Here is a 173858-nt window from a genome sequence, read left to right as displayed (position 1 = left end):
CACGATGCCGGTACGACGAAAGAACCGCCGTTCGTCGACCTGTCCCCGAGGTACCGGTCGAGGGACGTCGGTGACCGTCACGAGCACGCGTGAACGGCCCCGCCCGTGGCCCTGCGCCCAGCCCGGCGATGAGCCGCACGCCCTGGCGGGGCCAGGTGCATGCGGCGGAAGGCCCAGGGCCTATCCCGCGGCTACTCCGCCTCCACCAGGCCGAGGTGGACCTGGCCGGTGTCGCCGAGCCGCCAGCCGGGATTGTGGCAGATCTCCCAGACCACCCCGTTGGGGTCGGCGACATGGCCGTGGTAGCCGCCGAAGTTCGCGGTCTGGGGAGGCTTCACGAGCGTGCCGCCCGCTTCGACGGCTCGCCGTACGGCGGCGTCGACGTCGGCGGGCGTCGGCACGTTGGTCGACAGGGTGAGACCGCCCAGCTTGCCGTCGGCCGCCGTGCCCCGCGTGTCCTCGACGAACTTTCCCGTGTCGAACAGCCCCAGGACCATCCCGGGGGCCACCTGAAAGAAGATGATCTCCCCTGGCACGTCCAGAAGCGGCGTCCAGCCCAGACCCTCGCGGTAGAACGCGCGGGCGGCGTCGAGATCAGGCGTCGACAAGGTTATGAAATGCACTTTCTGTTCCATACCACCAGCATGCCCGGACGGCGGGAGTGCCGTCTTGAACGAATCGGACACCGCGTCGTTTCACGGCACCACCACCGGCAAACCCCACCTCGTCGGCCGCGTCGCCCCAGGCATGGCCCCCCTCAGCCCCCGGTGGAACCGTCACCACCGGCCCGAGACCACCGGCCTCTTCGACCACGGTCGACGAGGTGATGGCAATCGTTGCCGGTGCCTTCGCCGCGATCCGCCACGCCGGCGCGGACACCGGCCGCGAACGCTCCGCGCACATCGCCCGGATCATCCTTGACGGGCTACGGCCCCGGCCCCCATAGCGAGGACCCGACTCGTGGAGTGGACTGCCGGACCGTGATCCGCCGATTCGGGCGCGCGGCGCGGTCGGTCATGGGTCCAGCGGGGTGAAAGTCCTGTGAGACAAGCGCGGCCCGCGCTGAGGACGTCAGTCCAGCGCGGCCGCCTTGCGCAGCAGCACCGAGCGTTCGCGCCGGTTGGCGCACAGCCGGGCGGCCAGCTCCAGCTCGGCGCGCGCCTCCGGTCGCCGGCCGAGGCGGGCCAGCAACTCCCCGCGTACGGTCGGAACCAGATGCGAGCCGGGGAGCCGGTCCGAGGCGATCAGCCCGTCCACGATGGCCAGGGCCCGCGCCGGACCCGAGGCCATGGCCACGGCGACGGCCCGGTTGAGTTCGACCACCGGCGAGGGCGCGGCCCGGCCGAGCGCCTCGTAGAGCAGCACGATCCGGTCCCAGTCGGTCGCCTCGACCGAGGGCGCCGACGCGTGGACGGCGGCGATCGCGGCCTGCAGGCCGTAGGGACCGAGGCCCCGGGCCGACGCCCTGGCCAGCGCGGCCAGTCCCCGGCGGATCGCCGGGAGGTCCCACAGCCGCCGGTCCTGGTCCTCAAGCAGGATCGGCGTGCCGTCCGGGCCGGTCCTGGCCGGGAAGCGCGCGGCCGTCAGCTCGCACAACGCGAGCAGGCCGTGCGCCTCCGGCTCGTCGGGCTGCAGCGCGGCCAGCGTGCGGGCCAGCCGGATCGCCTCGTACGCGACGTCGGGGCGCAGCAGCCGGTCGCCCGACGTGGCCGTCGACCCCTCGGTGAAGATCACGTAGAGGACGCCGAGCACACCGCCCAGCCGTTCCCGGCGCTCGCCGGCCGGCGGCAGCTCGAACGGCACCCCGGCCGCCGCGATCGCCTTCTTGCCCCGGGTGATGCGGGCCCGCACGGTCGGCACGGGTACCAGGAACGCGCGGGCGATCTCCTCGCTGGACAGGCCGCCGACCACGCGCAGGGTCAGCGCCACCCGGGACTCGCGGGAGAGCACCGGGTGGCAGCTGACGAACATCAGCGCCAGGACGTCGTCGTCGATCCGGTCGGGGTCGATCTCCTGATCGACCGCGAAGTCGGCCACGGAGTCGGCCACGGAGTCGGCCGCCAGCAGGGCGTATCGGTCCTGGAGGGCGGTCCGGCGGCGGATCGCGTCGATCGCCCGCCGCCGGGCCGTGGCCATCAGCCAGCCGGCCGGATTGGCCGGAGAGGCACGCGGCCACGACACCAGCGCCTCGGCCACCGCCTCCTGGGCCGCGTCCTCGGCCAGCCAGAAATCACCGGTGAACCGGGTCAGCGCGGCGACGATCCGGGCCGACTCGATCCGCCAGACGGCCTCGACGTCGGCCGTACCCATCAGACCCGGCCGTCGCTCTCGGCGGCCTGCGGGACCTCGTCGGCCTCGGCCACCCGCCGGACCTCGATCTTGGACCCGCGGACCGCCGGGAACCGCCTGGCCCACTCGACCGCCTCCTGCTTCGTGGCGACGTCGAGCAGGAAGTAGCCGCCGAACAGCTCCCTGGTCTCGCCGTACGGCCCGTCCGTGACCACCGGCGCCTCGCCGCCGAAGTCGACCACGACGCCCCGGCCCGGATCGTCCAGCCCCTCGGCCGCGAGGAGGACGTCGGCCTTGATCATCTCCTCGATGAACCGGCCGGTCGCGGCCATCGCCTCGTCGATCGAGGCCATCATGGCCGCGTTCGTCTCATCGGTGCCCCGCATGATCAGCATGTACTTCGGCATCGCGCTCTCCTCGTCCGGCGGGGCCGCCTGCCGGCCCTCGCACCCACACGTCGAACGAGCGGCCCGCGGATCGACACGGTCCCGGAGAAATCTCTCGCCGCGACGCGGCCGATCCTGTCATACCGGCCCCCGAACGACGGCTGACGTGGACGGGCCACGTCCGGCAGCGGAGGACGACCGACTACGCCGACAAGCCGGCCGAGACCGAGACCGACCGGTCTCCGGCCTCCCGAGGTTCCCGGCCCAGCCGTCTGACCGGTTCGATCGACAGCAGCGCCGCCACCACGCCGACCGTCACCAGGGCCGACCCCAGCATGAAGGTGCGCGGTTCGACCAGCGCGGTGACCGGACCGGCCAGCGCCTGCCCGACCGCCATGCCCGCGACCGACCCGGCCACCTGGTAGGCGTTCACCCGGTTCACCACGTCCGGCGCGACCTGCGTCTGCACGCTGGTCGACCACATCACCGACCAGAACGCCAACGCGCACCCCCCGAGCAGGTGCCCGGCCATCAGCAGCGGCAGCGGCGGCCCGAGCGCGACCGTCAGCGGCACCGCCACGTACCCGCTCAGCGCCACCGCCCCGGCCACCAGCGGCCTGCGCGGCCTGAGCCTGATCGCCACCAGCCCGCCCAGCACGGTGCCGAGGCCGAGCGCCGCCATCACCCAGCCGTAGTCGGCCCCGATGACCTGCGACGACAGCGGCACGTACGGCCCGACCACCAGGACGCCCCAGAACACCCAGACCAGGATGACCGACCACATCCAGGTCCTGGCCCTGAACTCCTCCCAGCCCCTGCGCAGGTCGCTCAGCACGTCGGAGGGCTCCGGCCTGGGTACGGCGACCCGGACCAGCAGCAGGCACACCCCGCTGACCAGGAACGTCGCGGCGTCCACCGTGTAGACGACGACCGGCCCGGCGGCGACGACGAGGACTCCGGCCAGTGCGGGACCCGTCAGGTGGGTGACCGCCTCGGCGATCTTCAGCGTCGCGTTGGCCCGCTGCGGATCTCCGGCGACCAGGAAGACCATGCCGTTGACGCCCGGTTCGAACACCCCGGCGGCCATGCCCGACAAGGACGCCGTCACCAGCAACAGGGCGTACGGCGGAGCGCCGTCCAGGAAGGCGACGGCCACGACCCCCTGGGTGGCGACCCTGACCACGTCCGCGCCGATCATCAGGCGCCTGGCGCCGATCCGGTCGGCGACGACCCCGCCGAACAACATGACCAGCACGGCCGACGCGGTCCAGAGCGCGAGCACGTAGCCGACGCCCGCGATCCCGTAGATTTTCCCGATCGCGAGCGCCGAGGCGACGGGCATCATCGCGTCACCGAGCAGCGAGATCGTGCGGGCCCCGAAGTAGAGGGTGAAGTTCCTCGTCCACATGAGCCCCAATTCTTGATTTTTCGAGATCAAGGCGCCGGTGTCCCAAATGACATCATTGGATACATTTACGCCATGTCCTTGGATTGCCGGGAAACGCTCCCGGCGCCCCCCAGCCCGCATCGCGTGGTCGCCCTGGTCGCCCCGAACCAGGAGCTCTACCCGGTCACCTCCGCCTCGGCCGTCTTCGGCTACCACGGCCCCGACATCCCCCGGCACTACAGCTTCAGCCAGTGCGCCGAACATCCCGGCTCCCTCCCCACCACCCTCGGCGTACCCATCCAGGTGGACAGCGGTCTCGAAGCCCTCGACGACGCCGACACCGTGCTCATCGCGAGCTGGACCCTCACCCCCTCGCCCGCCGTACTCCACGCGGTGTCCCGAGCCCATGCCCGAGGCGCCCGCATCGTCGCCGTCTGCGCCGGAATCTTCATCCCCGCCGCCCTGGGCCTCCTGGACGGCCGCCGCGCCTCCGTCCACTGGGAACTCTCCGGCGAACTCGCCGCCCGCCACCCCCGCGTCATCCTCGACGACACCGTCATCTACGTCGACCACGGCGACGTCGCCACCGCCGGAGCCTCGGCCGCCACCCTCGACCTCTGCCTTCACCAGGTCCTCCAGGAGCACGGCGCGGCCCACGCCATGCGCATCGGCCGCCAGCTCGCCGCCGGTCCGCACCGCGAGGGCTGCCAGCGCCAGTACCCTCCCCTCCCCACCACCGGCCCCATGCCGGACTCCCTGGCCCCCCTGCTCGAATGGCTCCTCTCGCGTCTGCCCGACCAGATCACCGTCGAGGACATGGCCGCCTACTCGGGCGTCTCCCCCCGCACCCTCACCCGTCAGTTCGCCGGCCGGCTCGGCGTCCCGCCCGCCCGCTGGCTGCTGGAACGCCGCCTGGCCGCCACCCGCGCCCTGCTGGAGGAGACCGACCTGCCCGTCGAGACCATCGCCACCCGCGTCGGCCTCTCCTCTGCGGTCAACCTCCGCCGCCGCTTCCACACCGCGCTGCGCACCACCCCGGCCGCCTACCGCCGCTCCTTCCGCTGAAAGTCCCGGGCGGTTCCGCCGCGATCCCGGCCGCGGACGACGTAGCGGACGACATCACGGAGGACACCGCGGCCGGTTCGGCCCGCACCACCGGCGGGTACTCTCCGCGTCGCCGCCCGCCCGCCCCGAAACGGCGTCGCCTACCTTTCCCGAAACAGCGTCGCCACCCGCCCACCCAGAAACGGCCCGGCTCGCCGCCCGGCCATCCGGCAGGCCGTCGGCACCGCCTCCCCCTACCCGACAAGGAATCACGCCATGACCGCCCCGCACGCCTTCCCCCTGGAGCCCACCTCGATCCACGTGTCCGACGAGGTCCTCGACGACCTGCGGGCCCGTCTCGCGTCGACCCGTCCGCCGCTGGACGAGGGGAACGAGGACTGGTCCTACGGCGTCCCGGACGGTTATCTGCGTGAGCTGGTCGCCTACTGGCGGGACGGCTACGACTGGCGCGAGGCCGAGGCCGCCATCAACACCTACGAGCACTATCAGGTGAGCGTCTCCGGTGTCCCGGTGCACTTCATGCGCAAGCCCGGACGCGGCCCCCGCCCGATCCCGCTGATCCTCACCCACGGCTGGCCGTGGACGTTCTGGCACTGGTCGAAGGTGATCGACCCGCTCGCCGACCCGGCCGCGTCCGGCGGTGACCCCGCCGACGCGTTCGACGTCATCGTGCCGTCCCTGCCCGGCTTCGGTTTCCCCGGCCCGCTCACCGGCTTTCCCGACGTCAACTTCTGGAAGGTCTCCGACCTCTGGCACACCCTGATGACCGAGACCCTGGGATACCGGAAATACGCCGCCGGGGGCTGCGACATCGGCGGGATCGTCTCCAGCCAGCTCGGCCACAAGTACGCCGACGAGCTGTACGGCATCCACATCGGCTCCGGGCTGCCGCTCGACTTCTTCACCGGCCCCCGCGCCTGGGACCTCGCCCGGAACCGGCCCCTCACCGACGACCAGCCCGCCGACGTCCGCGCCCGCGTCATCGAGCTGGACCACCGCTCGGCGTCCCACCTCGCCGTGCACACGCTCGACGGCGCCACCCTGGCCCACGGGCTGAGCGACTCGCCCGCCGGGCTGCTCGCCTGGCTGCTGGAGCGCTGGAACGCCTGGAGCGACAACGGCGGCGACGTGGAGTCCGTCTTCACCAAGGACGACCTGCTCACCCACGCCACGATCTACTGGGCGAACAACTCCATCGCCACGTCGATGCGTTACTACGCCAACGCCAACCGCTACCCCTGGGCCCCCGCCCACGACCGCACCCCGGTCGTGGAGGCCCCGGTCGGCCTCACCTTCGTCACGTACGAGAACCCGCCCGGCATCCACAGCGCCGACGAGCGCGTCCGGGCGTTCAGGACCGGCCCGCAGGGCGACTGGTTCAACCACGTCAACGTCAACGCCCACGACCACGGCGGCCACTTCATCCCCTGGGAGAACCCCGACGCCTGGGTGAGCGACCTGCGCCGCACCTTCCGCGGCCGCAGGCCCTGAACGACCCCGCGGGCTCGCCCGGTGACGGGCCGGGCGAACCTCACCCGGCGGGCACCGGACCGGTGCTCAGCGGACCAGGCGGAAGAAGGTCCGCACCTCGTCCACGAACGTCTCGGGCTGCTCGAAGGCGGCGAAGTGGCCGCCCCGGTCCAGCTCGTTCCAGTGCCGGATGTCGGTGAAGCGTTTGGAAACCCACCGGCGGGAGGGGCGCGGGTTCTCCTTGGGGAAGATCGAGCATCCCGTCGGCACCGTCACCACGTCGGTCGTCGCACCCGCGAAGCGCCGCTGGACCTGCTTGAAGCTCTCCCAGTACAGCCGGGCGGCCGACGCGCCGGTGCCCGGCAGCCAGTAGAACATGAGGTTGTCCAGCAGTTCGTCGCGGCTGAGGGCGTTCTCCGGGTGCCCGTCGCAGTCCGTCCAGGAGCGGAACTTCTCCACGATCCACGCGCACAGCAGCGCCGGGGAGTCCACGAGGCCGTAGCCGACGGTCTGCGGCCGGGTGGACTGCTCCAGTGAGTAACCGTCCTCCCACTCCCGCGCCCGTTCCAGCGCGGCCAGCGCGGCCCGTTCGGCGTCGGTGAGGTCGTCCATCGTGGCCGGGTCGGGGGCGGCGAGGGGCGGCATGAGGTGGATGCCCGCCACGTGCCCGGAGTCCTGCTGGCCGATGCTCGTCGCGATGCTGGTGCCCCAGTCGCCGCCCTGGGCGCCGTACCGGTCGTAGCCCAGCCGGGCCATGAGCCGGGCCCACGCGGCGGCGATCCGCTCGACGCCCCAGCCGGTGCCGGCCGGCTTGTCGCTGAACCCGTAGCCGGGCAGCGACGGGCACACGACGTGGAACGCGTCGGCCGCGTCGCCGCCGTGGGCCGGCGGGTCGGTCAGCGGGCCGATCACCTTCAGGAACTCCACCACCGAGCCCGGCCAGCCGTGCGTGAGAACGAGCGGCAGCGCGCCCTCGTGCGGGGAGCGCACGTGCGCGAAGTGGATGCCGAGCCCGTCGACGTCGGTACGGAACTGCGGCAGCGCGTTCAGCCGCCGCTCCGTGGCCCGCCAGTCGTACTCCTCGGCCCAGTAGCGGCACAGCTCCCGCACGTAGGCCAGCGGGACGCCCTGGGACCAGTCGTCCACGGTCTCCTTCTCCGGCCACCTGGTACGGGCCAGGCGGTCGCGCAGATCGCGCAGATCGGCCTCGGGGACTCGCAGTCGGAACGGGGTCACCGGCTGGGACATCAGTGCCCTCCTTCTCGATCGGTCGGCCTTTCCGGCGCCGGGTGCGCCGTCGCCGGTCATCGAGCCGCCAGCAGGAGCGCCTGCTGCGGCGCGAGGCGGATCCGGCCGGACCCGGGACGGTCGGGGGTGACCGCCGGGTCGTCGCTGTCGAACACCGCGGGCGCCGGCAGTTCCACCTCGGCCGACGGCGTGTCGCGCAGGTTCGCCACCACCCACAGGTCGCCCCGGCGGTAGGCGGTCACCGCCGCGCCGATCTCCGCGCCGATCTCCTGCCTGGTCACCTCGTCGGTCACGGCGAGGTGACCGGCCAGCCGGCGCCGGACCGTCAGGAGGCGGCGCAGGGCGTTCAGGTGCGAGGCCGGGTCGTCCGTCTGGCCCGCCACGGTGTCGGAGCGGGTCCGGCCGCCGCCGGGCAGCCACGGGCGGCCGGTCGTGAACCCCAGCCCGGCGCCCGGACGCCACGGCATCGGCGTGCGGACGACGTCGCGGCTCTGGTCGGGCTGCGCCGCGCCCAGCGGGTCGGCGCCCTCCCCCGGCGGCACCCGCCCGTCGCCCAGGCCGAGCTCCTCGCCCTGGTAGAGCCAGACCGTGCCGGGCAGCAGCGCCATCAGCACGTGCAGCGCCAGCGACCTGCGCCGCCCCGGCGTTCCGCCCCCGTACCGCGTGGCGGCCCTGGAGCGGTCGTGGTTGCCCTGCACCCAGGACAGGCGCGGCGACGCCGCCACCGCGGCCGTGATCATCGCGTCGATGCGGTCGGGGTCCCAGCCGGTCTCCACCAGCCCGAACCAGAACGACGAGTGCAGCCGCTCGCCCGCCACGAAGCGGGCGAGCGCGACGGGGTCCAGCTCGTACACCTCGCCGACGAGGAACGCGCCGTGGCGGTCGGCGACCTCGCGCCACTGCTCGTGCACGGCGTGCACGTCAGGCTGGTGGATGTCGTGGCGGTGATCCTGGCGGCGCCAGTCCAGGGTCGTCCCGAGCGTCGGCGCGAGCCGGTCGGGCGGCAGCGGCGGGTTGTCGCGCAGGCCCGCGTCCTTGACCAGGTAGGCGGCGGTGTCGACGCGGAAGCCGTCGAGCCCGCGCGCGAGCCAGTACTCGATGACCGCGTCGATCTCGGCGGCGAGCGCGGGGTTGCGCCAGTTGAGGTCGGGCTGCTCGGGCCGGAACAGGTGCAGGTAGTACTGGCCGGTGGCCGGGCTGAACGTCCAGGCCGGGCCGCCGAAGTGGGACAGCCAGTTGTTCGGGGGGCCGCCGCCGGGAGCCGGGTCGCGCCAGACGTAGTAGTCGCGACGCGGCTCCGACCGCGAGGAGGACGCGGCGGCGAACCACGGATGGGCGTCGCTGGTGTGGTTCACGACCAGGTCGCCGATCACCCGCATGCCCCGGCGACGCGCCTGGTCGAGCAGCTCGTCCAGGGCGGCCTCGCCGCCGAAGGACGGGTCCACCGCGCGGTAGTCGGCGATGTCGTAGCCGTGGTCGCGCATGGGGGACCGGAAGAACGGCGTCAGCCACACCACGTCGACGGCCAGCCGGGCCAGGTGGTCCAGGTGCGCGCTCACCCCGGCCAGGTCACCCCACCCGTCACCGGTGCTGTCGCGAAACGACGGCAGGTACACCTGGTAGCCGACCGCGTCGCGCCACCACGGCCGGACCCGGGAGCGCCGCAGCAGGTGGGCGAGCTGCCCGAGGTCGAGCAGGCGGAGGTCGCCGTCGAGGCCGCGCAGTGCCGCGCAGCGCATGCCGGCGGCCCGCCCGGCGGCGAGCCCGGGCTCGGAGTCCTCGACGACGAGGCAGGCGGCCGGGTCGGCTCCCAGCCGGGCCGCCGCCCGCAGGTAGCCCTCGGGGTCGGGCTTACCCGCCCGCACGTCGTCGACGGTGAGCAGCAGCGGCGGGTCGATGCCGGCCGCGTGCAACCGTTCCTCTGCCAGCCGCCGGTCGGCGCTGGTGACCACCGCCCACGGCAGCCCGAGCCGGTCCATCTCGGCGAGCAGGTCGTGCGCGCCGGGCGCGGCGGCGACGTCCGCCAGGTCGTCGTACTGCAGGGCGTGCTGACGCCGCGCGGCCTCCGCGACCTCGTGCGCGTCGAGCGCGGGCAGCAGCCGCCGTACGGTGTGCGCCGCGGGGTTGCCGTGTGCCACGGCCAGCACCGCCGCCACATCCGCGCCGTACTCGCCCGCCCAGGTCGTCCAGGCCCGCTCGACCGACGCGTCGGAGTCGACGAGGGTGCCGTCCATGTCCAGGAGCACCGCTTCGAGCGCTTCGAGATCCAGCCGTTGTCGCCGCACAGGGGCCTCCTCCGATAAACTCGTAGCACGAGGATATAGGAGGTGACGGTGCCCATGACAAGCTCCGCAGGCCGGGCGCGGTCCGTCCGCGCGCGGGACGCCCGCTGGCGCGGCGCGCTGGCCGTGCTGGAGGAGATGCGCCGCGAGCCTGGCGCGACCCGGGCGGGCGTGGCGCGCCGGCTCGGCCTCACCACGGGGTCGGCCACCGAGATCACCGCGCGGCTGCGCGAGCTGGCGCTGCTCGTCGAGAGTCCGGCCGCCGTCTCCGGCCGGGGCCGCCCGACGACCGTCCTGCGCCCGCATCCGGACGGCCCGGTCGTCATCGCCGTCGACGTCCGGCAGGAGGACTGGCGGGTCGCGGTCGCGGAGCTCGACGGCAGGCCGCGCCTCGCCGAGGCGGCCGCGCACGCCGGCCGCGACCCCGATCAGGTGGTCGGCACGGTCGCGGAGGCGGTACGGCGGGTGCGCGAGCGTCACGGGCGGCGCGTCCGGGCCGTGTCGGTGGCGGTCGCCGCGACCGTGCGGCACGGCCGGGTCGTGCAGTCCGCGGCGCTGGGCTGGGACGCGGTGGACCTCGCCGCGCTGGCGCCCGAGCCGCGCCTGCCGCTGCTCGTCGGGAACGACGCGACGCTGGCCGGCGCCGCCGAGGCCCGCTACGGCGGCGGCGCCGGGGTCGGCACGGCGTTGCACGTCACGATCGAGGTGGGCGTGGGCGGCACCCTGGTCGCGGACGGCCGCCCCGTCGCGGGCGCGACCGGCACCGGCGGCGAGTTCGGCCATCTCCCGCTCGGCGATCCCGCGCTGCGCTGCCCGTGCGGCGCGCTGGGCTGCTGGGACCTCGCGGTCGACGGCCGGGCCATCGCCCGTCATCTCGGGGAGCCTCCGCCCCGCGACCCGCGCAGCTACGCGCGGACGGCCCTGGCCAGGGCGGAGGGGGACGCGGCGGTCCGGGCCGCGGTGGGACGGGCCGCGAGCGGGTTCGGCCGCGGCCTCGCCGGACTGATCAACGCCCTGGATCCCGGCATCGTCACATTGGGCGGCCTCGCCGAACCGCTGCGCTCCGCGGCCACCACGGAGTTCGGCGCGGCCCTGGCCGACGGGCTGATGAGCTTCCGCCGCCTGGACCCGCCGCCGGTGGTGGCCGCCGTACTGGGCGAGGACGGAGCGCTGCACGGGGCGGCGGCCACCGCGCTGGACCAGGTCCTCACCGAGGAGAGCCTCGGCGCGTGGGCGGCCGAGCGCTCCGGACGATGACCACCGGCCTGTCCGCGCGGTCCTCGCCCGGCGATCGGCTCCGGCGAGGGCTGGTGCCGCGGGACGTCACGCCGTGCGCTACGGAGCGCATTTGATAATCTACAAAGAGTCGCTTTCATCGTATTTGGCATGCTTTGACATCGCCATCTCCCTGGGCCGTCCCGCCTCCTTCACCATCGTGGAGGGCCGGGCCACCGGCCGGCCGCCGCCCGCGCCTCCTGACACGCGAACAGCCGCCCCCGACCGTCGCCGGCCACGAGGAACCCGTGGCCACCTGTCATCGCGTCGCGCCCCGCAGGCCCGCCCGGGGCGTGAGCAGCGCCTGCAGCGCGGTGGCCGCGGTGGCCGCGATCGAGTCCTGGCTCTCGTCCGCGATGGTCGGTACGCGAACGATGTGCCGTGCGACGATGATCCCCATCAGCATGGCCGAGGCGAGGCCCACGCGCAGGCGTGTGTCGTCGTCGTCCCGCAGGTGCGCGGGGGCGCCCTTCATCAGCCGGGCCTCGATGAAGTCGCGGAGCTGCTCGGCCGCGCGTTCCCGGGCGATCGCACCGCGGAGCATCGCCAGCAGTGGCCTGGACGCCTGCGGATCGTCCTCCCAGACACCGAGGAAGGCGCGCGTGACGCGCTCCCCGATGCCGTCCTCGGGCCCTTGCCACGCGTCGGTCATGCGCGCGAGCGCGGCCGGCGGCACGGACATGACGGCGCCGAAGAGCTCGTCCTTCGACGTGAAGAACTGCATGACCAGGGCGGCGTCGACCCCCGCGTCCGCCGCGATCCCGCGGATCGTCGTGGCCGTGAAACCGTCGGCGGCGAAGCGAGCCCGCGCCGCGTCGAGGACGGCCTGCCGGGTTTCGCTCCGACCCGGCCTGCGACCGCGCCGCCGGCGCGAGGGGGCGCCGTCCCGGCCCGACGACGTGCCCCCGGACGCATCGTTCTCCACCATGGCGCCAACTTCCGGTGATGTCGGGCCGACTGTGCCCGTGACGCACTCCCGCCGGGTCCACAGCCGCGTGGGCGACTCTCGCGCGAAGCATATCAACGTCCGTTGACTTCACCTGCCCATCAGGGTGCGCACCCGTCCCCGTTGGGCGGGGCGCCAGGCCGTCGGGCCGGGGGCCGGTCCGGCGCGGCCGTACGGGGCTGTGACCCATCACACTCTCCTTCATATCAACGTGTGTTGATATAAATTCCCGGCGGACGTACGCTGTGGACGCCGACGACGCCTTGACCTGCCCGAACGTCCCGGAAGCGTGCGCGCCCCCCGATGACGGCCGCATGTGCGCACCGGGCACCGGAACGCGGACGTCCCGGCCTCCGGAGGAAACGGCCCGATACGGAGCCGGTTCCGGGAAGAAAGACGAAGGAGTCCCTCATGAGCGAGGACCAGAAGGTGTACATGCCGTCCCACCCGCTGGAGCCGGGTGACAGGTACGGCGTTCTGAGCGGGTTCGATCCGGGCACGCGAACCCTGCCGGCGGGTTTCCGGATCGCGCCCGCGTTCCGCCCCATCCCGGTCGACATCGTGCTGGAGAAGGACGTGGCGGTCACCCTGCGCGACGGCGTGACCATCCATGTCGACGTGCTTCGTCCCGCCGGAGCGGACAAGGTGCCCGTCATCGTGGCGTGGAGCCCGTACGGCAAGGGCCAGGGGACCTCCGCCAGTGTGATGGGCGTGTTCGGGCTGGTCGGGCTGGACAACGCGATCGTCTCGGGTCTGGAGAAGTTCGAGGGTCCCGACCCGGCCTACTGGTGCGCGCGGGGCTACGCGGTCTGCAACCCGGACGTCCGGGGTGTGGCCGACTCCGAGGGCGACAGCGTCCTGTGGGATCGCCAGGAGGGCCGCGACTGCCACGACCTGATCGAGTGGCTGGCCGTCCAGGAGTGGTGCACCGGCAAGGTCGCGATGAGCGGGACCTCCTACCTCGCGGTCTCGCAGTGGTTCACCGCGGCCGAACAACCTCCGCACCTGGCGGCGATCAATCCGTGGGAGGGCGTGAGCGACGTCTACCGCGACCTGGTGATGCGGGGCGGCATGCCCGACCACGGGTTCGCCAGGCAACTGCGGGACCACAGCTTCTGGGGCAAGAACAACAAAGAGGACATCATCGCGGAGGCCGAGCGCTATCCGCTCATGAACGACCTGTGGGAGGACAAGATCCCGCGCTTCGACCGGATCACGGTGCCGGCGTACGTCGTGGCCAGCTACTCCAACACCCTGCACACCGCGGGAACGTTCCGCGCCTGGCGGCGGATGGCCTCGCGGGACAAGTGGCTCCGCGTCCACAACAGCCAGGAGTGGCCCGACTACTACGACGAGGCGAACAGGGAGGACCTGCGCCGGTTCTTCGACCACTACCTCAAGGGCGAGGACAACGGGTGGGAGCGGACGCCGCGCGTCCGCTACTCCGTCCTCGACCTCCAGGGCGGCGACCGGGTCGGCGTCGCCGCGGAGGAGTTCCCTCCCCCGGACGTCGTCCCGACGAGGTACTACCTCGACGGCCGCTCGCGCGCCCTGGTCACGGCCGCACCGGCGGAGGAGGCGAGCGCGCTCTACGAGGTCGGATCGAACCCGGACGCGGTGTCGTTCGTCACCCGCTTCGACCGGGAGACCGTGCTGGTCGGCTACCCGAAGGCGCACCTGTACGTCGAGGCACGAGGCGCCGACGACATGGACCTGTTCGTCCTCGTCCAGAAGCTCGACGCGTACGGCACCCCGTTGCAGCAGTTCACCGTGCCCAACCAGGGCGCGCTCGCGCAGGACCTCACCGAACGCGGCGCCTCGATCCTGCGGTACAAGGGATCCGACGGACGCCTGCGTGTCTCCATGCGCCACCTGGACGAGACGCTGTCGACCGACGCCGTACCCGCTCACGGCTTCGACCGGATCGAGAGGCTCTCCCCCGGCCAGATCGTCGGCGTCGACATCGACCTGCTCCCGATCGGCCTCGCCTTCCACCCCGGCGAACAGCTCCGCCTCGTCATCAGCGGCCGGCACCTCCTCGGGCCGATGATGCCCGGCCTGGTCGAGTACACCCCGGCCAACGGCGGGAGGCACGTCATCCACACCGGCGGCGAACACGCCTCCTACCTGCAACTTCCCGTCCAGCCACACCACGCGCGGTCCGACCGGCGAGGCGCGGGGGAAGCGGTGCGCTGAGCGGCCAGGATGGCGGCATGGGGGAACACGACAGGCGATGGCTCTTCGCCGATCAGCTCGGGGACCACTTCCTCGACTCCGACGACCAGCCGGTGCTGCTGGTCGAGGCCAGGTCGGTGCTGCGGCGGCGGCGCTACCACCGGCAGAAGGCGCACCTGACGCTCTCGGCGCTGCGGCACCGGGCGGCCGAGCTGGGCGACCGCGCGCTGTTCCTGCGGACCGGCACCTTCGCCGAGGCGCTCGGCCGCGCCGGCTGCCGGGTCACCGTCTGCGGGCCCACCAGCCACGCGGCCGACGCGTTCGTCCGGGGCCGCGCCGAGGTGACCGTCCTGCCCTCGCGCGGGTTCACCAGCACCGCGGAGGAGTTCAGCGCCTGGGCCAGGAGCAGGGAGGGCCACCGGCTGCTCATGGAGGACTTCTACCGCGACGCCCGGCGCCGCCTGGACGTGCTCATGGACGGCGACGAGCCCGCCGGCGGCCGGTGGAACCTCGACGCCGAGAACCGCGAGCCGCCGCCCGCCGGGGGGCTGGACGTGCCCGGCCCGTGGACGGCCGAGGAGGACGAGATCGACGAGCGGGTGCGCCACGACCTCGACCGGTGGGAGAGCGACGGCGAGATGTCCTTCGTCGGGCGCGACGGCCCGCGCGTGTTCCCCGTCACCGTCGCGGAGGCCCACGGCGCGCTGCGGCACTTCATCCGCCACCGGCTGCCCGCCTTCGGCCCGTACCAGGACGCGATGCTCACCGGCGACCCGTTCATGGCGCACAGCATGCTCTCGCCCGCCATCAACCTCGGGCTGCTCGACCCCATGACGTGCGTGCGGGCCGCCGAGGCCGCCTACCGGGCGGGGCACGCCCCGCTCACGAGCGTCGAGGGGTACGTGCGGCAGCTCATCGGCTGGCGCGACTACATCTGGCACCTGTACTGGTACTTCGGCGAGGACTACCGCGACCTCAACCGGCTGTCGGCCCGCACCGCGCTGCCCGCCTGGTTCGAGGAGCTGGACGCGGACGCCGTCGAGGCGCGCTGCCTGTCGTGGGCGCTCGCCCAGGTGCGCGACACCGGGTTCGCCCACCACATCGTCCGGCTGATGGTGCTCGGGAACTTCGCGCTCCAGCGGGGGTACGACCCCGCGCGGCTGACCGACTGGTTCCACCGTTGCTTCGTCGACGGGTACGACTGGGTGATGGTGCCCAACGTGATCGGCATGTCGCAGCACGCCGACGGCGGCATGCTGGCGACCAAGCCGTACGCGGCCGGGGGCGCGTACATCAACCGCATGAGCGACTTCTGCGCGCCCTGCCGCTACCGGCCCTCCCGGCGGACCGGCGAGGACGCCTGCCCGTTCACCGCGGGCTACTGGTGGTTCTTCGCCCGCAACCAGGAGTGGCTGGCCGCCAACCCGCGCACGGCCCGCGGCGTGCACGGCATGCGGCGGCTCGACGACCTGGACGAGGTGTGCGCCCAGGAGGCCGCGCGCGGCGACGCGCCCCCCTGACCGATTTCGGCACGCCCGCCCGCCGGTCCGGGGAAGGCCGCGGCGGTCACGGCCCGGGTGCGTGAGGCTCGGCCGGTTCCTCGTCCGTCCGGGCACCCGATCGGATCGGATCGCGGCGATCGGGTACGGCCGGGGTTCCTCCGGCAGGGTTGACATCGAAAGGGGGCCCCGTGATCTCGGCGCTCAACCGGCTTGTCGGCCTCGTCGAGGAGCATCTCGCCGAGGAGTTCGACGTCCACGGGCTGGCCAGGGAACTCGGCACGACCGAGTACCACCTGCGCCGGATGTTCTCGTCGCTGGCCGGCATGCCGCTGTCGGAATACGTGCGCCGCCGCCGCATGACCGTCGCCGCCGCCGACGTCGTCCGGCGCGAGGACGACCTGCTGAGCATCGCCGTCCGGCACGGGTACGGCTCGACCGAGGCGTTCGGGCGCGCGTTCCGCGCGGTCCACGGCTCAGGTCCCGGTGACGTGCGCCGCGACGGAGGCCCCCTGCGCACACAACCACGGCTCAGGTTCCGCCTGACCGTCGAAGGGAGCATCCCCATGGACACCCGCCTCGTCGACCGCCCCGCGTTCCGGCTGGCCGGACACGCGGCCCGGGTCCCGCTCATCCACCAGGGCGTCAACCCGCACATCCAGCGGCACATCGCCGCGCTGCCGCAGGAGGAGCATCTCCGGCTGAAGGCCCTCGGCGACCTCGAACCGGAGGGCCTGCTGCAGGTCAGCGACGATCTCGACCCCGACGGCGCGGAGGGCGGCGAACTGACCTACCTGCACGGCGTCGCCGTCTCCCGGGACACGCCGGTCCCCGACGACCTCGACGCCATCGAGGTACCGGCCGGCAGGTGGGCGGTCTTCCGCACCGCGGGACCGCATCCGCAGGCGCTGCAGGACACCTGGGCCGCGACCGCGACCGAGTGGTTCCCCTCCAACCCGTGGCGGCTGCGGCCGGGCCCCTCGATCGTCGCGTTCCTCGAACGCGCGGACGACTTCAGCTCCGCGACCTGCGAGCTGTGGCTACCCGTCGAACCGGCGTGACGGAAGGCGGGCACGGGATCACCCCGGGCCGCCGGACGCCTCCGCCCGGCCGACGCCCTTCGGAGGCGGCGGCACGGCGGGCAGGCCCACGGGCGTGTACGGCCGCCGGCGGCGGCCGGGTCACCGCCGCCCCCGGCCGGAGCGGCTAACCGCCCAGCCGGATGATGCCCCGGGAGGCGGCGACCGTCACCGCGGCGGTGCGGTCGTCCACGCCGAGCTTGGTGAAGACGTGCAGCAGGTGGGTCTTGACCGTGGCCTCGCTGATGCACAGGTGGGCGGCGATGGCCTTGTTGCTCATCCCCCGGGCGACCGCGCCGAGGACCTCGATCTCCCGGCCGCTGAGGGCGTCGGGGGCGTCGGACCGCGCCCACGACAGCACCCGGGTCGCGATCGCCGGCGACAGGGCGCTCTCCCCCCGCGCCGCCGCCCGGATCGCGTCGAACAGCCGCTCACGGCCGGTGTCCTTGAGCAGGTAGCCGATGGCTCCCGCGTCGATGGCGCGTGAGATGTCGCCGTCGGTGTCGTAGGTGGTCAGGACGATCACCCTGGCGTCCGGGTCGTGGTCGCGGATCCGGCCGATCGCCGTCGCGCCGTCGATCTCGGGCAGCTGCAGGTCCATCAGGGTGACGTCGGGCCGCAGGTCGCGCGCCAGCCGTACCGCGTCCGTGCCGGAGACCGCCTCGCCGACCACCTCCAGGTCGTCCTGGGTGCCCAGCATCGCCCGGATGCCGTCGCGGACCACCGGGTGGTCGTCGGCGATCAGGACCCGGACGGTCATCGCGCCCCGCTCAGCGCCGCCACCGGGAGGCTCGCCACCACCGTGGCGCCCGCGCCAGGGGCGCTCTCCACGAGCAGCGTGCCGCCGAGCTGCTCCATCCTCTCCCGCATGATCGAGAGGCCGTGCCCGGAGGCGGCCCGCCCGGGGTCGAAACCGCCGCCGTCGTCGTGGACGTCGAGCACGACCAGGTCCTCCATGTACGACAGGGTCAGCGTGACCTGCTCGGCGCGGGCATGGCGGCGGACGTTGGCGACCGCCTCCTGCGCCACGCGCAGCAGCTCCGCCTGGACCTCGGCCTCAAGCGGCCGGAGCTTGCCGGTGATCACGGTGTGCGCGCGGACGCCGGTCTCGTCCGACAGCCGGCCGGACAGCCACCGCAGGGCCTCCGGCAGGCCGCACTCGTCGAGCCGGCCGGGGCGCAGCGCCGTCACCACCCGGCGGCTCTCGGCCAGGTTCTCCCGTGCCGCCCGCAGCGCCTGGGTCAGGTGCTTGTTGTCCGGCAGGGTCGCCTGGGCCGCCTCCAGCAACATCGCCACGCTGGCGAACCCCTGGGTCAGGCTGTCGTGGATGTCGCGGGCCAGCCGCTGCCGCTCGGCCGCCACGCCCGCCTGCCGTTCGGCCGCCGCCCGCGCCTCCTGCGCGATCTGCAGCCGGTCGAGGAGCCGCTTGCGTTCGGCGCTCTGCCGCGACACCGAGCCGAAGTACCCGACCGCGGTGGCCGCGCTGATCGCGATCAACGCGGCGACGACGACCTCGGCCCAGGTGATCGACCCGGTCGCGTGGAAGCGATGCCACAGCCAGCCCCCGGCACACGACACCACCGCGACCAGCCCGACCCGCACGGCGTCCATGCAGTACGGCACGAGCACGCTCAGCACGACCACCAGGAAGGAGGAGTCGACGGCGAACAGCCCCAGCCAGAGCACCCCGCCGCCGAGCGTGTACGGCACGGGCACACCGTCCGGGGGCGGCGTGCGCAGCACGAACCACACCGCGTACCAGGCGGCCAGCCCGGCCACCAGCACGACCGGGAGCACCTGGCCCGTCTCCCTCAGGGGACCGGCCGAGGTCAGCACCAGCCACGAGGCGAAGAAGGCGTGCTGCCACCGGCGCTGCGACCGCTCCCAGGACTCCACACCGCCGACGATAATCAACCACCCGCCCGTTCGGCATCAACCGGTCGACTGATCACGCGATCGGTATTCCGCTCGATGCGGGCGCCGCCGTATCGGAACCAGACTCGACGGCGTGACCGCCATCCCCAGCCCGACCCAAGCCGTCTGGCATCTCGGCCCGCTCCCGATCCGCGCCTACTCCCTGCTGATGCTGCTCGCCGTCGTCGTCGGCATCTGGGTGACCCGGCGCCGGTGGGTCGCCCGCGGCGGCGATCCCGGCGTGATCGGGGACATCGCCACCTGGGCCGTGCCGTCCGGCATCGTCGGTGCCCGGCTCTACCACGTGGCCACCGACTGGCAGCGGTACCTCGGCCCCGGCGACGACCCGCTGCGCGTGTTCGCGATCTGGGAGGGCGGGATCAGCATCTGGGGCGCCGTCGCGGGCGGCGCGGTGGGCGCGTGGCCGGCCTGCCGCCGGAGCGGCGTCGCGCTGCGCGACTTCGCCGACGCCGTCGCGCCCGGGATCGCGCTCGGGCAGGCGATCGCCCGCTGGGGCAACTGGTTCAACCAGGAGCTGTACGGCAGGCCGACGACCCTGCCCTGGGCGCTGGAGATCGACCCCGCCCATCGGCCACCCGGCCTGGAGTCCACCGCCACCTACCACCCGACCTTCCTCTACGAGTCGCTGTGGAATCTGGGTGTGGCCGGGTTCGTCCTCTGGGCCGGACGGCGGTTCCGGCTCGACCGCGGCCGGACGTTCGCGCTCTACGCCGCCGCCTACGCCGCTGGTCGCGCCTGGATCGAGTGGCTCCGCATCGACTCCACCCACCACGTCCTCGGCCTGCGCCTCAACAACTGGACCGCCCTGCTCGCCTTCACGGCCGCGGTCGCGTACCTCGCCGCCACGCGAAGGGCCGCTCCGGCGGACCGGCCGGGCGGCGGGGCCGGGAACTGAGGACCATCGGACCGCAAACGGCCGGCGCGGCCGGCGCACACGTCAGAAGTTGGCGGCCGACCACCTGGAACGGGGAGCCTAGAGATCCACGGACGCGCCCGCCGGGATCCGGGCGTAGTCGGTCTCCTCTTCGAGCCACGCGTCGAAGTACTCCAGGCCGATCTCGCTGAGGTGGACGTCGTGGATCGGGAACGCCCGGGCGGGCCGGACGCCCCGGACGAAGGTGATGGCCTCGCCGATCTTCACCCAGGGCCCGGACGCCGGAACCAGCAGGGTGTCGACCTCCTCGGAGGGCACGAAGAAGGAGTCCCCCGGGTGGTAGAGGCCGTCCACGAGGAAGCCGAGGTTCGGGCAGCCGGGCAGGCCGTCGACGATCTCGGCGTGTTCGCCGCCGACGGCCTTCACGGTGAAGCCGGCGGCGGTGAAGGTCTCGCCCGCGGCGACCGCGACCGCCCCCTCGCCGAGCTCCGCGGCCAGCGCCGCGTGGGTGTGGACGGTCAGCGCGGGGTTGCTCGCCCGGGCCGCCTTGAGCGCCTTGACGTCGATGTGGTCGCCGTGCTCGTGCGAGACGAGCACGGCCGTGGCGCCGGACAGCGCGATCTCCGCCTCGGAGAAGGTGCCCGGATCGATCACCAGCCCTCGGTCGCCGTCCTGCACGCGCACACAGGCGTGCCCGAATTTAGTTAATATCACCCGATCACCCTATCGATCACCCTCGAAAGTCCGCTTTCCTGGGGAAATCCGGGGCCAGGGCGACCGGCCTCATCGTGGAGGACGCGAAACGAGCCGGGGCCCGCACCTCAGAGAGATGCGGGCCCCGGCCCGTGATGCGCCTGCTACTAGGCGGGAACGATGTTCTCCGCCTGCGGGCCCTTCTGGCCCTGCGTGACGTCGAAGGAGACCTTCTGGCCCTCCTGCAGCTCACGGTAGCCCTGGGCGGCGATGTTGGAGTAGTGGGCGAAGACGTCGGCGCCGCCGCCGTCCTGCTCGATGAAGCCGAAGCCCTTTTCAGCGTTGAACCACTTAACGGTGCCAGTCGCCATGATCATTCTCCTTCGATAGGGGGCAGAGCCGGGATCCACACCGCGTGGATCCCGCGTCGCCGCGATGAGCCCATCCGGAGATGACCGGGAAAACAAAATGCACCTGAAGGGTTATCCGTCAGGTGCACACAAAGTTTCATGGGTACCACAACCGCAACTACGTTCAGGCTAGCACCTGTCCGGACCAACACACGAGCCCACCCCGGCCCGGGCACAGAAAGCCTGTGACGATCACCCGTCCGACCGCCCCTCGCGCGCCAGTGCCCGCCTGTGCGCGGCGTCCAGGAGCGCGATCACGGCGAGTGCCGCGATCGTCGCGCCCGCCGCCGCGAGATGGCACCACGGGGCGGGCAGGTAGTTGGCCGCGGTCAGGGCGTTGGGGGCCTTGCCGGTGAACACCCGGAAGACGATCGCCAGCGGCCCCTCCCAGACACCCGCGGCGAGCACCAGAAGCATTCCGAGCCGGTACCAGGCCTCGTTCATCACGAACCTCCTCACCCGCGATCCGATGAGGCGCTCTGGCGTGTCGCCGCCGGGCGCGGGCTGGACGCGGCGAGCATCCGGGAGGTCGCCGCCGAGGCCGGGGTGTCGCCGCGCGTGGTCCAATACCACTTCGACGGCAAGCACCGGCTCCTCGTCTCCGCGCTCCAGCTGCTGTACGAGGACAACGAGCGGCACTCCCGGGCGCGGATGGCCTCGGTCGACCCCGCGGACTCCCGGGCCCTGCTGCGGGCGATCCTGGGCGAGTTCCTGCCCCTGGACGACCAGCGCCGGGCGGCCCTCCGGGTGCTCGCCGCCTACTACGCCCGCAGCCTCACCGATCCCGCGCTGGCCTCGTTCTTCCCGCACGACGCCCAGCCTCTCGAACAGCTGGTCGCCGGTGTCATCGGGCGGGCACAGCGCGAAGGGAAGGCCGCGCCGGGGCTCGACCCGCGCCACGAGGCAGACCTCCTGGTGGCCGGGATCACCGGGCTGGGCATGGACGTCCTCCACGGACGGCGCACGATGGCCGAGGTCCGGCGTGCCGTCGACTACCACCTCGACCGCGTCTTCCCCACCGGCCCGGAGGACGACCCGCACGCGGCCGCGCCATCCTGATCCGGCGATTCGCGTACGCGGGGCCACGGCGATCCGGCGATGGGTGCCGGGGGAGCGCCGACGAGCCGGGCCCCACCCGCCGGCAGGCCCTGCCGAAGACACCGGCACGCTCGCTGGTCGACGGGCCCTGCGGCCTCTTTCACGCGTAAATTGCGCGTCGTGTAGACGAAACCGCCGGTGGCCAGCAGCCCGGCGATGACCTGGACGATCCGTCCGCGCGCCGCGTCGCGCGCCACCCTCAGTTTCTCCCCCCACTGAGCCTTCGGCACGTCTCGTACGTCGTGTGCGGCGATCGCGCCGGCGAGTGGCCAGAACAGCGCTGTCAGCAGCGCCGCGACCACAATGCAGATCCCGATGGTCCCGATTACGCGCCACACGCGTTTCCTGCCCCTGCGAGAGCCAATAATTTCCCCGGCGACAGGTTCGCTCATACCCGATATGGTACGGGCCGGCTATTCGGCGCGAGAGGTCTTTCTTCTTCGTCAATCAATTCACCGCTTCAGTGAATGATCTTAATCTTCCGGCGCGCGAGCCGCGCTTTCCCCATCGCCGGGACCCGTCAATGAAGGAGCCGGGCACACGATCGGGTTCGAGCGCGGCACCGGCACGTCAGCCCGTGCCTGGCCGCTCTCCCCGGAAAACGGCTCGTGACCAGGTTCTGCTCACTCGGCAGCGTAATATCGGCCGCCCCGCACGGTGATCAGCGCGCGGCGGCCGATATTCCACGGCATGGTCGACCGCACATCACCGGGGCCGGAATGTTCATTGTCACCGGTGTCGCTCATACCGCGCAGTGGCGAATCGCGTTCGTTCCGGGCGCCATCCCCGCGACGTTCCCTCGCGCATTCCAGCCGCGCCGGCGGCGACCGCGGCACGGTCCCCTGCCCTCGCGTCCGTACCCGAAGGCGAGGGCAGGGGACGAGTGTCAGATGAGGTCCACCTCCGCGTACGGCAGGCCCCCCGACAGGGTGGGGAAGCCCGGGCCCCGGTCGAAGAAGGGGCTTGCGGCCGGATCCGCCGGGAGGAGGGCGCGGAGGTCCGCCCGGCGGGTCGCGGTGGCCTCGGCGTCCACCTGGAGATCGCCGGGGTCGCCGCGCAGGACGACCCCGTAGTCGTCGCGGGCGCCGTCGGCGGAGACCTTGCCGTCACGGACGTCGGCGGCCACCAGGGCGGGATCGCGGTCCAGCGGGGAGCCCCAGCCGCCTCCGCCCGTGGTGCGCACCCGGATGATCTCACCGGCCAGGACCGGCGAGTCGTCCACCAGGCCCTCCATCTCCCTGCCCTCGATCTCCACGACGAACGGCCGTCCGGCCCGGCCGCCGTTCACGCCCCAGCACGACAGGATCGAGCGGTCGGCGATGGACATGAACGAGGCGTCGCGGAGCATCCGCAGGTGCTTGTCGTAGCCGAGGCCGCCCCGGTAGAGACCGGGCCCGCCGGAGTCGCGGGCCAGGCCGAGCCGCTCGACCCGGAACGGCCAGCGGGACTCGGCGAACTCGACCGGGATGTTGCGCGAGTCGGGCACCACGTGGATGGTGTCCTCGCCGTCGGCGTACCACCGGCCGCCGGAGCCGCCGCCGAGGACCTCCCTCATCAGGTACGGGGTGCCGTCGAGGCCGTCGCCGTAGACGCCGGTGTAGCGGATGGTCTCCTGGTCGGCGGGCATCCGGCCGCCGGTCGCCTTCGCCAGTACCCCGGCCAGCACGCCCAGCAGGCGCAGGATCACGAACGTGCGGGCGTTGGTGGGGGCGGGGAAGATCGGGGTGAGCAGGGTGCCCTTCCCAGGGAACCGCATCTCGACGAGGGGGACGACCCCCTCGTTGACGTCGAGCTCGGCCATCCGCTCGGGGGTGTCGGCCAGGTTGCGCAGGATCGGCGCCAGCCACTTCTTCAGGAACACCCCGTCGGCGTAGTCGCCCGCGTGGTTGATCGGCCCCTTCGCCTGCGGGGAGGTGCCGGTGAAGTCGATGACCAGGGGAGCGGCGGCGGAGTGGTCGACGGTGAGGGTCATCCGCTGGGTGTGCAGGCGGGGCTCGTCGACGCCGTCGTGCTCGGCGTAGTCCTCCCACACGTGCGTGCCCTCGGGGATCTTGGCCAGCAGTTCCCTGCGGAACGTCTCGGTGGTGCTGGAGATGATCGCGTCGAAGCACGCCTCGACCGCCTCGCGCCCGTACCGGTCGAACAGCTCGCCCAGCCGCCGCGCGCCCATCAGGCAGGCCGAGCACTCGGCGTCCAGGTCCCCGGCGAGGGAGTCGGGCATCCGGGAGTTGCGCGTCATGATCGTGAGTGCCGCCCGGTTGGGCACGCCCTCGTCCCACAGCTTGATCGGCGGGACCATCAGCCCCTCCTCGAACACGCTGCGCGCGTTGCTCGGCATGGAGCCCGGCACGGCCCCGCCGATGTCGTCGTGGTGCCCGAACGCCTGCACGAAGGCGACGACCTGCCCGTCGTGGAAGACCGGGACCGTCACGCACAGGTCGGGCAGGTGCCCGATGCCGCCCTCGGACAGGTAGACGTCGTTGTGGAAGAACACGTCACCCGGCCTCATCTCGCCGACCGGGAAGTCCCTCACGATCGGCTGGACCAGCGCGGAGTAGGACCTGCCGGTCAGTTTGCGCAGCCGTACGTCGTGGATGCCCGCGCGGAAGTCGTGCGCGTCGCGGATCATGGGTGAGCGGGCGGTACGGGCGATGGCCGTCTCCACCTCCATCTCCACCGACGCGAGCGTCCCCTCGACGATCTCCACCAGCACCGGGTCGGCCCCGTGCACCGGTCGCCGCGCGTCACCCACGTCGTACCTCCAGGTTTCCGAACTCGTCCACGGTCGCGGTGAAGCCGGGGTGGAGCGGCAGCGTGGAGCCGTACTCCTCGATGACCGCCGGGCCGGTGATCGTCGCCCCTGCGGTCAGGTCGGGGCGGCGGTGGACGGGGGCGGCGCCCCACTCGTCGTAGAAGACCTCACGGGAGGCGACCGGCTCGGGGCGCGGGTCGCCGTGGGGCCTGCGGCCGATGACGGGCCGGGTGATCGGGCCGATGCCGGAGACGCGGAGGTTGACCCACTCGACGCCGTGCCGGGGGTCGTCGCGGTAGCCGTACCCGTAGAGCCTGTGGTGCTCGGTGTGGAAGCGGTGCAGCACCTCGGCCCGCCAGTCCTCGTCCAGCGGGCCGGACGGCGCGGGCACCCTGACCTCGTAGGCCTGGCCGTAGTAGCGCAGGTCGGCGCTGCGCGCGTAGACGTGCGCGCCGGTGGCGAAGCCCTCGCGGTCCAGGGCCTCGGCTGCCTGTCCCTCCAGGTCGCCGAGGATCTCCCCGGCGGTCTCCAGGGAGAGGTCACGGGTGACGAAGGTGCGGACGTAGTCGTTCTTGACGTCCACGGTGAGCAGCCCGAAGGCCGAGACGTTGCCCGGGTCGGGCGGGACGATCACCGACGGCAGGCCGAGGATGTCGATCAACCGGCAGACCAGCAGCGGTCCCGAGCCGCCGAAGGCGACCATGGGGAAGTCGCGCACGTCCAGGCCGCGTTTGACGGTGATCTGGCGGATGGCGTTCGACTGGTTGAACGCGCTGATCTCCAGGATGCCCGCGGCGGTCCGTTCGGGGGACAGCCCGATCTTGCCCGCGAGCGCCTCGATCCCCTCCCGGGCGGCGTCCGCGTCGAGCGGGATCTCCCCGCCGAGCAGGTGCGGGGGGACCCGACCGAGGAAGACGTGCGCGTCGGTGACGGTGACCTCGGTGCCGCCCCGGCCGTAGCAGAGCGGGCCGGGGTCGGCCCCCGCCGATCTGGGCCCGACCTTCGGCGTGCCCTCGGGGGAGATCCACGCGACGGAGCCGCCGCCCGCGCCGACGGTCACGATGTCGATCATCGGGATCTTGCAGGGGTAGCGGCCGATGCTGCCCTCGGTGGTCAGGGACGGCTCCCCGTCGACGACCACCGCGACGTCGGTCGAGGTGCCGCCGCCGTCCAGGGTGATCACCGAGGGGTGCCCGGCGGTGGCGGCGATCAGCGCGGCGCCGAGCGCGCCCGCGGCCGGTCCCGAGAGCACGGTGGTGATCGGCTGGTGCACGACCTCGGCCGCTGACAGCACGCCGCCGTTGCTCTTCATCACGGAGAACGGCAGGCCGCTCCCCCGCGCCGCCCGCGCGACATCCGGTGTGCCGTCCAGCGCACCGTCCGGTGTGTTTTCCAGCGCGGACGGCTCCGCACCCGTGACGTCCTTCCAGTACGCCCGTCCGGCCGCGTCCCCCTCGTGCGCCTGTCCGGCGTCCTGGGCGCGGCTCGCCGCCTCCAGGCGTTCGGCCAGGTTGGCGATGTAGCGGCGCATGGTCGGTTTGACCGCGGCGTCGACCAGGGTGGTGACCGACCGCTCGTACTCCCGGTACTCGCGCAGCACGTCGCACGAGATCGAGACGACGGCGTCCGGGTGCTCCCGTTCGAGGACCTCCCGCATGCGCAGTTCGTGGGCGGGGTTGGCGTACGAGTGCAGGAAGCACACGCCGATCGAGGTGACACCGCGGTCGCGGAACCACCGGGCGGCCGCGACGGCCTGCTCCTCGTCGAACGGCCGCACCTCGGCCCCGGTGTGGTCCAGGCGCCCGCCGACGGTCCTGACCCGGTGCACCGGGACGATGCGGGGCGGTTTCACCCAGAAGTAGGAGTTGCCGTAGCCGTCCGGCACGCTCTGCCGGGCGATCTCCAGGATGAACTCGAAGCCCTCGGTGGTGACGAAGCCCAGGTCGGCGATGCGGTCTTCGAGGAGCTGGTTCGTGGCGACCGTGGTGCCGTGCACGACGGCCGACACGGCCTCCATGCCCACGTCGGCCGTGTCGGCCGTGTCGCCCGTGTCCTTCGCTCCGGCCACCTTGCGCAGGACTTTCCGCACCCCCTCCATGAACCCGTCGGCCGGGTTGGCGGGGGTGGAGGGAGTCTTGGTCGTGGTGATCTCACCGGTCTGCTCGTCCACCGCGACCACGTCGGTGAACGTGCCTCCGGTGTCGACCCCGATACGGACGCTGCGCATGCCCCCGTGTCTACCCAGTTCCGGCGAGTCCGCAAATCGGCGGACCCTGCCGAAGCTGTGCCCGGTCCTTGGGCAGTGTTGGCGGGAAACGGCCGGGAAACGACTGGGAAACGACCTCGCCGGAAACGATCCCGCCGCCGCCACGGTCACCGGCCGGGAGACGGGGGAAGCGGTGGCGGGAGCGACGAGGGGCCGGCGGGGGCGGACCCTAGCGGCGGCGGGGGCCCATGGTGGTGTTGATCACCGCGTCGGCGTCGTGCGCGTGGATCTTGGCGGCGAGGCGGATGGCCATCTCGTTCGTACGGCGCAGTTCGGCCTCGACCCGGTCCTTGCCGGACTGGCCGACCTGCACGCCGAAGTAGGCGCCGATGACCGCGCCCGAGACGCCGACGAGCCCGGCGAACGGCGCGGCCGTGTCGCCCTCGCGCAGCGCGATCACCACGAAGCCGATCAGGATGACCACGAGCCCCATGACGACGACGTAGAACCCGTACCGCCAGCGAGCCGCCTCGGCCTGGGCGGCGACGGCCTCGTCCTCGGTCATCATCGCCGCGAGCGCCGCGGGCATCTCCGTGGCCTCCGCGCCGGAGGGGCCGGAGGCACCGGGGGTCACGATGGCCGGGGTCTTACCGAGGGGTGGTGCTGAGTTGTTGGTGGTCGTCACAGGTTCTCCCACTTTTCGATGTACCAAAAGGAATCTCCCACGGTTCTCGCCACCAAGCCAAGTCAGGCCATGTCATGGCTCGTCATGGCTTGTCAACCGGAGACCACCCCCTTCTACCAGGGCATCTCACGCCCAGACGCCCTCATCCACCCCACGGCTCACTACCAGTTGTAGATCGTTATCTTTCGGGCGGACGTACGAGGGCGGGCCGTCCACGAAACGTGAAGATCACGATCCATGCTTGGCTCGGTAAAACAGGACTCAGATGAGATAGAAGAACATTCACTACTCTCATCCGGTTTCCAGAGGTATCTGTGACAAAACTCCTCCGGCTCCTCGTGGCGCCACTGTCCGCCGCCGCTCTCCTCCTCACCGTGTTCTCGGCCCCCGCCCGCGCCGACAGCGACCCCGTGCTCGCCGCCCGGTGGCAGGTCGCGTGGGACACCTACCGGTTCTACGAGTTCCTGACCGCTCCCCTCCCGATAACGGGACGGAGCCAGGCCAAGCGCGACATCTCCATCGAGATCAACGCACCGGTGGAGCACGTGTTCGACGCCTACTCGAACATCAACAACCACATCGGCATGCACTCGTTCCTGAAGCGGGTCGTCACCCACGCGGACTGGACCGACGCCGGGACGCGCTACGTCAACCTCACGGCCGTGGAGGACATCCCGGTCGCCGGAGTGCCCGTCACCTCCAACACGCACGCGCAGCAGCGCATCCACCGCGACGAGCTCTACTACGAGACCGACTCCTGGACGCTGCCGAACGTCGTCACGCACCAGAAGATCGTCTTCGAGGACCTGGGCGACGGGCGGACGCGCGTCACCGAGCATCTCACCTTCGAGGCGAGCGTCCTGCTCATCGACTTCACCGTGACGAACGGCGTCTCCTCCCACCAGGCGACGCAGGCGGGTCTCAAGGCGGCGATCGAGAGCGGCGCGCTCTGAGCCGACCCATCGGCCGGGGCCGCGCCCGCCGTTCATCGGGCGCGGCCCCCTCTTCCCGGTTCGCGTGGCTTGCTCCTGGTTCGCACCGCTTATCTAAGAGGTACGCATAGCTTCTTTGTGGTTCGTGTAGCTTCTCGCTGGTTCGCACCGATTCCCAACGGTTCTCGCCGGTTCTTGCCGGTTCCCATCGGCGGACCCGAGAGCGACCCCGCCGGGTGCGAGGGGCGATCCCGTACGCCCCGACGGCAGGTGAACGCGACGGGTCGATCACCAGGGGTGGAGATCGCGGAACGCGGCCGGAGTACTAGGCTGGCGCCCCGTGACCGAATTGTCTGCCCTCTCCGCCGTTCCCGCCGGTTCCCGGGACGGAGTGCTGCGCTTCTACTTCGGCCCGATGGACTGTGGCAAGTCCACCCTGGCCCTGCAGATGAACTACAACCACGGCCGCCAGGGCAGGCGCGGCCTGGTGCTCACCAAGCACGACCGCTCGGGCACCCCGCAGGTCACCAGCCGGATCGGCCTGGGCAGTGAGGCCGTCGAGGTCGTCGACGACCTCGACCTGGTGGCCCTGGTCCGCGCGCACGAGCCCATCGACTACGTCATCTGCGACGAGGCGTGCTTCTACACGGTCGCCCAGATCGAGCAGCTCGCCGATCTCACCGACGATTTCGGCGTCGACGTCTACGCCTTCGGCCTGGCCTCGGACTTCCGCTCGCAGATGTTCCCCGCCGCCCAGCGGCTGTTCGAGCTGGCCGACGAGATCAGCCGCCTGCAGGTCGAGGTCCTGTGCTGGTGCGGCCGCCCCGGGCGCCTGAACGCCCGGGTGGTCGGCGGCAGGATGGTCCGTACCGGCGAGCAGGTCGTCATCGGCGACACGGGCGCCGACCCGATCCGCTACCAGGTGCTGTGCCGCCGCCACTACCGCTCCGGCGAGCTCGGCCTGCCCGGCTGACCTCCCCCGCCGAGCGGGAAAACGATCGGACGGAGAAACCGACCGCTCGGAGAGACAGCCGGTTGAGGGAACGGCCGGGCGGGGGCGCCCCCGCCCGGGTGATGTTCAGACCGCGCAGTGGCCCTCGTCGTCGCAGGCGTCGCCGCCGTTCGTGGCGGCCTTGACGGCCCTCGCCGCGGGCGACTGGCCGGTGCGCTCGGCGACCTCTTCGAGGGCGGCGAGCAGGGTGTCCTCGGGCTGGGCGCCGGACACGGCGAACCGGCCCTCGAAGAGGAAGAGCGGCACCGAGCTGACACCGATGGCGCGGGCCTGGGCCAGCTCCTCCTTCACCGCCGCCACGCCGTCCTCCCCGTCCAGGTCGGCCCGCACGCCCAGCTCGCGGGCCAGTCCGGCGAGAACCTCGCGGGAGCCGACGTCGAGACCGTCGGTGAAGTGCGCGCGGAAGAGGGCGTAGAGCGCCTCCTCACCCTTGCCCTGCTCTCCGGCGAGCCGGATGAGGCGGTGCGCGTCGAAGGTGTTGGCCTGGATCGAGTGATCGAAGTCCAGCACCAGCCCGTCCTCGGCGGCGACCCCGGTCACCCTCCCGAACATCTGGGCGGCCTGCTCGGCCCCGCCGAACTTCGCCGCGGCCCACGTGAGCGTGAGCTCGCCGTTGGACTTCGCGTCCGGCGCTAGCTGGAACGGCCTGAACTCGACCTCCACCTCGCCGCCCTTGGCCCGGTAGCGTTCCACGGCGCGGGCGAAGCGGGTGTGACCGATGTAGCACCACGGACAGACGACGTCTGAGTAGATTTCAACCTTCACACCACGCTGCAACCGTCACGGCGACCCGCTGATTCCGGCGTCCGTCCCATCGTTCGCGGACATCGCGCCGACGGTGACCGGCGGGGTGTCCGAGGTCAGTACGGCAGTAGCCTCCCGGACGGGCTCCGCAGGTCCGGCGTGTCCCGGGCGGGACGTCGCGCGCGCTTGCGGATTCGTATCCGACGCGCTCTCCGGAACTCCTGTCGTGTGCGCGTACGGGCCTGACCTGCCGATTCCTGTGGTGTGCCGCCGTCCGGGCGGCGCGGATGGTCCATGTCGCCTACGTCCCCCGTATCCTCTCTGTTCTCCCCGCCCTCCGTGAGGAGAGGCTTTCCTGTCCTGGCCGGTGGGCCGGGTCGCGGGGAGGTCGGCCCTCTCAGGCCTCTCAGGCCGCGGTGCCGTCGAGACGCGCCTGGACGGACAGCTCGAACCAGCTGACCTTCCCCAGGAGCGTGCGTTCGCTGCCCCAGCGGTCGGAAAGCACGTCGAGCAGATACATGCCGCGCCCTCCCTCGTCGTCATCGTGAATGTCGCGCACGCGGGGCAGGACGGGATTGGCGTCGTTCACCTCGCAACGCAGCGTTCCCCGCTCGCAGGAGACGGCGAGCCCGATCGGTCCCCAGGCGTGGCGCAGCGCGTTGGTGACGAGCTCACTGACGAGCAGCCGGGCGATCTCGCCCTCCTCGTCGATCCCCCACTCGGCCAGCCGCCCGCAGACCAGCCGCCGGGCTCTGGGCACCGAGGCCGCGCTGGGCACGAGCCGCCAGGACGCCTTCCCGACACGGGAGCGAGGGAGCGAAACGGTGACCGCGCAGAGGGCGAAGGCGGCGAACGACCTCATGCCGCCCTCCCGCGGGGAGCGCGATGGGCGGAAACGCAACGCCCGTCGGGCAGGAGTTCCCCGGTGTCCTCGAAGACCACCACACCGTTGCAGAGCAGCCCCCATCCCTGCTCGGGATGAGAGACCACGAGACGAGCCGCCTCGTGATCGAAGGCGTTCGCGGACGGACAGGTGGGCAGGTGCTGACACACGGTCCTACTCCGATCTTGATTGGCTACGGAGGGAAACCTCGCGGAACCCCCGAGCGGGCGATCGTCCTCACCGGTTCGCCTCCGGCCCGTCGACGGAACCGGCTCCCCTTCCGGACGTTGGGGACCCGTTCCGCTATCGGTCCTTCGCGCGCGCGTAAGGCTCGGTGCGGCCCGCTCACGACGGCCGGTTCACGGCGAACGTTTCCGGTGGTGACCGGAAACCCGCCGTCGGCGCGCACATCCACCCGTTCGATGACCCGCACGTGACGCAGAATCTTCTGCTACGTCCCCCAAAACGAACACGGTGTTGATTTATCGCCATATATGTGTGGATTCATCTGTGTTTACACCCGTGTGTGTTGAACGTCGATAGAGAAATAGTCTTGTCCTGGTAGAGCATTCTTTGCGGTGTGGATTCTTTATCCGCCAGGTAAAACCGCCGGGATCGCCCGCCACGACAGCGGCCTCGCGACGGCGCTCCTCGCCGCCGGGCCGGCCGGCCCCTGCCCGCCCAGAGGAAAGATCGAGCGTGACCGGCGGGGGCTGCGGAAGACGGACGACTACGGGGTGTAGACGACGGACCAGGGACGGGGCGCGGGCGGCGGGGACGCCCCGGGTGCCGCCCGTGGCGTCCCGGCGGGGACGTCCTGGGCGTCCTGAACGTCCTGGGCGAGGATCCCGGCCGCCAGGGCGGCGAATCCGGCGGCCGCCGGATGGGCCGGACGCTCCGGCCAGGCGACGCAGATCCCCCGCCGGAGAGGCGCTCCGGCCAGAGGGCGCCAGACCAGCCGAGGCTCCCTGCGGGCCACCGCCTCCTGTTCGAACGCCACCCCGTGCCCCGCCAGCACGAGTCCGAGCAAGAACTCCGGGTTGCGGGCGTGCTGAAGGCGTACGGGCGAGAAACCCCCCGCGCGGCAGACATCGAGCACGCGGTCGTACCACGCGGGGGAGGTCTCGCGCGGGAAGACGACGAGGTCGTGCCCGGCGAGGTCGGCCAGCGCGATCTCCCACGGCCGTGACTCCGGCCTGGGCAGCACCAGGGGGGAGGCGCGTGGCAGCACCACGCCCAGCGGGACCTCCACGACGGGCCCGGACCGCAGGCCGGGAACGTCGACGGGGTGGTGCACGAGGCCCGCGTCGAGCTGGGCCGAGGTCAGGCGGCGCAGCTGTTCCGGAGTGGTCAGTTCGTGAAGCTCCAGCCGCAGCCCCGGAGTCTCCGCGTTGACGTGCCGCAGCAGGGCGTGCAGCGTCACGGCCGGGATCTCCGGGGGTACCCCGACCCGGAGGGTTCCCAGCTCACCGTCGCCGGCCCGGCGCATCGTCGCCCGCAGGCGCTCCTCACCGGCGAGGAACCGCCTCGCCTCCCCGACGAGGAGCCTGCCCGCCATGGTGAGCTCGATCTGCCGGCGCGAGCGGTCGAACAGCTCGGCACCGAGCTCGCGCTCCAGCCGCTGGATCGACTGGCTGAGCGGCGGCTGCGCGATGCCCAGCACCTCGGCGGCGCGGCCGAAGTGCAGTTCTTCGGCGACGACGATGAACTGCCGCAGATGCCGGGAAAGGTCCACGGCGTCACGATAGGCGATCGCCCACGGACCCGCGCCGCGTCACGGACCTGCGGCACGGCAGGGACCCACTGACCAGCACCGCGTACAGACCCATGGGCTCACGGACCCGCGGACCCGCGCCGCGTCACGATCGGGTGGCGGGCCTGGATAGCGTTGCGGGCATGTCGGCAGAGGAACGGATAGCGGGAATCTTCACGGCCGCCGGGGTGGAGGGGAACCTGCACGCGCTGGACGTCACCGGGGGCCGCGAGATCTCCGTGCGCGCCGACGAGCAGGTCGTGATCGCCTCGATCCTCAAGGTGCTCCTGGTCCTGGAGTTCGCCCGCCAGGCGGCGGCCGGTCAGCTCGACCCGGCCGAACGCGTTCTCGTGACGGCACGGGACAGGCTCGGCGGATGGGGGACCGCCGGATGCGCGGACGACCTGGAGATGTCGCTGCGCGACCTCGCCCACTTCGCCATGCAGGTCAGCGACAACACCGCCGCCGACCTGCTGATGCGGAGGGTCGGCCTGGACACCGTACGGATGCTGGCGGCGGAGCTGGGACTGACCCGCACGCGCGTGATCGGCGGACCGAGGCAGGTGCTGGAGTCGATGCTCGCGGACGTGGGGGCGCGGGACGACGCCGAGTTCGCGCGGATCTTCCCGACGCTGCCCCCTGAGCGGGTACGGGCACTGCGGGTCCTCGACCCCGATCACACGACCTCCGGCACGGCACGTGACATGACCCGGATGCTCGGGCTGATCTGGCGGGACGAGGCCGGGCCGCCGGAGGCGTGCGCGGCCGTCCGCGACTACATGACACGGCAGATCTTCTGGACGCGGATCGCCTCGGGCTTCCCTCCGGGGACGCGGGTGGCCGCCAAGACGGGGACGCTGCCCGGCCTGCACATGGAGGCCGGGGTCGTCGAGTATCCCTCCGGCGAGAGCTACGCGGTGGCGGTCTTCGCCCGGACCAGGCAGCTGCCCACCCGGCGCGTCGACGTCGACCTGGCGATCGGCCAGGCCGCGCGGACCGCCGTCGACGCACTGCGCGCCGGGTGAGTCCCCCTCCCCCGCGCACCAGGTGAGACCCCGTCTCACCTGGTCTGATACGCGTTCGCCTATGAGAGACGACGGTCACGGATCTTGGACGTGGACGGGCCGGTGGTGGTTGGGTCCTCAGCGGGCCGTACGCGGCCGGTGGTCGTCACCCGGACGACCGGTGACGGCCGCGCGTTCATCCGTACCACCAAGGGGGAGACATGTCCCGATTCGATCGAAGAGGTTTCCTGCGCACCGCGACGGCGGGGGCGGCGCTGGCGGGGGCCGCGCTGGCACCGGCGGCCGGAGACCTCCTGTCCCCGTCCCCCACCGGGGCCGCGACGGCGCGGCCGGGCGGGAAGAAGGCCGCCGCGACGTTCCGCTGGCTCGGTACGTCGGGCTGGCGCGTGGACGTGGGGGCGTCGACGTTCCTCGTCGACCCGTACGTGACGCGGTTCGACACCGGCCTGGCGGCGGGCGCGTTCAGGCCCGCGACCCCGCTCACGGTCGACACCGACGCGGTCGGCGAGCACACGGGCACGCCGAAGGTGGTGCTGGTGACGCACGCGCACTGGGACCACTTCAGCGACGTCCCGCACATCGCGACGTCGACCGGGGCACGGGTGGTCGGCACCGCCACCGCGTGCAACCTGGCGCTGGCGTTCGACGTGAGGAGCAACCTGCTCAGCCCGGTGAAGGGCGGGGAGGTCCTGGACTTCGGTGACTACGTCGTCGAGGTGGTGGCGTCGCTGCACAGCCGCAACGCCGACTACTCCATGGTCTTCCCCGGCGTCCGGACGGCCAGGCCGGAGCGCAGACCGGAGACCATCTCCGAGCTGCCCGAGGGCGACACCCTGGCGTTCCAGGTGACGGTCAAGGGCGGCCCGTCGGTCTTCTTCATGGGCGGCAGCGACTTCGTCGAGCGCAACCTCACCGGGCTCGCCCCGGACGTCGCGATGATCCCCACCACCTCCTCGTCGTCCACGTACGACTACGTGCCGCGCCTCCTGAGGGCCCTGGACATGCCCCGCGTGGTCGTACCGGTGCACTGGGACAACTTCGAGGTGGCGCTGCGGAACCCGCCGCAGGCCGACGAGAAGTCGCGGAGGAGCCTCACCGAGTTCGTCGCGGCGGTGCGCAGGGTCAGCCCCGGGACGAAGGTCGTGATCCCGGATTATCTGACACCGCACACCTTCGGCTGACACCCGTGCTCACGGCCCTTCGCCGGGTCCGTGCGCAAAAGTCCGTGTGCACAGGTCCGTGCTCGCGAGTCCGTGCCGGCGGTCCGCCTAAGGAGCGGAGGCGATCTCCTCAAGGCGGGCGGCCAGCTGCTCGGGCTCGCCGTCGATCAGGGCGGACACCCCGCGCCACCAGGCGAACCACTCGCCGCTGCGCCACATCCAGTCGATCCGTTCGATGGAGGCGACGACGTCGCCCTTGACGCGCCACACCTCACCGGCCTGCTCGGCGGAGGCGCCGTGGCGCAACGCCCAGGCGTGCAGGGTCGCGGCGGCCTTGGCGTCGACCGGTTGCTCGTACGGGTCGGGGTGCTCGTCCAGCCGGTGGGGGCCGAGCCCGGCGGCGACGCCCCAGCTCCACTGGGCCTCGGCGGGGCGGGAGTAACGAAGGGAGTCGAAGTCGAGATTGGAGCCGAGCCCGTCGGCCCCGTCGTCGGCGCGGCGCAGGACCACCGCGTCGAGACGGCCGCCCGCGTCGAAGGAGACCACGATCCGCTGGCCGGGGTGCGCGTCCTTGGGCAGCTCGACGCGGTCCTCGGCCTGCCAGGAGTTGAGGTCGGTGACCGCGGCCGGACGGCCCCAGGTCTCGTCTGCCGCGTCGTCGGCGATCCAGGCGGCGAGCATCTCCAGGACGGTCAGGTCGGTCCACGGTTCGATGGCCGTGGCGGTCTGGAGCACCTCCTCGGGCGCGGGCAGCTTGCCGCCGCGCTCCTGGCGCCACCACTCCCCTCCGAGCTCGCGGGTGCCGACCAGCAGACCGGCCAGCGCGGCGAGCTCGGTGGATCTGCGGGTGAGGGGGGCTCCGCGCACGAGCTCGACGGAACGCGCGACGCGGTCGGCGCCCAGGGCGGCCTCCGCCTCGCCCAGCAGCAGGGCGGCGTCCGGCCGCTCCTCGCCCAGCAGATCGCGGATCAGTCGTCTGGCCTCGGTCCTCGCGTCCTCCGCACGTGCATCACGCATACCGACACGTTACGCCGGGAGATCCTTAGGCGCGAGCGTCACCGGGCGGTACGGCCGTGCCGTCGTCCCGTGGCGACTCGGCGAGATGCGCCGCCCTTCCCACCATGTAGGCGGCCACCGCCGCCGTCACCACCTGGTAGACGGCGATGAGCAGCAGGGGCCCGGCGACCGCCCAGCGGGGGTGGCGCAGCCACATGGCGAGCAGGACGAGATGGAGGCCGAGCACCTGGGGTTTGGTCGCCGCGTGCATGCGGGACAGGGTGTCGGGAAACCGGACCAGCCCCACCCCCGCCGCGAACGCCAGCCCCGCCCCCAGCAGCAGGCACGCGCCGGCGGCCACGTCCGGCGCGGTCACCGGGCACGTCCCGCGAAGAACCTCACCAGCGAGACCGAGCCGACGAACCCCAGCAGGGACAGCACCAGCAGCACGGGCAGCGCCGAGTACTCCCGGTACGTCGCCGCCTCCGCCCCGACCGCGCACATGACGACGGCGGTGAGCACGTCCAGCGCGACGGCCCGGTCCAGCATCGTGGGGCCGCGCACCAGGCGGTAGAGCGTCATCACGGCGGCGGCGGCGAGCAGCACCAGAACGACCAGATACGTCACCGTCACCGCGACTCCCCCTCCCACATCCCCGTCCTCCCCAGGTACGTCATGACCTCGTACGTCACCGTCATCGCAGTTCCTCCCGGTCGGCGCGGGTGCCGAAGGCGGCCACGACGCGGCTCTCAAGCCGGGTGACGTCCTCGCGGGTGACCCGGGTGACGGTCGGCGCGTCACCCGGGATGCCGAGCACGTGGAGCACCAGCAGTCTCCGCCGGACGTTCGCCTCCAGCACCAGGCTGCCCGGCAGCGCCGACAACGCCACCGTCATCAGCACGGCCACCGTCTCCGACGAGGAGCCCAGCCTGACCTCGACGATCTGGACCGGGGGCGGCGCCCCCGGGCGCAGCGCCCAGAAGGCGACCCGCAGGCTGGAGACCACCAGGTCCCCCGCGAAGCGGACGACGAACAGCAGGATCCCGACGGGATGGAGCCGGATACCGGAATCCTGGACAGGCAGCGGCAGCAGCCACACGACGACCAGCCCGGTCAGCAGGCCGCCGAGCACGTTGCCCACGCCGAGGTCCCCCCAGAGCAGCAGCCAGACCACCGTCAGCCAGGCCACCAGCGGCAGGGGTACGGGCCTGCCCAGCACCCGGGGCACCGGGATCACCGGACCCGGCCCCCTCACCGCCCACCGCCGAGCACCGCGGAGACGTAGGGCTCGCGGGCCAGTAGTTCGTCCGCGGCCCGCTCGGCCAGGGCGGACAGCGGCCCGGCCAGCACGGTGTACGACAGGGCCAGCACCACCAGCGCCGCCGTGGCGGCGAGCATCGGCGCCGGCATGGCGACGGCGGTGACGACGGCCTTGCCGGTGATCCCCCCGGTGCCCCTCGCCCCTCTCGTACCCGTCCCGCTCCCCCGGTCTCCCGCTCCGGCCGCCCTTCCCGTATCGGCCGCGCCTTCGCCGTCCCCGCTCTCCCGCACGGCTCGTCCCTCCGCGGTCGTTTCCTGGAGAGGTGAGGCCGGCGCCCCCCAGAAGGCCCTGCTCCAGGTCGTGGCCACCGCGTACAGGGTGAGCAGGCTGGTCAGCAGCCCGCCCGCGACCAGGGTGAGGGCCATCGGGCGGCCGTCCGCGACACCCGCCTGGATCAGACCGAGCTTGCCCAGGAAGCCGGACATCGGCGGTATCCCGGCCAGGTTCGTCGCGGGTACGAAGAAGAGCACCGCGATCGCGGGGGCCGCCCTCGCGAGGCCGCCGAGCCGGTTCAGGGAGGTGGTGCCGGTACGGCGCTCGATCATGCCGGTCACCAGGAACAGGCTCGTCTGCACGGTGATGTGGTGGGCGACGTAGAAGATGGCGCCCGCCATGCCCGCGACGGTGAACAGCGCGACCCCGAACACCATGTAGCCGATGTGGCTGACCAGGGTGAAGGAGAGCATGCGCTTGATGTCGGTCTGCGCCACCGCCCCGAACACCCCGATCAGCATGGTCAGCAGCGCCGCCCACATCAGCAGTCCGCTCACCGGTCCGCCGGGGAACAGCAGCGCCTCCAGCCGGATGATCGAGTAGATGCCGACCTTGGTGAGCAGCCCCGCGAAGAGCGCCGTCGCGGGGGCGGGCGCGGTCGGGTACGAGTCGGGCAGCCACGCCGACATCGGGAAGATCGCGGCCTTGACCACGAAGACCAGCAGCAGTGTCAGCTCGACCAGCAGCCTGATGTGCTGGGGCAGCACCGAGAACCGCTCGGCCAGCTGTGCCATCGAGACGGTGCCGGTCGCGGCGTAGGCGACCGCGATCGCGACGAGGAACAGCAGCGACGACGCCAGCCCCACCACCGTGTAGGTGGCTCCCGCCCGGATGCGGGCCTCGGTCCCGCCGAAGGTCAGCAGCACGTACGAGCCGCCGAGCAGCATCTCGAACCCGACGAAGAGGTTGAACAGGTCACCGGAGAGGAAGGCGTCCGACACCCCGGCGACCATGATCAGATAAGCCGGGTGGAAGATCGACAGCGGTGCCCTGTGCTCCTGGTCGGCACGGGACTGGGCCAGCGAGTAGACCATCACGCAGAGCGTCACCGCGGAGGAGACCGCCAGCATCAGCGTGGAGAGCCGGTCGGCGACGAGCGCGATGCCGATCGGCGCGCCCCAGCCTCCGGCGTGGGCCACCAGCGGCCCCTCCCGGTCGGCGGCCGGCAGCAGGAGCAGCGACACGAGCAGTACCACCGCGAGCGTGCCCACGCTGATGAGCGCCTGGAGCCGCACCAGCCTGCGGCCGATGGCCAGCTTGAGCCCGGCGGCCAGCAACGGCAGCACCACGGGCACCGGAATCAGCGCCTCCACCGGCACCCCCTCCCCCGGTCCCTCACGAACTGCCCGCCCCCCGGAACCTCGCCCCTCACGACCTGCCCGCCCCGCACGGGCTTCCCTCCCGCACCGCGCGGGACGCGTTCCCGCATCAGTCCTCCCCCTCCAGGTCGGTGTCGTCCTGCGCCCTGGCCTGCCGGGCCCGGTCGGCGCGGATCGCGGCGCGCATCTTCCTGAGGGCGTCGCGGCGGCGGGCGTGCAGCCGCCCGCGGATCTCGCGCTCCCGCGCGACCTGCTCCAGCTCCCTGCGGGCGAACTCGGCGCGCATCTCCCGTACGCGTTCCCGCCGCTCCTCCTTGGAGGCCTCCTCCTCGCGCCGCGCCTCGGCGAACCGCTCGGCGAGCTGTTCGGCGGACAGTCCCTCGTCCTTGTGCTCCTGCAGCCAGCGGCCCAGGTCGACGTTGACGTCGAGGATCCGCCGCTCCAGCTCCGCGGCCTCCCCGCGCTCCCGCTCGTGGCGGGCCTCCCGCAGGCGGGCGAGCTCGGCGCGCTGCTCCCTGACCAGCCGCCGGTACGCCTCCCTGCGTTCGAGCACGTCCTGGCCGAGCTCGCCGCGCCTGGCCCGCAGCCGCACCCGGCGGTCCTCGGTGTCGTCCTGCACCTCGTCGGCCCCGGTGAGCTGCCAGGAACGGTGGACCATGGCGAGCAGGAAGGCGGTGACGCCCAGCGTGATGACGATGGCGGTGAGCACCATGGCCTGCGGCAGCGGGTCGGCCATCCGCCCGGGGGCGGCCGTGCCCAGGATCGGCGGCCTTCCCGGCGGCCCGCCCGCGGTGAGGATGAGCAGGTTCACCCCGTTGCCGAGCAGGATGACCCCGGCCAGCAGCCGGACCAGGCTCCTCTCCAGCAGCAGCGTGACCCCGGTGGCCACGAGCGTGCCGGCCACCAGGAGGGGCAGCAGCGGGGCGGTCACCGGTCCTCCCCCTCGTCGATCCTCCGGTCCAGCTCGGCGCCCAGGCCGCGCAGGACGTCCTGCACCATGCCGATCACCGTGACGTAGACCCCGACGTCGAACAGCAGCACGGTCGACAGGTGGAGGTCTCCGACGAGCGGGACATGCGGGTCGGCGGCGAGCATGTCCAGCGGCCCCGAACCGGCCAGCAGCCCCCAGAACGCGGTGACCGCGCACAGCAGCAGTCCCAGGCCGACCAGCACCCCGGCGGTGACCGGCGCGGCGGCGGCCAGCTCGTACCGGCCTCCGGCGAGATAGCGCACGACCAGCGCGAGACCGGCGACCATGCCCCCGGCGAACCCCCCGCCCACCGCGCCGTGCCCGGTGAACAGCAGGAAGACCGAGACCACCATCACCGTGTGGAAGGTCAGCCGGGCCACCAGCTCGAAGATGACCGCCCGCTGCCCGGGGGGCAGGGTGGCCGCGAGCCAGTACGTCCGGGAGTCGTCGCGGGTCCTGCCCCGGGGGGTCCTCAGCGCGTACGACCGGCTGCGCAGGAAGACCAGGCCGGTCATGCCGAGGGTGAGGACGACGAGCACGGAGGTCTCCCCCATGGTGTCCCAGGCCCTGATGTCGACCAGGATCGCGCTGACGACGTTGGCGGCCCCGGCCTCCCTCGCGGCCGGGACCATCATCGTGCCGACCGGCGTCGCCTGCCGCGCGTTCATCGCGAGCACCCCCGCTCCGGCCACCACCGCGCCGCTCACGACGCCGAGGACGAGGCGCGCGCCGAACGGCACCCGGGGCCGGTCCTCCCGGGGGCCGAGGGGGAGCCTGCGCAGCACCAGCACGAACACGACCAGGCTCAGCGTCTCGACGAGGAACTGGGTCAGGGCCAGGTCGGGGGAGCCGTGCACGAGGAACAGCAGCGCCGTGCCGTACCCGGTCAGGCCCGCGACCAGCACCAGCACGACGTGCGAGCGCACCCTGAGCGCGACGGCGGCCGTGGCCATCAGGAGCACGCCGATGACGGGCTGCTCGACGCGCTCCCAGAGCACCACGTCCGGGCGGAGGCCGGGCGAGGGCCCGTACAGCAGCGAGAAGGCCGCGACCCCCGCCAGGGACACGAACGCGATCATGAGGTAGTCGGGCAGCGAGCCGCGCTGGACGACGCCGGTGAGCTGCAGGGAGAAGCGGACCAGCCCGCGGACCAGCGCCCAGTAGACCCGGCCGGAGTCCGTCACGTGCAGCGCCGTCGCCACCCGTACCAGCGGTTCCCTGACCAGGAAGAGGAGCGCGCCCCCCGCCAGCGCGGCGGCCGACAGCAGCAGCGGCACCGGCGCGCCGCTCCACAGCGCGAGGTGGGTGCCGTGGCCGGGGCCGGGGAAGGTGGCGGTGTAGCCCTCCATCGCCGCGCCGTACCGCCCGGCGAGCGGGGCGGCGGCGAGCCCGAGCGCCGACAGCAGCGCGGGCGGCAGGAACGTCGCGGCGCCGGTACGGCGCACCGGCACCGGCTCCCGGCCCGGCCTGTCGCCGAAGGCGCCCCACAGGAAACGCGCGCTGTACCCGGCGGTGAGGGCGGAGCCGAGGACGACTCCCGCGAGGACCACCGTGTCGGCGGGCCGCCCGGTCAGCAGCGACTCGAAGGCGGCCTCCTTTCCGGCGAACCCCAGGAACGGCGGGACGCCCGCCATCGAGGCGGTCGCCCCCGCGGCGGTCGCGAACAGCCACGGCGCCGAGCGCCGCAGGCCGCTCAGCTCGCGCAGGTCGCGGGTCCCGGTGGAGCGGTCGACGACGCCGACAACCAGGAAGAGCGACGCCTTGAACAACGCGTGCGCGAGCAGCATCCCGGCCCCGGCGAGCGCGGTGTCGCGGGTGGCCGCGCCGAACAGCACGGTCAGGAACCCCAGCTGGCTCACCGTGCCGTAGGCGAGCAGCTTCTTGAGGTCGTACTCGCGCAGTGCCCGCCAGGCGCCGAGCAGCATGGTGAGCAGGCCCAGGGGTACGGCCGTCCAGCGCCACACGGCGAGGTCCCCGAGGGCCGGGCCCAGGCGGGCGAGCAGGTAGACGCCCGCCTTCACCATCGCCGCGGCGTGCAGGTAGGCCGAGACCGGCGTCGGCGCGGCCATCGCGGCGGGCAGCCACATGCTGAACGGGAAGATCGCCGACTTCGACAGCGCCCCGGCCAGGATCAGCACCGCCGCCACCGGGACCAGGCCGCCGGACGGCGGGTCGGCGACGATCCGCGAGACACGGTACGTCCCGGCGGCCTCGCCGAGCACGACCATGCCGCCCAGCATCGCCAGCCCGCCGGACGTGGTGACGGTCAGCGCCTGCGTCGCGGCCCTGCGGCCGGTCCTGCTCGCGGGGTCGTGGCCGATCAGCAGGTAGGAGAAGACCGTGGTCAGCTCCCAGAACACGTACAGCAGCAGGAGGTCGTCGGCGACCACCAGGCCGAGCATCGCCCCGGCGAAGGCCACCAGCACCCCGGCGAACCGGCCGAGCCCCTCGGCGGTGGCGGCGAAGTAGCGCGAGCAGTACAGCACGACCAGCGCGCCCACCCCGGTTACCAGCGCCATCATGAGCACGGCCGGCGCGTCGGCGCGGAAGGACAGCCCCAGGCCGAGGGCCGGGGCCCAGTCGTGGTGCGACTCGACCGGGACGCCGGCCAGGGCGATCCTGGCCGTGTAGGCGAACCCGCAGGCGGGCGGTACGGCGAGCGCGAGGAACGCGTCCCGGCCGAAGCGGCGCACCAGGGCCGGGGCGAGTACCGCCGCCACGGCGTGCAGGATCAGCAGCGGCTCCATGTCCCCCCGGGCACCCGTCGTGGCCGACGTATCCCAAAATGCCGGGAGGCACACGTTTCACCGGTCAAGCACGCGGGCCGCTTGACCCGAACACCGCCGGTTCTTCACCGGGCCGTGATCGGCTCCCCGTCGGTTCCCCGCCGACTCCCCGCCGGCTCCTCGAACCGGAGAGCGCCGTCCCGCCGAGGAACGCCGCCGGAGAACGCTGCCCCGGGGAACGCAGCCCACGGGGCACTCCGCCCTGCCACGAAACTGCCACGAGCCTGCCACGGACCTGACACGGAGCGCTGTCAGCGCCTCCCGCGCCCGCCGGTACGGCCGAGCAGCCAGCCGATCACCGCGCTGCCGAGCGCGACGCCCGCGCCCATCCCGAACGCGGCGAGCAGTGACCAGGCGGGGACCCCCTGCCTGGGCCGCCCGGCCGGGGCCGGGCGCTCGAAGACGTGCGCGGATCCGGCCTGACCGGCCGCGACCGGAGCTCCCGGCGCGGCGGCCGCGGCGGGCCCGGTGAGCGACGGGTCGCCCCCCGGCGTGACCCGGGTGAGCACGCCGTCGGCGGGGGCGGAAGCGGAAGCGGGCGCGGAGAGCGGAACCGGGGCGGGAACGGGAGTCTCCCCGGAGACGAGGTGGCTCTCCACGGCGGAGAAGAACTCCCCCGCGGTCTTCCTCGCGACCGAGCCCAGCATGCGCTGGCCGACCCCGCCGATCATGCCGCCGATCACGGCCTCGGCGTCGTAGTCGATCCGGGTGCCGCCCTCGACCTCGCTGAGGCGGATCTCCACGGTGGCGTCCACGGTGCCGGGGGCGCCCTGGCCTCGCGCCCTGAGCACGAACCGTTCCGGCGCCTCGGGCTCCGACAGGGCGACCTCGCCCTGGTAGACGCCCTTGATGGAGGCCACCCCGGCGGTGACGGTCATCCGGTAGGTGTCCGGCCCCGTCTCCTCCAGGCGCTCGCACCCGGGGATCGTGCGTACGAGCACGGCCGGGTTCTGGAGCGCTGACCACACACGATCTCTGTCGATGCCGAGCACGGCACTGCCTGCGAGCTTCACACCAAGCACCCTAGGCAATCGCCGGGCGGACGGATAACAGCAACATCTGCCCGCCGCCCGGACCCGCCCTTGTCAGTGCTGCCCCAGCGCCTCGAACCGGACCCCGGCCCGGCGGGGGGCTGATACGGATCAGCCGGCCACGGGACTCCCGGCCCGCAGCGGCGCGCCCACGTCGTGCAGGTGACGCAGCGCCTGCGCGTACGAGCTGACGATCCCGGACTCCAGGTAGTCGACCCCCAGCTCCTCGCAGTACGCCCGGACGATCGGCTGGGCGCGGCGCAGGTTGGGCATCGGCATGCTCGGGAAGAGGTGGTGCTCGATCTGGTAGTTGAGCCCGCCGAGCACGACGTCCAGGACCACTCCGCCGCGCACGTTGCGCGAGGTCAGCACCTGGCGCCGGAGGAAGTCGAGCTTGTCCTCGCCCCTGAGCATCGGCATGCCCTTGTGGTTGGGGGCGAAGGTGCAGCCCAGGTAGACGCCGAAGATCGCCTGGTGCACGAGGAGGAAGACCACGGCCTTGCCGGGCGAGAGCACCGCGAACAGCGCGCCCACGTACAGGACGGCGTGCACGACCAGCAGCGACGACTCCACGGCCCGGTGCTTCATCGTCGGGCGCATCAGCGCCCGGACGCTGGACACGTGGAGGTTGAACCCCTCGAACGTGAGCAGCGGGAAGAACAGGAACGCCTGCCAGCGGCCCACGAACCTGGGCAGCCCCCTGCTCTCGGCGGCCTGCTCGCGCGACCAGAGCAGGAAGTCGGGGTTGACGTCGGGGTCGTGGTCCTCGTGGTTGGGATTGGCGTGGTGGCGGGTGTGCTTGTCCATCCACCAGCCGTAGCTCATGCCGATGGCGAGGTTCCCGGCCACCAGCCCGGCGATCTCGCTGGAGCGGCGGGAGCGGAAGACCTGGCGATGGGCCAGGTCGTGGGCGACCAGCCCGATCTGGGCGAACACCACAGCGAGGAAGACCGCCACGAGCAGCTGGTACCACGAGTCGCCGAGGGCGAAGAAGGCGGCCCAGCCACCGACGAAGGACGCCGCGACCAGGACGAGCCGCGCGGCGTAGTAACCGGGGCGCCGGTCGAGCAGTCCCGCCTGGGCGATCCGGCGCGACAGGCGGGCGAAGTCACTGCCCCGCTCCCCGTCCCCTTGGACGGTGTTCCCCGGAACGGCGGGGGGATCCGCGTCATCGATCGCGGTGGAGTTGGTCACGGTTCTCCTCAGATGGGTCGGATCACTCGACATGATCTTGTCAGCCGGTAGCGCCACAGATCGACGTCAACCAAGCAAGCCGACCATCCCAGGATTCCGTGACCGCCGTAATCCCAAACCCCCGCTCACACCCCAGCTTGTAGTAGTGCTGGCCCTACCCCTGCGGACACCACGATTTCCGGACAATTGTGAGATAGTCACCGGTGTCAACCCCTCCGGCACCCTTGCTGGACCGCTACGTCGGGCTCCCGGCTGCTGGCAGGATGGTCGCCCATGGCATCGGGGACATATTGGACGATCAGCACGGCGGCGGCGACGGCTCTGGTGGTGAGCGCCGGGTGCGCCACGGACCTCGACGGCGGGAGCGGCGGGGCCGGTGACGGCGCCGCCCCCGCGCCGGGCGCCTCCAGCGCGTCGAAGGCCCCCTCCGGCGCGGGCGACCGGGCGGCGAGGCCGTCCGGCCCTCCCGGGGTGACGCCCAGGCCGGGCGAGGTGGGCAGGTTCCCCCGTCCCGGCGACGGCCTGCCTCCGGTGATCAGCTCCATCCCCACGAAGCGGAAGGTCGTCTTCCTCACCATCGACGACGGCTGGGAGCAGGATCCCGGCTTCGTGGCGCAGGTCCGCGACCGGCGGATCCCGGTGGCGGCCTTCGTCACCCGCGACGCCGTGGAGGCCAGGGGCACCGCCGACCCGACCGCCCAGGGCGGCAGGTACCTCGGCGCGGGCAAGTGGCGGTACGTGCGCGACCTGCGCGACGCGGGGGCGACGATCGAGAACCACACGCTGACCCACCCCAACCTGCCGATGCTCGGCTACGAGGGACAGAAGACCGAGATCTGCGGCACCTCCAAGCTGATCCGCAGGCACACCGGCACCGCGCCCACCCTGTTCCGCCCGCCGTTCGGCAACCACAACACCCTGACCCGCAGGGCGGCCAAGGCCTGCGGCATCGACGCGCTCCTGCTCTGGACCGCGACCGTGCAGCCGGGCGGGAAGATCGCCTACCAGGTGCCCGACAAGAAGCTCCGCCCCGGCGACATCCTGCTGCTGCACTTCCGCCCGAACCTCGCACGCGACTTCGGGATCCTCGTCGCGAAGATCAAGCGCCGGGGGTTCCAGATCGGCAACCTCGACGCGTACCTGAGGGCGGCGAACCGTTGACGCGACGCGTACCTGAGGGCGGCGGCCCGCTGACGCGATGACCGGCCCGTCCGGTTCTCGCGCGTTTTCGTGGATCTCCCTGACGACCGGCGCGATATCGGGCCATTCTGGGGCGAAGCCCCGGCACGGAAGGCGCTGGAGATTGACGGACAACGAGCGGGAAAAGGTCTTCACGGAGGTTCTGGCCGACGTTCTGGACGAGCCGGAGCTGACCGCGAGCACGAACGACGCCGACGTGCCGTCGGCCGGCGAACTGCGTGAGGCCGCGATGGACGAGCGAGCGTCCATCCTGGGGCAGGTCAGGAGCGCGGAGGAGGAGTACCGCCGGGCCGCCGCCGCGGAGGAGGATCACCGCCGGGCCACCACCCGGGAGCGGGCCGGGCGGGGCGCCCGGCGCCTGACCTGGATCCTGCACCGCGTCGCGTGGGGGGCGGCCCTGCTCGTCACACTGGCGATGTGCGTTCTGAGCGGCTGGAGCGCCGAGCTCACGGCGGCCATCACCGACCGCCGCCCCCTCTCCCTGGGCTCCGTCGTGGGCACCGGGTTCGTCTTCGCCCTGGGACTCGTCGTTCTCGGCGCGTTCGTGGCCTTCGCCACCCGGTGGCTTTTCTGGCTCCTGTCACCCGCCGTACGCGCGGAGGCCCCCTCGGCCGAGGAGCGGCGCACGGCGGTGACGGTGACGGTGACGACCTGGGTCGTGGCACTGTTGGCGGCCTCGAATCTCGCCTACTCCGCCCAGGCGCTCACCTGGCAGCTCACCTACCGGCGCCTGCAGGGGCCGGGCGAGTCCTACGGCTGGTGGTGGTGGGTGTTCCTCGGCGCCCTGGCCGTCTACGCCGCGGCGCTCCTGTCGTTGAGGAGGGAGCGGCTCCCCGCGTTCGTGGAGCTCATGCCCGAGTACATCGACTCCGGCGGGGGCAGGGACCAGGCCGCCCGGCTGGAGAGCGCGTGGCGGGAGGCGCTCCACGAGAGCCTGCTGGGCTTCATGCGCGCGCAGATCAGCACCCGGATCAGCACGCGGGTCGCGCGCCGGTACGCCACGACGCTCGACATCGGAACCGCTCCGGGCCTGCGCCGGATACGGGCGCTCGACTACCACGTGCCGACCTCCGCGGAGACCAGGCTGATCATGATCAGCGACGGGATGGACGGCGGGAGCATCGCGCTGTCCGGACCACGCGGGGTGGGCAAGACCGAGCTGCTGAGGACGTTCTGCGCGGAGGGCGACGGGGCCGCCCGGGGCGCGGCGACCAAGCTGAGTGTCGAGGTGACGGCGCCGGTCGTCTACGACCGGCGCGAGTTCATGCTGCACCTGTTTGCCAAACTCTGCGCGCGCGTGACGGACGCCGGTCTCAAGGCGTCGAACGAGGCCGCGAGGAACCTGCGGCAGATCCGCTACCTGCAGACGCGGTCGGCCGAGACGAGCGCGAACGCGGGCTGGGGTGGCTGGGGGCTGTCGGTCAAGCGCGGGACGGGTCACTCGCGCCAGCCGCTCACCTACCCGGAGATCGTCCAGGCGCTGACGGACTTCCTTGAGCTGGTGGCGAAGGAGCTCGACGGCGCCAGGCCCGGACGCCGCCTGGTGATCGGCATCGACGAGCTCGACCGGATCGTGCCCGCGACCGGCGCGCGCGACTTCCTCAACGAGCTCAAGGCCGTCTTCGACGTCCCGCACTGCCTGTTCGTGCTGTCGGTCTCCGACGAGGCGCTCAGGGAGGCGGATCTCGCGCCGGCGGGCCGGCGCGACGCCTTCGACAGCGCCATCGACGAGGTCGTCCGGGTCGAGCCGCTGGACCACCCCACCGCCGTGAAACTGCTCGACACCAGGGTCATCGGCCTGCCCGCGCCGTTCTCTGCACTGTTCTACTGCCTGTCCGGCGGCATCCCGCGCGATCTGCTCCGTACGGCGCGGGCGGCGGTCGCGCTCGTCACGCCGGACCGGCCTCGTCCGCTGGCCGAGGTCACCGCGGCCCTGATCGACCGCGAACTGGCCCGGATCGCCGGCAGCGCCGGTACCGGCGCGGAGGCGCCGGAAGAGCTCCTCCGGCTGTTCCAGGCGGAGCTGGTCCACGCGCACGGCGGGCTGGGCGAGCTCGGCGACCGCGTCACCCGGCACGCCGCCGTGACCGCGGACGACGCGAGGCTGGGGACGACACTCGCCAACCGCGCGTACCACCTGGACACCCTGTCGAGGATCTTCTCGGCGGACCTGTCCAGGGAACTGGTCGTCAAGGCGTCCGATCCCCGGTTCCCCGGCTCCTTCCCGGCCCTGGCCCGGGCACAGCGCGAGATCGGCACGACCGGCACGCTGACCAGGTCGACCCTGCAGCAGATCAGGCAGGCATGGGCTCTACCGCCCCTCCCGCCGCTCCCGCCCGCCGTACCGGCGCGGTGAACCGCGCGCCCGGCCGCCGCCGTGGAGGCCCGGGGCCGGACGGCGGGCGGCCCGCCCCCCGCGCGGGGGGCGGGCCGCCCGTGGATATATGTGATCACTCACTCTCGGCGGTGTAGAGGTACTCCCAGTCGCCGCACCGGGTGGGGTAGGAGCTGTGCTGGCCGATCTGGCAGACCTTGACGCGGACGCTGTCGACCTTGTGCTTGCCGAAGGCGAAGGTCTTGGCACCCCCGGCGCCGCAGTATGTGTAGGACTTGCCGTCGTACCACTGGTCGCCGTCGTCGCCGAAGTGGTGGACCTCGAACTTCACGTAGGCGCACTTGCCGCCCTGCTTGTACGTGCGGTGGTCGAGGTCGTACAGCTTGCCCTTGACGTCGACCCGGTTCCACTTCCGCTGGTGGTCCCACTCGACACCGATCCAGCCGCGGCTCTTGGCCCGGTGGTTGGCGGAGAAGTAGGGGCCCCAGTTCTCGCTGTAGTCGTAGTCGTAGCCGGTCGCGGTGGTGGCCGCCGCCGGGGCAGCCGTGGTCGCCGTGGTCGCGGCGAGCGCGGTGGCGGGCGCGGCGAGCGTGATCGCGCCGAGGGCGGCCGTGGCCAGCAGACCGGCGGGGATTCGCTTGATCATGATTTCTCCCCTTGTCTCCCCGAACCGGCCTTTGCCGATTTCCCCCTGGAGTGACTCATTTGTATGGGGAGGGGCTTGCAGGTCCCCGTACCGCTCCTTACCGAGCGCTTGCGAGCCGTTTGCAATGGCTTGACCCGGTCGATCGCGGCCGGGAGGCGGGTCCGCCGCCCGGCGTACCCGGAAATCACCCCGGAGGCGGACGCCGCGCGGGGGGTGCCCGGCCCACCATGGAGTCACGCCTCGGGGGAGGCGGGCACGGGGGTCGTCCCGCACGACGGGACGGACGTCCCCTCCCCCGGACGCCCCTTCCCGGACATCCCTCCGGAGGCCGGAGAGGGGCGTCCGGGGAGGGATCCCCGGTGGCGCACGGGAGAGCCGGCGCCGCGTGCCAGCGAAGACGATCTCGGTCCGGCGGAGAAGTGCGGTCTCCCACCGGACCATGTGACGAAGATCGCAGTGGCTCGCGGCGCCCCTCCCGCCCATTGCTCTACAAGTCGTAGTACTACTAGAAGTAGAACTACAAGCCGTAGAGCTCAAGGCTCGCGAGCCCCAGGCTCGCGGGCTCGAAGCCCGCCGGCCCAAGGCCCGCGAAGGGAACGCGAGGGGACGATGGACGCGCTAGACCTGGCCCGGTGGCAGTTCGGGGTGACCACCGTGTACCACTTCCTGTTCGTACCCCTGACGATCGGGCTCGGCGTCTTCGTGGCCGGGCTGCAGACCGCGTGGCACCGCACGGGAAAGGAGCACTACCTGCGGCTCACGAAGTTCTTCGGGAAGCTCTTCCTGATCAACTTCGCGATGGGCGTGGTGACCGGCATCGTGCAGGAGTTCCAGTTCGGCATGAACTGGAGCGAATACTCGATCTTCGTGGGTGACGTCTTCGGCGCCCCGCTGGCGCTGGAGGCACTGCTCGCGTTCTTCCTGGAGTCGACCTTCATCGGCCTGTGGATCTTCGGCTGGGACCGGCTTCCCAAGCGCGTCCACCTCGCCACCATCTGGGCCGCGGTCATCGGGTCCAACCTGTCGGCGTACTTCATCCTCGCCGCCAACGCCTGGATGAAGCACCCGGTCGGGTACGAGGTGGTCGACGGCAAGGCCAGGATGACGGACCTGTGGGCGGTGCTCACCAACTCCACCGCGCTCGCCCAGGTGCCCCACGTGATCGCGGGAGCCTTCGTCGTGGCGGGCGGCTTCGTGCTGGCGGTCTGCGGCTACCACCTCCTGCGCGAACGCCGTGCCGGGACCGGCGGGACCGGCGGCGCGAGCATCTGGCGGACACCAATGCGGGCCGCGCTGCTGATGACGGCGCTCGCCGGTGCCCTGGTCGCGGGCAGCGGCGACACGTCGGCCAGGCTGCTGTACGAGCAGCAGCCCATGAAGCTCGCCGCCGCCGAGGGACTCCGGCACGACACCGCCGGAGCGCCGTTCTCCCCCGTCCCCGGGCTGGAGGTGCCCCAGCTGCTCAGCCTCCTGTCCACCCACGACCCGAACTCCGTGGTCCAGGGCACCGAGGACCTGCAGGCGCGCTACGAGGAGCGGTTCGGCCCCGGCGACTACCGGCCCAACCTCCCGGTGGTCTTCTGGTCCTTCCGCGTGATGATCGTCTTCGGCCTGTCCACGGTGGGCCTGTCGGTGCTCGGCCTCTGGCTGACCCGGCGGCGGCGCGGCGCCCCCCGTACCCCGCGTGAGGTCCCCGCCTGGTTCGCCAGGGCCTGCGTGCTCGCGCTGCCGCTGCCGACCATCGCGATCATCTCCGGCTGGCTGCTCAGCGAGATCGGCCGCCAGCCGTGGACCGTACAGGGCGAGCTGCTCACGGCCGCGAGCGTCTCGCCGGGCGTCAGCCTGGCCGAGGTGGCCGTCTCGCTCGCGGTCTTCACGGCGCTGTACGGCGCGCTCGCGCTGGCCGAGGCGGTCCTGCTCGTACGCCACGTCAAGGCGGGCCCCGAGCCCGTCGCCCCCGTCGCTCCCCGCACGCCGCCCTCCCGCGACGACGAGAGCGCGGACGCCCGTCTCCAGCCGACCCTCATGTACTGAAGGCGACGACGATGGAACTCACCACCTTCTGGTTCGCGGTCATCGCGTTCCTGTGGACCGGCTACTTCGTACTGGAGGGCTTCGACTTCGGCGTGGGCATGCTGGCACCGGCACTGGCCAGGAACGAGGCCGAACGCAAGCAGGTCCTGGGCACGATCGGCCCGGTCTGGGACGGCAACGAGGTCTGGCTGATCACCGCGGTCGGCGCCATGTTCGCCGCCTTCCCCGCCTGGTACGCCGGGCTGCTCAGCGAGTTCTACCTGCCGATCGTGCTGGTCCTCGTCGGGCTGATCGTGCGCGGCGTCGGCCTGGAGTGGCGCGGCAAGGTCCGGCACGCCGCCGACCGCGTCTGGTGCGACCTGGGCGTGCTGGTCGGCAGCGCCCTGCCCGCGTTCCTGTGGGGCGCCGTCTTCGCCGACCTGCTGCGGAACAGCGCGACGGCCGCCCTGGCCGGCGGGGTGTTCTCGCTCTCGGTGTGCGTGCTGCACGGGGCGGTGTTCGTCGCGCTCAAGACCACCGGGCCGGTGCGCTCCCGCGCCCGGCGCGCCGCGATGATCGCCTCCGCGGTGGCGCTGCCCGCCGCGGCGGCGGCCCTGTCGCACATCCCCACCGCGGGTACGGTGGCCGGCGCCTGGTCGGCGACCCCGTGGCTGTGGGCGGGCGCGCTCGCCTCGATGGCCGCCCTGGCCGCCGGGGTCGCGCTGACCTGGCGCGGCCGGGACGGCTGGGCGTTCGCCGCCACGGCCTCGTCCATCGCGCTGGGCGGCGCCGCCCTGTTCGGCGCCCTGTGGCCCGCCCCGTTCCCCGGCCTCACCGTCGCCGAGGCCGCCTCCGGCCCGTACACGCTGGGGGTGCTGACCTGGATCGGCCTGATCGCGCTGCCGTTCGTGCTCGGCTACCAGGCCTGGTCGTACTGGGTCTTCCGCAGGCGCCTGGTCGCCGAGGTCTCCTGAGGACACCGGACGCCTCGGCCGGACGCCTCAGTGGAGGCCGAGCCGGGCGAGGGGCTCGACGAGCTCCCTCTCCTCGTAGGACAGGTGCGACAGGAGCGTGTCGGTGAGCAGGTCCATCGCGGCCCGCAGAGCCTTGTGACCGTCGGGTTCCGCGACGAAGGCGACCAGCGCCCGGTCGACGCCTTCGAGGACCTCGTGGATGGCGTGGTGCTCCTGCTCCAGGCGGTCGACGACGGGCGTCAGCCTGGGGTCCGCGCGGCGCAGACGCGGGAAGAGGGTCTGGTCCTCGATGGTGTGGTGGGTCGTGACGACCCGGCAGTAGGACTCGCAGTACACGCCGACCGTCCAGTTGTTCTGGCGCATCGTCATCGTGTTGATGTGCGAGCGCGCGAGGCCGGGGTCCATGGCTCCGGAGGTGACCTCCTCGACGAGCCGCCGGACCTCGGCCAGCTCCTGGCGGAGGTGGTCGTGGACGTCGACGAGATGGCGTCCGGCCGCCCGCTCCCCGGCGGTGTAGGTGCGGGCCGGGTCGGGGGCCGGACCGGTGGGACGGGTGCTCTCGTCCCAAACCTGGACGTCGGCGAGCCGGGTGCCGTCGTCCGGGGTCGGCAGGAACCCCAGCGCGGGGGCCCCGCCCCCGGTACGGCCGGGCGCGACGGTGACCGGCGAGCCGGCCGATGACGCGCTTCGCTCCTCCGTATCCGTCTCCGTCTCTGTCTCCGCGTCCGCCTCGGCCACCCGGGGCCGGTCCTCGGTGGCGGACGCGCCCGAACCGGCGCGCTCGGCGTCCACGAGCTCGCGTACGCCGGGAACGACCTCGGCGGCGAAACGCCGGATGTCGTCGGGGTCGTCGCTCGCGAGGATGTAGGCGCTCATCCCCTGCTCCAGGGAGAGCTCGGCGAGCTGCTCGGCCCAGACGCCCGCCGGCCCCTGGAGGAAGCCTCGGCCGGAACCGGTGAAGGTGCCGCCGATGTTGTACAGGCGCCGGACGTCGGCGGGTGAGCGTCCCGCGCCGAGGGCGGCCTCGTCGATGATCGCGTTCATCCTCGGGAGGGCGTCCAGGGCGGCGTAGGCGTGGCTGGGCAGCCAGCCGTCCGCGAGCCTGCCGGTCATGTCGAGCATGCGCCTCTTGTAGGCGCCCAGCCAGATGCCGACATCGTGAACGGGCGCCGGACCGGGGTGCGCCCCCCAGACGCGGTGGTGACGGCCGTCCACCCGTACGGCCCCGCCCCCCTCGGCCCACATGGCCCGGATGACCTGGATGCCCTCCTCCAGCGCGTCGACCCCCTCGGCGGCGGTCAGCCGGGGGCCGCCGACGGCGGCGATGCCGTCCCGGAAGGCACCCGCGCCGAGCCCGAGCTCGACGCGGCCCCCGCTGAGGATGTCCAGGGTCGCGACGCTGCGCGCGAGCACCGCGGGCGGGCGCAGGGGCAGGTTCGCCACGTTCGGCGACACCCGCACCGTCGAGGTGACGCCCGCGATGACCGACAGCAGCGTCCACGTGTCCAGGAACCGCGCCTGGTACGGATGGTCCTGCACGGTCACCAGGTCCAGACCGGCCTGGTCGGTGAGCCGGGCGAGCGCGACGACCCTCTCGGCCTGGTCGGCCCTCGGGGTCAGGAAGGTCCCAAACAGCAGCTCGTGCCCGTAGTCGGCCATGTCTCTCCTCGGTGCGTCATCTCGGCCTCGCGGCACGCGTCCTCCCGGACCCGGGATCCGGGATCCGGGACCCCGGGTGCCCGGAGACGCCCGGACGCCCCGGACGCCTGGACGCGCGGCACCGCGATGGTGCGGCACGACAGATCGTATGCAAAGCAGATGAATTGTCAAACAGAAGGTCGTATTGACCGTTGATCCTGGTAATCTCGTGACATGCCCGCAACCCCACGTTCCGGCGCCGAGACCCAGGACGCCCTGGACACCGACCTGGGCTGGACGCTCGGAGTGGTCTTCCGCTCCTACGTCAGGACCGCGAACACGCTGGTCAGCCACCTTCCCGGCGGCCCGCGCGGCTATCAGGTGCTCGTCGCCGCGGTCGAGGGGCTGCCGGGCGGCCAGGGCGCGCTGGCCCAGCGTCTCGGCGTCGACAAGACGGTGATGACCTATCTGCTCGACGACCTGGAGAAGGCCGGCCTGGTCGAGCGCCGCCCCGACCCCGCCGACCGGCGCAACAAGCGCGTCGTCGCCACCGAGCGGGGCAGGGCGACCTGGACCGACACGCGGGCCCGGCTGGAGCACGCCGAGGACCACGTGCTGGCACCGCTGGACCCGGCCGACCGCGCGGTGTTCCGGGAGCTGCTGCGGAGGCTGGCCGTCCGGGCCAACAGCCTGGACCCGGAGCACGACACCTGCCGGCTCGTCGAGGAGCTCGACCCCGACGGCGCTCCTCCCAAGCCCCGGCGCTCGGCGCGCGGCTGACCACCGGCCGCCCCGAGCCCTCTCGCCCGTCGATCTCCCGCCCCCCACCCCGAAAAGGCCGGGAGGGGACTGAAAGACCCGGGAGGTTCGAGAGGCCGACGGCCGGCCTCGCCCCCGCGGTCGGCCCTGTTTTCCGTAATCGACCGGTCTCCGGTGCCGAACCGGTCTAGCCGGCGCGCAGCCCCCCGGCGTCCAGCAGCACCGACGCGGTGGTGACGGCCAGTTTCCCCACCCCGGTCCCGCGCACCACCGCGCGGGCGGTCAGCCCGTCGAACACGACCGTCAGCTGGTCCGCCAGCGTCTCCGGGTCGTCCGCGCCGCCGAGCGCGGCCTGCCGCGCGAAGAAGTCGGTCAGCTCCCGCTTGTGCGCGCGGGCCACCAGGGCCGCCGGGTGGGCCGGATCCTTGAGCTCGGTGGCGGTGCCGACGAACGGGCAGCCGTGGAAGGCCGGGTCTCCGGCCTGCTCCTCCAGCCGCTCGAAGACGTGCACGATCCGCTCGCGCGGGGTCAGCGCGGCCGCCTCGCCCGGGAAGTAGTCCGCGAGGACGTCCGCCCCGGCCAGTGCCAGGCTCTCCGCGACCAGCTCGTCCTTGGTCTCGAAGAGCTGGTACATCGACCGCTTCGAGACCCCGGCCGCCCGGCAGAGCCGTTCGACACCGGTCGCGGTGATGCCCTCCCGGTAGAAGAGGTCCGCCGCGGCGCGCAGCAGCCGCTCGCGGGGGGTGGCCTTCAGGCTCGTGCTCACCCCTGAAGGGTACCTCCCGATTTGGCGCTGGAAACCGATCGGTTTACCATGACGGAAACCGATCGGTTTCCAACTGCTGGAGGCTCACATGAAGATCCAAGACGCCGTGGTGCTCGTCACCGGCGGCAACCGAGGAATCGGCAGGGCCCTGGTCGAGGAGGCTCTGGCCCGCGGCGCGCGCAAGGTGTACGCCGCCGCCCGGGACCCGAGGACCGTCTCCACCCCGGACGCCGTACCCCTGGCACTGGACGTCACCGACCCCGAGACGGTCGCCGCGGCCGCCGAGCCGGCCTCCGACGTGACCATCCTGATCAACAACGCCGGCGTGGACCTCGGCGTCGACGACATCCTGACTCACGAGCTCGACGACGTCCGCCGCGAGTTCGAGGTGAACTTCTTCGGCCCGCTGCGGCTCATGCGCGCCTTCGTCCCGGTCATCATCGGCAACGGCGGCGGCCACATCCAGAACGTCAACTCGGTCCTGGGCCTCCTCGTCGCACCCGGCTACGGGCCGTACACCTCGTACGCGTCGACCAAGGCCGCGCTGCTGATGGCGACGAACGGCCTGCGCGACACGCTCCCCGCGCGGGGAGTGGAGCTGTCCAGCCTCCACATGGGCTTCACCGACACCGACATCCTGCGGGACCCGACCGTGCGGAAGAGCCCGGCCTCCGAGATCGCGCGGAAGGCGCTCGACGGCATCGAGGCCGGAGCGGCGGAGATCCTCGCGGACGAGGTCAGCACGCAGGTCAAGGCGGCGGTCGCCCTGGACCCCGCCCAGCTCTTCCCCCAGACCGCCGCCTGAGGCGTTCCTCCCGCGCCCGGCCGCCCGTCGCGGATTGACCTCAAGAAGGCTTGAGGTTGAAGGATGGCCTCCATGGACATCGGAGTGATCCTGCCTTCCGTCGCCGTACAGCGGGAGCAGCGGCTCGACCTGGGCACCGCCGCCCGGCACGCGGAGGAGGCCGGGCTGGGCGGCGTCTGGCACGGCGACCACCTGGCCACCGGGGCGGCCTCGCTGGACTGCGCCGTGGCACTGGCCGTCGCGGCGGGGGCGACGACGCGGATCCGGATCGGGGCGAGCGTGTTCGTCCCGGCGATCCGCGCCCTGGCGTGGTCGGCCAAGCAGATCGCGAGCCTCCAGCACGTCTCGGGCGGGCGGCTGGTGCTGGGTGTCGGCTCCGGCGGCGGCGCCGGGCAGTGGGCGGCGGCCGGGGTGCCGTACGGCGAGCGCGGCAGACGCACCGACACCGCGCTGGAACTGCTCCCGCGCCTGCTGGCCGGGGAGACCGTCACGCTGGTGGACGAGCCCGGGGAGGTACGGCTCGAACCGGCCGTGACGCCCCCGCCGATCTGGGTCGGCAACGCGTCGGCGGTGGCCGTACGGCGGGCGGCCCGCCACGGCGACGGCTGGTTCCCCTCGATGGTCCCCCCGGCGGCGGTGGCCTCGGGGAGGACCGAACTCGCCGAGCTCGCCACCGCCCACGGCCGCCCGGAGCCGGTCGTCGCCGTCGGCGCCACCGGCGTTTTCGGCTCGGCACCCGGCCTGCCCACCCGCGCCTCCATCGCCTCGGGCATCACCGGGTACGGGATCCCGCTGGAGGAGGCGACGAAACTTCCCATCACCGGGAAGCCCGCGCAGGCGGCCGAACAGCTGGCCGCCTACCGCGACGCCGGGGCGCGCCACGTGGTCCTGGGGTTCGCCGGAGGCGACTGGCGCGAGCAGTGCGACCTGCTCGCCGAGACCCGCGCGCTCCTGGCCTGACCACCGGAGCGCCTCCGCCAGGATAGATTCAGGCCCGGTACCACCGGGGCCGACCCGGGCATCGGCCCGGCCGCCTCCCTCGCCATGGACGGACGGCCGCGATGAGCGCGCGTTTCGAGGAGATCGACTGGCGCCCGACGCCGATCGGCGCCATCAGCCTGCGGCGCCGGCGGGAGCCCTCGCTCGGCGTCGACGTCTACGAGATCAAACTCGACGATGACTTCCTCATGTCGAGCCTGTTCACGGTGGCCGAGATCGAGCTCGCCCGGCTCGGGCTGGCGGCGCTGCCGGGCACGGACCTCGACGTCGCCGTGGGCGGGCTCGGGCTCGGATACACCGCCCAGGCCGTGCTCGAAGACTCCCGCGTACGCTCGCTCGTCGTGATCGACGCGCTCGGCGAGGTGATCGAGTGGCACGAGCGGGAGCTGCTGCCGGTCGGCGCCCGGCTGATGTCGGATTCCCGCTGCCGGCTGGTCCACGGCGACTTCTTCGCGATGGTCGCCTCCGGAGCCGGCCTCGACCCCGAGACCCCTGACCGGCGCTTCCACGCCGTCCTGGTGGACATCGACCACACGCCGCGCCACGTGCTGCACCCCAGCCACGCCGCCCTCTACACCCCCGAGGGCCTGCGCCGGCTCGCCGGGCACCTCCGTCCGGGCGGCGTCTTCGCGCTGTGGTCGGACGACCCGCCGGACCCGGACTTCACCGCCGTGCTCGCGGAGGCCTTCGCGAGTACGCGGGCACACGTCGTCACCTTTCCCAACCCGTTGCGGGGCGGGGAGTCGGCCAACACCGTCTACGTCGCGACGAACGCCACCTGACACCCCGGCACCGCCGCCTCCCCGGCAACCCCGGCACCGCCCGGCCCTCTGGCACCGCCCGTCTCCCCGGTGTCCGGTCACGTCCGGTTCGGGAACGGCCCGCCCGGCCGGTCAAAACCTGGTCTCGACCGGCGGACCGGCGGCGGCCGGGTGGGGAAACGGGCGTAGGCCAAGACTGGGCAAAGAGCGAGCATGAGCAACGGCAGAGCGGGATGACGGGCGCGGGCGAAGGGCGGGCGTGCGCGTTCAGCCGGGCTGGCTGTTGTCCTTGTGCGCGCCCCAGCCGTGCCAGCACTCGACCTCGATCCAGGCGCTGACCCGGGCGCGGTTCCGATCCGGGTACTCCTTGCCGAGGTACTGGCGGGCCAGCCGGTCGATGTCGGTCAGGTCCTTGTCCTCGCGCATCTCGACGACGCGCCCGACGATGCTGACGTGGGTGTACCAGTCCTTCTCGTCGAGCATGGTGATGGAGACCCTGGGATCGTCGCGCAGGTGCTCCAGCCGCTTGCGGCCCTCGTCCATGTTGACCAGGATCCGGCCGTCGTCCCAGAGATACCAGGTGGCCGTGGACACGGGCTGGCCGTCGGGCCGGAGCGTGGTGATGACGGCGTGGTTGGGCTTCTTCAGCATGGCGATCGCTTCCTCGGGAAGCGGTGGCTTTGACATGATCGCTCCTCTTCGCCCCGGCGTCCCCTGCGGTGAAGGTGGCGCGTGCGGTTCGCGGGATATACATCCACGGTGCCACATCCCGGATGGTGACGGTTCGGCGACCCTCCGTAAGCGCTCGCGGAGGAGCCCCGCCATGCCTTTCGCGTCCACCCGGATCGACCCGGCAGCGGAGACCGGAGGCGAGGGCCCCGGCACCCTCTACGGCGCCGTACGGCGGCTGGAGGAGCTCGGGCTGATCACGCCTCACGAAACCGACGACGCCCGCCGCCGGCCCTACGAGCTCACCGCCCGGGGACGCCGGCAACTGCGGGCGGAGCTGGAACGCCCGCGGACCGTGGCCCACACCGGCCTGCGCCGCCTGGCCACGGCATGACCGCCCGGGAGCGCCGGACCGGCCGGCTGCACGCCCTCGTCCTCCGGCTGTACCCGCACGACCTCCGGCACCGCTAAGGGCCCGAGATCCTCGAACTCCTGGAGACCTCGTCCATCACGATCCGCGATCTGGCCGACGTGGCCCGCTCCGCCGTGCGGGAGCGGGCCACGTCTGCGCTGGCGCGGCACTCGTCCAGGCATTCGTCGCGGCAGACCCTGCGGTGGATGACGACCTTGGCGGCCGTGTTCGCGGCGGAGGGGGCGCCCCTGGCCCTGTCCGGCACGGTGCCGTGGGCCGTTCCGGTGGTCGGGGCGGCCGTCGCCGGCGACCACACTGCTCGCCTTCCCGGGACACCTCGCCCACCCCTGGCAGTCGTACTGGCTGGCGATGTCCTCGCACGCCCCGCCCGGCGTCGACGGCGCGCTCGCCTACTACCCGGTGCTCTACACCTGCTGCGCCTTCATGCTCCTCGCCGGCGCGGCGACCCGGAACCGCCCCGTCCCCGCCGAGGGGGAACGCCGGGCGGCACCCTGCTGACGAAGGACGAGAGGCCCGCGAACCGGGGGCCCTGGCCACCTGCTCGTCGAAGGCGTATCGAAGCCTTCCGCGAGCGGGCGGCGGTGACAACCCCTACCGCCCCGGCGGCCCAGGATGCCGCCGATTTCGCCGACCACGTCGACAGTTACGATCTCTCCGAGGAGCTGTGCGAGGGCTGGGGGCTCTCATTGAGGCGGAATCAACGCTCGGAGTGGATCCGGGCGGGACTGTGCGGCGGCATCGCGCTGATAGCCCTGCTGGGCATCGGGTTCCTCTACGCGGTGCCCGGCCCGCCCGGTGGGTCCGGCACGCCGGTTCACCGGCGGGTCACCACGGTCGCGGCAGCGATGGAAAGGGCACCGAGCCAGGTCGGCGGCGCGCCGCTGAGCGCGCCTGGCGTGTCGCGGGCCCGATACCGGTCCTGCAAGGCGTCCGGTTTCAAGGGAAAAGCCTGCGAAAGCGCTGCCGCCATCAACCGCGGCTTGAAGGCGTTCCTCGCCGACTGCCGCAAGGCCGACGTGGTCGGAAGGGGCAGAAAGCCGTGTGTCACGGGCGCCGAAGCCGTCGCCAAGACATATCTGAACTGCCGGTTCACCGGAAAGACCGACCGGCGGTGTGAGTCGCCCGCGGTGCGCGAAGCGTGTGTCCATCGAGGGGCCGGACTTATCTGCACCCGCGCCGTTCCCGTCTATGCCGACTGCCGGAGCCCCGACGCGAACGGTGTGGTGACCAAGCGGAGCATCTGCGTCGAGGGAAACATCGAATACGAATATTGCAGGCATGCCTGGGGGATCACCGTCAACGGTGACGTCTGCGTGCCCGCGACGGCGGTTTACCAGACCTGCCGACGCGGATCGCCGATCCCCGAATGCGAGGCCAGGAGAGACGAGTACGCGAAAACCCACCATCAGTAGCGTTCTCACCGCATGGGTGGGATGGACGCCACGGCCGCGACATGGTCGGCATGCTGAAGATGTGCTCGCCCGTGAGTGATCTGCGTTCATAGCCGGAACAGGGTGAGCGGGCGGCGGACGTCGTCGCGGTGACACCGCCGGGCGCGGGCCAGGTCGGCGTGCCCTTTCCTGCGGAACGCGCCGGTAGCGAGATTCCCGCGGGTCGCCGCCGGGCCGGGCCGAGAAGACCCGGCCCTTGGGAGCCATGACGACGCCGAAGGTCAGCCCGTGGCCGCGCGGCGCAGGTCGAACAAATCCGACGGGGAGATCGGCATCCTGTCGATCCGGATCCCCTCCGCGTCCTCGATCGCCGAGGCGAGCACCGCCGAGCCCGGGATGACCCCCGCCTCTCCCGCGCCCTTGATGCCCAAGGGATTCAGCGGGGACGGGGTCTCCAAGTGGGCGGTCTCGATAAAAGGAACCTCGGTGGCGTACGGCATCAGGAAGTCCATGAAGGAGGCGTTCAGCAGCTGGCCGTGGCCGTCGTAGACCATCTTCTCGTAGAGGGCCCCGCCCACCCCCTGGGCGACCCCGCCGTGGATCTGGCCCTCGACGATCATCGGGTTGATCAGCTTGCCGCAGTCGTGGACGACGGCGTAGCGCAGGATGCGGATCTCGGCGGTGAGCGGGTCGGTCTCGACGATGGCCGCGTGCATGCCGGAGGCGAAGGTCGAGCGGATCGGCGAGTAGTAGTCGCGGCCCTCCAGCCCCGGCTCCTCCCCCTCCTCCACCGGCGGCCGGTCGTAGGACGCGACGCCCGCGAACTGGGTGGCCCTGGCCGCCTCCTCGTCGAAGGCGTAGCGCAGCGGGTTGGACAGCACCGCCACGGTCGCCAGCGGGATCGAGGCGCCGGGGGTGCCCGCCACCCGTACCTCCCCGTCGACGATCTCCAGGTCGCGGGGGTCGGCCTCCAGCGCGTCGGCGGCGATCCGCAGGGCCTTCTCCTTCACCTTCTTGCAGGCGAGCGCGATCGCGTTGCCGCTCATCACCGCGGCCCGCGAGGCGAACGTGCCGACCGCGTAGCCGAACCTGCGGGTGTCGCCGGTGACGACCGAGACCCGTTCCATCGGCACGCCCAGCTCGGACGCGGCGATCTGCGCGAACACCGTCTCGTGGCCCTGGCCCTGCGAGGTGAGGCCGGTGGAGACGTGCACCCGGCCGTCGGAGGTGATCTGGACGTGCCCGCCCTCGTACGGGCCGACGCCGGTGCCCTCGACGTAGCAGCCGACGCCGATCCCGATCGTGCGGCCCTCCTCGGCGGCGCGGGCCTTCAGCGCGGGGAAGTCGTCCCAGCCGATCATCTCCTTGAGCATCCGCAGCGACTCGGGGTAGTCGCCGCTGTCGTAGATCAGCGGGCGGCCGTCCTGGAAGACCAGGCCCTGGTCGTAGGGGAACTCGTCGGGCTGGATGAAGTTGATCGCGCGCACCGCCGTGCGGTCTGCCCCGAGGTACTCGGCGATGTGGTCCATGGTCCGCTCCATGCAGAACACCCCCTGGGGGCGGCCCGCGCCCCGGTACGGGGTGACCTGCACGGTGTTGGTGTAGATCGAGGAGAACTCGACCCGGTAGGCGCCGATCCGGTACGGGCCGAGCAGCTGGGTGGAGGTGATGATCGGCACGATGATCCCGTACGGCGTGTAGGCGCCGTGGTCGTGCAGGATCTCGACGTCCAGGCCGAGCACCCGGCCCTCGTCGTCGAAGCCGACCCGGACCGCCTGCACCTGGGCCCGCTCGTGCGCGGAGGAGATGAAGTGCTCGCGCCGGTCCTCGGTCCACTTGACCTCGTGGCCGAGCGTGATCGCCGCCCACGGGACGAGGATCTCCTCCGGCCACGGGTGGACGATCTTCACGCCGAAGCCGCCGCCCACGTCGGGGGCGATCACCTCGACCTTCGGCAGCGGCAGGCCGAGCTTGGCCGCGATCGCCATGCGGACGCTGGTGGAGGTCTGGGTGCTGGAGTGGACGCGCAGGGACTGATCGTCGGCGTCCCAGCGGGCGTGCACGCCGCGTCCCTCCAGCGGCATGGACGCGCTGCGCTCGATGTCGAGCCGGAAGGACAGGGTGTGCGGCGCGGCGTCGATCGCCTCGCGCGCGCCGAGCCCGGCGGCCGAGGGCACCTCCTGGACGAGGTGCGCGCCGACGTTGCCGGGCACGCCCTCGTGGACGAGCTGGGCCGACTGCGCGGCCTCCTCCACGCCGACCACCGGCTTGAGGATCTCGTAGTCGACCTGGATGAGCGCGCAGGCGTCCTCGGCGAGGTAGCGGTCGCGGGCGACGACCATCACGACGGGCTCGCCGACGTGCCTGACGATCTCGCGGGCCAGCGGGTACGCGGTGCGGCCGTGGGTGAGCGCCGGGTGCGGGATGAGCAGCGGCAACGGCTGGGCGAGCGCGCCGGGCAGGTCCTCCCAGGTGTAGATCGCCACCAGCCCGTCGACCTCGATGGCGGCCGAGACGTCGATGTCGCGGATCCTGGCGTGGGCGTGCGGGGACCTGACGAACGCCGCCTCCAGCGCCCCGGCCCCCAGGTCGTCGACGTAGCGGCCCTGGCCGGTCAGCAGCCGGGGGTCCTCGCGCCGGACGACCGGCTCGCCGAACAGTTTCGTGGTCATGATCGCCTCACCTGACGGCCAGCCGGGACGTGCCTTCCGCCCAGCCCGGCCGGGCGCCCGCTCACGGCTCCTCCGCCATGATCTCGGCCGCGCGGTGGACGGACTTCACGATGTTCTGGTAGCCCGTGCACCGGCACAGGTTGCCGGAGACGCCCTCCAGCACCTCCTCGTCGGTCGGCGCCGGGTTGTCGCGCAGCAGCGCGGTCACCGTGCACAGGAAACCCGGGGTGCAGAAGCCGCACTGCAGGCCGTGGCACTCGGCGAAGGCCCGCTGCACCGGCGACAGCGTGCCGTCCCCGTCGGCGAGTCCCTCGACGGTGGTGATGTCGCGCCCGTCCACGGTGACCGCGAACGTCAGGCAGGAGCGGACGGGCTCGCCGTCCAGCAGCACCGTGCAGCAACCGCAGACCCCGTGCTCGCACCCGACGTGCGTGCCGGTCAGCCCGAGGTCGTGCCGCAGGCAGTCGGACAGCAGCCGCCGCGCCGGGACCTCGGCCTGCCGGAGCACCCCGTTGACGGTCAGCGTGATCTCATGCATCCGCGGCCTCCCTGGCGGCGTCACGGAGTGCCTGCTCGGTGAGGACTCCGGCGAGGTGCCGCCGGTAGGCGGCGGTCGCGTGGATGTCGGTCTCGGGATCGACCCGTTCCCTTACGGCCTGGGCCGCCGAGACCCAGTCGGCGGAGGCGGCCGGGCGGTGGCCGACGGCCTCGGTGACGTCGACGAGCAGCGGGACGAGGGCGAGGCTCACGCACGCCACCGTGGCCGAGGTGATCCGCAGGTCGTCGTCCAGGACGACCAGCGCCGCGATCCCGGCGAGGGCGTAGTCGCCGTGCCGCCGGGCGACCTCGCGGAACGCGGTGCCCGAACGCCGGGGAGGCGCGGGGAAGAACGCGGAGACGGCCAGCTCGCCCGGGGCGACCGCCGACTCCAGCGGGCCGGTGAAGAACTCCCCGGCCGGGACGTCCCTGGCCGCGCCGGACCGCTCCAGCCGTACCGAACCCCTCAGCAGGGTGAGGACGGCGGGCAGCTCGGCGGCGGGGTCGGCGTGGGCCAGGCTGCCGACGACGGTTCCGCGGTTGCGGATCACCGGGTGGGCCACCAGCCGGAGCGCCTGGCGCAGCAGCGGCTGGGCGGCGGCGGCCGGTTCGTGTCGTTCCACCTGGGCGTGCCTGGCCAGGGCGCCGACCCGGACGCCCTCCGGCGCGACGTCGACGAACGCCAGCTCCGGCAGCCGGTTGATGTCGACCAGGTGGGCGGGGGCGGCCAGCCGCATGTTCAGCAGCGGGATGAGGCTCTGCCCCCCGGCGAGCACCTTGCCGTGCTCCCCGGCCCCGGCGAGGGCGTCGAGCGCCTCGCCGAGGGAGCGGGGGGCGTGGTATTCGAACGGGGGTGGTTTCACCCGGTGGCCTCTCGTTGTGACTGGGGCACCTTCGGATTGGGAGCGACTGGATCCGGACCGGCGCCACCCCCGCGGCCCCGGCCCGCGATGACCCGGAGCAGGTGGTAACCGGCCACCACCACGATGGTGCCGAGGGCGATGCCCTCCAGCGTGAAGTCCGAACCGATCATATGCTTGACCGGGCCGATGGCGAGGATGATCCCGGCCCCGATCGGGACGAGGTTGACGGGGTCGGAGAAGTCGACCCGGTTCTCGATCCAGATCTTCGCGCCGAGCAGGCCGATCATGCCGTACAGGATGACGGTGATGCCGCCGAGCACGCCGCCCGGTGTGGCCGCGACCAGCGCCCCGAACTTGGGGCAGAGGCCGAACAGGATCGCTATGACGGCGGCGATGTAGTAGGCGGCCGTCGAGTAGACGCGGGTGGCGGCCATCACGCCGATGTTCTCGGCGTAGGTGGTGGTCGGGGAGCCGCCGAAGGCGCTGGCGACGACGGTGGCGGCGCCGTCGGCGGCGACCGCCCGGCCCATGTACGGGTCGACGTCGGTCCTGGTCATCTCGCCGACGGCCTTGACGTGGCCGACGTTCTCGGCGACCAGCGCGATCACGGCCGGGAGGACCAGCAGCACGGCGGAGAACTTGAAGTCGGGCAGGTGCATGCTCGGCAGGCCGATCCAGTCGGCCGACGCCACCGCGTCGAAGTTCACCCTGGGGTGCGTGTCGACCGCGCCGGTGCCCGCGTTGAAGGCGGTGATGTTCCCGAAGACCTTGTCGGCCCCCCAGGAGAGCGCGAAGCCGATGATCAGGCCGAGCAGGATGCCGATCCTGCCGATGAAGCCCTTGAAGAGCACGATGATGACGAAGGTGACGGTCATCGTGATCAGCGCGATCCACTGGTCCTGCGGCCAGTAGATGTCGGCGACGACGTACGCGAGGCCGAAGCCGATCAGCATCACGACGGCACCGGTGACGACCGGCGGGAAGACGCGGTTGATGATCTGCACGCCGAGGAAGTGGATGGCCAGGCCCACGAGCGCGAGGACGAGTCCGGCGACGAGGATGGCGCCGGTGACGATCGCGTCGGTGGCGGGCGTGTCACCGCCCATGAGCGCCCGGATCGCGAGCACGCCGCCCACGAACGAGGCGCTGGTCCCGAGGTAGCTGGGGATCCTGCCCTTCACGATGAGCAGGAACATGATCGTTCCGACGCCCGAGAACATGATGGCGACGTTGGGGTCGAGCCCCATCACCAGGGGGAAGACGAAGGTCGCGCCGAACATCGCGACGACGTGCTGCGCCCCGAACCCGACCATCCGCGGCCACGACAGCCGTTCGCCGGGGCTGACCACCTCTCCCGGAGCGAGCGTCCTGCCGTCGCCGTGTTTCGTCCAACCTGCAACCATCGAGCCCCACCTTTCACCGGGCCGTCGGTCGGTGAACCACCCCGCGGGCTTCCCTCCGGCGAATCCCCTTACAGCTGTTGCGGGCACGTTAGGACTGAAAGCATGCCCTTACACCGTCATGATCTGCCAAATCTGAGCGTCCGACCAGTGGACACCTCGCGCACGGCCTGCCTACCCGCCCGGTGAGAATCGCGTACGTCGCACCCACGGGTCCGGCGAGGATCACGCACAGCGCACCCGCCGACCTGGCGAAGATCACGCACGGTGCGTCCGCCGACCTGGCGAAGATCACACAGTGCGCCTACCGGCCCGGCGAGGATCACGCATGACGCGCGCTACCTCACTTCGCGACCACGTGGATCTCGAAGCCGTCGCCGGTCACCACCTGACCGTTACGGATCTTGCAGGTCTTGCGGAGCTCGACCTCGCCGTCCACCAGCACGTTGCCGTCGGCGATGAAGTGCTTGGCCTGGCCGCCCGTGTCGGCGACGCCGCAGTACTTCAGCAGGTCGCACAGCGGGATGTATTCGGTTTCCAGCTCGAAGGTCTCGTTCACGCCGAACAGCTTAGATCCCGCGCATCCGCAGGACGTGCAGGGCGAGGGTGAGGTTCAGGCGCAGGTGGGCGTCCTCGGTGAAGCCGCCGAGCATGCGTTCCAGCTTGCCGATCCGGTAGCGCAGCGTGTTGTAGTGGAAGTGCAGCCTGCGCGCCGTCTCTGCCACGTTGAGGTTGGTCTCCAGCAGCACCTGCAGCGTACGGCGCAGGTCGGCGTTCTCCACGTCGTCGTCGGAGGCGAGCGGCCCGAGGGTCTCGCGGACGAAGGCGTGCAGCTCGGCGGTGTCGTTGACCAGGGAGAGCAGCCGGTAGACGCCGAGCTGGTCGAAGTGCGCGACCGCGCCGTTGCCGTGGAGCTGGCGGCCCACCCGCGCGGCCTTCAGCGCCTGGCCGTACGCCTCGGGCAGCGCCTCGGCCCCGATGGCGACGCGGCTGGCGCCGGTGGAGAAGGTGGCGGGCAGGGATTCGGCGAAGGCCGCGGCGGCGTCCTTGGCGAGGCGGCCCGCGTCGACGGACGCGTCCACGACGGTGACGACCTCGTGGGAGAACCCCGCCACCGCGCCGCGTGCGTCGTGGCGGCGCATCGCCCCGGTCCAGCAGGTGACCAGGCGGTCCTGGGCGGCGCGCTCGTCGCCCTCGGGGTCGAGCTCGGCCACCAGGACGGTGACCGGGCGCTGCAGGTCCCAGCCGAAGGCCCTGGCCCGGGAGGCGACCCGCTCGGAGGACCCGGCCCTGCCGGTGAGCACGTCGCGCAGGAAGTCGGCCCGGTACTTGCTCTCGACGGCGTTGACCGCCTCCTGCCTGGTCACCACCAGCGCGGCGACCGTGGCGGCACGTTCCAGGATGCCGACGTCGCCGTCACCGACGGACCCGACAGGGCCGCAGGCGACGATCCTGCCGTGGTGGTGGCCGCCCGCCACGACCGGCACCGAGGTGTGATGTCCCTCCGGGGCGTCACGCAGCGTGGCCACGTGCTCGACGGGCCCGGCCGCGGCGAGCACGTGGCCCGTACCGTCCAGCACGGCCACCCCCACGCCCAGCAGCCCGGCGACCTCGGCCGTCACCTCGCGCAGCCCGCCCCCGGCGAGCACGACCTGGACCAGCGCCCGGTGCGCCTCCTCGGCCCTGGCCAGCACGGCGGCCTGGCGGTTGAGGATGTCGGTCAGGACCTGGTTGAGGATGTCGTCGAAGCCGACGTTGTCGGGGAGCTGGATCAGCGGGAAGCCCAGCCGGTCGGCCTGCTCCACCATCTCCTCGGGCAGCTCGTCGAGATAGCGGCCGAGCTTGATGGCGAGGGCTGCCAGGCCGCGCTCGTCGAGGTCGGCCACCAGCCTGCCGAGCGACTGGGGGGTGTTGCGCAGCGGGTAGCCGGTGGTGAGCAGCAGCTCGTGCGGCTTGACCCATGCCAGGACGTCGGGCACCTCCATCACGTTGAGGCGCTGCACGACGCGGTCCAGGCCCCGCTCCCCCGCGATCAGACGGGCCCCCGCGAGTGTCGAGACGCCGAGGACCTCGCCGACGGCGACGCCATGGATGATCGTTCCGGTGCTCGCCGGGCGCACGGGGGGTTCCATGAGGTGATTGTGACTGATGGACCCGTCTGTCAGGAAGAGCCAACCTTTGGGCAGACTGTTGGCAGCTTTCTCCGTACGGCCTGTGTCCACGCCCGTTCTACCGTCGGCTCAATGGATGGGGGAGTCCGTGAGCGAGCGAACCGCTCAAAAGAGCACCTTCACCCCCGCGGGGCCGGCCGAGGAGCGCTCATGAGCATCAAGACGCGCCCGAGGGCGCAGCGCGTGCACGTACGGACGCACCGGACCGGCGCGGCCAGCACGGCCCTGCGCCAGATGCTGGAGGCGCCCCGCCGCCCGGCGCGGGTGCTGGCGGCCTTCCCCGCCGGCGTCTACCTTGAAGTACGCACCGAGCTGGAACCGCAGGTCATCGCGGTGGTGACCGGCGAGGCCACCCGCCTGCCCAACGCCATGGTGGTCACCGGCCCGATGCCCCGGGTCGCGGTGGGCGACGAGGCGTCCGTCGGCGACGGCTCGATCGACATCGGGCGGCTCAGCCTGCGGGCCCACCGCTGGTGGAACCCGGCCCCGCCGCTCGGCGCCGTAGACGCGGCGCGGCTGGCCCGCTCGCTGCCCGTGATGGCGGAGCTGTGCGAGCGGTCGCCGAGGCGTCCCGGGCTGGAGGGCAACGGCGCGGCCGGCCTGCTGGCCCAGGGCTGCGCCGAGGGCTCGCTGCTGAAGAGCGTGATGGCCGCCGAGCAGCTGGTCGGTCTGGGCCCCGGGCTCACGCCGAGCGGTGACGACGTGCTCGCGGGGCTGCTGGTCGCGCTGCGCCACCTGGGCGGGGCGACGGGCGCGGGCCGGGCCGTCTGGCTGGCCGACTGGCTGGCCGCGGCGGTCACCTTCGACGTACGCGGCAGGACCACCCCCATCTCGGCGGCGCTGCTGCACTGCGCCGCCAGGGGCGAGGCGAGCGGCGAGGTACTGGCCGTGCTGCGGGGCGTCGCGGGACGGCAGTCCCTGGAGCCGGCGCTGCACCGCCTCCTGCAACTGGGCCACACCTCCGGGGCGGACCTGGCGTGGGGGCTGCGGATCGGGCTCGCGGCGGTGATCGATCTGGAAGGCGGGGGCAATGGCGAGTACTGATGTGGTCCGGACGCGTACGGGGGTCTACCACGACTCCGTGAGCCTGATGCGGGTCAGCCGCACGGCGGCCGCGCTGCCCGGCGTGGAGGTCGCGGTGGTGGCGATGGCCACCGAGCTCAACCTCGGGATCGCCGCCGAGCTGGGGTTCGGCCTTCCCCAGGCGGGTCCCGCCGACCTGCTGATCGCGCTGCGCGGCGAGGCGGACGCCCTGGACGCCGCGTCCACGGAACTCGACGGGCTGCTCGCCGCGCTGTCGGCCCCGTCCGCGAGCGGTGGCGGCGGCAATGCCGAGCGCCCTCCGCGCACCGTCCGCGCCGCGGCCCGCGAGCGCGCCGCCTCCCTGGCCCTGGTCTCGGTGCCGGGCCCGCACGCGTTCGCCGAGGCGCTGGACGCGGTCGAGGCGGGCCTGTCCGTGATGATCTTCAGTGACAACGTGCCGGTCGAGCAGGAGGTGCTGCTCAAGAGGCGCGCGGCCGAGCGCGGCGTGCTGGTCATGGGTCCCGACTGCGGCACCGCGGTGGTCGGCGGGGCGGGTCTCGGCTTCGCGAACGTCCTGCGGCCGGGCCCGGTCGGGCTGGTGGCCGCCTCGGGGACCGGCGCTCAGCAGGTGACCTGCCTGCTCGACCTGGCGGGGGTGGGGGTGTCCCACGTGCTGGGCGTGGGCGGCCGCGACCTGTCCGCGGACGTGGGCGGGCTGTCCACCCTGCGCGCCCTGGAGGCCCTCGACGCCGACCCGGCCACCGAGCTGATCGTGCTGATCTCCAAGCCTCCGGCCCCCGAGGTCGCCCGGGTCGTCGAGGAGGCCGTCGCGAAACTCCGCACGCCGGTCGTGACCGCGCTGCTCGGTTCCGGCCAGGCCGACCTGACCTCGGTGACCGAGGCCGCCCTGCGCGCCCTCGGCGTCCCGGTCCCCGCCTGGCCCTCCTGGCCCGCCCCCGGAACGTCCGGCGCGCCTCCGGGAGGGAACGTGCGGGGGATCTACTCGGGCGGGACGCTGTGCGTGGAGGCGCGGCTCATCGCCGGGACCGGCGAGTTCACCGACTTCGGCGACGACGCCTACACGGTCGGCAGGGCCCACCCGATGATCGACCCCACGCTGCGCCTGGAGGCCCTGGCCGAGGTGCCGCCCGGCGACGTCGTCCTGCTCGACGTGGTGCTCGGCCACGGCGCCGACCCCGACCCCGCCGCCAGGCTCGCGCCCGCGATCGCCGAGGCGGTCGCGAGGGGCGTCACGGCGGTGGTCGCGCTGGTCGGCTCCGAGGGCGACCCGCAGGGGCTGGCCGCGCAGGCCGGAGCCCTGAACGCGGCGGGGGCCGCGGTGTTCACGTCCAACGCCGGTGCCGCCGGGTACGCCGCGCGAGCGGCCGCCGGGACCGCCGCGAACGCTCGCTGACCGCTCGCCGGAAGGCGGAGGTCTCCAGGCTCGGGTCCCGGGCCCGGGTTTCAGGTTCAGGAGAACTGATGACGCTGTCCATGCTTTCCGGCGAGCCGGAAGTGATCACGGTGGGGGCCGACGTGCTCGGCGAGGCGCTGGACGCGCAGGCCGTCCCGCGGGTCCGGGTGGACTGGCGCCCGCCGATGTCCGGCACCGAGGCGGACCTGGCCAGGGTGCTGGCCGACCCGCGCAGAGTTCGCGCCAACGAGACGGCCGTGGGCCGCCTGGTCTCGGCGCGGCCGCAGCTCGTCGGGGTACGGCCCGCGCACGAGGTGCTCGACCTGCCGAGGGGGACGTTCCTGCACGCGGGACCGCCGATCGAGTGGGAACGGGCGTCGGGCCCGATGCGGGGCGCGCTCATCGGGGCGATGCTGCTGGAGGGGCTCGCCGCCGACGCCGGGGAGGCCGAGGAGCTGCTGGCCGCCGGGCGGGCCCGGCTGGACTCCTGCCACCACCACCGGACCGTCGGGCCGATGGCGGGCGTGGTCACCCCGTCGATGTGGATGTTCGAGGTCCGCGACGCCGAGCACGGCGGCACCGCCTACTGCTCGCTCAACGAGGGCCTGGGCAAGGTGCTGCGGTACGGCGCGTACGGGCCCGAGGTGCTGGAGCGGCTGCGCTGGATGGGCGAGGTGCTCGGCCCGGTGCTCCAGGCCACCCTGGAGCGGAGCGGGCCGCTCGACCTCAGGTCGCTGGCCGCGCAGGCCCTGCAGATGGGCGACGAGCTGCACAACCGCAACCGCGCCGCCACCTCGCTGCTGGTGCGCGAGCTCGCCCCCGACGTGGTGGAGGCCGCCCCCGGCCACGCCGCCGAGGTCCTGCGCTTCGTCAACGGCAACGACCACTTCTTCCTCAACGCGGGCATGGCCGCGTGCAAGGTCAGCACGGACGCCGCGCGGGACGTCCCCGGCTCCACGATGGTCGTCGCGATGGCCCGCAACGGCACCGACTTCGGGGTCCAGGTCTCCGGGCTGGGCGACCGGTGGTTCACCGGCCCCGCGGGCGTGCCGGACGGCCTCTACCTGGGCGCGTACGGCCCGGACGACGCCAACCCCGACATCGGCGACTCGACGATCACCGAGACGGCGGGGCTGGGCGGCTTCGCGATGGCCGCGGCCCCGGCGATCGTGCGGTTCGTCGGCGGCGACGTGTCGGACGCGATGGCGGCCACCCGGTCCATGTACGAGATCACCCTGGCCGAGCACCCGGCGTACCAGATCCCGGGGCTGGACTTCCGGGGCACGCCGGTCGGCGTCGACGTCACGCTGGTCGCCAGGACGGGCCTGCTGCCCACCGTGAACACCGGTATCGCCGGACGGGTCGCGGGGACCGGGCAGGTCGGCGCGGGCCTGGTCAGCCCGCCCGCCTCGGCCTTCACCTCGGCGCTGGCCGCGCTGGCCGAGGCGGCCGATCGTGAACATCGGACGACTGAGTGATCATTCATCTATTAAGATTGGGTAAAGCTGACAATTTGTCCATCCGCCGGTAGCATTCGGCGACGTCAGAGCGCGGACGCAGGCTCAGTGATCTGAAGAACACCGATCCTGACAAATACCGTCACGTGCTTTCTCAGCATGCAAACTTCCATAACCAAATGCCATCTCGCTATCGTGTCCACCTCACGAAAGCGCTGGTTATGGGGAACGGGGAACGATGACCGATCGCTTGCTCGGGAGAAACCCCCAGGGGCCTGAGGGCGGCGATTCCGCGGGCGGAACACCGGAGGGCCAGGGCAGGCTGGTGGGCAGGCGCTACCGCCTGGTGTCACCGGTGGGCCGTGGCGGGATGGGCATGGTGTGGCACGCGCACGACGTCCTGCTCGACCGGGACGTCGCGGTCAAGGAGCTGATCCTCCCCTACGGGCTCGACCACGCGGGCACCCAGGGAGCCCACCGGCGGATGCTGCGCGAGGCCCGCTCGGCGGCCCGGCTCAGCCATCCCGGCATCGTCACCGTTCACGACGTCGTCGAGGAGGACGGCCGCCCCTGGATCGTGATGGAGCTGGTCCGCGCCTGGTCGCTGGAGCAGGCCGTGCGGCAGAGCGGGCCGCTGCCGGTGGTCCAGGCCGCCGAGATCGGCGTACGGGTGCTCGACGCGCTCCGCCACGCCCACGCCGCCGGGATCATGCACCGCGACGTCAAGCCGGGCAACGTGCTGCTCACCTCCGACCGGGTGGTCCTCACCGACTTCGGCATCGCCGCCATAGAGGGCGACGTCGCGATCACCCAGACCGGCCTGCTGATGGGCTCGCCCGCCTACATCCCGCCGGAGCGGCTTTCCGGCCAGCCGGTCACGCAGTCCTCCGACCTGTGGTCCTTCGGCGCCACCCTGTACGCGGCGGTCGAGGGACGGCCCCCCTACGAGGGGCCGGACGCGGTGGCCGTGCTCGGCGCGATCCTCACCCAGGAGCCCAGCCGCCCCCAGCGGGCCGGCGCCCTGATCACCGTCATCGAGGGCCTGCTCCGCAAGAACCCCGCCGACCGGATGAGCGCCTCGCAGGTGTCCGACCTGCTCGACAGGGTGCTGCGCAGCCACGGCTCCAGCACCCCGAACCGCGCGCCCAGCCCGGCGCCCTCGTCGATGCCGGTCCCCGGCGACTCCATGCCGATCCACCTGATGCCCCCGCTGGACATCCCGTCTGGGCCGATGCCCTCCCGGATCATCGAGACGCCCTCCGGCCCGATCCGGGTGCCGTACGGCTCGGCGAACGACTCCTCGGGCGGCCACCCGCTCCCCTACGACGCGCTCGCCGGACCTTCGGGGTCCCACCGCGCGGACCTGCTGTCCTTCCCCGGCCCCGCCTCCGGCGGGTTCTCCCGTGCGGGCGGGCCGCAGGCCGACGCGGCCACCGGCCTGGCCGGCGGGCACCAGCGCGGCTACGACGCGCTGCGCATCCCCGCGACCGGGCCCGACGGCAACCCGTTCGACCCGCTCACCAGCTTCTCGGGCGACCTGCCCGCCCCCGCGCCGTCCGCGCCGCCGTCCGCGCCACCCGCCGCACCCCGGCGCGGCGGGCAGAGCGAGGCGTCCCGGGCCCGCGAGGCGGCGCTCTGGCCCACGCCCTCCTCGAAGGAGACGCCCTCCCGCGCCGCCGTACGGGACTCGCAGCTCACCTCCCCCAGCCGGACCGGATCACGTGGGGCCGCGCGCCGCGCGCCGGTGAACGACGGCGGCGGCCCCGACCTCCGCCTGCTGATGCTCGGCGGGGGCGGTGTGCTGGCCATCGTGGTCGCCGGGCTGCTCGTCTTCCTGCCCGGCGGGAACTCCGATCCCGCGGCCCCCGCGGCCCCGTCCAGCGCGATCTCCACGGCGGCCGAGCCGCTGACGCCCGCCGGGCCGAGCGAGGTCCCCGAGGGCTTCACGCTGCTGGACGCCGCCGGTGTCTCCGGCGCGGTGCCCGACGGCTGGACGGTGAAGGAGGGCTCCGGCGGGGTGGCCACCTTCTCCGGGCCGAAGGGCGGTGGGCAGAACATCGTCGTCGCCAAGGTGGCGGTCGCGGAGCCGGTGCTGGCGCTGAGCAGGGCGAGCAAGAAGGGCCTGGACGAGTACACCGAGGTCGGCGTGACGACGGTGAGCTACCGCGCGTGGAAGGCCGCGGACTGGGAGTACACCTACGTCCAGCCCAACGGCGTCCCGATGCACGGGCTGACGCGCTACGTCGCCGTCAACGGCCTGACCGCCTACCAGATCACGTTCAGGGTCCAGGACCTGGACTGGGAGAGGAACGCGGAGATCCTCCAGACGTTCTTCGCCACCTTCGTACCGGTCGACTGATCCCGCCGGTCGTCCCCGCACCCCGCCGGTGGGACGACCGGGTGGCGTTCGGTCACCGAGTGACGACCTCGTGGCGCGATCACGAGTGACGACCCCGGGGTGTGCGGTCACGGGCGATGACCTCGTGATGCGTCATGGGTAATGATCCCGTGGCGCGGTCATGAGTGATGGCAGACTTCGCTCGTGACCGCGAACCCCACGAACACCGCGAACCCCGGCGGCTCCCCTGACGACTCCCCCGGCGCCCCTTCCGGCGGTTCTCCCGGCAGTCCTCCCGGCGAGGAGAGGATCGCCGCCGTGCGGCGGCGGACACTCACCGTCCTGTCCACGGCCCAGATCAGCGGCGGGATCGGGGTCGCCGTGGGGCTCACCTTCAGCTCGGTGACCATGGAGGAACTCTCCGGCTCCACCGCGCTCAGCGGGCTGGCCGGGACCGCGGTCGTGCTGGGCGCCGCGCTGCTGGCGCTGCCCACCGCGAGATCGTCGGGAAAGGGCGGCCGGCGGGCCGGGCTCGCCCTGGCCTACGGATGCGCCCTGCTCGGCTGCCTGGTCTCGCTGCTCGCCGTCGGCCTGGGATCGTGGCCGCTGCTGCTGGCCGGGCTGCTGATGTTCGGCGCGGCCAGCGCGGGCGGCCTGGCCTCCCGCTACGCCGCGACCGACCTGTCCCCGCCCGGGCACGCGGCCCGGCACCTGTCGCTGGTGGTGTGGGCCACCACCATCGGATCGGTCGCCGGGCCGAACCTCGCGGAGCCCGCCGAACGGTTCAGCGCCGGGCTCGGGCTGTCCGCGGGCAGCGGCCCGTTCGCCCTCGCCCTGCTGGGCTTCGCGATCTCCCTCGGCATCATCGTGATCGCCCTGCGCCCCGACCCGTTGCTCCTGGCCCGCGCCGCGCTGCCGGCCCCGGTCGCGTCTCCCGCCTCCGGCCCGTCCGGCTCCCCGGAAAACCCGGAGAAGGGCCAGGGCACGTTCCGTACCGCCTGGCGGGTGCTGCGCGGGACGCCCGTGGCGGGCCGCGCCCTGGTCGCGATCGCGGTCAGCCACACCGCGATGGTCTCGGTCATGTCCATGACGCCGGTCCACCTCGACCACGGCGGCTCGACGTACACCGTCATCGGCGTCGTGATCAGCCTGCACATCGCGGGGATGTACGTCCTGTCACCCGTGATCGGCTGGCTCGCCGACCGGGTCGGCAGGATCCCGGTGCTGGTGCTGGGGATGGGCCTGCTGCTGACCGCCTGCGTCCTCGCGGGCGGCGCGGGGGCGCACGACGTCACGCGGGTGACCGTCGGCCTCGTCCTGCTCGGCCTCGGCTGGTCGTGCGGGCTGATCTCCGGCTCGGCGATGCTCAGCGAGGCCGTGCCACTGGAACACCGCGCCCCCGTGCAGGGCCTCTCGGACCTGCTGATGAACGTCTGCGGCGCGACCGGCACCGTGATCGCCGGAGTGATCGTCGGCACCCTGTCGTACGGCGTGCTCGCCGCGACCGTCGCGGTCATGGTGACGGTCACCGGCGCCTGGCTGGCCCTGACCCACGCCCGAGCCCGGGCCCGGGTTTGAGCCCGAGCCGCGATCAGGGGTCGCCGGGCGTCATTTGGCGTCGGCGTAGCAGCTGACCGGGACGGCCTGCATGGGGAAGCGCACCGGGGTCGGCCCGAACAGCAGCCGGGTCGCCTCCTCCGCGGCCCTGCCGACCGCCGCGACGACCTCGTCGGCCTGCCCGGCCGGGCAGTGCACCATCACCTCGTCGTGCTGGAAGAACACCAGCCTGGCCGGGTCGGGCAGCAGGCCGCGCAGCACGGCCATCAGCGCGAGCGCCCACTCGGCCGCGGTCGCCTGGACGACGAAGTTGCGGGTGAACCGGCCGCGGTCGCGGGCCGCGCGGGCTCCCTCGGGGCCGGAGACCAGCTCCCGCCACCCGGCGGAGGGCGGGGGCGAGGTGCGGCCCAGCCAGGAGCGGACCACCTTGCCCTCCTCCCCTGCGCGGGCGGCGTCCTCCACGAACCGGTGGGCGAGGGGGAAGCGCTGGCGCATCACGGCCAGCAGCCTGGACGCGTCCCCGCTGGTGCCCCCGTACATCGCCGACAGCATGGCGAGCTTGGCGTTGTCGCGCTCGCCGCCGAACGCCTTCGCCAGCGCCTGGTAGAGGTCGACCTCCCCGGCGGCCCTGGCCAGGCCGCCGTCTCCCGCCATCGCGGCCAGCACCCGCGGCTCCAGCTGGGCCGCGTCGGCGACGACGAGCGTCCAGCCCTCATCGGCCACGATCACCTTGCGCATCAGCTTGTGGATCTGCAAGGCGCCGCCGCCGTTGGTGGCCCAGCGGCCCGTCACCACGCCGCCCACCACGTACTCGGGCCGGAAGCGGTGGTCGCGCACCCACTGGTCGGCCCAGGCCCAGCCGTGGAAGCTGTGGAACCTCGCCATCTCCTTGTAGGCGAGCAGGGGCGCGACGCCCGGGTGCTCGACCTGCTTGATGTCGTGGGCCCGGGTGGAGGCGACCGGCACGCCCGCCGCCTTGAACGCCCTGACGATCTGCTGCGGGGAGTCGGGGTTGAACGACGTGCCGAAGGCGGCGGCCACCTGGTCGGCGAGGGCCTGGAGCTTGACCGGCCGCATGCCGTGCACCGGGCGCGGGCCGAGCAGGCCGGTCAGCAGCTCGTCGTGCACGTCCTCCCGCCAGGGCATGCCCTCCCGGGCCATCTCCGCGGCGATCAGCGCCCCGGCCGACTCGGCGGCGACCAGCAGCCGGAACCGCCGGGGGTCGGCGGTGGCCTCGACGCGGCGCAACTGGTCGGCGTACACCTCGGCGACCAGGTTCGCGTCCGGCGGGGGCGGCTCCTCCTCGAAGAGGGTGGCCTGCCGCGCCTGCCCGCCCGCGGGCCCGTGGTGGTCGTCGGGCACGGGGAGGCCGTGCAACCGGGCGTAGGCGGCGAAGACGGACCTCGGCTCGCCGAACCGCCCCTCGTGGGCCAGGAGCAGGCTCTCGGTGAGCACCAGGTCGTGACAGCGCGCCACCCGCACCCCCGCCGCGAGCAGCGCGGGGTAGACCTCCCGCGTGTCGGCCCAGACCCAGCGCGGGTTTCGGGCCTCCAGCTCGCGGACGGCCGAGGCCAGATCGGCGACGGCCCCGGCGGGCTCGCCGTCCACACGCAGCACGCCCCCACCCCCGGGAGCCGCCGCGACCGACACGTGCATACCCCAACCCTGCCACGCCGGTACGACAATCCCGATCAGACGAGCGGGATGGCGATCTCGTCCTCAAGCGGGGGTTCGATCTCCTGCGGCAGGCAGCCGGTGGCGGCGAAGCAGCGGATCCTCAGCGTCTCGGGGGTCACCGAGATGTGCAGGAAGCTCTTGAAGAACGGCGGGGTGTCCCAGTCGGACAGCTCCGACAGGTAGCGGTGGAAGGTCCTGCCCACGGGCAGCCGCAGCGGCATCGGCCAGCCGCCGAGGATCCGGGCCGCCCACCTCATCCGCCGGGTGATCGGCACGGGCGGGGTGTCGCGCACCGGGGTGTTGCCGATCTGGCGGGACATCAGCGCCGCGCTCTCGTCGGGGGTGAGATAGAGCCAGCGTATGCGCAGCCGGTCGCTGTAGAGCCTGCTGTAGAACGACAGCGAGTCGCCGCGCAGCGGGTAGCAGCGGTAGTCGTCCTCGTCCAGGCCGCCGACGGTGACCCTCGGGATGGTGTGGGTGGCGTGCATGAACGCCCCGGAGCCGCCCGCCACGAGATACTGGATGGTCCGCTCCCCGACCTTGATCGGGAAGCGCTGGTAGTTGTGCACGTCGCCGCCGATCGCCGCCACGTAGTTGTGCGCGGGATCGGTGACGATGTCGTCGATGGTGCCGCCTCCGGCCAGCTTCGACGGCTTGTGGTCGTTGCGGGTGTAGATGGGCTTCCCGGTGATCAGCAGCTTGGGCCGGGGGTCGCGGGAGACCGCGCGCAGCCAGTCGGCCTGCTCCCTGTCGATGTCGCCGCGGATCCCGGTGTCGACGCCGACGATGAGCAGCCCCGGGGTCTCCATCGCCCAGTAGGGGGCGGGCTGCACGACCCGCTGCTCGGGCCTCGACCGCCGCTCGCGCGCCCTGGCCAGCCGGGCCTCGTCGATCTTCTCCGGCTTGCGCCAGAACAGGCCGCGCAGCCCCGAGGGCGACAGCTTGAACCCCTCGTTCTCGGCCGCCAGCGCCGGGGCGTCGCAGAAGACGCGCATGAAGCCGCCGAGACCGTCGTACCAGTCGTGGTTGCCGGGGATCGCGTAGATCGGCGCCCGGTAGTCCTGGTACGGGCGGAAGAACTTGTCCTCGTACTCGTTGCCCGAGCCGGTGGGGTAGATCACGTCACTGGCGACGACCGCGAAGGAGGTGTCCTCGCCGATCTTGAGCATGCCCGGCACCACGGCGTACTGCGAGGCGTCGCCCTCCCCCGTGTCGCCGAGGACCAGGAAGGAGAACTCCGGGCCGACGTCCATCGGGATGCGGAAGGAGGGGTCGACGCCCCGGTCCCGCTGGGAGCCCACCCAGCGCGCCCGCACCTGTCCCGAGGGGTCTCCGAACAGGATCGCGAGGACCTCGTTCCGCGACCGCCAGATGGTGCGCGGGTTCAGCCAGGAGAAGGTCTCCTTGCTGGGCAGCAGCTCCGTGAAGGTGCCCGTCTGGACGCAGGACCAGCCCGCGCCCTCCTTCGACACCCGGGAGGAGGCCTCACGCCCGCGCTCCGCCGCCTGTCCAATGTCAACCATGCCCCATATCTTGGCAACGATCTTAAAAGGCCGCACACCCTCTTCCGGTATCGGGACCGGCCCGTCCGGAACTCGCCAGGCCACTCTCTGGAATATGGTTCTACCGTGTACGCCTACTGGGAGACGGTTCCGACCAGGTGGAAGGACAACGACGTCTACGGCCACGTCAACAACGCCGTCCACTACTCGATGATGGACACGGTGATCAACACCTGGCTGGTCAGGACCGCGGGCCTGGACATCCACGGCGGCGACACCATCGGCCTGTGCGTCGAGTCGCACTGCGCCTACCGGGCCTCGGTGTCCTTCCCCGAGGCCGTCAGGGTCGGGCTGCGGGTCGGCCACCTGGGCCGCTCCAGCGTCCGGTACGAGCTGGGGCTGTTCCGCGAGGACGGCGAGACGGTCGTGGCGGAGGGCCACTTCGTCCACGTGTTCGTCGACCGGGAGACGCGCGGGCCCGCCGGGATCCCCGGACCGCTCCGCGAGGCCATGGAGAAACTCGTGGTCACCGGCTGACCTCCCCACACCCGCTCACTTCTCCGAGGGAGAATCACCTCTCCGGAGGAACGAGAACACCGGGGTTGAGGATGCCCTCGGGGTCGAGCCGGTCCTTGATCCCGCGCAGGATCTCCACGCCCAGGTCGCCGATCTCGGTCGCGTACGCCTCCCGGTGGTCGCGGCCGACGCCGTGGTGGTGCGAGACGGTGCCCCCGGCGGCGACGATCGCCTCGTTGACCGACCGCTTGGCCGCCTCCCACTGCCCGACCGGGTCCTCGCCCTGCGCCGTGACGACCGTGAAGTACAGGGAGGCCCCGGTGCCGTACACGTGGGAGATGTGGCACATGACCAGCGGCGATCCGAGTGAGGCGTGCAGCGAGAACCGTACGGCGTCGTAGAGGCGGGGCAGGTTGGACCAGAAACCGGCCGTCTCCAGCGTCTCGACGGTCGCCCCGTCGGCGAGCAGCGAGTCGCGCAGGTAGGGCGCGGAGTAGCGCCCGTGGGCCCACGACTCCCCCGGCTCCGTGCCGAGGGGGACGCCGCCGAGGCCGGACAGCGCGGCGGCGACCCGCTCCCTCAGGGCGGGCACCTCGGAGAATCCCTCGTACCCGGCGATCGCCAGGCAGCCCGCGCCGGCCGGCGAGGCGCCGATCTCGCCGGGGCGGGCCAGCCCGACCATCGTCTCCGTCTCGTCGGACAGGCGCAGCACGGTGGGTACGACGCCCTCCTGGACGAGGTGCCGCAGCGCGGCCGATCCCTCCGCGAACGACGCGAACCGCCACCCCTCGTAGACCCGCTCGGCGGGCGCGCGCCGGACGCGGAGCCGCAGGGAGGTGATCACCCCGAAGGCGCCCTCGGAGCCGAGGATCACCTGGCGCAGGTCGGGCCCGGCCGCCGACTTGGGCGCGCGGCCGAGTTCCAGGGTGCCGCGCGGGGTGGCCACGGTCACGCCGACCACCATGTCGTCGAAGCGCCCGTACCCGGCCGAGGCCTGGCCGCTGGACCGGGCGGCGGCGAAACCCCCCAGCGTGGCGTACTCGAACGACTGCGGAAAGTGACCTAGGGTGAACCCGTGCCCGGCCAGAAGCCGCTCGGCCTCCGGGGCCCGCAGCCCCGGCTCCATCTCGGCGACCATCGACTCCGCGTCGACGGCGACCAGCCGGTCCAGCCTGGCCAGGTCCAGCGCGACGACACCGGCGAAGCCCCGCCGGGTCGCGACCAGGCCGCCGACCACGGAGGTCCCGCCACCGAACGGGACCACCGCGACCCGGTGCGCGGCGCACACCGACAGCACCTCCAGCACCTCTCGGTGAGAGCCGGGCAGCACCACGGCGTCGGGGGCGTCGGAGCCGTCCCCGGCGCGCATGCGCATCAGGTCGGGAGTGGACTTGCCCCGGGTGTGCCGGACGCGGGTCTCGTCGTCGGAGCGCACGTGGCCGTCGCCGACGACGCCGCGCAGCTCCGCCAGGACGGACGGGGAGAGGGTCACGGCGGGCAGCCGCACCTCGCCGAGCTCGGCGGCCCTGTCCTGCCGGGGGCGCACGCCCAGCACGTCCTGGAGAAGTTTCCTGACCGGTTCCGGCAGGTCGGCGGCCTTTCCGGGGTCGCCCCAGCCGGACCAGAGCATGGGATCTGCGGCACTCGTCGGATTTTCCACCCTTACACTGTGACATATGACGTCTATTCGTCACAGTGCAGACGCGGACAGCACCGACCGGGTCCTGGACGCCGCCCGCGAGGCGGTCCTCGCGGTGGGGGTGCGGCGCACCACGCTCACCGACGTGGCGCGCAGGGCCGGGCTCTCCCGCATGACGATCTACCGCCACTGGCCCGACGTGCGCACCCTCGTCGCCGACCTGATGACCCGCGAGTGGGTACGCGTCGCGGACCGCTTCGCGACCGGGGACCCGGTCACCTCGGCGGTGGCGGTGGTACGGGCACTGCGTGTCCACCCGCTCTGGCGGAAGATCGTCGAGGTCGACCCGGAGCTGCTCCTGCCCTACCTGCTCGACCGCAGGGGAGCCAGCCACGAGGCCATGCTCGCGCTCGTCGAGGCCGCGATCGTCCGGGGCCAGGAGGAGGGCACCGTGCGTCCCGGTGACCCGGCGAGGCTGTCCAGGGCCGTGCTGCTCACCGCCCAGTCGTTCCTGCTCTCCGGCCCGACCATGCTCGACCCGGCCGGCCCTGACACCCCGGTCTCCTCGGTCGGGCCGGACGACCTGGACGCCGAGCTCGCCACGCTCCTGGAAAGGTACCTGCGACCGTGAACTCCTCCCTCAACGCCACCCGCCGCGAACGCGAGCTGGCCGAGGTGCGCGACCTCGTGGTGGACGTGCTGGTGGTCGGCCTGGGCGCCACCGGCGCCGGGGCCGCGCTCGACGCGGCCTCCCGGGGGCTCTCCGTGGCCGCGATCGACGCCTACGACATGGCCTTCGGGACCTCCCGGTGGAGTTCCAAGATGATCCACGGCGGCCTCCGCTACCTGGCCAAGGGACACGTCGGGGTCGCGTACGAGAGCGCGGTGGAGCGCGGACGCCTGCTCGGGCGCACCGCGCCGCACCTGGTCAGGGCCCACCCCTACCTGCTGCCGCTGGTCCACGAGGTCTCCCGCAGTCACGCGGCGCTGGTGATGACCGGGTACCGCGTCGGCGAGGGGCTGCGCATCGCCGCGCGCACGCCCCACCACCTCCTGCCCGGCCCGTCGCGGATCTCCGCCGCGCAGGCCCTCGCCCTCGCCTCGCCGCTGACCTCGCGAGGGCTGCGCGGCGCCCTGCTGTCGTGGGACGGGCGGCTGGCCGACGACGCCCGCCTGGTGGTCACCGTGGCCAGGACGGCCGCCGCCCTGGGGGCGAGGATACTGACGCGCTGCCGGGCGCTGGAGCTGTCCGGCGACGGCGCGCTGGTCCGCGACGAGCTCGGCGGGGACACCTTCACGATCCGGGCCAGGACGGTGGTCAACGCCACCGGCGTCTGGGCCGCCGGGCTGCACCCGGGCATCCGGCTGCGTCCCTCGCGCGGCACCCACCTGGTGCTGCGGCCCGAGACGCTGCCGGGCCTGGCCGCGGGGCTGCACGTGCCGATCCCCGGGGAGGGCAACCGCTTCGCCCTGGTCCTCCCCCAGTCCGACGGGCGGGTCCACGTCGGCCTCACCGACGAACCGGTGGACGGCCCCGTCCCGGACGTCCCGCCGGTACCCGAGGAGGACGTGACCTTCCTGCTCGCCGTCCTGAACTCCGTGCTGGAGGAGCCGGTCCGGCGCGAGGACGTCGCCGGGACGTACGCGGGGCTGCGGCCACTGATCGCCGCCGACGGCCGCACCGCCGACCTGTCCAGGAGGCACGCGCTGCTGACCACGCCGGACGGGATGGTGACGATCGTGGGCGGCAAGCTGACCACGTACCGGCGGATGGCCGAGGAGGCGGTCGACCGGGCCGTGTCACTGGGCCGGCTCGACGCGGGACGGAGCCGCACGGCGGATCTCCCCCTCATCGGGGCCATCCCGGCGAACGGTCCCGAAGCCCCTGACGGCGCGCGCCGCGCGAACGGCGGAAACAGCGGAAACAGCGGAAACGGCACGAACGGCGAGGGCGACCGGGAGGCGGACCGGCTGCTGGAGCGGTACGGGAGCGAGGCGGGCGCCGTACGGGCCCTGATGGCGGAGGACCCCTGGCTGGCCCAGCCCGGGCCGACCGGGGTCACCGGGGCCGAGCTCGTCTGGGCGGTCAGGCACGAGGGCGCCCTGGACGTGGACGACCTCCTCGACCGGCGGACCAGGATCGGCCTCGTCCCGCAGGACCGCGACGCGGCCCTCCCCCTGGCACGCGCCGCACTGGCCTACTGATCCCCCTGGAGCCGGGAAAGCCGTCGGATCCCCCTGGCGCGCGCCGCACCGGCCGACCCGTGCCGTGAACCGGGAAGGCCGCCGAGCCACCGCCCCCTCCCGAGGGCACGTCGCTTTCACAGGCCTATGATCGTTTCACTCTCGCCACTCGGATCCGCCTGTTAGGTTAGTCTTACCTAAGTCGGAGCGAGGAGAGAGCGTGAGCACGGGAAGTGTCGTGAGCAGGGCGGACCTGGCCCCCAAGGGGTGCACCCACCCGCCGGGCTGCCACACCGGCGAGCTGCCGGTCTACGCCAGCGCGACCGTCGGAGCCCGCTTCTGGCTGCTCATCGAGCACTCCGGCCCCTGGGCCTCCCACCTGGAGGACTGCAGCCTCCCCGAGGATGTTCACATCCTTGTCAAACGTGCCACGCGGCTCGGCATCCGGCCCCAGCTGATCCGTCGTCCCGGACGCCGGAACCCCGAGGAAACCGGCATTCACGTCATGGTCGCCGACTCCGGCTCGGCCGAGCCATGGATCGCCGAAGGCGTCATCGCAGGTCCGGACGATCTTAACCTTGACAGCGTGGTGGCCGGAGTGGTCCCGGAGTCCTGCATACTTGTGAGTGAGCCGGTTTTTCTGGTCTGCACGCATGCCAAGCGCAACGCGTGCTGCGCCCGCATTGGACTACCCCTAGCTCGGTCCTTGGCAAAAACATTGCCGGACACAGTATGGGAAACATCACATGTTGGCGGCGATCGATACGCCGCCAACCTCGTGTGCTTGCCACACGGGCTTTACTACGGCAGCATGTCTCAGGCTGCTGCGATCGCGGCAGCCGACGCGTACCGGTCCGGCGAGGTCATCCTCGACCGTTTCCGGGGACGCGCAGGCATCCCTGAGCCACTGCAGGCCGCTGAGCATTTCATCCGCATTCATACGGGTGATCTCTCGGTTGGCGGAGTGGCCGTGGAGTCCTCCAGGTTGGACGGCGCCGTCACCGAGGCATTTGTGCGCGGTAGTGGCGCTCGTTTTCGGGTAGTGGTTGAACCCATGACGCTAACAACGCCATGTGGTACGGCTTGCGCCGATACGATCACTACCTACCGGCTGGTCACGCTGGACAGGCTCACCCCTGTGCGGTACGCCACGTCCGCCCTGACCTGACCTGAGGGAACATCACGGCCAATCCAGGCGTTGGACCCAGGGACGTCAAAAGCGTCTAATGCGGCATTAACCAGAAATACCTCTCACTATAAGGTGGTTTTCTCATGTCTCAGGTACGTCGGCAGACCGCCCGGCCTCGGCCCAGCTGGGGCTGGCAGGATGACGCCGCGTGCCGGGGCGAGGACCTCGTGCTCTTCTTCGGCCCCGACGGCGAGCGCCAGCCCGAGCGTGACATCCGCGAGCGCAAGGCCAAGGCGATCTGCGCCCAGTGCCCTGTTCGCGCAGAGTGCCTGGACTACGCGCTTTCCCGTCCGGAGAAGTACGGCACCTGGGGCGGTCTGAACGAGGACGAGCGCGCCTCCGAGCGTCGTCGTCGTATGCGCCGCGCCGCCAGCGCCGGCATCAGTGCCGTCGCCTGAGCAGTACCTCCACCCGGCTTCCCCCGCACGTGTGATCTCGCGCACCCCCTGCGAGATCACACGTTGTCGTGTCGGGCCCCGTTCGTGCGGTGCCCAGGGCGGGCGACCGCACGACGGGCTTTCCCCGAGGGTCAGGGCCTGTTGCGGCCCTGCTTCCGCATCTCCTTGGTGATGCTCTTCCACTTGCCCTGAAGCTCCTTGCGGAGCCGCGCGTCACTCCTGGACGCCATCCACGCGGCCTCCCTCTGGAGCTTGTTCCAGCTTTCCAGCCGCCTTTCCGGGAGCGTGCCGTCCTCGATCGCGGCGATCACGGCGCAGCCCGGCTCGCTGTCGTGGCGGCAGTCGCCGAACCGGCACCGCCCGGCGAGCTCCTCCAGGTCGGAGAAGACCATGTCCACGCCCTCGCCCATGTCGTACAGGCCGACGCGGCGGATACCCGGCGTGTCGATGATGAGGCCGCCTCCCGCCAGCGGGATGAGCTCGCGGTGCACGGTGGTGTGACGCCCCCGGCCGTCTCCGGCCCTGACCTGCTGGGTCTCCATCACCCCCTGCCCCGCCAGGGCGTTGACGAGCGTCGACTTGCCCGCCCCCGAGGCGCCGAGCACCACCGCGGTGCGCGTGCCCCCAAGGTACCCGCGGACGATGTCGACGCCCTCGCCCGTGACGGAGCAGATCGGGTGAACGTCCACCCCCGGCGCCGCCGAGGCGACCTCGTCCATCAGGAAGTCGAGGCCCTCGCCGATCAGGTCGGACTTGGTGACGAGCACCACGGGACGGCCCCCGCTCTCCCAGGCGAGCGCGAGCAGCCGCTCGATCCTGCCCAGGTCGGCGGTGTCGGTGGCGTGCAGGGCGGGTTCGGCGACGAAGACGACGTCGACGTTGGCGGCGAGCACCTGCCCCTTGGAGTCTCCGGAGAGCCCGCCCCTGGAGACCCTGGCGACGCCGCCGCGCACGAACGCGGTGCGCCGGGGCAGCAGCGCCTCCAGCTCGGAGCGGCCCTCGGCCAGGCGGCGGAGGCCGACCCAGTCGCCGACGCAGGGCAGGGCGACGGGGTCGGCGGCGGCGTCGCGGCGCACCCTGGCGCCGTAGTCGGCCCGGAGATGCCCGGAGGCGGTGAGCACCTCGGCGGCACCGCGATCGACGCGGGACACGCGGGCGGGGGTCAGGCCCGCGGGAAGCTCGGCGGCGAAGGAGTCGTTCCAGCCGAGCGCGGTGAGAACGGATGAGGAAGAGACGATTGGCGAAGACAACGTAAGCACCCTTGTGGAAGGCCGGGTGCCCTGTCGCGAATCGGTTAGGCGGGCACCCGGAGGTTGATGGACGGCAGGCTCGTCAGAACAACCCGCATAGGTCCCCACCTCCTGTCGCCTCGTGGCCGCGCGTCTGTCGAACGGCGTCTCCGGGAGAACTTTAGCGCAGCGCCTCCCGTCCGGCGCAAACACATTTGCGGTGTTTCCCCGATCGCCCCGAAGGGTCCGGCCCGGACACCGCCGTCACCCGGCGCCCCGGACCCTTGTCCCGCCCGGCGCGCACCCTGGACCTTTGCTCCGCGTGGCGTGTCCCGCCCCCTTGTCGCCCGGCGGGGTTCCGACCCCCTGTTCCGCACCGCGCACTCCGGCCCCGAGGTGGATCTCCCCACCGCCCGACCACGCGAGAACGCCCGGCCGGGGAATCCCGGCCGGGCGTTCTCGTTCCGCTCCACGCTCCACATGACCGGCCGATGGCCGGTCCGATGCCCGATCGGTCGTCGATCAGCGCGTCACCGCGCCCCGGAGGCCACCCGGACCCAGGGGGGCACGGGGTGTCACGCGCCCGAAGACGCGCGGACCGTACGAGCCCGCGAAGGTCGTACGAACGGCGACCCCGCCGCGACTGGCACGATCACGGACCAGGGATGGGGAAGATCACAGCCCGGGGGCGGGGAAGTGGGAGGTGAGCTCCCTGACCTCGCCGTGGACCCGGGTGATCACGTGCTTGGCCTCTTCCTCGTCCTTGGCCAGGGCGGTGACGACCTGGTCGATCCAGGCGCCGATCTGCCGCATCTCCGTGACGCCCATGCCCCTGCTGGTCACGCCCGCCGTGCCGATGCGGATGCCCGAGGGGTCGAACGGCTTGCGGGTGTCGAAGGGCACGCTGTTGTAGTTGGTCTCCAGCCCGGCCCTGTCGAGGGCCTGGGCGGCGGGCTTGCCGCCGATGCCCTTGGGGGTGAGGTCGAACAGGATGAGGTGGTTGTCGGTGCCGCCGGAGACCAGGTCGAAGCCCCGGCTCAGGAGCTCCTCGGCCAGCGCCTGCGCGTTCAGGACGACCTGGCGGGCGTAGTCCTTGAAGTCGTCGGTCGACGCCTCCTTGAGCGCCACCGCGATGGCCGCGGTGGTGTGGTTGTGCGGCCCGCCCTGCAGGCCGGGGAAGACGGCCTTGTTGAGGGCGGTGGCGTGCTCGTCGGAGGTGGCCATGAGCATCGCGCCCCGGGGACCGCGCAGGGTCTTGTGGGTGGTGGTGGAGATGACGTCCGCGTGGCCGACCGGCGACGGGTGGGCGCCACCGGCCACCAGGCCGGCGATGTGCGCGATGTCGGCGGCGAGCACGGCCCCGACCTCGCGGGCGATCTCGGCGAAGGCCGGGAAGTCGATCGTGCGCGGGACAGCGGTGCCACCGCAGAAGATCAGCTTGGGGCGCTCGCGGAGGGCGATCTCACGCACCTCGTCCATGTCGACGCGGCCGGTGTCCTGCCGCACGCCGTAGCGGACCGGGTTGAACCACTTGCCGGTGGCCGAGACCGACCAGCCGTGGGTCAGGTGGCCGCCGAACGGCAGGCCCATGCCCATCACGGTCTCGCCCGGCTTCAGGAAGGCCAGGTAGATGGCGAGGTTGGCGGGCGAGCCCGAGTAGGGCTGCACGTTGGCGTGGTTCACGCCGAACAGGGCCTTGGCCCGGTCGATGGCGAGGGTCTCGACCTGGTCGATGACCTGCTGGCCCTCGTAGTAGCGCTTACCGGCGTAGCCCTCGGAGTATTTGTTGGTCAGGACGGTGCCCGTGGCCTCAAGGACGGCCTTGGAGACGTAGTTCTCCGAGGCGATCAGCTTGACGGTGTCGGCCTGCCGCCGCTCCTCGGCCCTGATGAGCTCGGCGATCTGCGGATCCACGCTGGAAAGAGCGCTCATGCGCCTTCACTCCCTGTCATCGTCGACATCGCGCGAAGACCCAGGCGCTCGGCCTCCTCGCCCTTCCGCTCCCCGGTGGTCTCTCCCACCTTATGCGCCAGTCACGGCTTAGACGATAGCGGACTGGGCCCCGCGCCCGGCGCGACCTGCGCCCTCGACGGGCCAGAGCCGGTCGACCTCGGCGTTGAGCGTGGCGCCGATGAGCACGGCCAGCGCGGTGATGTAGAGCCACAGCAGCACGGCGATGGGGGCGGCGAGCGAGCCGTAGATGGAGACCGGCGAGAACCAGGCGGCGAGGACCGCGCGCAGCACGGCGGCACAGACGATCCAGATGACGAGCGCGAGCAGAGCCCCGGGCAGCTCGCGCCACCAGCGCGTGCGCACGGGCACGCTCACGTGGTACAGCAGGGTGAGGAAGATCACCGAGCCGATGACGACCACCGGCCAGTAGAGGATGTCGACCAGCACGGTGTAGTCGGCGGGCAGGGCCCCGCGCAGCGCGGCCGGGCCGAGGACGAGCACCGGCATCACCACCAGCCCGATCAGCAGGCCCGCGAGATAGAACCCGAAGGACATCAGGCGGGTGCGGATGATCCCGCGCTCCTCGCCGAGGCCGTAGGCGACCGAGATCAGGTCGACGTAGACGAACAGCGCCCGCGAGCCCGACCAGAGCGCGAGCAGGAAGCCCAGGGAGATCAGCGAGACCTGGTTCTCGGGTTTCAGCACGTCCTCGATGAGGGGGGTGACGACGGTGTCGACGGCGTTGTCGGTGAACAGCAGGTGGGCCTGCTGGTCGATCCAGTCGCTGACGTTCTTGACCGTCTCCGGGCCGAACACCCGGGTCAGCTGGCCGAGCACGCCGATCAGGCCGAGCATGAACGGCGGCAGCGACAGCAGCGCGAAGAAGGCCGCCTCACCCGCCAGGCCGGTGACGCGGTAGGTGACGCCCGCGTTCGTGGTGGCGACGATCAGGGTCCACGTGTCGGTGCCGCGGATCCACGAGAGCAGCGCCCGCAGCCTGGCCCAGACGTCCGTCCCGCGGATCCACGCGACACCGGCGCGCAACCGCGTCCCGGGCCCGCGCGGAGGGCGCCGCTCGGGCCCGGGCCGATGGGCCGGGGCATCAGTGGACGTCATGCCACACAACGGTATTCCTAGCCGCGCTTGATCACGAGTCGGGCGGGCAACGATCGAATCTCGCACACCTGCCCGTACCCCTCGCGGCGAAACCTACCTGCGGTAGAACGCCTCCGCGTCGTCCACGTCGACGATGCGCGCGCCCAGCGGCAGCAGGGAGACCGGGATCAGCTTGAGGTTGGCCAGGCCCAGCGGGATGCCGACGATCGACAGGAAGAGCGGGATCGAGGTGAGCAGGTGCCCGATCGCGAGCCAGATCCCGGCCACGACGAACCAGATCACGTTGCCGATGGCAGACAGCGCCCCCGCGTCGGGGTCGCGTTCCACGGTCCGGCCGAAGGGCCACAGCGCGTAGGCGGCGATCCGGAACGACGCGATGCCGAACGGGATCGTGATGATCAGGACACAGCACACGATTCCCGCGAGTACGTAGCCGATCGCCAGCCAGATTCCCGCGAAGACCAGCCAGATGACGTTCAACAGCGTCCGCATATTTACGAGCATGTCAGGCGGGACGAGGCCGGTTCCATCCGGTGTCACCCTGAGGCGCCCCTGATCACGACCCCGGCCCGAGTGGGGCCCGCCCCCTTACCCGGCTTACCCGGCTTACCCGGCTTACCCGGCTTACCCGGCTTACCCGGCTTACCCGGCTTACCCGGCTTACCCGGCTTACCCGGCTTACTTCGCCTGCCCGGCTCGCCCGGCCCAGGTGGAGGAACCCGTCCCTTGTCCCGGCCCGAGTGGGGCGCGCCCCTTGCCCGGCGGCCCGGCGAAGGCCTGGGCGATCGCGGTCCACGTCCGGGCGGTCTCGCCGCGTACCTGGAGGGACGTGTCGGCGAGGTGGCGGCGCCGGACCACCAGGAGGCAGAAGTCGACCATGGAGCCGCGGACCACGTCGGCGGCGTCCGGGGGCCCGGCCTCCCACGGAGACCCGTCGGGCATGGCCAGTTCCACCCGAACCGGGCGCGACGGCGGCTCCAGGCCGCGCACCGCGAAGCCGTACGGCATGGCGCGCACCCCGAGCGTCGCCACGTGCCTGAGCCTGGCGGTAGGCACGCGCGTGACGCCGAGCGCGTCCGCCACGTCCTGCCCGTGGGCCCAGGTCTCCATCAGGCGCGCGGTGACGAAGGACGCGGCCGACATCCCTGGGCCGTACCAGGGCAGCCTGGCACCGGCGTCCAGCCGGGCGAAGGACTCCAGGCCGCGGGCCCTCGCCTCGCGGAACCACTCGTGGAGCTGGGCGGCGGTCAGGCCGCGCGAGGCGGCGGCGAGCTCGTCCACCGCGGAGTCCCCGCGGGCGAGGAACGCGGGCAGGGCGGCGCGGAACGCCCCGGGATCGTCGGCGGAGACGGTGGCGGCGTCGTCGAACCAGGCGAGGTGGCCGACCTGGTCCCGGACCGCCCAGCCCTCGGCCGGGGTGGGCAGCTCCCACTCGTCAGGGCCGAGCCCCTCGATCATGGCGTCGAACTCGGCCGTCTCGGCGCGCAGGTCCGCCAGCAGCTCGTCCATCAAGCCCATGACGCCTCCATGTCCCGGCCCAGACAAGGGTAACCGAGTGACGTTCTAGAGGGAACGGCGCAGAATGGACCCATGATCTGCGAGGACTGCAAGGAGCGGCGGCACGAGACGTGCCGGGGAGGCTCGTGGTGCGACTGCCAGCACCAGCCCGCCCCGAAACCCAGTGAGTCGGCGCTGGACTGGCCGCGTCAGGGATGACCCGGATCCCGCTCCGCCGGGGATGACCGGATCCCGCCCCGGCCCCTCCGGCGCCCCGGCGCGGGCCCGGATCCCCACGCCCGCGTCCCCGCCCAAGTCCACCCGAGCCCACCTCCGTGTCCATGTCCGAGTCCAGATAGTGGACCTGACGTTGGACATCCACGAGGCCCGGGGTATCGTCGTAGACATGCCAGCGGACCCATTGCTCGTCGTGCGACGCCACGTCGACCTCCTGCGTGTCCGCAGTGCCATCTGTTGTGACGTCCGTTAACCGTCGCCCCCTGCTGATTTCACCCAGCTCGGCCGCGTAACAGGCGTCCTCTTCTGAGTAATCGACCCCCGCACTCGACGATGAGGCGGGAGGTGCCGCCCGTGCGCGTCCGGAAATCATTCCATCGAGCCACAATGAGGACGCGCGCATGACGACCCCTGCCCGGTCGGCGAATCGACATCACAAGCGCCCGCGCGGCGAAGGTCAGTGGGCTCTCGGTTACCGCGAGCCACTGAACAAGAACGAGGAGAACAAGAAGAACGACGACGGCCTCAACGTCCGTCAGCGGATCATCGACGTCTACTCCAAGCGCGGCTTCGACTCCATCGACCCCGCCGACCTGCGCGGCCGGATGCGCTGGTTCGGGCTCTACACCCAGCGCAAGCCCGGGATCGACGGCGGCAAGACCGCGATCCTGGAGCCGGAGGAGCTCGACGACCGCTACTTCATGCTCCGCGTCAGGATCGACGGCGGCAAGCTCAACCTGGCCCAGCTGCGCGTCATCGCCGACATCTCCAACCTCTACGGCCGGGGCACCGCCGACGTCACCGACCGGCAGAACATCCAGCTGCACTGGATCGAGATCGAGGCCGTTCCCGACATCTGGGAGCGCCTGGAGTCGGTGGGCCTGTCCACCACCGAGGCCTGTGGCGACACCCCGCGCGTCATCCTGGGCTGCCCGCTGGCCGGGATCGACACCGACGAGGTCATCGACGGCTCCGAGCAGATCCGGGAGATCTACGACACCTACATCGGCGACCCGGCCTTCTCCAACCTGCCGCGCAAGTTCAAGTCCGCGGTGAGCGGGTGCCCGGCGCACTGCACCGTGCACGAGATCAACGACGTGGCGTTCGTGGGCGTCGTGAACGAGAACGGCGAGCGCGGCTTCGACCTGTGGGTGGGCGGCGGCCTGTCGACCAACCCGATGCTGGGCAAGCGGCTGGGCGTCTTCCTCACCCCGGACCAGGTCGCCCCCGCCTACGGCGGCGTGATCGGCATCTTCCGCGACTACGGCTACCGCCGCCTGCGCCACCGGGCCAGGATCAAGTTCCTGATCAACGACTGGGGTCCCGAGAAGTTCCGCGACGTCCTGGAGAAGGAATACCTGGGCCACACCCTGCCCGACGGCCCCGCGCCCGAGCGGCCGCGCGGCGGGCGCAGGGACCACGTGGGCGTCTTCCCGCAGAAGGACGGCAACTTCTACGTCGGCTTCGCCCCCAAGGTCGGCCGCCTCGACGGCGACAAGCTGCACCTGATCGCCGACATCGCCGAGCGGCACGGCTCCGACCGGGTGCACACCACGGTCGAGCAGAAGATGGTCATCCTCGACGTCGCGCCCGACAGGGTCGACAGCCTCGTCGCCGAGCTGGAGGCGGGCGACCTGCGGGTCAACCCCTCCACCTTCCGCCGCCAGACCATGGCGTGCACCGGGATCGAGTTCTGCAAGCTGGCCATCGTCGAGACCAAGGTCACCGCGGCCAACCTGATCGACGAGCTTGAGCAGCGGCTGCCCGACTTCAAGAGCCCGCTCACCATCAACGTCAACGGCTGCCCCAACTCCTGTGCCCGCATCCAGGTCGCCGACATCGGCCTCAAGGGGCAGCTCGTCGTCAACGACGAGGGCGAGCAGGTCGAGGGCTTCCAGATCCACCTGGGCGGCTCGCTGGGCGTCAACCCCGGCTTCGGCCGCAAGGTCCGCGGCCTGAAGACCACCTCCGAGGATCTTCCCGACTACGTGGAGCGCGTGCTCCGCAACTTCGAGAAGCAGAAGGACGACGACGAGACCTTCTCCGACTGGGTGCAGCGCGCCGACGACGCGGACCTGAAGTGAACGGCCGTCACACCGGCCGGCCGCGGACGAGCGGGACGAGGAGGGACGGATGAGCGAGCGAGCCGTTCCCTTTCACTGCCCGTACTGCGGTGAGGAAGACCTGGAGCCCTACGAGGGCGACGGCGGCTGGTACTGCCGGTCGTGCGTGCGCGCCTTCAAGCTGAAGTTTCTCGGAATCGGGGTGCGCTCGTGACGCGCGGCGAATCCGGCGCGGCGAACGTGACGACCGCGGTGACCTCTCCGGCCGGAGAGGTCACCGCGGCCCGCGCGGCCCGCACGGTGGGTTCCGGCACGACGACGAGCGCAGATGTCCGCGCGGCACGACCCGCCGGCGCGGCGAATGAGGATTGGGTGAACGAGCGATGACACTGGTGGACATCGAAGTCGGGTTACGTCAGCAGCGGGGGACGCTCGATCTGCAGGAGATCGTCGAGTCCGCCGCGCGGTTCCTGGAGGACGCCTCGGCCCTGGAGATCATCCGCTGGGCGGCGGCGACCTTCGGCGACCGGCTCTGCCTGACCGCCTCGATGAGCGACGCCCTGCTGATCGACCTGGTCAGCCGGGTCAAGCCGGGTGTGGACGTGCTGTTCATCGACACCGGATACCACTTCGCCGAGACGATGGGCACCCGCGACGCCGTCCAGCAGGTCTACGACGTGAACGTGATCGACGTGAAGCCGTCGCGCACGGTGGCCGAGCAGGAGCGCGACCTGGGGCCGCGCCTGTTCGGGCGCAACCCCGACCTGTGCTGCTACCTGCGCAAGGTCGAGCCGCTCAACCGCGCCCTGGAGCCGTACCTCGCCTGGGTCTCCGGCATCCGCCGCGACGAGGCCGTCACCCGCGCCGGGATCAAGGTCGTCGAGTGGGACGCCAAGCGCCAGATGGTCAAGATCAACCCGATCGCCAGGTGGACGCAGGAGGACGTCGACAACTACATGGCCGACAACGGGGTGCTGATCAACCCGCTGCACTACGACGACTACCCCTCGATCGGCTGCGCCCCCTGCACCCGCCAGGTCGCCCCGGGCGAGGACCCGCGCAGCGGCCGCTGGGCGGGCATGGGCAAGACCGAGTGCGGGCTCCACGTATGACGTGGCGTGCCTCCGGCACGGCTCCCGCGATGCCGCTGGTAGCGGTGGCACACGGGTCCCGCGACCCGCGCGCCGCCGCGACGGTGGAGGACCTGCTCGACCTGGTACGGGAAGCGCGGCCCGAGCTCCTCGTGCGCACCGCCTACCTCGACCACGCCTCCCCGACGCTCCCCATGGCGCTGTCGGGGCTGGCCGAGGCGGCGGTGCTGCCGCTGCTGCTCACCGAGGCCTACCACAGCCGGGTCGACATCCCCGGCGCGCTGGCCGAGACGACGGCCCGCAGGCCCCTGCTGCGCGTGCGCGCGGGCGCCACCCTGGGCCCGCACCCGCTGCTGGTCACCGCGCTGGAGCGGCGCCTGGCCGAGGCGGGCGTGGCGCCCGGCGAGCCCGGCACCGCCGTGGTGCTGGTCTCGGCCGGTTCCAGTGACCGGCGGGCCAACGCGACGGTCGCCGGGATCGCCGGGGACTGGGCGAGGCTGCGCGGCTGGCGGTCGGTGACCGCCGCCTACGCCTCGGCCGCCGGCCCCACCCCCGAGGAGGCCGTGCTGCGCCTGCGCCGCTCGGGAGCCTCGCGGGTCGTGGTCGCCCCCTACCTGCTCGCCCCCGGCCACTTCGCCGACAAGATCCGCCGCGAGACCCTGGCCGCGGGCGCCGACGCCGTCGCCGACGTGCTGGGCGCGGCCCCCGAGGTCGCCGAGGTGCTGCTCGAACGCTACGAGCGGGCCGCGTCCCGGCACAGGGCCCTGGCCACCGCCTGAGCCCCCGTGCGAGCGGAGCCGCTCAGGACGTGCCCGAAGGTGTGCCGCCCGCGCCCTCACAGCTCAGGCGGACCATCTCCCCGGTGCGCGGATCCAGCTGGCGTACGTTGTCCCGGCAGACCGGGGGGATCACCTCCCGCGCCACGACCGACCACTCGAGAGGGAAGGGCTCCGCCGCGGCGAGTCGCTCCTCCCAGCCCTCGAAGAAACCGTCCATCCCCTCGACCAGCTCAGCGGCCGTACTGCCCGCGCTTTCGATCTCGCCGGGCAGTACGGCCGCGAACACGGTCTGCCCGTCGGCCAGGGGAGTCGCGGCCGGGGTCTCGCTGATGTCCATGGGATGGCCATCGGGACCGGTTCCGCAGAGCCGCCTGCGGGGAGGAGCGTCACCAACCCAGACGATCACCCGTCGCAGTGGCCCGGAGCAGTAGACGTGCACTCCCAGCAGGTAGTTCCCGGATCCGATCCGGAGCTCCTCGCGTGTCCCGCCGGTCTTGTAGGTGCGGTTCGCGAGTTGACGGAGGGGGTGCGGCTCTCCCAGCGGCTGTGACGTCGTCGGGATGGTGGGGGACGGCTGGGCCATGACACCGGTCCAGACGTCCGGGTCGTCGGCGACGCCGCCCGCGGGTGTGTTGAGAGCCACCGCGACGACGAGGGTGGCCGCGACCGCGCCGCCCGCCGTCCAGCGGCGGCGGCGCCTGATCGCGCGGACGCGCCGGTGGACACCGGCGACGGTCACGCCTCTGTCGCGCCCCTCGCCCTCGTCCCCGTTCAGGATCTCGCGCAGCTCTGATTCGGTGATCGTCATCTCAGCTCCCCGTGGTGATGGCGGCGACGGCCGCGGGATCGACGCGCAGCTTGCGCAGTGCCCGGCTGGCCTGGCTGCGTACGGTCGCCACCGAGCAGCCGAGGATCTCGGCGATCCGCTGGTCGGGCAGGTCGGCGAAGTAGCGCAGGACGATCACGGCCCGCTGCCTGCCGGGAAGCCTGGCCAGGGCCTGGCGGACCGCCTCCCGCGTGGCCAGCGCGTCCGTCGCGTCGCCGTCCGGCGCCTCGGGGAGGACCGCGCTCGGCACCTCTCCGCGCCATCTGCGCCGCCACCAGGTGACGTGGGTGTTGACCAGGATGCGGTAGACGTACGGGTCCGGATCGTCGCCCACCCTCCGCCAGGCGAGCCACGCCTTGGCCAGGGCCGTCTGCAACAGGTCCTCCGCCGTGCCCCAGTCACGGCACAGCAGGTAGGCGGCCCGTAACAGGCGGGCCGAGCGCTGCTCCACGTAGTGCTCGAAGTCAGCCCGATCTCGCATCGGGGATCCTCACTGTCGGTGTATGTCACCGATCACTACGCCGTGGAGATCCCGAGACGTTGCACGTGTCCCGGAGCCACCCGCCGAGGGCGGGGCCGTCTTCAGTGGCGGGGCGGCTGCGGGGGGTGGGGAGGCTGGGGCGGCGCCGGGGGCCACTGGGGTGCGTGCGAGTGCCGGGGGTGCTCCGGGTGGGAGGGGTGGAGATGGTGGGAACCCGGCCCGGACGGGTAGTGGCCGTACTCGCCGGTGAGCTCGCGCAGCTCGTCCCACTGCTTGCGCCAGGCGGCTATGGCCTTCTTGAGGGGCTTGGTCTTGGCGTCCCCGACCACCTTGACGTCTCCCATGAGGACGTAGGCGGTGACCCGGACGAGCGGCGCGTTCGTGCCCGGGGGCGCCTCGATGACCTGGACCTTCTTGTCGCCCATGACGGCGATGCCGTCGAGCTCGACGTCCACCCCGTCGGGGACGATGATCTTCACGTTGCCCATGACCGCGGTGGCCATGATGTCGACCACTCCCCCGGTGCGTACCTCGGCCTGGCGCAGGTCCAGCAGGACGTCGCCCATCACGGCGACGGCGCCGAGCGGCTTGTCGATCCGCCACGAACCGCGCCGCTTGGAGCTGCTCATCACCGCCACGAACCAGCGCCGCACCTGGCCGCGCTCCGGCGGGGGCGGGCGGTAGGCGGGCGCGGGGGCCGGATGCCCGCCGGGCAGGTCCGAGGTGATCACCGCCAGCTCCGCCTGGGTACGGGCGTTGTACGCCGCCTCGGTGCGCTCGGTCAGCTCCCCGAGGGTGAGGCGGCCCTCGACGGAGGCGACCCGCAACCGCTCGACGCTGGCTTCCCGCTCCGCGTCCGAGACCCGCATTTCCCCGGGATCATTCATAACTCACAACATATCGCGAGCTGACCCGATAGAGGATCCCTCAACGGGAGGAAGCCCGATAATCACATCGGATGACGGCTCCTCGCCGGGCGCGCGGCCCGCGTACGGCCGAGCCGGTGGGGCACGCCATATGATCCGGAGACATGTACCGAGAACTCCTGGACGCGGTGGCGGCCAACGACGCCGAGCGGGCCGAGCGGCTGCTGCGGGACGGCACGAGCGCCGACCCCGAGGGCGCGGAAGAGCCCACCGCCCTTTACCTGGCATCGAACCGGGGCCGCGTGGCCGTCGTACGCGCCCTGCTGGCCCACGGAGCCGACCCCAACCGGATCAGCGGCGGCGAGGACGGGGGACTGCCCCTGTCCGCCGCCGCCGCCCTGGACCGCGTCGAGGCCCTGGAGGCGCTGCTGGCCGCCGGTGCCGACGTGTCGGGGCGGGAGGCCGGGGGGTGGACCGCCCTGCTCTGGGCCGCCGCCAACGGGCGGGCCGACGCGGCCCGCGCGCTGCTCGCCGCCGGGGCGAACCCCGAGGACGCCACCGAGACCGGCGACACCGCGCTCACCCTGGCCGCCCGGCGCGGCGCCCTGGGGGTCGCGCAGGCACTGCTGGAGAAGGGCGCCGAGGCCGACCGGCCCGACGGCGACGGCGACACGCCGCTGTCCATCGCCTACGACTGGCTGGGCACCCAGCTGGAGAGCGCGCTCCTGGAGCAGCTCACCGAGCAGGTCCCCGAGGACTCGCAGTTCGTCGTGGGCCGCAGCAGGGCGAAGGACGGCACCGACCTGGTGACCGTCGCGGCGGTGGGCCCCGACGGGACCCGCCTGGCCGAGCTCACCTGCCAGCGCGGGCACGCGGCCGTCGCCACCCTGCTGGAGGACGCCACCGGCGAGCGGCTGCCGTTCGACGACCTGGTCGAGCGGGCGATGCCGTACCGGGACGTCGACGAGGAGGCCGAGACCTGGTGGACCGTGGCGAGCTCGCTGAGCGCTCGCGGCGACGGGGAGACCTTCGACGCGGTGGCCCGGCTGTGCTCCAGCGAGGATCCGCGCAAGCGTGAGTTCGCCGTCGACGTGATCGCCCAGTTCGGGTTCACCGACGACGAGAAGCCCTACCTGGAGGAGGCGCTGCCGATCCTGCGGCGGATGGCGGCCACCGAGGGCGACGAGCGGGTGCTGCGCTCGGTGCTCGGCGCGCTCGGCCACCACGCCGACCCGCGCGCCCTGCCCGAGGTGCTGGAGATCGTCACCGCCGGCGGCTGGACCCGCACCCAGGCCGATCCCGCCGCGCTGGCCGCCGTCCTGCCCCCGGGCCACGCCGAGGGGCTCGCGCTGCTCGTCTCCATGACGGAGGACCCCGACGCGGAGGTACGCGACTGGGCCACCATGGGCCTGGCGGGCCTGGCGGAGGACCCGAAGGACAGCGAGCGGATCCGCGACGCGCTGGCCGCCAGGCTCGACGACGAGGACCTGAACACGGTCGCCGAGGCCACCCGGGGCCTGGCCACCCGGGGCGACGCGCGGGCCCAGCGGGGCACCGACCGCGTGCTCGCCGAGAGCGACGAGGACGACGACTACATCCGCGACCTGGTCAAGAACCCCTGACCCGCGCCGGCCGGGCGTTCCCCGCCCCGCCACTCCCCGGCGTCATCCGGACCGGGGCCGGCCGGCCACCCGCGCGGCCGGGAGCGGACGGCCGAACCTCACGGTCCGCTCCCGCGACCGCCCTGTCACTCGCCCGGCACTCGCCCGGCACTCGTGCGGCACTTGTGCGGCCGGGGGCGGGCGTGGGCGGGCGTGGGCCGCCGTACGCGCCACCGCCCGGCCGGTGCCGGCCGGGTAAGGCGGGACGAACGTCCGGCAACCGGTGGCCAACTATGAACGAAAATCGGATATAGCGCCTAATAAAGGGCGCCAGCCCCGCAGAAGGATGTTGAGATAGGCACAGAAGCCGGCGACGAGCCGGATGATGCACCGGAGGCCGCACGTGACCCATGACGTCTTCAACCAGGCCCACCCGCTCACCGGGCACGACGTGTCCGCCGACGCCGCCCTGATCGACGGCCTGGCCCGCGAGGGCGCGGGGTGGGCCACCGGGGAACTGCGGCGGCTCGGCCTCCTCGCCGGTTCCGAGCAGGCCCAGGACTGGGGACGGCTGGCGAACGAGCACCCGCCCGTCCTGCGCACCCACGACCGGTACGGGCGGCGGATCGACGAGGTGGAGTTCCATCCCGCCTGGCACGAGCTGATGGCCGTCGCCGTCGACAACGGCATGCACGCCACCCCGTGGTCGAGCGCGAGGCCTGGCGCGCACGTGGCCCGCGCCGCCAAGTTCTACGTCTGGAGCCAGGTCGAGGCCGGGCACGGCTGCCCGATCTCGATGACCTACGCCTCGATCGCCGCGCTGCGCCACAGCCCGGCGCTCGCCGCCGACTGGGAGCCCCTGCTCGCCTCCCGGAGCTACGACTTCGGGCTGCGCCCGCCGCTCGGCAAGCGCGGCGTGCTCGCCGGGATGGCGATGACCGAGAAGCAGGGCGGCTCCGACGTGCGCGCGGGCACCACCCGGGCCGAACCGCAGGCCGACGGGAGCTACCTCCTGACCGGCCACAAGTGGTTCAACTCCGCCCCGATGTGCGACGTGTTCCTCGTCCTCGCCCAGGCCCCCGGCGGGCTGTCGTGCTTCCTGCTCCCCCGCGTCCTTCCCGACGGGACCCGCAACGCCGTCCACCTGATGCGGCTGAAGGACAAGCTGGGCAACAGGTCGAACGCCAGCGCCGAGGTGGAGTACCACGGCGCGACGGCCTGGCTGGTGGGCGAGGAGGGCCGGGGGCTGCGGACCATCCTGGAGATGGTCAACATGACCCGGCTGGACTGCGTGATCGGCTCGGCGGCCGGCATGCGGTACGGCGTCACGCAGGCCGTCCACCACGCGAGGAACCGCGGCGCGTTCGGCAGGAGGCTCGCCGAGCAGCCGCTGATGCGCAACGTCCTGGCCGACCTGGCCCTGGAGTCGGAGGCGGCGACCGTCCTGATGACGCGGCTGGCCGGGGCCACCGACCGGGCCATCGCCGGCGACCAGGCCGAGGCCGCGCTGCGCCGCACCGCGCTGGCCGTGAGCAAGTACTGGGTCTGCAAGCGCGCCCCGGTCCACGCGGTGGAGGCGCTGGAGTGCCTGGGGGGCAACGGCTACGTCGAGGAGTCGCAGATGCCGCGGCTGTTCCGCGAATCGCCGCTGAACGGCATCTGGGAGGGTTCGGGGAACGTCGCGGCGCTGGACGTGCTGCGCGCCCTGGCCCGCGAGCCCGAGGCCCAGGAGGCGTTCTTCGCCGAGATCGCGCTCGCCTCCGGGGCCGACCGGCACCTGGACGCCGCCGCCGACCGCCTGCGCAAGTCCCTCGACGACACCACCGACTTCGAGATCCGGGCCCGTCGCGTCGCCGAGGACATGGCGCTGGTGCTGCAGGGCTCCCTGCTCGTCCGGCTGGCTCCCCCGGCCGTGGCCGACGCCTTCTGCGTCTCGCGCCTGTCCGGCGACGCGGGCCGCGCCTTCGGCACCCTGCCCACCGGCCTGGACCTGGACGCCCTCATCGAGCGCGCCTCGTTCTGATCCCTGTCCTCCGGGTTCCGGGACAACGGGGCGCTCCGGGTCACGGCCGGGTGACGACGCCGAGTAGGGTCGGTCATGGCCAACGGTTCATGATCGAAAGGACAATCGCCATGGCGACGACACGTACCGCGACGACCCAGTGGAAGGGCGCCCTGCTCGACGGTTCGGGCAGCGTCTCCCTCGACTCCTCGGGGGTGGGCACGTTCGACGTGTCCTGGCCCTCGCGCGCCGAGCAGGCCAACGGCAAGACCTCCCCCGAGGAGCTCATCGCGGCCGCCCACTCCTCGTGCTTCTCGATGGCCCTCTCCCACGGCCTGGCCCAGGCCGGCACCCCGCCCCAGACCGTGGAGACGAAGGCCGACGTGACCTTCCAGCCGGGCGAGGGCATCACCGGGATCGTCATCTCGGTCCGCGCCCAGGTTCCCGGCCTGACGGCCGAGCAGTTCCAGGAGGCGGCCGAGACCGCCAAGGCGAACTGCCCGGTGAGCAAGGCCCTCTCCGGCACGACGATCAGCCTCGACGCCGAGCTGCTGAGCTGATCGCGGTCATGCTCTCGCGGTCGGGATGACGGCGGCCGGACCGCTCCGCGGGGCGTTCACCACGGGTGACCGCCCCGGAGTGGACGGTCGCCTCGAACCGGTCACCGAGGGTGGCCGGCGGCGGGCCGATCACGACGCCTTCGCGGCCACGCGTACCGCTCCGGTCACGCGTGGTCGCGTGGCGCGCACGGAAACGGTAGGTACGGAAAGCACGCCATACCCCGCATAACGAAACTCCTCATTACCACCTTAAAGTGACAAGGGCGGAAACACCCTGCACATAGGGAGCCTGACCAGAGGAGAAAGGGTCACATGCGCGCAGTCTGGCCGGGAGAGTCCTATCCGCTCGGCGCCACCTGGGATGGCGTGGGCACCAACTTCTCACTGTTCTCCGAGGTAGCGGAGCGTATCGAACTCTGCCTTTTCGGAGACGACGGCCGCGAGGAGCGCGTCGAGCTGACCGAGGTCGACGGATTCGTCTGGCACGGCTACGTCCCGGGGATCATGCCGGGACAGCGGTACGGCTACCGCGTCCACGGCCCCTACAACCCCTCACAGGGACACCGCTGCAACCCTTCCAAGCTGCTCCTCGATCCCTACGCCAAGGCCGTCGAGGGTGACGTGAAATGGAACGAGGCGATGTTCTCGTACCGGTTCACCGACCCGGGCAACCGCAACGACGAGGACACCGCGCCCTTCATGCCGAAGAACGTGGTGGTCAACCCGTTCTTCGAGTGGGGCAACGACAGGTCGCCCCGGACGCCGTACCACCAGACCGTCATCTACGAGGCGCACGTGCGCGGGCTCACGATGCGCCACCCCGCGGTGCCCGAGGAGCAGCGCGGCACCTACGCGGGGCTGGGCCACCCGGCGGTCGTCGAGCACCTGCTGAGCCTGGGCGTGACCGCGGTGGAGCTGATGCCGGTGCACCAGTACGTGCCCGAGCACGCGATGGTCGCCCGGGGACTGACCAACTACTGGGGCTACAACACGATCGCCTACCTGGCCCCGCACGCCGCCTACTCCGGCTCGGGACAGCGCGGCGAGCAGGTGATGGAGTTCAAGGGGATGGTGCGGGCGCTGCACGAGGCGGGCATCGAGGTCATCCTCGACGTGGTCTACAACCACACCGCCGAGGGCGACCACATGGGGCCCACGCTGGGCTTCCGCGGCATCGACAACCGCTCGTACTACCGCCTGCACGACGGCGACCGGCGCTACTACCTCGACTACACCGGCTGCGGCAACTCCCTCAACGTCCGCTCCCCGCACGCCCTCCAGCTGATCATGGACTCGCTGCGCTACTGGGTGCTGGAGATGCACGTGGACGGCTTCAGGTTCGACCTGGCCTCCGCCCTCGCCCGCGAGCTGCACGACGTCGACCGGCTGAGCGCCTTCTTCGACCTGATCCAGCAGGACCCGGTGATCTCCCAGGTGAAGCTGATCGCCGAACCGTGGGACGTGGGCCCCGGCGGCTACCAGGTGGGCAACTTCCCGCCGCTGTGGATGGAGTGGAACGGCAAGTACCGCGACAGCGTGCGCGACTTCTGGCGCGGGAGCGGGTCCGCGCTGCCGGAGTTCGCCTCCCGGCTGACCGGGTCCGCCGACCTCTACGCCATCTCGGGGCGCCGCCCGGTCGCTTCCATCAACTTCGTCACCTGCCACGACGGGTTCACCCTGACCGACCTGGTCTCCTACGACCACAAGCACAACGAGGCCAACAAGGAGAACAACCGCGACGGCACCGACGACAACCGGTCGTGGAACTGCGGGGCCGAGGGCCCGGCGGAGGACCCGGAGATCGTGAACCTGCGCCGCCGCCAGCGCCGCAACCTCCTGGTCACCCTGTTCATCTCCCAGGGCGTGCCGATGCTGCTGGCCGGGGACGAGTTCGGCAGGACCCAGCGCGGCAACAACAACGCCTACTGCCAGGACAACGAGATCTCCTGGATCGACTGGTCGCTGGTCAACGACGAGGCGGACCTCCTCGGCTTCGTCAGGGGCCTGTCCAAGCTGCGGCGCGAGCACCCGGTGTTCCAGCGGCGCCGCTTCTTCCACGGCCACAAGGCCGACGACGGGACCCGCGACATCGTCTGGCTCACCCCGGCCGGCGAGGAGATGTCGGCCGGTGACTGGCACACCGGCTACGCCAAGTCGCTGACCGTCTTCCTGAACGGCGACGCCATCACCGAACCGGGCACGCGCGGCGAGCGCATCGCGGACGACTCGTTCCTGCTCCTGATCAACGCCCACCACGAGGACATGTCCTTCACCCTGCCCGAGGCGAGGTACGGCAAGCGGTGGCAGCGCGTGCTGGACACCGCGGACGAGGGTCCCGGCGAGTCCCCGTTCGCCGAGGAGTCGTGGCCGGCCGACGCCTCGGTGGAGGTGACCGCGCGCTCGGTGCGGATCCTGCGCTGCGCGCGCCCGTAGGGATCTCCGGTGCTCCTCAGGCGCCGGACGCGACCGCGGCGGTGAGCAGGACGAGCACGAACGTCACCACCCCCACGACGCCGTGCAGCAGGACGGCGACCACGGGGAAGCGCTGCTCGGCGCCGCGGGCGTGGCGGCCACCGCCCAGCCAGCGGGTGAACATCGTGAAGCCCAGCAGCGCGGAGGCCGAGAGCACGCCGAACGACAGCCAGGCGAAGAGCGCGTCCAGGGTGAGCACGTAGACGACCCAGCAGGCCAGGGCGGAGACCGCCAGGACCGGATGGGCGAAGATCAGCAATGTCGGAAAGCGGGTGACCTTGGTCGCCTGCTGGTGCAGCCCTCCCCCCGAGAGCCACACGTACAGCAGGTAGATCCCGACCATCGCGGTGATCGACCATGTCACGATCGCGACAAGCCCCACACAGCCCTCCCGTGTCTCCCAGGATGAATCATGTATCGGGAGCCGTCCGAAGTCACTACAAGCCATCACAACCGTTATCGACCACGCTGGGAAAGCTCACAGGCCACCTTCGTGCGAAGGTAGGGCAATGCGCCTCATCCATCCCGAGAGCTCGGCCGAGGTCGACCTCGCGCGGGCCTACGCCTACCCGGACGGGCCGTGCCTCCGGATCAACATGGTCGCCAGCGCCGACGGCGGGACCTGGCTGAAGGGGTTGTCGGGCGAGCTGTCCGGCAGGGGCGACCGCCACGTCTTCTGGGTGCTGCGCGGGCTGGCCGACGTCGTCCTGGCCGGGGCGGCGACCGTACGGGCCGAGGGGTACGGCCCGGCGCGGCCCAGGCCGTCGTGGCGAGGGCTGCGCGAGGGCCGCCCGGCCGCCCCGCCGGTGGCGGTGATCACCCGCGGGCTCGACCTCGACCTGTCGGGCCCGCTGTTCGCGGAGGCGGAGCCGTACGCGCGGACGATCGTCATCACCTGCGAGGCCGCGCCCAGGGAACGCCGCGAGGAGGCCGCCAGGCACGCCGACGTGATCGTGGCCGGGGACGAGCGGGTGGATCCGGCGCTGGCGATGCGGGAGCTCGCCGAGCGCGGCCTGGGCCGGGTGCTGTGCGAGGGCGGCCCGAAGGTCAACGCCCAGCTGGCCGCCGCCGATCTGGTCGACGAGCTCTGCCTCACGGTGAGCCCGGTGCTGATCGGCGGTGACGCCGCCAGGGTCCTCGACGGCCCGTCCTCGCTCGCGCGCCTGCGCCTGGCCCACGTCCTGGAGGACGAGGGGTTCCTCTTCACCCGGTACGTCCGGCGGCCCGGGGAGGCCGTGACTTCTTGAGTCCTTGATTCCCGGAACTCTCGGCACGAAGGTGACGCGGGGCTCGAAAGGTTCCCGCGGTCGGCGAGGCCGGGACGGTTTTCGTATGGACATCACCGCAAAGAAGCGATATATCTCGAATATGCCTCGAACATCTCCCTCCGGTGACGAACTGCGCGCCTCGATCGAGGCCCGCCGCCACCTCGGGCCGGAATACGAAGACTCCCTCGTCGAGGGTTTCCTGGAGAAGGTGGACCAGGAGATCGACAAGCGGGTGGACGACCGGATCGCCGCCCGCGCACGCGAGACGAGCCCAGCGGTCCGCCCCTCCGTGGACGCCGGGCAGCGGCTGGCCCTGGCGATCATCTCCCTCGGGCTCGGCGTGCCGGGGACGATCGCGGCGTCCTTCTCCGGCCTGGGCGACTCACTCCTCGGGTTCATCCTGGTGCTCATGTGGGTCGGGATCATCGGCGTGAACGTGTCGTTCACCCTCGGGCGGCGCCGCCAGGGCTGACCTCTCCCCTTCCCCTCTCCCCGCTCCCGCATCCGGGAGATTTCCCGGCACGGCCGAACGTCGCCCGTGCCGGGTATTTTTTGATCTTTGCCACAAAGATCGATAGATGTCTGTGATGTTGGTGCCACTCCTGGTTTACTCCTCGTTCATGGACAGGAAATCCGGAGTCGTGTCACGGGGGCGTGGCGCGCATGACATCCAGGAGGCCGGTGCACGGTGGTCGACGTCAACACCGAGGCCCTCAAGGCCGCGACCCAGAACTTGATCGGCACTCTCCGCCCCATCGCGGAGCAGGTCGACACCCTGGCCGGGGGCACCCATCTCGACCCCCTCCAGTGGGGCGTCATCGGCGCGGTCACGGTGGCCAACAACTACACCCCGGCCCGCGAGTACCAGTCCAAGCAGGCCGCCGACTTCGTCAAGTGCCTCGACGGCATCAACGCGGGACTGCTCAGCGTGGTGCTCCACTACCGGGAGGCCGAGCTGGCGACCGCCACGCGCGTACAGGACGCGCAGAAGATGGCCGACCTGCCGGGCAAGATCGCCCTGGACAGGTCCGACCTCGAGACGGCGACGAAGGGCAAGGACTTGGGGCCCACCGACTAGGCGGCACCTACCAGGAGAGGGGAGGCCCCATGGCGGGCGAAGAGGCTTTCACCGGTGCCCTCGCCGAGGGCGCCGTCATCGGCGGAATGAAGGCTCTGGGCACGTACGGCCCCGCGTGGGCCGCCAGCCTGGCGAAGATCCAGCTGGCCGGGACGCTGGCGAGGCCCGCGGCGGGGGCGTCGGCCGTATGGCTGCTCGCCCAGCCGTGGGGCGACGAGGCCATCACCAAGGTCTTCAACGACTGGCGCACGATCAACCTGAAGATCGCACACCTGCGGACCAGGGAGTGGGACGACGAACTCAAGGCCATCCAGGCCGCCTGGCCGGAGGGCGCGGACCGCAAGGCCTTCGACACGTTCATGGGGGTGGTCTACCAGGAGGTCCAGCAACTGGAGACGGCCGCGCTGCAGATGGCCAACGCGGTGCAGAGCGCCCAGTCGGACATCTCCAAGATCGTCAACAACGCCGGGGTGGTCGTCGACAGCCTCCTGGGCATCATCATCGCCTCGGAGATCGCCGAGCTGATCGGCAAGCGCCTGATGGCCTCGCCCACCCCGGCGACCGTCGCGATGGGTACCGCGATGGTGGCGGCGGCCCAGGCCACCCAGGCGTCGTCCGGGCTGCTGCTGATGGGCACCGCGGTCAACACGATCGTCGGCGCGACGGCGGCCGTCATCTTCAGCATGGGCAACCTGACCGCGCTGATGAGCGCGGACAACCAGTTCCCCATGCCGCAGGCCAACCTCGACAGCGACGGCACGGACGGCAAGACGGACTTCGACGACATCACCCGTAAGAGCGCGACCAGGTCACCGGGTGAGGGCTGGTCCTACACCTGATCGCGAACGTGGGGCGAGGGCACGAACCGCCCCCGCCCCACGTCCTGTCCGACCACCCCGGATCTCACACTCGCCGCGCATCTCGTGCGGCCGCGTCGGTGCCTGTTCCTGTCACGCGTCTCGTACGGCCGCGCAGCGCCTGTAGCTGTCGCGCGTCTCGTACGGCCGCGTCAGGCCTCGTACGTGCCGGCGTCTCGTACGGCCGCGTCAGCTCTCGTACTTGTCGCGCAGTTCCCGCAGGCTTCGCAGCGCCTCGGAGACCTGCGGGTCCGCGGTGACACCGGCTCCCGGGGCCAGGCTGGGCATCCGCCCCTGCAGTGCCTCGCTGAACCCCGTCATGCCCCCGAGCAGGGGCGCCAGCACCTCGTTCATCCGGGCGGCCGCCACCTTCGAGGCCTCCCCGGCGGCCTCCATGATCGCCTCCCCCAGCGCCTCGGAGCCCAGCCTCATGGCCCTGGGGTTGATGTCGACGCCCAGCAGGGCCCCGCCGGGGGCGACCTCCACCTTCACCAGCCCGTCGGCCGCCTCGCCGTGGGCCCGCATCCCGGCCAGTTCCTCGTGCATCCCCTCGTACCGCGCCGAGAGTTTGTCGAACCCCTCCGCCAGCCGGTCCACCTCAGGGTCACCCGTCCGCCCGAAGCGGCCGTCAGCCGTGGTCATCCGATCCTCCCGTGAACAACTCAAGATCAAAGAACTCCACCTGCACTCTATTACTCCAGCGGGCGACAACACGGGTGTCACGGGTGTACAACCCTCGTGGGCCGGCCGGGAGCCGGGAAAGTCCTCACGGACGACCAGCCGAAGAGGCGGGTAGGTCCGCCCCGGAGCCGCCACGGCGGCGGGACCGGGCACTCAACGGGACGGACCGCACAATCACCTGCCGTACCCGCCGGTGCCCGGACGATGACGCGCCACCCGGACCACGGCATTGTGGCCGATCCACGACATGCGGGACGGCCGACAGATGATCTCACCCCTCAATGGGAAGGTGAATCACCCTCCACACCCTTGAAGACGCCAAAACAGTCACCAAAGGATGCTTCGCCCGTCAAGATTTTTCCGGGCGCGTCACCCGGGCACGCCATCCGTGTATGGCATCCGTGTATGACATCCGGGCACGCCACCCGCGTATGCCATCCGGTACCGGGACTCGCCCCGCCGCCCGCTTCGGCGACCGCATAGGCTGATGGAATGGACAAGGTGGTAAAGAGCGACGCCGAGTGGCGCGTCCAGCTCTCTCCCGAGGAGTTCCGCGTGCTCCGCCAGGCGGGGACCGAGCGCCCCTTCACCGGAGAGTACGTCGACACCAAGACAGTGGGCGTCTACAGCTGCCGGGCCTGCGGCACCGAACTGTTCCGGTCCGATACCAAATTCGACAGCCACTGCGGCTGGCCCAGCTTCTACGAGCCGTCGAAGTCCGAGGCGGTGACGCTGATCGAGGACCGCTCGATGGGCATGACCCGCGTCGAGGTCAGGTGCGCGACCTGCGACTCCCACCTCGGCCACGTGTTCCACGGCGAGGGCTACGGGACGCCCACCGACGACCGTTACTGCATCAACTCCGTCTCCCTGAGGCTGGAGCCCGTCGAGTAAACTACCGGCTCACCTGTGAAGGCCCCGCCGGACCGACCTCCGGCGGGGCCTTCACACGCTCGGACAGCCATATCGCTCCATCCGGAAGGTTAGCCTTCCGCCAGGAGGGGCAAAGCGAGATGACGCGTCGTACCCGGACATCTCCGCAGCGTGTTCATCTAAGGAGTCCCCGTGCATCTCCGCCATAAATGGGAGATCATCGAGACCATCGGCCGGGTGGTCACCCAACGCTGCTCGATCTGCGGCAGGACCAGGGTCCGGGTGATCTCGGTGGCGCGCGGCGCCGACCATCGCGCCCCCGAGAACGACCACCACGGGCTCGGATAGGCGAGACGACGCCTTCGAACTCGACCACCGCGGGCTTCTGACTCGACTCCGGGGGCGACTATCGCGGGCTCGGATAGGTGAGACGGCAGTCGGAGTCCTCGGGGCCGAGGACGTTGGCCAGGACCGGGTTTCCGTTCTCCCCGAACTCGGCCTGGACGAAGACCACGGGGCTGGGCATGCCGAGCTCTCCGACGAGATAGTCGACACCCGCCTCGCAGAGCTTGATCGCCTGCTTCGAGTTGTCCGCCGTCTCCGGCAGGTCCGTATATATCCGCAGATAGCCGCCGACCATGCGGATGTCCTTGACCCGCTTGGTCGCCTTACGGCTCTCGAAGTAGGCGACCGCCTTCTTGTCGGTGTGCTTGGAAGGTCCCGACGCCTCGGTCTCCCTGTCCTTCTGGCGTTCCTTCTCGGCCTTGGCCCGCTCCTTGGCCGTCTCCCCGCTCTTCTTGCCCTTGCCGTCCACCTCGGCGGCGACCACCGTGCCGGCCGCGGGGGCTCCGGGCGGCGCCATGGCGGCCACACCGCCGGGAACCGGCGCCCGGGCCGTCCCGCCCCCGGGGTCCGCCCCGCCGGAGAACCACCCGCCCACCGCGAGGGCCCCCACCGCGAAGGCGACGACGGCCACCGACACCTCAAGGACGTGCGAGCGAGACTTCTTCCTCCTGCGCCCCCGAGCACGCCGCCTGGATCGTGCCAGACCTTCGCCCCTTTGCACCCTTGGCCCTCACATAGACAGGTGATTTTCCCCTGAGTATGACAAAGCAAATGGACGGTAAAGAGACCTTCGCCGGATTATTTTTCCGCCGGGCCGTCGCCGGGGACACGTCCTTCACCCCGCGAAACTCCCGCAACACCCGGCACTCCCGGGGTTCCCGGAATTCGCGCGGTCCGCGTGACCCACGGCCTCCGCGAGCGAGGTTCGGGGAACCGCGTCCCCGCCGCCGCCGGGCCACACCGGAACCCGGAGACGGAGGCGGAGGAACGCGCGAAGGCTACGGCAGCGCCGCGACCAGCTCGCTCGGGTGCTTGCGGACCCCCGTGTAGAAGGGGATCTCCTCACGGGTGTGCCGCCGGGCCTCGGCGCCGCGCAGGACGCGCATCAGGTCGACGATGCGGTGCAGCTCGTCGGCCTCGAACGCCAGCATCCACTCGTAGTCGTTCAGCGAGAAGCAGGCGACGGTGTTGGCCCGCACGTCGGGGTAGTCGCGGGCCATCCTGCCGTGCTCGGCGAGCATCCGGCGGCGGTCGGCGTCGTCCAGCAGGTACCACTCCAGGGAGCGCACGAACGGGTAGACGCTCACGTACGCCCGCGGCTCCTCCTCGGCCAGGAACGCCGGAATGTGCGACTTGTTGAACTCGGCCGGGCGGTGCAGCGCCATCGCCGACCAGACCGGCTCGGCCAGCTGTCCCAGGCCGGTGCGGCGGAAGCGCGAGTAGGTCTCCTGCAGGTCCTCGGCCGTCGGGGCGTGCCACCAGAACATGAAGTCGGCGTCGGCGCGGAAGCCCGCCACGTCGTACAGGCCGCGGGTGACCACGTCCTTCTGCCCCATCTGGGCCATGAGCTCCTCGACCTCGGCGGCCATGCCCTCGCGGTGTCCCGGGCAGCGCTCCCTCATCCTGAAGACCGACCACATCGTGTATCGGATCACCTGGTTCAGGTCGCGCGCCTTGGGCCGCGGGTTCGCGTCCGTCATCGTCACCCCTTTGTCAACGAATCGGTGCTGTCACGCCATTCTCCCGTGGGATCCAGGTGGTCGAGAATCCGGGCCGCCGCGGTGCGGGCGGTGGCGACGCAGGCGGGGATGCCGAGGCCGTCGTAGGCGGCGCCGCACAGGGCCAGGCCCGGCCGCTCGGCCGCGGCGGCCCGGATGCGGGCCACCCGGTCGAGGTGGCCCACCTCGTACTGCGGCAGGGAGCCTCCCCAGCGGGTCACCCGAGAGTCGCGGGGCAGCCCGCGCACGCCCATGACCTCGACCATCTCGGCCATCGCGAGCGCGACCAGCTCCGCGTCGTCGCGCTGGAGCACCGCCTCCTCGCCGATCCTGCCGATCGAGCAGCGCAGCAGGACGAGGTTGGGGTCGCTCTCCGCCAGGTGCGGCCACTTGACCGAGCTGAACGTGGCCGCCTTGATCGCGCGCCCGTCGACGGCCGGGACCAGGTAGCCGCTGCCGGTCGGCGGCCTGGGGAACGCCTCGCGAGGATAGGCGAGGGTGACGATGGCCATGCTGGCGTACTCGATCCTGGCCAGCTCGGCGGCGGCCAGGGGCACCTCCCCGGCGAGCAGGCGGCTCGCCGCGGGGGCCGGGACGGCGACGATCACCGCGTCGGCCTCGACGGTCTCCGGCGCGGGGACGGGACCGGTGACCAGCAGCCAGCCGTCCTCGGTCCTGCGCAGCTCCCTGACCGTGACACCGGTCCTGATCTCGGCCCCGGAGGCGGCGGCGACGGCCTCGGGCAGGCTGCCCATCCCCCGGCTCAGGGTGGTGAAGACGGGCCCGGCGTCCTTGGGGGCGTCGGCGGCGATCTCCCTGGCCGCGGTGAGCAGCGACCGCTCGGACCTGGCCGCGATGGCGATCCTCGGCATCGTCGCGTCCAGCGAGAGCCGCTCGGCCCTGCCCGCGTAGACGCCGCCGAGCAGCGGCTCGACGAGCCGGTCGACCACCTCCTCCCCCATCCTGGCCCGGATGTACGCCGCCACCGACACGTCGTTGGTGACGCGCGTGGCCGGGAGGATGTGGTCCAGCGGCACCCGGGCCAGGCCCGCGGGGCTCAGGACGCCAGACCTGGCCAGCGCGAGGACGTCGGAGGGGACGCCCATGACGTGCCCCTCCGGCATGGGCCGCAGCGCGCCCCTGCTCAGGATGCCCGCCTTGGTCGTGCCGGGGAGCCTCAGTTCCTCGCCCAGCCCGGCCATCCTGGCCAGCTCCTTGCCCTCGGGCCGCCGGGCGAGCATCGCCTCGGCCCCCGCGTCCATCGCGACGCCCGCCACCTCGGTGGCGTGGAGCTTCCCGCCGATCCGCGGGGCGCCGTCGAGGACGGTCACCCTGAGGTGGCCGCCGTGCCGCCGCAGGTGCCACGCGGCGGCCAGCCCGGCGATCCCGCCGCCGACGACCACCACATGCCTCCGCTTGCCTTCCATGACCCCAGACCGTACCGGTCCCCCTCCCCGCCCGCGCATTCCGCCCGGCGCCCCTGGCGTCCCCGTGACCCGACGGCACGCGGAACGTGACGCCATCGTGACTGCCCCCCGCCGAACTCCTCCCACGCACCCGCCGTCATGATGTTCATGAGCAGATTCCGGTACGGTCCGCGCCTGGCGGTCCCCCTGGTGGGCCTGGCGCTGTTGGTGTCCGCCTGCGCGAGCAACGAGGTACAGAGCACGTCCGACCTCGCGGCACCCGCACCCGCCGCCGAGTCCGACGCCGGCGGCTCCGGCGTACGGGCTCCCGAGGCGGACTCGGCCTCCCGGGAGGCCGCGAGCAAGGACGAGGCGTCCTCCGCGTCCCCGTCCGACTCCCAGAACACCGCCCAGGTGAGGGTGATCCCGGAGGACCGGGCGATCGTCTACACCGCGGAGATGACGGTGAGGGCCAAGGACGTCACCGCGGCGGCGGACCGGGCCCGGCAGCTCGTCACCACCGCGGGCGGCTACCTGGCCAGGGAGAGGTCCGACGCCCACTCCGACGGCGAGGGCTCCGCGACCCTGGTCTTCAAGATCCCTCCGGGCAACTATCCGGGAACGCTCGACCGCCTGGGCAGGGATCTGGGCACGCGCGAGTCGCTGCAGCAGAACACCAAGGACGTCACCGAGCAGGTGGCCGACGTGGAGAGCCGGCTGAAGTCGGCCAAGGCCGCGCTCGACTCGCTGCGCACGCTGCTGAAGCGGGCCAACACCATCGGCGAGGTGCTCGACGTGGAGCGGGAGGTCTCCAACCGCGAGAGCGAGCTGGAGTCCCTGCAGGCCAGGCAGCGGACCCTCGCCTCGCAGACGAGCATGGCGACGCTGACGCTGAACCTGGTAGGCCCGGCGGCGGTGGTCCAGAAGGAGGACGACGAGCCGGCCGGCTTCCTCGGCGGCCTGAAGACGGGATGGAGCGCCTTCGTCTCCGCCGTCAAGATCGGGCTGACGCTCCTGGGCGTGCTGCTCCCCTGGCTGGTCCTGATCGGCCTGGTCTGGCTGGTACTGGCCTTCCTGCTCCGCCTGCGCCGCGGGCGGGAGGACAGGCCGCTCGCTCCCGCGCGGGTCGAGGTCGAAGAGGAGGAGGACGACGCCGACGAGGGGGCCGTCCCCACGGGCCCGAGAAGGGGCGACACCTCTGGATGACCGCCCCGGGGAGACCGGTTCCCGGGGGGCGTCCTCGGGTGAGCGGTCCCCGGTGGGCCGGACGGTCAGCGGGCGGAGGCCTCGTGGACGAAGTCGGTGAGGCGGGCCAGCTGGTCGGGGTCGGTGCCGGGCAGCACCCCGTGCCCCAGGTTGAACACGTGGCCCTCGATCTTGGCCGCGCGGGCGAGGATGTCGCCCGCGCGGCGTTCGACGACCTCCCACGGGGCGAGCAGGATCGCCGGGTCGAGGTTGCCCTGCAGCGCCTTGCCGGGGCCGACCCGCAGGGCGGCCTCGTCGAGCGGGACCCGCCAGTCGACGCCCACGACGTCGGCCCCCGCCTCGCCGAGCAGGCCGAGCAGCTCGCCGGTGCCGACGCCGAAGTGGATGCGCGGGGCGCCGGCACCGGCCAGGCCCGCGAAGATCCGGCTGGTGTAGGGGAGGACGAACTCGCGGTAGTCGTCGGGCGAGACCGCCCCCACCCAGGAGTCGAAGAGCTGGACGGCGGAGGCCCCGGCGGCGAGCTGCACGCGCAGGAAGCCCAGGGTGATCTCGGTCAGCCGGTCCATCAGGGCGTGCCACAGCCGGGGCTCGCCGTACATCATGGCCTTGGTGTGGTCGTGGTTCTTGGAGGGGCCGCCCTCGATGAGGTAGGACGCCAGCGTGAACGGCGCCCCCGCGAAACCGATCAGGGGGGTCGCGCCCAGCTCCTTCGTCAGCGCCTGGACGGCCTCGGTGACGTAGGAGACGTCGTCGGGCTCGATCGGGCGCAGCGCCTTGGCCGCCTCGGCGTCCCTGATCGGCGCGGCCACCACCGGCCCGACGCCGGGCTTGATGTCGAGATCGACGCCGATCGCCTTGAGCGGCACGACGATGTCGCTGAAGAGGATGGCCGCGTCCACGCCGTAGCGGCGGACCGGCTGCATCGTGATCTCCACGACCAGCTCGGGGGTGGCGCAGGCCGTGAGCATCCGCACCCCCTCGCGGAGCGCCCGGTATTCGGGCAGCGAACGACCGGCCTGGCGCATGAACCACACCGGGGTGTGGGAGACGGGCTGTCGGCGGCAGGCGCGCAGGAAAGCGGAGTCGGCGGGCTCGGAAGTCACTCCACCAGGGTGCCATGTCGGGGGACCGGTCGGCTCACCAAGGCCGCAGACCGGCAAGACCGATACGAAATCACCGGCTATTCAATGAGATCCCACCTCACACCACCCAGACACAGCCAAGTGATGACAATGATCGCGTCTTACCGGTTTTGAGAGCTTCGTCCACTGAAATCCGATGTTGGTACGCGGCAAGTGCCGTCGCGCGGAGCGAAGCGATCATGTTTCCGGGTACAGTTCCTCCCATCGGCGATCCTGGCCCGGCCCCCGGCTGGTCCAAATGTTCGCCAAGTCACCGCGCGGCATCGATTCCCGCACCACTTTGGGGACACGCCGAGCACGCTGCGCGGAAATGTCGGCGCGACGTGCCAACGTCGGACCACGACCCGACGAAAGGCCCGTGCGATGTCCACCATGTGGAGTTCACCCGAACATCGCGGTGAGCACCGTGCCTCCTGCGCTCGCGGGCGGGTTCCCGAACCACGATCCCGGTCCGGCGATCGCGGCCGGGACGGGCACCGGAAACGGCCCGGCGCCGGACGGGTCCGCGCCACGCGCGGCCACGCGCTCTCTCTGGGAGTTCCCATCGGCGGGGTCGCACCCGCCCTCCGCAGGCCGCCGGCAGCGGCTTGATCGGTCCCCATGGCTCCTACACACACCCCAGTGGTCCCCATGCGCTCAGTTTCGACCTACGCTTCCGATATGACCGTCGGTGACGCGCCCGCTCCCGCCGCCTTCAGGCGCGCGGTGGCGAGCCTGCGCCCGGCGGAGGTCAGGCCCGAGATCGAGCTGGAGGACATCCCGGCCCCGCAGCGCCTGGCCCCATACTCGGCCGCGATCGGCGCGTCGGTGTACCGCGACGACGACGAGCTCGCGGTCGGCCGCCTCATCGTGCTCTTCGACCCCGACGGCCAGCGCGGCTGGGACGGCCAGTTCCGGCTCGTCGCCTACGTGCGGGCCGACATGGAGCCGGAGATCACCGAGGACCCGCTGCTCGGCCCCGTCGCGTGGAGCTGGCTCACCGAGTCGCTCGACGCGCACGACGCCGGCTACGCCGCCGCCGGAGGCACCGTCACCCGGGCGGTCTCCGAGGGCTTCGGCAACAAGGCCGACGACCCGGTGACCACCGAGCTGGAGCTGCGCGCGTCCTGGTCCCCGCTGCAGGAGGACCTCTCCGGCCATGTCGCCGCCTGGTGCGACCTGATGTGCCTCGCCGCGGGCATCCCACCCCTGCCACCCGACGTGGCGGCGCTGCCGCCGCGCCGTCGCGAAGATCCGGAGCCCTTCAGAACGTGACCGATGAGACGACCGTAGTCCCGCTGCTGGAACCTCGCGAGGGAATCCCACCCGTCGTCGAGGACCCGGCCGCTCTCGCGCGCGTGGTGCGCGCCTTCGCCGAGGGCACCGGCCCCGTCGCCGTCGACGCCGAGCGCGCCTCCGGCTACCGATACAGCGGCCGCGCCTACCTGGTCCAGCTGCGCCGCGCCGGTGCGGGCAGCGCCCTGATCGACCCCATCCACTGCCCCGACCTGTCGGCGCTCGACGCGGCGCTGGCCGACGCGGAGATCGTGCTGCACGCGGCCTCCCAGGACCTGCCGTGCCTGGCGGAGGTGGGCTTCCACCCGCGCGAGCTGTTCGACACCGAGCTGGCCGGCCGGCTGCTCGGCTACGAGCGGGTCGGGCTCGGCCTGATGGTGGAGAACGTCCTCGGGTTCAGGCTGGAGAAGGGTCACTCGGCCGCCGACTGGTCCACCCGCCCGCTGCCGGAAGACTGGCTGCGCTACGCCGCGCTCGACGTCGAGGTCCTGATCGAGCTCCGCGACATCCTGCACGAGGAGCTGTCCTCCAGCGGCAAGCTGGCCTGGGCGCGGGAGGAGTTCGCCGCCGTGCTCGCGCACAAGGCCCCCGCCCCGCGCTCCGACCCGTGGCGGCGCACCTCGGGGATCCACAAGGTCCGCTCGCTGCGCGGGCTCGCGGTGGTGCGGGAGCTGTGGACGCTCCGCGACGGGCTCGCCCGCGAGTCCGACGTCGCCCCCGGCCGGGTCCTGCCCGACTCTGCGATCGTCACGGCCGCCCTGGAGCTGCCCCGCACCACCAAGGCGCTCACCGACATCCCGCCGTTCACCGGCCGCAGCGCCCGGCGGCACCTGCGCGACTGGCTCGCCGCGATCGGCACCGCCCGCTCGCTGCCCGACGCGGAGCTGCCGCAGCCCAGCACCCCCGGCGACGGGCCGCCGCCGGCCAACCGGTGGATGGACCGCGACCCGGTGGCCGCCCGCCGGCTCGCCGCCGCCAGGGCCGTGGTGGCCGCGCTCGCCGACGAGCACCACATGCCCGCGGAGAACCTGATCCAGCCCGACGCCGTACGCCGGCTGACCTGGGAACCGCCCCCGGTCATCGACGACGAGGCCGTGGTCGCCCGGCTGCGCGAGCTGGGCGCCCGCGAGTGGCAGATCGGGCTGACCGCCCATCCGATCGCGAAGGCGCTGCTCCGCCTGGAGATCAAGGGGCAGGCGTGAGGCTCCGCCTGGAGATCAGGGGGCAGACGTGAGGCCCCCGCCCTTTACAAAGTAGATCATTGCCGGTTCCCCGGGACCCCGAGCGAGCATGGCTCGCTCGGCCCCGGTCCCCCGATCCGTGGAACGTTCCAGCTCAGCTCCGGCAGGCCGCCGGGAGGGGCCACGACGAGAGACGTTCCGCCTCGTCCTCCTCCTCCGCGGGCGGCTCCGGCCGCACGTAGGGGATGGCGCACCACACCGTCCGGCCCAGTCCCGTACCGTGCTCGCGGGTTCCCCAGCGCCCGCCGGAGAGCCGGTCGACGATGAGCAGGCCGCGCCCGCGCCTGGCGCCGGGAGGCTGGTTTCGCGGGATGTGCGGGGCACGGGAGGCCGAGCCGGGATCGGAGACCTCGACGTGGACGGAGTCGGGGGTGGCTGTCAGCGTCAGGCCGATCAGGTCGTCCACCAGCCCGCGGTCGGCGTGCTCCACGGCGTTCGCCAGCAGCTCCGAGACCACCTGGACGACGTCCGGCAGCAGGACGTGGTCCGGGCCGAGGGCCTCGCGTGTCTCGCGGCGCGCCTGCCCGACCGATTCGTAGGCGCTGTCCAGAAATACCTCCGCGAGCTTTCCCGTTTCCATGCCCGAAGCCCTCCACCTGGTTTCACGAATCGCCGTCGTCACGCCCGCCCCCGCGGGGAATCCTTTCCAAGGGACGACTACCCTTCGTGTCCGCCTCGACACGCGACAGGCGCGCGCTTCCGATCACTTTCCGCGCGGCCACCGGGGAACGCGGGACATTCACCCGCACCGGTCTCGATGTCCGCCTTTCCCGGGCACGCGATCCGGCGCGAAGTTCGGCGAACATGCGACGCCGCTCGTGGGCATGCGGTCCCGGTACGGGGTTCGGCGGGCACGCGATGCCACTCGCGGGCGTGCGATCCGGTACGGGGTTCGACGGACACGCGACGCCGCTCACGGGCATGCGGCCCGGTGCGGGATTCGACAGGCGCGCGGCGATGACGGCGCGAGACCGTCACGCGCCGGGGGGCGACTCCCCCGAACCCCGCGCGATGAGCTCCACGGGCACCGTCACGCGGCGGACCGGACGGCCGGGGTCGGCGATGCGGGCCAGGAGCATGTCGATCGCGGTGCCGCCGATCGTCGGGGCGTCCTGGGCGACCACGGTCAGGTCGGGACGCAGGCTGGTGGCGAGCTCGGAGTCGTCGAACCCGACGACGGCGACGCGCTCCGGGCCGTCCCTGAGGCAGCGCAGCACCTCGACGCTGGTGGTGGCGTTCCCCGTGACGACGGCGGTCGCCGGGGACGGTCCCGACAGGGCCGTGCGGACCGCGGCGGCGATCCGGTCCGGCTCGATCCTGCCGGGGTGGACCATCCCCTCGGCGGGGGCGCCGTGCGCCGCGAGGCAGTCGCGGAAGGCGGCGGCCCGCTCGTGGCCGGTGAAGATGCGCTCGTCGTCGCCGATGTAGGCGATGCGCTCGTGGCCGTGGCGGACGAGGTGCCCGAAGGCGAGCTCGATGCCCGCGACGTTGTCGGAGAGCACGCAGTCGACGTCGAGGCCGTGGACGGGCCGGTCGACGGCGACGAGCGACAGGCCCGCGTCCAGCTCGGGGATGAGGTAGTCGTGCCCGCTCCCTATGGGTTCGAGGATGACGCCGTCGAAGCGGCGCCGGCACATCGACATCACGACGTCGCGTTCCAGCCGTTCGTCGTCCTCGGTCGAGGCGGCGAGGACCATGAGCTTGGCCGCGCGCGCCGCGCGCTCCAGGGCCTGGAGCACGGGGTTGACGTGCGAGAGCTGCCGGACGGCCGCCCCCAGGGTCCCGGTGACGCCCAGGCGCAGCTGGCGGGCCCGCTCGTCCGGCTGGTACTCCAGGCCGGCGATGGCGGCGTGGACCCTGGCGACCAGCTCGGGCCCCACGGTGGGGTCCTGGTTGACGACGCGGGAGACGGTGCGCAACGCCACCCCGGCCTCGCGCGCCACATCGACCATCGTCGGCCGGCGACCGCGGCGCTTGCCGTTCACAGTGCCCTCCATGCCCTCTCGTGCCCCCATGCCCTCCGCGCCTCCCGGCGCCTCTCCGTGCCTTTTCATGCCCCTCCGCGAGTCCTCCGCGAATCCTTCGCGAAGGACTCGCGAACCCCCGGAGCCCCGGCGAGCCCTCGACGAGATCTCCACCGGGCTCCATCATCGGGAGGATCGGCCCGATCGGCCACCCCTCGCGCCCGTCCGCCCGGCGCGACGGCGACACGGCCGGGAAGTGACGGGGACACGACGGGGACGAGGCCGGGACGCGACCGGGACGCGACCGGCTCGTTCCGGTGTGACTAACTCGTTGCCAAGCGCCCTCTTGAAACCTGGCGGTAACACCCTACCCTTCGAGATAACGTTATCTCGTCTCCGCTTCATACACTCGAAGCCGGAGCAAGGAGGGCTGCGCTTTGCGTAGATCAATAGCATTTGGCCTGGTCACCCTGCTCACCGTGAGCGGGTGCGGCATGGGTGCCGAGGCGGAGAAGCCCGCCGCCGGTGGCGGAAACGTCACGCTGAGCTTCCTGGTGTTCGAGACACCGAACCTCGACGCGGCGTTCTGGGACGCGGCGATCGCGCGGGCGTCCGCGAAGGTCCCCGGCGTGACCATCAAGAAGCTGGTGACGCCGAACGTGGACCGGACCGGCTACGCCAAGCAGCTGGACGCCTCGGGGAACCTCCCGGACATCCTCCAGTCGGTCAACCCGGCCGGGTTCGCGCAGGCCGGCAAGTTCGCCGCCTTCACCGCCGACGAGCTCAAGAACTTCGTCGCGCCGACCGCGGGCGCCGTCGCGGGCAAGATCTACCAGCTGCCGTACAACACGCAGGTCATCCCGGTCGTCTACTACAACAAGACCCAGTTCGCCGAGGCGGGCGTCACCGAGACGCCGACGACGTACCAGCAGCTGCTGGACGTCTCCGCCAAGCTGAAGGCGAAGAAGATCACCCCGTTCGTGGTCGGCGGGGGCGGCGCGGACACCTGGGCGGACATGTATCCGCTGACCGGCACGGTGGCCACGGACGTCTACAGGAAGACCCCCGACTGGCTGACGCAGCGGGCCGCGGGCTCGGTGAAGTTCGCCGACCCCGCCTTCACCTCGGCCGCCCAGAAGATCGCCGACCTGGCGAAGCGGGGCTACATCGACCCGGCGGGCCTGAGCCGCTCGTACGCCGACACCGAGCAGGCCTTCCGCGACGGCAAGGGCGCCATGTACCCCATGGGCTCCTGGTTCGCGACCTCGGCCGACAACAAGAAGCCGGACTTCGAGATCGGCGCCTTCCCCTGGCCCTCCGACGACGGCTCCCTGGTCGTGCCGACCTTCACCGGCGGCGGCACCTCCGTCAGCGCCACCGCGGCCGACGTCGCCCTGGCCAAGAAGTGGGCGCTCGCCTTCGACGAGGACCAGCGGAACAACGACGCGTTCGTCAAGGCCGACGGCTCGATCCCGGCGATCAAGGGCTACACGCCCCCGGCGGACATGGGCCCGGTCTACAAGGCGACCGTCGAGATCTACGAGCGGGGCATGAAGGAGAACGCCATCGTCAACGCCTTCTCCCAGGAGACCGGCGACGGCTCGCTGCCCCCGGGCCTGGCCGACAAGACCGCCGTCGCGGTCCAGGACCTGATCACCGGCAAGAAGCCGACCTCGGAGTTCACGGCCTACCTGGACGACCAGTGGGCGAAGGCGACGCAGTAGCGCCATGACACACACGCGACACGGGGTGCGCGGCGGGGATCCTCCCGCGGCGCACCGCCCGCCCCTCCCCAGCGGCCCACCCCCCGTACGCGACCGGCCCCCGCGCGGCCGGCGCCGGGTGAGCGGGAGGATCACCACCTTCGCCCTGTTCGCCCTTCCCGGCCTGCTGGCGTACCTGCTGTTCGTCCTGGTGCCGATCGGCATGACGGCGTACTACAGCCTGACCAACCGCAACCCGTTCAACCCGCCGACCAGATGGGTGGGGCTGCGCAACTACGCCGAGCTGCTGGGCGACGCCGAGTTCCTCAAGGCGCTGGCGAACACCGTCGTGGTGACCGTCATCGTGATGGTGCTGGCCAACGTGGGCGGCCTGCTGATCGCGCAGCTGCTCGACCGGCCCACCCGGCTCTACGTCGCGCTGCGGGGGGTGTTCTTCACCCCCGTGGTGCTGAGCTCGGTGGTGGTCAGCGTCATCTGGCAGGTCGTCCTCACCGACGACGGCCTGCTCAACTCCGCGCTGCGCGGCCTGGGCGTCGAGGACCCGCCCGGCTGGCTGTCGGACCCGGGCATCGCGCTCTACACGATCGCGTGGGTCATCACCTGGCAGATGCTCGGCTTCTGCGTGGTGGTCTACCTCGCCGGGCTGCAGGGCGTGCCGCGCGAGCTGCAGGAGGCGGCGGCGATCGACGGGTGCGGCCCGCTGGCCAGGTTCCGCAACGTCACCTGGCCGATGCTCGCCCCGGCGCTCACCATCAACACGGTGATGCTGCTGATCACCGGTTTCAAGGCGTACGACCAGATCCAGGTCATCACCAACGGCGGTCCCGGCACGGGGACCACGACCACCATGGCCTTCCAGGTGGTGCAGACCTCCTTCAACGGCAACCGCGTCGGCTACGGCTCGGCGATGGCCGCGGTGATGCTCGTGCTGGTCGCGTGCGTCTCGGTGCTCGTGCTCCGCGTGCTGCAACGACGTGAGGTGACCCGATGAACGACGTCCGCGTCCCCTGGCTGCGCCCGGTGATCGCCCTGTTCGTCGGCGCGGTGTTCTTCATGCCGCTCTATCTGGTGCTGGTCAACGTCTTCAAGCACGGCGCGGACATCGTGCCCGACCCGGCCGGCCTGCCCTCGCCGCCGACCATGGACAACATCGCCGCCGTCCTGTCGCGGACCGACAACCTGTTCGTGTACGGCCTGGTCAACAGCGTCGCGGTGACGGCGATCTCGATCACCATCCTCACGGTGCTGTCGGCGATGCTCGGCCACTACATCGCCCGGTCCCGGCACCTGCTGGCCAAGGTGGTGATGGTCACGCTGCTGTGCGGCCTGCTCATCCCCTCGCCGGTCATCCTCGCCCCGATCACCATGGTGCTGCGGGCGCTGGGCCTGATGAGCACGGCGCCGGGGCTGATCCTGGTCAATCTCGGCTACTACGTGCCGTTCGGGGTGCTGCTCTTCATGGGGTTCGTGAAGTCGGTCCCCCTGGAGCTGGAGGAGGCCGCCAGGCTCGACGGCGCGAGCACCTTCCGTACCTTCTGGCAGGTGGTCTTCCCGCTGCTGCGCCCGGCCTCGGCGAGCGTCCTGATCTTCCTCGGCGTGTGGATCTGGAACGACTTCCTCACACCGCTCATCGTCCTGGGTCCGGACAGCGGCACCACCGTCACGGTCGGCGTCTACCGGGCGATCGGCGAGCACCAGTCGGACTTCGGCTCGGTCTTCGCCTTCATGTTCCTCGCCACGCTGCCGATCCTCGTCTTCTACCTGGCCCTGCAGAGCAGCTTCGTCAAGGGCCTCACCGGCGGGGCGATCAAGGGCTGAGGAGCCCTCGGACACCCGCCTCGTAAGCGCACGCCCTCCCCCGTCCCGACCACGCAAAGGCTCCGAATGTTGACGATCGGCTCCGTGGAGTCCACCGAGCTCTTCACCGGCTCAGAAGACGATCCGTGCCAGATCCTGCGCGTCCGCACGACCGGGGCCGATCCTTCGGTACGGCTGGACGTGACGGTCACCGGAGGGGCGCGCGGCACGCTCGCCTCGCCGGGGTCCGGGGTCCTGGAGGTGCCGGTGCGTACGGACGCGCCGGTCGGCTCGCGGGTGGAGGTCGCCGTCGAGGTGGCGGCGGGCGACGAGCGGGCGACGGCGTCCGGCACGCTGACCGTGGCGGAGCCCGGCTGGACCGTGCACATGGTGTCGCACTTCCACTACGACCCCGTGTGGTGGAACACCCAGGCCGGGTACACCAGCGAGTGGGACGCCCTGCCCGGGGCCCAGGCCGAGCGGATGAGCTTCCAGTTCACCGGCTTCCACCTGATCGACGCGCATTTGGAGCTGGCCAGGCGCGACCCGGACTACCGTTTCGTGCTCGCCGAGGTCGACTACCTCAAGCCGTACTGGGACACCTTCCCGGAGAACCGCGAGGTCGTCCGGCGGCTCATCGCCGAGGGCCGCCTGGAGATCATGGGCGGCACCTACAACGAGCCGAACACCAACCTGACCGGCGCGGAGACCACGATCCGCAACGCCGTGTACGGCATGGGCTTCCAGCGCGACATCCTCGGCGGCGACCCCGCCACCGCCTGGCAGCTCGACGCGTTCGGGCACGACCCGCAGTTCCCCGGCCTGATGGCCGACGCCGGGCTGACGTCGAGCTCCTGGGCGCGCGGCCCCTTCCACCAGTGGGGGCCCAGCCTGACCATGGGCACGTACGACACCCCGCAGGCGGAGCCCGCGGGCATGCAGTTCCGCAGCGAGTTCGAGTGGATCTCGCCGAGCGGCCGGGGCCTGCTCACCAGCTACATGGCCGCCCACTACAGCGCCGGGTGGTCGATGGACTCCGCGGAGACCCTGCCGGACGCCGAGGAGTCGGTCTACCGGCTGTTCCTGCGGATGAGGACGGTCGCCGCCACCCGCAACGTGCTGCTGCCCGTCGGCACCGACTACAGCCCCCCGAACAAGTGGGTCACCGCGATCCACCGCGACTGGAACGCCCGCTACACCTGGCCCAGGTTCGTGAGCGCGCTGCCCCGCGACTTCTTCTCCGCGGTCACCGCGGAGCTGGCGGCCACCGGCAGGCGGCTGTCGCCGCAGACGCGCGACATGAACCCGATCTATACCGGCAAGGACGTCTCCTACATCGACACCAAGCTCGCGCAGCGGGCCGCCGAGAACCTGCTGCTCGACGCGGAGAAGTTCGCGACCCTGGCCTGCCTGACCGGGGACGCCGCCTATCCGGAGGCCGCGCTGGACAAGGCCTGGCGCCAGCTCGTCTACGGCGCGCACCACGACGCGATCACCGGGACCGAGTCCGACCAGGTCTACCTGGACCTGCTGGCGGGCTGGCGCGAGGCGTTCGACCTGTCGCGGACCGTCCACGACGCCGCGCTGCGGCACCTGTCGGCCCGGGTCGACACCCGGGGCGAGGGGCGCGCCGTCACGGTGTTCAACGCCCTGGCCTGGCCGCGCACCGACGTGGTCCGGGTCACCGTGCCCGCGCCGTTCCACGGTGTCGTGGACGACGCGGGCGAGGCGGTGCCCTCGGTCGTCGAGCACCTCGGGGACGGCGTCGCCGAGGTGGTGTTCGTCGCCACGGGGGTGCCCTCGGTCGGCTACCGCACCTACCGGCTGGCCGCCGGGCCCGGCGGGGAGGTCACACGGTGGCGGCCGGTCGACACGCTCACCATCGCCAACGAGTACCACCGGCTCACCGTCGACCCGGAACGCGGCGGCGGCGTGCGGAGCCTGGTCGACCTGGTCGCCGGGCGCGAGCTGCTCACCCCTGGCGGGCTGGGCAACGAGATCGTGGTGTACGACGAGTACGCCGAGCACCCGGCCTTCCGCGAGGGCCCCTGGCACCTGGTGCCCAACGGCACGTCCACCGGCTCCGCCTCGGCCCCCGCGCACGCGGTCGTCGCCGAGGAGTCACCGGCCGGGCGGCGCGTCACGGTCACCGGGGCGGTCGGGCCGCTCACCTACACCCAGGTCGTCACGCTGTGGCACGGGATCGACCGGGTGGACTGCGTGACCCACGTCGACACCTTCGACGGCGACGACAAGCTGGTACGGCTGCGCTGGCCGTGCGCCGTCGCCGGGGCGCTCCCCGTCTCCGAGGTGGGGCACGCGGTCGTCGGCCGCCCGTTCGCCCACCCCGACGTCGACACCGCCCGGCACCCGTGGACGCTCGACAACCCGGCCTACCAGTGGTTCGGGCTGAGCTCGGCGGCGAGGGTCGCGCTGCGCGACGCCGACGGGGTCTCCGCCGGGCTGCGCGCCATCGGGATCGCCGAGATCGTGGTCCCCGAGGAGGACGACACCGCCGGGCTCGGGCGGGCCCTCGCCGTCGCCCTCGCGCGATCGGGGGTGACCGCGACCTGCTCGTACGCGGGCGGGAACCGGTACGGCCTGCTCGCGTTCGACTCGAACCTGCCGGACGTGCGGATCGCCGTCGGCGGCCCGGAGGAGAACGCGTTCACCTCGGCCGTCCTGGAGGCCGCCGGCGACCGCTACCGCGAGGAGTTCGACCGGCAGCTCGCGACCGGCGGCCGGGCGCTGCTGTGGATCCCGGCGGGCCGGGGCCCGGCCGAGCTGTTCGTGCCCGACGCCGACCTGCGGGCCCCCGCCGACCTGCCGGTGCTCGTCATCGCGGCGCGCGACGTCGAGGAGGCCCTGGCCGGGGTCGTCGCGGACCTGGCCGACTCCCAGATCGAGGTGACACAGCCGCGTGAGCTGTCGGGAGAGGGCTTCCTCGACCACCGCACCGTGGCCGTGCTGAACCGGGGCGTGCCCGGCTTCGCCGTCGACACCGAGGGCCGGATGCACCTTTCGCTCATGCGCTCGTGCACCGGCTGGCCCTCCGGGGTCTGGATCGACCCGCCGAGGCGTACGGCGCCCGACGGCAGCGGCTTCCAGCTCCAGCACTGGAGCCACTCCTTCGACTACGCGCTGGCCGGGGGCCGGGGCGACTGGCGCGACACCGGCCTGGTGGCGAGGGCGCACGACTTCAACCACCCGCTCCGGGCCGTCGTCGAGGACGCGCACCCCGGCTCGCTGCCCGCCTCCGCGTCGCTGCTCTCGGTCGAGCCCCCGGGCGCGGCCGTGCTCGCCGCGTTCAAGGCGGGCGGCAACCCGATCGCGCACGGCGGCGGGCGCCCCGCCGACCCCCGGCGGGGCGTCACCGCGCGGCTGTACGAGCCGCACGGCCGCCACACCGCCCTGCGCCTGAGATCGCACGTCCCGTTCGTCCAGGCGGCCGTCGCCGACATGCTGGAGGTGGAGAGCAGCGCGGCCAAGACGCTGGACGGCGTCCTGCACGGGGAACTCGGCCCCAGCGGCGTCACGACGTACGCCCTGCAACCGCAGGTCCCGGAAGCGTCCCCTTTGGCGCGGCGAGGTGACCTGGGGCCCTCGGCGGAGGTCGCGCAGCCGGTCTTCTCCCGCTACTGGCTTCACAACAGGGGGTCGGCTCCGCTCGGTTACCAGCCGATGAGCGTCAGCCTGCGGCCGTCCGGCGAGCCGGGGGCCGGGTCCCGGCTGCGGGTGACCCTCGCCTCCGACCTCGTCGACACCGACGCCGAAGGCCACGTCGGGATCGCGGTTCCGCCCGGCTGGGACGCCGACCCCGGCGACCGGCCGGTGCTGCTGGGCCCCGGCGGCTGGACCTCCTTCGAGGTGGACGTCACCCCCGCCCCGGACGCCGGTCCGGGACCACATGTGATCGCCGCGCGGCTCACCCACGGCGGCCAGGTCCACGAGGACGTCCTCTTCGTGGACGGGCGCGGCCGTCCGGCACCGGGCGGGCAGGCCGGGCCGCTGGAGGTCGACCTGGCCGGGGAGGGACTGACCCTCGCGCCGGGGCGGAGCGGGCGGCTCACCGCCGTACTGCGCAACCACGCCGGTTTCGACATCAGGGGCGAGGCCCAGGTGATCAGCCCGTGGGGGACGTGGGACGCGGTGCGGACGGCGTCCCACCCTCTCGCGGTCGCGGCGGGCGGCGGCGCGGAACTCCACGTCGACGTGACCGTGCCGCCCGGGACCAGGCCGGGGTCGTGGTGGGTGCTGCTCAAGTGCATGTGGTTCGGCAGGCTCTCGTACTCCCCGGCGGTGCCGCTGCTCGTACGGAACCCCGCATGACCGCCGCCCACACCGGGAGGACACCCGTGACCGGTGCGCACGCCCACGAGACACCCTCGGTCGCCGCCTGGGTCGGGGAGACGCCCGTGACCGTGGCGCGGGTCGAGGAGCGCGTCCGGCTGCTGCGGGCGGGGCCGCGCGGCGCCCTGCTGCCCGCCGACGGCACGACCGAGGGCCGCCAGCTGCGCCGCTGGGCCGTCCAGCTGCTCGTCACCGAGCAGGTCGTCGCCGACGAGGCGGCGCGGCGCGGCCTGACGGCGGCGGCAGCGGCCGGAGGCCCGCCGGTGGAGCTGGACGCCACCGCGCGCCTGGAGCTCGGAAGCGTGCTGGCCGCCGTTCTCGCGGCGGGCCCGCTCGCCCAGGCCCTCTACCGGGAGATGACCGCGGGCGTCACCGTCGGCGACCGCGAGGTGGCCGCCTACTACGCCGCCAACCAGGACAGGTACCGGGGCCGCCCCGCCCGCCTGGTGACCCACCACTACGACGACCGGCCGGTCAACGGCGGCCGAAGTTACCTGGTGCGCCAGGGCGAGTTCGCCGAGGCGGTCGACAGGGCGCTGTTCGCGGCGCCCGAGGACGCCGTCGTGGGCCCGATCGAGCGCCACACCTTCGTCACGGGCCCGCTCCGGGCGGGGACCGTCACGCTCCAGCGGGCCGCCCCTCGGATCAGGGCCGACCTGCTGGAGGCCGCGCGCCGCCGGAGCTTCGCGCTGTGGGCGGACGCGCGGTGCGCGCGGGCCGTCCTCCTGCCGGGCTTCGAGCATCCCGGCGACATCCGGCAACCCGACCACACCCACCGGCACTGACCCTCGCCCACCCCGCCGCCCCGGAGCCCCGGAGCCCCAGAGCCCTGAAGCCCTATCCAACAACCAGTGAGGAGCCGCCGCGGACCCGTACACACCGCCACCGGCCCGACGGCGATGAGCCCCGGGACCAGCAGGAACATCGAGAAAGCCCCCGCACTCCCATGAAAGGGACACCCCCCGTGAGCGGAACAAGGCAACCCCGTCTCAGACACCTCCTCGCCGCCGCGCTGGCCGCCGCGCTCGCGGCCACGCTCGTGACGGCCACCCCGGCCCAGGCCGCGACCCCCTCCCCCGCCCAGCAGTGGACCGAGGTCCAGCAGCTGCTCTCCGGCATCAAGGGCAGATGGACCAACCAGGCGTACACCGGCGCCGTGTCGAACACCATGCCGAGCACCGCCCTGCTGGGCAACGGCGACGTCGGCGTCACCTCCGCCGGAGGTGACGGTTTCAAGACCTTCCACATCACCAAGGGGAACTTCTGGGCGGGCAACCCCAACCCCTCCCTGGTCTCCCTGGGCTCGGTCTCCATCTCCCCCAACGGCGGCACGGGCTCGTCGGGCAACCTCGCGCTGGGCGCCACGGCGACCGCGTCGAGCTCCCACCCGAGCTTCCCGCCGGGCCGGGCCGTCAACGGCGGGTGGGGCTCCGGGTACGAGGGCTGGGTCTCCGAGGTCGGCAAGCCCCAGACCATCACCCTCGACCTCGGCTCCGCCAAGACCTTCACCCGCTACGTCGTCAGGCACGACTCCGCCGCCCGGCCCGCCGAGACGGCGAACAACACCAGGAACTTCACCGTCTCGGTCAGTTCCGACAACGGCACCTGGTCCACCGTGGACACGGTGACCGGCAACACCGGCGCCGTGAGCGACCGGACGATCGCCTCGGTGAGCGCCCGCTACGTGCGGCTGACCGTCACCGAGCCGACCCAGGGCACGACGCCCGACTCCACCGCCAACCCCCGCGCCCGCATCGGCCAGATCGAGCTGTACGGGGCCGGAGGGCCCACCCAGCCGTCCGGGCCGTTCCTTGAGGAGCAGAACATCCTCAAGGGCGAGATCGACACCACGATGACCATCGGCGGCGTACCGGTGGCCATGAAGACCTGGACCGCCGCCAACGACAACCTCGTCGTCACCCAGATCCAGTCGCTCGGCTCCGCCACGGTGCGGCTGAGGGCGCAGACCTCCGCCGGATCGCCCGCCCCCAGGACGGGCTTCACCAACACGGCGGGCGTCTCGGGCAACACGACGTGGGCGACGCGCCAGACCCCCTCGGGGTCGAGGTGGGTCTCCCGGGCCTCCCTCGCCACCCGGCTGGTCGGCGCGAACCCGGTGGGAGCCCCCACCGCCTCGGGCGCGGCGGCGACGACGGTCTTCGACCTGGCGCCCGGTCAGACCGTCCGCGTCGTGACGGCCGTCGCGGGCGGCGGCCAGAACCCGGCGGACCCGGCACCGGCCGCCCGCGCGCTGGCGGACGGCCAGAGCGGCGGCTCGCTCGACACGCTCTACAACGCGCACGTGGAGTGGTGGAAGCAGTACTGGCTCAAGTCGTACGTCGACGTCAACGACGACGTGCTGGAGAGGTTCTACTACGGGTCGCTCTACCTGATCGGCTCCTCCAGCCGCGCGGGCAAGACGGCCCCCGGCCTCTACGGCGTCTGGGCCACCACCGACTCGCCCCAGTTCAGCGGTGACATGCACCTGAACTACAACTGGATGGCCAACTTCTACGGCGTCTACTCCAGCAACAGGACCGACCTCGCCCTGCCGTACTACGACCTGGTGCAGGCCTACCTGCCCGAGGCGAGGCGGCGGGCGCAGCAGGACCTGAGGCGGGTGAAGCCGGACTACGTCAACGCCCGCTTCCCCAGCGGCGGCGTGCCCAGCGGGGTGCTCTTCCCCGTGGGGATCGCGCCCTTCGGCGCGACCGCCGACGACAACTACCACCAGCAGGTGGTCAACTCGCTGTTCACCGTCTCGCAGTACATCGCCTACTACGACTACACCAGGGACCGGACCTTCCTGACCTCGAAGGCGTACCCCTTCATGAAGGAGGTCGCCGCCTTCTTCCAGCACTATCTGGAGTACGACGCCGGGGCGCAGCGCTACAACCTCTACGGCGGGCCGCACGAGGGCACCTGGGGACGCAACTCCAGCGCCGACCTCGGGCTGCTGCGGAACCTGCTGTCGACGCTGATCGACGCGAGCGTGGAGCTCAACGTGGACGCGGGCGACCGGGCCACCTGGACGACCATCCTGCAGCGCCTGGCGCCGATCCCGACCACGACCCACAACGGCAAGCGGGTCTACGCGCTCGCCGACCCGGGCACGCTCAGCGACGGCCGCGCGATCCGGCCGGGCGACAACACCGTCAACCTGGAGTTCGTCCACCCCGGCGAGGCCCTCGGGATCAACTCCCCGGCGGCCGACCGGCAGACCGCGATCGACACGCTCGACGCGATGAACTCCTGGGGCCAGGACAACAGCTTCCCCAAGGTGTTCACCCAGGCCGCGCGGGTGGGCTACCCGGCGCAGAGCCTGATCGACAGGCTCAAGAACGAGATCAGCAACAAGCTGGACCCCAACCTGCGCGTCCGGGACCCCAACCACGGGATCGAGAAGGGCGGGGCGATCGAGGCGGTCAACAACCTGATGCTGCAGAGCGACGGCGGCGTCATGCGGGTGTTCCCCGTCTGGCCGTTGAACAGGAACGCGAGCTTCGTCAAGCTGCGGGAGAAGGACGCCCTGGTCGTCTCCAGCGCCTTCTCCGGCGGGCGCGTGACCTACGTCGACATCACCAGCGAGGCGGGCCGCCAGGTACGCCTGCAGCACCCCTGGCCCGGCCAGACGATCGTGGTCAACCGGGTCGGCGGCGGCACGGTGGCCCACACCGTCAGCGGCAACGTGATCACCTTCCCGACCCAGGCGGGCGCGACGTACACCATCGCGGCCCCGTGACCCCCGCCCTCCCGGGTCGTACGACCTGATCGGCGGCGTGTGACGGGGAGGTCCCGGGTCCCGCCCCCACCCCTGAGCCGGGGCGCGGGACCCGCCACGGGACCTCCCCGTCACGCGGACGGCGGGCGTCTCCTTCCTCCGGCCGGAGGAAGGAGACGCCCGCCGTTCTCACGGGGGAACGGGACGCTTCTCGAAAAGAGCCGCTCTTCGAGAAGGGACGCTCCTCAGGAAGACACGTTTCTCGGGAAGGGACGTTTCTCGGGAAGGGACGCTCAGCAGGTCGCGAGCATGCCCTGCAGGGCGCTCTTCTCCGAGCTCTGCAGCGTCAGCTTCCAGTAGTACTTCACCTGGATCCACGCCCTGGCGTAGGTGCAGTCGAAGCCGCTCAGCGGCGGCTGCCACGTCGAGGGGTCCTGGTCGCCCTTGGCCTGGTTGACGTTGTCGGTGACCGCCCACAGCTCGGGGCCGCCCAGGTCGTTGGCGTAGGACTGGCGCTGCGCGCTGGTCCACGCGTAGGCGCCCGAGCGCCACGCCTCGGCGAGCGGCACCATGTGGTCGATGTCGACGTCGCTCGCGGCGGTCCAGGTGGCGCCGTCGAACGGGGAGTACCAGCGGCCGGAGGTGGCCGCGCAGCTGGAGTCGACGACCACTCCCGTACCGTCCCTCTTGAGCACCGTCTCGCGGGTGTTGCAGGCGCCGCTGATGGTGATCCAGTGGTTGAACAGCGACCGGTTGTAGGAGGACTGGTTGGTCTCCGCGGCGACGGTGAGCGTCGCCAGCCTGCTGGCGGCGGTGGCCGCCGAGGGAATGTTGGGCGGGGTCGCCGACGCGCTTCCCGTCGTCAGGGAAAGGGTGAGGAGAATCGCTGTGAGGGCAGCCGAAACACCGGTGACGACTCGTTTCACGAGTGGCCCCTTCTGTCGCTCCACCTCGGCCAGTCGGGGGGTCTGGGCACGGCGAGAGGAGGACAGACGGAACGTCTCAACTCATGACAAATGCGGAAATGTCATGGTTTGACGACGAGTCAGGACACGCTTGGTCGGATAGTGCCTTGGTTCACGATCGGACCCGTTTGATCTGCGAGGACATGGCGTGCGAAAACGCGCGGATTTCCCTTTTCCCTGCGAACGCGCCGTGAAGATTGAGTAAACGCCGAATCCCCGCGAGGTTCAGCCGGCAGAAAGGGACGCCTCGATGTCGTCGGCACCGGCCAGCGACCCGGCCAGCCGTTCCCGCTCCGCGGCGTCCAGGGGGATCGCGCGGACGCGGGCCAGCAGCTCGCCCGCCCGCTCGCGGTCGGAGAGCGCCAGGGCCATCTCGGCGCGGTAGAGGAGCGCTTCGACGAGGTCCGTGTTCGGCGCGTCCCCGGCTCGCGCCAGCGCGCCGTCGAGGATCTTGGCGGCCTGCCGGGGGTCGCCGTGGGAGTCGCCCATGACGACGGCGTTCCGCAGTGCCGTGGCGAGTTTGCCGGTCGGGGGTTCCTCCTGGATCGCGTCCTTGGACGCGGGGAAGATCCGGATCCAGTTCCCTCCCGGATCGACGATCGTGAACCCGGCGAGGTTGTCGACGTTCTTCCGTTTCCTGGGCCTGGTCATCCGGGGGATCCCGGAGATGAGGAGCTTTCCGTACGTGGATCGCATGCCCTCGGCGAAGGCGCCGAAGAGAGCTCCGGTGTCGGGGACGGTGATGATGCAGGTGCCGTAGGAGTCTTCCGGGTTGAAGCCCGGGATGGCGAAGAAGTGCAGGTGGATGTCCTCCCGCCGCAGGGCGAGGTACGGGTTCGGGCGGAGCTGGTGGTAGGTCCTGGTGAAACCCAGCGCGGTGTAGAACTCCTCGATCTCGTCGATCGATCGGCAGGGCAGTGCCGGCACGGTCGTCTCGTCGGCCATCGCGCTCCTCCGAATATGCAGTAGTCAAATTTTACTACTCTCGGGCCCGAGTGTAGCGGCGGCCAAAGGAGAACGCCTCCCGGATTGTCACACCCCGCCCGGAAACGCCCCCGTACGAAAAGGCGCCGGCACCGCCTCTCAGGACCTGCGCGCGTCCCCTTCCAGGCGTTCGATCAGCCCGCGGGTCCACTCGGCGCCGCTGCCGGAGAAGTGCGTCCAGAGTCGCATGATCTCGGCCGTCGGCTCCCAGTCCCGGGAGTCCGCCTCGTCGGACGACCAGTGGCGGGCGACCTCCGCCCGCCAGCCGTCGAGCGCCGCCAGCCGCTCCCTCAGCAGCGCGACCACCTCTTCCCTGGGCAGGCAGTCGAGGAAACCCACCCCGGCCGTCAGCTCGTCGATCTTCTGGTCGTGCCTGGCCAGGGCCGTGCGCAACATGGCCAGGAACTCCGCGTCACCCTTGTCGGTGAGCTCGTACTCCACGCGCGGCGGCCCGCCCGCGGCGCTCGGCGCCAGCTCGTGGGCGCGCAGCAGCCCCTGCTTGGCCAGCTGCCTGAGCGCGTGGTAGATCGAGCCGGGCTTGGCCGTGGACCACTCGTGCGCGCCCCAGGTCTCCAGGTCGCCGCGCACCTGGTAGCCGTGCGCCCGGCCACGCTCACGGACGGCCCCGAGCACCAGCAGCCGGATGGCCGACACCCTGCCCCCACCTCCGAACGATCGGTGACCGGAGCCTACCGGTCCGGCCCCGCCGGAGGAGCGGGGGGCGCGCTCCCCCCCGGACCGGCAGCCGCGAGGCTCTTGCGCCCCCTCCGCGGCGTCCTCCAGCTCATTCCTCCTTTCCCCTGGTGCTTGCAGCAGGCGGGACGGCTGCCGTACCGTGGAAAGGAAAGCGCTTTCCACCTGGAGGTCGGAGAAAGATGTCCCCCCAAAGCATCGGCGTCGTGATGAACGGTGTCACGGGCCGCATGGGCTACCGCCAGCACCTGGTCCGATCGGTCCTGGCGATCAACGAGCAGGGCGGCGTGACGCTGTCGGACGGCGGGAGGGTTCTGCTCAGGCCGGTGCTGGTGGGCCGGAGCGCGGAGAAGCTGGAGAGGCTGGCGGGCGAGCACGGCATCGCGGACTGGACCACCGACCTCGACACCGCCCTCGCGGACGACACCAACCTGATCTACTTCGACGCCCAGGTCACCCAGGCCCGGGTGAAGGCGGTGCTCGCGGCGATCGAGGCGGGCAAGCACATCTACGCGGAGAAGCCGACCGCCGAGACGTACGGGGACGCGCTGGCGCTGGCCGAGGCCGCGACCGCGCGGGGCGTGAAGAACGGCGTCGTGCAGGACAAGCTCTTCCTGCCGGGCCTGCTCAAGCTCAAGCGCCTGATCGACGGCGGCTTCTTCGGCCGCGTCCTGTCGGTGCGCGGCGAGTTCGGCTACTGGGTGTTCGAGGGCGACTGGCAGGACGCGCAGCGCCCGTCGTGGAACTACCGCACCGAGGACGGCGGCGGCATCGTCCTCGACATGTTCCCGCACTGGGCGTACGTGCTGGAGAACCTGTTCGGCCGGGTCACCTCGGTCTACGCCCAGGCCGTCACCCACATCACCGAGCGGGTGGACGAGCGCCGGGAGAGCTACCGGGCCACCGCCGACGACGCCGCCTACGGGGTGTTCGAGCTGGAGGGCGGGATCATCGCGCAGATCAACTCCTCCTGGAGCGTCAGGGTGAACCGCGACGAGCTGGTGGAGTTCCAGGTGGACGGCACGCACGGCAGTGCCGTCGCGGGCCTGCGCAACTGCCGGATCCAGCACCGCACCACCACTCCCAAGCCGGTCTGGAACCCCGACCTGCCCGCCACCGCCCGCTTCAGGGACGGCTGGCAGGAGGTGCCCGACAACGCGGAGTTCGACAACGGCTTCAAGATCCAGTGGGAGCGGTTCGTCCGCCACGTGGCCGAGGACGCGCCCTTCCCCTACGACTTCGCCTCGGGCGCGCGCGGCGTCCGCCTCGCCGAGCTGGGCCTGCGCTCCTCCGCCGAGGGCCGCCGCCTGCCGGTGGAACCCTGATGACCGCCCTGAGGATCGCGCTGCCCGGCGGGGAGCACACCCTGCGCGAGCCGGTCACCTGGACCAGGCCCGCGGGCCCGGCCGCGAGCCGCGTCGTCTACGCCGCCGCCCACGTGGTCGCCGACCCGCTCGGCGACAACACCCCCGGCTCCCCCGCCGCCGTCGACTGGGACGCCACCCTGCGCTTCAGGAACCACCTGTGGTCGTACGGGCTGCGGGTCGCCGACGCGATGGACACCGCCCAGCGCAACATGGGTCTCGACTGGGCGGCCACCCGGGAGCTGATCCGGCGCAGCGCCACCGAGGCGAAGGCCTTCGGCGACCCGGCGGAGCTGGTGGCCTGCGGCGCGGGCACCGACCAGGCACCGCACGCCCGGACCCTGGACGAGGTCGTGGCGGCCTACGCCGAGCAGATCGAGACCGTGCGGGACGCGGGCGCCGGGGTCATCGTGATGGCGAGCCGCCAGCTGGCCGCGATCGCGCGGGGCCCGGAGGACTACCACCGGGTCTACGGCGAGCTGTTCTCCCGGATCGACCGCCCGGTGATCCTGCACTGGCTGGGCGAGATGTTCGACCCGAACCTGGCGGGCTACTGGGGCTCGCGGGACGTGCCCGAGGCCACCGCGTCGTTCCTGTCCCTGATCCGCGACCACGCGGCGAAGGTGGACGGGGTCAAGGTCTCGCTGCTGGACGCCGGGCACGAGACCGGGCTGCGCGCGGCGCTGCCCGAGGGCGTGCGGCTCTACACCGGCGACGACTTCAACTACCCCTCGCTGATCAGGTCGGGCAGCCACGCCCTCCTGGGGATCTTCGACGCGATCGCCCCCGCCGCCGCCGCGGCCCTGGAGGCGCTCGACGCGGGCGACCTCGGGCGGTACGACGAGATCATGGAGCCCACGGTCCCGCTCTCGCGGAAGATCTTCGAGGCCCCGACGTACAACTACAAGACGGGCATCGTCTTCCTGGCGTGGCTCAACGGCCACCAGGACGCCTTCGCCATGGTCAACGGCGCCCAGGCGGCCCGTTCCCTGCCCCACCTGGCCGAGGTGTTCCGCCTGGCCGATGAGGCCGGGCTGCTGGCCGATCCCGGGCTGGCGGTCTCCCGGATGCGCTCCCTGCTGGCGGTGAACGGCCTGTGAGCGCGCGCACGAGCCGGTTCTCGCTGAACCAGTGGACCACGAAGCGGTGGTCGGTGGCCGAGGCCGTCGACGGGTGCGCGCGGCACGGCGTCGAGGCCATCGGCCTGTGGCGGCAGGACGTCGCCGCGCAGGGCCTGGAGCGGACCGTGAAGCTCGTCGCGGACGCCGGGCTGCGGGTGTCGTCGCTGTGCCGGGGCGGGTTCCTCACCTCCGGCGGCCCCGAGGCCCTGGACGACAACCGCAGGGCGATCGACGAGGCCGCGACGCTGGGCGCCGCCTGCCTGGTCATGGTGGTCGGCGGCCTGCCCGGCGTGGTGCCGGGCGAGCCGCTGGGCACGATCTCCCGCGACCTGCCCGCCGCGCGGGAGCGGGTCGCCGAGGCACTGGCCGTGCTGGCCCCGTACGCGGGCGAGCGCGGGGTGCGGCTCGCCCTCGAACCGCTGCATCCCGTGTACTGCGCCGACCGGGCCGTGCTGTCCACCCTCGGCCAGGCGCTCGACCTGGCCGAGCCGCACCCCGCCGAGCAGGTGGGCGTCGTCGTCGACACCTTCCACGTGTGGTGGGACCCCCGGGTGCTGGAGGAGATCGCCAGGGCCTCGGGCCGGATCGCGAGCTACCAGGTGTGCGACTTCCTGTCGCCGCTCCCCGCCGACGTGCTGCTCGGCCGGGGGATGATGGGCGACGGGGTGATCGACTTCGCGCCGCTGAACCGGGCGGTGGCCGAGGCGGGCTACACGGGGGACATCGAGGTGGAGATCTTCAACGCGGACGTGTGGGCCGCCGACCCCGACGGGATCCTGGCCAGGGTGAAGGCCGCCTTCGCCGAGTTCGTCGGCGATTGACACGCGGTCCCCCGCCACGGTGTCCCGGGGGCGGGGGACCGTTCCAACACGCGGGAAAACGTGTTTGCCCGGCCTGGATTACCGCTTCACGTTGGAGTGACATGGCAGGTACTCGTACGGTAGGGGTATGACGACCGCAGAAAGCGAAGCCAGCCCCGCCGTACAGCGGCCGCCGGAACATGTGATGGCCGTACTGGAAGCGATCAGGGGGTGGGAGGCGGCCAACCCCGACTCGGCCCCCTCCGGCCAGGGAGAGGCGATCCTCTGGGCCCTGGGCAAGCGGGAGCAGGCGCCGATCAGCGGCCGCCCCACCAACGGGTCCCAGCCCACCCTCGCCGACGCGCGCGCCGAGATCGACGCCGCCGAGCGGGTTCCGCGCGAAGGCCGGGTCGTGCCGGCCGACGGGGTCATCAGCACCCTCAACTGGTTGATCGGCGCCAAGGACGGGCTGCCCATCCCCGGCCGCAGGTCCTCGGAGGGCTGGGGACACCTGGTCGGCGGGCGCGGCGTGATCCTGCGCACCGAGGCCGAGATCGCCAGGATCGCCGCGCTGGCCGGCGAGGGCCGGCCCAACGCGTCGGGCGAGTGGGAGAAGGAGTGGTGCTCGGGCACCATCGCCGTGTGCGAGTGGGTCCTCGGCACTCGCCGGAAGTCCCCGGTCCGTAACACGCCCCGCCCCATCCACGGGCCGACCGGCCTCAACCTCGGCATGGAGGAGAGCGCGGCCGAGGACGTGTCCCGGCAGCTCGGCCGGGGGCGCCAGCACTCCCCCGGCTACGGCGACGGGGTCATCAGGACGATTCGCTGGCTGCGCGGGCAGATCATCGTCCCGCCGGTCAACGAGCAGGGAAACCCCGTTCCCGGCATGCGCTGACCCCTCCCCGCCCCCTCCCCCCCTACGACCTACGGCACGAGCGGCCCGGACACCCCTGAGGGTGTCCGGGCCGCTCGTCGTGACGACGTGCCGCGACGGAGGTGGTGTCACCCCAGGCCGCGGGTGCTCTCCCGGAGGATCACCTCTCCGGTCACGGTCTCGGTCCTGGACTCCCCGGACGGGTCGAGGGCCAGCTCCAGCGCGCGGACGCCCATGTCGGCGAGCGGCAGCCGTACGGTGGACAGCGACGGAACCAGGTCCCGCAGGGTGAAGATGTCGTCGAAGCCGGCCACGGAGACGTCCTCGGGGACCCGGATGCCCCGGTCCCTGAAGGCGGCCAGGGCGCCCACCGCCATCACGTCGTTCACGGCGAAGACGCACGTGATCCCGGACAGCCGGGTGGCCGCCTCGTAGCCGCCCTCCCGGTCGAAGGAGCCGTGCAGGACGCGCGGCGCGGGCAGGCCGAGCTCCTTCAGCGCGTCGCCGAACCCCTCCACCCGGTCCCTGGGCGCGATCAGCCAGTCGGGCCCGGCGAGGATCGCGAAGTTGCGGTGCCCCAGCCCGGCCAGAGCACGGGCGAGCTCGGCGGCGCCCAGGCGGTTGTCCGGGACCACCGTGTCGACGCCGAGCAGGTTCTGGCCCACGCAGGCGACCCGGCCCCCCGACTCCCGGTAGTGGTCGAGCTCCGTGCGGAGCCGCCGGGTCAGCTCCGGGTCGGTGACGCGGGAGCCGACGAGCAGCACGGCGCGGACCCGCTGGGCGTTGAGCGTCGAGACGTAGGCGATCTCCCGCTGGGGGTCGCGGTGGGTGGTGCCGATCATGACCATGAGCCCCTGGCTCTCGGCGACCCGCATGGCCCCGTCGGCGATCGCGGCGAAGTAGGGGTCGGTGAGGTCGTGGACGACCAGGCCGATCACGTTGCTGGCCCCCCTGGCGAGGGTCTGCGCGGCCACGTTGGTGCGGTAGCCCAGCTCGGCGGCGGCCAGCTCCACCTTGGCCCGCAGGGAGGCGCCCACCTGCCGGGTGCTGCCGTTGAGCACCCGCGACGCCGTGGCGAGCGAGACGCCCGCCTGCCGGGCGACATCCTCAAGCGTGACCACCGACAACCTCCCGGAAAGCGTTTTCCAAAGTCTGCCAGAGTTATCCCCGCCCCCGCATCCACGACACGGCCCGCGAGGTGGGGCCGTAGACCCGTACGCCCCTGGGGACAACTTACCCACCTCTCGCCCGCCCGGCCGCGCCAAGCGTTGTTACTGACGAGTAGCATGGTGGGGAAGCCATCCAGCAACGAGGAGCGAACCCCGTGCCTTCGTCTCGTGACGTCGTATTCGTCGACGGTGTGCGCACGCCATTCGGCAGGTCGGGCCCCAAGGGCCTGTATGCCGAGACGCGCGCCGACGACCTGGTGATCCGCGTCATCCGCGAGCTGATCCGGCGTAACCCGAATCTGCCTCCCGAGCGCGTCGACGAGGTGGCCATCGCGGCCACCACCCAGATCGGCGACCAGGGCCTCACCCTGGGCCGTTCCGCCGCGATCCTGGCCGGGCTGCCCAAGACCGTGCCCGGCTACTCGATCGACCGCATGTGCGCGGGCGCGATGACCGCGGTGACCTCGGTCGCCGGCGGCATCGCCTTCGGCGCCTACGACGTCGCCATCGCCGGCGGCGTCGAGCACATGGGCCGCCACCCCATGGGCGAGGGCGTCGACCCCAACCCCCGCTTCCTGGCCGAGCAGCTCGTGGACGGCTCCGCTCTCGTCATGGGCATGACCGCCGAGAACCTCCACGACCGCTACCCCTCCATCACGAAGGACCGCGCGGACGCCTTCGCCCTCGCCTCGCAGGAGAAGGTCGCCAAGGCGTACGCCGACGGCAGGATCCAGCCGGACCTGGTCCCGACGGCGATCAGGTCCGCGGAGAAGGGCTGGGGGCTGGCCACCGCCGACGAGGCGCCCCGCCCCGGCACCACGCTGGAGGGCCTCGCCGGGCTGAAGACCCCGTTCCGCCCGCACGGCCGGGTCACCGCGGGCAACGCCTCCGGCATCAACGACGGCGCCACCGGCTGCGTCATGGCCGCCGCCGACGTCGCGGAGGAGCTCGGCCTCACGCCGAAGATGCGCCTGGTCTCGTACGCCTTCGCGGGCGTGGACCCCGAGGTGATGGGCGTCGGGCCGATCCCCTCCACCGAGCGGGCGCTGCGCCTGGCCGGGCTCTCCGTCTCCGACCTGGGGCTGTTCGAGATCAACGAGGCGTTCGCCGTGCAGGTGCTGGCGTTCCTCGAACACTTCGGCGTCGCCGACGACGACCCCCGGGTGAACCCCTACGGCGGCGCCATCGCCTTCGGCCACCCGCTCGCCTCCTCCGGGGTGCGCCTGATGACGCAGCTCGCCCGCGAGTTCGGCGAGCGCCCCGACGTCCGCTACGGCGTGACCACGATGTGCGTGGGCCTGGGCATGGGCGGAACGGTCATCTGGGAGAACCTCGGCTGGGAGGGCGAGAAGTGACGGACACCACAGGCACTACGGACATCACCGGGCTCTTCGCCGACGAGGTCGTCACCAAGGCGGCCGTCCGCGACGTGGAGCTGCCGTACGGGGCGGGCGTCATGGCCCTGATCACGCTGGACAACGGCTTCGACCACACCAAGCCCTCGACGTTCGGCCCCGGCGGGCTGACCTCGCTGGGCGAGGCCCTAGACGCGGTCGCCGGGCGCGGCGACCTGGCGGCGGTGGGCGTCGTCGGCAAGCCGTTCGTCTTCGCCGTCGGCGCCGACCTCAAGGGCGCCGCGCTGGTCTCCGAGCGGGAGCAGGCGCTGCGGATCGGCAGGCTGGGGCACGACGTGTTCCGCCGCCTCGGCGAGCTGGACGTGCCGTCGTTCGCGTTCGTGAACGGCGCGGCGATGGGCGGCGGCCTGGAGGTCGCGCTGCACTGCACGTACCGCACCATCTCCTCCGGCGTGCCCGCCGTGGCGCTGCCCGAGTGCTTCCTCGGCCTGGTCCCCGGCTGGGGCGGCACCCAGCTGCTGCCCCGCCTGATCGGCCCGGCCGCGGCCGTCAAGCTGATCGTCGAGAACCCGCTCGCGCAGAACCGCGTGACCAAGGGCGGGGAGGCGTTCGCGCTCGGTGTCGCCGACGCGATGTTCGAGCCCGCCGACTTCCTGGAGGAGTCGCTGCGCTGGGCCGCCCAGGTGCTGCGCGGTGACGTGACGGTCTCCCGCGCCGACCACACCGGGGACGACACCGGGCAGGACTGGGCCAAGACGGTCGCCGACGCGCGCTTCCTGCTCGACCTGAGGCTGCACGGCGCCTCCCCGGCCCCGTACCGGGCGCTGGAGCTGGTCGAGCTGGCCCGCACCGCCTCGCGCGACGAGGGCTTCGACGCCGAGGACCGGGCGCTGGCCGACCTCCTCATGGGCGACGAGCTCCGCGCCGGCCTGTACTCCTTCGACCTGGTCCAGCGGCGCGCCAAGAGGCCAGCGGGCGCCCCCGACAAGGCGCTCGCCCGCAAGGTCACCAAGGTCGGCGTCGTCGGCGCGGGCCTGATGGCCTCGCAGATGGCGCTGCTGTTCGCCCGCCGCCTGGAGGTCCCGGTCGTGCTGACCGACCTGGACCAGGACCGGCTGGACAGGGGCGTCGGCTACGTCCACGCCGAGGTGGACAAGCTGCTCGGCAAGGGGCGCGTCTCCGCCGACCAGGCCAACCGGCTCAAGGCGCTGGTGACCGGCTCGCTGACCAAGGACGCGTTCGCCGACGCCGACTTCGTCATCGAGGCCGTGTTCGAGGACATGAAGGTGAAGCGGAAGGTGTTCGCCGAGGTGGAGGAGGTCGTCTCCGCCGAGTGCGCGCTGGCCACCAACACCTCCTCGCTCTCGCTGACCGAGATGGCCTCGGGGCTGCGCCACCCGGAGCGCGTGGTGGGCTTCCACTTCTTCAACCCGGTCGCGGTGATGCCGCTGCTGGAGATCGTCCGGGGGGCGCGGACCGACGACGCGACGCTCGCCACGGCCTTCTCCGTCGGCCGGTCGTTGAGGAAGTCGTCCGTGCTGGTCAAGGACGCGCCCGCGTTCGTGGTCAACCGCTTGCTGACGCGCTTCATGGGCGAGGTCATCGGCGCCGTCGACGAGGGCACCCCGCTGGAGGTCGCCGACCACGCGCTGGACGGGCTCGGCCTGCCGATGACCCCGTTCGCGCTGCTGCAGCTCGTCGGCCCCGCCGTGGCGCTGCACGTCGCCGAGACGATGCACGAGGCCTTCCCGGCCCGCTACGGGGTGTCGGAGAACCTCGCGCGGCTGGTCGCGGCGGGCAAGCCGGGTGTCTACGCGCCGGACTTCTCGCTGGACCCCGAGGCGGTGGCCCTCTTCACCGGCGGCACCTCCCCGTCGACGGCGGAGGAGGTACGGCTGCGGGCGCTGCGCGCGCTGGCCGAGGAGATCCGCCTCATGCTGGAGGAGGGCGTGGTCTCGGCTCCCCAGGACATCGACCTGTGCATGATCCTCGGCGCGGGCTGGCCGTTCCACCTGGGCGGCGTCACGCCGTACCTCGACCGGGCGGGCATCGCCGAGCCGCGCTTCCTGCCGCAGGGCGTGGCCTCGGTCCCCGCCTGACGTTCTTCCCGTACGGCTCCCCCGTCCTCTCCTGGCGGGGGAGCCGTACGGCTCTTACCGGGAGTGCTCCGACAGCCTGCTGTGCCGGTAGCCGTACCCGAAGTAGATGAGGATCCCCAGCAGCATCCACGTCACGAACCTGAGCCAGGTCTCCACCGGGAGGTTGAGCATCAGGTAGAGGCAGGCGAGCACCGACAGGACCGGCACCAGCGGCACCAGCGGGGTGTGGAAGGAACGCGGCAGGTCGGGGCGGGTGCGGCGGAGGATGACCACCGCGATCGAGACCACCACGAACGCGAAGAGCGTGCCGATGTTGACCAGCTCGGCGATGGTGGCGAGCGGCACCAGCCCGGCCAGGGCCGCGACGACGACGCCCATCATGATGGTGATGAGGTACGGGGTCCGGTACTTGGGGTGCACCTTGGCCAGCCCGCGCGGCAGCAGGTTGTCGCGGCACATGGCGAACATCACCCGCGACATGCCCATCATGAGGATCATCACGACCGTCGTCAGGCCCGCCAGGGCGCCGACGCTGATCAGCGACGCGGCCCAGGTCTGGCCGACGGCCTTGAACGCGTCGGCCAGCGGCGCCGCCTCGCTGAGCCGACCGTAGGGCTGCATGCCCACGACGACGAGGGAGACCGCGACGTAGAGCACCGTGCAGATGCCGAGCGAGGCCAGGATGCCGATGGGCAGGTCCCGCTGCGGGTCGCGCGTCTCCTCGGCCGCGGTGGCGACCACGTCGAAGCCGATGTAGGCGAAGAACACGATGGCCGCGGCGCTGAAGATACCCAGCGCCCCGAACGCGACCGGGGTGATCCCGAACAGCACCTGGATCAGCGGCGCGGAGAGCCCCTCCACCGCGGGGGTCACCTTCGACGGCGGGACGAACGGGGTGTAGTTGGCGGCCCTGACGAAGAACAGCCCGGCCACGACGACCAGCAGGATGACCGCGAGCTTGATCGTGACGATGACCAGGTTGAACCGGGACGACAGCTTGATCCCGACGACCAGGACCGCGGTGAGGACGAGCACGATCAGCGCGGCGGGCAGGTTGAACACCGCCCCCTCCCCCGCGATCGCGCCCGGCAGTGTTATCCCCAGGGACGCCAGCAGCGAGGTCAGGTATCCCGACCAGCCGACCGCGACGACCGCGGCGCCGAGCATCATCTCCAGCATCAGGTCCCAGCCGATGATCCAGGCGGGGAACTCGCCGAGGGTGGCGAAGGCGAAGGTGTACGCGGACCCCGCCGCCGGGACGGTGGAGGCGAACTCGGCGTAGCAGAGCGCCGCCAGCGCGCAGACGACGCCCGCGACCACGAAGGACAGGGCGACCGCGGGCCCGGCCATCTCCCTGGCGACCCGGCCGGTGAGCACGAAGATGCCGGTGCCGATGACGACGCCGATGCCGAAGACGGTGAGGTCGAGCGCGCTGAGATCCTTGCGCAGCCGGTGTTCCGGTGCCTCGGTATCCGAGATCGACTGCTCCACCGACTTGACGCGCAAGACACTCATGGCCCCTCCTCGACCGCCGGTACTGTGTTTCAGATCACATGCCCAGCGGACAGGCCGCCGAACGGCGAACTCGGGGTTGTTTGGGGGAAGGTCCCCGATGCCGCCCGCCGCCCGCGCCCGCGATCCTGGGGGCATGCTCCTGGACATGCTGCAGTCGTCGTCCCCGTACCTGGTCGGCTCGATACTCCTCGCGGTGCTGGCGTTCGCCGGATCCCTGATACCCGGTGTCGCGGCGATCCTCGTGGCGGGGGCGTCGCTGGCGGATCCCTGGGGCGTCGCGGTGGTGGCGCTCGCCGGGTGCGCGGGGTGCGTCCTGTACGCGACCGGCGGCTGGCTCGTCGGCCGCCGGTACGGATCGCGGCTGCGGCGTGGCAAGGCCGGGCGCCGGATCGGCGAGCGGCGCTGGTCGCGGGCCGAGCGGCTGGCCACGGCGACGGGCGCGGGGAGCGGCACGGCCCTGGCGGCGGCCTTCTTCCTGCCCGTGGTCGGCTCGCTCACCCCGATCGCCGCCGGGGCCCGGAGCGTGCCGTACACGCGTCTCGTCCGCTGGGCCATGGCGGGCGGCGCGGCATGGGTGACCGTCTATCTGTCGCTGGGCGCCCTCGCGGGCGACGCCCTGCGCCAGAACCGGCACCTGCTGGTGCCGATCCTCGTGTGCGTGGCCGTCGTGGTCGCGGGCCTCCTCGTGATCAACCACCGCGCCCGCCCGCCCCGGGAGGGGACGGACACAGGGACGGGCACGGGCGACGCCACCGGCACGGGTGACGTGGACGCGACCGGGAAGATCCTCGGGTAGCCGGGGACGCCGGGGGACGCCGGGGGACGCTGTCAGCGGGTCGGGTGGTTCTCCAGGGCCGGGGAGCGCTTCGCGATCGCCTCGGTGATCTGGCGGGCGATGTCCTGCGAGGTCAGGCCGATCTCGCCGAGGATCTTCGGGCGCTTGGCGTGGTCGAGGAAGCGCTGCGGGATGCCGTAGGTGCGGACCGGGACGTCGACGTCGGCGTCGCGCAGCATGCGGGCCACCGCGTCGCCGACCGCGCCCACCCGGCCGTTGTCCTCGACCACCACGACCAGCTTGTGGGCGCGGGCGGCCGGGACCAGGGCCTCGTCCAGGGGCTTGACCCAGCGCGGGTCCACCACCGTGGCGGAGATGCCCTGGGCGTCGAGCAGGTCCGCGGCCTCCAGGCACAGCTCGGCCATCGGGCCGACGGCCACGAGCAGCACGTCGGGGTCGCCCTCGCGCAGCACGTCCATCTCGCCGAGACGGCCGACCGCCTCGATCTCGGCGGCCACCGCCCCCTTGGGGTAGCGCACGACGGTCGGGCCGTCGTCGATCTCCACGGCCTCGGCCAGCAGCTCGCGCAGGCGGGGCTCGTCGCGGGGGACGGCGACCGACAGGCCGGGGACGACCTGCAGGATCGACAGGTCCCACATGCCGTTGTGGCTGGCGCCGTCGTCGCCGGTGACGCCCGCCCGGTCGAGCACGACCGTGACGGGGAGCCGGTGCAGGGCGACGTCCATCAGGAGCTGGTCGAAGGCCCGGTTGAGGAAGGTGGCGTAGACGGCCACCACCGGGTGCAGGCCGCCGAGCGCCAGACCGGCGGCGCTGGTGAGGGCGTGCTGCTCGGCGATGCCGACGTCGTAGAGGCGGTCGGGGTAGGCCTCGGAGAACGGGATCAGGCCGGTGGGGCCGAGCATCGCGGCGGTGATCGCCACGATGTCGCGCCGCTCGGCGCCCAGGCGCACCATCTCCTGGCCGAAGACGTTGGTCCAGCCGTGCGGCTTCGGCTTCTCCTCACCGGTGAGCGGGTCGAAGACGCCCGGCGAGTGGAAACAGTCCTCGTCGTGGTTCTCCGCCGGGGAGTAGCCGAAGCCCTTCTTGGTGAGCACGTGCACGATGACCGGGCGGCGGAAGTCGCGGGCCCTGCGCAGCGCGGCCTCCACGGCCTGCTCGTCGTGGCCGTCGACCAGCCCGATGTACTTCAGGCCGAGGTCCTCGAACATGACCTGCGGGGCGAGGACGTCCTTGAGGCCCTTCTTGACGCCGTGCAGGGCGTCGTAGACGGGGGAGCCGACGACCGGGACCCTGGTCAGGTTGCCCTTGACGAAGTCGAGCACGTCCTCGTAGCGCTGGTTCGTGCGCAGGGAGGCCAGGTGGGAGGCGAGCCCTCCGATGGTCGGCGAGTAGGAGCGGCCGTTGTCGTTGACCACGATGATCAGCGGCAGGTCCTTGCGCGCCGCGATGTTGTTGAGCGCCTCCCAGGCCATGCCGCCGGTGAGCGCGCCGTCCCCGATCACCGCGACGACCGTGCGGCCGGCCTCCCCCTTCAGCCGGTACGCCTTGGCCAGGCCGTCGGCGTACGACAGCGCGGTCGAGGCGTGGGAGTTCTCGATGATGTCGTGCTCGGACTCGGCCTGGCTCGGGTAGCCCGACAGGCCACCCTCCTGGCGGAGCGTGCCGAAACGCCCGGCCCGGCCGGTGAGCATCTTGTGGACGTAGGCCTGGTGGCCGGTGTCCCACAGGATGCGGTCGTGTGGCGAGTCGAAGACCCGGTGCATCGCGATCGTCAACTCGACGACGCCGAGGTTGGGGCCGAGGTGACCACCGCTGCGGGCGGTGGAGGCGATCAGGAGGTCCCTGATCTCGGCGGCGAGGACCGGTAGCTCGTCCACCGCCAGGCGCTTGAGGTCCCCTGGCCCCTTGACCGACTCCAGAAGATTTCCAGGCTGCCCGGTCCGCTCGCTCACGGAATCATCCTCTCTGTCCAGTCAACGTCACGACGAGTCTAGTTGCGATGGGAGACGCAACCTCCGGGGGCGGGGATTCTGCACGTTTTATCCACACTTGCAATAACCTTTGCCCCACCATGAAAACTCTCCCCTTTAGGCAACTGTCGTCTCTTGTTGCCGCCTCGTTGACGTTTGCGCTGGTGACGGGCCTGAGCCCGGCCGGCGCCTCCGCCTCACCGACCATCGCGCCCTCCGCCTCGCAGCAGGTCGCGCCGGTCACCGGGACGGCGCCGGGCACGAACACCTCCACCACCGGGGAGCAGGCGCCCCCGCGCGGCCGGGCCGCCGCCACGGCCAGCCCCCTCTACCGCACCGGCACCCTGCCCACCATGCGCTGCCAGGCCGGACAGATCCGCGCGGGGAGCGCGGCCTCCTACCGTGCCTTCGTCACCAAGCTCGTCCGCTGCCTGAACCTGGCCTGGAAGACCCAGTTCAGGAAGACCAACCTGGCGTTCTCCCACCCCAAGCTGCGCTTCTCCACCATCAAGGTGACCACCCCCTGCGGGAAGTGGCCCAGCAGCGCCGGGGGGCTGTACTGCTCCAGCAACCGCACCATCTACATCGGTGTCACGCGTGAGGTCCTGAAGAACGCCCACCCGGCCAACCACGCCCAGTTCATCGCCCACGAGTACGGCCACCACGTGCAGCGCCTCGCGGGCATCATGGACTACTACGGCCGCAGCATCTGGCGGGCCTCCTCGTCCACCAAGCTGGCCTTCTCCCGCCGCCTCGAACTGCAGGCCGACTGCCTGGCCTCCGCCTTCCTGCGCCAGGCCGCCGACGACCTGCCGGTCGAGCAGGCGCAGTGGGAGGCGATGGTCAGCTGGGTCAACGACAACGGGCACAAGAACTGGCCCAAGAACGACCACGGCAAGGGCCGCAGCCAGGCCTACTGGATGGAGCGCGGCTTCGACGCGGGCTCCCCGTCCGGCTGCAACACCTGGTCGGCCCCCTCCGGCCGCGTCGCCTGAGTCACCTGACCGGCCGATCTCCGTTTTCCACGACCACCCGCCGCCGTCCCCAGGACGCGCGGCGGGTGGTCGTTTTTTCCACCCGGTGTAAGCCCTGTCCTCCGGAGGGTACCCATCTCCCCGCCCGCCCGGCCCGGACGATCTCCCCGGGAAACGCGAACACGGGTGGCGACGATCTCGTGACAGCCGGTAACCTGGCGACGCCGCCTGAAACCCTCCCCGTGAGCGTCCTCCTCGCCACGGAACCAGGCTCGGTCCCCCCGCTGGTCGACGGCAAGGAGAGAAGACAGACATGAGCACCACGGACACCCGCCTGCGCGTCCTGGAAACGGACGTCGCCAAGCTCCGCCTGGAGAACGAGGAGAGCAAGGTGATCAACACCGGGATCGTCGAGGTCCTGACCGACCTGCGAACGGAGGTGTCCGGGATCCGGACGGAGATGTCTGGAATACGGACGGAGATGGACAAACTCCGAACCGGACAGGACGAACTGCGCGCCGGTCAAGACGAGCTCCGCGCCGAGATGCGAACCGGGCACGCCGAGCTCCGCGAGGAGCTCTCCGTGGTCAAGCGCTCCGTCGGCAACCTGGAGCTCTCCGTGAAGCGCGTCGAGGGTGACGTCGCCGAGCTCAAGGCCGGTCACATCGAGCTGCGCAACCTGGTCGCCGGTCTCGTGAAGTAACCCCGCGCCCCCGTCGGCACCCGCGAGCTCCGGGTGCCGACGGCGCGACACCCCGCGAATCGCCACAGAACACTACAAAAACCACGACACACCGATCGTCCAAGAATCCGGATCGCCGCGAACCGCCGCGGATCGGAACGCCCCCGTCCCGGGCAGCGGGCACGCCCCGCCCCTCACCGCCGCCGGAACGGCGCGGGAGGATCAGGAGCCCGCGCGGGCGAGGACTTCGAGGGGGTCCGCGAGGACCTGGGAGAAGGCCAGTTCGGCGGCGCCGACGAGGGTGGCGTCATCGCCGAGGGCCGAGGTGCGCAGGCGCAGGTGCTCGCGGCACGGAGGCAGGGCGTCGAGGGCGAGGCGGCTGCGGACCTGCGCGGCGGAGCCGAGGTAGATCTCCCTGAGCGTGCCCCCGAAGACGACCATCTCGGGGTTGAACAGGTTGACGAGGTTGGAGACGCCCAGGCCGAGCCAGTCGCCGACGCGGCTCAGGGCCGCCTGCGCGACGACGTCCCCCCGGTCGGCGGCGTCGACCGCGGCGCGGACGGCGTCCCTGCCGACCCGGGAGCCGAACCGGCCCGCGGCCTCCAGGAAGGCGCGCTCCCCGACCTCCGCCTCCAGGCAGCCGTGCGAGCCGCACCCGCAGAGCCGCCCCTTGTCAGGGTTGACGATCATGTGCCCGACCTCGCCGCCGAAGCCCAGGTGACCGCCGAGCAACTGGCCGTTGACGATCACTCCCCCGCCGATGCCGACGTCACCGTGGAGGTAGACGAGGTCGCGGCAGCCGACGCCGACGCCCCGGGTCTGCTCGGCGAGGGCCGCGAGGTTGGCGTCGTTGCCGACGGTGATCGGCAGGCCGAAGGCCAGCCGCCGGGTCATCTCGTCGGCGAACGGCACGTCGTCCACGGTGACCATGTTGGGCCCGAACCTGACGACCCCGTCGCCGCGTCCCACTCCCCCGGAGAAGGCCGCCGCCACCCCGACGCACACCGTGTCGGGGCGGGTCCTGCGGTGCATCTGCCGTACGAAGGCGGCGAGCGGGCCGACGATCTCCTCCAGGGAGAAGTCCCCGCGCCGCCGTGCCGTCTCGCGGCGGTCGAGGATGGTGCCGCCCAGGCCGACGCGGGCGGCGACCAGCCGGTCGACGCCCACGTCGAGGGCGAACACGTAGACCCGCGCCGACTCCGGGCGGACCACCAGGGACGGGCGTCCGGCCCGGCCCGTCTCCCTGGGGAGTTCCTCCCTGACCAGTCCCGCGGCGGTCAGGTCGGCGGTGAGGGCCATGATGGTACTGCGGTTGAGGCCCATCCGGTTGGTGAGTTCCGCACGCGAGGTGGGGCCGCTCAGATGGACGTGCCGTAGCAGGGCCCCGAGGTTGTGACGCCTGATCTCCTCCTGGGAGGGGCCTGCCCGCATGACGTGATGTTCCTTCGGTGAATCGGAGTCGCTGATCACCTTAGACCAGTGGCGGCCGCCCGCTTGCGGGACAAAGCGTCCACCATGGCGGCCAGCAACAGGACCGATCCGGTCACCATGAACTTCACTCCGGAGCTGTAGCCCATCAGGCCCATGCCGTTCTCGATGACCGCGACCACGGCACCGCCGAGGATGGCGTCCAGCACCCGTCCCTTGCCGCCGAACAGGCTGGTGCCGCCGATGACGGCGGCGCCGACCGCGTAGAGCAGCACGTTGCTGCCGCCGGTGTTGGGGTCGACCGAGCTGGCCCGCGAGGCGGCGATGATGCCGCCGACGGCGGCCATGGAGGAACAGATCACGAAGGCGCTGATCTTCATCCGGTCGACGTTGATGCCCGCCCGGCGCGCGGCCTCGGCGTTGCCGCCGACCGCGTACAGGTGGCGCCCGTACGCCGTGCGGCGCAGCACGAACGTCAGGATCAGCAGCAGCACCACGATGATGGGCACCACGAGCGGCACGCCCGCCAGGGAGACGACGGCGACGTTGCGGCTGCGCTCGATGTTGAGGAAGTAGACGGCGAGGCCGCCGAGCAGCGCGAGGGCGCCGACCCTGACCGCGATCAGCGAGATCGGGTCGGAGGTGAGGCCCCGGGCGGCGCGCTTGCGGGCACGCAGCAGCTGGAGTCCGGCGTAGGCGGCGACGCCCACGGCCAGCAGGATCCAGCCCAGCGTGGGCGGGAGGTTCTTGTTGGCGATCGACAGGATGGTCTCGTCACGGATGGCGACGATGGTGCCGCCCTTGACGAGCAGCAGGACCAGTCCCTGGAAGGCGAGGAAGGCCGCGAGCGTCACCACGAACGACGGGATGCCGAGCTTCGCGACGACGGCGCCGATCGAGGTGCCGATCACCACGCCGGTGAGGATCGCCGCGCCCACCGCCACGTACCAGGGCAGTCCCTGGCTGCTGAGCATGATCGCGAGCACCGCGGCGCAGACGCCGCTGGCGTAACCCGCCGACAGGTCGATCTCGCCGAGGAGCAGCACGAAGACCAGGCCCATGGCGATCACGGTGACCGCGGCGCCCTGGGTGAACAGGTTGGCGAAGTTGCCCGAGGTGAGGAAGGAGGGCCGCAGGATGGCGAAGATCGTGCAGAGCACCACGAGGCCGAACACCGCGGGCAGCGCGCCCATGTCGCCGCCGCGTACCCTCTCGGCGTAGCCGCGGACGTTGGTCCTGATCGAGGGTGCCTCGTGTACGGTCTTCGGTGAGATCGTGGCGGTCATACGGTGACTCCGTTGGTGAGGCCGAGGTCCCCGCTGCGGCCGGAGGTGATCAGTTCGACGACCTGCGCGTGCGTGACGTCCGAGGTCTTGACCTGGGCCGCCATCCGGCCGAGGTAGAGGGTGGCGATCCGGTCGGACACGGCGAAGACGTCGTTCATGTTGTGCGAGATCAGGACGACGGCGAGGCCCTGGTCGGCGAGGCGCCTGACCAGTTCCAGCACCTGCGCCGTCTGGGCGACGCCGAGGGCGGCGGTCGGCTCGTCGAGGATGACGACCTTGCTGTTCCACAGCACGGCCTTGGCGATGGCCACCGTCTGGCGCTGGCCGCCGGAGAGGCTGGCGACGAGCTGGCGGATGGACTTGACGGTCCTGACCGACAGGCTCTCCAGGGTCCTGGCCGCCATCTCCTCCATCGTGTCCTCGTCGAGGACGATGCCGCGCTTGTGCTCGCGGCCGAGGAACATGTTCTGGACGATGTCGAGGTTGTCGCAGAGCGCGAGGTCCTGGTAGACGATCTCGATGCCCAGGTCGGCCGCGTCGCGCGGGCTGCCGATCTGGACGGGCTTGCCGTCGAAGAGATACTCGCCGGAGTCGATCGAGTGGATGCCTCCGACGCACTTGACGAGGGTGGACTTGCCTGCGCCGTTGTCGCCGACCAGCGCGGTCACCTCTCCCGCGTACGCGGAGAGGGAGACGTCGTGCAGGACCTGTACGGGACCGAAACTCTTGTCGATCCCGCGGAGTTCCAGTGCGGGGGTCATGGGGTTGTGCTCCCTGTGTTCATTTCGCGCGGCGAAGCTCGCGCGGCTCGGGCGCCTGCGGGCGGCGTCCCGCCCCGCGCGCCGGGAGACGTCCGCCTGCCGCGTCTCCCGGCGCGCGGGATGAGGTGTGCCGCGATCGAGCGCGAGGGCGCGGCCGGCCGGGGGGAACGACCGGCCGCGCCCTCCGCGCCCTACTGGATTCCGGCCTCGGTGCACTTGTCGGCGAACTCGCCGGTGCACAGCTCGTCCTTGGTCACGAAGCCGTCGGCGACGACGTCCTTGACACTGTCGAAGAAGATCGGCTGCGGGTCGAGGAGGACGGCGGGCACGTCGGCGCCGCTCTCGGTGTCCTTGACGCTCCCGGTCGCCGCGGGCTTCTCGCCCTTGGCCAGGCCGATGGCGAGCTCGGCGGCCGCGTCGGCCTCCTTCTTGATCGCCTTGTAGACCGTCATGCACTGGTCGCCGGCGAGGATGTTCTGCAGGCCCTGCACGGTGGCGTCCTGGCCGGTGACCGGGACCTTGCCGTTCAGGTTGTTCTTCTTCAGGACCGAGATGGCGGCGTTGCCGAGACCGTCGTTGGCGGCCAGGACGCCGGCGATCTTCGGCTGCTCGGTGAGCATCTGCTCGAAGATCGTGCCGGCCTGGGCGTTGTCCCAGTCGGGGACGGACTGGTCCGGGCCCTTGACGTAGTCGCCGGAGTCGTACTTGGCCTTGAGCACGCCGTCGTAGCCGTTCTTGAACAGCGTGGCGTTGTTGTCGGTCGGCGAGCCGTTGAGCTCGGCGACGATCGGCTTCTCGGCCTTCTTGTCGGTCAGGCACTTCACCAGGCCCTCACCCTGCAGGGTGCCGACCTTGGTGTTGTCGAAGCTGACGTAGTACTGGGCGCCACCGTTGAGGGTGAGGCGGTCGTAGTCGATGGTGGCGACGCCCTGCCCCTTGGCCTTGTCGAGCACGGCCTTGCCGGTGCCGCTGTCAAGGTTGACGATCATCAGGACCGTGGCGCCGTTGGTGATCATCTGGTCGGCGATGGTCTGGAACTGGGTCTTGTCGCCCTGGGCGTTCTGGATGTCGTAGGCGACACCCGCGGCCTTGAACGCCTCCTCCAGGTACTTGCGGTCCGCGGTCTCCCAGCGGGCGGAGGACTTGCTGTCGGGAAGGATGACGCCGACCTTGCCCGCGGCGGCGGCCGTGCTCTCCGCAGGGGCGGCACTGCTCGAAGCGCTGGTCTCGGGGCTGTCGCTCCCGCAAGCGGTGAGGCCGAGGGTCATCGCCGCGGCGGCGGCGGTAAGGCTGAGGATCCCCTTGCGCATGGTGCACGGGTCCTTTCTTCGAAATTGGGGGGTACGGACGTGCGGCATGCCGAATTCGCGGGTACGGCTGTGCCGGGTCTCGGCTCACCGTTCCGTTGAATGTTGTTTGCGGCAACGTATTCCGCCGTTGGCCTGGAGCGCCAGACCCTCCAGAGGTAAAGTTTGTTGTGGCCGGTAACAATCCAGAAACGCGCCCTTAACCGCCTCGGGTCCCGGCGGCCCCTTCCCCTCCCGATCCCCCCGCCATTGCCGGGTTCGCGGCTCTGAGCTGCCTTTTTCCGGAAACGGTACGGCCCCCGCCCGAAGGCTCCCCGGGAATCCGCCGGAATCCCAGGTGCCGGGGCCGCGTGAAAGTCCCCGGAAAGCACGGAACCGCCCGGCGGGATGGTGTCCCGCCGGGCGGTTCTCGTCTGGGGTGTGCCCCCAAGCGGGCGAGGCTTACGTGCGGCCTCGCCCCCCCGCTCAGCTCTTGGCGAGCAGGGAGCGCAGGACGTACTGCATGATGCCCCCGTGCCGGTAGTAGTCGGCCTCTCCGGGGGTGTCGATGCGCACGACGGCCTGGAACTCCTTGTCGTCGGCCCTGACCGTCACGGTCCGCGGGACGCCGCCCTCGTTGAGGGCCACGACGCCGGTGACGTCGAAGGTCTCCTCGCCGGTCAGGCCGAGCGACCGCGCCGTCTCCCCCTCGGGGAACTGCAGCGGCAGCACGCCCATGCCGATGAGGTTGGAACGGTGGATGCGCTCGTAGGACTCGGCGATGACGGCGCGGACGCCGAGCAGCGCGGTGCCCTTGGCCGCCCAGTCGCGCGAGGAGCCCGAGCCGTACTCCTTGCCGGCCAGGACCACGAGCGGGACGCCCGCGGCCTGGTAGTTGGCCGAGGCGTCGTAGATGAAGGACTGCGGCCCGCCGTCGAGGGTGAAGTCGCGGGTGTAGCCGCCCTCCACGCCGTCGAGCAGCAGGTTCCTCAGCCGGATGTTGGCGAAGGTGCCGCGGATCATGACCTCGTGGTTGCCCCGGCGCGAGCCGTAGGAGTTGAAGTCCTTGACCCCGACGCCGTGCTCCTTCAGGTAGTCGGCGGCGGGGGTGCCGACCTTGATCGCGCCGGCCGGGGAGATGTGGTCGGTGGTGACCGAGTCGCCCAGCTTCGCGAGCACCCGGGCCCCGGAGATGTCGGTCACCGGCTCCGGCTCGGGCGGCATGCCCTCGAAGTAGGGGGCCTTGCGGACGTAGGTCGAGTCGGGGTCCCACTCGAAGGTGTTGCCGGTCGGGATCGGCAGCGAGCGCCAGGTCTCGTCGCCCTTGAACACGTCGGCGTAGTCGTGCAGGAACATCTCCTGGTCGATCGAGGAGGCGACGACCGCCGCGATCTCCTCGGGCGCCGGCCAGATGTCGGCGAGGAACACCGGCTTCCCGTCCGAGCCCGTCCCCAGCGGCTCGTTGTTCAGGTCGAGGTCCATGGTGCCCGCGAGGGCGTAGGCGACGACCAGCGGCGGCGAGGCCAGGTAGTTCATCTTGACGTCGGGGTTGATCCGGCCCTCGAAGTTGCGGTTGCCCGACAGCACGGCGGTGACCGCGAGGTCGTTCTCCTGGATGGCGGCGGAGATCTCCTCCTGCAGCGGGCCCGAGTTGCCGATGCAGGTGGTGCAGCCGTAGCCGACCAGGTTGAAACCGATCTTGTCGAGGTACGGCTGCAGGCCGGAGCGCTCGAAGTAGCCGGTGACGACCTGCGAGCCGGGGGCGAGCGAGGTCTTCACCCACGGCTTGCGGGTCAGGCCCTTCTCGACCGCGTTCCTGGCGAGCAGCGCGGCGCCCATCATGACGTACGGGTTGGAGGTGTTGGTGCAGCTGGTGATCGCGGCGATGGTGACCACGCCGTGGTCGATCTCGAAGCCGGTGCCGTCGGCCAGCGTGACCTGGACGACCTTGTGCGGGCGCTCGCCGTTGAGATCGGCCGGGTGCGGCTTGTCGCCGTTGTCGTCGTGGGAGACCGCCGGGGAGTCGGAGGCCGGGAACGACTCGCCGGACGCCTCGTCGAGCGGGCCCTGCTCGCTCGACACGTAGTCCTTGACGGCCGCGCGCCAGGCGCTCTTGGCGTCCGACAGCGCGATGCGGTCCTGGGGCCGCTTGGGGCCGGCGATCGACGGGACGACCGTCGACAGGTCCAGCTCGATGTACTCGGAGAAGACCGGCTCCTCGGCCTCGGGGTCGAGCCACATGCCCTGGGCCTTGGCGTAGGCCTCGACCAGGGCCACCTGCTCGGCGGAGCGGCCGGTCAGCGTGAGGTAGTCGATCGTCTGGCCGTCGATCGGGAAGATCGCGCAGGTGGAGCCGAACTCGGGGCTCATGTTGCCGATCGTGGCCCGGTTGGCCAGCGGCACGCTGGAGACGCCGTCGCCGTAGAACTCCACGAACTTGCCGACGACGCCGTGCTTGCGGAGCATCTCGGTGATCGTGAGCACCAGGTCGGTGGCGGTGGCACCGGCGGGGAGCCTGCCGGTCAGCTTGAAACCGACCACGCGCGGGATGAGCATGGAGATCGGCTGGCCGAGCATCGCGGCCTCGGCCTCGATGCCGCCGACGCCCCAGCCCAGGACGCCGATGCCGTTCTCCATGGTGGTGTGGGAGTCGGTGCCGACGCAGGTGTCCGGGTACGCCTTCCCGTCGCGGACCATCACGACGCGGGCCAGGTGCTCGATGTTGACCTGGTGCACGATGCCGGTGCCCGGCGGGACGACCTTGAACTCGTCGAAGGCGGTCTGGCCCCAGCGCAGGAACTGGTAACGCTCGCGGTTGCGCTCGTACTCCCGGTCGACGTTGCGCTGGAAGGAGTCGGCGCCGCCGAAGAAGTCGACGATGACCGAGTGGTCGATGACCATCTCGGCCGGGGCGAGCGGGTTGATCCTGGCGGGGTCGCCGCCGAGGTCGCGGACGGCCTCGCGCATGGTCGCCAGGTCGACGACGCACGGGACGCCGGTGAAGTCCTGCATGATCACGCGGGCCGGCGTGAACTGGATCTCCACGTTCGGGGCCGCCTTCGGGTCCCACTGGCCGATCGCGCGGATGTGGTCGGCGGTGATGTTCGCGCCGTCCTCCGTGCGGAGAAGGTTCTCAAGCAGGATCTTCAGGCTGTACGGGAGACGTCCCGACCCCTCCACGGCGTCCAGCCGGTAGATCTCGTACCCCGCGTCACCGACGCGGAGCGTGTCACGACTGCCGAAGCTGTTGGCGGACACGGTTCGCCTCCCTCATCACCTGATGTCTGGCGCGCCGGCACATAGGGCGCGATTGAATCCTGCCGCACCGCCCGAGCGCCCCCGACCGTTAGGTATGCCTAACTTGCAGGTCACTCACAGGTTGCGGCGGATGTCTCGATATCAAGATATCCCTCCGGGTATCTCGACATCAAATTACTCCCCAGTATGATCACTGCGGAGCGAGGCGGAGGTACAGCAGCCCGAGAACGACGACGGAAAGTACCGGGGCGAGAAACTTCTGCTCGAAGGCGCGGCCCGTCTTGATGCCGATCTTCCACGGCAGCAGCCACTTCTGCCGCATCGGCCAGAGCACCGGGCAGCCCTTCTCGGTGCAGCAGTCACCCACGACGTGGGTGAGGCACCCGATCGCGACCGCGAGCCCCAGCCAGGCGTATCCCACGTTGTCGCTGCGGAACACCACGAACAGCCCGGCCGTCATGCCGACGTTGAGCATCGCCGAGGCGAACTTCTTGCCCGGGATGCCGATGCCGATCGACCGCAGCGCCAGGCCGATGAGCAGGATCACCAGGATGTCGCGGCCGATCGGGTAGGTGTTGGCCAGGTAGTGGGCGCCGAAGCCCGTCGCGATCGCGAACACCAGCGAGTGGGTGGCGTTGCGGTGGCCTCCGGCGAGCCACGAGACCGCCTTGCTCAGCCCCCAGGTGACCGGCCCGAACGTCTGCGCGATCGTCGCGCTCGGATGGTCGAGGTCCGGCAGCATCGCGGCCCCTGCGCAGATGATGGCCCCGGCGACGAACTCGGCCGGGTTGAGCGCGTTGACCATGACGCCGGTCTCGATGAACCTGGACGTCTCGGTCAGCAGCGGCAGCGCGGCCAGCGCGGGCGCCACCCCCAGCCACGCGATCGCACCCGTCAGCGCATGCGTATGCCCCATCATCGGTCAAAAACCCCCATCAAGATCACCTCGGGAGACTGTACGTCAAAGCCTCCTCCAGATGGAGGACCGTGCCATTTCACGCCGTCGGCGTGTCGCGCGGGCGAGACGGCCTCCGCGCGTGCGTGCTGATCGTTTCCGGCCGAATCCAGGGTCGCCCGAGGGCGACGACGGTCCGCTTCGATCTCCCCGTCCCTTCACGAGAGGTGATTGCCATCCGAATCCTCCTACGAATGGGGAACGGATGGAACGGGTGAATGGTGCCGGGGACGGCGGCCTGGAAGCGTCCTGACGCGATGATCGCCCTCGCGGAGCCGGGGGTGGAGCGAAGGTGGATCGGGGTGCTCTCCGGGGATCTTCACCGGAGGCCCGGACACGAACCCGGGAGGGTCGCGATCACGTCGCGATCAAGAAGGTACGTGCGGAAACGACAGACGGGACCGTTCCGCGCCGAAAGCACCCCCCAGCCCTTCCGGCACGGAACGAATCCCGTCTACGTCCTTTGTAACGTGCAGGTCTCAGTACTTGTTCCAGAATCCGGCAAGAATTACGTGATCTGCCTCACTTCTACGTGGGGTGAGAGCTCATCACTCTCGGTGAGATTAGTCGGAAAGGGCGCAAAGGGCGGCAAAACCAAGCCCCCGAGGCCCGCGACAGGCCACCCCGCCTCGGCGGCCCCGTTCCGGGCCGGGCGAATCCCCAGCTCAGCGGACCAGGGAGGCGGCGAACCGGACAGGCGGGGCGACCAGATCAAACGGGCGACACGGGCGACGCGGTGGACCGGGAAGCGTCTTCGCCCCACTAACGGACAGATGCCCCAGATCACACAGAACCACTATTTCATGACATGGGGTTGCTGTCAGAATGTTCTCGATATATCTTTGAAGCATCGAGAGCGATCAAAAGACGATCGCGGTGTGGAGGTACGACATGACACCGTCCAACGCGATGGGCGCCCCCTGGTCCGGATTCGGATCCCCCGAGGTGAGGCGCGAGATGAAGCGCGCGGCCAGGGAGGCATGGCGGCAGATGGCCGCCGGGTGGCACGAGGGCGGCCCCGAGCACGGCCCCCGCGCGCCGCACCACACGCACCACGAGCACCGCGAGGGCGGGCCTCACGAGCACCGGCACCGCGGCCACCGCGGCCCCTTCCCCTTCGGCGGGTTCCCCTGGGACACCGGCCGGGGCGGCAGGGGGGGCAGAGGCCCGTTCGGCGGAGGGCCCTTCGGCGGCCCGCCGTTCGGGAGGGGGCGCAAGGCGAAGCGCGGCGACGTCCGCGCGGCGATCCTCGCCCTGCTCACCGAGTCCTCGCACAACGGGTACCAGATCATCCAGGAGATCGAGCGGCGCAGCGAGGGCGGCTGGAAGCCCAGCCCGGGAGCGGTCTACCCGGCCCTGCAGCAGCTCACCGACGAGGGCCTGGTCCTGGCCGAGGAGAACGAGGGCCGCAAGACCTTCAGCCTCACCGACGCCGGGCGCGCCTACGTGGCCGAGCACCCCGACGAGGTCCGAGCCCCGTGGGAGGAGATGACGCCCGACGTCGACGACAGCACCTGGGAGCTGATGGACATCACCCGCCAGTCGGGGTTCGCCATGCTCCAGATCCTGCAGACCGGCAGCGACGCGCAGATCCGGCAGGCCAAGCAGACCCTGGTCGAGACGCGTCGCAAGCTCTACCAGATCTTGGCCGACGGCGACACCGGCGAGGAGTGACCCGACCATGACCCCCCGAGACGACCTCCGTATCGGAGACGCCGAGCGTGACGCGGCGATGGAGACCCTGCGCGAGCACTACGTGCAGGGCCGCCTGACCCGGGAGGAGCTCGACGAGCGCCTCGAACTGACCCTGTCCGCGCGCACCGGCGGCGAGCTGGCCCGGGTGAGCGCGGACCTGCCCGGCCCGAGCGCCTCCCGGCCGGAGGAGTCCGAGGACGACCGGGGTCCCTGGGGCGCGGGGGCTCCCTGGGGCCCGGGGGCTCCCTGGGGCTCGGGGAGAGGAGCGTGGGGGCCGGGCGGAGGGCCGTGGGGTCCGGGCGGTCCGTGGGGGCCGGGCCACCGGCACCGCGCGCACGCCCACCCCTGGGGCCCCCACCGTCCCAAGGGGCACCAGGGCTGGAGGCACCACCACATGGGTCACCGCGGCGGGCCGCCGTTCTTCCCGCTGATCATCCCGGTGATGGTGGTCGGGGTGCTGATCGGCGGGTTCGGGGTGCTCAAGTTCATCTTCCTCGCCTGGCTGGTGATGGCGGTGCTGAGCACGCTCCGCCGCGGACGCGGGCGCTCCAGGACACGCTCCCGCCGGGTCGGCCCCCCGGCCGCGCCCTGACCCGCTTCTTACCGGCTTCCAACCGGCTTCGGGCGAACGGGGGCAGGCTCCCCCGAAGCCGGTTGGAAGCCCTGAGGCCGTCACCGTTCGCGAGGGCGGCCGGTCAGGCGAGAGACTCCCGGAGCCTCCGCATCTCCCCCGCGATCCCGTCCAGCGTCCAGTGCGCGTTCAGGCCGCTCGGGTTGGGCAGCACCCACACCGCCGCGCCGCCGATCTCGTTCTCCTGCGGCCCGATCACGGCCTTGGGCACGCCGAACGCCTGCCGGTAGGCGGTCACCCCCGCCACCGCCAGCACCCTCGGCCGGACCTCGGCGACCAGCGCCGCCAGGCGCTCCCCTCCCGCGCGGAACTCCTCCGCCGACAGTTCCGCCGCCTGCGCGGTGGGCCGGGGCACCACGTTGGTGATCCCCAGCCCGTACGAGGGAAGCAGGTCCTGCTCGGCGGGCGAGAGCAGCCGGGGGGTGAAGCCCGAGCGGTGCAGCGCGGGCCAGAAGCGGTTGCCTGGGCGGGCGAAGTGGTGGCCGGTGGCCGCGGAGTACAGGCCGGGGTTGATCCCGCAGAACAGCACGTCCAGCGAGGGCCCGAGCACGTCCTCGATCGTCCCGCCCCCGGCCGCCTCCAGCTCGGCGCGACTTGGCCGCGCCGGGACCCGCGCTCCCGAGGTCACGCGCCTCGCGGGCGGGGCGCTTTCCTGTCTCTCCGGCGGCACGGATCCTCTGGGCGGCACGGGGTTGCCAGGTGGCATGAGGCTGCTGGGCGGCACGAGGCGAACCTAGCCCATCTCCTCAAGCTTTCTCCCCTTGGTCTCCCGCACCTTGAACAGCACGAAGACGAAGGAGAGCGCGGCGAAGGCGGCGTACCCCACGTAGGCCCCGGCCAGGTTCCACTCGCTCAGCGACGGGAACGAGACGGTGATCAGCCAGTTGGCCACCCACTGGGCGGCGGCGGCCACCGAGAGGGCGGCGGCCCTGACACGGTTGGGGAACATCTCCCCCAGCAGCACCCAGACGATCACACCCCACGACAGCGCGAAGAACAGCACGAAGACGTGCGCGGCGATCAGGGCGACCGTGCCCTGCGCCTCGGGCAGCTTGACCGCGTCGCCGCTCGGGACACCCGCGCCGAAGGCCCACGCGGCCACGGCGAGCGCGACGGTCATGCCCGCGGAGCCGATCAGCAACAGCGGCCTGCGGCCGATCCTGTCGACCAGCGCGATGGCGACGAACGTGCCGACGATGTTGATGATCGAGGTGGAGAAGCTGATGAGCAGCGAGTCCGACTGGTTGATGCCGACCGACTGCCACAGCGACGCCGAGTAGTAGAAGATCACGTTGATGCCGACGAACTGCTGGAAGACGGAGAGCAGGATGCCGATCCAGACGATCGGCATCAGCCCGAACCGGGAACCGCGCAGGTCGCGCAGGCGGGGCCGGCGCTCGCTGCGCAGCGAGGTCTCGATCTCCGCCACCCGGGCGTCCAGGTCGGTCCCCTCGCCCTCGACCTCCGACAGCACCTCGCGTGCCGCGTCCGATCTCCCGGCCGCGATGAGGAAGCGCGGCGACTCGGGGATGACCGTCGCGAAGACCAGATAGAGCAGGGCGGGGACCAGGCAGGCGCCGAGCATCCACTGCCAGGCCTGCAGCCCGAGCAGCTCGTTGTTGACGTCGCCCCCGGCCCGCTCCGCGATCGCGTAGTTGGCCAGCTGGGAGACCGCGATGCCCAGCACGATCGCGAGCTGCTGGAAGGATCCCAGCCGCCCCCGGTAGGCGGGCGGCGCGACCTCCGCGATGTAGGCGGGGCCGATCACCGAGGCCATGCCGATGCCCACGCCGGCGAGCACCCGCCAGAAGGCCAGGTCCCAGAGCGCGAAGGGCAGGGCCTGGCCGATGGAGCTGGCCGCGAACAGGATCGCGGCCACCTGCATCGCCCTGGTGCGCCCCCAGCGGTCGGCCAGCCCCCCGGCGACCCAGGCGCCCAGCGCCGAGCCCAGCAGCGCGATCGCCACGACGAAGCCGGTCTGGACCGGGCCGACGTCGAAGTTCTTCTCGATCCCGGTGACGGCGCCGTTGATGACGGCGCTGTCGTACCCGAAGAGGAAGCCGCCGATCGCCGCCGCGGCGGTGATGAAGACGACGTGCCCGATGTTCTCACCCGAGGTGCCCGTGGGAGCGGTTCTGGCCATGAGGGTTCTTTTCCCCGGGGGAGGGTTTGAGACATGGCCCCCGGGCTTCCGGGGACGGCCGCGTACCGGCCGTCCCCACCCGCACGGTTCCTACCGGCACCGTTCCCGTCGGTGCCGTCGGCGGCGTCCCCGTGAGAGGTACGGCCGGGGACCGACCGGCGGGAACTACAGCCGGGGGTCGACCGGCTCGGACTCCAGTGCCAGGACGGCGAAGACCGCCTCGTGCACCCTCCACAGCGGTGCCCCCTCGGCCAGCCGGGAGAGCGCCTCAAGGCCCAGAGCGTGCTCGCGCAGGGCCAGCGAGCGCTTGCGGCCCAGGAACCGGCGGCGCAGCACGTCCAGGCTCTCGGTGTAGTCGGGCCCGTAGATGATCCGCAGGTACTCCCGCCCGCGCACCTTGACCCCGGGCTGCACCCGGCTCTTCCCGTCGGGTGGTTCCAGCGGCTTGACGACCATGCCCTCACCGCCCTCGCCGGTCAGCGCCGACCACCAGGCCGTGGCCGCCTCCGTCGACTCCGGCGAGGCCAGGTCGGCGAACACGTGCCGGGTGGGCGCGATCAGCGGGTCGTCGAGCCTGGACAGCAGGTCGAGGTGCCAGGAGTGCGGCTCCTGGATCGCGGGCGCCCGGCCCTCGCAGGCGAGGATCTGGAACGGCGCCAGACGAAGACCGTCAAGTCCGGACACAGGCCAGCAGTAACGTGCATATGCCTGCCTGAACCGGGCAGCGTTGGTGGAGCGGCGTCGGGTGCGGTCCAACAGATCGCCCACATCCAAACCGCGCCCGGCCGCCGCTTCCAGCACGCCGATCGCCTCGGGCAGCACCGTGCGCGCCGCGGCGCCCACCGACGCGTACTGGCCGCGGATCAGCCCCTCGGCCTTGGCCGACCAGGGCAGCAGCTCGCAGTCGAGAGCGATCCAGCCCGACCCCAGCTCCTCCATCAGCGGCGCGCACACCCGCCTGAGCCTGTCGACCAGCTCGGTGGTGTCGGCGAAGAACGGCCTTCCGGTGCGGGTGTAGACCGCCCCGGCGCCGCCGTCGGTGATCCCGAACCGCGCCGCCGCCACCTCCGGGTCGGCGGCCAGCACGGCCACCGCCCGCGAGCCCATGTGCTTCTCCTCGCACACCACCCGGGTCACCCCGGCCGCCGCGAACTCGGCGAACGCCTCGGCCGGGTGCTCCAGGTAGCCGTCGAGACGGGAGGTCTCCGGGGGCGCCATCGTCGGCGGGAGGTAGACCAGCCAGCGCGGATCGACCGCGAACCGGCTCATGATCTCCAGCGCGGCGGCCGAGTTCTCCTCGCGGATCTTGATGTGGCCGCCGCCGTGGCGCACCTCGATGTGGCGGGTGCCCCGGACGTCGTCGACGGAGAGCAGGCCGGGGTCGCGGTGGCCGGGGGCGGTGAACGGCTTGACCGACTCGTACCAGACGCGCTCGGCGGGCACCGAGACGATCTCACGCTCCGGGTAGCGCAGCGCGGTGAGCCGCCCGCCGAAGACCGCCCCGGTGTCCAGGCAGATCGTGTTGTTGATCCACTCGGTCTCGGGGACCGGGGTGTGGCCGTAGACGACCATGGCCAGGCCCCGGTACTCGCGTGCCCAGGGGTAGCGCACCGGCAGGCCGTACTCGTCGGTCTCGCCGGTGGTGTCGCCGTACAGCGCGAAGGAGCGGACCCTGCCGGAGGCGCGGCCGTGGTAGTCCTCCTTGAGCCCGGCGTGGGCGACGACGAGCCTGCCCCCGTCGAGCTGGTAGTGGCTGATCAGCCCGTCCATGAAGGCCAGTGCCTCCCGCCTGAACTCCTCCGGCTCGGCGGCCAGCTGGTCCAGGGACTCCTGGAAACCGTGGGCCACCCTGACCTTGCGGCCGTTGAGCGCGCGGGCCAGCTTCTGCTCGTGGTTGCCCGACACGCACAGCGCGGTCCCGGCCGCGACCATGCCCATGACCAGCCGGAGCACGCCCGGCGAGTCGGGCCCCCGGTCCACCAGGTCGCCGACGAACACCGCCGTCCTGCCCTCGGGGTGGACCGCCCCCGCGCCGCCGGGATCGACCTCCCAGCCGAGGTCGCGCAGCAGCGTCTCCAGCTCGGCGCGGCAACCGTGCACGTCGCCCACGATGTCGAACGGGCCGGTCAGCTCGCGCCTGTCGGTCCACGCCTTCTCGGTGACGACCGTGGCGGCCTCGATCTCCTCGGCCCCGCGCAGCACGTGGACCCGGCGGAAGCCGTCTCGGGAGATCCGGCTCATGGAACGGCGCAGCTCCTTGCGCTGCCTGATGACCACGCGCGCCCCGAAGTCCCGGTCGGGCCTGGACTCGTTGCGCGCGACCGCCAGCTCCTCCGGCACGTCCAGGACGATCGCGTCGACCAGCACGTTGTGCGACTTCGCGAGCGTGACCAGCTGCTTGCGCGCCTCCCACTGCACGTTCGTGGCGTCCACGACCGTGAGCAGCCCGCGCCGCAGCCGGGTGCCGACGATGTAGTGGAGCACGTCGAAGGCGTCGGGGGTGGCGGCCTGGTCGTTCTCGTCGTCGGCGACCAGGCCCCGGCAGAAGTCGGAGGAGATCACCTGGGTCGGCGCGAAGTGCCTGGCGGCGAAGGTCGACTTGCCGCTGCCGGACACCCCGACGAGCACGACCAGCGACATCTCCGGTACGGCGATCTCAGTCATCTCCACCTCCCGCGTCTCCCGCGCCTCCCGCACCCGCGGGCACTCCCGTACTCCCGGGCCCGTCCGCCGTACTTCCAGGACCGTCTGCCGTGTTCCCGGGACGGTCCTCCGTGCTGCTGGGACTGTCTGCCGTGTTTCCGGGACGGTCCTCCGTGTTTCCGGGACGGTCCGCCGTACTGACGGGGCCGTCTGACGCGCCCGGAAAGTCCCTCGCGTCCTTGAGGCCGAACAGGGCCATCTGGGTGGGGGCGCCCACCTCGGGGTCGTCGTCGCCGACCGGCAGGAACTCGACGCGGTAGCCGTACTCGGCGCACACCTTCGCCGCCCACGCGCGGAACTCGGCGCGGGTCCACTCGAAGCGGTGGTCGGGGTGGCGCATACCGCTCAGGAACTCGTAGCGGACGTTGTGCTCGGCGTTGGGGGTCGTGACGATCACGTGTCCCGGCCTGGCGGTTCCGAAGACCACCCGCTCCAGCGCGTCCAGGCGTGGCGGGTCGACGTGCTCGACGACCTCCATCAGCACAGCGGCGTCGTACCCGGCGAACCGGGCGTCGGTGTAGGTCAGCGCGCCCTGGAACAGCTCCAGCCGCTCCCGCCTGCGCTCCGGCATCCGGTCGAGTTTCAGGCGCCTGGCCGCGAGCGCGAGCGCCTGGGAGGACACGTCCACCCCCGCCACCCCGGTGAAGCGGGACCGGTCGAGCAGCGCTCCGACCAGACGGCCGGAACCGCACCCGAGGTCGATGACGGTGCTCACCCCCAGCCTCTCCAGCGTGGCGAGCACGGCCTCCAGGCGAAGGGCGTTCAACGGCCGCCTGGCGGCACCCTCGGATCCGGCCCGAGGAGCCTCCCCCTCGGGAGGGGCCGCACCGGCCGGAAGGACCTCGTCCGGCGGGGCGGGGGTTGCGAGCACTCTCTCGGAGGGGCCGGTCCCCGGTACGGCGGAGCTTCCCGCCACGAAACCCTCCGTGACGGCGTTCCGCTCGACGACACCCTCCACGACAGGCCTTTCCTCAGCGGAATCCCCCGCGCTCCCCGCGCTCTCCTCGACGAGGCTCCCCCCGGTCGGCCCCTCCCCGGTGGAGCCCTCCACGGCGGGGTCGGCCGAGGGATCCTCCTCGACAGGGGGTTCGAGGTCCTCCTCCACGTCGTCGCCGATCTCGGCGAGGCGGGCGAAGGCGGTACGGGTGAGGGCCCAGCGGCGGCCGAGGTAGCGGCGGGTGATCAGGCCCCGGTCGGGGTGGGCGGCGAGCCACGACTCGCCCGCCCTGATCAGCTTGTCCACCTCGTCGGGGGCCACCCAGTAGTGCTTGGCGTCGTCGAGCACCGGGAGCAGCACGTAGAGCTGGTTGAGCGCGTCGGCCAGGCGGACCTCCCCGCGCAGCGCCAGCCGCACGTAACGGGAGTCGCCCCACTCGGGGAACTCCTCGTCCAGGGGCAGGGCGGTCGCCTCGACCCGCCAGCCCAGCGGTTCGAAGAGCCGGTGCGCGAGTTCGGGACCGCCCTTGCACGGCAGCACGGGCAGGGTGATCTCCAGCGGCATCGGCCCCGCGGCCAGCTCGGGACGGCTGGCACAGCGCCCGGTGCGCGCCGTACGGAACACGTCGGCCAGCGCCACGGCCAGCAGCGACGACGCGGCGTAGGGCCGGTCGTTGACGTACTGGCCCAGCGTGTAGTCGGGCGTGGACCGGTCGCGGGAGCGCACCAGGCGGACCGGGTCGACGTCGAGCATCAGCGCGGCCGTGCAGCGCTCCTCGCTCGCCTCGGGGTAGAGGACACGTGCCACACCGTACGACTGCCCGAACTCCTGGACCCGGTCGGGGTGCTTGTGCAGCAGGAACCCGAGGTCCGTGGCGGGGCGCGCGGTGGTGGAGATCGTCAGCAACACCCGGTTCAGTGTGCCGCACCCATTCCGGGACGGCCATCGGTTAACGTCCCGAAAACCCATGACACGGCCATCGTCCGATGGTCCTGAATCAACCCGACATGGCCGCCGTTGGACGACATGCCCTGGTCTGCGGGCTACCGCGCCAGGACCGCGAGCGCGCCCGCCGGGACGACCCTCGACCGAGAGGCCGAAGGCGAGGGCCGGAGGGCGAGGGCCGAAAGCGAGGGCCGGGGGCGAGCCGGTCGCGGACCGGCTCGCCCCCGAACGGCGCGTGCCCGCCCGAACCGTTCCACCGGCCCGGGCGGCGACGCGGCGACGTAATCACGTGACAACGAGGCGACGAGGCGACGGAGCCACGGGGCTGCGGGGCTGCGGGGCTGCGGGGCTGCGGGGAGGAACGGCCCGCTCGTGCGCGGTGACGCGCGGGCCCGCGACCTACACGTGGGACAGGATCTCGTCCGAGATGAGTTCCAGCTGCTCAAGGTCGTCCAGGTCCAGCACCTGCAGGTAGACCCGCTCGACGCCCAGCTCGGCGAACCGGCCGATCTTCTCGATCACCTCGGCGGGAGTGCCGGCCAGGCCCGTCGCGCGCAGCGCAGCGAGGTCCTGCCCCGTCGCCTCGGCCCGCCGCGCGATCTCCGCGTCGTCGGAACCGACGCAGACGGTCTGCGCGACGGAGAGCACGACCGGCTCCCTGCCCTCCGCCTCGCACGCCTTCCTGACCCGGTCGAAGGCCGCCGAGGCGTCCTCCAGCGTACGGAACGGCACGTTGTACTCGTCGGCGAACCGGGCGACCAGGCGCGGGGTGCGCGTGGCGCCGGTGCCGCCGATGATGATCGGCGGTTTCGGGCTCTGCGCGGGCTTCGGCAGCGCGAGCGAGTCGGCCAGCCGGTAGTGGGCCCCTTCAAAGGAGAACGTCTCCCCCTTGGGCGTGGTCCAGAGCCCGACCAGTATCTCCAGCTGCTCCTCGAACCGGCCGAACCGCTCACCGACCGGCGGGAACGGGATGCCGTACGCGGTGTGCTCGGCGTCGTACCAGCCGGTGCCCAGGCCCAGCTCCACCCGCCCGCCGCTCATCTGGTCGACCTGGGCCACGCTGATCGCCAGCGGGCCCGGCAGCCGGAAGGTGACCGGCGTGACCAGGGTGCCGAGACGGATCGTGGAGGTGTCCCTGGCCAGGCCCGCCAGGGTCGTCCAGGCGTCGGTGGAGCCGGGTCCCGGGTCGCCGGGGCCGATCCGCATGTAGTGGTCGGAACGGAAGAAGGCGTCGAACCCCAGCCGCTCCGCGGCCAGCGCGACCGCCAGCAGCTCGTCGTATGTGGCACCCTGCTGTGGTTCAGTGAAGATCCTCAACTTCATGGGAACCATTATCCGGGCACTCCGGACGGCATCCGCAGAAAGCCCGCGCCGTGGCGGGAACGCTTGCTAACGTTCTGGCCTCTGACGCAACGGGTAGCGGATCGACCACTCACAGCGATCACCCTTTGGTCATCGAGGAGGGGATCACATGCCTGTGACGACCGACCGCCCCGACACCCGCCGGGTCCGTGAGCCCGGCACCCCGCCCCGCCCCCTCGTGGTGCTCGCCTCGATCGTGCTCGCCACGGGCACCGGGGCCGCGATCTGGCTGCTGCCCTCCAGGGCGCAGGGCGAGTGGGCCGCCCTCGGCGAACGGGCCGGGTCAGGGGCGACGCCCTCGCAAACGGCCCCCGGGCCCGCGGCCGAGCCCTCGCCCTCACCGGTCGTCGTCCGCCCCTCGGGTTTCGTGGCGTTCGTGGACGCGGTCCGCGAGCCGCGCTTCAACCTTTCCAGGGAGGCCAGGAGGAGCCACGTGCGCTGGTTCACGCTGGGCCACCTCACCGCCGGGCGGAAGGGCTGCGTCCCCAAGTGGGGCGGACTCCAGGAGCAGGGGGGCAACCCGGTCGCCAACCGGCTCGCCCCGCTGCGCGCCGCGGGCGGGGACGCGGGCCTCGCCTTCGGCGGACCGGCGGGGCGCGAGCTCGCCTCGGCCTGCTCCGACCTCGGCAGGCTCACCGCCGCCTACCGCCGGGCGATCGGCGCCTTCACCGCCACGTACATCGACTTCGAGGTCCACGCCCCGGCGGGCGGCTCCACCGTGCTGCGGCGGGCCAGGGCGATCGCGGCCCTGCAGCGCGAGGCCGCCGGTGAGGGCCGTTCCCTCACGGTGAGCTTCACCCTCCCGGTCACCGTAGCCGGGCTGTCCGCCGCCGATCAGGAGATGCTCCGGGCCACCCGGGCGGCGGGCGCCGAGATCGCCACCGTCAACCTCCTGGCGCCCGTCGACACCGCCTCGGGCACCGGGAGCCGCCTGCGCCCGATCGCCTCGGCCGTCCGTGCCGCGCAGCCGCAGATAGCCCGTTCCCTGGGCGAGAGCGCCGCCTGGCACCGGATCGCCCTCACGCCCGTGCTGGCCGGGCCCGGCGACCTCACGCGGCTGGAGGCGCGCAGGCTCGCCGCCTTCACCAGCCGCAACCGCCTGGCGTGGCTCTCCACCAGGGGCGCGGCCCTCTCCCCCGGCATCACCCGGTTCCTCACCGGCGCGACGCGCTAGGCGGACCTCGGCGAGCCGGGGAAAGCGGACCCAGGAGAGCAATCTCGGAAAGCGGACCCGGGAGGGCGAACCCGGGAGAGCAGCCTCAGGAATCGGATCCGGGAGAGCGGCCTCAGAAGAGCGGGCCCGGGAAATCCGGGCGTGTGCCGGGCGGGCGCTGGACAAGTGCCTCCTTTGGGGTTATGAATGGGTTATAACCCTCCTGTAACCCCTTAGGGGAGACGCGATGCCGAAGATCAATGTCTACCTGCCCGACGAGCTGGCCGAGGCGGTGAAGAAGGCGGGCGTACCGGTCTCCGCCGTGTGCCAGCGGGCTCTGGAGCAGGCCGTCCGGCGGGTGACCGCCATCCGCGAGACGGCGCTCGACACCTCCGACCTCGACGACCTGACCGCGCGCCTCACCCAGTTCACCCCGCGGGCACGGGAGGTGGTCAAGCTGGCGGTGGACCAGGCGCGCGCCCTGGGTACGGCCGAGGTCGGCACCGAGCACCTGCTGGGCGGCATACTCGCCGAGGGACGCAACCTGGCGCTCCATGTTCTCGGTGCCCTGGAGATCGATCCCGAGGAGATACGGAGGCGCCTGGACCGGCTCAGCCTCGACACCCCGGCCCCGGCCGCCGCCGGGGCGGAGCTCGCCTTCGGGGCGCCCGCGGCGGCGGCCCTGGAGATGACCGTCACCGAGGCCACCTCGCTCGGCCACAACTACATCGGCTGCGAGCACCTGCTCCTCGGGCTGGTCGCCGAACCGGACGGGGCGGGCGGGCGCATCCTGCGGGAGCTGGGCGCCGAGCACCGGCTGACCCGCCACGCGGTCTCGGCCGCGCTCGCCGGATACGTCCACCTGCGCGCGCAGACCCAGGCCACCACCCCGCCCCCTCCCCAGGTCCTGCCCGCCGACGCGGCGAACGCCCTGTCCGCGGCCGTACGCGAGGAGCTGCGCCCCGTCCTGCTCAGGCTCGAACGGCTGGAGGAGCGCCTCGGCACGGCGGACGAGGCGTAGTCGTGGGCGTGCCCACACGCCTGGTCACCCGTCTGGACGCCTGTCTGACCGCCCGCCCGGCCGTGCGCCTGGTCGCGGGCGTGCTCGCGCGGCTGGTCACCGGGATCGCCGTCGGCGTACTCGTGGGGATGGGCTCCGGCGTGCTCGCCGGGATGCTGGCGGGCCTGAGCGCGGGCATGGGCGTGCACGCCCTCACCGGACGCTTCCTGTCCGGGGCGGGCTCAAGCCCGAACCAGGAGCCTGCCCCCGGCTACCGCCCCCCGAACCGGAAACCTGCTCCTGGCTACCGCCCCCCGAACCGATAACCGACGCCCAGCACCCGGCGCGTGGCCCCACCGGCCCGGTAGCCGGGAGCCGCCGTCCGGTGCGTGGTGCCCCGGCTCGGGGGCCGAGAGCCGGTGTTCGACACGTGGTCCCGCTGCCCCGGTAGCCGGGACCGGCGCCCCGCGCGTGGCGCCCCCGGTCCGGCGGCCGCCGGAGAGCGGCGGCGAGGGGACCTCACGACCTCACCGGGCCCGGCCGCACAGGGCGGTCTCGAAGGCGGCGATCAGGTGCTCGCGCTGCCCGGCCGTACCCGCGAGGCCCGTGGTGTAGACGGTCGCCTGGCGTCCCGTCCGGTCACGCCCGCTGATGACGGACACGCCGGGCACGTCACCGCCGTGGAACCAGGCCGGGCCGCAGCTCAGCCGGGCGCGGGCGATCCCGAGACCGTACCGGGCGTCCGCGGGCCAGCCCTCCTCCCCGACGGGCACGGGAGCGCCGACCATCGTCCGCAGCGTCTTGCGTGACAGCACCTCGCCGTCGAACACCCCTCGCCAGAACCGGCCGAGGTCGCCGGGCGTGGAGATCAGGCCACCGCTGGCGCCGAACTCGTAGCCGGGCAGCCTGGTGAGGTCGACGATCCCGGCTCCGGGATTCGCGGGGTGCACGCCGTACGTATGCGCGTGCGTCCCGCGGACGCCCGTCTCGCCGTCGGCGGGCCAGTAGGTGTTCCGCATGCCCAGCGGCTCGATCACCAGGTCGCGGCTGACCTCGCGGAAGTCGCGGCCGGTCACGGCGCGCACGATCATGCCGGCGACCAGGTAGTTGGTGTTGGAGTAGGCGAACCGGCCGAGAGGCGTGGGCTTCCTGGCGAGCGCGAGCCCGAGGTAGTCCTGGGGGAGCTTGGACCAGTCGGCCACGTCGGCGTACTCGGGCAGCCCGCTGGTCTGCCGGAGCAGGTCGCGCACCGTGATCTTCCGCCCGTCCGTCGCCGCGCCCGCGCCCTTTCCGCGTACGGTGCCGGGCAGGTAGCGGTCGACGGGCGCGTCCAGGTCGATCTTCTCGCGCTCGGCCAGCCGCATCACGGTCACCGCCATGACCGGCTTGGTCATGCTGCCGATCCTGAACCTCCCGCCGGCGCCGACCATCGGCCGCCCGGTACCGCGCTCGGCGGTGCCGGACACGGCGGTGACGCTCCTGCCGTCGCGGTCACGGATGTGGGCGAGCGCGCCCGGCAGCCCGTCCGCGCCGGTGAGCCGGTCCAGTCGCGCCTGGAGGGAGACGGGGCGAAGTGTCTCCGGTCCGGTGTGGGCGAAGGCGGGACCCGGCAGGACCGGCAGTGCCGACAGGGCCAGCGCGCCGGCGAGCGCGGCCGCGAGCAACCGGCGGGGGTTCTTCCGAGACATGGGTTCGCCTTAGGGGTCGGGGGACGAATGACGCCTCCGACTCTGTCCGACGGAGCGTAGGAGAGCAGTGACGCCTGCACCGCTCTTGCGGGAGGGCCTCCCCTACCCCCTCCGGTCGTGCACGCCCCACGGCGAACAGCCAAGGCCCTTCTCCGGTCGTGTACGCCTTACGTCGAGAACCGGCCGGGCACCGCGCGGCGTGCGAACCGGACGCGCGAGCCGGGAAAACCGGTGGGACACCGTCGGGGCACCGGTTAGCATTGCGCTCCGACGCGGTCCTCCACTCTTCACCTGGGAGCATGCTGTGGCAGGACGCCTCGCCCCCGTGCCGTCGCGGGAAGGCGACGTACCGGCGCGGGAAGGCGACACGCCGGCGCGGGAAGGCGACTCCGGCAGCCGGGCGGCCGGGCTCGCTCCCCGGCTGGCGCTCCTCGTCGTCACGGTGGTGTTCGCCGGCTTCGTCGTGAACGCCGTCCAGTACGTGGTGGCCACGCGCGCGACGCTCGGCCACATCGCACCGGCCGCGTTCTGCCTGGTCGTGATGATGGTCCTGCAGCTGGGCCTGTTCAGCGATCCGCGCGCGGACGTGCGCGGCCGGTGGGGTCACGTGGCGTTGCTCGCGCAGGCCGTCGTGGTGCTGGCGCCCCTCGCGTTCTACGGCCGGGGCTGGACCGGCATGCAGGGCTTCCTCGCCGGTGACGCGCTGCTCGTCCTCCGCCCGCTCGCGGGCTGGCCGGTGTTCGGCGTGATCGCGCTGGCCACCGGGCTCGTCCAGTACGAGATCAGCGGCGTGCCCGCGGAGGCCGTCTACATCACGAACCTGACCGTGGTGATCGGCCTCGTCGTCTACGGCCTGTCCCGGCTGCGGTCGCTGGTGCGGGAGCTGGACGAGGCCCGCTCCGAGCTCGCGGACCTCGCCGTGGCCCGCGAACGCCTGCGCTTCGCCCGCGACCTGCACGACCTGCTCGGCTTCTCGCTGTCCGCCGTCACGCTGAAGACCGACCTGGCCCGGCGCCTGCTCCCCCGCGATCCCTCGCGGGCCCGGCGGGAGCTGGCCGAGATCCTCGGCGTCTCCCGCCAAGCGCTGTCCGACGTCCGCGCCGTGGCCTCCTCCTACCGCGAGCTGTCCCTCGACGACGAGATGGCCTCGGCCCGCTCCGTCCTCACCGCCGCCGAGGTCGTCGTCACCGTGGAGTACGAACGGGGCGACCTGCCGCCGCGGATCCGTACCGTGCTCGCCACCGTGCTGCGCGAGGGCGTCACCAACCTGTTGCGGCACAGCGAGGCCGGGAGCTGCGGCGTCACCGTCGCCCGCGACGAGGCCACCGTGTCGATCGAGATCGTCAACGACGGTGTCCGTGACATGGGCGATCCCGGCGGCCACGGTGACGGCATCGGCAACCTCAGGTCCCGTGTCGAGGCGGTGGGCGGCACCCTGACCGCGGGCGCGGGCCCGGAGGAGACCTACCGCCTGCGCGCCGTCGTCCCGCTGCGCGACGAGGACGAAAAGAACAACGGGGACGACGGGGGCGACGTCCTCGCCGCCGGGTCGTGGCGCGAGCGGCGCGGGCAACGCGGGCAACGCGGGCGCCCCGGGCGCCCCGGGCACGGCCCCGCCATGGCGCCCCGGCTGGGCCTGGCCGTCGCCACCGCGGTGTTCACCGGCTACGCGGTCAACGCCACGGTCTTCGTCGCGACCGCGCGGATGAGCCTCGGTGACACGTTCGTCGCCGAGGCCTGCGTGCTCGTCTCCCTGGGCCTGGTGCTCGGCTTCTTCAGCCGCCCGGCCGCCCGCGTACGGTCGCCGCTGGGCTACGCGCTGCTGGCCGCGCAGGCCGTGGTCACCTACCTGCCCGTCGCGCTGTTCGAGAACCCCTACCTCGGCCTGCCCGGCCTGCTGGCGGGCAGCCTGCTGCTCACCCTGCCCACCCGGTTCGGCCTGCCCCTCTTCCTCGCCGTCATGGTGAGCGTGGGCGGCGCCCACTCCCTGCTGGGCGGTGACTCGATCGGCGTGACCTACGGCTTCCTGGTGACCGTCAACCACGGCCTGGTGGTCTTCGCCCTGTCCCGGCTCCGCTCGATGGTGCAGGACCTGCACGACGCCCGCTCCGGGCTGGCCGACCTCGCCGTCACCCGCGAACGCCTGCGCTTCGCCCGCGACCTGCACGACCTGCTCGGCTTCTCGCTGTCCGCCGTCACCCTGAAGGCCGAGCTGACCCACCGGCTGCTGAGCCGCGATCCCTCGCGGGCTCACCGGGAGCTCTCCGAGATCCTCGACATCTCCCGCCAGGCGCTGTCCGACGTCCGCGCCGTGGCCTCCTCCTACCGTGGGCCGTCCCTCGACGACGAGATCGCGTCCGCGCGGGCCCTGCTGACCTCGATGGACATCGACGTGACCCTGCGGCTGGAGCCCTGCGCGCCGACGCCGGACGTACGGACCACGCTCGCCATGGTGCTGCGCGAAGGGGTCGCCAACCTGTTGCGGCACAGCGGGGCGGAGAACTGCGAGATCACGCTGACCTGCCGGGACGACCTGCTGACGATGAGGATCGTGAACGACGGGGTCCTGCCCGCCGACGGCGCGGCCGGTGACCGGCCGGTGGCCTCGGCGAACGGGAGTGGCGGGTCGGGGATCCGCGACCTCACCGTCCGCGTGTCCGGGATGGGAGGGACGTTACGGGCCGGGACGACGGCGGGCGACACGTACAGGCTGCAGGCGGAGATCCCGCTGACGCGCGCCTGATCTCCCCCGCCAACGAAGCCTGCCG

149 protein-coding genes, 1 pseudogene and 1 riboswitch are annotated in these 173858 nt (G+C 72.0%); of the genes and pseudogenes, 72 read left to right on the top strand and 78 right to left on the bottom strand.

The genetic code is table 11. The features are described from left to right. Window positions 1–191: 191 nt before the first annotated feature. From ACSC1Q_RS30805 to ACSC1Q_RS30785, 5 genes are all read right to left on the bottom strand, one after another. Window positions 192–635 carry a VOC family protein gene (locus tag ACSC1Q_RS30805; RefSeq protein WP_436762188.1) on the bottom strand — a complete coding sequence of 148 codons (444 nt, stop codon included), beginning with the start codon at window positions 633–635 and terminating at the stop codon, window positions 192–194. Beyond that, window positions 595–915, bottom strand: a complete 321-nt coding sequence (locus tag ACSC1Q_RS30800) for a hypothetical protein (RefSeq protein ID WP_436762196.1) — start codon at window positions 913–915, stop codon at window positions 595–597. Before ACSC1Q_RS30800 ends, ACSC1Q_RS30805 begins: the two co-directional genes overlap by 41 nt. A 156-nt stretch (window positions 916–1071) precedes the next feature. Then, entirely contained in the window at window positions 1072–2310 is a 1239-nt protein-coding gene (locus ACSC1Q_RS30795) for an RNA polymerase sigma factor (protein ID WP_436762187.1), read from the bottom strand. Then, window positions 2310–2696, bottom strand: coding sequence for a YciI family protein (locus tag ACSC1Q_RS30790; RefSeq protein ID WP_436762186.1), 387 nt, complete (start codon window positions 2694–2696; stop codon window positions 2310–2312). The genes ACSC1Q_RS30795 and ACSC1Q_RS30790 overlap by 1 nt, the downstream gene beginning before the upstream one ends. Before the next feature lie 181 nt (window positions 2697–2877). Beyond that, on the bottom strand, window positions 2878–4083 hold the full coding sequence (locus ACSC1Q_RS30785; RefSeq protein WP_436762185.1) for an MFS transporter: 1206 nt from the start codon (window positions 4081–4083) through the stop codon (window positions 2878–2880). A gap of 72 nt (window positions 4084–4155) precedes the next feature. Between ACSC1Q_RS30785 and ACSC1Q_RS30780 the strand changes: the two genes are divergently transcribed. Both ACSC1Q_RS30780 and ACSC1Q_RS30775 read left to right on the top strand, forming a co-directional pair. Further along, entirely contained in the window at window positions 4156–5127 is a 972-nt protein-coding gene (locus ACSC1Q_RS30780) for a GlxA family transcriptional regulator (protein WP_436762184.1), read from the top strand. A 255-nt stretch (window positions 5128–5382) separates the two neighbouring features. Continuing rightward, the gene (locus tag ACSC1Q_RS30775) at window positions 5383–6618 is read left to right on the top strand and encodes an epoxide hydrolase family protein (RefSeq protein ID WP_436762183.1); all 1236 of its coding nucleotides are present in this window, start codon (window positions 5383–5385) and stop codon (window positions 6616–6618) included. Window positions 6619–6684: 66 nt separating this feature from the next. On the opposite strand, the gene ACSC1Q_RS30770 is transcribed toward ACSC1Q_RS30775, so the two are convergent. Together ACSC1Q_RS30770 and ACSC1Q_RS30765 are read right to left on the bottom strand one after the other, a co-directional pair. Then, complete coding sequence (locus ACSC1Q_RS30770; protein WP_436762182.1) at window positions 6685–7845, bottom strand: epoxide hydrolase family protein; 1161 nt, start codon at window positions 7843–7845, stop codon at window positions 6685–6687. A gap of 56 nt (window positions 7846–7901) precedes the next feature. Continuing rightward, a complete protein-coding gene (locus ACSC1Q_RS30765; protein WP_436762181.1) occupies window positions 7902–10130 on the bottom strand; it encodes an HAD-IA family hydrolase in 2229 nt (742 codons plus the stop codon). A 54-nt stretch (window positions 10131–10184) separates the two neighbouring features. Here ACSC1Q_RS30765 and ACSC1Q_RS30760 point away from each other — a divergent pair, with 54 nt between their 5' ends. Further along, complete coding sequence (locus ACSC1Q_RS30760) at window positions 10185–11384, top strand: ROK family transcriptional regulator (protein WP_436762180.1); 1200 nt, start codon at window positions 10185–10187, stop codon at window positions 11382–11384. 277 nt (window positions 11385–11661) lie between these two features. Here the strand turns inward: ACSC1Q_RS30760 and ACSC1Q_RS30755 are convergent, their stop codons facing one another. Then, the gene (locus ACSC1Q_RS30755) at window positions 11662–12330 is read right to left on the bottom strand and encodes a TetR/AcrR family transcriptional regulator (RefSeq protein WP_436762179.1); all 669 of its coding nucleotides are present in this window, start codon (window positions 12328–12330) and stop codon (window positions 11662–11664) included. A 429-nt stretch (window positions 12331–12759) separates the two neighbouring features. Between ACSC1Q_RS30755 and ACSC1Q_RS30750 the strand changes: the two genes are divergently transcribed. The 3 genes from ACSC1Q_RS30750 to ACSC1Q_RS30740 all read left to right on the top strand — a co-directional run bounded on the left by ACSC1Q_RS30750 (window position 12760) and on the right by ACSC1Q_RS30740 (window position 17083). After that, window positions 12760–14544, top strand: coding sequence for a CocE/NonD family hydrolase (locus ACSC1Q_RS30750; protein WP_436762178.1), 1785 nt, complete (start codon window positions 12760–12762; stop codon window positions 14542–14544). Window positions 14545–14561: 17 nt separating this feature from the next. Beyond that, window positions 14562–16043, top strand: a complete 1482-nt coding sequence (locus tag ACSC1Q_RS30745) for a cryptochrome/photolyase family protein (RefSeq protein WP_436762177.1) — start codon at window positions 14562–14564, stop codon at window positions 16041–16043. A gap of 170 nt (window positions 16044–16213) precedes the next feature. Then, complete coding sequence (locus ACSC1Q_RS30740) at window positions 16214–17083, top strand: AraC family transcriptional regulator (RefSeq protein WP_436762176.1); 870 nt, start codon at window positions 16214–16216, stop codon at window positions 17081–17083. A 145-nt stretch (window positions 17084–17228) separates the two neighbouring features. Here ACSC1Q_RS30740 and ACSC1Q_RS30735 read toward each other — a convergent pair whose 3' ends face one another. Continuing rightward, on the bottom strand, window positions 17229–17861 hold the full coding sequence (locus ACSC1Q_RS30735; RefSeq protein WP_436762175.1) for a response regulator: 633 nt from the start codon (window positions 17859–17861) through the stop codon (window positions 17229–17231). Then, complete coding sequence (locus ACSC1Q_RS30730; RefSeq protein ID WP_436762174.1) at window positions 17858–18997, bottom strand: sensor histidine kinase; 1140 nt, start codon at window positions 18995–18997, stop codon at window positions 17858–17860. Before ACSC1Q_RS30730 ends, ACSC1Q_RS30735 begins: the two co-directional genes overlap by 4 nt. A gap of 112 nt (window positions 18998–19109) precedes the next feature. Here ACSC1Q_RS30730 and lgt point away from each other — a divergent pair, with 112 nt between their 5' ends. Next, window positions 19110–19931, top strand: coding sequence for a prolipoprotein diacylglyceryl transferase (gene lgt / locus ACSC1Q_RS30725; RefSeq protein WP_436762173.1), 822 nt, complete (start codon window positions 19110–19112; stop codon window positions 19929–19931). A 78-nt stretch (window positions 19932–20009) separates the two neighbouring features. On the opposite strand, the gene ACSC1Q_RS30720 is transcribed toward lgt, so the two are convergent. The 3 genes from ACSC1Q_RS30720 to ACSC1Q_RS30710 all read right to left on the bottom strand — a co-directional run bounded on the left by ACSC1Q_RS30720 (window position 20010) and on the right by ACSC1Q_RS30710 (window position 21457). Next, complete coding sequence (locus tag ACSC1Q_RS30720; RefSeq protein WP_436762172.1) at window positions 20010–20624, bottom strand: MBL fold metallo-hydrolase; 615 nt, start codon at window positions 20622–20624, stop codon at window positions 20010–20012. Between the two features lie 146 nt (window positions 20625–20770). Beyond that, window positions 20771–20974: a cold-shock protein gene (locus ACSC1Q_RS30715; RefSeq protein WP_049562746.1), complete on the bottom strand. Its 204-nt coding sequence runs from the start codon at window positions 20972–20974 to the stop codon at window positions 20771–20773. Between the two features lie 231 nt (window positions 20975–21205). After that, complete coding sequence (locus ACSC1Q_RS30710; RefSeq protein WP_436762195.1) at window positions 21206–21457, bottom strand: hypothetical protein; 252 nt, start codon at window positions 21455–21457, stop codon at window positions 21206–21208. A gap of 42 nt (window positions 21458–21499) precedes the next feature. Here ACSC1Q_RS30710 and ACSC1Q_RS30705 point away from each other — a divergent pair. Together ACSC1Q_RS30705 and ACSC1Q_RS30700 are read left to right on the top strand one after the other, a co-directional pair. After that, window positions 21500–21601, top strand: a pseudogene (locus ACSC1Q_RS30705) (TetR family transcriptional regulator); the annotation flags it as partial. A gap of 63 nt (window positions 21602–21664) precedes the next feature. Then, entirely contained in the window at window positions 21665–22072 is a 408-nt protein-coding gene (locus ACSC1Q_RS30700; RefSeq protein WP_436762194.1) for a TetR family transcriptional regulator C-terminal domain-containing protein, read from the top strand. Between the two features lie 662 nt (window positions 22073–22734). Here the strand turns inward: ACSC1Q_RS30700 and ACSC1Q_RS30695 are convergent. From ACSC1Q_RS30695 to ACSC1Q_RS30680, 4 genes are all read right to left on the bottom strand, one after another. Further along, the gene (locus ACSC1Q_RS30695; protein WP_436762171.1) at window positions 22735–22857 is read right to left on the bottom strand and encodes a hypothetical protein; all 123 of its coding nucleotides are present in this window, start codon (window positions 22855–22857) and stop codon (window positions 22735–22737) included. Window positions 22858–22997: 140 nt separating this feature from the next. Then, window positions 22998–24863 (bottom strand): hydantoinase B/oxoprolinase family protein, encoded by a 1866-nt coding sequence (locus ACSC1Q_RS30690; RefSeq protein ID WP_436762170.1) that lies wholly within the window; start codon window positions 24861–24863, stop codon window positions 22998–23000. Beyond that, complete coding sequence (locus tag ACSC1Q_RS30685; protein ID WP_436762169.1) at window positions 24856–27090, bottom strand: hydantoinase/oxoprolinase family protein; 2235 nt, start codon at window positions 27088–27090, stop codon at window positions 24856–24858. Before ACSC1Q_RS30685 ends, ACSC1Q_RS30690 begins: the two co-directional genes overlap by 8 nt. A gap of 208 nt (window positions 27091–27298) precedes the next feature. After that, window positions 27299–27754, bottom strand: a complete 456-nt coding sequence (locus ACSC1Q_RS30680; RefSeq protein WP_436762168.1) for a hypothetical protein — start codon at window positions 27752–27754, stop codon at window positions 27299–27301. Between the two features lie 314 nt (window positions 27755–28068). Between ACSC1Q_RS30680 and ACSC1Q_RS30675 the strand changes: the two genes are divergently transcribed. Together ACSC1Q_RS30675 and ACSC1Q_RS30670 are read left to right on the top strand one after the other, a co-directional pair. Further along, window positions 28069–28707, top strand: a complete 639-nt coding sequence (locus ACSC1Q_RS30675) for an SRPBCC family protein (protein WP_436762167.1) — start codon at window positions 28069–28071, stop codon at window positions 28705–28707. Between the two features lie 319 nt (window positions 28708–29026). Then, window positions 29027–29659: a thymidine kinase gene (locus tag ACSC1Q_RS30670; protein WP_436762166.1), complete on the top strand. Its 633-nt coding sequence runs from the start codon at window positions 29027–29029 to the stop codon at window positions 29657–29659. Between the two features lie 105 nt (window positions 29660–29764). On the opposite strand, the gene ACSC1Q_RS30665 is transcribed toward ACSC1Q_RS30670, so the two are convergent. The 4 genes from ACSC1Q_RS30665 to ACSC1Q_RS30650 form a co-directional block, all read right to left on the bottom strand. Further along, on the bottom strand, window positions 29765–30463 hold the full coding sequence (locus tag ACSC1Q_RS30665; RefSeq protein WP_436762165.1) for a DsbA family oxidoreductase: 699 nt from the start codon (window positions 30461–30463) through the stop codon (window positions 29765–29767). Between the two features lie 385 nt (window positions 30464–30848). Next, a complete protein-coding gene (locus ACSC1Q_RS30660) occupies window positions 30849–31304 on the bottom strand; it encodes an ATP-binding protein (protein WP_436762164.1) in 456 nt (151 codons plus the stop codon). After that, the gene (locus ACSC1Q_RS30655) at window positions 31301–31495 is read right to left on the bottom strand and encodes a DUF5999 family protein (protein WP_436762163.1); all 195 of its coding nucleotides are present in this window, start codon (window positions 31493–31495) and stop codon (window positions 31301–31303) included. The genes ACSC1Q_RS30660 and ACSC1Q_RS30655 overlap by 4 nt, the downstream gene beginning before the upstream one ends. A gap of 560 nt (window positions 31496–32055) precedes the next feature. Next, window positions 32056–33060: a LysR family transcriptional regulator gene (locus ACSC1Q_RS30650; RefSeq protein WP_436762162.1), complete on the bottom strand. Its 1005-nt coding sequence runs from the start codon at window positions 33058–33060 to the stop codon at window positions 32056–32058. A 161-nt stretch (window positions 33061–33221) separates the two neighbouring features. Here ACSC1Q_RS30650 and ACSC1Q_RS30645 point away from each other — a divergent pair, with 161 nt between their 5' ends. Both ACSC1Q_RS30645 and ACSC1Q_RS30640 read left to right on the top strand, forming a co-directional pair. Then, window positions 33222–34103 carry a serine hydrolase gene (locus ACSC1Q_RS30645; protein ID WP_436762161.1) on the top strand — a complete coding sequence of 294 codons (882 nt, stop codon included), beginning with the start codon at window positions 33222–33224 and terminating at the stop codon, window positions 34101–34103. A 200-nt stretch (window positions 34104–34303) separates the two neighbouring features. After that, a complete protein-coding gene (locus ACSC1Q_RS30640; protein ID WP_436762160.1) occupies window positions 34304–35284 on the top strand; it encodes an MBL fold metallo-hydrolase in 981 nt (326 codons plus the stop codon). Between the two features lie 87 nt (window positions 35285–35371). Here ACSC1Q_RS30640 and ACSC1Q_RS30635 read toward each other — a convergent pair whose 3' ends face one another. The 9 genes from ACSC1Q_RS30635 to ACSC1Q_RS30595 all read right to left on the bottom strand — a co-directional run bounded on the left by ACSC1Q_RS30635 (window position 35372) and on the right by ACSC1Q_RS30595 (window position 45153). Further along, window positions 35372–36280 (bottom strand): hypothetical protein, encoded by a 909-nt coding sequence (locus ACSC1Q_RS30635; protein WP_436762159.1) that lies wholly within the window; start codon window positions 36278–36280, stop codon window positions 35372–35374. A 25-nt stretch (window positions 36281–36305) separates the two neighbouring features. Further along, on the bottom strand, window positions 36306–36635 hold the full coding sequence (gene mnhG / locus ACSC1Q_RS30630) for a monovalent cation/H(+) antiporter subunit G (protein ID WP_436762158.1): 330 nt from the start codon (window positions 36633–36635) through the stop codon (window positions 36306–36308). Further along, a complete protein-coding gene (locus ACSC1Q_RS30625) occupies window positions 36632–36892 on the bottom strand; it encodes an MrpF/PhaF family protein (protein ID WP_436762157.1) in 261 nt (86 codons plus the stop codon). Before ACSC1Q_RS30625 ends, mnhG begins: the two co-directional genes overlap by 4 nt. A gap of 61 nt (window positions 36893–36953) precedes the next feature. Beyond that, window positions 36954–37496: a Na+/H+ antiporter subunit E gene (locus tag ACSC1Q_RS30620; protein ID WP_436762156.1), complete on the bottom strand. Its 543-nt coding sequence runs from the start codon at window positions 37494–37496 to the stop codon at window positions 36954–36956. A gap of 14 nt (window positions 37497–37510) precedes the next feature. Further along, the gene (locus ACSC1Q_RS30615) at window positions 37511–39166 is read right to left on the bottom strand and encodes a Na+/H+ antiporter subunit D (protein ID WP_436762155.1); all 1656 of its coding nucleotides are present in this window, start codon (window positions 39164–39166) and stop codon (window positions 37511–37513) included. Between the two features lie 115 nt (window positions 39167–39281). Then, window positions 39282–40103, bottom strand: coding sequence for a Na(+)/H(+) antiporter subunit C (locus ACSC1Q_RS30610; protein ID WP_436762154.1), 822 nt, complete (start codon window positions 40101–40103; stop codon window positions 39282–39284). Then, window positions 40100–42889, bottom strand: coding sequence for a Na+/H+ antiporter subunit A (locus ACSC1Q_RS30605; protein ID WP_436762153.1), 2790 nt, complete (start codon window positions 42887–42889; stop codon window positions 40100–40102). The genes ACSC1Q_RS30610 and ACSC1Q_RS30605 overlap by 4 nt, the downstream gene beginning before the upstream one ends. Before the next feature lie 290 nt (window positions 42890–43179). Continuing rightward, complete coding sequence (locus ACSC1Q_RS30600; RefSeq protein ID WP_436762152.1) at window positions 43180–43941, bottom strand: SRPBCC family protein; 762 nt, start codon at window positions 43939–43941, stop codon at window positions 43180–43182. A 129-nt stretch (window positions 43942–44070) separates the two neighbouring features. Next, the gene (locus tag ACSC1Q_RS30595) at window positions 44071–45153 is read right to left on the bottom strand and encodes a fatty acid desaturase family protein (RefSeq protein WP_436762151.1); all 1083 of its coding nucleotides are present in this window, start codon (window positions 45151–45153) and stop codon (window positions 44071–44073) included. A gap of 273 nt (window positions 45154–45426) precedes the next feature. Between ACSC1Q_RS30595 and ACSC1Q_RS30590 the strand changes: the two genes are divergently transcribed. Both ACSC1Q_RS30590 and ACSC1Q_RS30585 read left to right on the top strand, forming a co-directional pair. Then, window positions 45427–46314: a polysaccharide deacetylase family protein gene (locus tag ACSC1Q_RS30590; RefSeq protein ID WP_436762150.1), complete on the top strand. Its 888-nt coding sequence runs from the start codon at window positions 45427–45429 to the stop codon at window positions 46312–46314. A gap of 142 nt (window positions 46315–46456) precedes the next feature. Beyond that, the gene (locus ACSC1Q_RS30585) at window positions 46457–48709 is read left to right on the top strand and encodes an AAA family ATPase (protein WP_436762149.1); all 2253 of its coding nucleotides are present in this window, start codon (window positions 46457–46459) and stop codon (window positions 48707–48709) included. A gap of 94 nt (window positions 48710–48803) precedes the next feature. Here ACSC1Q_RS30585 and ACSC1Q_RS30580 read toward each other — a convergent pair whose 3' ends face one another. After that, window positions 48804–49334, bottom strand: coding sequence for a hypothetical protein (locus ACSC1Q_RS30580; protein WP_436762148.1), 531 nt, complete (start codon window positions 49332–49334; stop codon window positions 48804–48806). Between the two features lie 609 nt (window positions 49335–49943). On the opposite strand from ACSC1Q_RS30580, the gene ACSC1Q_RS30575 reads away from it, so the two are divergent. Further along, the gene (locus tag ACSC1Q_RS30575) at window positions 49944–51368 is read left to right on the top strand and encodes a cytochrome ubiquinol oxidase subunit I (protein ID WP_436762147.1); all 1425 of its coding nucleotides are present in this window, start codon (window positions 49944–49946) and stop codon (window positions 51366–51368) included. An 11-nt stretch (window positions 51369–51379) separates the two neighbouring features. Beyond that, window positions 51380–52321 (top strand): cytochrome d ubiquinol oxidase subunit II, encoded by a 942-nt coding sequence (gene cydB / locus ACSC1Q_RS30570; protein ID WP_436762146.1) that lies wholly within the window; start codon window positions 51380–51382, stop codon window positions 52319–52321. A 27-nt stretch (window positions 52322–52348) separates the two neighbouring features. Here the strand turns inward: cydB and ACSC1Q_RS30565 are convergent, their stop codons facing one another. Further along, window positions 52349–53980, bottom strand: coding sequence for an LLM class flavin-dependent oxidoreductase (locus ACSC1Q_RS30565; protein ID WP_436762145.1), 1632 nt, complete (start codon window positions 53978–53980; stop codon window positions 52349–52351). 213 nt (window positions 53981–54193) lie between these two features. Between ACSC1Q_RS30565 and ACSC1Q_RS30560 the strand changes: the two genes are divergently transcribed. Then, the gene (locus ACSC1Q_RS30560; protein WP_436762144.1) at window positions 54194–54739 is read left to right on the top strand and encodes a MarR family winged helix-turn-helix transcriptional regulator; all 546 of its coding nucleotides are present in this window, start codon (window positions 54194–54196) and stop codon (window positions 54737–54739) included. Between the two features lie 166 nt (window positions 54740–54905). Here the strand turns inward: ACSC1Q_RS30560 and ACSC1Q_RS30555 are convergent, their stop codons facing one another. After that, a complete protein-coding gene (locus ACSC1Q_RS30555; RefSeq protein ID WP_436762143.1) occupies window positions 54906–55484 on the bottom strand; it encodes a TetR/AcrR family transcriptional regulator in 579 nt (192 codons plus the stop codon). An 88-nt stretch (window positions 55485–55572) separates the two neighbouring features. Between ACSC1Q_RS30555 and ACSC1Q_RS30550 the strand changes: the two genes are divergently transcribed. The 3 genes from ACSC1Q_RS30550 (at window position 55573) to ACSC1Q_RS30540 (ending at window position 58070) form a co-directional block, all read left to right on the top strand. Continuing rightward, window positions 55573–56289, top strand: a complete 717-nt coding sequence (locus tag ACSC1Q_RS30550; RefSeq protein WP_436762142.1) for an SDR family oxidoreductase — start codon at window positions 55573–55575, stop codon at window positions 56287–56289. Window positions 56290–56361: 72 nt separating this feature from the next. After that, complete coding sequence (locus ACSC1Q_RS30545) at window positions 56362–57249, top strand: LLM class flavin-dependent oxidoreductase (RefSeq protein WP_436762141.1); 888 nt, start codon at window positions 56362–56364, stop codon at window positions 57247–57249. Window positions 57250–57350: 101 nt separating this feature from the next. Further along, complete coding sequence (locus tag ACSC1Q_RS30540) at window positions 57351–58070, top strand: spermidine synthase (RefSeq protein WP_436762140.1); 720 nt, start codon at window positions 57351–57353, stop codon at window positions 58068–58070. 246 nt (window positions 58071–58316) lie between these two features. On the opposite strand, the gene ACSC1Q_RS30535 is transcribed toward ACSC1Q_RS30540, so the two are convergent. Next, window positions 58317–58736 (bottom strand): PPOX class F420-dependent oxidoreductase, encoded by a 420-nt coding sequence (locus ACSC1Q_RS30535; RefSeq protein ID WP_436762139.1) that lies wholly within the window; start codon window positions 58734–58736, stop codon window positions 58317–58319. Between the two features lie 136 nt (window positions 58737–58872). On the opposite strand from ACSC1Q_RS30535, the gene ACSC1Q_RS30530 reads away from it, so the two are divergent. After that, window positions 58873–59112 carry a PadR family transcriptional regulator gene (locus ACSC1Q_RS30530; RefSeq protein WP_436762138.1) on the top strand — a complete coding sequence of 80 codons (240 nt, stop codon included), beginning with the start codon at window positions 58873–58875 and terminating at the stop codon, window positions 59110–59112. 73 nt (window positions 59113–59185) lie between these two features. Here the strand turns inward: ACSC1Q_RS30530 and ACSC1Q_RS30525 are convergent, their stop codons facing one another. Then, window positions 59186–59446 carry a hypothetical protein gene (locus ACSC1Q_RS30525; protein ID WP_436762137.1) on the bottom strand — a complete coding sequence of 87 codons (261 nt, stop codon included), beginning with the start codon at window positions 59444–59446 and terminating at the stop codon, window positions 59186–59188. A 53-nt stretch (window positions 59447–59499) separates the two neighbouring features. On the opposite strand from ACSC1Q_RS30525, the gene ACSC1Q_RS30520 reads away from it, so the two are divergent. Both ACSC1Q_RS30520 and ACSC1Q_RS30515 read left to right on the top strand, forming a co-directional pair. After that, a complete protein-coding gene (locus ACSC1Q_RS30520) occupies window positions 59500–59649 on the top strand; it encodes a hypothetical protein (RefSeq protein WP_436762136.1) in 150 nt (49 codons plus the stop codon). Window positions 59650–59732: 83 nt separating this feature from the next. After that, window positions 59733–60563 carry a hypothetical protein gene (locus ACSC1Q_RS30515; protein ID WP_436762135.1) on the top strand — a complete coding sequence of 277 codons (831 nt, stop codon included), beginning with the start codon at window positions 59733–59735 and terminating at the stop codon, window positions 60561–60563. A gap of 260 nt (window positions 60564–60823) precedes the next feature. Here the strand turns inward: ACSC1Q_RS30515 and cutA are convergent, their stop codons facing one another. From cutA to ACSC1Q_RS30485, 6 genes are all read right to left on the bottom strand, one after another. Further along, window positions 60824–63214 (bottom strand): aerobic carbon-monoxide dehydrogenase large subunit, encoded by a 2391-nt coding sequence (gene cutA / locus ACSC1Q_RS30510; protein WP_436762134.1) that lies wholly within the window; start codon window positions 63212–63214, stop codon window positions 60824–60826. Between the two features lie 61 nt (window positions 63215–63275). After that, on the bottom strand, window positions 63276–63752 hold the full coding sequence (locus tag ACSC1Q_RS30505; protein ID WP_436762133.1) for a (2Fe-2S)-binding protein: 477 nt from the start codon (window positions 63750–63752) through the stop codon (window positions 63276–63278). Beyond that, window positions 63745–64614, bottom strand: coding sequence for an FAD binding domain-containing protein (locus ACSC1Q_RS30500; RefSeq protein WP_436762132.1), 870 nt, complete (start codon window positions 64612–64614; stop codon window positions 63745–63747). The genes ACSC1Q_RS30505 and ACSC1Q_RS30500 overlap by 8 nt, the downstream gene beginning before the upstream one ends. After that, on the bottom strand, window positions 64611–66017 hold the full coding sequence (locus tag ACSC1Q_RS30495) for a uracil-xanthine permease family protein (protein WP_436762131.1): 1407 nt from the start codon (window positions 66015–66017) through the stop codon (window positions 64611–64613). Before ACSC1Q_RS30495 ends, ACSC1Q_RS30500 begins: the two co-directional genes overlap by 4 nt. A 340-nt stretch (window positions 66018–66357) precedes the next feature. Beyond that, window positions 66358–66573, bottom strand: coding sequence for an RNA-binding S4 domain-containing protein (locus tag ACSC1Q_RS30490; RefSeq protein ID WP_436762130.1), 216 nt, complete (start codon window positions 66571–66573; stop codon window positions 66358–66360). A gap of 10 nt (window positions 66574–66583) precedes the next feature. Beyond that, window positions 66584–68146: a PucR family transcriptional regulator gene (locus ACSC1Q_RS30485; RefSeq protein ID WP_436762129.1), complete on the bottom strand. Its 1563-nt coding sequence runs from the start codon at window positions 68144–68146 to the stop codon at window positions 66584–66586. Window positions 68147–68335: 189 nt separating this feature from the next. On the opposite strand from ACSC1Q_RS30485, the gene ACSC1Q_RS30480 reads away from it, so the two are divergent. The 5 genes from ACSC1Q_RS30480 (at window position 68336) to ACSC1Q_RS30460 (ending at window position 75995) form a co-directional block, all read left to right on the top strand. After that, on the top strand, window positions 68336–69229 hold the full coding sequence (locus ACSC1Q_RS30480) for an oxamate carbamoyltransferase subunit AllH family protein (protein ID WP_436762128.1): 894 nt from the start codon (window positions 68336–68338) through the stop codon (window positions 69227–69229). Beyond that, window positions 69216–70622, top strand: a complete 1407-nt coding sequence (locus ACSC1Q_RS30475) for an AllF/FdrA family protein (RefSeq protein WP_436762127.1) — start codon at window positions 69216–69218, stop codon at window positions 70620–70622. The genes ACSC1Q_RS30480 and ACSC1Q_RS30475 overlap by 14 nt, the downstream gene beginning before the upstream one ends. 68 nt (window positions 70623–70690) lie before the next feature. Further along, entirely contained in the window at window positions 70691–72100 is a 1410-nt protein-coding gene (locus tag ACSC1Q_RS30470; protein WP_436762126.1) for a YlbE family protein, read from the top strand. Between the two features lie 217 nt (window positions 72101–72317). Continuing rightward, window positions 72318–74438 (top strand): serine/threonine-protein kinase, encoded by a 2121-nt coding sequence (locus ACSC1Q_RS30465; RefSeq protein ID WP_436762125.1) that lies wholly within the window; start codon window positions 72318–72320, stop codon window positions 74436–74438. A 183-nt stretch (window positions 74439–74621) separates the two neighbouring features. Next, on the top strand, window positions 74622–75995 hold the full coding sequence (locus ACSC1Q_RS30460) for an MFS transporter (RefSeq protein WP_436762124.1): 1374 nt from the start codon (window positions 74622–74624) through the stop codon (window positions 75993–75995). A 30-nt stretch (window positions 75996–76025) separates the two neighbouring features. Here the strand turns inward: ACSC1Q_RS30460 and ACSC1Q_RS30455 are convergent, their stop codons facing one another. After that, window positions 76026–77630 (bottom strand): bifunctional 3'-5' exonuclease/DNA polymerase, encoded by a 1605-nt coding sequence (locus ACSC1Q_RS30455; protein ID WP_436762123.1) that lies wholly within the window; start codon window positions 77628–77630, stop codon window positions 76026–76028. Between the two features lie 35 nt (window positions 77631–77665). Further along, a complete protein-coding gene (locus tag ACSC1Q_RS30450) occupies window positions 77666–79174 on the bottom strand; it encodes a metallophosphoesterase family protein (RefSeq protein ID WP_436762122.1) in 1509 nt (502 codons plus the stop codon). Between the two features lie 105 nt (window positions 79175–79279). Here ACSC1Q_RS30450 and ACSC1Q_RS30445 point away from each other — a divergent pair, with 105 nt between their 5' ends. Then, window positions 79280–79690, top strand: a complete 411-nt coding sequence (locus ACSC1Q_RS30445; RefSeq protein WP_436762121.1) for an acyl-CoA thioesterase — start codon at window positions 79280–79282, stop codon at window positions 79688–79690. A gap of 34 nt (window positions 79691–79724) precedes the next feature. Here ACSC1Q_RS30445 and ACSC1Q_RS30440 read toward each other — a convergent pair whose 3' ends face one another. Next, window positions 79725–81299: an FAD-binding oxidoreductase gene (locus ACSC1Q_RS30440; protein ID WP_436762193.1), complete on the bottom strand. Its 1575-nt coding sequence runs from the start codon at window positions 81297–81299 to the stop codon at window positions 79725–79727. A gap of 46 nt (window positions 81300–81345) precedes the next feature. Here ACSC1Q_RS30440 and ACSC1Q_RS30435 point away from each other — a divergent pair, with 46 nt between their 5' ends. From ACSC1Q_RS30435 to ACSC1Q_RS30420, 4 genes are all read left to right on the top strand, one after another. Then, the gene (locus ACSC1Q_RS30435; protein WP_436762120.1) at window positions 81346–81939 is read left to right on the top strand and encodes a TetR/AcrR family transcriptional regulator; all 594 of its coding nucleotides are present in this window, start codon (window positions 81346–81348) and stop codon (window positions 81937–81939) included. Beyond that, window positions 81936–83513, top strand: coding sequence for a glycerol-3-phosphate dehydrogenase/oxidase (locus ACSC1Q_RS30430; protein WP_436762119.1), 1578 nt, complete (start codon window positions 81936–81938; stop codon window positions 83511–83513). Before ACSC1Q_RS30435 ends, ACSC1Q_RS30430 begins: the two co-directional genes overlap by 4 nt. A gap of 199 nt (window positions 83514–83712) precedes the next feature. Then, window positions 83713–84660 (top strand): ferredoxin family protein, encoded by a 948-nt coding sequence (locus tag ACSC1Q_RS30425; RefSeq protein WP_436762118.1) that lies wholly within the window; start codon window positions 83713–83715, stop codon window positions 84658–84660. Window positions 84661–84764: 104 nt separating this feature from the next. Continuing rightward, a complete protein-coding gene (locus ACSC1Q_RS30420) occupies window positions 84765–85079 on the top strand; it encodes a WhiB family transcriptional regulator (RefSeq protein ID WP_012893126.1) in 315 nt (104 codons plus the stop codon). Window positions 85080–85210: 131 nt separating this feature from the next. Here ACSC1Q_RS30420 and rsgA read toward each other — a convergent pair whose 3' ends face one another. The 5 genes from rsgA to ACSC1Q_RS30395 all read right to left on the bottom strand — a co-directional run bounded on the left by rsgA (window position 85211) and on the right by ACSC1Q_RS30395 (window position 90895). Continuing rightward, window positions 85211–86338: a ribosome small subunit-dependent GTPase A gene (gene rsgA, locus ACSC1Q_RS30415; protein ID WP_436762117.1), complete on the bottom strand. Its 1128-nt coding sequence runs from the start codon at window positions 86336–86338 to the stop codon at window positions 85211–85213. 645 nt (window positions 86339–86983) lie between these two features. Further along, window positions 86984–88240, bottom strand: coding sequence for a serine hydroxymethyltransferase (gene glyA, locus ACSC1Q_RS30410; protein ID WP_436762116.1), 1257 nt, complete (start codon window positions 88238–88240; stop codon window positions 86984–86986). A 31-nt stretch (window positions 88241–88271) separates the two neighbouring features. Further along, window positions 88272–88355: riboswitch (ZMP/ZTP riboswitch) on the bottom strand. Beyond that, window positions 88349–89377: a YihY/virulence factor BrkB family protein gene (locus tag ACSC1Q_RS30405; protein WP_436762115.1), complete on the bottom strand. Its 1029-nt coding sequence runs from the start codon at window positions 89375–89377 to the stop codon at window positions 88349–88351. (Overlaps the previous riboswitch by 7 nt.) A gap of 93 nt (window positions 89378–89470) precedes the next feature. After that, window positions 89471–89869, bottom strand: a complete 399-nt coding sequence (locus ACSC1Q_RS30400; protein ID WP_436762114.1) for a YccF domain-containing protein — start codon at window positions 89867–89869, stop codon at window positions 89471–89473. 186 nt (window positions 89870–90055) lie between these two features. Continuing rightward, window positions 90056–90895 carry a TIGR03084 family metal-binding protein gene (locus ACSC1Q_RS30395; protein ID WP_436762113.1) on the bottom strand — a complete coding sequence of 280 codons (840 nt, stop codon included), beginning with the start codon at window positions 90893–90895 and terminating at the stop codon, window positions 90056–90058. A gap of 617 nt (window positions 90896–91512) precedes the next feature. Here ACSC1Q_RS30395 and ACSC1Q_RS30390 point away from each other — a divergent pair. The 4 genes from ACSC1Q_RS30390 to ACSC1Q_RS30375 all read left to right on the top strand — a co-directional run bounded on the left by ACSC1Q_RS30390 (window position 91513) and on the right by ACSC1Q_RS30375 (window position 95044). Beyond that, the gene (locus ACSC1Q_RS30390) at window positions 91513–93195 is read left to right on the top strand and encodes a nitrite/sulfite reductase (protein ID WP_436762112.1); all 1683 of its coding nucleotides are present in this window, start codon (window positions 91513–91515) and stop codon (window positions 93193–93195) included. Between the two features lie 49 nt (window positions 93196–93244). Continuing rightward, the gene (locus ACSC1Q_RS30385; protein WP_012893136.1) at window positions 93245–93388 is read left to right on the top strand and encodes a hypothetical protein; all 144 of its coding nucleotides are present in this window, start codon (window positions 93245–93247) and stop codon (window positions 93386–93388) included. A 169-nt stretch (window positions 93389–93557) separates the two neighbouring features. Next, window positions 93558–94286: a phosphoadenylyl-sulfate reductase gene (locus ACSC1Q_RS30380; protein ID WP_436762111.1), complete on the top strand. Its 729-nt coding sequence runs from the start codon at window positions 93558–93560 to the stop codon at window positions 94284–94286. Window positions 94287–94315: 29 nt separating this feature from the next. After that, window positions 94316–95044 carry a sirohydrochlorin chelatase gene (locus ACSC1Q_RS30375; protein ID WP_436762110.1) on the top strand — a complete coding sequence of 243 codons (729 nt, stop codon included), beginning with the start codon at window positions 94316–94318 and terminating at the stop codon, window positions 95042–95044. 22 nt (window positions 95045–95066) lie between these two features. Here ACSC1Q_RS30375 and ACSC1Q_RS30370 read toward each other — a convergent pair whose 3' ends face one another. The 3 genes from ACSC1Q_RS30370 to ACSC1Q_RS30360 all read right to left on the bottom strand — a co-directional run bounded on the left by ACSC1Q_RS30370 (window position 95067) and on the right by ACSC1Q_RS30360 (window position 97238). Then, window positions 95067–95852 carry a hypothetical protein gene (locus ACSC1Q_RS30370; RefSeq protein ID WP_436762109.1) on the bottom strand — a complete coding sequence of 262 codons (786 nt, stop codon included), beginning with the start codon at window positions 95850–95852 and terminating at the stop codon, window positions 95067–95069. Window position 95853: 1 nt separating this feature from the next. Beyond that, window positions 95854–96351, bottom strand: a complete 498-nt coding sequence (locus ACSC1Q_RS30365; protein ID WP_436762108.1) for a SigE family RNA polymerase sigma factor — start codon at window positions 96349–96351, stop codon at window positions 95854–95856. A gap of 101 nt (window positions 96352–96452) precedes the next feature. Next, window positions 96453–97238 carry a DUF1707 SHOCT-like domain-containing protein gene (locus tag ACSC1Q_RS30360; protein ID WP_436762107.1) on the bottom strand — a complete coding sequence of 262 codons (786 nt, stop codon included), beginning with the start codon at window positions 97236–97238 and terminating at the stop codon, window positions 96453–96455. A 143-nt stretch (window positions 97239–97381) separates the two neighbouring features. On the opposite strand from ACSC1Q_RS30360, the gene ACSC1Q_RS30355 reads away from it, so the two are divergent. The 4 genes from ACSC1Q_RS30355 (at window position 97382) to glgX (ending at window position 103813) form a co-directional block, all read left to right on the top strand. Further along, complete coding sequence (locus ACSC1Q_RS30355; RefSeq protein ID WP_436762106.1) at window positions 97382–98839, top strand: ankyrin repeat domain-containing protein; 1458 nt, start codon at window positions 97382–97384, stop codon at window positions 98837–98839. 364 nt (window positions 98840–99203) lie between these two features. Further along, a complete protein-coding gene (locus ACSC1Q_RS30350; RefSeq protein WP_436762192.1) occupies window positions 99204–100841 on the top strand; it encodes an isovaleryl-CoA dehydrogenase in 1638 nt (545 codons plus the stop codon). A gap of 110 nt (window positions 100842–100951) precedes the next feature. Continuing rightward, complete coding sequence (locus tag ACSC1Q_RS30345) at window positions 100952–101380, top strand: OsmC family protein (protein WP_436762105.1); 429 nt, start codon at window positions 100952–100954, stop codon at window positions 101378–101380. 312 nt (window positions 101381–101692) lie between these two features. After that, the gene (gene glgX / locus ACSC1Q_RS30340) at window positions 101693–103813 is read left to right on the top strand and encodes a glycogen debranching protein GlgX (protein ID WP_436762104.1); all 2121 of its coding nucleotides are present in this window, start codon (window positions 101693–101695) and stop codon (window positions 103811–103813) included. 16 nt (window positions 103814–103829) lie between these two features. Here glgX and ACSC1Q_RS30335 read toward each other — a convergent pair whose 3' ends face one another. Continuing rightward, window positions 103830–104234, bottom strand: a complete 405-nt coding sequence (locus ACSC1Q_RS30335) for a hypothetical protein (protein ID WP_436762103.1) — start codon at window positions 104232–104234, stop codon at window positions 103830–103832. 127 nt (window positions 104235–104361) lie between these two features. Here ACSC1Q_RS30335 and ACSC1Q_RS30330 point away from each other — a divergent pair, with 127 nt between their 5' ends. The 4 genes from ACSC1Q_RS30330 (at window position 104362) to ACSC1Q_RS30315 (ending at window position 107037) form a co-directional block, all read left to right on the top strand. Continuing rightward, complete coding sequence (locus tag ACSC1Q_RS30330; protein ID WP_436762102.1) at window positions 104362–105099, top strand: pyrimidine reductase family protein; 738 nt, start codon at window positions 104362–104364, stop codon at window positions 105097–105099. Window positions 105100–105220: 121 nt separating this feature from the next. Next, window positions 105221–105592, top strand: coding sequence for a hypothetical protein (locus tag ACSC1Q_RS30325; RefSeq protein ID WP_436762101.1), 372 nt, complete (start codon window positions 105221–105223; stop codon window positions 105590–105592). Window positions 105593–105808: 216 nt separating this feature from the next. After that, window positions 105809–106198 carry a hypothetical protein gene (locus ACSC1Q_RS30320; RefSeq protein WP_436762100.1) on the top strand — a complete coding sequence of 130 codons (390 nt, stop codon included), beginning with the start codon at window positions 105809–105811 and terminating at the stop codon, window positions 106196–106198. A gap of 29 nt (window positions 106199–106227) precedes the next feature. Continuing rightward, window positions 106228–107037 (top strand): hypothetical protein, encoded by an 810-nt coding sequence (locus ACSC1Q_RS30315; protein ID WP_436762099.1) that lies wholly within the window; start codon window positions 106228–106230, stop codon window positions 107035–107037. Between the two features lie 207 nt (window positions 107038–107244). On the opposite strand, the gene ACSC1Q_RS30310 is transcribed toward ACSC1Q_RS30315, so the two are convergent. Next, complete coding sequence (locus ACSC1Q_RS30310) at window positions 107245–107697, bottom strand: YbaB/EbfC family nucleoid-associated protein (protein ID WP_436762098.1); 453 nt, start codon at window positions 107695–107697, stop codon at window positions 107245–107247. A 531-nt stretch (window positions 107698–108228) separates the two neighbouring features. Between ACSC1Q_RS30310 and msrB the strand changes: the two genes are divergently transcribed. Both msrB and ACSC1Q_RS30300 read left to right on the top strand, forming a co-directional pair. Next, window positions 108229–108630: a peptide-methionine (R)-S-oxide reductase MsrB gene (gene msrB / locus ACSC1Q_RS30305; protein WP_344746678.1), complete on the top strand. Its 402-nt coding sequence runs from the start codon at window positions 108229–108231 to the stop codon at window positions 108628–108630. 171 nt (window positions 108631–108801) lie between these two features. Next, window positions 108802–108957, top strand: coding sequence for a hypothetical protein (locus ACSC1Q_RS30300; protein ID WP_436762097.1), 156 nt, complete (start codon window positions 108802–108804; stop codon window positions 108955–108957). 58 nt (window positions 108958–109015) lie between these two features. On the opposite strand, the gene ACSC1Q_RS30295 is transcribed toward ACSC1Q_RS30300, so the two are convergent. The 3 genes from ACSC1Q_RS30295 to hemG form a co-directional block, all read right to left on the bottom strand. Beyond that, complete coding sequence (locus ACSC1Q_RS30295) at window positions 109016–109585, bottom strand: hypothetical protein (RefSeq protein ID WP_436762096.1); 570 nt, start codon at window positions 109583–109585, stop codon at window positions 109016–109018. 367 nt (window positions 109586–109952) lie between these two features. Beyond that, entirely contained in the window at window positions 109953–110654 is a 702-nt protein-coding gene (gene hemQ, locus ACSC1Q_RS30290) for a hydrogen peroxide-dependent heme synthase (RefSeq protein ID WP_436762095.1), read from the bottom strand. A gap of 2 nt (window positions 110655–110656) precedes the next feature. Beyond that, entirely contained in the window at window positions 110657–112099 is a 1443-nt protein-coding gene (gene hemG, locus ACSC1Q_RS30285) for a protoporphyrinogen oxidase (RefSeq protein WP_436762094.1), read from the bottom strand. 147 nt (window positions 112100–112246) lie between these two features. On the opposite strand from hemG, the gene ACSC1Q_RS30280 reads away from it, so the two are divergent. Continuing rightward, window positions 112247–113284, top strand: coding sequence for a DUF4349 domain-containing protein (locus tag ACSC1Q_RS30280; protein WP_436762093.1), 1038 nt, complete (start codon window positions 112247–112249; stop codon window positions 113282–113284). A 65-nt stretch (window positions 113285–113349) separates the two neighbouring features. Here ACSC1Q_RS30280 and hemE read toward each other — a convergent pair whose 3' ends face one another. Next, on the bottom strand, window positions 113350–114387 hold the full coding sequence (hemE, locus tag ACSC1Q_RS30275; RefSeq protein ID WP_436762092.1) for a uroporphyrinogen decarboxylase: 1038 nt from the start codon (window positions 114385–114387) through the stop codon (window positions 113350–113352). A 699-nt stretch (window positions 114388–115086) separates the two neighbouring features. Here hemE and ACSC1Q_RS30270 point away from each other — a divergent pair. After that, the gene (locus ACSC1Q_RS30270; protein WP_436762091.1) at window positions 115087–115680 is read left to right on the top strand and encodes a DUF3000 domain-containing protein; all 594 of its coding nucleotides are present in this window, start codon (window positions 115087–115089) and stop codon (window positions 115678–115680) included. Next, the gene (locus ACSC1Q_RS30265; protein ID WP_436762090.1) at window positions 115677–116903 is read left to right on the top strand and encodes an HRDC domain-containing protein; all 1227 of its coding nucleotides are present in this window, start codon (window positions 115677–115679) and stop codon (window positions 116901–116903) included. Before ACSC1Q_RS30270 ends, ACSC1Q_RS30265 begins: the two co-directional genes overlap by 4 nt. 133 nt (window positions 116904–117036) lie before the next feature. Here ACSC1Q_RS30265 and ACSC1Q_RS30260 read toward each other — a convergent pair whose 3' ends face one another. Both ACSC1Q_RS30260 and ACSC1Q_RS30255 read right to left on the bottom strand, forming a co-directional pair. Next, on the bottom strand, window positions 117037–117522 hold the full coding sequence (locus ACSC1Q_RS30260; protein ID WP_436762089.1) for an ATP-binding protein: 486 nt from the start codon (window positions 117520–117522) through the stop codon (window positions 117037–117039). 394 nt (window positions 117523–117916) lie between these two features. Next, window positions 117917–118996 (bottom strand): LacI family DNA-binding transcriptional regulator, encoded by a 1080-nt coding sequence (locus ACSC1Q_RS30255; protein ID WP_436762088.1) that lies wholly within the window; start codon window positions 118994–118996, stop codon window positions 117917–117919. A 347-nt stretch (window positions 118997–119343) separates the two neighbouring features. Between ACSC1Q_RS30255 and ACSC1Q_RS30250 the strand changes: the two genes are divergently transcribed. From ACSC1Q_RS30250 to ACSC1Q_RS30225, 6 genes are all read left to right on the top strand, one after another. Then, the gene (locus ACSC1Q_RS30250) at window positions 119344–120630 is read left to right on the top strand and encodes an ABC transporter substrate-binding protein (protein WP_436762087.1); all 1287 of its coding nucleotides are present in this window, start codon (window positions 119344–119346) and stop codon (window positions 120628–120630) included. Window positions 120631–120634: 4 nt separating this feature from the next. After that, window positions 120635–121621, top strand: a complete 987-nt coding sequence (locus ACSC1Q_RS30245) for a carbohydrate ABC transporter permease (RefSeq protein ID WP_436762086.1) — start codon at window positions 120635–120637, stop codon at window positions 121619–121621. Beyond that, complete coding sequence (locus ACSC1Q_RS30240) at window positions 121618–122448, top strand: carbohydrate ABC transporter permease (protein ID WP_436762085.1); 831 nt, start codon at window positions 121618–121620, stop codon at window positions 122446–122448. The genes ACSC1Q_RS30245 and ACSC1Q_RS30240 overlap by 4 nt, the downstream gene beginning before the upstream one ends. An 84-nt stretch (window positions 122449–122532) precedes the next feature. Beyond that, window positions 122533–126756 (top strand): glycoside hydrolase family 38 N-terminal domain-containing protein, encoded by a 4224-nt coding sequence (locus ACSC1Q_RS30235; RefSeq protein WP_436762084.1) that lies wholly within the window; start codon window positions 122533–122535, stop codon window positions 126754–126756. Further along, on the top strand, window positions 126753–127562 hold the full coding sequence (locus ACSC1Q_RS30230) for a DUF7158 domain-containing protein (RefSeq protein ID WP_436762083.1): 810 nt from the start codon (window positions 126753–126755) through the stop codon (window positions 127560–127562). Before ACSC1Q_RS30235 ends, ACSC1Q_RS30230 begins: the two co-directional genes overlap by 4 nt. Before the next feature lie 179 nt (window positions 127563–127741). Continuing rightward, entirely contained in the window at window positions 127742–130519 is a 2778-nt protein-coding gene (locus tag ACSC1Q_RS30225; RefSeq protein WP_436762082.1) for a discoidin domain-containing protein, read from the top strand. A 272-nt stretch (window positions 130520–130791) separates the two neighbouring features. On the opposite strand, the gene ACSC1Q_RS30220 is transcribed toward ACSC1Q_RS30225, so the two are convergent. From ACSC1Q_RS30220 to ACSC1Q_RS30210, 3 genes are all read right to left on the bottom strand, one after another. Continuing rightward, window positions 130792–131424, bottom strand: coding sequence for an HNH endonuclease family protein (locus tag ACSC1Q_RS30220; RefSeq protein ID WP_436762081.1), 633 nt, complete (start codon window positions 131422–131424; stop codon window positions 130792–130794). A 264-nt stretch (window positions 131425–131688) separates the two neighbouring features. Beyond that, window positions 131689–132408 (bottom strand): DUF8817 family protein, encoded by a 720-nt coding sequence (locus tag ACSC1Q_RS30215; protein WP_436762080.1) that lies wholly within the window; start codon window positions 132406–132408, stop codon window positions 131689–131691. Window positions 132409–132546: 138 nt separating this feature from the next. Next, window positions 132547–133101: a PadR family transcriptional regulator gene (locus ACSC1Q_RS30210; RefSeq protein WP_436762079.1), complete on the bottom strand. Its 555-nt coding sequence runs from the start codon at window positions 133099–133101 to the stop codon at window positions 132547–132549. A 221-nt stretch (window positions 133102–133322) separates the two neighbouring features. Between ACSC1Q_RS30210 and ACSC1Q_RS30205 the strand changes: the two genes are divergently transcribed. From ACSC1Q_RS30205 to ACSC1Q_RS30190, 4 genes are all read left to right on the top strand, one after another. Next, complete coding sequence (locus ACSC1Q_RS30205) at window positions 133323–134465, top strand: Gfo/Idh/MocA family protein (protein ID WP_436762078.1); 1143 nt, start codon at window positions 133323–133325, stop codon at window positions 134463–134465. Beyond that, complete coding sequence (locus ACSC1Q_RS30200) at window positions 134465–135604, top strand: dihydrodipicolinate synthase family protein (protein ID WP_436762077.1); 1140 nt, start codon at window positions 134465–134467, stop codon at window positions 135602–135604. The genes ACSC1Q_RS30205 and ACSC1Q_RS30200 overlap by 1 nt, the downstream gene beginning before the upstream one ends. Continuing rightward, window positions 135601–136446: a sugar phosphate isomerase/epimerase family protein gene (locus tag ACSC1Q_RS30195; RefSeq protein ID WP_436762076.1), complete on the top strand. Its 846-nt coding sequence runs from the start codon at window positions 135601–135603 to the stop codon at window positions 136444–136446. The genes ACSC1Q_RS30200 and ACSC1Q_RS30195 overlap by 4 nt, the downstream gene beginning before the upstream one ends. Window positions 136447–136573: 127 nt before the next feature. Continuing rightward, the gene (locus ACSC1Q_RS30190; RefSeq protein ID WP_436762075.1) at window positions 136574–137320 is read left to right on the top strand and encodes a hypothetical protein; all 747 of its coding nucleotides are present in this window, start codon (window positions 136574–136576) and stop codon (window positions 137318–137320) included. Window positions 137321–137427: 107 nt separating this feature from the next. Here ACSC1Q_RS30190 and ACSC1Q_RS30185 read toward each other — a convergent pair whose 3' ends face one another. Continuing rightward, window positions 137428–138420: a LacI family DNA-binding transcriptional regulator gene (locus ACSC1Q_RS30185; RefSeq protein ID WP_436762074.1), complete on the bottom strand. Its 993-nt coding sequence runs from the start codon at window positions 138418–138420 to the stop codon at window positions 137428–137430. 203 nt (window positions 138421–138623) lie between these two features. Between ACSC1Q_RS30185 and ACSC1Q_RS30180 the strand changes: the two genes are divergently transcribed. Both ACSC1Q_RS30180 and ACSC1Q_RS30175 read left to right on the top strand, forming a co-directional pair. Then, window positions 138624–139823, top strand: a complete 1200-nt coding sequence (locus tag ACSC1Q_RS30180) for a thiolase family protein (protein ID WP_436762073.1) — start codon at window positions 138624–138626, stop codon at window positions 139821–139823. Continuing rightward, a complete protein-coding gene (locus tag ACSC1Q_RS30175; protein ID WP_436762072.1) occupies window positions 139820–141922 on the top strand; it encodes a 3-hydroxyacyl-CoA dehydrogenase NAD-binding domain-containing protein in 2103 nt (700 codons plus the stop codon). The genes ACSC1Q_RS30180 and ACSC1Q_RS30175 overlap by 4 nt, the downstream gene beginning before the upstream one ends. A gap of 54 nt (window positions 141923–141976) precedes the next feature. Here the strand turns inward: ACSC1Q_RS30175 and ACSC1Q_RS30170 are convergent, their stop codons facing one another. Beyond that, window positions 141977–143437 carry an amino acid permease gene (locus ACSC1Q_RS30170; RefSeq protein ID WP_436762071.1) on the bottom strand — a complete coding sequence of 487 codons (1461 nt, stop codon included), beginning with the start codon at window positions 143435–143437 and terminating at the stop codon, window positions 141977–141979. A gap of 133 nt (window positions 143438–143570) precedes the next feature. Between ACSC1Q_RS30170 and ACSC1Q_RS30165 the strand changes: the two genes are divergently transcribed. Next, window positions 143571–144233, top strand: coding sequence for a DedA family protein (locus ACSC1Q_RS30165; RefSeq protein ID WP_436762070.1), 663 nt, complete (start codon window positions 143571–143573; stop codon window positions 144231–144233). A 32-nt stretch (window positions 144234–144265) separates the two neighbouring features. On the opposite strand, the gene dxs is transcribed toward ACSC1Q_RS30165, so the two are convergent. Then, window positions 144266–146185: a 1-deoxy-D-xylulose-5-phosphate synthase gene (gene dxs / locus ACSC1Q_RS30160; protein ID WP_436762069.1), complete on the bottom strand. Its 1920-nt coding sequence runs from the start codon at window positions 146183–146185 to the stop codon at window positions 144266–144268. A gap of 182 nt (window positions 146186–146367) precedes the next feature. Here dxs and ACSC1Q_RS30155 point away from each other — a divergent pair, with 182 nt between their 5' ends. After that, window positions 146368–147198 carry a neutral zinc metallopeptidase gene (locus ACSC1Q_RS30155; RefSeq protein WP_436762068.1) on the top strand — a complete coding sequence of 277 codons (831 nt, stop codon included), beginning with the start codon at window positions 146368–146370 and terminating at the stop codon, window positions 147196–147198. 292 nt (window positions 147199–147490) lie between these two features. After that, window positions 147491–147880, top strand: coding sequence for a hypothetical protein (locus ACSC1Q_RS30150; RefSeq protein ID WP_436762067.1), 390 nt, complete (start codon window positions 147491–147493; stop codon window positions 147878–147880). 201 nt (window positions 147881–148081) lie between these two features. Here the strand turns inward: ACSC1Q_RS30150 and ACSC1Q_RS30145 are convergent, their stop codons facing one another. The 6 genes from ACSC1Q_RS30145 to ACSC1Q_RS30120 all read right to left on the bottom strand — a co-directional run bounded on the left by ACSC1Q_RS30145 (window position 148082) and on the right by ACSC1Q_RS30120 (window position 156794). After that, complete coding sequence (locus tag ACSC1Q_RS30145) at window positions 148082–149290, bottom strand: ROK family transcriptional regulator (RefSeq protein WP_436762066.1); 1209 nt, start codon at window positions 149288–149290, stop codon at window positions 148082–148084. A gap of 35 nt (window positions 149291–149325) precedes the next feature. Next, a complete protein-coding gene (locus ACSC1Q_RS30140; RefSeq protein WP_436762065.1) occupies window positions 149326–150573 on the bottom strand; it encodes a sugar ABC transporter permease in 1248 nt (415 codons plus the stop codon). Beyond that, window positions 150570–151334 (bottom strand): ATP-binding cassette domain-containing protein, encoded by a 765-nt coding sequence (locus tag ACSC1Q_RS30135; protein WP_436762064.1) that lies wholly within the window; start codon window positions 151332–151334, stop codon window positions 150570–150572. The genes ACSC1Q_RS30140 and ACSC1Q_RS30135 overlap by 4 nt, the downstream gene beginning before the upstream one ends. 191 nt (window positions 151335–151525) lie before the next feature. After that, window positions 151526–152644 (bottom strand): sugar ABC transporter substrate-binding protein, encoded by a 1119-nt coding sequence (locus tag ACSC1Q_RS30130; protein WP_436762063.1) that lies wholly within the window; start codon window positions 152642–152644, stop codon window positions 151526–151528. A 462-nt stretch (window positions 152645–153106) separates the two neighbouring features. Beyond that, window positions 153107–155878, bottom strand: coding sequence for an aconitate hydratase AcnA (gene acnA / locus ACSC1Q_RS30125; RefSeq protein WP_436762062.1), 2772 nt, complete (start codon window positions 155876–155878; stop codon window positions 153107–153109). 190 nt (window positions 155879–156068) lie between these two features. Then, window positions 156069–156794: a metal-dependent hydrolase gene (locus tag ACSC1Q_RS30120; RefSeq protein WP_436762061.1), complete on the bottom strand. Its 726-nt coding sequence runs from the start codon at window positions 156792–156794 to the stop codon at window positions 156069–156071. Window positions 156795–157724: 930 nt separating this feature from the next. On the opposite strand from ACSC1Q_RS30120, the gene ACSC1Q_RS30115 reads away from it, so the two are divergent. Both ACSC1Q_RS30115 and ACSC1Q_RS30110 read left to right on the top strand, forming a co-directional pair. Then, window positions 157725–158507 (top strand): PadR family transcriptional regulator, encoded by a 783-nt coding sequence (locus ACSC1Q_RS30115; RefSeq protein WP_436762060.1) that lies wholly within the window; start codon window positions 157725–157727, stop codon window positions 158505–158507. A gap of 7 nt (window positions 158508–158514) precedes the next feature. Beyond that, the gene (locus tag ACSC1Q_RS30110) at window positions 158515–159120 is read left to right on the top strand and encodes a DUF1707 SHOCT-like domain-containing protein (RefSeq protein ID WP_436762059.1); all 606 of its coding nucleotides are present in this window, start codon (window positions 158515–158517) and stop codon (window positions 159118–159120) included. A gap of 103 nt (window positions 159121–159223) precedes the next feature. On the opposite strand, the gene mug is transcribed toward ACSC1Q_RS30110, so the two are convergent. The 5 genes from mug to ACSC1Q_RS30085 all read right to left on the bottom strand — a co-directional run bounded on the left by mug (window position 159224) and on the right by ACSC1Q_RS30085 (window position 167210). Then, window positions 159224–159787 (bottom strand): G/U mismatch-specific DNA glycosylase, encoded by a 564-nt coding sequence (gene mug / locus ACSC1Q_RS30105; protein WP_436762058.1) that lies wholly within the window; start codon window positions 159785–159787, stop codon window positions 159224–159226. 105 nt (window positions 159788–159892) lie between these two features. Then, the gene (locus ACSC1Q_RS30100; protein WP_436762057.1) at window positions 159893–161302 is read right to left on the bottom strand and encodes a sugar porter family MFS transporter; all 1410 of its coding nucleotides are present in this window, start codon (window positions 161300–161302) and stop codon (window positions 159893–159895) included. 165 nt (window positions 161303–161467) lie between these two features. Beyond that, window positions 161468–163966: a polynucleotide kinase-phosphatase gene (locus ACSC1Q_RS30095; RefSeq protein ID WP_436762056.1), complete on the bottom strand. Its 2499-nt coding sequence runs from the start codon at window positions 163964–163966 to the stop codon at window positions 161468–161470. Further along, window positions 163959–165851 carry a 3' terminal RNA ribose 2'-O-methyltransferase Hen1 gene (locus tag ACSC1Q_RS30090; RefSeq protein ID WP_436762055.1) on the bottom strand — a complete coding sequence of 631 codons (1893 nt, stop codon included), beginning with the start codon at window positions 165849–165851 and terminating at the stop codon, window positions 163959–163961. The genes ACSC1Q_RS30095 and ACSC1Q_RS30090 overlap by 8 nt, the downstream gene beginning before the upstream one ends. A gap of 435 nt (window positions 165852–166286) precedes the next feature. Beyond that, complete coding sequence (locus ACSC1Q_RS30085; RefSeq protein WP_436762054.1) at window positions 166287–167210, bottom strand: LLM class F420-dependent oxidoreductase; 924 nt, start codon at window positions 167208–167210, stop codon at window positions 166287–166289. A 148-nt stretch (window positions 167211–167358) separates the two neighbouring features. Here ACSC1Q_RS30085 and ACSC1Q_RS30080 point away from each other — a divergent pair, with 148 nt between their 5' ends. The 3 genes from ACSC1Q_RS30080 to ACSC1Q_RS30070 all read left to right on the top strand — a co-directional run bounded on the left by ACSC1Q_RS30080 (window position 167359) and on the right by ACSC1Q_RS30070 (window position 169728). Then, window positions 167359–168423 carry a glycoside hydrolase family 18 protein gene (locus ACSC1Q_RS30080; protein ID WP_436762053.1) on the top strand — a complete coding sequence of 355 codons (1065 nt, stop codon included), beginning with the start codon at window positions 167359–167361 and terminating at the stop codon, window positions 168421–168423. A 226-nt stretch (window positions 168424–168649) separates the two neighbouring features. Next, window positions 168650–169423 (top strand): Clp protease N-terminal domain-containing protein, encoded by a 774-nt coding sequence (locus tag ACSC1Q_RS30075; protein WP_436762052.1) that lies wholly within the window; start codon window positions 168650–168652, stop codon window positions 169421–169423. 2 nt (window positions 169424–169425) lie between these two features. Beyond that, window positions 169426–169728, top strand: a complete 303-nt coding sequence (locus tag ACSC1Q_RS30070; protein ID WP_436762051.1) for a hypothetical protein — start codon at window positions 169426–169428, stop codon at window positions 169726–169728. Window positions 169729–169929: 201 nt separating this feature from the next. Here the strand turns inward: ACSC1Q_RS30070 and ACSC1Q_RS30065 are convergent, their stop codons facing one another. Beyond that, window positions 169930–171090 carry a serine hydrolase domain-containing protein gene (locus ACSC1Q_RS30065; protein ID WP_436762050.1) on the bottom strand — a complete coding sequence of 387 codons (1161 nt, stop codon included), beginning with the start codon at window positions 171088–171090 and terminating at the stop codon, window positions 169930–169932. A 304-nt stretch (window positions 171091–171394) separates the two neighbouring features. Between ACSC1Q_RS30065 and ACSC1Q_RS30060 the strand changes: the two genes are divergently transcribed. Then, a complete protein-coding gene (locus ACSC1Q_RS30060) occupies window positions 171395–173833 on the top strand; it encodes a sensor histidine kinase (protein WP_436762049.1) in 2439 nt (812 codons plus the stop codon). Window positions 173834–173858 lie beyond the last annotated feature (25 nt).

Source organism: Streptosporangium heterodermiicola, from assembly GCF_051390675.1.
Lineage (GTDB): Bacteria > Actinomycetota > Actinomycetes > Streptosporangiales > Streptosporangiaceae > Streptosporangium.
The sequence above is the reverse complement of the archived record's forward strand: the minus strand, read 5'-3'. Positions and strand labels throughout refer to the sequence as shown.

What these genes read in the sequence shown, in the direction of transcription:
- ACSC1Q_RS30805 (WP_436762188.1), bottom strand. Translation starts at nt 635, where the DNA reads ATGGAACAGAAAGTGCATTTCATAACCTTGTCGACGCCTGATCTCGAC.
- ACSC1Q_RS30800 (WP_436762196.1), bottom strand. Translation starts at nt 915, where the DNA reads ATGATCCGGGCGATGTGCGCGGAGCGTTCGCGGCCGGTGTCCGCGCCG.
- ACSC1Q_RS30795 (WP_436762187.1), bottom strand. Translation starts at nt 2,310, where the DNA reads ATGGGTACGGCCGACGTCGAGGCCGTCTGGCGGATCGAGTCGGCCCGG.
- ACSC1Q_RS30790 (WP_436762186.1), bottom strand. Translation starts at nt 2,696, where the DNA reads ATGCCGAAGTACATGCTGATCATGCGGGGCACCGATGAGACGAACGCG.
- ACSC1Q_RS30785 (WP_436762185.1), bottom strand. Translation starts at nt 4,083, where the DNA reads ATGTGGACGAGGAACTTCACCCTCTACTTCGGGGCCCGCACGATCTCG.
- ACSC1Q_RS30780 (WP_436762184.1), top strand. Translation starts at nt 4,156, where the DNA reads ATGTCCTTGGATTGCCGGGAAACGCTCCCGGCGCCCCCCAGCCCGCAT.
- ACSC1Q_RS30775 (WP_436762183.1), top strand. Translation starts at nt 5,383, where the DNA reads ATGACCGCCCCGCACGCCTTCCCCCTGGAGCCCACCTCGATCCACGTG.
- ACSC1Q_RS30770 (WP_436762182.1), bottom strand. Translation starts at nt 7,845, where the DNA reads ATGTCCCAGCCGGTGACCCCGTTCCGACTGCGAGTCCCCGAGGCCGAT.
- ACSC1Q_RS30760 (WP_436762180.1), top strand. Translation starts at nt 10,185, where the DNA reads ATGACAAGCTCCGCAGGCCGGGCGCGGTCCGTCCGCGCGCGGGACGCC.
- ACSC1Q_RS30755 (WP_436762179.1), bottom strand. Translation starts at nt 12,330, where the DNA reads ATGGTGGAGAACGATGCGTCCGGGGGCACGTCGTCGGGCCGGGACGGC.
- ACSC1Q_RS30750 (WP_436762178.1), top strand. Translation starts at nt 12,760, where the DNA reads ATGAGCGAGGACCAGAAGGTGTACATGCCGTCCCACCCGCTGGAGCCG.
- ACSC1Q_RS30745 (WP_436762177.1), top strand. Translation starts at nt 14,562, where the DNA reads ATGGGGGAACACGACAGGCGATGGCTCTTCGCCGATCAGCTCGGGGAC.
- ACSC1Q_RS30735 (WP_436762175.1), bottom strand. Translation starts at nt 17,861, where the DNA reads ATGACCGTCCGGGTCCTGATCGCCGACGACCACCCGGTGGTCCGCGAC.
- ACSC1Q_RS30715 (WP_049562746.1), bottom strand. Translation starts at nt 20,974, where the DNA reads ATGGCGACTGGCACCGTTAAGTGGTTCAACGCTGAAAAGGGCTTCGGC.
- ACSC1Q_RS30710 (WP_436762195.1), bottom strand. Translation starts at nt 21,457, where the DNA reads ATGAACGAGGCCTGGTACCGGCTCGGAATGCTTCTGGTGCTCGCCGCG.
- ACSC1Q_RS30700 (WP_436762194.1), top strand. Translation starts at nt 21,665, where the DNA reads ATGGCCTCGGTCGACCCCGCGGACTCCCGGGCCCTGCTGCGGGCGATC.
- ACSC1Q_RS30695 (WP_436762171.1), bottom strand. Translation starts at nt 22,857, where the DNA reads ATGAGCGACACCGGTGACAATGAACATTCCGGCCCCGGTGATGTGCGG.
- ACSC1Q_RS30685 (WP_436762169.1), bottom strand. Translation starts at nt 27,090, where the DNA reads ATGCGCAGCGTCCGTATCGGGGTCGACACCGGAGGCACGTTCACCGAC.
- ACSC1Q_RS30660 (WP_436762164.1), bottom strand. Translation starts at nt 31,304, where the DNA reads ATGAGGTCGTTCGCCGCCTTCGCCCTCTGCGCGGTCACCGTTTCGCTC.
- ACSC1Q_RS30645 (WP_436762161.1), top strand. Translation starts at nt 33,222, where the DNA reads ATGTCGGCAGAGGAACGGATAGCGGGAATCTTCACGGCCGCCGGGGTG.
- ACSC1Q_RS30640 (WP_436762160.1), top strand. Translation starts at nt 34,304, where the DNA reads ATGTCCCGATTCGATCGAAGAGGTTTCCTGCGCACCGCGACGGCGGGG.
- ACSC1Q_RS30635 (WP_436762159.1), bottom strand. Translation starts at nt 36,280, where the DNA reads ATGCGTGATGCACGTGCGGAGGACGCGAGGACCGAGGCCAGACGACTG.
- ACSC1Q_RS30605 (WP_436762153.1), bottom strand. Translation starts at nt 42,889, where the DNA reads ATGGAGCCGCTGCTGATCCTGCACGCCGTGGCGGCGGTACTCGCCCCG.
- ACSC1Q_RS30590 (WP_436762150.1), top strand. Translation starts at nt 45,427, where the DNA reads ATGGCATCGGGGACATATTGGACGATCAGCACGGCGGCGGCGACGGCT.
- ACSC1Q_RS30580 (WP_436762148.1), bottom strand. Translation starts at nt 49,334, where the DNA reads ATGATCAAGCGAATCCCCGCCGGTCTGCTGGCCACGGCCGCCCTCGGC.
- ACSC1Q_RS30575 (WP_436762147.1), top strand. Translation starts at nt 49,944, where the DNA reads ATGGACGCGCTAGACCTGGCCCGGTGGCAGTTCGGGGTGACCACCGTG.
- cydB (WP_436762146.1), top strand. Translation starts at nt 51,380, where the DNA reads ATGGAACTCACCACCTTCTGGTTCGCGGTCATCGCGTTCCTGTGGACC.
- ACSC1Q_RS30565 (WP_436762145.1), bottom strand. Translation starts at nt 53,980, where the DNA reads ATGGCCGACTACGGGCACGAGCTGCTGTTTGGGACCTTCCTGACCCCG.
- ACSC1Q_RS30560 (WP_436762144.1), top strand. Translation starts at nt 54,194, where the DNA reads ATGCCCGCAACCCCACGTTCCGGCGCCGAGACCCAGGACGCCCTGGAC.
- ACSC1Q_RS30550 (WP_436762142.1), top strand. Translation starts at nt 55,573, where the DNA reads ATGAAGATCCAAGACGCCGTGGTGCTCGTCACCGGCGGCAACCGAGGA.
- ACSC1Q_RS30545 (WP_436762141.1), top strand. Translation starts at nt 56,362, where the DNA reads ATGGACATCGGAGTGATCCTGCCTTCCGTCGCCGTACAGCGGGAGCAG.
- ACSC1Q_RS30540 (WP_436762140.1), top strand. Translation starts at nt 57,351, where the DNA reads ATGAGCGCGCGTTTCGAGGAGATCGACTGGCGCCCGACGCCGATCGGC.
- ACSC1Q_RS30535 (WP_436762139.1), bottom strand. Translation starts at nt 58,736, where the DNA reads ATGTCAAAGCCACCGCTTCCCGAGGAAGCGATCGCCATGCTGAAGAAG.
- ACSC1Q_RS30530 (WP_436762138.1), top strand. Translation starts at nt 58,873, where the DNA reads ATGCCTTTCGCGTCCACCCGGATCGACCCGGCAGCGGAGACCGGAGGC.
- ACSC1Q_RS30520 (WP_436762136.1), top strand. Translation starts at nt 59,500, where the DNA reads ATGTCCTCGCACGCCCCGCCCGGCGTCGACGGCGCGCTCGCCTACTAC.
- cutA (WP_436762134.1), bottom strand. Translation starts at nt 63,214, where the DNA reads ATGACCACGAAACTGTTCGGCGAGCCGGTCGTCCGGCGCGAGGACCCC.
- ACSC1Q_RS30505 (WP_436762133.1), bottom strand. Translation starts at nt 63,752, where the DNA reads ATGCATGAGATCACGCTGACCGTCAACGGGGTGCTCCGGCAGGCCGAG.
- ACSC1Q_RS30495 (WP_436762131.1), bottom strand. Translation starts at nt 66,017, where the DNA reads ATGGTTGCAGGTTGGACGAAACACGGCGACGGCAGGACGCTCGCTCCG.
- ACSC1Q_RS30485 (WP_436762129.1), bottom strand. Translation starts at nt 68,146, where the DNA reads ATGGAACCCCCCGTGCGCCCGGCGAGCACCGGAACGATCATCCATGGC.
- ACSC1Q_RS30480 (WP_436762128.1), top strand. Translation starts at nt 68,336, where the DNA reads ATGAGCATCAAGACGCGCCCGAGGGCGCAGCGCGTGCACGTACGGACG.
- ACSC1Q_RS30475 (WP_436762127.1), top strand. Translation starts at nt 69,216, where the DNA reads ATGGCGAGTACTGATGTGGTCCGGACGCGTACGGGGGTCTACCACGAC.
- ACSC1Q_RS30470 (WP_436762126.1), top strand. Translation starts at nt 70,691, where the DNA reads ATGACGCTGTCCATGCTTTCCGGCGAGCCGGAAGTGATCACGGTGGGG.
- ACSC1Q_RS30465 (WP_436762125.1), top strand. Translation starts at nt 72,318, where the DNA reads ATGACCGATCGCTTGCTCGGGAGAAACCCCCAGGGGCCTGAGGGCGGC.
- ACSC1Q_RS30455 (WP_436762123.1), bottom strand. Translation starts at nt 77,630, where the DNA reads ATGCACGTGTCGGTCGCGGCGGCTCCCGGGGGTGGGGGCGTGCTGCGT.
- ACSC1Q_RS30450 (WP_436762122.1), bottom strand. Translation starts at nt 79,174, where the DNA reads ATGGTTGACATTGGACAGGCGGCGGAGCGCGGGCGTGAGGCCTCCTCC.
- ACSC1Q_RS30440 (WP_436762193.1), bottom strand. Translation starts at nt 81,299, where the DNA reads ATGCTCTGGTCCGGCTGGGGCGACCCCGGAAAGGCCGCCGACCTGCCG.
- ACSC1Q_RS30435 (WP_436762120.1), top strand. Translation starts at nt 81,346, where the DNA reads ATGACGTCTATTCGTCACAGTGCAGACGCGGACAGCACCGACCGGGTC.
- ACSC1Q_RS30420 (WP_012893126.1), top strand. Translation starts at nt 84,765, where the DNA reads ATGTCTCAGGTACGTCGGCAGACCGCCCGGCCTCGGCCCAGCTGGGGC.
- glyA (WP_436762116.1), bottom strand. Translation starts at nt 88,240, where the DNA reads ATGAGCGCTCTTTCCAGCGTGGATCCGCAGATCGCCGAGCTCATCAGG.
- ACSC1Q_RS30405 (WP_436762115.1), bottom strand. Translation starts at nt 89,377, where the DNA reads ATGACGTCCACTGATGCCCCGGCCCATCGGCCCGGGCCCGAGCGGCGC.
- ACSC1Q_RS30400 (WP_436762114.1), bottom strand. Translation starts at nt 89,869, where the DNA reads ATGCGGACGCTGTTGAACGTCATCTGGCTGGTCTTCGCGGGAATCTGG.
- ACSC1Q_RS30395 (WP_436762113.1), bottom strand. Translation starts at nt 90,895, where the DNA reads ATGGGCTTGATGGACGAGCTGCTGGCGGACCTGCGCGCCGAGACGGCC.
- ACSC1Q_RS30390 (WP_436762112.1), top strand. Translation starts at nt 91,513, where the DNA reads ATGACGACCCCTGCCCGGTCGGCGAATCGACATCACAAGCGCCCGCGC.
- ACSC1Q_RS30385 (WP_012893136.1), top strand. Translation starts at nt 93,245, where the DNA reads ATGAGCGAGCGAGCCGTTCCCTTTCACTGCCCGTACTGCGGTGAGGAA.
- ACSC1Q_RS30380 (WP_436762111.1), top strand. Translation starts at nt 93,558, where the DNA reads ATGACACTGGTGGACATCGAAGTCGGGTTACGTCAGCAGCGGGGGACG.
- ACSC1Q_RS30375 (WP_436762110.1), top strand. Translation starts at nt 94,316, where the DNA reads ATGCCGCTGGTAGCGGTGGCACACGGGTCCCGCGACCCGCGCGCCGCC.
- ACSC1Q_RS30370 (WP_436762109.1), bottom strand. Translation starts at nt 95,852, where the DNA reads ATGACGATCACCGAATCAGAGCTGCGCGAGATCCTGAACGGGGACGAG.
- ACSC1Q_RS30365 (WP_436762108.1), bottom strand. Translation starts at nt 96,351, where the DNA reads ATGCGAGATCGGGCTGACTTCGAGCACTACGTGGAGCAGCGCTCGGCC.
- ACSC1Q_RS30360 (WP_436762107.1), bottom strand. Translation starts at nt 97,238, where the DNA reads ATGAATGATCCCGGGGAAATGCGGGTCTCGGACGCGGAGCGGGAAGCC.
- ACSC1Q_RS30355 (WP_436762106.1), top strand. Translation starts at nt 97,382, where the DNA reads ATGTACCGAGAACTCCTGGACGCGGTGGCGGCCAACGACGCCGAGCGG.
- ACSC1Q_RS30350 (WP_436762192.1), top strand. Translation starts at nt 99,204, where the DNA reads ATGCACCGGAGGCCGCACGTGACCCATGACGTCTTCAACCAGGCCCAC.
- ACSC1Q_RS30345 (WP_436762105.1), top strand. Translation starts at nt 100,952, where the DNA reads ATGGCGACGACACGTACCGCGACGACCCAGTGGAAGGGCGCCCTGCTC.
- glgX (WP_436762104.1), top strand. Translation starts at nt 101,693, where the DNA reads ATGCGCGCAGTCTGGCCGGGAGAGTCCTATCCGCTCGGCGCCACCTGG.
- ACSC1Q_RS30330 (WP_436762102.1), top strand. Translation starts at nt 104,362, where the DNA reads ATGCGCCTCATCCATCCCGAGAGCTCGGCCGAGGTCGACCTCGCGCGG.
- ACSC1Q_RS30325 (WP_436762101.1), top strand. Translation starts at nt 105,221, where the DNA reads ATGCCTCGAACATCTCCCTCCGGTGACGAACTGCGCGCCTCGATCGAG.
- ACSC1Q_RS30315 (WP_436762099.1), top strand. Translation starts at nt 106,228, where the DNA reads ATGGCGGGCGAAGAGGCTTTCACCGGTGCCCTCGCCGAGGGCGCCGTC.
- ACSC1Q_RS30310 (WP_436762098.1), bottom strand. Translation starts at nt 107,697, where the DNA reads ATGACCACGGCTGACGGCCGCTTCGGGCGGACGGGTGACCCTGAGGTG.
- msrB (WP_344746678.1), top strand. Translation starts at nt 108,229, where the DNA reads ATGGACAAGGTGGTAAAGAGCGACGCCGAGTGGCGCGTCCAGCTCTCT.
- hemQ (WP_436762095.1), bottom strand. Translation starts at nt 110,654, where the DNA reads ATGACGGACGCGAACCCGCGGCCCAAGGCGCGCGACCTGAACCAGGTG.
- hemG (WP_436762094.1), bottom strand. Translation starts at nt 112,099, where the DNA reads ATGGAAGGCAAGCGGAGGCATGTGGTGGTCGTCGGCGGCGGGATCGCC.
- ACSC1Q_RS30280 (WP_436762093.1), top strand. Translation starts at nt 112,247, where the DNA reads ATGAGCAGATTCCGGTACGGTCCGCGCCTGGCGGTCCCCCTGGTGGGC.
- ACSC1Q_RS30270 (WP_436762091.1), top strand. Translation starts at nt 115,087, where the DNA reads ATGACCGTCGGTGACGCGCCCGCTCCCGCCGCCTTCAGGCGCGCGGTG.
- ACSC1Q_RS30260 (WP_436762089.1), bottom strand. Translation starts at nt 117,522, where the DNA reads ATGGAAACGGGAAAGCTCGCGGAGGTATTTCTGGACAGCGCCTACGAA.
- ACSC1Q_RS30255 (WP_436762088.1), bottom strand. Translation starts at nt 118,996, where the DNA reads ATGAAAAGGCACGGAGAGGCGCCGGGAGGCGCGGAGGGCATGGGGGCA.
- ACSC1Q_RS30245 (WP_436762086.1), top strand. Translation starts at nt 120,635, where the DNA reads ATGACACACACGCGACACGGGGTGCGCGGCGGGGATCCTCCCGCGGCG.
- ACSC1Q_RS30240 (WP_436762085.1), top strand. Translation starts at nt 121,618, where the DNA reads ATGAACGACGTCCGCGTCCCCTGGCTGCGCCCGGTGATCGCCCTGTTC.
- ACSC1Q_RS30230 (WP_436762083.1), top strand. Translation starts at nt 126,753, where the DNA reads ATGACCGCCGCCCACACCGGGAGGACACCCGTGACCGGTGCGCACGCC.
- ACSC1Q_RS30215 (WP_436762080.1), bottom strand. Translation starts at nt 132,408, where the DNA reads ATGGCCGACGAGACGACCGTGCCGGCACTGCCCTGCCGATCGATCGAC.
- ACSC1Q_RS30205 (WP_436762078.1), top strand. Translation starts at nt 133,323, where the DNA reads ATGTCCCCCCAAAGCATCGGCGTCGTGATGAACGGTGTCACGGGCCGC.
- ACSC1Q_RS30200 (WP_436762077.1), top strand. Translation starts at nt 134,465, where the DNA reads ATGACCGCCCTGAGGATCGCGCTGCCCGGCGGGGAGCACACCCTGCGC.
- ACSC1Q_RS30190 (WP_436762075.1), top strand. Translation starts at nt 136,574, where the DNA reads ATGACGACCGCAGAAAGCGAAGCCAGCCCCGCCGTACAGCGGCCGCCG.
- ACSC1Q_RS30170 (WP_436762071.1), bottom strand. Translation starts at nt 143,437, where the DNA reads ATGAGTGTCTTGCGCGTCAAGTCGGTGGAGCAGTCGATCTCGGATACC.
- ACSC1Q_RS30165 (WP_436762070.1), top strand. Translation starts at nt 143,571, where the DNA reads ATGCTCCTGGACATGCTGCAGTCGTCGTCCCCGTACCTGGTCGGCTCG.
- ACSC1Q_RS30150 (WP_436762067.1), top strand. Translation starts at nt 147,491, where the DNA reads ATGAGCACCACGGACACCCGCCTGCGCGTCCTGGAAACGGACGTCGCC.
- ACSC1Q_RS30145 (WP_436762066.1), bottom strand. Translation starts at nt 149,290, where the DNA reads ATGCGGGCAGGCCCCTCCCAGGAGGAGATCAGGCGTCACAACCTCGGG.
- ACSC1Q_RS30140 (WP_436762065.1), bottom strand. Translation starts at nt 150,573, where the DNA reads ATGACCGCCACGATCTCACCGAAGACCGTACACGAGGCACCCTCGATC.
- ACSC1Q_RS30135 (WP_436762064.1), bottom strand. Translation starts at nt 151,334, where the DNA reads ATGACCCCCGCACTGGAACTCCGCGGGATCGACAAGAGTTTCGGTCCC.
- ACSC1Q_RS30130 (WP_436762063.1), bottom strand. Translation starts at nt 152,644, where the DNA reads ATGCGCAAGGGGATCCTCAGCCTTACCGCCGCCGCCGCGGCGATGACC.
- ACSC1Q_RS30120 (WP_436762061.1), bottom strand. Translation starts at nt 156,794, where the DNA reads ATGGGGCATACGCATGCGCTGACGGGTGCGATCGCGTGGCTGGGGGTG.
- ACSC1Q_RS30115 (WP_436762060.1), top strand. Translation starts at nt 157,725, where the DNA reads ATGACACCGTCCAACGCGATGGGCGCCCCCTGGTCCGGATTCGGATCC.
- ACSC1Q_RS30110 (WP_436762059.1), top strand. Translation starts at nt 158,515, where the DNA reads ATGACCCCCCGAGACGACCTCCGTATCGGAGACGCCGAGCGTGACGCG.
- ACSC1Q_RS30100 (WP_436762057.1), bottom strand. Translation starts at nt 161,302, where the DNA reads ATGGCCAGAACCGCTCCCACGGGCACCTCGGGTGAGAACATCGGGCAC.
- ACSC1Q_RS30095 (WP_436762056.1), bottom strand. Translation starts at nt 163,966, where the DNA reads ATGACTGAGATCGCCGTACCGGAGATGTCGCTGGTCGTGCTCGTCGGG.
- ACSC1Q_RS30085 (WP_436762054.1), bottom strand. Translation starts at nt 167,210, where the DNA reads ATGAAGTTGAGGATCTTCACTGAACCACAGCAGGGTGCCACATACGAC.
- ACSC1Q_RS30080 (WP_436762053.1), top strand. Translation starts at nt 167,359, where the DNA reads ATGCCTGTGACGACCGACCGCCCCGACACCCGCCGGGTCCGTGAGCCC.
- ACSC1Q_RS30075 (WP_436762052.1), top strand. Translation starts at nt 168,650, where the DNA reads ATGCCGAAGATCAATGTCTACCTGCCCGACGAGCTGGCCGAGGCGGTG.
- ACSC1Q_RS30065 (WP_436762050.1), bottom strand. Translation starts at nt 171,090, where the DNA reads ATGTCTCGGAAGAACCCCCGCCGGTTGCTCGCGGCCGCGCTCGCCGGC.